Raw genomic sequence first — 230,686 nt, 5'->3', positions numbered from 1 at the left:
CACAGCGTAATTCAGGATCCGAGTCTTGCGGATATCCAAGAAGTGGACAAAGACACCCGGGGATACGTTAATTCAATACTCACATAAGGTGGTATGTTCGTGAATACAGTTATCGCGTTTATTATTATTTTCGGAACGCTCGTTTTTTTCCATGAGCTCGGGCATTTATTGCTCGCCCAAAGAGCGGGAATCCTTTGCCGTGAATTTGCGATCGGCTTCGGCCCTAAAATCTTTTCATTTAAAAAGAATGAAACCGTGTATACGATCAGACTCCTTCCGGTCGGGGGGTTCGTCCGCATGGCCGGTGAAGACCCGGAGATGATTGAAGTCAAACCCGGTTATACCGTCGGGCTTCTTTTTAATAAAGATGACGAAGTGGAAAAAGTCATCATTAATCAAAAGGAAAAATATCCCGACGCTTTAATTATCGAGGTGGAGACGGCTGATCTTGAGCACGAAATGAAGATTACCGGGTACGAGCAGGGGAAAGAAGATGAACTGGCGGGCTTTACTGTCAGTCAGACCTCTTTTTTTATCGTAGACGGAGAAGAAGTGCAGATTGCGCCTTACAATCGACAATTCGGGTCTAAACCCGTATGGAAGCGGATTAAGGCGATTGCTGCCGGTCCGATAATGAACTTCATCTTAGCGTATGTCATTCTCGTCATGCTCGGATTCATTCAAGGCGTGCCTTCGAATCAGCCTGAGCTCGGGAAGCTGACAGACAATGGACGCGCAGCGGCTGCAGGTTTAAAAGAAGGCGACTATATCCAGAGCATTAACGGTGAAAAAATGAGGTCATGGACCGACATCGTGACAGCGGTAAAAGAAAATCCCGGGAAAAAAATCGATGTCGCCGTCAAACGGGACGGCAAATCGTTTCATATCTCGGTTACACCTGAAGCTGTAAAAGATGAAAATAAAAAAACAATCGGCCGCTTCGGCTCTTATGCGCCGACTGAAAAAGGCGCGCTTGCAGCGATTGCTTACGGCGCGACATCTACCGTTGATGTCACAAAAGCGATCCTGACCAATCTGAGCAAACTTGTGACAGGCCAGTTTAAGCTTGATATGCTTTCGGGCCCTGTCGGCATTTATGATATGACCGATCAAGTTGCAAAAACCGGTATTATCAACTTATTCCAGTTTGCGGCGTTTTTAAGCATCAACCTGGGAATCGTCAACCTGCTGCCGATACCGGCGCTTGACGGCGGACGGCTGCTGTTTTTATTCATTGAAGCAATCCGCGGCAAGCCGATAAACCGTGACAAGGAAGCATTTGTCGTATTTATCGGCGTAGCTTTCTTAATGCTTCTTATGCTGGTTGTCACATGGAACGATATCCAGCGTTTATTCTTATAATTGACTAGTAAAAAATCAGAGGTGCGAAGACATGAGACAAAGTTTGACGCTTATTCCGACCCTGAGAGAAGTGCCGGCTGATGCTGAAGCAAAAAGCCATAAGCTTCTGCTGAGAGCGGGATTTATCAGACAAAATACGAGCGGGGTTTACAGCTACATGCCCCTGGCTTACAGGGTCATTCAAAACATTCAGAAGATCGTGCGTGAAGAAATGGAAAAAATCAACGCGGTGGAAATGCTGATGCCGGCCCTTCAGCAGGCTGAAACATGGCAGGAATCAGGCAGATGGTATACGTACGGGCCTGAATTAATGCGTCTGAAAGACCGCCACGGCCGTGAATTTGCTTTAGGCGCGACACATGAAGAAGTCATTACTTCTCTCGTGCGCGATGAGGTGAAATCTTATAAGCGTCTGCCGCTCACTCTTTACCAGATCCAGTCTAAATTCAGAGATGAAAAACGCCCGCGTTTCGGGTTATTGCGCGGACGCGAATTCATCATGAAAGATGCGTATTCTTTCCATGCTTCTGAAGAAAGTCTGGAGGAAACGTACCAAAACATGTACGGCGCATACAGCAGCATTTTCGCACGCTGTGAATTAAACGTCCGTCCCGTTATTGCCGACTCAGGCGCGATGGGCGGAAAAGACACGCATGAATTTATGGCTCTTTCTGAAATAGGGGAAGATACCATCGCTTATTCCGATGGATCCTCTTACGCAGCCAATACGGAAATGGCGGAAGTTGTCATGAACAGCGAGCCGTCAGATGAAACACCCGAGGCATTGGAGAAAATTGATACGCCGAATGTCAAAAGCATTGAAGAGCTCGCTTCGTTCTTGCAGATCGAGCCGAGCGCCTGCATCAAATCAATGCTGTTTAAAGCGGATGACCGATTTGTTCTCGTGTTAGTAAGAGGCGATCATGAGGTCAATGACGTGAAAGTGAAAAACCTTCTGAACGCGGAAGTGGTTGAGCTTGCGTCTCATGAAGAAGTAGCGGAGAAACTTGGCACGGAGCCGGGATTTGCGGGGCCGATCGGCGCTGCCGGCGACATTGAGATTTATGCCGACCAAGCCGTGAAAGTAATGGTAAACGCCGTTTGCGGCGCGAATGAAAAAGACCGTCATTACCGAAACGTAAACATCGAACGTGACGCGTCTGTAAAAGCGTATGCCGATCTTCGAATCATTCAGGAAGGCGATCCGTCACCTGACGGAAAAGGCACGATCCGTTTCGCTGAAGGGATTGAGGTCGGACAAGTCTTTAAACTCGGCACGCGTTACTCTGAAGCGATGAATGCGACATACCTTGATGAAAACGGGCGTGCGCAGCCGATGTTGATGGGATGTTACGGAATCGGCGTGTCCAGAACGCTTTCTGCCATCGCTGAACAGCATCACGACGAAAAAGGCTTGATCTGGCCGAAGAGCGTTGCTCCGTATGATCTTCATATTTTGGCGCTGAATATGAAAAACGAAGCGCAAAAAGAGCTTGCTGAACAGCTTTACGGCAAATTCCAGGCGGAAGGTTATGAGGTATTATACGATGACCGCGCTGAACGCGCAGGCGTGAAGTTTGCTGATTCTGATCTGATCGGCCTTCCGATCCGCATCACTGTCGGAAAACGTGCCGACGAAGGCATCGTAGAAGTGAAAATCCGCAAAACCGGTGAATCTGCCGAAGTTTCAGTGGATGAGCTTTCTGAATTTATTAAGACGAAGTAATCACCATAACGAATCGTACAAAATCATGTTAAAATAGAGAAAAAAGAAGGTACCTCATCACCTGCGGAGGTACCTTCACTTATGATGTTTTAAGGGAGGGATACTGTCTGAATGGAACAGTTATCAGTAAACAGAAGACAGTTTCAGATTCTTCTGCAGCAGCTTAATATGACAGATGATACCTTCATGACATACTTTGAAGACGGAGAGATTGATAAACTGACAATCCATAAAGCAGAAAAAGCCTGGCATTTCCAATTTCGCTTTAAGGCTCTTTTGCCGTATCAAATATATGATTCATTCATGATGAGGTTAACACAATCGTTTGCTCACATCGCCCGTGTCACATCGTCTGTTCAGGTCATCGACCCTACAGTGACAGAGGAGCTTGTACAGGATTATTGGACACGCTGTATTGAAGAGCTTGAAGGAACCTCGCCGCCGATGGTGGCTCTTTTGAATCAGCAGAAACCGAAGCTCAAGGGAAATAAACTGATCGTGAAAACAAAAACAGATACAGAAGCATCTGCGCTCAAAAATAAATACAGCGCACTGATTCAGCACAGCTACCGCCAATTCGGCTTTCCGGAACTGCAGCTGGATACCGAAATTTTCGTATCTGACCAAGAAGTCCAGAAATTCCGCGAGCAAAAGCTTGCTGAAGATCAGGAGCGGGCGATGCAGGCGCTTATCGAGATGGAGAAGAAGGAAAAAGAGGGCGATGAGGATCAGGCACCGTCCGGACCGCTTGTCATCGGCTATCAAATTAAAGAGAACGAAGAAATCCGGACGCTTGACAGCATCATGGATGAAGAAAGAAGAATTACGGTGCAGGGGTTTGTGTTTGATGCTGAAACACGCGAGCTGAAAAGCGGACGCACGCTCTGCATTTTCAAAATCACGGACTATACAAACAGTATTTTAGTAAAAATGTTCGCCAGAGAAAAAGAAGACGCCGCTTTGATGAAAACGCTGAAAAAAGGCATGTGGGTGAAGGCGCGGGGAAGCATTCAAAACGATACATTCGTCAGAGATCTCGTCATGATTGCAAATGACGTGAATGAAATAAAAGCCAAAACCCGTGAAGACACCGCTCCTGAAGGCGAAAAACGGGTTGAACTTCATCTGCATTCTCCGATGAGCCAAATGGATGCTGTAACGGGCATCGGAAAGCTTGTCGAACAGGCGAAAAAATGGGGACATGAAGCGATTGCGTTAACTGATCACGCCGTTGTGCAGTCTTTCCCGGATGCCTATTCCGCCGCGAAAAAACACGGCATTAAAATGATTTACGGAATGGAAGCCAATATCGTAGATGACGGCGTTCCGATCGCATACAATCCAGCTCACCGTCTCCTGGAAGAAGACACATACGTCGTCTTTGACGTTGAAACGACAGGTCTGTCCGCAGTGTATGACACCATCATTGAGCTTGCCGCAGTCAAAATAAGAGGCGGAGAAATCATCGATAAATTCGAAGCGTTCGCCAATCCGCACCATCCGCTGTCAGCAACGACGATAGAGCTTACCGGGATAACGGACGACATGGTCCGCGACGCTCCCGATGTCGTTGACGTCGTCCGGGATTTTAAAGAATGGATCGGCGATGACGTGCTTGTGGCTCATAACGCCAGCTTTGATATGGGATTTTTAAATGTGGCGTACAAGCGTCTTTTGAAAACGGAAAAAGCGAAAAATCCGGTTATTGATACGCTGGAACTCGCGCGTTTCCTGTATCCTGAGTTTAAAAATCACCGCTTAAATACGTTATGTAAGAAGTTTGATATCGAATTAACCCAGCATCACCGAGCGGTCTTTGACGCTGAAGCAACGGGCTACCTGCTGTTGAAAATGCTCAAAGATGCCGCTGAAAAAGACATTTTTTATCATGATCAGCTGAATGAGAATATGGGACAATCCAATGCTTATCAAAGATCAAGGCCTTATCACGCTACATTGCTCGCCGTAAATGAGACCGGCCTTAAAAATCTGTTTAAGCTCGTGTCCATTTCTCATATTCAATATTTCTACAGAGTGCCGCGCATTCCGAGGTCGCAGCTTAATAAATACAGAGAAGGTCTGTTAATCGGCTCTGCCTGTGACAGGGGAGAGGTCTTTGAAGGCATGATGCAAAAATCACCTGAAGAGGTTGAAGATATCGCATCATTCTATGATTATCTTGAAGTGCAGCCGCCGGAAGTATACAGACACCTTCTGCAGCTTGAGCTCGTCCGGGATGAAAAAGCGCTGAAAGAAATCATCGCCAACATCACGAAGCTCGGGGAAAAATTGAATAAGCCGGTCGTTGCCACCGGAAATGTCCACTATTTAAACGATGAGGATAAAATTTACCGGAAGATCTTAATATCTTCCCAAGGCGGCGCCAACCCGTTAAACCGGCACGAACTGCCTAAAGTGCACTTCAGAACGACAGATGAAATGCTGGATGCTTTCTCCTTTCTCGGTGCGGAAAAAGCGAAAGAAATCGTGGTTGACAATACGCAGAAAGTCGCTTCGATGATCGATGAGATCAAACCGATCAAAGACGATCTGTACACGCCGAAAATTGACGGAGCCGATGAAGAAATCCGTGAAATGAGCTATCAGCGCGCCAGAAGTATTTACGGTGAAGAGCTTCCTGAAATTGTGGAAGCGAGAATAGAAAAAGAATTAAAAAGCATCATCGGTCATGGATTCGCCGTTATTTATCTCATCTCTCATAAGCTTGTAAAACGGTCTCTGGATGACGGTTATCTCGTCGGCTCCCGGGGGTCCGTCGGTTCATCGCTTGTGGCGACCTTAACGGAAATCACTGAAGTGAATCCGCTCGCTCCGCACTATGTGTGCCCGAGCTGCCGATATTCCGAATTCTTTAATGACGGATCAGTCGGTTCCGGTTTTGACCTTCCGGATAAAAGCTGCCCGTCTTGCGGCACACCTTTGAAAAAGGACGGGCATGATATCCCGTTTGAAACGTTCTTAGGCTTTAAAGGTGACAAAGTACCCGATATCGACTTGAACTTCTCAGGTGAGTATCAGCCGCATGCCCATAACTACACGAAAGTATTGTTCGGTGAAGATAACGTGTATCGCGCGGGAACGATCGGCACAGTTGCGGAAAAGACGGCTTACGGATATGTGAAAGGCTATGCGGGCGACCACAACCTACACATGCGCGGCGCGGAGATCGACCGTCTGGTGCAGGGCTGCACCGGCGTTAAGAGAACGACCGGCCAGCACCCGGGGGGGATTATCGTTGTCCCGGATTACATGGATATTTACGATTTTTCCCCGATACAATTCCCGGCAGATGCGACGGGGTCTGAATGGAAAACGACTCATTTTGACTTCCACTCCATTCATGACAACCTGCTGAAGCTTGATATATTGGGGCACGATGATCCGACAGTCATCCGGATGCTCCAGGATTTAAGCGGAATTGATCCGAAGACGATTCCGACAGATGATCCGGAGGTTATGAAGATTTTCCAAGGCACAGAATCGCTCGGCGTCACTGAAGAGCAGATCGGCTGTAAAACGGGGACGCTCGGCATTCCTGAATTCGGGACGCGATTTGTGCGGCAGATGCTTGAGGATACGAAGCCGACGACGTTCTCCGAGCTTGTCCAGATTTCCGGGCTTTCCCACGGAACGGACGTATGGCTCGGCAATGCGCAGGAACTGATACACAACAATACGTGTGAACTGAGCGAAGTGATCGGCTGCCGTGATGACATTATGGTTTACTTGATCTATCAGGGCCTTGAGCCTTCACTGGCCTTCAAAATCATGGAATTCGTCCGTAAAGGCAAAGGCCTGACGCCGGAATGGGAAGAAGAAATGAAAAAGAACAATGTGCCGAACTGGTATATTGATTCATGCAAAAAAATCAAATACATGTTCCCGAAAGCCCACGCCGCCGCATACGTATTAATGGCGGTGCGGATTGCATACTTTAAAGTGCATCACGCGCTTTTATATTATGCTGCGTATTTTACCGTCCGCGCAGATGACTTTGACATTGATACAATGATTAAAGGCTCGACCGCCATCAGAGCGGTGATGGATGATATCAGCTCTAAAGGGCTTGATGCTTCGCCGAAGGAGAAAAACCTCCTTACCGTGTTAGAGCTTGCACTTGAAATGTGTGAGCGCGGCTATTCCTTCCAGAAGGTCGATCTATACCGTTCAAGCGCTTCGGAATTTATCATTGACGGCAACAGTCTCATCCCGCCGTTCAACTCAATTCCGGGACTCGGAACCAACGCCGCTCTCAATATTGTGAAAGCGCGGGAAGAAGGGGAGTTCCTTTCAAAAGAGGATCTTCAAAAACGAGGAAAAGTGTCAAAAACCATTTTAGAGTATTTAGACCGTCACGGCTGTCTTGAGTCGCTTCCGGACCAAAATCAGCTGTCTCTGTTTTAAGCTTTGTGCACAGCCTCCGAGCGGAGTTTGATTTGCATTAAATATATGGTTATGGTATAGTTTTATTGGAAATGCTAACGATTACCGAGGCAAAGAGTGGGGAAACCCGCTCTTTTGTATTGAACAGGCAATTTTGCCTCGACATGTCCATCGTTTTCTCAATGCCCCTGCTCTTTTGAAGCAGGGTTTTTATGCAGAGGAACGGCTGATATGATATCGACAGCACAAGGAGGAAAAACATGAGCAAAAAAGTGACTGATACCGTTCAAGAAATGGCTCAGCCCATACTGGATGACCTTCAGCTTGAACTCGTAGACATTGAATTTGTCAAAGAGGGTCAAAACTGGTTCCTTCGCGTGTTTATTGATTCCGAGAACGGTGTTGATATTGAGGAGTGCGCCAAAGTCAGCGAAGCGTTAAGCGAAAAGCTGGATGAGGCCGATCCGATCACCCAGAACTACTTTCTTGAAGTATCTTCTCCTGGAGCCGAGCGTCCATTAAAGAAAAAAGCCGACTTCGAAAAATCACTGGGCAAAAATGTGTACATGAAAACGTACGAACCGATTGACGGTTTAAAAGTGTTTGAAGGCAAATTGGCTGAATTTGATGGACAAACTGTTACAATAGAGATGACGGTCAAAACAAGAAAGAAACGGGTCAATATTCCGTATGAAAAAATAGCTAACGCAAGATTAGCTGTAACATTTTAATGAATGAAGTATTAGTGTTTAAGGGGGGAGACCGCTAACATGAGCAGTGAACTATTAGATGCTCTCACTATTCTTGAAAAAGAAAAAGGCATCAGTAAAGACATTATCATCGAAGCAATTGAAGCTGCCTTAATTTCCGCGTATAAGCGAAATTTTAACCAGGCGCAAAACGTACGGGTCGATCTGAACCGTGAGACGGGCACGATCCGCGTGTTCGCAAGAAAGGATGTCGTAGACGAGGTATACGATTCAAGACTTGAAATCTCGCTTGACGACGCCCAGCACATCCATCCGAACTACCTTGTCGGAGATGTCGTTGAAATAGAAGTAACGCCGAAAGACTTCGGCCGCATTGCTGCGCAGACGGCGAAACAAGTGGTGACGCAGCGTGTCCGTGAAGCTGAGCGCGGCGTGATTTACTCAGAATTTATCGATCGTGAAGAAGACATTATGACGGGAATTGTACAGCGCTTAGACAGCAAGTTTATTTACGTGTCTCTCGGCAAGATTGAAGCGCTGCTGCCCGTCAATGAACAAATGCCGAATGAGAGCTATAAACCGCACGATCGGATTAAAGTATTTATCACAAAAGTCGAAAAAACGACAAAAGGGCCGCAGATCTATGTATCAAGAACTCATCCCGGTCTGTTGAAGCGTCTTTTTGAAATCGAAGTGCCGGAAATTTATGACGGAACGGTCGAACTGAAATCCGTTGCCAGAGAAGCGGGCGACCGCTCTAAAATTTCCGTCCGCACTGATGATCCTGACGTTGATCCGGTCGGTTCATGCGTCGGTCCTAAAGGCCAGCGCGTGCAGGCGATCGTCAATGAACTGAAAGGCGAAAAAATTGATATCGTCAACTGGTCTGATGATCCGGTTGAATTTGTTGCCAATGCGCTCAGCCCGTCTAAAGTGCTGGATGTCATCGTCAGCGAAGAAGAAAAAGCCACGACTGTCATCGTTCCTGATTACCAGCTTTCTCTGGCAATCGGAAAAAGAGGGCAAAACGCCCGCTTAGCTGCGAAACTGACAGGCTGGAAAATCGATATCAAAAGTGAAACGGATGCAAGAGACCTTGGCATCTATCCGAGAGAGCATGAAGAAGATGACGATTTAGAGCCGCTCTTTATGGAGCCTGAAACAGCCGAATCGGATGAATAAGAGGTGACTTTAGGTGAATAAGCGAAAAAAAATTCCTCTGCGCAAATGCGTGGTAACGGGGGAAATGAAGCCTAAAAAGGAACTGATCCGAATTGTCCGTTCTAAAGAAGGAGAGATTTCAGTCGATCCGACCGGAAAGAAGAACGGGCGGGGTGCCTATATCACCCTTGAGAAAGAATGCATCTTAGCTGCGAAAAAGAAAAACACATTGCAAAATCAATTTCAATCACAAATCGATGACCAGATTTTCGAAGAATTGCTGGAACTGGCGGAAAAGGTGAAAAAATAACATGTCTGGAATGGAATGGTTTCCCTTGCTGGGTCTGGCCAATCGAGCTCGTAAGGTCGTGTCGGGCGAGGACTTGGTTATAAAAGAAATTAGAAATGCGCGTGCAAAACTTGTTCTGCTGACAGAAGATGCATCTGCGAATACTGCAAAAAAAGTATCCGATAAATGCAATTATTATAAAGTGCCTTATAAAAAAGTCGAAAGCCGCGCGGATCTCGGCCGCTCTATCGGCAAGGAATCACGTGTCGTTGTCGCCGTCACTGACCAAGGTTTTGCGAATAAGCTGATCAGCTTGCTCGATTAATATTTTTGGGGGTGAACGAATGGCTAAAATGAGAGTTTACGAATATGCAAAAGCCATCAATGTTTCAAGCAAGGAAATTTTGACTGCGCTGAAAAACATGGATATAGTAGTAAATAACCATATGGCAATGCTTGAAGAAAAGACCATTAAGCAGCTTGATGCGAAATTTAAAAAAGGCGGCGCCGGCGTTACATCTCAGAAGCCTGCGGAAACGAACAAAAACAAGCCGCAAGGGATTAATCAGCAGCCTGCTGGGAATCAACCAAACAAAATTCGAGACGGAAAGAAGAATGACGTGCAGAATAATCAATTTAACAAAAACAAGAAGAATAACAACAACAAAAACAAAAACAAACGCAATCATAACAACAAAAATCAGTATCAGCAAAAACCGCTGAAACCGAAAAAAGAGCTTCCTGAGAAAATTACGTTTTCCGGCTCTTTAACAGTCGGGGCCTTAGCCGAAGAACTTGGCAAAGAACCGTCTGAACTCATTAAAAAACTGATGCTTCTGGGCGTAATGGCTACGATTAACCAGGAGCTTGACAAAGACACAATAGAACTGATCGCATCTGAATACGGTGTGGAAACAGAAGAAGTGATTGTGCTCGAAGAAACTGAGCTTGAAAAGTATGAAGAGGCTGACAAAGAAGAAGATCTTCAAATCCGTCCGCCTGTCGTGACGATCATGGGCCACGTTGACCACGGGAAAACGACCCTTCTTGACAGCATCAGAAAAACAAAGGTTGTTGAAGGTGAAGCCGGCGGAATCACCCAGCATATCGGGGCGTACCAGATCGAAGAAAACGGCAAAAAAATCACGTTCTTAGATACTCCGGGACACGCGGCGTTCACAACAATGCGTGCGCGCGGTGCGGAAGTAACTGATATTACCATTTTAGTCGTAGCGGCTGATGACGGCGTTATGCCGCAAACAGTCGAAGCCATCAACCATGCGAAAGCGGCTGAGGTTCCGATTATCGTTGCCGTGAATAAAGTGGATAAAGAAAGCGCGAACCCTGACCGTGTCATGCAGGAGCTGACTGAATACGGACTCGTTCCTGAAGCATGGGGAGGAGAAACGATTTTCGTTCCTCTGTCCGCTCTTACAGGCAAGGGAATTGACGAGCTTGTCGAAATGATTCTGCTTGTCAGTGAAGTGGAAGAGCTGAAAGCCAATCCGAACCGTCAGGCAAAAGGAACGGTTATTGAAGCTGAGCTCGATAAAGGAAGAGGATCTGTCGCGACACTTCTCGTTCAAACGGGAACATTGCATGTCGGAGATCCGATCGTTGTCGGAAATACATTCGGCCGCGTGCGGGCCATGGTCAATGATCTCGGCCGCCGCGTGAAAACAGCCGGACCGTCCACACCTGTAGAAATCACGGGCTTAAACGACGTACCGCAGGCTGGCGATCAATTCCTCGTCTTTAAAGATGAAAAAACAGCCCGTTCTGTCGGTGAAGCACGCGCTTCCAAGCAACTGGAAGAACAGCGCAGCGACAAAGCGAAGCTGAGCCTCGATGATCTGTTTGAACAAATTAAACAAGGCGATGTCAAAGACATCAACTTAATCGTAAAAGCTGACGTTCAAGGTTCAGCCGAAGCGTTAACAGCCGCTCTTCAAAAAATTGAAGTAGAAGGCGTAAAAGTGAAAATCATTCACACAGGCGTCGGTGCGATTACGGAATCAGACATCATTCTCGCATCTGCTTCAAATGCAATCGTTATCGGGTTTAATGTGCGCCCAGACGGAAATGCTAAGAGCACGGCTGAAGCTGAAAATGTAGATATCCGTCTTCACCGTATCATTTACAAAGTCATCGAAGAAATTGAAGCGGCGATGAAAGGAATGCTTGATCCTGAGTACGAAGAAAAAGTCATCGGTCAGGTTGAAGTGCGCCAAACATTCAAAGTGTCGAAAATCGGCACGATTGCCGGCGGATATGTAACAGACGGCCACATTACACGTGACAGCGGACTCCGCCTGATCCGTGACGGCGTGGTCATCTTCGAAGGGGAAGTAGACGTTCTGAAACGCTTCAAAGATGATGTGAAAGAAGTTTCACAAGGATATGAATGTGGTATAACGATTAAGAAATACAATGACATTCGCGAAGGCGACGTCCTTGAAGCGTATGTCATGCAGGAAATCGAAAGAAAGTGATCGGATTTGCGGAATGTGAATGCATCATTTATGATGCGGGATCATTAAAGGAGAAACGAGCCGTTCTGAAGCGGATTATAACGAGGGTTCAGAATAAGTTCAACGTGTCGGCCGCAGAAATCGGCTATCAGGACACTTGGCAGCGGACCAGCTTCGGAATCGCCGTCGTCTCCTCCTCTCACGTTCAGGCGGAAAAGGAGATCCAGCGTGTACTCGCGTTTATTGACTCCTTTCCCGAGATAGAACGGACGATCACTAGAACAGAGTGGTTTTAACTTAGAGGTGATTGAATTGAGTATGAGAGCAAACCGTGTCGGCGAGCAGATGAAAAAAGAGCTCGGGGATATTATCAGCCGAAAGCTGAAAGACCCGAGAATCGGATTTCTCACTGTAACAGACGTACGTGTTTCAGGTGATTTACAAATAGCGAAGGTGTATATCTCCGTCCTCGGCGGAGAGAAAAAGAAAGAGGAGGCGCTGAAAGGGCTTGAGAAAGCGAAAGGATTTATCCGTTCCGAAATCGGCAGCCGAATCAGACTCCGCAAAACGCCTGAGCTTGAATTTGAATTTGATGAATCAATTGAGTACGGCAATCGTATTGAAACATTGATTCACGAACTGCATTCAGATAAACCGTCTGAATAATGGGAAAGAGGATGGGCGAGTGTCGTCTGTCCTCTTTTCTGCGTTTTACGGGATACAATTGATAACAAAGGAGCGAAAGACAGATGGTTAACGGAGTTCTCCTTTTACATAAACCGGTCGGCATGACTTCTCACGACTGTGTAATGAAAATAAGAAAACTGTTAAAAACAAAGAAAGTCGGGCATACGGGAACCCTTGATCCGGAAGTGTCAGGCGTACTGCCGATCTGTGTCGGACGGGCTACAAAGATCGTTGAGTACGTCACCGACAAGTCAAAAACGTACGATGCTGAGATCACTCTCGGTTTCTCCACATCGACCGAAGACCAGACGGGAGAAACGGTCAGCGTAAAACCTGTCAGGGAGCCGCTGAAAGAAGCGGATATCAAAGCCGTTTTAGACGAATTGAAGGGACCGCAGGAGCAAGTGCCGCCGATGTATTCCGCGGTAAAGGTCAATGGGAAAAAGCTCTATGAATACGCCAGAGCGGGTATTGAAGTGGAGCGGCCGAAGCGGAATATCACGATTGAAGATATCGCGCTCACTTCCCCTGTCACTTATAACGAAGACACAGCATCATTCCGCTTTACAGTCACGTGCTCAAAAGGCACTTACGTCAGAACGTTGGCGGTGACAATCGGTGAAAAACTCGGCTATCCTGCGCATATGTCGCATCTCATCCGCACTGCTTCAGGCGATTTCAGCCTTGATGAATGTTTCACGTTTGAGGAACTTGAACAGCAGGTTTCGGACGGAACGGTTGCAGAGCATGCCGTGCCGATCGATAGAGCGCTCAATCATTTGCCGAAATGGGTCATAAGTGATACATTAGCTAAGAAAGCTGAAAACGGGTCGGTGTTTGACATCCCGGCGGAATTTTCTGCAATGACAGCTGACGCCCGTATAGCGGTCTGTACTGAAGACGGAGAATGTGTGGCCATTTATATGCCGCATCCTTCAAAAAAAGGACTGCTGAAACCGGCTAAAGTGCTCATGCAAAAAAGCGAACAATAAGAAAAAAGGTGACCGTTCTGTGAAGACGATACATATTTCTCATCCGCATCATTTACAAAAAGAAGAGCAGCCGGCGTCTGTCATGGCGCTCGGCTACTTTGACGGCGTTCATTTGGGACACCGGAAAGTAATCGGAACAGCCAGACAAATTGCCGAAGAAAAAGGCCTGTCGCTGGCCGTTATGACGTTTCATCCACACCCTTCCCATGTGTTGGGCAGGGACAAAGAGCCAAAGGATCTGATTACGCCGCTTGAAGATAAAATCAGCCAGATCGGGCGTTTAGGCGCTGATGTGCTGTATGTCGTAAAGTTTGATGAAGCGTTTGCGTCTCTGTCTCCAAAACAGTTTGCCGAGGAGTATATTTTAGGGTTGAACGCGCGGCACGCTGTGGGAGGCTTCGATTTTACGTACGGAAAATACGGAAAAGGCACGATGGAGACGCTGCCGGACGATTTAAACGGCAAGGCCGGATGCACGACTGTCGAGAAACAGACCGAGCAGGACAGAAAGATCAGCTCCACTTATATCCGGTCAGCGCTCCAGGATGGTGACGTTGAACTTGCGCACACTCTTCTCGGCCAGCCGTATTTTATCCGGGGCACTGTGATTCACGGAGACAAAAGAGGCCGCACCATCGGTTTTCCGACCGCGAATGTCGGCCTGCACAACAGCTATATCGTGCCGCCGACAGGCGTGTATGCAGTGAAAGCCGAAATAAAAGGCGAGGTGTATGAAGGCGTCTGCAACATCGGCTACAAACCGACCTTTTATGAAAAGCGTCCCGATCAGCCGTCAATTGAAGTTCATTTGTTTAATTTTCAACAGGATGTATACGGAGAAGACGTTAAAATCGAGTGGTACAAACGAATCCGAAGCGAACGGAAGTTTAACGGCATCGATGAACTGACGGCTCAGATCGGGAAAGACAAACAAGAAGCGATCCGTTTTTTCAGCAAATAACGGAAAAAACATCAAAAGTACACAAATTTTATTCTAAAAGATTTGCATATGGGCGCGATTTTTAGTATCATATGTTTCGTAGTCTTAAAACCATTGCTTGGCAATCCGAAGTCACCGACGGTTGCTAGGTAACTGGGGCTAATTATGATATGGAGGTGAAACAGGATGGCAATTACTCAAGAGCGTAAAAATCAACTCATCAGCGAGTTCAAAACACACGAATCTGATACTGGTTCTCCAGAAGTTCAGATCGCTATCCTAACAGACTCAATTAACAACTTGAACGAGCATTTGCGTACTCACAAGAAAGATCACCACTCACGTCGCGGTCTTCTTAAAATGGTAGGTAAACGTCGTAATCTTCTTACGTATCTGCGTAATAAAGACGTAACTCGTTACCGTGAGTTAATTAACAAACTAGGCTTACGTCGATAATCGTAAAAAGCGGGAGGATTCCCGCTTTTTTATCGTATTAAAGCGAAAAAAATAATAATAAAAAAACAATGAAATCCTTTTACATACTACTTTGACATTGATATGTTCAATTCATTTCGTTCATAATAGGAGTAATTGATTATTTCACACATTAAGAGAGGAGCTCGTAATCGAATGGGACAAGAGAAACATGTCTTTACCATAGATTGGGCCGGCAGACAGCTTACAGTAGAAGCCGGCCAGCTTGCCAAACAGGCAAACGGCGCTGTCATGGTCCGCTACGGCGATACTGCAGTGCTCAGTACAGCAACCGCATCAAAAGAACCGAAACCGCTAGATTTTTTCCCGCTTACCGTTAACTATGAAGAAAGACTATACGCAGTAGGTAAAATTCCGGGCGGTTTTATTAAAAGAGAAGGCCGTCCAAGTGAAAAGGCCGTTTTAGCCAGCCGTCTGATTGACCGTCCGATCCGCCCGCTTTTCGCAGACGGATTCCGTAACGAAGTACAGGTCATCAGCATTGTCATGAGTGTTGATCAGGACTGCTCATCTGAAATGGCTGCAATGTTCGGTTCATCACTCGCTCTTTGCGTTTCCGATATCCCGTTTGAAGGCCCGATCGCGGGTGTGACGGTAGGCCGCATTGACGGGAAATTCGTCATCAATCCGACGGTTGATCAGCTTGAAAAAAGTGATATCAACCTCATCGTTGCAGGCACAAAAGATGCCATCAACATGGTGGAAGCCGGAGCGGATGAAGTTCCTGAAGAAATCATGCTTGAGGCGATTATGTTCGGTCACGAAGAAATCAAGCGCCTGATCGCATTCCAAGAAGAAATCGTCGCAGCAGTCGGCAAAGAGAAAACAGAGATCGAACTGTATGAAATTGACGAAGAGCTCAGCGAAAAAGTAAAAAGCCTTGCGGAGCCGGATCTTCTCAGCGCCATTCAGGTTCACGAAAAACATGCTCGCGAAGACGCGATCAATGAAGTGAAAAATGCAGTTGTCGCGAAATTCGAAGAAGAAGAGCATGATGAAGATACAATTAAAAAAGTGAAACAGACACTGTCTAAACTCGTGAAAAACGAAGTGCGCCGTTTGATCACAGAAGAAAAAGTCCGTCCGGACGGCCGTGGCGTTGATCAAATCCGCCCGCTTTCTTCAGAAGTCGGCCTTCTGCCGAGAACGCACGGATCCGGGCTGTTTACGAGAGGACAGACGCAGGCGCTCAGCGTTTGTACATTAGGCGCCCTTGGAGACGTTCAGATTCTTGACGGTTTAGGCGTGGAAGAGTCAAAACGCTTTATGCATCATTATAACTTCCCGCAGTTCAGCGTAGGGGAGACAGGCCCGATGCGCGGACCGGGACGCCGTGAGATCGGTCACGGTGCTCTTGGAGAGCGTGCGCTTGAGCCGGTCATTCCGAATGAAAAAGACTTCCCGTATACGGTCCGCCTCGTATCTGAAGTGCTTGAATCAAACGGTTCCACTTCACAGGCCAGCATCTGCGCAAGTACGCTTGCCATGATGGACGCAGGTGTTCCGATTAAAGCCCCTGTTGCAGGTATCGCGATGGGACTTGTGAAATCAGGCGAGTACTATACGGTATTAACCGATATTCAAGGGATGGAAGACGCCCTCGGTGACATGGACTTTAAAGTAGCCGGCACGGAAAAAGGCGTGACAGCGCTGCAAATGGACATTAAAATTGAAGGCCTTTCAAGAGAAATTCTTGAAGAAGCGCTTCAGCAGGCGAAAAAAGGAAGAATGGAAATCTTGGACAGCATGCTCAGCACGCTTGGTGAATCAAGAAAAGAACTTTCTCAATATGCGCCGAAAATTTTAACGATGACCATTAATCCGGATAAAATCCGTGACGTTATCGGACCGAGCGGTAAACAAATCAACAAAATCATTGAAGATACCGGTGTTAAAATTGACATTGAACAAGACGGCACCATCTTTATTTCTTCTACTGATGAAAGCAGCAACCAAAAAGCGAAAAAAATCATCGAAGATCTTGTCAGAGAAGTCGAAGTCGGCCAGCTTTACCTCGGTAAAGTGAAACGGATTGAGAAATTCGGCGCTTTCGTTGAAATCTTCAGCGGAAAAGACGGTCTCGTTCACATCTCTGAACTAGCGCTCGAACGGGTCGGCAAGGTTGAGGATGTTGTGAAAATCGGTGACGAAATCCTTGTGAAGGTAACTGAAATTGACAAACAGGGACGAGTAAATCTGTCGCGTAAAGCAGTGCTGCGCGAAGAGAAAGAAAAAGAACAGGAACAACAACAATCTTAAATGAAAACCTAACAAGGAGCCTGGGAGACCCGGCTTCTTTATTTTGAGAAAGACAACAGACGGGTTCTACCTTGTCCTCCTCATACATAATGTGTGATGAGGGGGGAAGGACATGTTGAAAAAATTCGTGCCGTTTGCCGTTTTTTTATTTCTTTTTTTTGTTTCGTTTGAAATGTTAAAAAACCCGTATACAGTTGATTACATAGACGCAATGAAAAAAGACGCGGTAACTGTGTCAGCATCAAAAGATCCGCTCTATGAAGAATTACTGCAAAAAGCGTCAGAGTATGAAGTGAAGCCGCAAGACGCGCGGATTGATAAAATATGGAAGAGTATACCGGGATATAACGGTTTAAAAGTCAATGTGGAAAAATCCTATAAACAAATGAAAAAGGACGGAGAATTTCACGAAAACGACCTTGTCTATGAGCAGGTAAAGCCGAAAGTCCATCTTGATTCTCTCGCGCCCGAACCCATTTATAAAGGAAATCCCGACAAACCGATGGTCGCTTTCCTGATAAATGTCGCCTGGGGAAATGAATACGTGGAGCAAATGCTGCCTATTCTGAAGCAGCACCAGGTCAAAGCAACTTTCTTTCTTGAAGGGAAATGGCTGAAAAACAATCAGGAACTGGGGAAAAAAATAGCGGCAGACGGACATGAAATCGGAAATCATTCATACAATCACCCTGATATGAGCAAACTGACTTCAGGAAGCATTTCCGAACAGCTTGACAAAACCAATGCACAAATCAGCGAGACGCTCGGCATGAAGCCGAAATGGTTTGCGCCGCCAAGCGGCAGCTTCAGAAAAGCCGTGGTCGACCTTGCGGCGGAAAAAGGAATGGGCACCATCATGTGGACCGTTGACACCATTGACTGGCAAAAACCGTCTCCCGCTGTTTTACAAACAAGGGTGTTGAGCAAAATACATAACGGAGCCATGATTTTAATGCATCCGACTGATCCGACTGCGAAAAGCCTGGATACACTGATTGCAAAAATCAAAGAAAAAGGCTACGCGCTCGGCTCAGTGTCTGACTTAATGGATGAAAACAGGCTGATGAAGTAGCAGGCGGCAGTTGCCTGTCTTTGAATAGGAGGAACAGACTTGATAAAACGCTATACATGCCAAAACGGTGTAAGAGTTGTGCTTGAAAATAATCCAACGGTGCGGTCTGTGGCAATCGGCGTCTGGATCGGGACGGGATCACGTCATGAAACGCCGGAGACAAACGGTATTTCGCACTTTCTTGAGCATATGTTTTTTAAAGGAACAAATACCAGGTCCGCACGTGAAATCGCAGAATCCTTCGATCGGATAGGCGGCCAAGTGAATGCCTTCACTTCAAAAGAATATACGTGCTATTACGCCAAAGTGCTGGATGAGCATGCAAACTACGCACTTGATGTGCTGGCTGATATGTTCTTTCATTCTGCTTTTGACGAAGATGAGCTCAAAAAAGAAAAGAACGTCGTATATGAAGAAATCAAAATGTATGAAGATGCGCCGGATGACATTGTCCACGATCTGCTGAGCAAAGCGACATACGGCAATCATTCGCTCGGATACCCGATTCTCGGGACGGAGGAAACGCTTTCGTCGTTTAACGGCGATTCTCTCAGACAGCATATGGATGACTTTTACACGCCGGACCGCGTCGTCATTTCTGTCGCCGGAAATGTAACGGAACAATTCATTAAAGACGTGGAGAAATGGTTCGGTACATACGAAGCGAAGGGCAAAGCAAGCGGCATCAGCGAGCCTGAGTTTCATTATGAAAAGCTGACCAGAAAAAAAGACACCGAACAGGCGCATCTCTGTCTCGGTTTCAAAGGCCTGAAAGTCGGAGATCCGGACATTTACGATTTGATCGTCTTAAACAACGTGCTTGGCGGAAGCATGAGCAGCCGTCTTTTCCAGGATGTGCGCGAAGATAAAGGACTGGCCTATTCTGTATACAGCTATCACAGTTCCTATGAAGACAGCGGTATGCTGACGATTTACGGAGGCACCGGCGCGAATCAGCTCGGACTTCTGTCTGAAACCATTCAGGAAACGTTATCGGTTCTAAAACGTGACGGTATCACTCCAAAAGAGCTGGAAAACAGCAAAGAGCAAATGAAGGGGAGCTTAATGCTCAGCTTAGAAAGCACAAACAGCAAAATGAGCCGGAACGGGAAAAACGAACTCCTGCTCGGAAAGCATAAGACCATGGATGAAATTATCGCTGAATTAAATGCGGTCAGCCTGGAAAGCGTCAACGGCCTCAGCCGCCGCTTATTTACGGATGATTACGCACTATCGCTCATCAGCCCGACCGGCAATATACCGGCCTCGTCTTAAGCTGCAAAGCAGTCTGCCTCTATACGGGGCAGGCATTTTTTTTTGCTCCGGGTCATATAGTACAAGGGGGTGGCTATCATGAGGCTCAGTGAACTGTCAGGTAAAGAAATTGTGGACATTAAACGGGCAGAGCGGCTCGGCGTGCTCGGCCAGACCGATTTGGAAATTAATGAACAGGACGGACAAATTACCGCGCTGTTGATACCGACGGTAAAATGGTTCGGATTGCGAAAACAAGGCCACGACATCCGCGTCCCCTGGAACCATATCCAAAAAATCGGGTCAGACATGATCATTTTAGACGTTCCGGGGGAGATCACGCCTCCCGAAGAGTAGATCTTATTCATTTTTTGCAAGCACCGGCTCATACAGCCGGTGCTTTTTTTATGAAAAAGACGCTGTACATTCACCGCCCTTTCTCTTTGCACATACGATGAAGAGGAGGATGACACTTAAAAGATCCAGTAACTGTAAAGAAGGTGAACGTTTCAGATGTTAACCGGATTAACAATTGCGATCATTGGTGGTGACGCAAGACAGCTTGAGATTATAAGAAAGCTGACAGAACAGCATGCCGATATTTATCTTGCAGGGTTTGACCAATTGGATGATGGTTTTACAGGAACCGTCAAATGCAAAATTGATGAGATTCCCTTTCAAAAAATAGACAGTATCATCCTGCCTGTATCGGCAACGACCGGAGAAGGCGTTGTTTCCACGGTTTTTTCAAATGAAGAAGTGGTATTAAAGCAGAGCTATCTTGAGCGGACACCGGAGCATTGCGTCATTTATTCAGGCATCTCCAACGCGTATCTTGAGGGGATCGCCAGCGAAGCCGGCCGTAAGCTTGTGAAATTATTTGAGCGGGACGACATCGCGATATTCAACTCGATTCCCACTGTTGAAGGAACAATCATGATGGCGATTCAGCATACGGATTATACCATTCACGGATCAAATGTCGCCGTTCTCGGCATGGGGCGCACCGGTATGACGATCGCCCGGACGTTTGCAGCGTTAGGGGCGAAAGTAAAAGTGGGCGCGCGGAGTTCGGCTCATTTAGCCCGTATATCGGAAATGGGGCTTTCTCCTTTTCAACTTGAAGAGCTTACTGAACATGTAAATGATATTGATATCTGCATTAACACCGTACCGAGCTTGATTCTGAATCAAAGCGTTTTATCGCGCATGACGCCGAAGACCTTGATTTTGGATTTAGCATCCCGTCCGGGCGGAACGGATTTCAAATATGCTGAAAAACAAGGCATTAAAGCGCTGCTTGCTCCGGGTCTTCCGGGAATTGTGGCCCCGAAAACAGCCGGACAGATTATTGCGAACGTATTGAGCAAGCTTTTGGCAGACTTAAAGAAAGAGGGGAAATAGCCATGTCTCTGAAAGGGAAAAGAATCGGATTCGGATTAACCGGCTCGCATTGCACATATGAGGAAGTTTTTCCGCAAATAGAGGCGCTTATCAGTCAAGGAGCTGAAGTCCGGCCGGTCGTGACGTCAACCGTTCAATCGACCGATACCCGCTTTGGGGAGGGGGGAGATTGGGTCAGAAAAATTGAAGAAGCAACAGGCTTTGAGGCGATTGATTCCATCGTAAAAGCGGAGCCTCTCGGGCCGAAACTTCCGCTCGACTGCATGGTCATCGCCCCTTTAACCGGAAATTCAATGAGCAAACTCGCAAATGCGATGACTGACAGCCCCGTCCTTATGGCTGCGAAAGCCACGATCCGCAACGGCCGGCCGGTCGTGCTCGGAATTTCAACAAATGACGGACTCGGTTTAAACGGAACGAATTTAATGAGGCTGATGTCCGCAAAAAACATATATTTCATCCCGTTCGGCCAGGATGACCACGTGAAAAAACCGACATCGCTCGTCGCCAGAATGGATCTCCTTCCGATTACGGTAGAAAAAGCTCTTTTGCACCAGCAGGTTCAGCCGGTGCTCGTACACCATCATGAATAAAAAATCATGATGACAGAAAATCATTCCGGAATAAAAAAATTCGGTCAATCCGTGACTATTCTATGGTAAAATAAAACGTAAAATGCAAAGTCAATTCAACAAATGATGCTTAATTGGCGGAAGGAGTTTTACAGATGGGAAGAGGATTACACGTAGCAGTTGTCGGAGCGACGGGAGCCGTAGGACAGCAAATGCTGAAAACACTGGAAGACAGAAACTTTGAAATCGAAACACTCACACTACTATCCTCAAAGCGTTCTGCTGGTACGAAAGTAACGTTTAAAGGCGAAGAATATACAGTGCAGGAAGCTGTTCCTGAAAGCTTCGAAGGCGTTCATATCGCGTTATTCAGCGCTGGCGGAAGCGTATCACAAAGCTTGGCGCCTGAGGCTGTAAAACGGGGAGCCATCGTGATTGACAATACGAGCGCATTCCGTATGGACGAAAATACACCGCTCGTGGTGCCTGAGGTGAACGAAGGTGATCTGCACAAACATAACGGCATTATCGCCAACCCTAACTGTTCAACGATTCAGATGGTGGCTGCGCTTGAACCGATCCGCAAAGCGTACGGTTTGAAAAAAGTCATTGTATCTACTTACCAAGCTGTTTCCGGAGCCGGCAATGAAGCGGCGAAAGAATTGTACAGCCAGACAAAGGCGATTTTAAACAATGAACCCGCAGAACCGTCCATTATGCCGGTTAAAGGCGACAAAAAGCATTATCAAATCGCATTTAACGCCATTCCGCAAATTGATAAATTCCAAGACAACGGCTATACGTTTGAGGAAATGAAAATGATTAATGAAACGAAAAAAATTATGCATATGCCGAAGCTGGAAGTGGCTGCGACATGTGTCAGACTGCCGATTGAAACAGGGCACTCAGAATCTGTTTACATTGAGCTTGACCGTGATGACGCAACCGTTGAAGATATTAAACAGCTTTTAAAAGAAGCTCCGGGTGTTACGCTTCAGGATGATCCGGCGGAGCAGCTTTACCCGATGCCTGCTGATTGCGTCGGCAAACGCGATGTATTTGTAGGAAGAATCCGGAAAGATTTGGACAGAGCAAACGGTTTTCATTTGTGGGTTGTTTCTGATAACCTGTTAAAAGGCGCCGCTTGGAACTCAGTTCAAATCGCGGAAAGCCTGCAAAAACTGAACCTCGTATAAAACAAACGTATTTTCTATAGGCGAACAGAAGAGAGTAAGGCTCTGCCTGCTCTCTTCTGTTACGTCAGACTAATTTGGAGTGAAAATAGTGAAGATCATAGTTCAAAAATTCGGCGGAACATCCGTAAAAGATGACAAAGGCCGCAAGCTTGCGCTAGCACACATTAAAGATGCCATAAGTGAAGGTTATAAGGTTGTCGTTGTCGTATCGGCGATGGGAAGAAAAGGAGACCCGTACGCGACAGATTCTTTAATCGGGCTCCTTTACGGCAGCCAGTCCGACATTTCTCCGAGAGAGCAGGATATGCTTCTGTCTTGCGGAGAAACGATTTCGTCCGTTGTTTTTTCCAGCATGCTGAAGGAAAACGGCATAAAAGCCGCAGCTTTAACAGGAGCCCAGGCCGGCTTTTTAACCAATGCCCAGCATACTGACGCCAAAATTATAGAAATGAAAACAGAGCGGCTTTTCGCTGCACTCGCCAGCCATGATGCCGTCGTTGTCGCAGGGTTTCAGGGAGCGACTGAAAAAGGCGACACGACGACGATCGGCAGAGGAGGAAGCGATACATCAGCGGCGGCGCTCGGCGCGGCGGTTGATGCTGAGTTTATCGACATTTTTACGGACGTGGAAGGCGTTATGACAGCCGATCCGAGAATCGTGGAAAATGCTAAGCCGCTTCCGAATGTAACATATACGGAAATCTGCAACCTTGCTTATCAAGGCGCGAAAGTCATTCATCCGCGCGCGGTGGAAATCGCCATGCAGGCAAAGGTGCCGATCCGCGTGCGCTCCACTTATTCAAAAGACAAAGGCACTTTGGTGACGTCCCATCATTCGTCCAACGTCGGCAGCGATGTATTCGAACGGCTGATCACAGGGATCGCACATGTGAAAGATGTGACGCAATTTAAGGTTCCCGCCAAAATGGGGCAATACAACGTTCAGACTGAAGTCTTTAAAGCAATGGCAAATGCCGGAATCAGTGTAGATTTCTTTAACATTACGCCGAGTGAAATCGTATATACCGTAGCCGGCAGTAAAACGGAAGCCGCGCGCAGCATTTTGGCTGAATTAGGATATGAACCGACAGTGACGGAAAGCTGTGCGAAAGTGTCAGCGGTCGGCGCCGGAATAATGGGTGTTCCGGGTGTCACGTCAAAAATCGTCTCCGCACTTTCTGATAAAGGCATTCCGATTCTGCAATCTGCCGACAGCCATACGACGATCTGGGTGCTCGTTCATGAAAAAGATATGGTAACGGCCGTAAATGCGCTGCATGAAGTGTTTGAACTTTCAAAGTAAATGTGATTGAATCATGATGAGGTGAAAAAAATGAATGTCGGAAATATATCTACAGCGATGATTACCCCCTTTGACAGTAAAGGGAATGTAGACTTTCAAAAACTGTCTACATTAATCGACTATTTGTTGAAAAACGGCACGGATTCTTTAGTCGTCGCAGGCACGACCGGCGAATCTCCGACACTTTCAACGGAAGAAAAAATTGCACTCTTTGAATTTACAGTCAAAGAAGTGAACGGACGCGTGCCTGTTATTGCGGGTACGGGAAGCAACAATACGAAAGACTCCATTAAACTGACAAAAAAAGCTGAAGAAGCCGGCGTCGATTGCGTTATGCTTGTCACGCCGTATTATAATAAGCCTTCCCAAGAGGGGATGTACCGTCATTTTAAAGCCATAGCTGAAGAAACGTCTCTTCCTGTGATGCTTTACAACGTGCCGGGCAGAACGGTCGCTTCGCTTGCGCCGGAAACGGCCATCAGACTTGCGGAGATTCCGAATATCTCTGCGATTAAAGAAGCGAGCGGCGATCTTGATGCCATTACGAAAATCATTGCCGAAACACCGGAAGATTTTTACGTCTATTCAGGTGATGACGGGTTAACGCTTCCTATTCTTGCAGTCGGCGGAAGAGGAGTCGTGTCAGTGGCCAGCCATATCGTGGGTTCTGACATGCAGCAGATGATTAAAAACTATACGAACGGGCAGACGGCAACCGCGGCACTGATTCATCAGAAGCTTCTGCCGATCATGAAGGAGCTCTTTAAAGCGCCTAATCCGGCTCCGGTCAAAACGGCGCTGCAGCTGAAAGGCCTTGATGTCGGATCTGTGCGTCTTCCTCTTATCCCGCTGAATGAAGATGAACGTCTGAGCCTGAGCAGCGTCATCAGCGAACTGTAAGAAAAAATTTATACAGTTGAAATACGCGGTCATTCTCATTTTTATCGTGAGTTTGACCGTTTTGTATACATATTGGTTTTCCCTAAACCTTCCGCTTCTTCTTGTTTTCTAAAATTGATATCAGTTATAATAGGAACAAGTGATGATGGACGGGTATGAGACTAGGAGGATACAGATTTTGAAAAAGAAAAATACAGAAAACGTCAGAATTATCGCCCTTGGCGGCGTCGGAGAAATTGGGAAGAACCTATATGTCATTGAAATTGACTCAGACATATTTGTAGTGGATGCAGGGCTGATGCACCCTGAAAATGAAATGCTCGGTATTGATGTTGTCATTCCGGATATTTCCTACTTAGTAGAACGGGCTGACCGCGTGAAGGCCATCTTTCTGACACACGGGCACGATGAAAACATCGGGGGCGTCTTTTATTTATTGAACAAGCTGTCGGTGCCGGTATACGGAACGAAGCTTACGCTTGCATTACTGAGAGAAAAACTCAAGCAGTACGGGCATAATCGAAAAGCTGATTTACGTGAAGTTCACTCTAAATCAGTCATTACATTTGAATCAACGAAAGTATCGTTCTTTAAAACGATTCACAGTATTCCGGATTCAGTGGGAGTCAGCTTCAAAACATCACTTGGCTCTATTGTATGCACGGGAGACTTCAAATTTGACCAGACGCCTGCATATCACCAATCATGTGATATTGGCGAAATTGCCAAAATCGGAAACAGCGGCGTGCTCGCCCTGCTTTCTGACAGCGCCAATGCGGAGCGCCCGGGGTATACTCCGTCAGAAGCATATGTAAGCGGTGAAATTTCCGATGCGATGAACAATTCAGAAAACCGTGTCATCATTGCTGTATTCGCGTCTAATATCAACCGGATCCAGCAAGTGATACAGGCTGCCGTCCAGAACGGCCGCAAACTTGCAATCGCCGGAAAAAATCTGCAAAACGTGCTTCAGCTTGGGCGCAAACTCGGCTATATTGAAGCCGAAGATGAAATGTTTATTCCTGTGCAGGATGTGAAAAAATATCCGAAGCGGGACGTGGCAATTGTTACAGCCGGAAGCCATGGTGAGCCGCTGGCCGCTCTTACGCGGATGGCCAAGCAGGCGCACAAGCAGCTTAACATTGAAGAAGGAGACACCGTTGTCATTGCATCAACACCGATTCCGGGGCATGAATTGATATATTCCAAAACCGTCAACCTGCTTGCCCGCGCCGGCGCTCAAGTCATTTTCGCCCAAAAACGAGTGCATGTGTCCGGTCACGGTTCGCAGGAAGAATTGAAACTCATGCTTAATTTGCTGAAACCGAAATATTTAATTCCGGTTAACGGTGAATTCAGAATGCAAAAAGCGCATTCCAAAATCGCAGAAGAGATCGGCATGAAACGCAGCGATATTTTCTTGATTGAAAAAGGTGACGTCGTTGAATTCCGCGGCCAGAATGTGAAAATCGGGGATAAAGTCACATACGGAAACGTTCTGATTGACGGCCTCGGAGTCGGCGACATCGGCAACATCGTGCTGAGAGACCGCCGCTTATTGTCACAAGACGGCATTCTCATCGTCGTGATTTCACTCGATAAGCAGAAGAAGAACCTTGTTTCAGGCCCTGAGATCATTACGCGCGGTTTCGTGTATGTCAGAGAATCAGAGGGGTTAATTGTACAAGCTACTGAGCTCGTCCGCTCTATCGTGACTGAAGCGACGGAAACATCTGCCGTAGAATGGTCCACGCTGAAACAAGCAATGCGTGATGCGCTGAATCAATTCCTTTATGAAAAAACAAAACGCAAGCCGATGATCATTCCGATCATTATGGAAGTATAATGTATACAAAGCCGGAGCGCATCATGCTCCGGCTTTGTTTTTGTTCATGTCCCGGATGGAAATCATCATCTTTGTTCATAATACAAAGAGACATTCGGAAAGGGTGAAAGATAAAATGGATCATCGTATGGAAAACACCGAGGAACAGCAGCCCGAAAAATCAGATGCGAAAGACAGCATTATGAGCAAAATTCAGCAGCTGGGAGAGACATCTCTGCCGCAAATGTCCCAAGATACCAATATTCACTGCCTGACGATCATCGGCCAAATTGAGGGGCACGTCCAGCTCCCGCCGCAAAATAAAACAACCAAATATGAACATGTCATTCCGCAAATCGTCGCCATTGAGCAAAATCCGAAAATCGAAGGACTTCTGATCATCTTAAACACCGTCGGAGGCGATGTGGAAGCGGGGCTTGCGATTGCGGAAATGCTCGCATCCTTATCAAAACCGACCGTCTCAATCGTACTCGGCGGGGGCCACTCCATAGGTGTGCCGATCGCCGTGTCATGTGATCATAGTTTTATCGCGGAGACAGCGACAATGACCATTCACCCCGTTCGGCTTACAGGTCTGGTTATCGGTGTTCCGCAAACGTTTGAATACCTGGATAAAATGCAGGAGCGGGTTGTCAACTTTGTGACCCATCATTCAAATATTTCCGAAGAAAAATTCAAAGAGCTGATGTTTTCAAAAGGAAACTTAACCAGGGACATCGGAACGAACGTAGTCGGCAAAGATGCGGCTGATTACGGACTAATTGATGACGTGGGCGGCGTCGGACAGGCGATAAAAAAGCTGAATCAGCTGATTGAGGAACGAAAGGGCGAGGAAGGAAGGATGATTCAATGATCCTTTATACCGTCATGCCCCAAGAAGTGGTTTACGGTCAGGACATAGAGCAAAGTGTGCATGAACAGGTAGATTACGCCGGTGTGCCGCTGCTAGTTGAGATGAAGGGAAATGAAGCTGAAGTCGTACAGATTTTAAGTACGAACCCGATGGATTTTCTGAATCCGGACATCGCTCCGGGACAAAAAATCAAGCTGAAAATCTAACCGGCATTCAGTCCGTTTCCCGGGGGCAAAATATGCTATAATAGGGGAATCCTACAGAAAAATGCAGCCGGCAAAAGGCTGCTTTTCTTCATGATGTATGATTTTACATTTTTTAACGCAGTAAGGTGATGAGTGTGGCAAAGAAAAAACGGAAATCTAAAAAGAAACAAGAGAGTAAGCTCAATCTAAAATACGAACTAAGCGGACTGCTCTGTGTTGCAATCTCGATTATTGCTGTTTTGCAGCTCGGCGTTGTGGGACAGACATTTGTGTACTTGTTCCGTTTTTTTGCCGGAGAGTGGTTTATTTTATGCTTAATTGCGCTCTTCCTTCTCGGAATTTCGCTGTTTTGGAAAAAGAAGAGTCCAAGCCTTTTAACGAGAAGAAAGGCAGGGTTGTACTGTATTATCGCCAGTATTTTGCTGCTGTCTCACGTGCAGCTCTTTAAAAATCTGTCTCATCACGGGTCGATTCGGTCGGCAAGTGTCATCGGCAACACGTGGGAGCTGTTTATGATTGACATGAAACAGCAGGCTGCTTCCCCTGATTTGGGCGGCGGCATGATCGGCGCGGTACTGTTTGCAGCTTCCCACTTTTTATTTGCATCAACGGGTTCACAGATCATGGCGATCGTGCTGATCTTAATGGGGCTGATTCTTGTAACGGGGCGTTCACTGCAGGAAACGCTCAAAAAGTGGACGAGCCCCGTCGGCCGGTTTATCCGCAGTCAATGGCAGGCATTTCTTGAGGATATGAAGACGGTCAGAACGAATATGTCTTCGCCTAAAACAAAAACCAAATCGGGCAAAAAACAAAAACGGGTTCAAAAGAAAAAAGAAATGCCTGAGCCCGAAGAAGAGGATGAGGAAATCATTTCGCCGATCATCCATTCAGAGCCGATTATTTCAAGCTTTTCAGACCGTCAGGAAGAACGCGTCGAACCGCTGATTCCGGAAAAAACGCAGGAGACGGCGCAAACGGCAAAAGATGAGCCTTCCGGCGGCGCTCAAGACAGTGACGAAACGGCTGCGGCTCCGCCGATGACGTTTACAGAGCTTGAAAATAAAGATTATCAAATGCCTTCATTGGACATTCTGGCTGACCCGAAACATACCGGCCAGCAGACCGATAAGAAAAACATTTACGAGAATGCAAGAAAACTCGAACGGACTTTTCAAAGCTTCGGGGTAAAGGCGAAAGTGACCCAAGTTCATCTCGGCCCGGCGGTCACAAAATATGAGGTGTATCCGGACGTCGGGGTCAAAGTCAGTAAAATCGTGAATCTGAGCGATGACCTTGCGCTCGCGCTTGCCGCCAAGGATATCCGGATAGAAGCGCCGATTCCGGGTAAATCAGCAATCGGCATCGAGGTGCCCAATGCTGAAGTTGCGATGGTTTCGTTAAAAGAAGTGCTTGAATCCAAGCTCAATGACAAGCCGGACGCGAAGCTTCTGATCGGCTTGGGACGAAATATTTCCGGGGAAGCCGTGCTTGCCGAACTGAACAAAATGCCCCACCTGCTCGTAGCGGGGGCAACGGGAAGCGGAAAAAGCGTCTGTGTCAACGGTATTATTACGAGCATTCTGATGAGGGCCAAACCGCATGAAGTGAAGATGATGATGATTGACCCGAAAATGGTTGAGCTGAATGTGTATAACGGCATTCCTCATCTGCTTGCGCCGGTCGTGACAGATCCGAAAAAGGCCTCGCAGGCTTTGAAAAAGGTCGTCAATGAGATGGAGCGCCGCTATGAGCTGTTCTCCCATACGGGTACGAGAAATATAGAAGGCTATAACGACCTTATAAAGCGGTCAAATGCCGAAGAAGAAGTCAAGCAGCCTGAGCTGCCATACATCGTCGTCATCGTTGACGAGCTTGCCGATCTGATGATGGTCGCTTCTTCCGATGTGGAAGATTCAATTACGAGACTTTCACAGATGGCGCGGGCGGCGGGAATTCATTTGATTATCGCGACTCAGCGGCCTTCAGTTGACGTTATTACCGGTGTTATTAAAGCCAACATTCCGTCAAGAATTGCCTTCAGTGTTTCATCTCAGACCGATTCACGGACAATTTTAGACATGGGCGGCGCTGAAAAGCTTCTGGGGCGCGGAGACATGCTGTTTCTGCCTGTAGGCGCGAATAAGCCTGTCCGGGTCCAGGGAGCATTTTTATCGGATGAAGAGGTTGAGCATGTCGTCGATCATGTGATTACTCAGCAAAAAGCGCAGTATCAAGAAGAGATGATTCCGGAAGAAGTGTCGGAAACACACAGTGAAGTAACGGATGATCTCTATGACGAAGCGGTCGATTTGATTATCGGCATGCAGACGGCATCAGTCTCCATGCTTCAAAGGCGGTTCAGAATCGGATATACGAGAGCAGCCCGTCTGATTGACGCAATGGAGGAACGGGGCGTCGTCGGGCCGTATGAAGGAAGCAAACCGAGGGAAGTACTATTATCTAAGGAACAATATGATGAGCTCTCTTCTTAAAAAGGAGAGAGTTTTCACTGAAAATGATATCACCAAAATCATTCCTATTTATTTTTTTATTAAAACATGATATAGTTGTCCCAATTGTTCAATAATTTATGAAAGTGGTTTACGGAGGGGAAACATGTCTACAAAAGCTGACAATCGTCACTTGTACCTAAAAGTGATTGAGCGAATCAAAGAGGATATACAAAACGGAATTTACACCGAAAAGGAAAAGCTTCCTTCTGAATTTGAGCTTTCAAAATCTATGGGTGTCAGCCGGGCAACTCTGCGTGAAGCTTTGCGTATCCTTGAAGAGGAGCATGTGATTATCAGAAGGCACGGTGTGGGCACTTTCGTCCATACAAAACCGCTGTTTCTTTCAGGTATTGAACAGCTCAACAGCGTGACGAAAATGATTCAGCAGGCGAACATGGTGCCGGGTACGATTTTTTTGTCGTCTCAGGTCATCACGCCGTCTGATGAAGATATCGCTAGATTCCGGCTTGAGCCTGAGCAGGAGCTTTTTTATTTGGAACGCGTGAGAACGGCAAGCGGCACTCCGGTCGTTTACTGTTTAGATACGATTCCGATGCACATTCTGCCGAATTCTTTCTGTCATGAACAGGAATCTATTTTTGATCTTTTGGAAAAAAACTCCGGGTCTGTGATCAGCTATGCCGTTGCTGATATCGAACCGATCGGATATCACGATACGATTTCACCGGTTTTGGAATGCGAGCCGGAGACGGCGCTTTTATTGCTGAAGCAAACCCACTATAATCAGAATGATGAACCTGTGCTGTATTCATTAAATTATTTCCGGGCTGATAAGTTCAGTTTTCATGTTGTAAGAAAACGTTTTTAAGACAGACGCGTCATGTGTCTGTTTTTTTATTTGCCGCTTCAATACATACTTTGTTTTCCGCAAGGCACAATAAAACAGGAAACAACCAAGTATAGTGAATGGGTGAATAAGTTGAGTAAGAAGAAAAATGGAACAAAAAATATCATTGCTCTGGCTTCTGTACCGCTCGTGATGACACTCGGGAATTCCATGCTGATTCCTGTGCTTCCGATGATTGAAAAGAAGCTGTCCATATCGTCTTTTCAAGTATCGTTAATTATAACGGTCTATTCGATTGTGGCGATTATTTGTATTCCGATTGCCGGATATTTGTCCGATAAATTCGGAAGAAAAAAGGTTCTTCTGCCTTGTCTTCTCATAGCCGGTGCGGGCGGAGCGCTTGCCGCGATAGCTTCCACCGCGTTCAAGCATCCTTATCCCATTATCTTGGCGGGGCGGGTGCTGCAGGGAATCGGTTCGGCAGGGGCGGCTCCTGTAGTGATGCCGTTTATCGGTGATTTATTCAAAGGGGATGATGAGCGGATTACCGCGGGGCTCGGCGACATTGAGACGTCAAACACGGCCGGGAAAGTATTAAGCCCGATTCTCGGCTCGCTCTTGGCTGCATGGTTTTGGTTTATGCCGTTTTGGTTCATTCCGTTTTTTTCGCTCATCAGTTTTTTTCTCGTATTGTTTTTGGTGGCAAAGCCGGAGAAACAAAAAGAAGCGCCTTCTATTTCCGAATTTGTGAAAAATGTCGGCCGCATATTTAAGCGTGACGGACGCTGGCTCTTTACGGTATTTATCATCGGCTGCGTGATTATGTTTTTGCTGTTCGGGGTTCTTTTTTATTTATCAGACTCACTGGAGAAGAAATACGGAATTGACGGTGTGGCTAAAGGAGCGCTTTTGGCAATCCCGCTTTTATTTCTATCCGTCAGTTCATATATATCAGGCAGAAAAATCGGGAAAGACCAAGGCAAAATGAAGTTTTGCATTGTTTTCGGAATGAGTGCCGTGACACTGTCGTTTATCGGCCTATGGTGGAATCACAGTTTTTATTTATTATTTATCTTTTTGTGTGTCAGCGGTATCGGTATCGGAATAGCATTACCGGCATTAGACGCTGTCATCACAGAAGGCGTAGACAACGAGGAATCGGGAACCATCACCTCATTTTATAACAGCATGCGGTTTATCGGAGTAGCGGCGGGACCGCCGATCTTTGCTGCCCTGATGTCAAATGCAGGCTGGCTGATTTTTATTTTATCCGCTTTTTGCGGCATTGTGTCTGTATTTTTAGCGCTGTTAAATATCTCATCACAAGCTAAAGAAAAAAAGGAATCATTAAAGACGGTGTAATCTGCACTGTCTTTTTTTATTTTGAAGATTGACATGATATCGTCAAGTCGTTATCCTTTTTAATAGTTAAACATTTTAACTATTGGAAGGAGGGGGAAAAGATGCATGAAGAAAAAGTAAAGCAGCTGATTCAGCGTTATTCCGATGTATACCTGCACGTCTTAAAAAAAATTGACAGCATTATCGCTGAAAAAGTGAACAAAGAGCTGACATTGGATCAATATTACATACTCCGCTATATTATGCTCAATCCGGATTGCAAATCAATTGAACTGGCCGCGGTGTGCCACGTCAACAAAAGCGCCATTACATCGATGACGAACCGCCTGTATGAAAAAGGCTACATCAATAGAGAACGCAGCCAAAGCGACCGCCGGAGCATACTTTTAAATGTCACGGAAAAGGGGACGGAAGTATTTCACCGTGTGGAGCGGCGGATTGAGGAACTCGTCCGTTCATATATTATGTATTTTGATGAAGACGAGGCGGAGATGTTCGTTAATACATATGAAAAATTATATCGATTGATGATGACAGAGGAGGATCAGCAGACATAATGAAAAACATTATCCGAGCCCGCTGGATCATCGCCGCGTTATGGATCGCCGCAACGGTGATATTTATGCTTACTGCGCCTGATATGGCTGAATTGACACGGGAGAAAGGGCAGATTTCCGTACCGGACGGATATTCCTCTTCTTATGCCCATGAATTGCTTGATGAAATGTCTGATTCAGATGCACCGTCTTCTTCTGCCGTCATCGTATTTCACGAAAAAGGCTTAATGACAGACAAAAAAGATCGTCTGGAAGAAGCCGTCAGCACTTTGTCTGAACAGAAAAAAGCGCTTCAGATTAAAACGGTGACTTCATACTTCGGGGAGAAAAATGACGACATCAAAAAACAGCTGCTGTCAAAAGACAGACAAACGATGCTCGTTCAGCTGCAGCTTGATACATCCAAAAACGATATCCTCGAAATAAAAAATAAAATTGATAAAGAGCTGAAACCGTACGGCGTATCATACAGCATTACAGGCCAGTCGCTGATCGACGAAGATGTGTTAAAAAGCTCACAGGACGGCTTGAAAAAGACTGAATATATAACGGTCGCTTTTATTCTGATCGTGCTGATCCTTGTATTCCGGTCAGTGGTCGCTCCGTTTGTGCCGCTTTTATCTGTATTGATATCTTATTTAGTCAGCCAGTCGATTGTCGCATTTTTAGTCGGCCAGCTGAATTTTCCGCTCTCAACTTTTACGCAGATTTTCATGGTTGCGATTATGTTCGGAATCGGTACAGACTACTGCATTCTGCTTCTCAGCAGATTTAAAGAAGAACTGTCGCATGGCGCTGATATAAGAGAAGCGATCGTCGTCACCTACAAAACGGCCGGAAAGACGGTTTTGTACAGCGGCGGTGCGGTGCTGATCGGATTTGCCTGCATCGGATTTGCGACATTTAAGCTGTATCAGTCGGCAGCCGCCGTTGCGGTCGGTGTCGCGGTGCTGCTGCTTGCGCTTATGACGATCGTGCCGTTTTTTATGGCTGTTTTAGGAAAAAGACTGTTTTGGCCTGTTAAGGGTGATATTTCCCATCCTCAAAGCAAAGCTTGGGAAACGGCAGGGCGGTTTTCATTTAAAAGGCCGCTCATCAGTCTTGCAATCGTTGCGGTATTCACCGTCCCGCCTATCCTTCTTTACAAAGGATCGCTATCTTACAACAGCCTTGACGAAATCGGGGACAAATATGAATCCGTCCGCGCGTTTAATACGATTTCAGGCGCATTCGGCCCGGGAGAACTTCTTCCGGCCACAGTCGTCATCAAAAATGATGAGCCATTAAATACCGAAAAACACCTGATTGATATCGAAAAAATCAGCAGAGAACTTGAAAAAACAGAGGGTGTAAAAACGGTCAGAAGCGCCACGCGCCCTGCCGGAAACGGATTGAATCAATTATTTGTCACAAATCAGGCAAAGCAGCTTCAAGAAGGGCTTGATAAAGGCAATACAGGACTTGAAAAAATCACGGACGGATTAGGGCATGCCGCAAAGTCGTTAGCTGATTCACAGCCGCAGATCGAAGAGTCGGGGAAAAGCGTCAATCAGCTTATTAACGGAACATTGTCTCTGAAATCCGGGCTATCTGATATAGGAGAAAACCTGAATAAACTGCAGGCTGGCGTGAATGAGAATAAAGCCGGCGTCGCCCAGATGAGAAATCAGATTGAAGAGCAAAAACAAATGCTGACTTCACAGCTAAAACAAAACAGCGGTCTCGCTTCAGAAACGCAAAACGCTTTAAAATTGGTAAAAACCGTCCTGCCGATGAAAGATGAAGCCAGCAGACAGCTTGCCGATTTGAACAAGCAGCTTGCCCGGCTGCCGTTTGCAAAATTGGAAGCGTCAATACCGTCAGTCAAAACCGATCCCTCTTACAAAGAAATCAAATCGGCCTTTACGGGTGTACAGTCAGCCGTTTCCAAGGCAAACGCGGATGCAGAAGCGTTTTCTAAACAGGTCGACAGTCAAAAGGATCATCTGCAGCAAGCGGAAAAACAATTTGCCCGGCTGGCAGCCGCACAGAAGAAGATTGACACTCAAATTAACGCAATGATCAATGGACTGACCAGTATTGAAAACGGTCTGCAGCAAGTGTCAGACGGACAGGGGGCTCTTGCAGGACAAATGCCCCGCCTTGAATCGGCGGCAGGACAGCTCGCGGAGGGTCAGAAAAAAATGAAGAGCGGTCTCGGTGATTTTTCTTCCCGGCTCAGCGATCTTTCTTCAGGCCTTAACGATAGTGTAAAAGGGCTTAAGAAAGTATCAAGCGGCATGATGGGGGCGAATGATTACCTGGGTGAGCTTCACAAGGCGTCAGATAAAGAAATGACAGGCTGGTTTGTGCCGAAAGACGCGTTGACAAACAGTGATTTCACAAGCGTGTTTAATACGTACATGTCAGATGACAGAAAAACGACAGAATTGACCGTCGTTCTTGATAACAATCCTTACTCAAATACGGCCATTCAAGATATTCAAGCGATCAAAGCGAGCGTAAAAAGAGCCATTCCGAACACGGATCTGAAGAATGCCTCTTTCGGCGTTTCGGGAGTCTCCAGCATGAATGCCGATCTGAAAGAAGTATCGGATTCAGACTTCAAACGGACGGCAATGTTTATGCTGGCGGGAATTTTTCTGATTCTCATCATAATGCTGCGCTCTCTCATTATGCCTGTTTATTTAGTGGCGTCGCTCGTACTGACGTATTTCGCATCCATCGGCGTGACGGAATACATCTTTACACACTTCTTCGGGTATCCGGGCGTAAACTGGGCCGTACCGTTCTTCGGCTTTGTTATTTTGATGGCTCTTGGTGTGGATTATTCCATCTTTTTAATGGACCGCTTTAATGAGCTGAAAAAAGAAGGAACGGGGCCCGCAATGATCAGCAGTATGAAAAATATGGGTTCCGTCATCATTTCTGCGGCGATTATTTTAGCGGGAACCTTTGCGGCCATGCTGCCGTCAGGCGTTCTTTCCTTATTACAGATTGCAACCGTGGTATTAACAGGCCTTCTCATGTATGCAATTGTCGTCCTTCCGTTTTTTGTACCGGTCATGGTGAAAATATTCGGAAGAGCCAACTGGTGGCCTTTCAATTTGAAAAAATAACGTTCAATGCCTCTGCCTGTTTTCGGGCAGAGGTTTTTTGTTTCCTTATAAATCCTCCAGTTGATATAATTACATCTGCGCACTCTTTTTTGCGAATGCTGAAATTTGGTCATAATACATACTATTAAAGAATGAACGAAGGAGGTTTCACATGACTTATGTAAATGAAATGAAGTCAAAGCACGGCGGGATCACCGCCCATATCGTAAAGACTGAGAAATTTAAAACCGTTTCGCTGACGTTTAAAATGCTGGCTCCTTTAACGAAAGAGCTTGTAACAAAAAGGGCGCTGTTTCCGCATGTGCTTCTGCGCGGAACAGAAAGCCGCCCGAAAACCGCTGATCTGCGTTCTTATTTTGATGAGCTGTACGGCACATCCGTTTCAGCTGATCTGACAAAAAAGGGAGAACGTCATGTCATTACGTTCAGACTTGAGATTCCTAATGAAAAGTATCTGAAGGACCGCACACCGTTATTGGAAAAAGGCCTTCAGCTTTTATCAGAGCTTGTCTTTTCGCCCGCTTTGGAAAACGGCGCCTTCCTGCCCCTTTATGTCACGCAGGAAAAACGGACGCTGAAACAGCGGATTCAAGCCGTATATGATGATAAGATGAGATATTCTAATCTGCGTCTCGTTCAGGAAATGTGCAAAAGCGAACCGTATGCCCTTCACGTCAACGGCGAGTTCGATGATGTTGAACACATTACACCGCAAGATTTGTATGAAGCCTATCAAAAAGCCATACGCGAAGATCAGCTGGACCTGTATGTCATCGGCGATGTTGATTCAGATCAGGTGAAAACGGCCGTTGATACGTATTTTAAAACGGAAGAACGGGAGCTGCAGCCTTTTGAAAGAAGCGCGGCGAATGAACAGCCCGATCCGAAGGAAGTCATTGATGAAGAGGACGTCAAGCAGGGCAAGCTGAATATCGGATTCCGGACCAATACGACATATACAGACCCGGATTATCCGGCATTGCAGGTGTTTAACGGGCTGTTCGGGGGGTTCTCTCATTCAAAGCTGTTTATAAATGTCCGTGAAAAAGCGAGCCTCGCCTATTATGCAGCCTCAAGGGTGGAAAGCTTCAAAGGGCTTTTGATGGTCATGTCGGGCATTGAGGTGAAAAATTATAAGCAGGCCGTCACCATAATCGAAGAACAATTTCAGGCTATGCAAAACGGTGACTTTTCAGAGGACGATATCGCCCAAACGAAAGCCGTTATTAAAAACCAAGTGTTAGAAACGATTGATACGGCATACGGCTTATCGGAATTTCTGTATCAGCAGGCTTCAGCCCAAGTGGAGATACCGATCGAAACTTTCCTCGACAATATCGAGAAAGTGACAAAAGAGGACATTATCAATGTCGGAAAGAACATTAAGCTGGATACGACTTATTTCTTAAAAGGGACGGGGGGAGCATCTTGACTAAACCGATAAACTTCGAACAGCTTCAGGAAACGCTGTATCATGAAAAAATGGCAAACGGCCTTGATGTCTATGTGCTGCCGAAACAGGGTTTTAATAAAACATACGCCGTGTTTACGACAAAGTACGGTTCTATTGACAATCAATTCGTTCCTTTAAATAAGGAAGAAATGGTACACGTCCCTGACGGAATCGCGCATTTTCTGGAGCATAAACTGTTTGAAAAAGCGGACGGCGACGTGTTTCAGGACTTCAGTAAGCAGGGGGCGTCGGCAAATGCCTTTACATCATTTACACGAACCGCTTATCTGTTCTCCAGCACTTCTAATGTAGAGAAAAACCTGGAAACACTCGTGGATTTTGTTCAGGACCCGTATTTCACGGAAAAATCAGTTGAAAAAGAAAAAGGCATCATAGGCCAGGAAATCAATATGTATGATGATAATCCGGATTGGCGGCTGTTTTTCGGCCTTATTGAAAATATGTATAAAGACCACCCCGTGAAAATTGACATTGCCGGAACGGTGGAGAGCATCTCTCATATTACGAAAGATCTGCTGTATGAGTGCTACGAAACGTTTTATCACCCGAGCAATATGCTGCTCTTTATCGTCGGTCCCGCAGATCCTGAAGCGGTCATCAGTCAGGTGCGGAAAAACCAGGAGAAAAAGCCGTTTACAGACCAGCCTGAAATCAAACGTAAAGAGGTTCAGGAGCAGGAAGCGGTTTTCCGCCGGGAGCAGGAATTAAAAATGAACGTGCAAGGCTCAAAATGTCTTGTCGGCTTAAAGGCGAAAGACCCTTATAAAACGGGGCGGGAGCTGTTGAAGCACGAGCTCAGCATGAACCTCATGCTTGAATGTCTCTTCGGAAAAAGCTCACCGCATTACGGCAACTTGTACGATAAAGGCTACATTGATGAAACCTTCAGCTTTGATTACACGGCTGAATACGGATTCGGTTTTGCCTCTGTCGGAGGAGATACACCGGAGCCGGATAAGCTCGCTGACGAATTAAAACAGATGCTGCTTGATGCAGAATCAGCCGTGACTGCGGAAAAACTTGACCTTGCGAGAAAAAAGAAAATCGGGTCATTTTTAAAAGCGCTCAATTCACCTGAATATATTGCCAACCAATTCACACGCTACGCCTTTTTAGATATGAGTCTGTTTGATGTCGTAACCGTACTGGAGCAGATCACCCTGGAAGACGTAAAGCGGGTCATTAAAGAAGAAATATCAGAAGACAGGCTGACAGTCTGCAAAGTCGTGCCAAAATCATAACAAAACATCCCTCACGCCCTGAGGGATGTTTTTCTGGGGAAAGAAGGAGTATTGATTGATGAAACAGACAGCGCTCGTAACCGGAGCAAGCGGCGGAATCGGACAAAGTATAAGTGAAGTCCTCGCAAAAAACGGATATGACGTCCTTTTGCATTATCATTCTAATAAGGAAGCCGCACACAGGCTTGCGGAAAGGCTGAGCGCATCATTCGGCGTAAAAGCCTCCGCTATTCAGGCTGATCTGTCCTCACCGGATGGCGCGGAGACACTCAGCCGCTCCGTTAAGCAGCCTGTGGACGCTTTGATATTAAACAGCGGCAAAAGTCATTTCGGCCTGATTACGGACGTTACGGATGACACGGCGCGGGAGATGGTGCAGCTGCATGTGGCGAGTCCGTTTCTTTTGGCGCGTAATCTGGTGCCCGGCATGATCCGGAAAAAAAAGCGGGGGCATCGTCGCGATCGGTTCCGTCTGGGGAGAAACAGGCGCATCGTGCGAGGTATTATACAGCATGGTCAAAGGAGCGCAGCATTCGTTCGTCAAAGCGCTTGCCAAAGAGCTCGCTCCGAGCGGCGTCCGCGTGAATGCAGTCTCGCCGGGTGCCGTTGATACAAATATGCTTGATCAGTTCACGTCTGATGAAAAAGAAGCGTTGGCAGAGGAAATTCCCGCGGGCCGGCTGGCGAAGCCGGAGGAAATCGCCGAAGCGGCGGCCTTTTTATTATCGGACAAGGCTTCCTATATTACGGGGCATATATTATCCGTAAACGGCGGCTGGCACTGCTGAAAAAAATGTGTGTATAGTTTGCATCTGCACGGACAAAATAATTTTGTAACAACAGATGAAATGGAGGAACCCAACATGTCAGTATTAGAAAACTGGGATAATTGGAAGAATTTCCTTGGCGACAGATTGAACTATGCGCAGGAAAAAGGGATGAGTGATGAAACAATCACTGACCTCGCTACAGAAATCGGCGGTTACCTTGCGAACGAAGTCGACTCGAAAAACCATCAGGAAAAAGTGCTTGCTGATCTTTGGAGCGTTGCTTCTGAAGATGAACAGCGCGCCATCGCAAATATGATGGTGAAGCTTGTTGAAAATAACAGCACTCATTAAGAGGGGGGATTTCTCCTCTCTTTTTTTATGTTTTCCTCTATAGAGCAACATTCTTCTTTCTAATTAGAGAAAAATGTTTTATGATAAAGGAAGGTAAAAATTTGCCACAATGGAGGGGGTATATCATTTGGCAAAGCTCGAATGGTATTTTGAATATGAAATTCAAGTGAACCGCCCCGGCCTGCTCGGGGATATTTCATCTCTTCTCGGGATGCTGTCAATTAATATTGTCACAATTAACGGTGTCGACCTTTCCAGAAGGGGAATGCTGCTCAGATGCCGGCATATAGATCAAATTAAACGATTGGAATCAATTTTAAAAACAATGGAGACCATTAAAGTAACGAAGCTGAGAGAACCGAGGCTTCGCGACCGTCTCGCAGTCCGTCACGGAAGATACATTCAGCGTGATGCCGATGACAAAAAAACCTTCCGTTTTGAAAGGGACGAGCTCGGTCTTCTGGTTGACTTTATGGCCGAGCTGTTTAAAAAAGAAGGGCACAAACTGATCGGAATCCGAGGAATGCCGAGGGTCGGAAAAACGGAGTCCATCGTTGCGTCAAGCGTTTGTGCCAGCAAAAGATGGCTTTTCGTATCATCAACGCTGCTAAAACAAACGATCCGGAGCCAGCTGGTTGCCGATGAATACAGCACGGAAAACGTGTTTATCCTCGACGGCATCGTTTCGACAAGACGGGGATCTGAGCGCCATCTTCAGCTCGTCAGTGAAATTATGCGGCTTCCGGCGACAAAGGTCGTGGAGCACCCCGATATTTTTGTTCAAAATTCGGAGTATACGCTCGATGATTTCGATTATATTATCGAACTCAGAAATGATCCTGACGAAGTCATTACATATGAACATGCAGAAGAACCGCAAATGTTTGATCAGACCGGTTTTTCAAGCTTTGATTTTTAATATTGGAAGGTGTTTGTTGTGACAGAATTAGCAATCCGGCTTAAAGAAGCCAGAGAGGAAAAAGGGATGTCATTGGATGAACTCCAGGCGGCGACGAAAATTCAGAAAAGATACTTAACCGCTCTGGAAGAAGGCAATTATGACGTCATTCCCGGCAATTTTTATGTGCGGGCGTTTATCAAGCAATACGCTGAAGCTGTCGGGCTTGATTCAGATCAGTTATTTGAAGAATATAAAAAAGACATCCCTAACACGTACCATGACGATGTGTCGGAAAAAATCTCCGGTCTCGCCATGCAAAGGGAGCTTCCTAAGTCCGCTTCAAAGGCGGCGGAATGGCTTCCGACCGTCCTTGTCGTCATCGGTGTCATTCTCGTCATCGCGATCATTTATGCGATTATTCAGTTCGGAATGAGCAAATCCGGGCAGACAGACGGAGATAAGGCCGTGACCCAAAGTGAGAGCAAGTATGAGATTCCTAAGGATTCTGCGCTGAAAAACGACGGCAATACAAACGACGAAGCGCAATCTGACAGCAAAAAAGACAAAAAGGACACAAAAGCGTCAGAGCAGAAAAAGAAAGAAAAAAGCAGCGATAAGACGGAGATCAAAGCGGCCGGAACGGAAGGCTCGGCTTCTTCATACAACGTCTCCGGGGCAGATAAGTATAAGCTTGAACTGATTGCTTCTGACAGCGCATGGATCCGCGTCCGGGATGACAGCGGCGGTTCTTTAAAAGAAGGAACGCTGCAAAAAGGCGAAACCTTTAAAAAAGACGTCACGGATCAAAAGCAGATTGAAATCCGCACGGGCTATGCCCCTAACCTGAAAATTAAAATCAACGGAGAGGTTCTGTCCTATGAACTCAATCCGCATGATGTGATGGCGCAGACCATCACAATCAAGATGAAAAAATAAAAGGGGAAAAGTCATCTGAACGATTAAGATGACTTTTTCTTCACGTCCGAGTACATATTATTGGAGGGGCTTTATGTTTAACTTACCGAATAAAATCACACTGGCAAGAATCGCTTTAATTCCTGTATTTATGATTATCATGCTTGTTCCTTTTCATTGGGGCAGCGTTCATATAGGGGATGAATCGATTCCGGTCGCGCATCTTACGGGAGCTGTTTTATTCATTATCGCATCAACGACTGACTGGGTGGATGGCTACTACGCCAGAAAACTGAACCTCGTGACAAACTTCGGGAAATTTTTAGATCCGCTGGCTGACAAACTGCTGGTGTCCGCGGCATTAATTACGCTTGTGCAATTTGACCTTGCGCCGGCGTGGATGGTCATCATCATCATCAGCCGCGAATTTGCCGTAACGGGATTAAGACTTGTGCTGGCGGGAACGGGGGAAGTTGTAGCCGCCAATATGCTGGGGAAAATTAAAACATGGGCCCAGATCATCGCTGTTGCCGCGCTTTTGCTGCATAATCTTCCGTTTGAGCTCGTTTCTTTCCCGTTCGGCGATATCGCTTTATGGGTGGCCGTGCTCTTCACAGTCATTTCCGGCTGGGATTATTTTGCGAAGAACTGGGATGCGTTAAAAACATCTAACTAAGGAAGAAGGACTTAAAGATGGAAATAGCAAAAAAAGCAGAAATCATTGCGGTCGGCTCGGAGCTTCTGCTCGGCCAGATCGCCAATACAAACGCGCAGTTTATCAGTAAAGAGCTGGCGGAAATCGGTGTAAACGTGTTTTACCATACCGCTGTCGGTGACAATCCGGAGCGGCTTAAGCAAGTCATCCGCATTGCCGAAGAGCGCTCAGATCTGATTATTTTTTCAGGCGGCCTCGGACCGACCAAGGACGATTTAACGAAAGAAACCATTGCAAACACACTGGGGCGCCCGCTCGTTCTGAATGACGAAGCATTCCGGTCGATCGAAGAATATTTCGTGAAAACAAAACGGACCATGTCGCCGAATAACCGCAAACAGGCGCTCGTTATTGAGGGCTCGGACGTTTTGGCGAATCATTTCGGCATGGCGCCGGGAATGCTTGCAGAGCACGGCTCAAGGCTTTATATGCTGCTTCCCGGACCGCCGAGCGAGCTGCGTCCGATGTTTGAAAATGAAGCGAAACCGCTGCTTCTTAAAAAGCTCGGTTCTAATGAGAAAATCGTTTCAACCGTGCTGCGGTTTTTCGGAATCGGTGAATCCCAGCTTGAAGCTGATTTAGAAGATATCATTGACGCGCAGACGAATCCGACGATTGCGCCGCTTGCTGCTGACGGCGAGGTCACGCTCCGTTTAACGGCGAAACATGCTGACGAAAAAGAAACAGAACGGCTTTTAAAAGAAACGGAAGCCGCCATTTTAGAACGTGTCGGTGAATTTTTCTACGGATATGATGATACGTCCCTGGTGAAGGAGCTTTCAAAAGCATGCAGACAAAACAAAATCACGATTTCTTCTGCCGAAAGCTTTACAGGCGGCCTGTTTTCAGAGTGGGTGACTGATTTAAGCGGTGCGTCTCAACTATTTGCAGGGGGCGTTGTCTGCTATTCCGACAGCGTGAAACAGCATGTGCTCGGCGTGAAAGCTGAGACGCTCGCAGAAAGCGGAGCGGTCAGCAAAGAGTGTGCGAAAGAGCTTGCAGCCGGTGTGAGAAAGCTGACCGGAAGCGATATCGGCATCAGCTTTACCGGGGTTGCGGGTCCCGACCCGCAGGAAGGGCATGCGCCGGGCCGCGTCTTTATCGGCATTTCAGCGGAAGGAAAAGAAGAGGTGCACGAATTTCACTTTGCCGGCTCAAGAACCGGGATCAGAAAGCGCGCCGCTAAATACGGCTGCCATCTCATTTTAAAAATGCTGGATCAAAAATAAAGTTTTAAAGAGCCGTTTTCTCTGATTTTTTAAGTTTTATAAGGGAAATTATGCTCTTTTGCAGAAAAGCGAACGCGGAAAAAATCCGAATATGCGTTCGCTTTTTTCTTGGCAAATGTCAGTAAACAAGGTATAGTATATGTAGTGGCAAGATAAAGGAGGAAAAAATAAATGAGTGATCGTCAGGCAGCCTTAGATATGGCTCTTAAGCAAATAGAAAAACAATTCGGCAAAGGTTCCATCATGAAGCTCGGAGAAAAAACGGATACAAGAATTTCAACGGTGCCAAGCGGCTCCCTTGCACTTGATACCGCTCTCGGAATAGGCGGATACCCGCGCGGACGGATTATTGAAGTATACGGACCTGAAAGTTCAGGTAAAACGACTGTAGCGCTTCACGCAATCGCTGAGGTTCAGGAAAAAGGCGGACAGGCCGCATTTATTGATGCTGAGCATGCTCTTGATCCTGTTTACGCGCAAAAGCTCGGTGTCAATATCGAAGAGCTTCTGCTTTCTCAGCCGGATACGGGAGAGCAGGCGCTTGAGATTGCTGAAGCGCTGGTGCGAAGCGGAGCTGTTGATATCGTAGTCGTTGACTCTGTTGCGGCGCTTGTTCCAAAAGCTGAAATTGAAGGTGACATGGGTGATTCACACGTCGGTTTACAGGCGCGTCTTATGTCTCAGGCGCTCCGTAAGCTTTCCGGCGCCATCAATAAATCTAAAACAATCGCAATCTTTATTAACCAGATTCGTGAAAAAGTCGGCGTTATGTTTGGAAATCCGGAGACGACACCGGGCGGCCGCGCGCTGAAATTCTATTCTTCCGTGCGCCTTGAAGTGCGCCGTGCCGAGCAATTAAAGCAGGGCAACGACGTCATGGGGAATAAAACGAGAATTAAAGTCGTAAAAAACAAAGTCGCTCCTCCGTTCCGTACGGCTGAAGTGGACATTATGTACGGTGAAGGAATCTCCAAAGAAGGGGAAATCATCGACCTTGGAACTGAACTGGATATCGTGCAAAAAAGCGGTTCGTGGTATTCTTATGAAGAAGAACGCCTCGGTCAGGGCCGTGAAAACGCCAAGCAGTTCTTAAAAGAAAATAAAGACATCATGCTGATGATTCAGGAACAAATCCGTGAATATTACGGTTTAGACAATAACGGTGTAACGGACAAAGCGGAAGAAGTTCAGGAAGAGATGGAATTAGAAGAATAAAAACACGATCAAAAGAGCGGAGTAAGCAATTTCCGCTCTTTTTTTGTGTGTTTCAAAAAACACTGGCTGTTTCGGAAAATTTTATCTGGAATGTTACAACTTTTTTCACCCTTCACTCGTCTAACATCATGGCGAAAGTTGAAATTATATCTGAGGAGGAAAAAAGATGACGAGCCCCCGCCGCACAAGAATAAATAAAAAAAGAAAGAAGAAGCTGATGAAAACGGGAGGGCTGTTTCTTTTTCTGCTGCTTGTCACTGTTTTTATTATGATCTGGACCGTCACAGCGCATCATCGGGAGAAAGAATCCGTTAAAAACGCTCCCGCCGCTCAATCTGATACTTCAAAAGACCAGACTCAACAGAAAAAAGAAAAGACGCAAAAAGAGAAAACACCTAAATCAATCGATCACAATAAACAGATCAGCAATTACTTGCAACAGATCGGGTTCAGCGGCACAGCAATGATCGTAAAAGATGGAAAAGTTGTGCTGAAAAAAGGCTTTGGCTATGCGGACCGAAAACAAAAAATTAAAAACAATCCGGAGACATCATATTATATCGGTTCTTCACAAAAAGCGTTAATCGCGACGGCTGTCCTGCAGCTTGAAGAAAAAGGGCTGCTGCAGACGAGTGACCCCGTCAGTACATACTTGCCGAATTTTCCTAACGGCACGCGCATTACATTGAAAAACCTGCTCAATCATACGTCCGGCATAAACGGGCATATTGAGGGTCGGGGACCGATTTCTCCAATTGATTTAATCAAGGATATAGAATACCGCGGAATTAAACGGCAGCCCGGGGTTTGGGATTACAGGGATTCCAACTATTCAGTGCTTGCTTATATCGTATCTCAGGTCAGCGGGGAGTCTTATGAACAATATATAAAAGAACACGTGTTCAAACCGGCCGGAATGAAGCATGCCGGATTTTACAAAACATTTGCTGAAGCTAAATATCCTGCCGTCGGCTACAAAGTCGATGAGAGCGGCAGTCTTGTAACGCCGCACCTTTTGGATTTATCGCAGCTGTACGGGGCGGGCGATATGTATATGAGCGCTGAAGATCTCTATAAATTTGATAAAGCGATCGTAAACGGCACGCTCCTTTCAAAAGAAAGCTTCACAAAAATGTTTACAGCAGGAAGCAGTGCAGCTTACGGGATGGGGTTTTACATTGATCCGGGAAGCTATTCCAATCACGGTGTTATGCCCGGTTACAACATTTTGAACAGCTTCAGCCATTCGGCAAGCAAATATGTCATATTACTGTCAAACATTCAGAATAACGCCAAATTAGGACAGGTAAACAATAGAATTTACCAATTGCTTAACCAGGCGGACTGACAGAGCCGTCATTCACGAAAAGCGGAGGAAGGTATGGTATGATATATACATGGGCGACGATCCGAGCTGAAGGCGAATCGTTAAGCTGGCAAGCTTGACAAGTATTTCCGACACAATTACAATGAAGTTGTAACATTTGTTTTTTTAACATGATTGTTAAACCATTTAAACTTGACAAGGGCATGAGAGACTCATTCCCTGTGAAGGTTCTGTATGTTGAGAAAATCAGACAATGTACATGCCGGCACTTATTTAAGCAAAAACCAAGTTCATAGCAAGAGGAGGTGAAAGTATGACCCCAATGACGGTTCTCATCTCCATTTTGCTGACTCTGCTCGGTTTAGTTGTTGGCTACTATGTTCGTAAAACCATTGCCGAAGCAAAGATTGCGGGCGCACGCGGTGCTGCCGAGCAAATCCTTGAAGATGCAAAGCGTGATGCTGAAGCACTGAAAAAAGAAGCTCTGCTTGAAGCAAAGGACGAAATCCATACACTTCGAATAGATGCTGAACAGGAAGTTCGTGAAAGACGAAATGAGCTTCAAAAACAAGAAAACCGTTTACTTCAAAAAGAAGAAAATCTTGACCGTAAACACGAAGGAATTGATAAACGGGAAGCGATGTTGGAGAAGAAAGATCATTCTCTGAATGAACGACAACAACATATTGAAGAGATGGAAAGCAAAGTGGATGAGATGATTCGTATGCAGCAGTCAGAACTCGAACGCATTTCGAGCCTGACACGGGATGAAGCGAAACAAATCATTCTTGACCGGGTTGAAAATGAGCTTTCACATGACATCGCCATCATGACAAAAGAAACCGAAAACCGTGCGAAAGAAGAGGCAGATAAAAAGGCGAAAAACATTCTGTCGCTTGCTTTGCAGCGCTGTGCAGCAGATCATGTTGCCGAAACGACGGTATCGGTCGTCAATCTTCCGAATGATGAGATGAAAGGACGTATCATCGGCCGTGAAGGGCGTAACATTCGTACGCTTGAAACGCTTACAGGTATCGACCTGATTATTGATGACACACCTGAAGCAGTCATTCTTTCCGGATTTGATCCGATCAGACGGGAGACGGCAAGAATTGCTCTTGATAAACTCGTTCAGGATGGCCGTATTCATCCGGCGCGCATTGAAGAAATGGTTGAAAAATCCCGCCGTGAGGTTGATGACTATATCCGGGAAATGGGTGAGCAGACGACGTTTGAAGTCGGCGTTCACGGACTCCACCCGGATCTGATCAAGATCCTCGGCCGGTTGAAATTCCGTACAAGCTACGGGCAGAACGTACTGAAACATTCTATGGAAGTTGCGTTTTTAGCCGGTTTAATGGCTTCCGAGCTTGGAGAAGATGCAAAGCTTGCCAAGCGGGCCGGTCTTCTGCATGACATCGGTAAAGCAATTGACCATGAAGTGGAAGGAAGCCACGTGGAAATCGGAGTGGAGCTTGCGACCAAATATAAAGAGCATCCAGTCGTCATTAACAGTATTGCGTCACACCACGGAGACGAAGAGCCGACTTCCATTATCGCCGTTCTGGTCGCTGCCGCTGATGCACTGTCAGCCGCAAGACCGGGCGCGAGAAGTGAAACGCTCGAAAACTATATCCGCAGACTTGAAAAGCTTGAAGAAATCTCCGAGTCTTACGAAGGTGTTGAAAAATCATTTGCGATTCAGGCCGGCCGTGAAGTTCGCATCATGGTGAAACCGGACTCCATTAATGATTTAGAAGCCCATCGTTTGGCGCGTGATATCCGTAAACGAATTGAGGACGAGCTTGATTATCCGGGACACATTAAAGTGACCGTGATCAGAGAAACTCGAGCCGTAGAGTATGCAAAATAAAGTGATGCGCTAAGCATCACTTTATTTTTTTGAGTCCCTGAAAAGGAAGGAATGGAATGTATGAGAATTTTATTTATCGGAGATGTTGTCGGTTCCCCGGGCCGCGACATGGTAAAAGAATATGTCCCGAAACTGAAAGCGAAACATAAACCGCATTTTACAATTATTAACGGAGAAAATGCAGCACACGGAAAAGGACTGACGGAAAAGATCTACCACAGCCTGATGGAAGCGGGAGCAGATGCCATTACAATGGGAAACCATACGTGGGATAAAAGAGAGATCTTCGACTTTATTGATGATGTGCCGCATCTTGTCCGGCCGGCGAATTTCCCGGAAGGTACGCCGGGCAAAGGCATTACTTATATTAAATCGAACGGAAAAGAGCTTGCCGTCATTAATTTACAGGGACGGACGTTTCTTCCGCCGCTTGATGATCCGTTTGCTAAAGCGGATGAATTAATAGAAGAAGCGAAAAAGCGCACGCCGTACATTTTTATTGATTTTCACGCCGAAGCGACAAGCGAAAAAATTGCGATCGGCTGGTACACAGACGGAAGAGCCTCTGCCGTGGTAGGCACCCATACACACGTGCAAACGGCAGATAACCGCATTTTGCCGAAAGGAACGGCATATATTACTGATGTAGGCATGACGGGTCCGTACGACGGAATTCTCGGTATGGACAGAGAAACGGTCATCAAGCGGTTTAAAACCAATCTTCCCGTCCGGTTTACGGTGGCGGAAGGTAAAACTACGCTGAGCGGAGTGCTCATTGACATCGACGATCAAACGAAAAAGGCCGTAAATATCGAACGGATATTAATCAATGATGACCATATGTTCTTTGAATAGGTGATCATGTGTTTATTTTATAAAAATATTAAAAGGAAAAGCAGGAATATAGCAACTTCTTAGTGAATATAGTAGAAATGGAAGGTAGCCCGCTATTTTTGAAAAGCATTGTGGGGATGGCTTTTTGGATAGCAACATCTAATAATGATTGTTCTAATGAACACTCACTTATCCATTGTAAAACTAAGGGGGAGCAGAAATGGAAATCTTAAAAGTTTCAGCAAAATCAAGTCCAAATTCAGTAGCAGGCGCGCTTGCCGGCGTATTGAGGGAACGCGGAGCCGCCGAAATTCAAGCAATTGGGGCGGGTGCCTTAAACCAGGCTGTTAAAGCGGTTGCGATTGCCAGAGGCTTTGTCGCGCCAAGCGGCGTAGATTTGATTTGTATTCCGGCTTTTACAGATATACAGATTGACGGAGAAGAAAGAACGGCGATTAAGTTAATCGTCGAACCCCGTTAAAAACAAAAACATGTACATTCTCAACCTGCTTGCGTAAGGCGAGCGGGTTGTTTTTATTGCTGTCATATTTTCTCACAATATTATATTAATAGTACGAAGAGATGATAAATGGCTTTATTCATATAATATTCAAAAAAAATCCCGCCCATTTTTCCGGACGGAAGCAGTTGTTTTCTTGGAGTGGACACTGGTATTTACCTCCTTTTTAACTCATGTTACAATCCAGTTATTACAGTGTTTTTTCGAGGAGGAGTGTACATGTTGGGAGGAAAGATGAAAGCTATCGTCAAAAATGAAAACGCTTTCGGAGCAACTCTGAAAGAAATTCCCATACCTTCCATTAATGAGAATGAAGTTCTCATTAAAGTACAGGCCGCATCTATATGCGGTACAGATGTGCATATTTATAATTGGGATCAATGGGCGCAGAAACGAATCAAAACACCTCAAGTATTCGGACATGAATTCAGCGGTATCGTAGCGGAAACAGGCAAGCACGTCACAAATGTCAAAATAGGTGACTACGTTTCGGCTGAAACCCACTTCGTCTGCGGTACTTGTGTCCCGTGTTTAACAGGAAAACATCATGTGTGCACCCATACAAAGATACTCGGCGTAGATACAGCCGGCTCCTTCGCTGAATATGTCAAAGTGCCGGCCCGAAATGTTTGGAAAAACCCCGCTGATATGGACCCCGCCGTCGCCTCTGTTCAGGAGCCGCTTGGCAACGCGGTGCATACGGTGCTGGAAAGCAGCCGGCTTGCGGGCGGTTCCGCTGCAATTATCGGCTGCGGACCGATCGGGCTGATGGCGGTGGCGGTGGCTAAAGCGGCCGGTGCATCCCGTATTGCGGCCATTGATAAAAATGATTACAGGCTGGCACTTGCGAAGAAATTGGGAGCTGCGATCACCATTTCAGCTGACGAGGAAGATCCGCTTGAGGTGATCGACACCTTAACAGGCGGAGAAGGGATCGACCTTGTCTGCGAAATGTCAGGCCACCCGGCAGCCATAACACAAGGATTAAAGATGGCGGCCAACGGGGGAAGGTTCCACATGCTGAGTCTGCCGGAACGTCCGGTGACGGTTGACCTGACAAATGACGTGGTGTTTAAAGGACTTACCGTCCAAGGCATCACAGGCAGAAAAATGTTTGAAACATGGCGGCAGGTATCGCACCTGCTTGAATCCGGCCTTGTTGATCTGACGCCGGTGATCACGCATCAGTTTCCGCTTGAAGACTTTGAAAAAGGGTTTGACCTGATGAGAAAGGGACAGTGCGGCAAAGTCATTTTGATTCCATAAGGGGAGGGTTCTATAATGAAAGAATTTGAATTTCTAAAAGCAGAGCTTGATAAAATGAAAGAAAATAAAACGTGGCAGCAAATGAAACAAATTGAAACGAAGCAGGGTCCGTCGGTGGAAGTCAAAGGGGAAAACGTGATACAGCTTTCATCGAACAATTATCTCGGTTTGACGTCGCATCCGAGACTTGTCGAAGCGGCCAAACGCGCCGCGGAAGAATTCGGAGCGGGTACGGGGTCCGTCCGTACAATCGCCGGAACATTCACAATGCACAATGAGCTGGAGAAAAAATTGGCAAACTTTAAAAAAACAGAAGCGGCACTTGTTTTTCAATCGGGGTTCACAACGAATCAGGGCGTCTTATCAAGCATTCTTACAAAAGAAGATATCGTGATCTCTGACGAACTGAACCATGCTTCCATCATTGACGGGATCAGGCTGACGAAAGCAGATAAAAAGGTGTACCGCCATGTTGATATGGACGATTTGGAAAGGGTGCTGAAAAAATCAATGAATTACCGCATGCGCCTGATCGTCACCGACGGCGTATTCTCAATGGACGGCAACATCGCTCCTTTGCCTGACATCGTCAAACTTGCAGAGGCGTACGATGCCTTTGTGATGGTCGACGACGCGCATGCTTCCGGCGTACTCGGAAAAAACGGAAGGGGAACGGTTAATCACTTCGGGCTTGACGGAAGAGTCCACATACAAGTGGGCACATTAAGCAAAGCCATCGGAGTGCTTGGCGGTTACGCCGCAGGGTCGCAGGTTCTGATCGATTACCTGCGCCATAAAGGGCGCCCTTTCTTATTCAGCACTTCTCATCCGCCTGCGGTAACGGCCGCATGCATAGAAGCCATTGACGTCCTGCTGGAAGAGCCGGAGCATATGGAAAAGCTATGGGAGAACACGGCGTATTTCAAAGACAAACTGGTTCAAATGGGGCTGACCCTCACAAAAAGCGAAACACCGATCGTGCCGATATTAATAGGGGAGGAAGAAAAAGCCCAGGCATTATCAGACCTTTTATTGACCCGCGGCGTGTTTGCGCAAAGCATCGTGTACCCGACGGTCGCCCAAGGAAAAGCGAGAATCCGCACCATTATTACGGCGGAGCATACAAAAGAGGAGCTTGACCGGGCCCTGGAAGTAATCCGTTCAGCCGCAAAAGAGCTTCAGCTTGTGTAAGGGGGAAATGATTCCCTCTTTTTTATTTCTTATTGATTCTTATTCTCAATAAGGTGTACAATAATAGGCTGGCGGTTGTGCCAAACGCTTTTAACCAGTATACTTGAGGGTGGAAGTTTCGGTTGAAAGGAGACATTCGAACATGAATGAAAAGCAAAAGCAGGAAAGCGGACAAGTGAATCCGGCGGACAAAAAATCCGAAAAGGATTACAGCAAGTATTTTGAAGCCGTATATATTCCGCCTTCTTTAAAAGATGCGAAAAAACGGGGCAAAGAATCCGTTCAATATCATAACGATTTTAAAATCTCAGAAGAATTTAAAGGCCTCGGTGAAGGCAGGAAATTTTATATCCGCACGTACGGATGCCAAATGAACGAGCATGATACGGAAGTCATGGCGGGTATTTTTATGGCGCTTGGTTATGAAGCGACAAATTCGGTTGATGACGCGAACGTTATTTTATTAAACACTTGCGCCATCCGGGAAAACGCTGAAAACAAAGTGTTCGGAGAGCTCGGCCATTTAAAGGCGCTCAAAAAAAACAACCCGGACTTGATTCTCGGCGTCTGCGGCTGCATGTCACAGGAAGAATCAGTCGTAAACCGCATCCTTAAGAAGCACCCGTTTGTCGATATGATCTTCGGCACGCACAACATTCACCGTCTGCCGGAACTGTTATCAGAGGCATATTTATCAAAAGAGATGGTCATTGAAGTGTGGTCGAAGGAAGGGGATGTCATTGAGAACCTTCCGAAAGTCCGCAACGGAAAAATTAAAGGCTGGGTCAACATTATGTACGGCTGCGACAAGTTCTGCACATACTGCATCGTACCGTATACCCGCGGAAAAGAACGAAGCCGCCGTCCTGAGGAAATTATCCAGGAAGTCAGAAGACTTGCAAGCGAAGGCTATAAAGAAATCACGCTGCTCGGTCAAAACGTGAATGCGTATGGAAAAGATTTTGAGGATATGACGTACGGTCTCGGTGATTTAATGGACGAACTGCGTAAAATTGATATTCCGAGAATCCGGTTCACGACGAGTCATCCGCGTGACTTTGATGATCATCTGATCGAAGTGCTAGCCAAAGGCGGCAACCTTTTAGACCATATCCATCTTCCGGTTCAATCGGGAAGCTCAGCGATGTTAAAAATGATGGCCCGTAAATATGACCGAGAACGCTATCTGGAGCTTGTCGGAAAAATTAAAGCGGCGATGCCGAACGCTTCACTGACGACCGATATTATTGTCGGTTTTCCGAATGAAACGGATGAACAATTTGAAGAAACGCTTTCGTTATATCGCGAAGTGGAATTTGACAGCGCATATACGTTTATTTACTCTCCTCGTGAAGGCACGCCGGCAGCGAAGATGAAAGACAATGTTCCGATGAGGGTCAAGAAAGAACGTCTTCAGCGCCTCAATGATTTGGTGAAAGAAATTTCAGCCAAAAAAATGAAGGAATATGAAGGCAGGACTGTCGAAGTATTAGTTGAGGGAGAAAGCAAAAATAACCCTGACATTCTTGCCGGCTATACGGAAAAAAGCAAGCTCGTCAACTTCAAAGGGCCGAAAGACGCCATCGGCAAGATTGTACGCGTCAAAATCGAACAGGCGAAAACATGGTCGCTTGACGGTGTGATGGCAGGAGAAGCAATCGAGGTGAAATAATAATGACGCTTTACTCAAAGAAAGACATTGTACAGCAGGCTAGGAACCTTGCGAAAATGATTTCTGAAACAGAAGAAGTTGATTTTTTCAAACGCGCTGAGGCGCAGATTAACGAAAATGAAAAAGTCTCTGCGATTATTAATCAGATTAAAACCCTGCAAAAGCAAGCCGTTAACCTGAAGCACTACGAAAAGCTTGAAGCGCTGAAACAAGTGGAAAGTAAAATTGACGCCCTGCAGGAAGAGCTTGAAGGGATCCCGATCATTCAGGAATTCAGAGATTCCCAGATTGAGGTCAATGACCTTCTTCAGCTTGTCGCACATACGATCTCAAATCAGGTGACAAACGAAATCATTACATCTACCGGAGGCAACCTGCTGACAGGAGAAACCGGTTCAAAAGTAAAACATTCGAATAACAGCTGTTCTATTTAAACACGGGGCCTTCATCGGCCCGTGTTTTTTTGCTGTTTGAGAACTAATTGTTATATGTACTAAATTTTCATTGTCTCAACGTTTTGTCCTATTTTTACTGGAAAGTTTTATCATACTTAAAAGTAAAGTTTCTGGGCAGAGCTGCATACAATGAAACAGAAACTTTGTATTTTTATATTTTTATTATAAAAATGCACATGAGACAAATGCCCAGCATAAGATAACACGAAGAAGAACAAGGAGGCCTGCCGGAATGTCTGAATACAGGGAAATTATTACGAAAGCGGTAGTTGCGAAAGGAAGAAAATTCACCCAATGCACCAACACGATCTCGCCTGGAGAAAAACCGTCAAGTATATTGGGCGGCTGGATTATCAACCACAAGTACGATGCCGAAAAGATCGGGAAGACTGTAGAAATTGAAGGGTATTATGATATAAACGTCTGGTACTCTTACGCCGATAATACAAAAACGGAAGTTGTAACCGAGAGAGTAAAGTATGTCGATGTGATTAAACTCAGATACAGAGACACAAATTACTTAGATGACGAACACGAAGTCATTGCCAAAGTGCTGCAGCAGCCGAATTGTCTTGAAGTCACCATTTCTCCTAACGGAAATAAAATCGTGGTTCAGGCAGAGAGAGAATTTTTAGCAGAAGTGGTCGGTGAAACGAAAGTCGTCGTCGAAGTCAATCCTGACTGGGAAGAAGACGATGATGATGATTGGGAAGACGATCTTGATGAAGAATTAGAGGACATTAACCCTGAATTTTTAGTCGGAGATCCTGAAGAATAAGTTGAGGCTAGGGGAGTTTAACACCCCAAGTCTCTTTTTTATATATAAAGATATCACTCTTTTGTTTATGTTATAATGGGATTCGGATAAGAGAAGATACATAGTGAGGGATTAAATGATGGCTAGTTACACGCCTATGATACAGCAATACTTGAAGATAAAGGCAGAGCACCAAGATGCCTTTTTATTTTTTCGGCTTGGTGACTTTTATGAAATGTTTTTTGAAGATGCAAAAAAAGCGTCGCAAGAGCTTGAAATTACACTGACAAGCAGAGACGGAGGTTCGGCTGATAAAATTCCGATGTGCGGCGTGCCGTATCATTCTGCGGCGGCTTATATTGAACAGCTGATTAAAAAGGGCTATAAAGTGGCGATCTGTGAGCAGACGGAAGATCCGAAGGCGGCTAAAGGCGTTGTAAAAAGAGAAGTCGTCCAGCTGATCACCCCGGGAACCGTGATGGATGGAAAAGGCATCCATGAGTCCGAAAACAACTTTATCGCTTCCGTTTCCGAATTTCGTAACGGATACGGTCTCGCTTTATCGGACTTAACGACCGGAGAAAATCTGGCCGTATTTATTGAGCGGATTGAAGATGTCATGTCAGAAATTTACTCAGTCGGCGCAAAGGAAATTGTCGTATCAAGCAAGTTTAACGAACATACAGCTGCTCAGCTGAAAGAACGGTGCAGCGCAACGATTTCGATCGAAGACGGGGAAATAACAGAACGCATTGAAATCGCAAAGCACTTGCCGGGCGAAGAGCTGACAGAGACGTTTATGCGTTTATATACGTATTTGCAGAAAACGCAAAAACGGAGCCTGGATCATCTGCAGCCGGTTCAAGTATATGAATTGGAAGAAGCGATGAAAATTGACCTGTATTCAAAACGGAATCTTGAGCTCACGGAAACGATCCGTTCGAAAAGCAAAAAAGGGTCATTGCTTTGGCTTTTAGACGAGACGAAAACAGCGATGGGCGGCCGGCTTCTCAAACAATGGATTGACCGTCCGCTGATCAGGGCATCCCAAATCGAAGAACGCCAGGAAATGGTCGAGACGCTGATCAATCATCTGTTTGAGCGTGAAGATCTGCGCGAGCGCCTGAAGGAAGTATACGATTTAGAACGTCTGGCGGGCCGGGTCGCATTCGGAAACGTCAACGCAAGGGATTTAATCCAGCTGAAAGAATCTTTAAAACAAGTGCCGAGCATTAAAGAGCTTGTAGGGTCTCTTAACCATAAAAAAGCAAAAGAACGCGCCGGCTTGATTGATCCGTGCGGAGATTTGCTTGACCTGTTAGAAGAAGCTCTCCATGAAAACCCGCCGTTATCGTTAAAAGAAGGCAACTTAATTAAAGACGGCTATCATCAGAAGCTCGATGAGTACCGTGACGCCAGCAAAAACGGTAAAGACTGGATTGCCAGACTGGAGCAGCAGGAACGCGCTTATACGGGCATCCGTTCATTAAAGGTCGGTTTCAATAAAGTGTTCGGCTATTATATTGAAGTCACAAAAGCAAACCTTCATCTGCTTGAGGACGGGCGGTATGAGCGGAAGCAGACCCTCACAAACGCCGAACGGTACATTACGCCGGAATTGAAGGAAAAAGAAGCGCTTATTTTAGAAGCGGAAAACAACATCTGCGAGCTGGAATATGAGCTTTTTGCCGGACTGCGTGAAAAGGTGAAACAATTTATTCCGCGTCTGCAGCGTCTTGCCAAACAAATGAGTGAGCTGGATGCGCTGCAATGCTTTGCTACGATCAGTGAAAACAGGCATTACACAAAGCCCGTCTTTTCTGATAATGAAGTAAAAGTCATTGAAGGGAGACACCCCGTCGTTGAAAAGGTGATGGACAGTCAAGAATACGTGCCGAACAACTGCCTGATGGGCGATTCGCGGGAAATGCTCCTGATTACGGGTCCGAATATGTCAGGTAAAAGCACGTACATGAGACAGATCGCACTTCTATCGATCATGGCTCAGATCGGCTGTTTTGTGCCCGCAAAAGAAGCGGTTCTGCCGATTTTTGATCAAATCTTCACGAGAATCGGGGCGGCGGATGATTTGATTTCCGGACAAAGCACCTTTATGGTGGAAATGCTGGAAGCGAAAAACGCGATTGTGAACGCCACAAAAGACAGCCTGATCCTGTTTGATGAAATCGGCCGCGGGACATCAACGTACGACGGAATGGCGCTGGCACAGGCGATTATTGAATATGTCCATGATCATATCGGCGCTAAAACACTGTTCAGCACGCATTATCATGAGCTGACGGTGCTAGAAGATAAGCTTCCTCAGCTGAAAAACGTTCATGTGCGCGCAGAGGAATATAACGGAACGGTCGTGTTTCTCCATCAAATCAAAGAAGGAGCCGCAGATAAAAGTTACGGCATTCATGTCGCCCAGCTTGCGGAGCTCCCGGACGATCTGATCAGCCGCGCGCAGGAGATTTTGAAACAGCTTGAGCAGACGGGAGATAAACCGGAGCTTCCGGCGGCACCTGAGAAAAAGCCCGCCGTCAAAGAAGAACCGGCACAGCTGTCCTTTTTTGCTGACGGTGAAAAAGAACAGAAGACACCGGCTGTTTCTAATAAAGAAAAACAAGTGCTTGAAGCTTTTAAGTCAATCAATATTCTCGATATGACGCCGCTTGAGGCGATGAATGAAATGTACAAGCTGCAAAAAAAATTAAAATAGAAAGAGGTGACGGACTTGGCAAAAGTCATCCAGCTGTCAGATGAACTCTCAAATAAAATTGCGGCCGGTGAGGTGGTCGAACGGCCTGCCTCAGTCGTTAAAGAATTGGTGGAAAACGCCATCGACGCAAACAGCACAGTCATTGAAATCGACATAGAGGAAGCGGGGCTTTCGTCGATTCGGGTGCTCGATAACGGCGAAGGTATGGAAACCGATGATTGCAAGCGGGCTTTCCGCCGCCACGCGACCAGCAAAATCAAAGATGAAAACGACCTGTTCCGGGTGAGAACACTCGGTTTCCGCGGAGAAGCTTTGCCAAGTATCGCGTCTGTTTCTCATCTGGAAATCAAAACGAGCATCGGCGAGGGAGCGGGAACCCATCTCATTCTTCAGGGCGGGAATATCATTTCTGAACAGAAATCCTCCAGCAGAAAAGGAACAGAGATTATCGTTACCAACCTGTTTTTCAATACACCCGCCAGATTGAAATATATGAAAACCGTGCATACGGAGCTCGGCAATATTACGGATGTCGTCAACCGGATTGCTCTTGCGCATCCGGAAGTATCCATCCGTCTCCGCCATCAGGGGAAAAATCTGCTGCAGACAAACGGTAACGGGGACGTGCGCCATGTGCTGGCCGCAATTTACGGGACGGCGGTTGCGAAAAAAATGATACCGCTCCATGTCAGCTCGCTTGATTTTGAAGTCAAGGGCTACATTGCACTTCCGGAAATCACGCGTGCATCCAGAAACTACATGTCATCTGTCATTAACGGAAGATACATTAAGAATTTCCCGCTTGTAAAAGCGGTGCATGAGGGCTATCACACACTTCTCCCGATCGGCCGCCATCCGATTACGTTTATCGAAATTACGATGGACCCGATTTTGGTCGATGTCAATGTCCATCCGTCGAAGCTTGAAGTCCGCCTCAGCAAAGAGACGGAGCTGCATGAGCTGATCCGTGACGGGATAAAGGAAGTGTTTCAAAAGCAACGGCTTATTCCGAGCGCCCAGCTACCGAAAAAATCAGCGCCGGCACCGGCCAAAAACGAACAGCAATTTATGACATTCGAGGAAAGCGCGCCTGAGCGGAAACTTCCTGAAAAAACGCCTGAGCCGTCTTACTCACCGATGAAGCTGAGTTCGGTCGTAAAAGAGCCTGAGCCGGTCATAGAAGAAGAGTCCCTGACGGATGAAGCAGGTCACGGAGTGCCGCCGAAGATCGGCATGCCGGTAACGGAAGCGCCTGTTTCCGATATTCCGGAGCCTGAAGTGGAGGCTGACTCTGAAGAAATACGGGAAGAAAGAGTTCCGGTGATGTATCCGATCGGCCAAATGCACGGGACATATATTTTAGCCCAAAACGAAAACGGCTTGTATATCATTGACCAGCATGCGGCACAAGAACGGATTAAATACGAATATTTCCGGGAAAAAGTCGGGCAGGTTGAGCCTGAAGTGCAGGATATGATCGTGCCGCTCACCTTTCATTATGCAGCAAATGAAGCGCTGATCATTGACCAGCATCAGCATGAGCTTGAAAGCGTCGGAGTATTTTTAGAAGCATTCGGCACGAACAGTTACATCGTCCGCTGCCATCCGGCCTGGTTTCCAAAAGGGGAAGAAGCTGAACTGATTGAAGAAATCATTCAGCAGGTGCTTGACGCCAAACAGATCGATATTAAAAAACTGCGGGAGGAAGCGGCCATTATGATGAGCTGCAAAGGCTCAATCAAAGCGAACCGCCATTTGAGAAACGACGAAATCAAAGCGCTCTTGGACGACCTGCGCCGAACGACAGACCCGTTCACATGCCCGCACGGCCGGCCGATCATTATCCATCACAGTACGTATGAAATGGAGAAGATGTTTAAGCGTGTGATGTAATAACAACGTTTATGTGAGACTAAACCGTTATTTACCCGCAAGCAGCCTTACTAGTTTGAATGACCCAGCCTTTCAGAGATAACTTTTGAGTTTTTTAATTTCTGGCATAATTGTTGCATGGTATACCGTAAATCATGAAGATAATTTGTTTAACATCCAGCTGTTTTTCTGTCATATAAAAATTGTTTATGGGTAGTAATTGGGGTTGGCGATGTAGTATCCTGTGTTTGGTGGAACCGTCTATATCGTCAATTGACTGCATTAATAGTGAAATAATGGAGAAAACGATTCCTGAAAAATCTCATGCTATTTGTGAAGAATTTAAATAAAATTGGAATTTGGCGGGTTATACTATCCGCAAGTTAGTCAAGGGGGACTAGTAATTAGCCCCCTTATATTTAGTTCTTCCTGCATTTTTTTCTATTTTTGATTAAACTGAAAACCACTAAGAGAACTACACCGACAGCAACAATATAAAATGAAATTTCCGCTGCGGCGGTGTTAATATTCTTAAGGACAAGGATAAGCCCTATTAAAATTATAGGAATGATATAAGTTAGAATTCTTATAGCTTTTGGGCTCGGTTCAGCATTACTTTTATCTTCCATAGTTACCTCTGATCTTAAACACTTTAGAAAATAATCACTTTAAAGCTTAACACAGGATAAATTTGTTAAACACCAACAATAGCCCCGTTTAAAGGAAAAGCATAAGAGTTTTAGTAATCCACAAAGTTGCTGCCGGGTTGCCAGTTACTTTTAGAGCATCCGCATAGCACGCATCTTCAACTGCACCAGTAAAATTGTCAATGATATTAAGAATTATTTCAAAACCGCCGATTCCACCCATAGCAGCTTTAACTTTAGTAGGTATTGCGTCCCAAGCTGCTCTCAGTGCTTTTATAGCTCAGGACAAATCACCTTGAACAGTAAACTCCGACCCATATCACATAGTCTATTTGTCTAAATCTTAATATTTACTTTTTACACAGTAAAAAGATAACTTTATTTAGCCCTAACAAAACATCTGAGCTCCTTGTCAATAATCACATATAAATCGTCTTCAACTGACGTCTTTTTTCATGCGCGACGCTTTTGTGAATTGTTGCAGCTAGACTGGTTTTTGAACGGTTTTCTCGCAAAAGAAAAGAGTGTAAATTACGCCGTACTTTTCTCAGTTCAATTATGTTAATGTCAACATAACGTTGAATTCGGTGTAAGAACTAAGGTATTCTGATATATTTCGAGAGCCCGTGTGATTTAGTTTATCTTGAAGAAAAGGATTGAAATAATAATCTTAATTGCGGGTCATTTCTAAAAACTGATTATCTCCTCCGGCTGCTTCGCAATTGCTTTTCAAAACAAAAGCTCAATTTGTTTTATTTTTATCCGAAAATTATACCATCCTTCATTTTCTGAATAAAATTACCTAAAGAATTCATCTAAATGAACATCCTGATTTCCTGATATATCAGCATAGCAATTTGTAAAAATGGCCCAGACTGGTGCTTTTGGCGGGAGCAGAAAGTTTTTTAAACTTTACCGGAAAATCCATGGAAAAACGTGGTGCCATCTGGTAAAGTGGTTACAGTCGGCTGGGCGGCGGCAGCAGTCTGCCCGGATCTTTTAAATGGGAATGGTGACAATGGATCATACATATGAAGTGCATCAAATCAAAACTTATCACCAGATGTGGTCCAACTATTGTTATATCATCGCAGACCGCTCAAAAAAATCTGCGATAGCGGTGGACCCGTCCTGGGAAATCGATAAAATAACCGATAAACTGCATGAATTGGATGTTGATTTATCAGCTATTTTATTAACACATTCGCATTATGACCATGTAAACTTGGCGGAGCCGCTTCAGCAAATCTATCATTCTGATATATACATGTCGTCGGCGGAAATCGATTTCTATCAATTCCGGTGCAGAAACTTAATAGCGCTTGAAGACGGCCAAACCTTTGCGGCCGGAGGGTTTATCATCAGAAGTATACTGACCCCGGGACATACGGCCGGGGGAATGTGCTATTTGCTATCTGATCACCTTTTTACCGGTGACACCGTGTTTACAGAGGGGTGCGGTATATGTGAGGACAGGGGCAGCTCAGCTGAAGATATGTTTCACAGTATACAGAGGATCAAAGCCTCCATTCCGCCGCATGTGCGTGTGTATCCGGGGCACTCCTTCGGGGAGAAGCCGGGTCAAAAAATGGAGAGTCTTTTGAAAAACAATATTTACTTTCAGATTGAAAAAAAAGAACATTTCGTGAATTTCCGCAACAGAAAAAATCAAAAAGGGCTGTTTCATTTTAAGTAGCGTATAATTTGGTTCTATATAACTAGTTTTTCTTTTGGGGTACGGAACTTCTGAAATGAAATGATAGTTATTGCTCGTTTTTTGGTGATGAATGGCTGAGTAACGGTAGTTTGCGGATAAAAGCGCCGGGCAGGCCGAATGGGACATTCTGCTTACGTCTGTTCCAAAAGCCCTGAGTCCGCCTTCTGGCAGGGAAAAATAGGCATTATTCAGGAGTTCGCATAGGATAAATTAACTTGACATGGTATTTTTGTGAAGTTACTATCAACTTGAACATGCTTCTTAACTGAATCCGAGAAAGGATGGCTGAGAAAATGATCACATACTTATTCCCCGGACAAGGTTCTCAAAAGCAGGGAATGGGGAGCTCATTGTTTGATGAATTTAAAGACTTAACGGAGCAGGCTGATGAAACACTCGGATATTCCATGAAACGGCTTTGTCTTGAGAATCCGTATTCCAACCTTCACAAGACGCAGTTCACCCAGCCTGCTTTATATGTTGTAAACGCGTTAAGCTATTTGAAAAAAATCCAAGATAATGACATAAAGCCGGATTATGTGGCCGGCCACAGTTTGGGAGAATATAATGCGCTGTTTGCAGCAGGTGCTTTTGATTTTATTACCGGCCTTCAGCTTGTCCGTAAAAGAGGCGAATTAATGAGTATGGCCACTGACGGAAAAATGGCCGCCGTTATGGGGTTAACCGCAGCTCAAGTGTCGGACGCCCTTCAAACGCACGGATTACATACGATTGATATTGCCAATATGAATTCTCCTCACCAAGTTGTCATATCCGGACGCAAAGAAGACATTGAAAGAGCCAAAAGCGTATTCGAAGGAATAAAGGACGTTACGATGTTTCATCCGTTAAACGTCAGCGGCGCTTTTCACTCGAGATATATGAGCGAAGCAAAACAAGAGTTCGAAAAATTTTTACAGTCATTTCATTTTTCTGCTATATCAATTCCTGTCATTTCTAATGTGCATGCCAGACCTTATGAGCAAGACGGAATCCACTCCGTTCTGGCCGATCAGATCGACCATTCAGTGCGATGGAACGACAGCATGCGCTATCTGCTGGACAAAGGGCGGATGGAATTTGAAGAAGTCGGCCCGGGCCATGTGCTGACAGGGCTTATTCACCGCATCAAAAAAGAAACTGAAGCTTCACCCGCCATGTAGCGGAATGCAAGTCAAAATTCTTATCTCACATAATAGTGCCAGCCATACAACATCACGACCACTTCACCTGCACACGACATCACGAAAAACGTACAAATCAATATTTTAAAAAAATAAAGAGCAAAAAGGAGAACAAATGAACCAGCCAATTGTTTTCATGTTTTCTGGACAGGGTTCCCAATACTATCAAATGGGGAAAGAGCTGTTTGCACATAACGCCGCTTTTCGGCAGAAAATGCTTGACTTGGACGATTTTGCAGTCAGCCGTTTCGGTTACTCTGTCCTGAAAGAGGTTTATCATACAGGCAATCGTCTGTCTGATCCATTTGACCGCCTTCTTTTCAGCCATCCTGCCATTTTTATGGCTGAGTACGCACTTGCATATGCTTTGGAGCAAAGAGGCATACGTCCCGATTATGTGATCGGAGCAAGCCTCGGAGAGTATGCAGCGGCCGCTGTATCGGGTGTGCTGAGCGCCGAGGATGCTTTAGATTGCGTGCTGGAACAGGCCCGAATCATTACGGAAACTTGCCGTAACGGCAGCATGCTTGCGATACTGGGTGATCCGGCTTTATATCAAGATGATCCGCTGCTCGGCGAACATAGTGAATTGGCATCTGTAAACTATCATTCTCACTTTGTCATCTCGGGAGAGCGGGAACATATCAAAAAGATCATGGACGATCTGAGAGAGAAGCAGATTCCTCATCAGCTATTGCCGGTATCTTACGGGTTTCACTCAGCGCTGGTTGATCAGGCGGAACAGCCGTACAAGCGTTTTTTAGCTCAGAAATCAATCCGGACTCCGTTTATACCGTACATCTCCAGTGCGACCGGAGAGGCTGAGACCGATATACAAGCGGACTTTTTCTGGGATATTGTAAGAAAGCCGATTCGATTCCGCGAAGCGCTTCAATTCGCAGACAGCCGCCAAAAAGGATTGTATATCGATGCCGGGCCTTCCGGAACGTTGGCCGCATTTGCCAAACAGATTCTTCCCGCAGGATCGGCTGAACGCATCCGTGCCATTATGACGCCGTTTCATAAAGAACAAACCCATTTGCAGCAAATAGAAGACAGTATTTTATCACCGCCCGGAAGGAGACTGTAAGATGATCAGCTTTGTTTTTCCAGGCCAAGGCTCGCAAAAAATAGGGATGGGAGAGGACCTGTTCGGCTGCTATCCTGAATTAACCGCAAAGGCCGATCACATTCTCGGATATTCCATTCAGGAGCTGTGCCGGGACGGAGAACGTCTCAATCAGACTCAATTCACTCAGCCGGCGCTCTATGTCGTCAATGCCCTCAGTTTTTTGAAAAAAACAGAAGAAACCGGCTTGAAACCGGATTTTACCGCCGGACACAGTTTAGGCGAATATAACGCGTTATACGCCTCGGGCGCCTTTGATTTTGAAGAAGGCCTACAGCTGGTCAAAAAAAGGGGCGAACTGATGAGCCGCGCAAAAGGAGGCGGCATGGCAGCGGTGATCGGCCTGACTCATGAGCAGGTGACGGATGTTTTAAAAGAGTATCACTTGCATATGATTGATATCGCCAACATGAACACACCGCAGCAAATTGTCATTTCCGGATATAAAGAAGATATTGAAAAAGCCGCATCCGTTTTTGAAGCCGTAAACGGCGTAAAAATGGTTCACCGCTTAAATGTCAGCGGCGCCTTTCATTCCAGATATATGATGGAAGCGAAGGAGGAATTTTCACGGTTTATTGAAACTTTCCATTTTAAGCCGCTGTCCATCCCGGTCATTTCAAATGTGACGGCAAGACCATATGAGCAGACCGAGCTGAAAGAGACACTCACCGGACAAATAACGGGATCGGTGAACTGGACAGACAGTATCCGTTTCTTAATGGGAAGAAAGAACATGAGTTTTGAGGAAATCGGTCCCGGAAAAGTGCTGACAGGGCTGATTCAAAGAATTACGGCTGAAGCGGAGCCGATAACAGATGAAATCAAAGTCCCGGCTGAGGCTGGAAAAAGCTCAATTACGGCGGAGTCTTTAGGAAATGAAGAGTTTAAGCGCGATTATCAATTGAAATACGCCTACTTGGCCGGCGGCATGTACCGCGGAATTTCTTCGAAGGAAATGGTCGTCAAACTGGCCGAAAAAGGAATGATGGGCTTTTTCGGAACGGGCGGTTTGAACATCGCGCACGTTGAGGACGCCATTTTGTCAATTCAGCATGAGCTTCGTGACGGCGGTTCCTTCGGTATTAATGTTGTACATAACATGAAGCATACAGATTCAGAAGAAAAAATGATTGATCTTTTACTGAAGCATGGGGTTCAGAACTTGGAAGCATCAGCATTTTTAACGGTTACTCCCGCTTTAGTAAGGTTTCGCGCTAAGGGATTAAAACGCGGTGCCGGCGGACAAATAATAGCGCGTCAGCGGATTATCGCCAAGCTGTCCCGTCCGGAAGTAGCGGAAGCGTTTCTCAGCCCGGCGCCTGATCACATTCTGCAGAAACTTGCAGCCGAAAACAAAATTACCGCTGAAGAAGCAAGTCTGATGAGAGAAATACCCGTTGCGCATGACATCTGCGTAGAGGCTGATTCAGGCGGCCACACTGACGGCGGAGTTGCTTACAGTCTCATGCCGGCGATCATCCGTTTACGAGATGACATGATGAAAAAATACCGATACGGCAAAACCGTCCGCATCGGAGCCGCAGGGGGAATCGGGACGCCTGAGGCTGCCATGGCCGCATTTATGCTCGGCGCTGATTTTATTGTGACCGGATCCATTAACCAATGCACCGTTGAAGCAGCGACGAGCGGCCTCGTAAAGGATCTCCTGCAGCAGATGAATGTACAGGACACGGCCTACGCGCCGGCCGGCGATATGTTTGAATCAGGCAGCAAGGTGCAGGTATTAAAGAAAGGGCTGTTCTTTCCGACCCGGGCCTCTAAGCTGCATGAACTGTATCAGCGTCACCGCTCAATTGAAGAAATTGATGAAAAGACACTCAGACAAATAGAAGAGAAGTATTTTAAGGCAAGTGTAAGCAGTATTTATGACAAAGTGAAGGCTCATTATTCGAATGAAGACATTTCAAAAGCCGAACGGAATCCGAAACAGAAAATGGCGCTCATATTCAAATGGTATTTCAGGCAAAGCTCTGCTTCGGCGATTAAAGGAGACCCGGATGCCAAGGTAGACTTCCAGATTCATTGCGGCCCGGCATTAGGCGCCTTTAATCAATGGGTGAAAGGTACGGAGCTGGAGTCCTGGAAAAACCGCCATGCCGATGGTATCGGCCTTCGTCTTATGGAAGAGACGGCCTCGCTTTTGAATCAGAAGTTAGGCTCATTTCTGCAAACGTGTTGACAAGACGAAATGATAGATTGAAAACATGGAATATTCATAAAAGATGAAACAGGGAGGAACTGACAATGAGTGAAGAAAGAATCTTTGAATTGCTACAGAACACAATCTACGAGGTTTTGCCTGATTTAGAAGGCGAACAGCTTTCACAGGAAGACCGGTTAGTTGATCTGGGGGCGGACTCAGTGGACCGCGCCGAAATTATCACGATGATGCTTGAAGAATTATCACTGCAGATCCCGCGTGTTGAGCTGACGGGAGTGTCAAACATCGGCGAATTGGCGGCAAAGCTTTATGAAAAGGTACAGGCTGTCTGATAAAACGGTGAAACAATCGGAAACTCAAAATTCATATTGGAGGCGAAGTTCATGGCGGCTGCCGGAATAGAAGCGATAAATGTGTTTGGCGGGACGGCATACCTTGATGTCATGCAGCTGGCGGAGTACAGAAACTTAGACCCTGCCAGATTTGAGAATTTACTGATGAAAGAAAAAGCGGTGGCGCTTCCGTACGAAGACCCCGTCACATTCGGCGTTAACGCGGCAAAGCCGATTATCGACCGATTGACAGAGGCTGAAAAAGACAGAATCGAGCTGCTGATTACCTGCTCGGAGTCCGGCATCGACTTCGGAAAATCACTCAGTACATATATTCATGATTATTTAGGCCTCAACCGGAACTGCCGTTTATTTGAACTGAAGCAGGCCTGTTATTCAGGAACGGCGGGTTTGCAGATGGCGCTTAACTTTATTTTGTCGCAGACATCCCCCGGAGCGAAGGCGCTTGTCGTCGCGACGGATATTTCCCGGTTTTTAATTGCCGAAGGCGGCGATGCGTTAAGCGAGGATTGGTCTTACGCCGAACCGAGCGCCGGAGCGGGTGCCGTCGCCTTATTGATCGGTGAAAACCCAATCGTATTTCAGGCGGATGCGGGCGCCAACGGCTATTACGGCTATGAGGTGATGGATACATGCCGTCCGATCCCGGACAGTGAAGCCGGTGACGCCGACTTGTCATTGATGTCTTATCTCGATTGCTGTGAACAGACATTTCGCGAGTACAAAAACCGTGTGCCGGGCGCTGACTATAAAGAGACGTTTCACTATCTTGCCTTCCATACACCGTTTGGCGGCATGGTCAAAGGAGCTCACCGGACGATGATGCGTAAGCTTGCAAAAGCGAAAAACGCTGAGATCGAACAGGATTTTCAAACCAGGGTAGAGCCGGGGCTCCGCTACTGCCAAAGAGTCGGAAACATTATGGGGGCAGCCTCTTTACTGGCTCTTGCAAGCACGATTGACCAAGGGGCATTCGACACTTCTAAGCGGATCGGCTGTTTCTCGTACGGCTCCGGATGCTGTTCAGAATTTTACAGCGGCGTTGTGACGCCTGAAGGACAAACGCGGCAGCATTCTTTCAAAATAGAAGAGCATCTGAACAACAGATACAGGCTGTCCATGGAAGAGTATGAAGAACTGTTTAAAGGCAGCGGTTTGGTGAAGTTCGGAACCCGGAATGTCAAATTGGATATGAATATGATTCCGAACATTTTAGACCATCATGCCGGGAGCCCTCGTTTATATTTGGAAGAAATCACGGAATTTCATCGGAAATACAGGTGGATCCCGTGACCTATGAGACGATCAACGTCCGTTTTCAGCAAAATGTCTGCTTCATCACCTTTGATCGGCCTGAAGCCAACAATACGATTAATGAGCGTTTAGTGGAGGAATGCCTGCACGTTCTTTCTGAATGTGAGGACTCCGTGACCTCCGTAGTGCTTGAAGGGCAGCCGGAGGTATTTTGTTTCGGGGCGGATTTTGATGAGATGTACCGAAAAATGAGGCAGGGAATGCAGCATGCGGAATCGCAGGAGCCGCTTTACCGTTTGTGGCTGGCATTAAAATCCGGGCCGTACATCACAATCGCCCGCGTCCGCGGAAAAGTAAATGCGGGAGGTGTCGGTTTTGCCGCCGCGTGCGATATCGTCATTGCAGAGGAGAGTGCTTCGTTCAGTTTATCTGAACTGTTATTCGGACTTTATCCAGCCTGCGTTCTGCCGTTTTTAATTCAAAGAATCGGATTTCAAAAGGCGCATTATATGACGATTATGACAAAGCCCGTGCCGGCGCGCCAGGCGCTTGAATGGGGACTTTGTGACGTATGCGTCCCGGACTCAGCAACAGAGCTGAGAAAGCATTTGCTGCGCCTTCGCCCGCTGTCGAAAAAAGCAGTCATCCGCTATAAAAAATACATGGATTCCTTAAACGACCTTGTTCATCGTTCGAAATCCATTGCTCTAGCCGAAAATCAAGCGATGTTTTCAGATCCGGATAACCAATCAGCCATTTTCCGTTATGCAGAAACGGGGCGGCTTCCTTGGGAAACGGAGAACAGTTAGGAGGATATCATGCCGAACGCCGCAGTTGAACTGCTCGAAATTGAACCGGATATTATCCAAGTGACAATGCAGGATAAAGCCCATAAAAACGCCTTCTCCAAAGAACTGACGGATGGATTGATGGAAGCATTCACCCGTATAAAAAAATCGTCAGTCTATAAAGCTGTGATTTTAACAGGATACGGCCATTACTTTGCTTCCGGAGGCACACAGGAAGGTCTGCTCAGGATTCAGCAGGGCATCACGAAGTTTACGGAAGACCGCATGTACTCTTTGGCGCTGGAATGTGATATCCCCGTCATTTCCGCCATGCAGGGCCACGGAATCGGAGGCGGATTTGTCATGGGGCTTTTCAGTGATTTTGTCATTTTAAGCAAAGAAAGCGTGTATACCGCAAACTTTATGAAATACGGTTTCACCCCCGGAATGGGGGCTACTTTTATCGTTCCGGAGAAGCTTGGGGCAAGCCTCGGCCATGAAATGCTGTTAAACGGCGGCCACTACCGCGGCGGTGATCTGGAGAAAAGAGGGGTGCCATTTCCGGTGCTTCCGCGGCAGGAAGTATTAGACTATGCGCAGGAATTGGCCCGTGAGCTTGCGGAAAAACCGAGAAACTCTTTAATTACATTGAAAAGGCACTTGGTGACGCCGTTTCGCGAGCAGCTTCCGGCTGTCATTGAGAAGGAGTTAATCATGCACGATGAGACGTTTCATGATGATGAAGTGAAAAAACGAATCACGACGATGTACGGAGTATAAGACATACATCTTACATACAGATGAAATGGAGGCAGCTCTATGAAAAGTGATATGAAGGCAAGCGGGTTACTCAAGCCATCTGTCAGCTACGGAAAACCATTGCGGCTTTCAGCGGATCAGCCGATGACGATTCCTGAAGTCCTGCACAAAACCGCCGCGGCAGCGGGAGATCAAAAGGGCATCACATATATACAGCCTGACGGCACCAAAGTGTACCAGACTTACAGCGGCCTGAAAAAGATCGCTCTTTCGATTGTGAAAGGGCTCCGCCAATCAGGAGTGAAGGCTCAGGATGAAGTCATATTACAGCTCAGTGACAATTCCCAGCTGATTCCTGCGTTTTGGGGCTGTGTTTTTTTAGGAGCGATCCCGGTTCCGCTTGCGGCCGCTCCGGCTTATACAGAAATGAACAGCGGGACGCAAAAACTGAAAGACGCCTGGACGCTTTTGAATCAGCCGTATGTCATCACAAGCCGTGAAGTGCTGCCGGAGATGACTGAATGGGCGGAGGAGCAGGAGCTTTCCGGGTTTTGCGCTTTGGCGGCAGAAGATCTCAGTGCGCATGAAATGGATACGGACTGTCATCATCCCCGTCCGGAAGATTTGGCGATGCTGCTTTTGACCTCGGGAAGCACGGGCAAGCCGAAAGCCGTGATGCTCAGCCATGAAAACATCGTCTGCATGGTCAAAGGAAATATTCAGATGCAGGGCTATACAAGTGAGGATGTCACGTTTAACTGGATGCCTTTTGACCATGTCGGCGGCATCGGAATGCTTCATCTGCGTGATGTTTATCTCGGATGTGAGGAAATCAACATACCGAGCGAATCCATTTTGATGGATCCTTTAAAATGGCTCGACCTGATTGATCATTACCGCGCTTCGGTCACGTGGGCCCCCAATTTTGCCTTTGGGCTGCTTGCCGATTTCGCAGAAGAGATTCAAACACGGAAATGGGACTTATCTTCCATGCGTTATATGCTGAACGGCGGGGAGGCCGCGGTGGCGAAAGTCGGACGCAGAATTATGGAGCTTTTAGAGCCGCACGGTCTGCCGGCTAATGCCATCCGTCCCGCATGGGGAATGTCCGAAACGTCTTCGGGCGTTATTTTCTCAGATGAGTTTACACTGGAAAACACGAGTGACGACGATCGTTTCGTCGAGATCGGTCTGCCGATCCCGGGGTTTAATATGAGAATTACGGATGACCGCAATCAAGTGGTGGAAGAAGGAGAAATCGGCCGCTTTCAAGTGTCCGGTCTGACTGTAACGAGCGGATATTATGAGCGCCCGGACTTAAACGAGAGTGTCTTTACAGAAGACGGCTGGTTTGAAACGGGAGATCTCGGATTTCTGCGTGAAGGCCGCCTGACGATAACGGGGCGCACGAAAGATGCCATCATTATCAACGGTGTGAATTATTACAGCCACGCCATTGAATCAGCCGTTGAGGAATTGCCGGAAATTGAAACGTCATATACAGCGGCATGCGCCGTCCGGCCGAATCAAAGCACGACAGATGAGCTGGCGATTTTCTTTGTGACGTCTGTTCCATTGGATGAGAACCGCATGACGAAGCTTCTTCATCACATTCACCAGCACGTGACACAGAGAATCGGCGTTACCCCTGATTATCTGCTTCCGGTCGCAAAAGAAGACATTCCTAAGACGGCAATCGGGAAAATCCAGCGCACTCAGCTGAAACATTCATTCGAACAAGGGCAATTTGATTCATTACATAATAACAGACAAGAAGGCGGCAATTCAGACCCGGCTTCTGCAGAGAAAGAAATTGAACGGGATTTTATCCGTTTTCTGAAAGAGGAACTTTCCATCGCGGATGAGCTTGTTGATCCAAATACACCGTTTCAAAGCCTTGGCGTTAACTCCATCAAGATGATGAAACTCGCCAGATCAATTGAAAAAACGTATCACATCCGGCTGACGGCAAGAGAGCTGCACAAAAACCCGACGATTGGCGCTTTAGCGGCTTATACTGCTGAAAAAGCGGCAAACATGTCAGCGGAGCATCATTCCCAAAAAGCCGAACCGCCGGCAGAACGGGAGAGACGGCAAACGGCGCCAGCGCTTTCAGAAGTCCAAAAAGGGCTGTGGACATTGCAGAAAATGTCGCCTGAAACGACTGCATACCATGTCCCGCTCTGTTTCCGATTCACAACCGGAATCGACAAAGAGAAACTGAAACAGGCGTTTCAGCTCGTATTAAAGCAGCATCCGATGCTCAAAAGCGCCGTGAATGAAACAGACGGCGGGTTTTATTTCATAGAAGCGGCAGATCCTTTTGTATTCTCGGAAGAAGATATTTCTGACGTCAATGAATCACAAATACCCGCTCTGATACGGAAAAAAGTGAAAGAGCCGTTTGTCAAAGAAGGCGGGCCTTTGCTGCGCGTGCGGCTGCTTTCAAAATCCGCCTCGGAACATTATCTTTTGACGGTCATTCACCACATCGTGTTTGACGGTTTTTCATCCATTACATTTATTCACAGTCTGCTGGATCACTATCAGGCGCTGCTGGAGGGAAAAGAAGGGTTTACGGCCGCCGCTCCCGGCATTCATTCCGATTTCGCGGCTTGGGAAAAGCGGTATTTAGCGGGTGAAGAAAGCAAAGCTGCCCGCGCTTACTGGATGAAACAGCTCGGGGGCGATCTGCCTGACCTTCAGCTTCCGCCGATGCGCACGGACAGCAGCGTTCCGGAGTTTACAGAAGATACGCTGACACGCCGTCTTCCCGAACGGCTGCTGAATAATCTAACGGCGTTTGCCGCATCCCGTTCGATTCATTTGTCTACCGTTATGCTGAGCTGCTATATGGTGCTTTTAAGCAAATATACGGATAAGGAAGATATTGTGACAGGCATGCCTGCGATGGTCAGACCTGAAGAACGCTTTGAAGGAGTGGTCGGCCATTTCCTCAACATGCTTCCTATACGGAGCAGAGCCGGACGAAAAGAAACATTTGCTGACTTTGTTCAAAAGGTGCAGGATGCCGTTCTGGACGGACTGGATCACTCCTTTTATCCGTTTCCGAAAATGGTGCGTGATGTGCATGCGAAACCCCTGCAGAACGGTTCGCCTGTTTTCAGCAATGCCTTTTTCTATCAGAACTTTCTGCAGCATTCAAGCTATCAATCGATGCTGGATGAATACAAGGAATTCTCCTGTGAGTTTGTAAAAGACATTCATCAGGAGGGGGAATATGATCTTGTATTTGAAATGTGGGAAGAAGCATCAGGTATGGATCTTACGATTAAATACAGCACCAAATTATTCGACGAAGCAGGGGCGGCCAGACTTTTCAGCCAATTTGTACAGGCCGCTGAAGCTTTGACGGCGAATCCGGATATGCCGCTTGAGAACGTTTCTCTCATGACAAAAAGAGAGGAGCACATGATTCTTAAGACTTGGAATGAGACAAGCCGTGAATATCCGGATGCCTGCTTCCATGAATTATTCGAACGTCAGGCGGCAGAAACGCCGGACGCTTGTGCGGTCGTGTATGAACAGCAAAAGCTGACATACCGTGAGCTTGATGAAAAAAGCACGAAGCTGGCGCTCTATTTGCAGGCGCACGGTGCAGACCCTGATGATCTCATCGGCATTTATACAGACCGTTCATTGCATATGGCTGTCGGCCTTCTCGGCATTTTAAAAGCCGGGGGAGCGTATGTGCCGCTTGATCCTTCTTATCCCGCTGACAGATTGGAATATATGGTCGCCGACAGCAGGATTTCAATGTGTCTGACGACAGCTGATTTAGAGCACTCCTTGAACTGGGGAGGCGTGCAGACAACTGCCATTGACCGCGATTGGTCTCGTATTGAAAGTACAGCCGCGGAAAGAACGTCGCTGAAGCGGTTAGTGACACCTGACGATCTGGCGTACGTCATTTACACGTCGGGCAGCACGGGCAAACCGAAGGGCGTGATGATTCCGCACCGGGCGCTGACCAATTTCTTAATCTCGATGGCGAATGAACCGGGGCTTTCGTCCGAAGACAAACTGCTTGCCGTCACGACATATTGCTTTGATATCGCGGCACTGGAGCTTTACCTTCCTTTAATCAAAGGAGCAGAGTGCAACATCTGTAAGACAGAAGTCACAAAAGACGCACGGAAGCTGAAAGAGCTGATTCAAGAGTACAAACCGACGATCATGCAGGCGACGCCGTTTACGTGGAAAATGCTCTTTCATTCCGGATGGTCAAATGAAGAAAAAGTGAAAATCCTTTGCGGCGGAGAGGCGCTTAGCGAACAATTGAAGCAGCAGTTTCTCGATACGAAAAGTGAGGCTTGGAATATGTTCGGGCCGACAGAGACGACAATCTGGTCCGCGGTGCAGCGTATAACGGAAAATGAGAGCGCGCTTACGATCGGGCGCCCGATCGCCAATACCCGTGTGTATATTATGGATTCCGGTCTCAACCCTGTTTTAGAAGGGGTGCCGGGAGAACTTTGTATTGCGGGAGACGGATTGGCAAGAGGGTATTTCAACAAGCCTGAGCTGACAGATAAAGTTTTCGTCAGCCACCGGCTCGAACTGGGATCAAAGCTTTATAAAACAGGCGATATGGCGCGTTTTCTTCCCGGCGGCCGCATTGAATACATGGGACGGATGGACACCCAAGTCAAAATCCGCGGCTACCGGATTGAACCCGGAGATATTGAGAGCCGGCTGAATGCCTATCCGGCCGTACAGGAAAGCGTAGTGGTTGTGAACAATCACTCCGGAAATGAAAAGCTTTGCGCATTTTATATCCTGAAAAACGGAGAGCCGCTTCCGTCTGCAAAGGAATTGCGCAATCATTTGAAACAAGCGCTGCCGGCCTATATGACACCAGCTTCGTTTATCCGTCTTGAAGAGCTGCCGCTCACACCGAACGGAAAAGTTGACCGCAAGCTTCTTGCTGCCCGTGATCTGACGGAAAAGCAGCCGGACACACAAACATTTTCATCATCTCATATCCAGCAGGCGGTGCTGGCGATTTGGCAGGATGTATTGAAAAGCAAAGATATAGAGCTTGATGACCGCTTTTTTGATGCGGGGGGAGATTCGCTTCTTGCCGTGACTGTCACTGACCGGATGACGCAGGAACTGGATTGTGAATTCAGTGTAACGGAGCTGTTTGAATACGCGACGGTAAAAGACATCAGCCGGTACATCACAGAACAAAAACCGAAAGAAGCCGTTTTGGCTCCTGTGCCGCAAAAGAAAGTGAATACAGAAGACCGGGAACACCCAGCGGGAGAAATTCCCGATTATTATGAGGACAGTGTCGCGGTTATCGGTATATCCTGTGAGTTTCCGGGAGCGAAAGATCATTATGAATTTTGGAATAACATCAAAGAAGGCAAAGAAAGCATCACCTTCTTTTCAAAAGAGGAGCTCCGCCGATCCGGTATTTCTGAAGAACTGGCTGATCATCCCGGCTTCGTTCCGGCTAAATCAGTTTTAGAGGGGAAAGAAATGTTTGATCCCGGTTTCTTCGGCTTTTCGCCGAAAGATGCGGAGTATATGGACCCTCAGCTGAGAATGCTTTTGCTCCATTCATGGAAGGCAATCGAGGATGCGGGATATATCTCAAAAGAAATTCCGGAAACAAGCGTGTATATGTCTGCCAGCACGAACTCTTACCGCAGCCTGCTGCCGGAGGAGACGACAGCACAGCTGGAAACGCCGGATGGCTACGTATCATGGGTGCTTGCCCAAAGCGGCACGATTCCGACGATGATTTCTCATAAACTCGGGTTGAAAGGGCCGAGCTATTTTGTCCATGCCAACTGCTCATCTTCGTTAATCGGCCTGCATTCGGCTTTTCAAAGCCTGCAGTCCGGCGAAGCCAAGTACGCCCTTGTCGGCGGTGCGACCCTTCATACGGAATCAAGTGCCGGCTATGTTCATCAGCCGGGGCTGAATTTTTCAAGCGACGGGCATATTAAAGCGTTTGACGCGGCTGCTGACGGAATGATCGGCGGTGAAGGAGCCGGCGCCGTGCTCTTGAAAAAAGCGTCGGATGCCGTTAAGGACGGCGACCATATTTATGCTCTGCTGCGCGGAATCGGCGTCAATAACGACGGAGCGGATAAGGTCGGATTTTATGCGCCGAGCGTCAAAGGACAGGCTGAGGTCATTCAGAAGGTCATTGATCAGACGGGCATCCATCCTGAAACGATCGCGTACGTCGAAGCTCACGGCACAGGAACAAAACTCGGCGACCCGATCGAACTGTCCGCACTTCAATCGGTGTACGGCCGATATACAGATAAAAAACAATACTGCGGCATCGGTTCAGTCAAAACAAATCTCGGGCATTTGGATACAGCGGCCGGAATGGCGGGCTGTATCAAGGTTGTCATGAGCTTATATCATCAAGAAATCGCGCCGAGCATCAATTACAAAGAGCCGAACCCGAATCTTCATTTAGAAGACTCTCCGTTTTACGTAGCGGGAGAAAAGAAAGAGTTAACCCGTGAGAACAGAGCGCACCGCATGGCTTTAAGCTCTTTCGGTCTTGGCGGAACAAACACTCACGCGATTTTTGAACAATATCCGGATGCATCCGAAGCAGCAGACGCTGCCGGTCCGTTCATCATTCCGTTGTCTGCCAGAAAAAAAAGATCGTCTGAAGGAGTACGCAAAACAGCTGCTGGCTTTTCTGGAAAGAAAAACGGACGCCGGCCTCGCTGATCTTGCCTACACGTTCCAAGTCGGAAGGGAAGCGATGGAAGAGCGCGCGGCCTTTATCACAAGCGGCACTGCGGAGCTCAAGCGGCAGCTTGCCGATTTTATCAATGATAAGCCGGCTGTAACAGGCTGCTTCAGAGGAGAAAAACAGCAGGCGAAAGATATTGCCTGGCTTTCTGATGATGATGACAGTGCTGAACTCATTGAGAAATGGCTTGCGAAAGGAAAAGGAACGAAGCTCTGTGAAATGTGGAGTAAAGGTGTCGCCATCAATTGGCACAAGCTTTACAAAGACAAGCATCCGAAACGGATCAGCGTGCCGGTCTACCCATTTGCAAAGGAGCCGTACTGGCCGAAAAAAGCAGAAAAGAAAACATCTGCCGCACACACCGGAGTCTCAGTTTTACACCCGCTTGTGCAGCAAAATACGTCAGATTTGGCCGTTCAGCGGTTCAGCTCACGGTTTACAGGCTCAGAATTTTTCCTGAAGGATCATGTGGTCAGGGAAAAAGCGGTGCTGCCGGGAGCGGCATATTTGGAAATGTCTTATGAAGCGGTAAAACGGGCGCTTGGCGGCTTATTAAAAGACCAAGACAGAATAACGCTCCATCATACCGTCTGGATGAAACCGATCGTCGTTCACGAACAAGAGCGCCAAGTCCATATCGCGCTGTTTCCTGAAGAGGACGGCATCATCTCATATGACATTTACAGCGTAAACGCTGACGATGAAGAAGTGCTGCACAGCCAAGGACGGGCTGAAATCATAAAGGCTGAACGAGAGCCTGAGGCCGACCTTTCTGCCATACAAAACAGATGCACAGCGGACATTCTTGATCCGGCGGCCTTTTATCGGGAAGGCCGGAGCAGGGGGATGTTCCACGGAAAAGCCTTCCAAGGCATTAAGTCCGCCTTTATCGGCGAGAAAGAAGTGCTTTCGGATATACAGCTTCCGGATTCTGTTTCTCATACGAACGGACAATTTACGCTTCATCCGAGCATCATTGATTCGGCTATTCAGACGGCGACGATCTGCATTATGCAGGAGTTTTCCGGACAAAAGCTGATTCTGCCGTTTGCGCTGGAATACCTTGAAGTCATCAAACCATGCACACCGACTATGCGGGCGCATGCACGCTTCAGCGAAGGATATCAAACCGGTGATTCCGTGCAGAAAGCCGACATTGACCTGTTCGACGAAACAGGAGCGCTTTGCGTGAAGGTGAGAGGATTCTCTACGAGAGTGCTTGAAGGCGATGCAGAATCGGCTCAGCGGCCATCAGGCTCGGAAAAGGTCTTGTTTGCACCGGTTTGGAAAGAAGCCGCCGCATCCGAGAAAGCTTCTGTCCATGCTGATGAGCATTTGATCATACTTTGTGAAGATGCCTGCCGTATAAAAGATGAAGCGGCATCCGGCCTGAAAGACGCCGAGCTGCTGATTACAGAAGGTGAGGGAGAAACAGCCGCTGAACGCTTCCAAAGCTACGCGCAGACAATCGCTGAACACATCCGGCGGATCATCAGCGAAAAAAGGCAGGGCCGCATTCTGATTCAGACTGTTATTTCAGCAGACGGAAGCCAGCAATTGTTTGCGGGGTTAACAGGTTTGTTAAAAACAGCCGAGCTGGAATACGGAAAACTTGACTGTCAGCTCATCGAGATGGAATCAATCGGCGAAATGCCGGCTGCCGCTCAAAAACTGAAAAACGACAGCCATCGGCCGCATGATAAACATATCCGTTATACAGGAGAAAAACGGTATGTGAAGGCTTGGGAAGAAATGCATCCTGCAGGTGGCGGCGCCGTCTGGAAGGACGAAGGCGTATATCTGATTACCGGAGGCGCAGGAAGCCTGGGGTTGATGTTCGCAAAAGAAATCGCTGGTCGCGTAAAACACCCGAAAATCATTCTGACCGGCCGCTCAAATCTGGCAGAAGCCAAACAGCGTGAACTTGCTATGCTTCAGGACTCGGGCGCAAATGTCGTCTGCAAAAAGCTGAATGCGGCAGACCGGCGGGAAAATGAAGCGCTGATAAAAGAGATTACGTCGGAATTCGGGGAGCTTAACGGAATTATTCACGCAGCGGGCGTGATACAAGACCGTTTCCTGCTGCAAAAAACGAAGGAAGAGTTCAGGGAAGTGCTTGATCCGAAAGTGATCGGCACCGCTTATTTAGATGAAGCCAGCAAAGACTGCAATCTTGACTTTTTCGTATTGTTCTCCAGTGTTTCCGGCGTTCTCGGCAATGTCGGGCAGGCTGATTATGCCGCCGGCAACGCGTTTATGGATGCATACGCCGCTTACAGGCAATCCCTTACGGAGAATGGCCTGCGGCACGGAAAAACGATCGCCTTTAACTGGACGCTGTGGAAAGATGGCGGTATGCAGGCGGGAGACGAGACGGAAAGAATGATGAAAAAAGCTTTCGGCATGGTTCCGCTTCAAAAGGCGTCAGGCCTGGCTGCATTTTATGAAGGAATGGCTCAGGAAAGGCCGCAGCTTTTAGCAGCTGAAGGACACGCAGCAAAATTAAAACAGTCGTTCCTGTCCGTTTCTGAAACTGAAAAGCCGCAGGTGGAGAAAATAGAGCCTGTATCCGCCGTTTCGGGAGACAAATGGCACGGTGCGCTTATCAGATTGGTCAGTTCAATTTTAAAAGTCGGCCAAGACGAGATTGATATTGATACGGAACTGAGTGAATACGGTTTTGATTCCGTATCCTTTACCGTCTTTACGAATCAATTAAATGAAGCGTATCAGCTGGAGCTGGCACCGACGATCTTCTTCGAGCACGGGACGATCCGCAGTTTAGCAGAGTATTTGTCGGATGAAACAGAGAGAGGTCTTCCTTTTCAGCCGGAAGAAAAACACGATGCAGAAGAATCTCTTCAAGCGCTTCACACCGCTTTGACAGCCATGGTAAGCAGCATTTTAAAAGTTGACCGTGAGGACATTGATACAGATACGGAACTGAGTGAATACGGTTTTGATTCCGTATCCTTTACCGTCTTTACGAATCAATTAAATGAAGCGTATCAGCTGGAGCTGGCGCCGACGATTTTCTTTGAGTACGGAACGATCAGTAATCTCGCCGGATATTTGGCAAAAGAACATCCGGGCCGTTTCGGCGAAAAGAAGAAGGAGTCTCCGAAAAAAGAGCAGCCAAAAGCCCAAAAACCGAAAATGCAGCGGAAAAAGCGCTTCGCAACGGTAATGAACGCTAGGGCAGCGACACAAGAGCCGCGCCGCTTGGACCCGGTTGCCATTGTCGGAATCAGCGGCCGATTCCCGGGCGCGAAGGATATAGAGGAATTTTGGCGCAATCTGAAAGAAGGAAAAGATTCTATCACAACCATTCCGAAAGAACGCTGGGATTGGCAAGCGTTTGATGGCGACCCGAACCTTGAAAGGAACAAAACGAATATCAAGTGGGGCGGCTTTATCGACGGAATAGCTGAATTTGATCCGCTGTTCTTTGGGATTTCACCGCGGGAAGCCCAATATTTAGATCCGCAGCAGCGGCTGTTATTGACTTATGCATGGCGGGCGATAGAAGATGCGGGCTGTAAGCCGGAAAGCCTTTCCGGCACAAATACGGGTGTCTTTATCGGCACCGGAAATACCGGTTATAAAGATTTGTTCACAAGGGCAGGTCTTGCGCCGGAAGGACATGCGGCGACAGGCAGCATGATTCCTTCCATCGGTCCGAACCGTTTAAGCTATTTGTTAAATCTTCACGGGCCGAGCGAGCCGGTTGAAACGGCATGTTCAAGCTCGCTTGTTGCGATTCACCGGGCGGTATCCGCTATAGAAAACGGAGAATGCGACATGGCGATTGCCGGGGGAATCAACACGATTCTGACGGAAGAAGCGCATATCAGCTACAGCAAAGCAGGCATGCTCAGCAAAGACGGAAAATGCAAAACCTTCTCCAAAGATGCCAACGGGTATGTCAGAGGAGAAGGCGCGGGAATTCTGATGCTGAAGAAACTGACAGATGCAGAACGTGACGGCAATCCGATTTACGGCGTGATCCGCGGTACGGCTGAAAACCACGGCGGCCGGGCGAATACGTTAACCTCGCCGAATCCGAAACTGCAGGCTGATTTATTGGTGAAAGCATATCGGAAAGCGGGAGTGGACCCGAGCACCGTCACGTATATTGAAGCGCACGGTACAGGAACGGAATTGGGCGACCCGATTGAAATAAACGGTTTGAAAGCGGCGTTTCACGAGCTGGCGAAAACAAATCAAGAGCCTGAAGTCTCCGATCACCGCTGCGGCATCGGTTCGGTCAAGAGCAATATCGGCCATTTAGAGCTTGCCGCGGGAGTATCAGGCGTCATGAAAGTGCTTTTGCAAATGAAGCACAAAACGCTGGTGAAAAGCCTGCATTGCGAGACGATCAATCCGTACATTCAGCTCGATGACAGTCCTTTCTACATCGTGCGGGAAAATCAGGAATGGACGGCAGCGAAAGATAGAAACGGAAATGCCATTCCGCGCCGGGCCGGGGTCAGCTCATTTGGCATCGGCGGGGTCAACGCTCATATCGTCATTGAAGAGTATGTTCCGAAAGCAGCCGCTCAGCCTGAGCACAGCCCGGAAAATCCGGCAATCATCCTTTTGTCCGCCAAATCAAAAGACAAACTGTTTGAACAGGCGCAGCAGCTGCAAAAAGCGATCCGTCAAACGCCGTATACAGATCAAGACTTGGCGGGCGTCGCTTATACGTTGCAAACCGGAAGGGACGAAATGGAAGAGCGCCTGGCCATTCTTGCAGCGACGATGGCGGAATTGGAAACAAAGCTGGAAGCATTTACGAAAAATGAGAAAAACATCGCGGGGCTGTATACCGGCCAGTCTCACCGCAATAAAGATACATTTGCCTTGTTCACGGCAGATGAAGATATGGACATCGTCATTGACGCCTGGATTAAAAAAGGAAAATTCGCCAAGCTGGCAGAGGTATGGGTGAAAGGCGGCGTGTTGAATTGGAACCGGCTTTATGAAAAAGGTACGCCGCGTTTACTCAGTCTTCCGTCTTATCCGTTCGCAAAAGACACGTATTGGGTGCCTGAGAATCCTGACAAAAATAAGGTCCATACAGAGGAACGGATGAAACGTATTCTGACAAAACAATGGGAACTGAGCCCGCTCGAACTGCGTGAACCGTGCGCACGTTCCGTTGCGATTTTGACAGGCGGGGACACGATCAATCTCGCAGAAGAGATCGCAGCGCATATGCCGAATCACCGTATTATCACAACATCAGACCTTACCGGTGAATATGATTGGCAGGCGTTTGGCGGAGTCATCGACCTCCTCGGCGCAGCGAAAGAAGAAGCTTCTGGAGATATGCCCGGTATCAAATGGCTTCAGCAATTGATTGAGCATGGGCATAAAGAAGGGATGACACTGCTTTGTGTCACGAAAGACCTTGAGTCATTAAATAAAGAGGCCAATCAAACAACAGGAGCAAAACGGGCCGGTCTGTACAGAATGCTGGCATGTGAGTACGGTCATCTGTCTTCAAGGCATCTCGACCTTGAAGGAGCGCTTTCTGATGACAAACTGGCGAAGCAGATTGCCGATGAGTTTCATGCCCGTACTGATGACGCGGAAGTTTGCCGGAGGGACGGCTTGCGCTACCGCGCTGTATTGAGCGGATCAGAAAATATGAATATGCAAGGCGAGAGAATTGATTTTCCGGACAACCATGTGCTTCTGATCACCGGGGGGACGAGGGGGATCGGTCTTTTATGCGCACGTCATTTTGCCGAACATTACGGAGTGAAAAAACTGGTGCTTACAGGCCGTGAGACCCTTCCGCCGCGAAGTGAGTGGACGGGCGGACTGAATGGGGTGACGGCTTCTGTAAAAGCGAAAATTGAAGCTGTTCTCGACTTGGAATCCAAAGGTGTACAAGTGAAGGTATTGTCAGTCCCGTTAGCTGATAAAGCCGGGCTGAGACAGGAACTGAGTCAGATCAAACAGACGCTCGGATCTATCGGCGGCGTGATTCACTGTGCGGGTGTGACCGATAAAGAGACGCTCGCATTCATCAGAAAAACCGATGAAGACATACAGCGCGTGCTCGAGCCGAAAGTAGACGGGCTTCAGGCATTATACAGTGTGCTCAGCGAAGAGCCGCTGAAGTTTTTCGTCTTGTTCTCTTCCGTGTCAGCTGCGATACCGGCGCTTTCGGCAGGACAAGCCGACTATGCCATGGCCAATGCGTATATGGACTATTTTGCAGACTCATACAAAGAGCAGCTGCCGATCGTAAGCATTCAGTGGCCGAACTGGAAAGAAACCGGAATGGGCGAAGTCACGAACAAAGCTTATAAAGAGAGCGGGCTATACAGCATCACGAATGCAGAAGGATTACAGCTCCTTGACGGCATACTTCTTGCATCAGCAAGAGGCCCGGTGCTGCCGGCCGTTCTGAATCCTAAGCTGTGGAAGCCGGAGCGATTCCTGCGGCGAAGCAGGCAGGATCAGCCAATGAGCCCGGCTATGGTAAAACCGGCGGAAAAAACCGCTGATACTGCCGCAGACAACGCTCAATTAACAAGGAAAACAGAAGAATGGCTGAAAGAATTATTTTCTGAAGAGCTGCGGATTGACCAGGATCAGCTTGAGACAGACGTATTATTCCAAGATTACGGAGTGGACTCCATTATCCTTGCTCAGCTTCTGCAGCGGATCAATCGGAATCTCTCGGCATCGCTTGACCCGTCCATTCTGTATGAATATCCGACGATTCAATCTTTCGCAAATTGGCTTCTTGAAGGATATACAGAAGTTTTGTCAGAACGGTTTGATTTGGCGGCGGAGCCTGTTATGAAGAAGCCGGCTGAGCCGGTAATTGTAACACAAGCCGTTAAGGTGCAAGAAGAGCCGGCCGAAAAACAGATTCACCGGGAAGATATCGCGGTCGTCGGCATGTCCTGCCGGTTTCCGGGGGCGGCTTCCTTAGAGGCGTACTGGTCGCTTTTGGCTGAAGGCCGTTCGGCTATCGGTCCTGTTCCGGCTGAGCGATGGGGGTTGAAGACGCCTTATTACGCGGGAATGCTTGATGGAATTGATCAATTTGATCCGGACTTCTTTTTACTGGCTGAAGAAGATGTAAAGGCAATGGACCCTCAAGCTTTGGCCGCTCTGGAAGAATGTCTTAACCTGTGGTATCACGCTGGCTATACGCCGGATGAGATAAAGGGAGAAGCAATAGGTGTGTACCTCGGCGGACGCAGCCGTCACAGACCGGGTGAAGAGAAACTGCTGGATGCGAAAAACCCGATCGTCGCGCTGGGCCAGAATTATTTGGCCGCAAATCTGTCTCAATATTTTGATATGCGCGGCCCGAGTGTTGTCCTCGATACGGCTTGTTCTTCTGCTTTAGTCGGAATGAATATGGCCGTGCAGGCTCTTGTAACAGGAGAAATAAAAGCGGCCGTCGTCGGCGGTGTGAGCCTGTTTGAATCAGAAGAAACCCATAAATTATTTGAACAGCGCGGCATATTAAGTAAAGCGCAGTCGTTCCATGTATTTGACGAACGCGCCGATGGAGTCGTGCTGGGCGAGGGAGTCGGAATGGTTCTTTTAAAAACCGTGTCTCAGGCCATTGAAGACGGAGATTCTATTTATGCCGTAGTGAAGGCGGCATCCGTCAATAATGACGGAAGAACGGCAGGCCCGGCTACGCCGAGCCTGGAAGCGCAAAAATCCGTCATGAAGACGGCTCTTGAAAAAAGCGGAAAACAGCCGGAAGACATTACTCATATTGAAGCGAACGGTTCAGGCACGGTCGTGACGGATCTGTTAGAACTGAAGGCCATTCAATCCGTCTACCGTTCAAAAGACGCCGGCCCGCTCGGAATCGGATCTGTGAAACCGAACATCGGGCACCCGCTTTGCGCGGAAGGAATTGCAAGTTTCATAAAGGTTGTTCTCATGCTGAAAGAAAAGAGCTTTATCCCGTTTTTATCAGGTGAGCATGAAAACACACATTTTGATAGAGAAAAGGCCAATATTCAGTTCAGCCGCACTCTGGCAGACTGGCCGTCACCAATGCCGGCGGCAGGAATTAACTGCTTTGCCGACGGCGGAACAAATGCCCACGTCATTGTGGAAGCGTGGCAGGAAGACGAAGGGCGCCGAATCAAGCGCCACCCTTTAACACCGCCTGCATTAAATAAGCGGCTGATTTCGCCGGACAGCAAAGAAGAAACGAACGAAAAAGCTGCGGCAAACATCTGGGATACCTATGAAGTGGAGGTTTAACGTGAAGAACTTCAATAAGCAAATCACTTTATCGCTGAAAAATCCGTTTATTTTACATCATGACGTTTACGGACAAAAAGTCCTTCCGGGATTGGCTTATATTGATATGTTTTATCAGATTTTCAAAGAGCGCGGCTATTCATACGACGGGCTTCAGCTGCGCCATTTATCCATATATCAGCCGCTTATCGCGAAAGAAGACAGCGCCGTCAAGCTTACGGTTGAATGTACAAAGGTAAAAGAAGGGCGCTGGAAACTTACCGCAAAAGGGGCTGAGGTCAGCGGCGGACGAGTCCAGCCGGAAGAACGTATTTACGTCAAAGCGGAAATGCACGAGACGGCACCCGCAGTTTTCAGTGACACGCTTGATCTTGACTCTGTCAAACGCGAGGCGGAACGCACCATCGATTTAAATGAGCTGTATGCACAATGCAGAGCCCAGGAATTGGTTCACAGCGGATATATGAAAGCAGAAGGAGAAGTGTTTGAGGAGCGGGACGGCGTTACCTTTGATGTATCGCTCGGAAAAGACGCGATGGGACAGGCCGGAGGGTTTTTGTTCCATCCGACTCTTCTTGACGGAAGCGGCGTCGGCGCAAACCTATTGATCTCCTCGCTGTTAAATGGGGAAAAGAGGCTGTTTCTGCCTCTTTTCTACGAATCTTTTACAGCTTCCGAACCTTTGCAGGCCGGCTGCATCACGAGAATCAAACGTTCGTCGCTCAGGCAGGAAAAAGAGCTCATTTACATTACACTGGAGTTTTTTAACACATCCGGCCGAAAAGTAGCCGAGCTGAAAGATTTCACAAGCAAGCTCGTGCGGGATGCCGAGCTGATCAATACAGACCGAAAGACTGCTGAGAAGTCTCCTGAAAAAGCCGGTTTACCGGAAGTTGCGGCATCGCTTGAAGGCGGACACCCGCATGAGGAAGCAGAACGGTATGTCATGAATCTGATGGCTGAAAAAATCGGCAAGCCGCTTGAACAGATTGATTCTCAAGTCGGCTACTATGAAATGGGGCTGACATCGTCCGGACTGCTTGACGTCGTCGAAACGATCAGCGAAAAAATCGGCGAAACCCTTTCTCCGACTTTGCTGTTTGAATATACGACGGCAGCAGAGCTGGCAGCTTTCCTGACAGAGCAGTACGGAAGCCATTTCAGCGCGTCTCCTGCAAAAATAGAGAAGCAGGTTGAGAAGCAAACAGAAAGAAGACGGAAAAGCAGTGTTCCGCAAGATGAAGATATCGCGATTATCGGCATGGCCGGCCGCTATCCGCAGGCCGAAAATATTCATGAATTCTGGGAAAACCTGAAAGAAGGAAAAAACTGTGTCACCGAAATTCCGGAGTCTCGCTGGGACTGGCGCAAATTTGAAAATGTAAAGTCGCCTTCCGGAAAGAGCATTTCAAAATGGGGCGGATTTATTGATGATCCGGATTGCTTTGATCCCCAATTTTTCCGGATTACGCCGCGGGAAGCTGAAACAATGGACCCTCAGGAACGGCTGTTTTTACAAACATGCTGGGAAACGATTGAGGATGCCGGATATACGCCGAAGTCGCTCGCAGAGGCGCGCGGACGGAATAAGAGACAGCGCGTCGGCGTCTTCGCAGGGGTGATGCATAAGGATTATACGTTGGTCGGGGCTGAAGCTTCTTCTGAAGATCATGTATTCCCGCTTTCTCTTAATTATGCGCAAATCGCAAACAGAGTTTCATATTTTTGCAATTTTCACGGGCCGAGCATGGCGGTCGATACGGTCTGTTCATCCTCGCTGACTGCGGTTCACCTTGCTGCGGAAAGCATTCGGCGCGGGGAATGTGAATCGGCGGTTGCCGGAGGCGTCAACTTGTCGCTGCATCCGAATAAATATCTGACATACGGTTTATGGGACATGTTTTCAACAGACGGGGTTTGTCATACATTCGGGAAAGACGGAGACGGCTATGTACCGGCTGAAGGAATCGGTGCCGTTTTATTAAAACCGCTGCGAGAGGCGGTAAAAGAAGGAGACCGGATTTATGCGGTGATAAAGGGCAGTGCCGTCAACCACGTGGGGACAGTGAGCGGAATTTCCGTGCCGAGTCCTGTCGCGCAGGCCGATTTGATTGAAGAATGCCTGGACAAAGCGGGCATCGATCCGCGCACGGTCAGTTATATTGAGGCGCACGGGACGGGAACTTCTCTCGGCGACCCGATCGAGGTTCAAGGCCTTGTCAAGGCGTTCCGCCAGTACACACAGGACAAACAGTTCTGTTCGATCGGATCAGTGAAGTCCAATATCGGCCATGCGGAATCGGCGGCGGGCATCAGCGGCTTAAGCAAAGTTGCCCTGCAGCTTCACCATAAAACTCTGGTGCCGTCTCTTCATTCCGAGGAGCTGAATCCGTATTTAGATTTTGAGCAATCACCGTTTTACGTCCAGCATCATACCGAAGCATGGCAGCAGCCCTCAGTAAAGGAAAACGGAAATGAGACCGTATATCCCCGGCGTGCGGGCATCAGTTCTTTCGGGGCGACAGGTTCAAACGTACATCTCATTCTGGAGGAATTTATCCCTGAAGAATCACAGAGAACAGCGTATGAACCGGCAGAAGAACAGACATTCATTTTCCCGGTTTCAGCCCGGAATGAAGAACGGCTAAAAGAGTATGTTGCGAAGCTGTCTGCATTTATTCATCCCGGCCTGCCGCTTGAGGATGCGGCGTATACACTTCAGATCGGCCGTGAACAGATGGAGGAGCGGGTTGCGTTCACCGCTCAGAATATGACACAGCTCAAAGAGCGGCTGGAAGGCTTTCTGGCGGGTAAAACGGTCAGCGGGTGCTGGCGGAACCGAGCCGATAAAAGCAAACAGGCAGAGCTTGCTCCGGACTTGATACATAATTGGCTTTCTTCCGGGAGTCTGGAGATGATTGCCGAAAAGTGGGCCGGCGGAGGAACGATGGATTGGAATCTCTTGTACAGTGAAAACAAACCGAATCGGATCAGCCTGCCGACATATCCATTTGAAAAAATCCGGTATTGGGTGCCAAAGGCGGAGAAAAGAGAATCGCTGCCGCAAAAAAGGGCAGGCATGCTGCATCCGCTCCTTCATGAAAATGTATCAAACATGTCAGGCGTCCGTTTCCGGTCCTCTTTTAGCGGCGGAGAATTTTTCCTGAAAGATCACGTCGTCAAAAACGAGCGGACGTTACCGGGAGCGGCTTATCTGGAAATGGTCCGGGCGGCCGTTGAACACGCGGCAGAAACGAAGGAAGAAGGAACAGTCCGTCTGAAACATGTCGCATGGATACGTCCGTTTACAGCGGCGGATGAGTCCGCAGAACTGTATCTCCGTCTTTATGATAAAGAAAATGGGGAGATGGGCTTCACGGTTTACAGTGAATCGGCTTCCTCGGAACAAGAGCCCGTTCTCTATGCGCAAGGAAGCGCGGCGTTTGTCCGAGCGGGCGAACCGGCCAAAATCGAGATTGACAAATTAAGAGAGTCACGCCGTCTGATCACACCTGACGCTTGCTATCAGGCATACAAACAGATGGGGATTGAATACGGGGATGCTCACAAAGCGGTCACGGAAATCTATGCAAAAGACAGCAAAGTGCTCGCGAAGCTCTCACTCCCGTCATCTATTTCTCATACAAAAGATCAGTTTGTCCTTCACCCGAGCCTTTTGGATGCGGCCTTCCACGCGACAATCGGGTTAATGCTTGACAGAGACGGGACTGACATAAGGCCGATGCTGCCGTTTGCTCTCGAACAGATTGATGTGTTGAAAAGCTGTAAAAGCGATATGTGGGTTTCCATTGCGTACAGCGGCGAAAGCAAGCCTGAAGATGCCGTGCAGAAGCTGGATATTGATGTATGTGACGAACAAGGCAATGTATGTGTGAAAATGACTGGTTATTCCGCACGGGAAATTGAAACGGATAAAACAGATACACTATTTTTTGAACACGTATGGGAAGAGAAGACCGCTGTACATGAAAAAGCACCGACTCATTTCAAAGCCCGTCACGTGATGATATCAGACCGGTTTACGGATCAAATGAACAGCATACAGACAGACTTCAGCTGTCATGTGCTCCGTGATCAGCATAAGAGTGAAGACGAACGGTTTGAAGCTTGTGCGCTTCAGGCGTTCGAAGAAGTGAAGAAAATCCTCGCTTCAAATTCCGGCGGGCGCGAGCTCATTCAGATTGTCGTGCCTCAAGAAGCGGATACGCAGCTCCTTTGCGGCTTAACGGGGCTTTTGAAAACAGCGGCGCTTGAAAACCCGAACCTGACCGGCCAGCTGATTGAATTGGAGCCGTACGTCAAGGCAGACACGCTGTCCCGATATGTAAAAGAATGCAGCGCTCATCCTGATGACAAGCATATTCGCTATGAAAACGGCAAGCGCTATACGGCACAATGGCAGGAAACAGGGCTTGAACAGTTCGGCGCCGAAAAGCCGTGGAAGGATAAAGGTGTTTATCTGATCACAGGCGGTGCGGGCGGACTCGGATTTTTATTCGCCAAAGAAATCGCCCGGCATGCAAAAGACGCCGTTCTTATTTTAACGGGGCGTTCTCTGTTGGATAACCGTAAAAAAGTCCAGCTTCAAGAACTGTCCGATCTCGGCGCGCAAGCCGTGTACAAACAAACGGACATGACGGAAAAACAAGAAGTTCAATCGCTCACAGCGGACATCTGCCGGAAGTACGGCGGATTAAACGGTATCATACACAGCGCGGGAACGATAAAAGACAACTATATTCTGAAAAAGCACAAAGATGAAATCCGTGATGTACTGGCGCCGAAAGTCTCCGGGCTGGTTCATCTTGATGAAGCGGCAAAGGACATTGAGCTTGATTTTCTGATTCTTTTCTCTTCCGGAGCCGGAAGCGCCGGAAGCGCGGGCCAGGCTGATTATGCGATGGCCAATGCGTTTATGAACGCCTTCAGTGAAAAAAGAAACCGTAAAAAAGCCCGAAATGAACGCTATGGACACACCCTTTCAATCTGCTGGCCGCTTTGGAAAGACGGCGGCATGACGGTTGATGCTGAAACGGAAGCGATGCTGACAAAAGAAAGCGGCATGGTCCCTATGAAAACAGAAAACGGCATCCATGCTTTGTACCGCGGGTGGGCGGCAAACACATCCCAAATCATGGTGACGGAAGGCTACGCCGCAAAAATCCGGGCGTTTCTGAAAAAATCAGCGGATGATCAGCCGGATAAGGGCAGCAAAACGGAAGAAACGGCAGGTCTTACAGCAGGCGGAGAGAACATGCTTGCAGAAAAAACAGAGCATTTCTTGAAACATGTGCTTTCGGAAGTAACCAAACTTCCTGTCGGCAAAATTGACGCCAAGGCGCCTATGGAAGATTACGGAATTGATTCGATTATGATTATGCATTTGACGGGCCGGCTGGAAAAGAGCTTCGGTTCATTGTCAAAAACATTGTTCTTCGAGTACCAGAATATCGAATCGCTGGCGCAGTATTTTATGAAAGCACACCGGGACACGCTGCGGGAAGTGACCGGGATGAAAACAGAAGAAACCCCTGCAGCCAAACCGGCGCTGTCTGAGAAAGCGAAAGTAAAGCCCGTTTCCAAACGGAATGAAGGCAAAAAAGGCTTTGCGCAAGTCCGTCCAGACGCGCGGAAAAATCAGCAGCTGACGGAGCGTGAAGATATCGCGATTATCGGTATATCAGGACGATATCCGCAGGCCGAAAATCTTCAGGAATTTTGGAAGAACTTGAGTGAAGGCACTGACTGCATAACCGAAATTCCAAACGATCGCTGGGATCACAGTCTTTATTACGACGCTGATAAAGATAAAGAAGGCAAGACGTACGGAAAATGGGGAGGATTTTTGAAAGACGTGGACAAATTTGATCCGCAATTCTTCTCTATTTCGCCTCGGGATGCAAAATTGATGGACCCGCAGGAGCGGTTATTCCTGCAATGTGTCTACGAAACGATGGAAGATGCCGGTTACACGCGCAAAAAGCTCACGGAAACATCGGGTGATTTGCTTGGCGCCAATGTCGGTGTTTACGTAGGCGTCATGTATGAGGAATATCAGCTTTACGGAGCCGAAGAACAGGCGCGCGGAAAATCGCTTGCGCTGACCGGAAATCCGTCATCAATTGCGAACAGGGCTTCCTATGTATTCGGTTTTAACGGTCCGAGCATGGCGCTGGATACGATGTGCTCTTCTTCTTTAACAGCCATTCATCTGGCATGCCAAAGCTTGCGGAACGGGGAATGCGAGACAGCATTTGCCGGGGGCGTCAATGTATCCGTTCATCCGAATAAATATTTGATGCTCGGCCAGAACAGATTTTTATCAAGCAAAGGCAGATGTGAAAGTTTCGGTGAAGGCGGGGACGGTTATGTGCCCGGTGAAGGAGTGGGAGCCGTACTCCTTAAGCCGCTTTCTAAAGCGAAAGCGGACGGTGATCATATTTACGGCCTGATCAAAGGAACGGCCGTAAACCATGATGGAAAAACAAACGGGTATTCCGTACCGAACCCGAACGCCCAAGCCGCGGTGATCAAACAGGCGTTAAAAGACGCGGGAACCGATCCGAGGGCGGTCAGCTACATTGAAGCCCACGGCACCGGGACTTCACTCGGTGATCCGATTGAAATCACGGGTCTGACAAAAGCCTTTTCAGAACAAACACAAGATAAACAGTTTTGTGCCATCGGCTCAGCGAAATCCAATATCGGGCACTGTGAAAGCGCGGCGGGCATCGCGGGACTGACGAAGGTGCTCCTGCAAATGAAACATAAGAAGCTCGCACCGTCACTGCATTCCCGGACGCTTAACCCGAATATTGATTTTCTCGCTACGCCGTTTAAAGTGCAGCAGACGCTTGAAGAGTGGAAAAGACCGGTCATAAATGAAAACGGAGTAAATAAAGAACTGCCGAGAACCGCGGGGCTTTCCTCATTCGGAGCCGGCGGCGTCAACGCTCATATCGTCATCGAAGAATATACCGCTGATGAGGATAAGGAGACGGCTTTTGCCGCACCTCATCCGTCGATGATCGTCCTTTCCGCGAAAAATGAACAACGGCTTCAAAAACGGGCGGAACGTCTTCTTGATGCGCTTCGGAGCGGGCGTTACCGGGAAGCGGATCTGAGCCGGATCGCCTATACGCTTCAAATCGGACGTGAACCGATGGAAGAGCGTCTTGGAATCATTGTCAGCAATTTGCGCGAGCTTGAAGAAAAGCTTGACGAATTTACGGGCGGCAAGGAGTCAATTGAACGGCTCTACCGCGGACAAGTCAAACAGAATAAAGACACGATGGCGCTGTTTGCGGCTGATGAGGACATGGAAAAAACAATTGAGGCATGGCTTGAAAAAGGCAAAGCCGCAAAGGTATTAGAGCTTTGGGTGAAGGGCCTTCCGCTGAATTGGGATAAGCTGTATCAAATGGGCAGACCGCAAAAAATCAGTCTCCCGGCCTACCCGTTTGCAAAAGACCGTTATTGGATCGACACATCAGCTGATACAGCTGTCAAAAGACCGGCCGAAACACAGTCTGCGCCGATCGCACCGGCGGCCGTCCCGGAACCGGTCATTGAAGTAACAACTCTTCACGAGGAGACTGCCAAAGAAAAACCGTCAAACATTTTATTGCAGCCTTTGAGCGGCGCGACACCGAAAAGAACCGTACAGTCTGCTTCCAGTCCGGCGGTTTCCGCTGAAAAAGTAAGTGCCGAATTAACGGAAAGGTTGGCGGACGTTTTATATATGGATGCCGACGATATCGACGCAGATGACACATTTATTGATATCGGCATGGATTCAATCACCGGTCTTGAATGGATAAAGGCCGTTAATAAAGCGTACGGCACGTCCCTTACGGTGACGAAAGTATATGATTATCCGACAATCCGCCAGTTTGCGGCCTTCTTGCAAAAAGAGCTCGGGACAGAACCGATCCTTGAGGAAGCAGCCGAACCGCAGAAAACAGAGGCCGTAAAAAAACCGTCAAACATACTGCTGCAGCCTTTAAACGCTCATAAGCAGCATGTGATACAAGCAGAAGCGGATATTCTGGAGTCGATGTCTGAAACAGCAGCTTCCGCCGAACCGGAAGAACCGATTGAAGCGGTGCATGACGAGTTATCAAAAGCACTGGCTGATGTATTGTACATGGAGCGGAATGAAGTAGATATTGATGAGGCCTTTATTGACCTCGGTATGGATTCGATTACCGGTCTTGAATGGATAAAGGCCGTCAATAAACGGTACGGCACGGACTGTAATGTAACGAAAGTGTATGATTATCCGACAATCCGTCAATTTGCCGATTATCTGCGCAAGCAGCCGTCCGTCCGCGGAAGAAAAAAACAGGCGGTTCCCGTACGTCCAAAGCCGCTTACGCAGCAAGCCGCCCCACAGGAGAAAACACCTGCCGAGCCGGAGAGATTAACGGTTCAAAAGGAACCTGAACCGGTGCAGGCCAAACGGGAGCCTAAAGACGAGATAGCGGACGCGATAGCCATCGTCGGCATGTCGGGCAAGTACCCGGATGCGCCGGACCTAAAGACATATTGGGACAACTTAGCCCGTGCGAAAAACGCCATTCGCGACATCCCGCTTTCCCGCTGGGATGTAAACAAATACTATGATCCGGCCTTAAACAAGAAGGGCAAAGTATACTGCAGATCAATCGGTATGCTTGACGGCATTGAAGAGTTTGATCCGCTGTTCTTTAATATATCTCCGTCTGAAGCGGAACTTATGGACCCGCAGCACCGGATATTTTTACAGGAAGGTTTTAAAGCCTTTGAAGATGCGGGTTACAGCTCAAAAGAATTAAACGGAAAAAATTGCGGCGTTTATTTGGGGATTATGAACAATGAATACGGCATGATGTTAAACAAACATCAGACAGGAGGAAGCGCGACGGGCAACAGTTTCAGCATCGCGGCGGCCCGCCTGCCTTATTATCTCAATTTGAAAGGGCCGGCCATTCCGATTGATACGGCATGCTCTTCATCTCTCGTCGGGACTCATTTGGCGCGTCAGGCGCTGTTGAATCATGAAATTGACATGGCGCTTGTCGGCGGGGTGACCTTGTATTTAACGCCTGAATCATACATCAGCATGTGTGAAGCCGGAATGCTGTCTCCTGACGGCCAATGTAAAGCATTTGATAACAGTGCGAACGGATTTGTGCCTGGCGAAGGCGCGGGGGCGCTCGTTTTGAAGAGGCTGAAAGATGCGGAAGCCGACCAAGACCATATTTACGGAGTCATTATCGGATCTGGAATTAACCAGGACGGAAAAACCAACGGCATTACCGCACCAAGCGCGAAAAGCCAAATGGAATTAGAGCGTCAAGTGTATGAAGCGCACAACATCCACCCTGAGAGCATCACCTATGCGGAAATGCACGGCACCGGCACAAAGCAGGGGGACCCGATTGAATTAGAAGCCTTATCTTCTGTATTCAAGGAAAAAACGGACCGCAAACAATTTTGCGCCATCGGTTCGGTTAAATCGAATATCGGGCATACGTCGGCGGCGGCAGGTGTAGCAAGCGTCCAGAAGGTTCTGCTGTCGATGAAACATCAGCAGCTTGTGCCGACCCTTCATTTCAGCACGCCGAATGAACATTTTGATTTCGATGACTCGCCTTTATTTGTCAATACCGAACTTAAACCTTGGGAAACAGGCGGAGCACCGCGGCGGGCCTGTGTCAGCTCATTCGGCTACAGCGGCACAAACGCTCATCTCGTTATCGAAGAGTATCAGCCGAAAGACCGGGGAAGCCGTAAGTCTGATGAGACAAACATTTTTGTGCTGTCGGCGAAAAAAGCGCCGCAGGTAAAAACCTATGCCGAGTCTGTGATCCAATTTGCAAAAGCCAATCAGAATATCAATCTTTCAGATATGGCATACACGCTTCAGACCGGGCGTGATGCGATGGATTACCGTCTTGCGGTTACAGCCGGTTCGAGAGAAGAACTGATCAGCCGTTTAACCGATTTTGTAAACGGAAATACGGGTGAAGGGATATATGAAGCCCACATCAAAACGGCAAAAAAAGAAATCAAAGCATTTGAAACGGACGATGATCTGAAGCAGCTTGTCAGGTCGTGGTTCGATAAGAAAAAATACGCCAAAATAGCGGAATTGTGGGCCAAAGGGCTTCAGACGGACTGGGAAAGACTCTATCAAGGCGAAAAACCCCGCAGAATCAGTCTGCCGGCTTACCCGTTTGCGAAGGAGCCGTACTGGCTGCCTGAGCCGAAAGCCGTACCGCAGGAAACAGAAGACCGGCGCGAGGCTGTGCTTTTAGAAAAGCAATGGGTTCCGTGTGAGATCGATTCGGCCGGTGAGAAAAGCGGCAGGACGGTCATGATTCTGGCTGATGCAAGGACAGCGGGGCTTGCCGAAGAGACTGCAAAGCATTTCGCTGACTCGTTCATTTTCCCGGTCGATTCCGCTGACAATGCAGCTAGCGATTGGAATCACATAGATGGCGCAATCGATCTGACGGGATGCGGAGACGAAGACCCTTCACTGGAAGGAATCAGTCGGATCCAGACTCTGATTGATACAAGCCGCCGGCAAGCGCGGCCGCTGACGCTGCTATATGTAACAAAAGGCTTGGAGCCATTTCAGCAGAAAACGATTCATCTTGCAGGAGCGGCAAAAAGCGGCCTGTACAGAATGCTTCAAAATGAGTATCAAAACGTGACGTCCAGACACATGGATGCCGATACAGATACGGATCAGCAGACGCTTGCCAAACAGATTGCAGATGAATTTTCGGCGGACAGCACAGAACCGGAAGTCTGCCGCCGAAACGGACAGAGATACCGTGCTTTATTCAGGGAGATTCCAAGCGGGAAGCGAGCAGAACATAAGCCAGCACCGTTTCCTGAAGACCATGTGCTTTTCATTACCGGAGGGACGAGGGGACTGGGTCTCTTATGCGCCCGCCATTTCACAGAAAAACACGGCGTGAAAAAAGTAGTGTTGACAGGCAGGGAGCCGATTCCTCCCCGTCACGAACGGTCAGCCGTTAATACGAGGCTGAAAGAGAAGATACGGGCGATTGAAGAGCTTGAAGCAAAAGGAGTGCAAGTGGCGGTGATCAGTCTGAAATTGTCTGATCATGATGCGGCGGCAGCGGAAATTGAAACGATCCGGCGCACGATGGGACCGATCGGCGGCGTCATTCACTGTGCGGGATCGGTTAATTTAGTAAATCCGGCATTTATCAGAAAGACTGCCGACGATATACAAGAAGTGCTGGAACCGAAAGTCGCCGGGCTTCAAACATTAAGCAGCCTTTTCACAAATGATCCTTTGAAATTTTTTGTCTTATTTTCTTCAGTATCTGCAGTCGTTCCGGCGCTCGCGGCGGGACAGTCGGATTATGCGATGGCAAATGCGTACATGGATTATTTCGCGGCGGCTCATCAGCATCAATATCCGTTAGTCAGCATTCAATGGCCGAACTGGAAGGAAACCGGATTGGGTGAAGTCCGCACAGAAAGCCTGAAGCAGACCGGGCTGCTGGGACTGTCCAACGCGGAAGGACTTGACTTGCTGGACCGCATTTTATCTGAAAACATCCGTCCGTCCGTTCTGCCGGCTATCGTTGATCGGAGCGAATGGCATCCTGACAGGCTGCTCTGTCAAGAGAAAAAACAAAAAGAGACTGAAGCCGTAATAAACGGCAAAGCCGCGGAAAAACATTCAGACAGAGACCTGCTTCTTGATACGAAGGCGTGGCTTGTGAAACTGTTTTCCGATGAGCTGAAAATCGCTCCGGAAGAACTGGAAACAGACGAACCGTTTCAGGATTACGGGGTTGATTCGATCATTTTAGCGCAGCTTTTACAGCAAATGAATCAAGCGCTCAAAGAGGACTTAGATCCGTCTGTTTTATATGAACATCCGACGATTGACGCGTTTGCCGAATGGCTTGTATCCAATGGTCAGCCGCTGCTTGCAGAAAGGGAGGAACCTGATACAGAAATGTTGGTTCCGGCTGCCGTACAAACGGTTCACACTGAGCAAAAGCGTGCTGCTGTAACTGAAGACATTGCCGTCGTCGGAATGAGCTGCCGTTTTCCGGGAGCGGAATCGTTAGAACAATATTGGGACTTGCTGAGAAGCGGCAGGTCCGCAATCGGCTCCGTCCCGGCGGAACGTTTCGGATATGCAAATCAATACGTTGCGGGATTGATTGACAATATGGATCACTTTGATTCCGAATTCTTTTTCATTCCGGAAAACGACGCGAAAGCGATGGACCCTCAGGCGTTGGCGGTGCTGGAAGAGAGCTTGAAACTTTGGTGCCATGCCGGCTATACCCGTGAAGAAATCAAGGGCATAGAAGCCGGTGTGTATATCGGAGGCCGCAGCCAGCATCAGCCTGATCCTGAAAGTCTTGCGAATACCCGCAACCCGATTGTTGCGGGCGGGCAGAATTATTTAGCGGCAAACGTTTCGCAATTTTTTGATCTGCGCGGGCCGAGTATCGTGCTTGATACGGCTTGTTCATCAGCTTTGACAGGAATGAACATGGCCGTTCAGGCACTGAGAAGCGGCGATATCAAAGCGGCGGTAGTTGGCGGCGTCAGCCTGCTGAACACGGATGCGGCGCACCGGATGTTCCAAGAGCGCGGGCTGTTAAACGAGAAACCGGCATTTCACGTATTTGACAAGCGTTCAGGCGGAGTTGTCCTCGGTGAAGGCGTCGGCATGGTGCTGTTAAAAACAGTAAGACAGGCGCAAAAAGACGGCGACACGATACACGCGGTCATTAAGGCCGCCGCCATGAACAATGACGGCAGAACGGCAGGCCCGTCAGCCCCGAATATGCAGGCGCAAAAAGATGTTATGCAAAGCGCGCTTTTCAAAAGCGGCAAAAAGCCGGAAGACATCAGTTATATCGAAGCAAACGGATCGGGTTCCGCGGTGACTGATTTGCTTGAGCTGAAGGCGATTCAATCCGTATACCGCTCAGGTCAGCATGTTCCGCTCGGCATCGGGTCAATCAAGCCGAACATCGGGCATCCGCTTTGCGCGGAAGGCATCGCAAGCTTCATTAAAGTCGTATTAATGCTGAAGCATAAACAAACGGTTCCGTTTCTCTCAGGAGACGAACCGATGCCGCATTTTGATATAACAAAGACAGGTTTTCACTTTCATAAAACAGCCGGCGAATGGGATGCAGCCAGACCGTCAGCAGCCATTAACTGCTTTGCCGACGGCGGAACGAACGCCCACGTCATTCTGGAAGCTTGGGAAGAAAAAGATACCCGAATGAAAAGAAAGCCGCTGCCGGTACCGTCATTAAGACGTAAGGCTCTGGTAAAAGAACCTGACGTACGAGCGGAGAAACAAGAGCTTCCTGCGAAAAAAATGTTTTGGAAAGCATTTAAATGAGAGAGGAGTGGGAAGGAATGATATCGGAAAAAATCAATATCTCACTGGATCATCCCATCATGAAAGGCCATATGGTCTTTGGTGAAGCGGTATTGCCCGGTCTTGCTTATATCGATTTGATTTATCAGGTTTTTCAGGAACACGGTTATGTATACAATGAGCTTGAATTGAAGCACGTTACGATTTATCAGCCTTTAACCGTCAGTGAAACGGCTGCAATCATTCTGACCATTCAATGTTCTGATAGCGGAGATGGAAAGTGGCTCATCTCCCTTTCAGGGCAGAAACAGCAAGGTGACGAGCTGTCAGACAATATACAATATGCGACGGCTGAAATGGTGAAAAGAGACGCTGTCACATTTGACGAAACCATTGATTTCGGCGATGTGAAGCAGTCAGCCAGGTCTCTGAATCTTGATGACATGTATAACCGCTGTCTGGATCATGACTTGGTTCATTCCGGGATGATGAAATCGAATGGACGATTGTACGAAACAGAAGGCGGCATGCTGGCTGAGCTTTCTTGCGAAGAAGGAAAAGATTTCTTTTTATTCCATCCGGCCCTTTTGGATGCGAGCGGGATCGGGGGGAGCGGTTTGCTTTCAGAAACAAACCGGCTTCACCTGCCTTTATATTATGAATCGTTCACGGCCGCTGACAGGCTTCAATCAGAATGCACGGCGCGTATCGCCGCTTCCGGCGTCCGTCAGGAAAAAGAACTCACAACGATGACGATCGAGTACTTCAGCCGATCCGGACAAAAGGTGGCGGAGCTTAAAAACATTACGGGAAAAGCGGTTCGGCTCGAAGAAGACGCGAATACAGCCGAACAGAATCAACAGGCTGCAACTGAGCCGGAAAGCGCAGATGAAAAAGACATCATTCTGTTTTTAAAGAAGCTTTTGGCTGATAAGCTTGGGCAGCCTTGGGAGACGCTGGACGTTCTTGCAGGCTACTACGAGCTTGGGCTGGATTCATCTTCTTTGCTTGAGATTGTACAGGATATCAGTAAAAAGACGGGTGCGGACCTCGCGCCCACTCTTCTCTTTGAATATACAAATATAAAAGAACTCGCAGTCTTTCTGAAAAAGACTGGTTCATTTGAATGTGCGGAGGAACGTGCAGCCGAACCATCACGGTCTGAAGCTGAGGCGCCGGACGCGCCAGAACTTCATAAAAACACCGGAGACATCGCGATTATCGGAATGGCCGGCCGCTATCCGAAAGCGAAAAGTGTGGCGGAGTTTTGGGAAAACCTTAAGGCGGGCACGGATTGCATCACTGAAGTTCCGAAGTCCCGATGGGATTGGAAAACATATCAAAACGTAACGTCCCCGTCTGGAAAAACAGTATCAAAATGGGGCGGTTTCATTGACGATGCCGACTGTTTCGATCCGCAGTTTTTCAGAATCTCACCGCGTGAGGCAGAAACGATGGATCCGCAGGAGCGCCTGTTTTTAGAAACATGCTGGGAAACGATTGAAGATGCGGGGTATACGCCTGAAACGCTGGGAAATAAAGGGGAGAAACAGCATCCGATCGGCGTATTTGCAGGGGTGATGCATAAAGATTATTCCTTAATCGGCGCAGAACAATTATCTGAAACTGATCCTTTTCCGGTTTCACTGAATTATGCGCAGATCGCCAACAGAGTGTCCTATTATTGTGACTTCCACGGGCCGAGCATCGCGGTGGATACCGTTTGTTCATCATCATTGACCGCCGTCCATCTGGCCATTGAAAGCATCCGCCGCGGCGAATGTGAAGCCGCGCTTGCGGGAGGGGTGAACTTGTCGCTGCACCCGGCGAAATATCTCAGCTACGGAAGCGTGGGCATGCACTCAAGTGACGGCCGCTGCCGTACATTCGGCGAGGGCGGGGACGGCTACGTTTCCGGAGAAGGAGTCGGTGCGGTCTTGCTCAAGCCGCTGGAAAAAGCCGAACGAGACGGCGACCGCATTTACGCGGTCATTAAAGGAAGCGCCGTTAACCACGTCGGGAAAGTAAGCGGAATTACCGTCCCGAGTCCTGCTGCACAGGCAGAAGTCATTAAGGCCTGTCTGAAAAAAGCAGGTATCAGCCCGCGGACCGTCAGTTATGTGGAAGCCCACGGCACGGGTACTTCGTTAGGAGACCCGATTGAAATTGAAGGTCTGTCAAAAGCGTTCAGCCAAGGGACGCAGGATCAGCAATTTTGTTCCATCGGTTCGGTCAAATCAAATATCGGTCACGCAGAATCAGCGGCGGGAATCAGCGGGTTAACAAAAGCGGCGCTGCAGCTTCATCACAAAACGCTTGTCAAATCACTGCATTCTGCGGAATTAAATCCTTACCTGAAATTTGAGGGATCTCCTTTTTACGTACAGCAGCAGACTGCTCCGTGGATGCAGCCGGCAGCCGAAGAAAACGGAAAAGTCACACATTATCCGCGCCGGGCCGGACTCAGTTCCTTCGGTGCATCAGGTTCGAACGCCCACATCATTTTAGAAGAATACATTCAGCCTGAACAAAAAGCGCCTGCACCTGAGAACGATGCAGCAAAACTCATCCCGCTGTCAGCAAGAAATAAAGACAGGCTTCTGGCCTATGCGGAAAAATTAGCCCGATCGCTTTCAGAAAAGACGGTGCTGTCTGAACTGGCTTATACACTTCAGACAGGACGTGAAGCAATGGAGGAGAGAGCTGTCTTCCTTGTAAATGACACCCGCGACTTGAAAGAAAAGCTGAATGATTTCGTAAAAGGAAACGAAAACATCCCCGGTCTTTGGCGCGGACAAGCCGAGCTGCCGGAACTGAGCGAAACCGCTCCAGAGACGGATGATCCGATACGGCTTGCCGAGTTATGGGCAGAAGGGAAAATAATAGATTGGAATAGGCTGTACGCTTCGGGTAAACCGCGTAAAACAAGCGTTCCGACGTATCCGTTTGCAAAAGAACGCTATTGGATTCCGCAGCAGAAAAAACAGGAGAAAAGCGTGTCAGGCACAGTGCTGCATCCGCTTTTACAAGAAAATACGTCAGATTTTTCGCATCAGCGCTTCACGTCTCTTTTTACTGGAGATGAATTTTTCCTATCTGACCATGTCGTCAACGGACAAAAAATACTGCCGGGTGTCGCCTATTTGGAAATGGCCAGAGAGGCGGTCAAAAAGGCCGCTGCCGTGACGGAAAAAGGCCATAGCGTCACACTCAGGCAGGTTGTTTGGGTCAGGCCGGTCATGATTGAAGACAAACCGAAGGAAATACATATTGCCCTTTATCCAGAAGATAATGGTGAGATTACCTATGAAATATTCAGTGAAACAGAAAACGGCGAAGATCCGGTTATTCACAGCCAGGGTGAAGCGGTCATTACCGAACCGGGAAGCGCCCAGATTGATATCGAGTCTGTCAAAGCTTCCTGCAATTCAGGGACCGTGACTGCGGAAGAATGTTACGGTGCTTTTGAGAAGATCGGTCTGGATTACGGAGAGGCATACAGAGGCGTACAGCAATTGCTGATCGGAGAAGACCGATTATTGGCCCGTATTTCACTCCCGGCTGCCGTACATGACAATAAAGAACAGTATACGCTTCACCCGAGTATGATGGACGCCGCTTTTCACGCCTCCGTCGGTCTGCTTGTCCGATCAATACATGACGATGCAGACAGCCACGAGCTTTCTCTGCCGTTTGCAATGCAGGAAGTGGAAGTGTTCGGGCCGTGTCCTGAACATATCTGGTCATATATCCGGTACACAGAAGGCAGCAAAGCAGATGACAACGTAAGAAAATTTGACATTGATATGTGCGATGATGCCGGTACGGTTTATGTCCGGATGAAAGGCGCGTCCGTCCGGGCGCTTGACACAGGCCAAACAGCAGGCGGTGAAACCCCGGAGGCGCCTGTCGGCCATACGATGCTGATTCCGGCTTGGGAGCCCGTTGCACTTAAAAAAACGAAGAAAGCAAAAACGGCGGAAAAGCAGACTGCGGTTTTCGGTGAAACTGACAGAACGCATACGCGCATAAAAGAACATCTGCCGAACGCTTCCTATTATCCGATCAGAGGTACGGATGATATCACATCTCTTACGCACATGCTTGAAGGACAAAAAGAACTGGAGCAAATCATTTGGCTTGCTCCGCAGGCTGAAAGTGCTGACAGCCTCAAGGAACAGGAAAGAAACGTTCTTCATGTGTTCAAGCTGATGAAAGCCTTGCTTGCCTTGGGGTACGGAGAAAAACATTTGGACTGGTGCATCGTCACAGCAAATGCCCAGCCATTTTCCGATCAAGACAGCGCCGACCCGTCACAAGCCGCAGTCAGCGGACTTGCCGGAACAATGGCGAAAGAATATCCGCATTGGAATATTCGCATGATTGACACGGAAACGGACGGCAGCTGGCCGATCGAAGAGGCGCTCAGTCTTTCTGCCGGAAAAAACGGTCAAATTTGGGCGTACCGCAATCAGCAGCTGTTTGAGCGGCAGCTGATACCGCTTGACAATATTCCGAAAAACGGCACGCTGTACCAAACAGGCGGAGTTTATGCCGTGATCGGAGGCGCCGGATATCTTGGCGAGGCATGGAGTGAATACATGATCCGCCGCTACAAAGCACATATCATTTGGATCGGAAGAAGCACACTGAATGATTCCATACAGGCGAAACTCGACCGGCTAAGCGCATTCGGCCCGGCGCCTGAATATGTTTCCGCCGATGCGGCTGACAGTGCTTCCTTAGAGCGGGCTTATCAGTTTATAAAAGAGCGTCACACAAAAATGAACGGAATCATCCACTCGGCAATGGATCTGTCTGAGCAAAGCTTAAATAATATGAAGACAGAAGAGTTCAAATCGGTGCTGCGGGCAAAAGCCGATGTCAGTGTGTCCATGGCGGAGGTATTTGGACGGGAGCCGCTTGACTTTGCGCTCTTCTTCTCCTCGCTTGTGGCATTTATCCATAACGTGAAACAAAGCCACTATGCCGCAGGATGCGCTTTCAGTGACGCATTTGCGAAAGAACTTGATCAGACGTGGAATTGTCCGGTCAAAGTCATGAATTGGGGCTATTGGGGCAACAGCGAAGCGGCTGAAGACGGCAATTTTATTCAGCTGATGGATCAGATCGGATTGGGATTGATCGAACCGGACGCTGCAATGGAGGCGCTTGAAACCCTTATGACGCTGCCGGTTGATCAAGCGGCTTTCATTCATACGACAAAACCGGTCGCAGTCGAAGGGATGAGTGAAACAGAAAAAATTTCCGTTTATCCGTCTCAGCCGCTTGTCTCTTCACAACAGCTGAAGGCCGCTCCGCCCGGCGCACGTCTTGTAAAAGAGGCTGAACATCAAAAGCTCGATGATTTTCTGTATCAGCTTTTGATCGCCCAGCTTAAAGAAGCAGACTTGCTGACGCCGCAAAGCCTTAAAGCGTATGAGCCCGAACACGAATATTTTAAAAAATGGCTCAATCAAACGATCGCTTTCCTTCTGGAACATGGTTATCTGGAAGGGAATGCGGATTCATATAAACTGTCGGCCCGTGCCGAAGACACAACCGCCTCGCTATGGCAAAAATGGGAGCAGGAAAAAGAGGAATGGCTCAATAACGCCGATACAAAAGCGATGACTGTTTTAGCCGAGACGATGCTTAAAGCACTGCCGGACATTCTGCGCGAAGACGTGCCGGCGACTGACATCATGTTCCCGCACTCTTCAATGGAACTTGTTGAAGGAATTTATAAGCACAATCAAGTCGCGGATTACTTTAACAGCGCCCTGTCAGAAACATTAACGGCTTATGTGAAAGAAAACATCAGCAAACATTCAAAAGCCGAGATCCGCATACTGGAAATCGGAGCGGGCACAGGCGGCACAAGCGCAGGCATATTTGAAAAGCTTAGGCCGTATCAAAACCATATAAAAGAATACTGTTACACCGATGTATCGAAAGCTTTTCTCGTGCATGCGGAGACGGAATACGGCAAACGGAATCCTTATCTGACGTATAAGCTTTTTAACGCAGAAGCGCCGCTTGCCGGCCAGGACATAGAGCCGGGCGCATACGACATCGTCGTTGCCGCCAATGTGCTCCACGCGACGAAAGACATCCGCCAGACGCTGAGAAACGCCAAAGCCGTTTTAAAAGACAACGGTTTGCTGCTCTTAAATGAAATGGCGGGAAACAGCCTGTTCCCGCATATTACTTTCGGACTGCTTGAAGGCTGGTGGCTGCATGAAGATTCCGCCCTTCGTATTCCGGGGTGCCCGGGCTTGTATCCGGAAAGCTGGAAGCGCGTGTTAGAAAGTGAAGGCTGGCATTCTGTCTTCTTCCCGGCAGAAGCGGCACATGAATTAAGCCATCAGATTATAGCGGCAAAAAGCAACGGCGTTGTTCGCCAAAAAACGCTTACATCAGGGGCCGGAAAACGGACCGCTCCGCCAAAAGCAGCATATACGCCGGAACTTCAGGCGCAAACAACGGTGCAAAAAGGCGACACGTCTTTAACAGAAAAAAGCACCGAGTACTTGAAAACGTTAATCGGAGAAACATTAAAAATTCCGCCGGCTCAAATTGATCCGAAAGCGCCGCTTGAAAAATACGGAATTGATTCTATCGTCGTCGTACAGCTGACAAACGCGTTACGAAATGTATTGGACCAAGTCAGCAGCACTTTATTTTTTGAATATCAGACGATCGAGGCGCTCGTCGCTCACTTAATCAAAACGAAAAAAGACGCGATGATCAAACTGACGGGACAAACGCCTGTTCAGGAAGAACGGAAGGCATCACCAGAACCGCAGGCTGTACAGCCGGCTCAGCCGCTTCGCACTGACTGGCGGCGGAGGGAAAAGCGGGCAGCCAAAGAGCCCGTCCGGCAAAGTTCGGTTCGCGACGTGGCCATCATCGGTGTTTCAGGACGCTACCCGCAGGCAAAAACAGCGGCTGAGCTTTGGGATAATATTAAAAAAGGAAAAAACTGCATAGAAGAAATTCCCCGGGAACGCTGGAACTGGCAGGATTACTACGATGAAGAGAAAGGTAAAGAAGGCTCTATTTATACGAAATGGGGCGGCTTCATTGAGGATATGGACAAGTTTGATCCGCTGTTCTTTCAGATTTCTCCTTTGGAAGCGGAGCGAATGGACCCGCAGGAGCGATTATTTTTAGAAACGGCGTATGCGAGTATCGAGGATGCCGGCTATACGCCTGACAACCTGTGCCAAAGCAGAAAAATCGGTGTTTTTGCCGGCGCGATGAACAAAAACTACCCGACAGGCTACGGCTACTGGTCCATTGCCAACAGGGTATCTTACCTTTTTGATTTTCAAGGGCCGAGCATTGCCGTTGATACAGCCTGCTCCTCTTCTTTGACAGCCATTCATCTGGCGCTTGAGAGCATATACAGCGGTTCAAGCGAATGCGCAATTGCCGGTGGCGTAAACATAGTGACCGACCCGATCCATTATATGAATCTGTCAGTCATGAACATGCTTTCCGCAAGCGACACGTGCAAATCGTTCGGAGACCGCGCGGACGGCTTTGTCGACGGAGAAGGGGTGGGCGCTGTCGTATTAAAGCCGTTGGAGCAAGCGATCGCCGATAACGATCACATTTACGGTGTGATTAAAGGAAGCACCATTAACAGCGGAGGCAAAACGAACGGATACACCGTTCCGAATCCGAATGCGCAGGCCGCCTTAATAAAAGAAGCTTTCCAAAGGGCAAACGTCCCGGCGCGCACCGTCAGTTATATTGAAGCCCACGGTACGGGGACCGCATTAGGAGATCCGATTGAAATCGCCGGATTAACGAAAGCATTTGAAGAGGATACAACAGACAAACAGTTTTGCGCCATCGGCTCCGCAAAATCAAATATCGGTCATTGCGAAAGCGCCGCGGGCATTGCGGGTCTGACAAAAATATTATTCCAGCTCAAAGACCGCCAAATTGCGCCGTCCCTGCACGCGGAACAGCTGAATCCAAATATTGATTTCGCGTATACGCCGTTTGCCGTTCAGCAGGAGCTCGGTGAGTGGAAACGTCCCGTCATCGGCGGCAAAGAGCTTCCGAGAAGGGCGGGGTTAAGCAGCTTCGGCGCGGGAGGAGCAAACGCCCACCTCATCATAGAAGAATATACGGCAGACAAAGTGCCTGATGAGACGCCGGCAGATCAGCCCGCCATCATCGTCCTGTCCGCAAAAAACAGCGAACGGCTCACTGAAAAAGCAAAACAGCTCAGAGACGCCATCCGTGAAAAAAGATACAGCGGCCGCGATCTTATGAGCATAGCCTTTACTCTCCAGACTGGCCGGGTGCCGATGGAAGAGCGTCTCGGTTTTATCGTCCATTCACTTCATGAACTTGAAGAAAAACTGAATGGATTTATCGCCGGACAAAACAGCGCCGGACTGCACCGTGACGGCACGGAAGAAAACAAACGGATGCTTGCCGTATTTGCGGCCGATGATGACATGGAAACCATCATAGACGCTTGGATCAGCAAAAGAAAATATTCTAAGCTGCTTGAGCTTTGGGTAAAAGGATTGGACATCAATTGGGCGAAATTATACGGAGAACGTCCTCCGGCCCGCATCAGCCTGCCTGCTTATCCGTTTGCGAAAGAACGCTTCTGGCATCAGCAGCCTGTACAAAGCAAGGCTGCGCCCGTTAAGGCGCCGGCTGATGAAACTGATCCGGCGGAGCAGTTTGAAGTAATGGCTTTTAGAGAAGTTCTTAAAGAACAGGCTCTGCCGGCTGCCGGAGAAAAGCAAGTCAAAACGGTGATTTCTTTCTTAACTGATCAGAAGAATCAGCAGGAAGCCATCTCTGTGATCAAATCGTATGACAGTGACATTGACGTTATTTTTATCGCTCAGGGAGACCGATATGAGGCTCTGTCCGCCGGCCGCTGCCAAGTGGTTCGGGAAGATCCGCAATCATATGTGAAGGCTTTTGCGGATATTCAAAAAGAGTACGGTGAAGCTTCCGCCATTTTGTATTTATGGGCGCTTGAAGATAAAAGCTGCATCGAAGATTATTCATGTATTGTCCATATTCTCAAAGCAATGGCTGAGACCGGTCTGCAGCCGGAAAGGCTGTTATTGGCGGGGGAATATGCATCCGGTCTGGAAAGGTGCTACTTGGAATCATGGATCGGCTTTGAGCGTTCGCTCGGCATTGTTCTCCCGAAAACAAGTGTTACCGGCCACTTCAGAAAAGCAGGTGCGGCCATAACGGACTGGATGAGAACCATTTGGGGCGAGCTGAAAGCTGAAACAGACCATACCGTTTTCTTGGAAGAGGGAAAACGATATGTCTATCACACCGAACCAACCGGACTAACGAAAGAAAACGGCAGGATCAGAACCGGCGGAACATATCTCATTACAGGCGGATTAGGAGGGCTCGGCTACTTATTTGCCCGCCATCTCGCCCGGAACTACCAGGCAAATGTCATTCTCACGGGGCGGTCGCCGATCAATGAAGAAAAGAAAGAAAAAATGAAAGACCTGGAAAATCTCGGCGCGGGTGTTCTTTACGCCGAAGCCGATGTTTGTGATCCGATCGGAATGGGCGACTGCATCAAGCGCTCGAAAGAACGATTCGGAGCCATTCACGGCGTCATTCATGCGGCGGGCATCGAAAGCAGAACATCCGTCTTTGAAAATGAAATCGGGAATTTCCGCAGTACGCTTGAACCGAAAATAAACGGAAGCCTGCTTCTTGACGAGTGGCTGAAAAACGAAACGCCTGATTTCATCTGCTACTTTTCATCCACATCGGCTGTTTTAGGAGATTTCGGCTGCTGTGATTACGCGGTCGCGAACAGGTTCCAAATGGCGTATGCCCGCTATAAAAACGAACAATCCGAAAGCGGAAACGCTTTTGTCATAAACTGGCCGGTATGGAAAAACGGCGGAATGGCCGTCGGCGGTGAAGAGACGACGGGCATGTACCTGCAATCAAGCGGCCAGCGCCTGTTAGAAACAAATGAAGGCATTGAGCTGTTTGAGCGCATCATTTCTCAAGACAACACCCAGTGCCTTGTCATTGCCGGCAAAAGAAGCCGTGCCGAACGATTTTTAGGCATACGGCGGGACGATTCATCAAAACCGGATGCGCTTTTGGAAACCGTGAGCCGCCGCATCCCGGAAGAAAGCACGGAAAAACGGCTCGAAGCGGATTTGAAAGAGCTGATACACAGTCTGCTGAAAATATCTAAAGATAAACTCGTCCTGCATAAAAACTGGGCGGAATTCGGATTTGATTCCATCTATTTAGCCAAATTTGCCGCTCTTTTGTCGAGTCATTACGGCATTGAAGTTACTCCGGCGTTATTTTACAGCTATGCCACGCTCGGAGACGTCATCAGCTATTACCTGACAGAACACAAAGAAACGATCGAAACGTTTTACCGAACGGAAGAAACCGAAACAGAAGCCGCCGCTCCGGATAACAAGGAGTATACGGATCAGGAGATCATCGCCATGATGAAACAGGTCTCTGAGGGGACATTAGATTTTAAAAGAGTGCAAGACATCATAGAAGGGAGTAAGACCTATGAATCATAAAGAACTTCTCGATGCCTACAGATCAGGAACGCTCACCATCGCTGAAGTAGAACAAAAGCTTCAGGCTTTCAAGCGGACAACTGCAAAACGTCCGCTTTCTGAAGGCCAGAAAGGTTTGTGGATGCTTCAGAAAATGTTTCCGGAGATGAGCGCATATAACATTCCGTTATGCTTTCGTTTTCAAAAGCTGGATATCGAGACATTCAAAAACGCCCTTTTGTCCGTGCAGCGCCAGCACCCTATTTTGACCAGTGTGATAAAAGAGGAAAACGGCCTTCCGTATCAGATAGAAGATACGGATCGGCATTTTCCGATTGAAGAAATGGATCTTTCTGAATTAAGCGGGCGTGACGTTCTTTCGTTTATTAAAGAAAAAGCAAAAGAACCGTTCGCGCTTGAAACCGGGCCGCTCCTTCGTGTTCATGTATTCCGGCGGGCGAAGCGGGAGCCGATTGTGTTAATCACCATTCACCATATCATTTTTGACGGCGTCTCTCTTATGACGTTTATGTCGGCGCTGCTGGACGCTTATGTAAAAGCAAGTGAAGGCAAAGAACCTGTCATGGTTCAGCAGGCCGCAGATTATCATGATTTTGTGAAATGGGAAAAAGAGCTGCTGGAAAGCGAAGCGGGAAAAACGCATCTCTCTTATTGGAAAAAGCAGCTGGAAGGACCGCTGCCGGTGCTTGAGCTTCCGTCGGATTATCCGAGATCATCGGTTCAAACTTGCAAAGGGCAGGCGTATCAGCCCTTGCTTCCTGATGAACTGAACCGGCAGATTAAAGTGTGCGCCCAAAAACATAATGTCAATGAATCCGTTGTGTATCTCGCTATTTTCAAAGGGCTGCTCTATCAATATACGAATCAGGAAGATGTCATCGTCGGCATGCCGACGATGGGGCGCTCTGAGGCTCAATTTGAGTCTGTCATCGGATACTTTATTAATATGATCGCGGTCAGAAGCAGGGAGACGGGCGCCAAATCCTTTACGGCGTTTTTGAAGGAGCTGCAGCTGACACTGGCAGAAGGGCTGGACCATGCCGCGTATCCGTTTCCCGCGCTTGTCAAAGAATTGAAGACGGAACGCTCGCCTGCGGTTTCGCCTGTTTTTCAAACCGCGTTTTTCTATCAAAACTTCTTCCGGACAGAAGGAGCGGAAAAGCTGGCGGAACTATATCAATCACTCGGCATCGAAATGATAGAAGACATTCATCAGGAAGGCGAATTTGAGCTTGCGCTTGAAGTCTATAAAAAAGAAACAGGAACCGTCCTGCAATTTCTGTACAACCCGGATGTCTACAGCCCTTCTTTCATCGAACGGATGGCGGAGCATTATATGAAACTGGCAGAAAAGGTGCTTTCTGATCCGGAGATCGCTTTTGAAGCCTGTTCCGGCCTGCTCAATCAAAAACGTGAAGCAAGCCGTTCATCCCATCAGCCGAATGAGCGCTGCATTCATGAAGTGTTTGCGGAAAAAGCCGGACGCCACCCTGACAGAGAAGCCGTCACATTCGGTGAAAACAGTCTTACATATCGCGAATTAGATGAACGAAGCACGGCGCTCGCCGTGCACCTGCAAGAAAAGGGCGTCACACCGGAATGCCCGGTCGGCATTTGTACGGAGCGTTCTTTTGAGATGGTCATCGGCATCCTCGCCATTTTAAAAGCGGGAGGCGCGTATGTGCCGCTGGACCCGGCTTTTCCAAACGAACGGATGGCGCACGTGTTGACTGACAGCGGCGTTTCAATCGTATTAACGCAAGCAAAGACGCGCGGCATGATTGAACAGTTGGCCATCGGCGGTGTGAGCACGGTGGAAATTGAAAACAGCGGACGTTCTGTCAGCGGGGCAAAACTGACGCCGCGTTCAAAACCGCATCATCTCGCTTATATTCTATATACGTCCGGAAGCACGGGAAAACCGAAAGGCGTCATGGTTGAGCACAGGGCCATCATGAATACGCTGCAGTTTTTGGAAGCTGAGTATCCGGTCGCACAAGAGGATGCCTATTTGTTAAAAACGAATTACGTATTTGACGTTTCGATTTCTGAATTATTCGGCTGGTTTATCGGAAACGGACGGCTTGTCATTTTGCCGCCTGGTGCAGAAAAAAATCCGCAGCTTTGCATGGAATACATCCAAACCCACCAGGTCACGCACCTGAATTTTGCTCCCGCCGTGTTTAATGTATTTCTGGAAACGGTAAAGCGGCATACGGCATTTACAGAAGACGGCCCTGTGAAATATGTGATGGTGGCCGGTGAGGCGTTTCCGAAAGATTTAGTCAAAAAGTCAGTTTCCATCTTCAAACATGCCAGAATTGAAAACATATACGGCCCGACGGAAACATCTATTTATGCCGCTTACTACAGCTGCGGCCAAAAGGAAATCACAAGCAGGAATACGCCGATCGGGAAACCGATTCACAATACGCGGCTTTATATCGTCGATGAAAAGCTTAGCCCCGTCCCTGACGGTGTGGCCGGGGAGCTTTGCGTGGCCGGCGCCGGTCTGGCCAGAGGCTATTACAATCAGCCTGAGCTGACGGCGGCATCATTTATTGATAATCCGTTTAGTGAAGGAGAAAAACTTTACAAGACAGGTGATTTAGCCAGATGGCTGCCTGACGGAAATATAGAATATGCCGGCCGGATTGACAGTCAGGTGAAAATTCGCGGATTCCGCATCGAATTGGGAGCGATTGAAACGAAATTGAACGAACATCCGGACATTCTTGATCAGGCGGTTGTTGTTCAGGAAAAGAACGGACATAAAAAGCTGATTGCTTATTATACGGCCCGCTCCGGTCATACGGCAGATGAAAAAGCGCTCCGCAACCATCTTTTATCGAGTCTGCCGGATTATATGGCGCCTGCTCATTTTATCCGTCTGGATGCGCTGCCGTTAACACCGAGCGGAAAAGTGAACCGCAAAGACCTAAAACAGCGCAAGGTAATTGTTCACCGGTCTGAAAAGACGGGCAGACTGCCGTTATCAGAAGCGGAAGCGAAAGTGACCGCAATATGGGAAGACCTGCTGAATACGGCGGGCATCAAAATCGAAGACGGCTTTTTCGATGTGGGAGGCGACTCGCTTTTGGCTGTTGCGGCGGCAGAACGCATTAAACAGGAGCTGGAATGCGATTTTACCGTTACGGATTTATTCGAACACTCTACCATTCAGGCGATCAGCCGATTTATTGTTGAAACAAAACAGGCGGCTGAATCAGAGGCGCCCGGCCAAGATGAGAGAGAAAGAGAACAAACACCGCAAAACGGGGTGCCGTCTTACTTTGACGACAGTGTGGCGATAGTGGGGATTTCCTGCCAGTTCCCCGGCGCGAAAAATCATCATGAGTTTTGGAAGCAGTTAAGAGAAGGAAAGGAAAGCGTCCGGTTCTACTCGGAAGAAGAACTTCGGGAAGCCGGCGTGCCTGAAGATTTGATCGAAAATCCCGACTATGTGCCGGCATTATCGACGATAGAAGGAAAAGATCTCTTTGACCCTGAGTTCTTTCACATTTCTCCGAAAGACGCAGAATTTATGGATCCTCAGCTTCGGCTTCTGCTGCTTCATTCTTGGAAAGCCGTCGAGGACGCGGGATATGTATCCAAAGAGATTCCGAAGACAAGCGTATATATGTCGGCAAGCAATAATTCGTATCGGTCGCTTTTGCCGGAAAAAACGACAGAAGGCCATGAATCTCCCGACGGCTATGTCTCATGGGTGTTAGCGCAGAGCGGTACGATTCCGACGATGGTTTCCCATAAGCTCGGATTAAAAGGGCCAAGCTATTTCGTTCATTCCAATTGCTCATCATCATTAGTCGGTCTTTATTCAGCCTATAGAAGTATAACGAGCGGAGAATCGGAATACGCGCTCGTCGGCGGAGCAACGCTGCATGCAGCGACCGGCATCGGCTATGTGCATCAAAACGGATTGAATTTTTCAAGCGACGGGCATGTCAAGGCATTTGACGCTTCAGCCGACGGTATGGCGGGCGGAGAAGGAGCGGCCGTCATTCTGCTGAAAAAGGCGTCGCAAGCCGTTCAGGACGGAGATCACATATACGCCATGCTCAGAGGCATCGGTCTGAACAATGACGGAGCGGATAAAGTCGGTTTTTACGCACCGAGTGTAAAAGGTCAGACTGACGTCATCCAGCATGTTTTAGACAGCACGAATATTCACCCGGAGACGATTTCCTATATCGAAGCGCACGGCACAGGAACGACATTGGGTGATCCGATTGAAATGTCAGCGCTGCAGCAAGTGTATAAACGTTACACGGACCGGGAGCAGTATTGCGGGATCGGCTCCGTAAAAACGAATATCGGACATTTGGATACAGCAGCAGGTCTGGCCGGGTGCATCAAAGTCGCCATGAGTTTATATCATCGGGAGCTGGCGCCTACCATTAATTACACGTCACCGAATCCGAATATCAAATTCAGCGGTTCGCCGTTTTATGTGGCGGATAAGAGAAAACCGCTTCCGGAGAGAGAGACGCCGCACCGGGCAGCGTTAAGCTCATTCGGACTCGGAGGAACAAACGCACACGCCATTTTTGAACAGTATGAAAACAAAACGATCAGCGGATTAAATGACGGACAGCCGCCTTATATCGTTCCGCTGTCAGCGAGAAATAAGCAGCGTCTTACTGCCTATGCATCTTGTTTATCCGGCTTTCTGGATGAAGCCGAAAACGATGTTTCCTTGCATGATCTGGCATTTACGTATCAGACCGGACGTGAAGCGATGGAAGAGAGAGCCGTTTTTATCAGTCATGATCATCACGATTTGAAGCGTCAGCTGCAGGATTTTATCAACGGCAATGACCAAAACATCTTACGGGGCGAAAAAGTGAGAAGCAGAGAAGTGTCGGCTCAGGAGATGGAAGAGCTTGCGGCATGTCAGACACGTGATGAAAAGCTGAAAGCATTTGCGGCGCTCTGGATTGAAGGAGCGCGTGTTGATTGGGGCTTATTGTATCAGGATTCCGCGCCGCGAAGAATCAGTGCGCCGACCTACCCGTTCGCAGAGGAGCGCTTCTGGCCGGAAGAAACTGTGAAGCAAACAGATGCGAAGTTTTTGCATCCGCTGGTACATCAGAATACATCCGTCTTGCAGGAGCAGCGGTTCAGTTCGGAATTCACGGGAAAAGAGTATTTTATTGCCGAGCATATCATTAAAGGAATGGCGATCGTGCCGGCTGCCGTTACCCTTGAGATGGCACGGGCCGCGGCGGAGAAAAGCATCGGCGGGGCAACAGAGGATTCTCTCGGCCTGCGCTTAAAGAATATCGTATGGGTACGCCCGGTGATAGCCGATCAGGACGCTGTCCGTGTCCATATCGGACTTTATGAAGAAGAGGACGGACAGATTCAATACAGAATGTACGGCGGTAACGATTCTATCGGTGAAGAAGCTCCTCTTTATAATCAGGGCATCGCTGAAATCATCCGGAAGGAACCGGAGGAAGCGGCGGATATTGAGCAGCTGAAGCGCCGGTGCACACAGGGAACAATCGAATCTCAAGCGTTTTACAAAGGAATGATCGGAGCTGATTACGGGCCTGGCTACAAAGGTGTCCAGCTTGTATACAAAGGCGAAGACCGGCTGCTTGCTAAATTGAAGCTTCCTGAATCCGTCTCCCATACGAAAGCTGATTATATCCTTCATCCGAGTATGATGGACGGTGCGCTTCAGGCCGCCGAATATTTGCAAAACGTGACGAGAGCGCTGCTGGCAGAAAGCGGGGAACCATTCAAAGCCGCATTGCCGTTTGCTTTAGAGGAGCTGGACGTTCTGAATCCGTGCGCTGATGATATGTGGGTGCACGTCACATTCAGTGCGAACAATAAAGCCGGCGATCCTATCCAAAAAGCAGATATTGATTTATATGACAATAACGGCGGGCTTTGTGTGCGGATGAGAGGTTTCTCAACGCGAATCATGGAAGAAAACGCGGGTGCCGGCGTTTCGGTCAGCCGTACGGACACATTGTTCGCTGAACCGGTCTGGAAAGAGCAGCCGGAACCGGCCGATCATGCGCCTTCGTATGAACAGCATATCATTTTCCTTTGTGAGTACGATGAAGCCGTTAAACAAGCTGTCGAAGCAAAGCTTGAACATGCAAGCGTCATTATCTTGGACGATCGTCCCGCATCTATTGCAGAGCGGTATCATTCTTATGCGGGTCAGCTGTTTGACCATATCAAAACCATAATGAAAAGCAAGCCGAAGGGCCGCGTGCTTTTTCAGGCTGTTACGCGGTCAGCAGGCTTACAGCAGGTGTTCTCAGGCATTACCGGCCTCTTCAAAACCGCAGGCCTTGAACATTCCAAGCTGATCTGTCAAATGATCGAAGCCGAGGAGAAAGAAAGTGCTGAAGGCATCGCGGAAAAAGCGGCGGAAAACCGTATGCATGCCGAAAGCGTCCATGTGAAATATGAAAACGGCAAGCGCTTTGCCGCTGATTGGGAAGAGATGGATATTTCTCAAGCGGAGCCGGACATTCCGTGGAAAGACGAAGGCGTTTATCTCATTACAGGAGGTGCTGGAGGTTTAGGTCTGATTTTTGCAAAAGAGATCGCAAACCGTACAAAAGATGCCGTCATCATACTAACCGGCCGGTCCGCTCTCGGAGAAAAGCAGAAAGACATGCTGGAAATAGTACGTGCTGCCGGCTCTTCTGTTTTCTACGAGCAGACCGATGTCACGGACGAAGCAGAAGTATACCGATTGATCCGCAATATCCGTAAACGGCACGGCAAGCTGGACGGGATTGTTCACAGTGCCGGCATTATAAAAGACAACTACATGGTGAAGAAGACGGCAGAGGAATTCCAACACGTTCTCGCTCCGAAAGTGAAGGGCCTTGTGTATCTTGATGAAGCGTCACAACATGAGAAATTAGATGTCTTTATTGTCTTCTCATCCTTATCAGGTGTGCTTGGAAGCGTCGGCCAGGCTGATTATGCGTCTGCAAATGTCTTTATGGAGATGTATGCCGAGTACCGCCGTTCTTTACAAGCCGCAGGACAAAGATACGGAAAGACGCTTTCTGTCAGCTGGCCGTTATGGAAAGAAGGCGGAATGCAGGCAGGAAAGCAGACGGAAGATATGCTGATGCAGGAGGCGGGAATCGCACCGCTCGGCACAGATGCCGGCATCAAGGCTTTATATCAAGGCTTGATGAGCGGGACAGCCCGGATGACGGTTCTTGAAGGAGATGTGAAAAACATGAAAGCAAAACTGTTTCGCAAAGAGAATGATCATCCGGAAGCAGAGACCGGCGTACGTCATGACGTTGATGCTGACAGCCTGCTTGAAAAAGTGAAGCATCTGTTAAAACAGCAGACGGCCTCGCTGTTAAAAGTAAACATTGACAAAATTGATCCTCACGAAGAAATGACAAAATACGGGCTGGATTCTATCTCGATGACTGAGTTTACGAACCAGTTAAACAAAACGTACCGGCTTACGTTAACGCCGACGATTTTCTTTGATCATCCGACAATCCATGAATTTGCCGTTCATTTAATCAGTGAATACGAAGAGGAATTTGCCGGACGGTTTGCGGTAAATACAAAAACGGTTCAATCGGCAAGACCGGTAAAAGAGACTCAAATCACGCGCCCGGCCGTTAAGCGGCGCCGCACTCTGCCTGAGACACTTCCGCAGACAGTGCAGCGGGACCAAGGGCCGGAACCGATCGCAATCGTAGGCATCAGCGGGATTTTCCCGATGGCAGAAGACATTGAAGCTTTCTGGCAGAACCTGAAAGAAGGCAAAGACTGCATGACCGAGATTCCGAAAGACCGCTGGGACTGGCGGGACTATTACGGGGATCCCGCAAAAGAAGCCAATAAAACAAACGTCAACCAAGGCGGGTTTATTGACGGAATTGCTGAATTTGATCCGTTGTTTTTCGGGATTTCACCGCGGGAAGCGGAGCAAATGGACCCTCAGCAGCGCCTCTTGCTGACGTATGCGTGGAAAGCGATTGAAGATGCCGGATATGCGTCAAAGAGTCTCTCAGGCACAAAGACAGGTGTGTTTATCGGGACCGGAAACACCGGCTACGGTTCTCTTTTAGCCAATGCCGATGCGGCGATTGAAGGGTCATCCGCGGCGAATACAAGTCCGTCTGTCGGACCGAACCGTGTCAGCTATACGCTCAATCTGCATGGGCCGAGCGAGCCGATTGATACCGCCTGCTCAAGCTCGCTCGTTGCCATACACCATGCCGTTTCTTCAATTGAAGAAGGGACGTGCGACATGGCTTTGGCGGGAGGAATCAATACGATTGTTCTTCCGGATGTGTATATCAGCTTTGACAAAGCGGGCGCGCTGAGTAAAGAAGGAAGATGCAAAACGTTCTCCGATCAGGCTGACGGTTTTGCCCATGGTGAAGGAGCCGGGCTCTTTTTCCTCAAAAAGCTGAAAGCCGCTGAGGCGGATGGGGACCATATTTACGGCGTCATTAAAGGAAGCGCGGTGAATCACGGCGGCCGTGCGGCATCTTTAACAACGCCTAACCCGAAACAACAGGCGGAAGTCATTAAAGCCGCATACAAAAAAGCGGGCATTGATCCGAAAACAGTCTCTTATATCGAAGCGCACGGCACCGGAACAGAATTGGGGGATCCCGTTGAAATTAACGGCCTGAAACAAGCGTTCAGCTCGTTTGCAGACGGAAAAGAGAAAGCGGCCGGCTATTGCGGCTTAGGGTCGGTCAAAACGAATATCGGCCATTTATCCCTTGCCGCGGGAGCAGCGGGCATTATTAAAATTTTGCTGCAGATGAAGCATCGGACATTAGTCAAAAGTCTCCACTGTGAGACGGTAAATCCGTATATTCAGCTTGAAGACAGTCCGTTTTACCTGGTGCGGGAGACGATGGAATGGAAGACGCAGACAGACGAACGCGGAAACGAACAGCCGCGCCGCGCGGGCATCAGCTCATTCGGCATCGGAGGCGTAAATGCCCACGTCGTCATCGAAGAATACATCCCAGAAGACAGAGAGGATGCAGATGATTCTCATATCGACCCATGTCTTTTCGTTCTGTCCGCCAAAAATGAAAAACGCCTGAAAGAGCAGGCAAAACAGCTGAAACGTGCGCTTACTGAAAAACGGTACGATCAATCCAGCCTCGTTTCTATGGCATATACCCTCCAGATCGGAAGGGACGCCATGGAAGAACGCCTGGCGGTTATTGCCGGATCCGCAGAAGAACTGCAGGAAAAACTGTCACAGTTTATCACTGGAGATAAGCATGCGGATTTGTACAGAGGAAGAATAGACAAAGGCACGCTGCAAATGCTGACGGAAGATGAAGAAATTCAAGAAGCCGTTGAAAAATGGATGGCACGCGGCAAATACGCGAAGCTGCTTGAATTATGGGTCAAAGGGTTGAACGTCGATTGGGCGAAGCTGTATGGAGACCGGCCGCCTAAACGCATGAGCCTGCCGTCGTATCCTTTTGCAAAAGACCGCTATTGGGCGGCGAAACACACCGGAAAACACGAAAAAACAAGCACTGTGTCTGCCGGAAAACAAGACGCGCTTCATCCGCTTCTGCACAGAAATACTTCAAACCTTGCAGAACAGCGGTTCAGCTCAATCTATACAGGAGAAGAATTTTACCTTGCGGATCATGTTGTAAAAGGCGTGCCGGTTTTACCGGGGGTGGCACATCTTGAAATGGCGCGCGCAGCAATGGAACAGGCATCTGAAGTACCGGCCGGACAAGGAAGCGTCAAGCTTAAGAATACGGTTTGGGTGCGGCCGATCACCATTGAAGACGAGCCGGTTCATGTCAACATCCGTCTCATTCCTGAAACGGCAAATGACGTTCAATTCGACATTTACAGCGGCCGGGAAACAGATCAGCCGTCCGTTTACAGCCAAGGGGCAGTATCAGTCCGCCCTGACGCAAAGGCTCCGGTCATTGATCTGCAAAAACTGAGATCACAATCCGCCGAGACACCGTTTTCTGCAGATGAAGTGTACGATATGTACCGCAAAATCGGTTTTGATTACGGCCCGGCTTTCCGGGGTGTCAAAGCGATTTATACAGGTGATGATTTCGTATTGGGCAGACTGTCTCTTGATGCGGCTTGTGCGGACACGGTACAGGAGTATGTCATGCATCCGGGCTTAATGGACTCTGCATTGCAGGCATCAAGCATATTAACCGGAACAAATGATGAAAAACTGATGCTTCCGTTTGCGGTTCAGGAGCTTGAAGTATTCAGCGCATGCGCTGCCGAGATGTGGGTTTACGCCAGACTTTCTGAAGACCAGAAAGCCGGCCAGATTGAAAAGCGCGATCTTGATATTTGTGATGAAAACGGCAAGGTTTGCGTAAGGCTGAAAGGTTTGTCATTCAGAATGGCTGAAAAAGAACCTGAGAAAAAAGAAAAAGCTCCGGAAACGCTCATGCTTGAGCCGGTATGGACACGAAGCGATGAAACTGCCGTTCAAACGGAACCCGTTTTTGCCCGGCATATCGTAATGCTTTGTGACACAGACGCCGGATTAAAACAAGCCGTTGAAGCCGCGGGAGCTGAATGTTTTGAAATGACCTCCCCGCACGGGAAAGCGGCGGCGCGCTTCCGTGATTATACAGGATGGATATTGGAGACGCTGCAAAAACTGCTGAAGGAAGAGACGGAAGGAGACGTCCTTATCCAGACGGTTCTCGCTAAAACAGATAAGCATCAGCTGCTCTCAGGGATTTCAGCTCTGCTAAAAACAGCCGGCCTGGAACATAAAAAACTGAAAACCCAGCTGATTGAAATAGAACCGGCGGAAAACGGCAGAATCACAGACATCATCAGAGAAAATAAAACAAGGGCTGATGACAGCCATATCAAATATGAAAACGGCATCCGATACAGCGCAGATGTCAAAGAAACGGCCGTGTCCGGCGGCAAAGTACGCATTCCGTGGAACGACGGAGGCATTTATCTCATTACCGGAGGAGCCGGGGGCTTAGGATTTATTTTCGCGAAAGAAATTGCCCGGAAAGTCAAAGAGCCGACACTGGTTTTGACAGGCCGTTCCGCATTAAGCGAGAATCAGCGGATGCAGCTGCAATCGCTTGAATCACTCGGAGCAAAAGCGGAATACAAACAGGCTGATGTAACAAACGCTCAAACTGCGGCAGACCTGGTCAAAACAATTGAAACGGAATATGGCGGCCTTCACGGCATCATTCATAGCGCGGGTGTGATGAATGATCAATATATCGCAAAGAAAACAACCGAAGAGTTTTACAGTGTATTGGCTCCTAAAACGGACGGATTTGTCAACCTTGATGAAGCAACCGAGCATTTAGCGCTGGACTTTTTCATCGTTTTCTCATCCATTTCCGGTGTCACCGGGAATGCGGGACAGGCGGATTATGCGGCGGCAAACGCATTTATGGACAGCTATGCGGCATACCGCAACGCGCTGGTTACGGCAATGTACCGCCACGGTCACACATTGTCAATCAATTGGCCGCTTTGGAAAGACGGCGGAATGCAAGTCAATGAAGAAATGGCGAAGCTCACCGAAAAAAGAACCGGCGTAACACCGATGCGCACTGAAACCGGAATAGAAGCTCTTTACAAAGCATGGAGCACGGGGAAAACAAGCGTGCTCGTCATGGAAGGAAACCGCGCCGTAATGCGGGAAAAACTGCTTCAAAAGACTCCCGCAGCCGCTTTTGCACCGGTTAAGAAAACGGAGGAAACGCCTGCGCCGAAAGACCTGACGGCCAAACTTCAGGAATTGCTGGCAAAAGAAGTTTCCGGGCTTCTGAAAATAAACATTGAAGAAATCGATAGCGAATTGGAGTTCAATCAATACGGATTTGATTCCATTACGCTGACGGAATTCGCCAACAAGCTGAATGACACTTATCAGCTTGATCTCACACCGACCATATTTTTTGAATATGCGACGATTCAAGCCTTGGCGCATCATTTAGCAGAAGACTATCAAACACAATTTGCAGGCAGCACACAGCCGAAAGAAGAAAAACAAAGCGGTGTAACAGATGATGGCGGCATCAGACTGGCAGGGAACAAACGATTTGCAAAAACAGCCGTACAGCCGGTTCAGACTGCGGCTGAACATAAACCGGAACCGATTGCCATTGTCGGCATGAGCGGAGTGTTTCCGAAAGCCGCAAATATTGATGAGTATTGGCGCAATTTAGAAGAGGGAAAAGATTGTATAACAGAGGTGCCGGCGGATCGCTGGGACTGGCGGGAGTATTACGGTGACCCGCTTAACGAAGCCAACAAAACAAATGTAAAGTGGGGCGGATTTATTGACGGAGTTGCGGAATTTGATCCGCTGTTCTTCGGAATTTCACCGCTGGAAGCCGAACAGATGGATCCCCAGCAGCGCTTGTTAATGATGTATGCGTGGAAGGCGATAGAAGATGCGGGATATTCCGCTAAAAGCCTTTCCGGCACGAAAACAGGCCTGTATATCGGCACGGGGAATACCGGATACGGCTCACTGTTTTCCGACCTGGATATCGGCGGTGCGTCAGCCGCAAATATGAGTCCGTCAGCAGGGCCGAACCGCGTCAGCTATATGCTCAATCTGCACGGGCCGAGTGAACCGATCGACACGGCTTGTTCCAGCTCGCTGGTCGCGATTCATCACGCCGTATGCGCCATTGAAAACGGGAACTGCGAGATGGCGATCGCCGGCGGCGTGAATACCGTCGTCACACCGCAAGGCCACATCGCTTATGACAAAGCGGGTGCGCTGAGCAAAGAAGGGAAATGCAAAACGTTCTCCGACAGGGCGGACGGATTTGCCGTCAGTGAAGGTGCCGGAATTCTGTTTTTGAAAAAGCTGTCAGAAGCGGAAAAAGCGGGCGATCATATTTACGGCGTCATTAAAGGCAGCGCGGTCAACCACGGCGGACGCGCGAACTCCTTGACGACACCGAACCCGAAAGCCCAGGCGGAAGTCGTCAGAACGGCTTATGACAAAGCAGGCATTGATCCGAGAACCGTCACTTATATAGAAGCGCACGGAACCGGAACGGAGCTTGGCGATCCGGTCGAAATCAACGGCCTGAAATCCGCCTTTCAAAAGCTATACGAAAAAACAGGCGATTCCGCCGTTTACGCGAGTCACTGCGGTCTGGGATCAGCTAAAACCAATATCGGCCACCTGTCACTGGCAGCCGGTGTCGCGGGTGTGATCAAAGTGCTGATGCAGATGAAGCATAAAACACTTGCAAAAAGCCTCCACAGCGAGGTCATCAACCCGTATATCAAGCTGAAAGACAGTCCGTTTTACATCGTACAGGAAAAAAGAGAATGGACGGCATTGAAAGACGAAAACGGCAATCATCTGCCGCGCCGTGCGGGAATCAGTTCTTTCGGCATCGGCGGCGTAAACGCCCATGTCGTCATTGAAGAATATATCCCGAAGGAAGAAAGAAAAACAGCTGTTTTCACACACCCTCAAATCTTTGTGCTGTCGGCCAAAGAAGAAGAACGTCTGCAGGAACAAGCGCAGCAGCTGGCGCAAGCTTCTTTTACGGATGCTGATCTTGCCGATGTTGCTTACACGCTTCAGCAGGGACGTGATGCGATGGAAGAAAGAGCGGCCATTATCGCTTCCTCGGCCGAAGAACTGCGGGACAAGCTAAAAAGCTGTGCGAAAGGACGTTATGATATAGCGGGCATTTATAAAGGAAAAGCGGGTAAAATCCCGCTGAAATCCATTCTGGCAGGCGCAAACGGCGAAGCGGATATCGAAGAGCTGATAAGCCGCCGGGAGAATGACAAGCTTGCGGAATTATGGGTGCAGGGCGCGGATATCAAATGGGACGGCTTATATTCTGATATCAAGCCCCAACGGATGAGTCTTCCTGCTTACCCGTTTGCGAAAGAGCGGTACTGGATCACGGACAACCGGCCGAAAGCAGAAAAACCGCAAGCTGTGCCGACGGCGCGGGTGCTGCACCCGCTGCTTCACGAAAATGTATCGGATTTAACAGAGCAGCGGTACCGATCCGAATTTACGGGACAAGAGACGATTTTCACCGATCATCTTATTAAAGGCAAGCCGGTCATGCCGGGCGTTGCCTACTTGGAAATGGCCAGGGCGGCGGTTGCTCAGGCAGTCAAAGGGCAAAAGGAACGTCCTTCTGTCATCCGTCTGAAAAACATCGTTTGGGTTCGGCCGATCGAAGCGGGAAACCGCCCGATTGAAGCGCAAATCAGCCTGAACCCGAGGGAAAACGGTGAAATCGTGTATGACATTTACACCGATTCACAAACAGAAGCAAGCGGCAGGCAGATACACTGTCAGGGGGCTGCCGGCATTCTCAGCGCCGGTGAGGCTCCGCACCGTGATATAGGCGCACTGAAAGCTCAATGCGGCCGCAGCATGCTGACTTCTGAACAGTGTTACGGCTTATTCAGCAAAATCGGCATTGACTACGGTCCCGGACAACAAGGAATTCAGCACATTCATATCGGAAGCAATCAAGCATTAGCTGAGCTCCGTCTGCCTTCCTTCCTCGAAGAAACGGCAGATCAATACGTTCTTCACCCGTGTATGCTTGATTCAGCTCTGCAAGCGACAATCGGACTGAAGCTGCATGCAGATGATAACCAGCTGTCACTGCCGTTCGCCCTTGAGGAACTGGACATTTTCAGCCCGTGCACGACAAGCATGTGGGCGTATGTCAGCTCCCGGGGAACGGATGAAAAAATACAGCGGCTGGACATTGACTTATGCGATGAGACAGGCCGGGTCTGTATCAGGATTAAAGGGATTTCTTCCAGAAGGATGGAAGGCCCGGCGCCGGAAACATCATTAAATGGAGCAAACCTTCTGGCTCCGGTATGGGATCTTGCGGAATTCCGTGACCCAAGCCCGGCATATAAGACGGAAGAGGTTGTCTTTATCGCAGGGGATGAGGAAAGCACGGCTTTTCAATTGCATCATCCTTCTGCGAAACGGCTTCATATCAACCCGGAGGATGAAATAGAGGCTGTTGCGGCTGAACTGAAAGCAAGAGGGTCTTTCGGGCATATCGTATGGATCGCTCCTTTTCACAGCGCTGATGACATGGTGAAAGCTCAAGATGCGGGCGTCATCCAGATGTACAGAGTGATTAAGGCGATGCTTGCTTTAGGATACGGAGGCAAGCGAATCAGCTTGACAGCAGTCACAATAAAAACACAGTCCGTACAGCCGGCGGACATCATTGATCCGGCTCATGCAGGCATTCACGGTTTGATCGGTTCGCTCGCAAAAGAGTATCCGAACTGGCAAACACGGCTGATTGATGCCGGATGTCCGGAAGATGTTTCAAAGGCGGAGCTGTTCTCAGCGCCGTTTGATGAGCAAGGCAACACTTGGGCGTACCGGAACAATCACTGGTACAAACAGCGTCTCATTCCTGTACAGCAGCCGGTGTCAAGCCGGACCGCTTACCAAAAAGGCGGCGTTTATGTCGTCATCGGCGGCGCGGGGGGCATCGGCGAGGCATGGAGCGAATATGCCGTGAAAACGTATCAGGCGCGAGTCGTTTGGATCGGCAGACGAAAACATAACAGCGCCATCCAGGAAAAAATCGACAGACTCAGCCAATTCGGGCCGGCGCCGATTTATATTGAAGCTGACGCGGCAAATCCGGATGAGCTCACACGGGCGTATGAAACGATCAAACGCACGCACCCGCAAATTAACGGAATCATCCATTCCGCAATTGTTTTAGAGGATCAGAGCCTGGCGAATATGCCGGAAAGCCGTTTGAAAAGCGTGCTCGCTGCAAAAGTCAATGTCAGCGTGAATATGGCCCGCGTGTTCCAAAATGAGCCGCTGGACTTTGCTTTGTTCTTCTCATCTGTTCAATCATTTGCACGAGCGGCCGGACAAAGCAATTATGCTGCCGGGTGCAGTTTCAAAGATGCCTTTGCCGCTCATTTGGCTCAAGTTCGGCCGTATTCGGCGGCAGTGATGAATTGGAGCTACTGGGGCAGTGTCGGAATCGTATCATCTGCCGAATATCAAGAGCGGATGAAACAGGCGGGAGTCGGATCAATTGAAGCGCCGGAAGCAATGGCGGCGCTTGAACGATTGCTCGGCGGCCCATTGAATCAGTTTGTCATGATGAAACAGGCGGAAGAGCCGGAGGAAAAACCGGAAGAAATGATAGAAGTATACCCTGAACATCACGGCTCGGCGATGCAAAAACTGCGAAGCTATCAGCCTAAAGTAACAAGACATGTACAACAATTGAGTTAAGGAGGGGACGGCTTTGCAAAACACTGAAGATCTTCTTTACAAACTATTGGCAGGCCAGCTGAAATCTGTCGGATTTTTTACGGAAAACGAAACGCAGCCTGTCATGCAGGGGTTTTACGGCAGGTGGCTGGAAGAAAGCATCTCCATCTTGGTGCAAAAAGGCTTTTTGAAACAGTCTGGCAGTACGTATGTGTTAACGGGTCCGATAGAGGGTGCGGACGTTCTGTGGCAAGAATGGGATGAAAAGAAAGCTCCTTTACTCAAGGACAGCAGCAAACAGGCGATGATCACCTTAGTGGAGACCGCTCTCAGAGCTTTGCCGGATATTTTATCCGGCAGAGTTTCTGCCACTGATGTTCTGTTTCCTGATTCATCAATGGAATTGGTTGAAGGAATCTATAAAAACAATGAAACGGCAGACTACTTTAATGAGGTGCTCGCTGACACATTGACAGCTTTCATTGAAGAACGCCTGAAAGAAGACCCGAACGCGGAAATCCGGATATTAGAGATCGGAGCGGGGACGGGCGGGACGAGCGCGGCCGTTTTCAAAAGATTAAAAGAGGTCAAACATCATGTGAAAGAATATTGCTACACCGATCTGTCAAAGGCCTTTTTCATGCATGCTGAAAAAGAATACGGTCCCGACAATCCGTATTTGACTTATAAGCGGTTTAATGTGGAAGAGCCCCCGGCTTTGCAGGGGATAGAGGCGGGCGCATATGACGCGGTCATTGCGGCAAATGTGCTTCACGCGACAAAAAATATTCGTCGGACACTTCGCAATGCCAAAGCGGTGCTTAAAAAGAATGGGATTTTGCTATTAAATGAGATCAGCAGCCATTCGGTTTATTCTCATCTGACATTCGGTCTTTTGGAAGGCTGGTGGCTGTATGAAGACGCCAAACTGCGCATTCCCGGATGCCCTGGGCTGTATGCTGAAGCGTGGCAGTCTGCGCTGGAAAGCGAGGGATATCGGTACGTTACATTTATGGCGGAATCGTCACATCACCTCGGCCAGCAGATCGTGGCGGCAGAAAGCGACGGCGTCATCAGGCAAAAGCAGCCGGGCGCGACGGCGGTTGAAGAAATTGCGGCTTCCAAAGAGCCGGCTGATTTCACAGAACCGTCTTTCTCAGTCACAGACCGGACGGTGCAATTCATAAAAGAAACGTTAGCCAAGTCCATAAAACTTGCTCCCGAGCGCATTCAGCCGGAAACCAGCTTTGAAAAATACGGCATCGACTCCATTTTGCAGGTGAATTTTATCCGTGAACTGGAAACATTGACGGGCGAGCTGCCGAAAACGGTCTTATTTGAACACACGAATACGAAAGAACTTGCCGAGTATTTGCTGGAAACTTACCCGGATAAGCTGCAACAGGCATTCGGAGCCGATCAAGCGCCTCCTGAAACGGAGCATCCGGAACCTGCAATGAATGAACCGGTGCCGCTTGTCACGGAAACACGGCGATTTATCACTGAACAAAAAGAGCCAAAAGCGCCAAAGCCGGAAACAGAAACCGTCACCGATAATCGCTCTGATCGTGACGACATTGCCATTATCGGCATCAGCGGCCGCTATCCTGAGTCTGAAACCCTCGATGAGCTGTGGGAGCATTTAAAAGCCGGAGACAGCTGTATTACGGAAGCTCCGGAAAACAGATGGAAGTCCGGTCTTCTGAAAACGATGGCAAAAGAAACACGAAAAGAAGAACGCAAAACACGGTACGGCGGATTTCTGAAGCATATTGACGCTTTTGACCATCACTTGTTTGACATCCGGGAAGACCATGTGATGGAGATGACGCCTGAGCTCCGTCTAAGCCTTGAAACCGTATGGGAAACATTTGAAAACGGAGGCTACTCGTTAGAGAGAGTAAACGAATGGCAGGAATCAGACAGCGGAATTGGTGTATTTATGGGCAGTATGTACAATCAATATTTCTGGAATATCCCGTCATTGGAAAAAGCTGCGCTCAGCTCTAACGGAGGGGATTGGCATATCGCCAACCGCATTTCCCACTTTTTCAATTTAACGGGTCCGAGCATGGGCGTTACGACCGCATGCTCCAGCTCACTGAGCGCCATTCATCTCGCCTGTGAAAGCCTGAAGCTTAACAGCTGTTCCATGGCGATTGCCGGAGGGGTCAATCTCACGCTTGAACCGTCTAAATATGATGCGCTCGAACGGGCGAATTTGCTTGAGCAGGGAAGTGAAAGCAAAAGCTTCGGAACCGGCACGGGCCTGATGCCGGGAGAAGGAGTCGGAGCAGTGCTCTTGAAGCCGCTCTCCAAAGCGGTTGCCGACAAAGACCATATTTACGGGATCATTAAAAGCAGCGCGTTGTGCCATAGCGGCGGAAGGCAGATGTACACGGCTCCGGATCCGAAACAGCAGGCGAAGCTCATGGCGGCTTCCATTGACAAGGCCGGAATCAATCCGGAAACAATCAGTTATGTTGAATCAGCGGCAAACGGCTCTGTATTGGGAGATCCGATTGAGGTCATTGCCCTGACAAACGCGTTCTCGCAATATACCGATAAAAAACGATTTTGCGCGCTTGGATCCGTCAAGTCAAATCTCGGCCATTTAGAGGCGGCCTCCGGGATGTCCCAGCTCGCGAAAGTGCTGCTGCAAATGGAGCGGGAAACATTAGTTCCAACCATTAATGCAAAACCGCAAAATCCGAATATCGTGCTTGAACAAACGGCCTTTTACCTGCAGGAGAAAACCGAGTATTGGGAGCGTCTGAAGGATGCCGAGACGGGAGACATCATACCGCGGAGAAGCATGATCAATTCCTTCGGGGCAGGCGGGGCATATGCAAATCTCATCGTAGAAGAATATATCAATCCGAATTCTAATCATGCCCGTCACGGCAATGAGGAATATATTTTCCCTGTGTCAGCGAAAACAAAATGGAGTTTTGAAGCCTATCTTGAGAGACTGGCGGCCTTTTTAGAAAAGACGCCATCTCTTCATCCGGCCGCCATCGCATCCGCGCTGCAAAAAAGAACGCATCATCCGGAGTATCGGGCGGCATTTACGGCTGCTTCCGTTCAGGAACTGTCGGAAAAACTGGCCGCTTACCGCATGGATCAGCGGAATCTCAATTTCTCCGATTCTGATATCGGCCGGCGTGCGCGGCAATGGGAAAAAGGAGAGAATATCACGTTTGATCAGTTGCAGCAAGAGCACGCCGTTCATCTGCCGGCCTACGCTTTTGACCACGGGACTTCTTTTCATTTCGGTGAATCAGAAAACGCTGCCGGCGTTCAGGCGGTATACAGTGATGACGACCCATACGTGAAAGGGCATCAATTCAGCGGAGAACCGGTACTCGTCGGCGCTACATATAACAGTCTGGCAGTCGATCATTTTTGTGATCTTTTTCCTGAAGCAGAGGGAGGACATATTAAAAAACTGAATTACGTCAGCCCCATTACCGTAAAAAAAGGCGATCGCATCGAGCTGAAAACAGAATCGAAACAAAACGGGGATGGATTTGAACTGAGCATAATGCACCGCAGCCGCACGTCTCCTGATTGGAGCATAGCGGCGTATGCCGAGTGCAGCCCGTATCCGTTTCAAAAGCAGCACGCGGATCTGGCGGCCATTCAGCGCTCATACCGGGAAGTGGGCCGGATAGATGAGTTATACGGAGACGGAACGGGAACCGTCGTGTGGGGAGAAGAATTTAAAACGATCACCCGCCTGTACAAAGGCACTGATGCCGTTTTAGCGAAAGTGAACCTGAACAATAGCGACTCACAACAAGCGCATCATTATGCCATAAATCCGTTAATCGCCAACAGTGCTTACTTGGCCTCGCTTTCTTTATTGGACCAAACAGAGGCGGAAAGCTATCTGCCGTTCGGCATTAATTCCGTCACCTTCAGCAGCCCGGAAAATCTTACCGATTGCTGGCTGCACATCAAGCTGGCCAAACAAACGGGGGAAATGATTCTGATTAACGCAGATGTCATCAGCAGCCGATCGGAAGTGGTGATGCGTTTTGAAGGCTATGCCCTGAAACGGTTCCGCCCGAAAACCGAACAGATGAATCAGCCGGCCCGAACGGCTGTTAAGAATGCGGGAGCACCGATTTCTGCCGGCAGTCTGACAGATGATATCCGCAGCTACGTCCTTGGCAAGCTCGCCAAGATGATGGATGAACCCGCGTCCTCTCTTCGTTCTGACGCGAATATCATGGAATTGGGACTTGATTCAGCGAGTCTGATCGGGCTGACAAAAGAGATCGGCCAAGAGGCGGACATCGATGTGAATCCAACATTGTTTTTCGAGTATCCGACGGCGGAGGAGCTGACCCGCCACTTCGCGTCAGCATATGAGAACAAGTTTTCTCAATTGTTTGCCGATCATAAGCATTCAGAAGAGGCCGGGGTCACGGAAACAGAAGAGCGCACTTTACCGAAGAAACAGCATACGCCTTGTGATAACGCCGATGTCAAGCAAGGAATCGCGATTATCGGTATGTCAGCTCAGTTTCCGCAATCCCCGGATATCCAGTCTTTTTGGGGGCACATCGTAAACGGGGATCACTGTATTACCGAAATTCCGGCGGACCGCTGGGACTGGCGCCGTTACGCCGGTGATGAGAATGACACGAGTCTCAGATGGGGCGGTTTTATTGACGGTGTCGGCGAATTTGACCCGCTCTTTTTCGGAATTTCTCCTAAAGAGGCATCACAAATGGGGCCGGAGCAGTTTCTGCTTTTGATGCATACATGGAAGGCAATGGAGGATGCGGGCCTGACAAATAAGGCGTTATCAAGCAGACCGACAGGCGTTTTCGTTGCCGCGGGCAACAGCGATCCGAACAATGGAACAGCCATTCCGTCCATCATTCCGAACAGGATATCATATGCCTTGAATTTACAAGGACCGAGTGAATATTACGAGGCTGCCTGCACGTCAACGCTGGTGGCATTGCACAGGGCGGTTCAATCAATCCGTCATAACGAATGTGAGCAGGCTGTCGTGGGCGCCGCCAATATTCTGCAATCGCCGGAAGGTTTTATCGGTTTTGACTCAATGGGATATTTAAGCAAAAACGGCCGGGCGAAATCGTTCCAAAAAGATGCCGATGGCTTTGTCAGAAGCGAAGGGGCGGGCGTGATCATCATCAAACCGCTTGAGGCGGCAATTGAAGACGGCGATCATATTCACATGGTCATTAAAGGAACAGGAGTGTCTCACGGCGGTAAAGGCATGTCGCTTCACGCACCGAATCCGGCGGGAATGAAGGCCGCGATGAAAAAAGCGTACGAAGACACCGATGTTGATCCGCAAACCGTCACTTATATTGAAGCGCACGGCATTGCCTCCGAAATGGCAGATGTGCTGGAGTTTAATGCAATCAAAGCGGGTTACGGCGAGTCTGCAAATCAAGAGGAAAGCACGCCTTGTTATATCAGCACCGTGAAACCTTGCATCGGGCACGGCGAACTCGCTTCCGGACTGGCCGCCCTTATAAAAGTAGCGATGGCCATGAAGCATCATACCATCCCGGGCATTCCCGGATTTACAGCTGCAAATGAGCAAATGGCTATTCAAAAAAGCCGCTTCCGTTTCACCGAAGACAATCAGGAATGGACACAGCTCACCGACCATACGGGCAGACCGATCCCGCGCCGGGCCGCAATTAACAGCTATGGCTTCGGCGGCATGAATGCGCATGTCGTCTTGGAACAGTACAGCCCGAGCCATAAAGACAAAGAATCTGAGCATGACCCGCAGCTTATCGTGCTTTCTGCTAAGAGCGAAGGGCGTCTTAAGGCGGCCGCAGGTCAGCTGGCTGATTTTGTGCAAACTGGAGATACTCCGTCATTGCGGGATATTGCTTATACGCTTCAGACCGGCCGTGAGGCGATGAACTGCCGCTTGGCACTCGTTGCCCGCAATCAAGATGAATTGCTGGAAAAACTGAAAGAGTACAGAGCATTTTCCGAAGAAAGCAATGGAATGAAAAGCTTCTTTACAGGCAGTCAGCAGACTGGATCAGGAGATATCGGCGTTTTACTGGAAGGGACTCTCGGTACAGTCGTCACGGAGACGCTGTTGGCTGAAAACAATCTGGAAAAGCTTGCATTTTGCTGGGTGAAAGGAGCGGATATACCGTGGGACAGACTCCACCAAGGCGAATCTGTTCAAAGAGTGCCGCTTCCGACATATCCTTTTGAACACCACAAGTATTGGAACGGCGGTCAGCCAGAAGAGATCAGCCTTGCACCGGTTTCCCAGGACCCTCAGCTCCGCCGCGAGAGCGCAGCTGACATTGTGGCTGACATTTTGGGGATGAAGGCAGCGGAAATTGATCAAAATAAGCCGCTGACTGAATACGGCTTTGATTCAATCTCCTCTATTCAGCTGCTGAAAAAACTTGAGGACGGAGACAGCCGCATCAGTCTGGAAGCTCTTCAGAAATGCAGCACTCTTCAGGAGATCGGCATACTGTTAAAAACGAACCAACCGCATGAGGCGGGCCGGAATTTTCCCGAACTCGTCAAGCTGAATGAAAGAGAAAAAGGCCGTCCTGTTTTTTGGTTTCACGGCGGAACAGGAGGCGTTGAAGCATACCAGCCATTCGCCAAAAAAGAGTCAGCGTCCTTTTTACGGCATCCAGGCAAGAGGTTTGACAGGGAAAGAGCCGCTGCAAGGAATCGAAGAGACGGCCGCTTCTTATATGAGAATCATCCAAGCGGTACAGCCGAAAGGCCCTTATGACCTCGGCGGATATTCCTTGGGCGGAATGCTTGCATATGAAACCGCGCGCCTCTTGCAGGAGGAAGGTCATACAGTAAAAAGCGCCGTCATGATCGACACCCCGTACAGTGAAAAATGGAAAGAAAGAAAACCATCTGTTAAGTCAGTCATGCTGCAAACGATCAATACGATGCTTACGGCATATCTTAAGCCTGAAAACCTTGAAGAGGCATTAATCAGCAGAGAAGACATTACCGTCCAGGCTGAGGAAGAAGAAGTATTGAAAGAATTGATCGGCCTTGCCAAAAAGCGCGGTCTGCCAAAATCCGAAGAAGCGATCCGGATGCAGCTGGAGCAAATGATGAAGACGCAGCTCGCTTACGGAATGGAAGAGTATGACATGAAGCCGCTGCCTCATCCGGAAGCGCTGCAATGCTACTACTTCCGTAATAAAAGCGGTTTGTTCCTCGGAGATCTTGAACGTTATCTGACAGCAGAGGAAGAACAAATTCCGTTAGACCATGATGCGTATTGGAAAGAATGGGAACACCAGATGAAACACTTTCACCTGCTGGACGTCCACTCCTCCAATCATGTCACAATGCTGTCGGAACCAAAGCCGCAAAACGCCATTAAGGCATTCTGCGAAAAACTGTACGCAAACAAAGGAACGATAAGCGCAAATTTCCTTAAATCTTTCAGAAAAAAGCTGGACGAAACAAATGAGTTGGTAAAACGGTAATAGAGAACGGCCGGAGCAATCCGGCCGTTTTTTTTATACATAGAACTAAATTCATTATGTACTAAATATTCACTATTATATTGATTTCCTGTTTATAAGACATTAAAAAAACCCCCGATAAACAGGGGGCGATATTAAAATCTGACAGGCAATGTTTCAAGCCCTCTCAAAAACACATTTTTTCTCCATGTTACATCCTCGGGCGCGCCTTTCAGCTCTATATTCGGGAACCGTTTTAAAAGCGAAGTAAAGGCAATGGATGCTTCCATCCGGGCGAGCGGAGCCCCGAGACAAAAATGAATGCCGAATCCAAAAGAGATATGACGGTTCGGTGTTCTCGCTATATTTAATGTATCAGGATCATCGAAATATTCCGGGTCCCGATTGGCTGAACCGATGCCGATAAATATCATATCGCCTTTTTTAATAGAAACATCTTTATAGGTGAAATCTTCAAGCGCCCATCGATTCGCCATCATGATGACGGGAGAGGTATACCGCAAAAGCTCTTCGACCGCCGTCTGGATATTTTCGGGCTGCCGCTTTATCTTCTCCATCTGGTCTTTGTGCAGAAGAAGCGCCAGGGTGCCGGAGCCGAGAAGGTTAACCGTTGTTTCAAGCCCGGCAACGACTAACAAAAACAGCATGGAATACAGCTCTGATTCACTCAGCTTTTGGCCGTCCTCTTCAGCGTAAATAAGCTTGGTTGTCAGATCTTCAGCCGGATGTTTTCTTTTTTCTTCGATCAGTGTTTTCATATATTGTTTAAATTCTTTGAGAGCCTGGTTGGTCGCATCTTGTCCGCTTTCTGACGTGTCAACCATTGCGTTTGTCCACACTTGAAATTTGGCGCGGTCCTCTTTCGGAATTCCGAGCAGCTCGGAAATGACGATAAACGGAAGCGGTGCCGCGAAATCTCTTATGATATCAGGGTCTGCTTTTTTTTCCATTTCATCCAGCAGCTCTTCTGTGATCTGCTCTATCCCGGTGCGAAGCTGCTCAATCATCCGGGGAGTGAACCCCTGATGCACCAAAGATCGAAGACGTGAATGATCCGGAGGGTCTTTTGCCAGCATATGCTCTGAGACAAAATCGATATCTTCGCTGACATTCAGCTTTGCGATCAGCTCCTTCGGCATGACCCGTCTTACATCTCTCGTAATTCTGCCGTCTTTTAAAAACGCCATACAATCATCATAACGCGTGATGAGCCATGCCGGAAAGGTGCCTCCGAAACGCTGCAGTTCGAATTTATGTATGGGGTCCTGCTCTCTGAATCTGCTTAAAACCGCAAAAGGGTCTTCGTGAAACTCGGGTGAGTGTGGGTGAAACATTGTTTTTTCCATCTGGATTTCCCCGCCTTCATGTTTTTGAAAAGACATAACCAACAGCCGGTGCCTGCCGACCGGACGGCATTCCTCCTTTTATCTGCCGAAGACACTGATCACAACGGCTCATAAGTATGTCTAAAATATATAAGGAAACAGAAGCCGGTTCAATAGATAAATCGTAAAGCCGCCATTTTCGTTAATTATCAACAAAACAGCAAACTTTTTTTGCCAATTCATCATGTGTGTTAAATCCGGCTAATATACATATTTACGCTTCATATCAACTTCTTAAGGAGGATGTGAATGAATGCGTTTATGAAATGGGCGGCAAGTCTGCTTTTGGTGATCTCTCTTCAGTTCGGCCTTACGGGCGCCGGCATCCATTCGGACAGTGCTGCTCGTGCCGCATCCCGATACGATCAGGTGCTGTATTTCCCGCTGTCAAAATATCCAGAGACGGGAAATCATATAAAAGACGCCATTTCGGCAGGTCATTCTGAGATTTGTACAATTGATCGGGGCGGAGCGGAGAATAGAAGGAAAGAATCATTGAAAGGAATTCCGACAAAGCCCGGGTTTGACCGTGATGAATGGCCCATGGCAGTCTGCACAGAAGGCGGGGCGGGGGCTGATATCAGATATGTAACCCCGTCGGATAACCGCGGGGCCGGTTCATGGGTTGGAAATCAAATGAGCGGCTATTCCGACGGCACGAGAGTATTATTTATCGTTCAGTAACTTCTCCGGTTCGCCGGAGTTTTTTGTATGCTTTGAAAAAGCGGCGCGCCGGCTGGACATATGAAATGGCGAAGAGTAAACTTATATGTTGGAATCAGCATGAGAAAGGATTGGATCACATTGAAAGTGACTACATACCGAAATATTGCACTTTTACTTCTTTGTTTAACAGCGGGAATTGTGGATGTGATCGGTTATTTAAGCCTGGGACATATCTTTACCGCCAATATGACGGGGAATATCGTTCTGTTCGGCCTGGCGATCGGCAACTCATGGCACCTTGCCGTACTCAAATCGTTAACCTCGTTAATCGGATTTATTGCCGGCGTTATTGCCGCGGCCTTGCTTGTGGGCAATAAAAAGAAATCATTCTGGCCCCCTGCGGTAACTGCCGCTTTAGCTATTGAAGGAGCTGTTTTGCTGCTGTTTGCTTTGTTCTCTTGCTTTTTTGCAGATGCCATTTCTGTTTATGTGCTGATTATGCTGCTCAGCTTCGCAATGGGAATGCAGACGACAGCCGCGAGAAAACTTGGTGTAGCGGGGATTTCCACGACCGTATTAACGGGAACGCTCGCTAATTTTTTTGAAGATCTCACCGCAAGGTTTTACAAAGCGGACAAGCGGAAGCAGTTTACGAGAGATGCTGTATTGCGCGCGCTTGCCTTGGTTCTGTATTGCTTTGGGGCGGTCATAGGCGCTTTTGCCGAACCGGATTATAAGTTTGCCGTGATCTGGCTCCCGATTATCATTATTTTAGGCATTATGCTTTGCGCATTCACGATGTTCCACGGATATTCTGAAGAAAAAAACCAATAAAAAAACGCCGCTGATTCAGGGCGTTTTTTCTTTTTATTGCTCTTTCCGGGTCCCGATTGTATACACGGCCCGATCTGTATGTACCTTTAATCCGTCTTGCTCCTTTTGGATGGTAATGTCGCCGAGCAGAGGAATTTCATACGCATCTTGGGGAAGCGGGACATTTCCTTCCTCCGTATAGGTTGTGCCGTGCCCTTTTAAGACGAGTTCTTCATCCGCTACATAGTCATCGGGATGGTTTGTCCGGCGGACGAGAACATCATCAAGGTGAAGCATGATCTGATCCATATCAGAAATCTCGTTTCGGCTGTCTGTCAGCTCTCCTTTTCTGATATCAAGCGTTTGTCCGATCTGTTTTTGCAGCCATTCAGACAATTCGGTGTTTGTAAGTGCCATTGTGATTCCTCCTTTTATCTACACCATACTTATTCCCTATTTTTTTAGAAATACACTGCCTTGCATTGATCTTTTTTTCTGACAGCCGGTTCTGACCTGTTCCGAGTTCCTTCATTATAAATGTTTCATCTATTCACCTGAAAAACGGAGTCATCTGCCGGTGCAGACGACCCCGTTCTCATGATAAAAAGGTTACTCTTTCGGCACGGCGTTTTCGGCGTTCACTGCGCCCGCTCCGTAAATGTTCGGATCTTCATTTGTCCATTGATCCGGACTTTGTTTGATCAATGTTTTCACTTCGTCAGGCGAAAGCTGCGGGTTTTGCTGAAGGATTAAGGCGGCGATGCCCGCACAGATCGGAGTGGCCATGGACGTGCCCGAAAGACTGAAATACAAGGAGCCTACTCGGTTTGATTTCTGTAATTTGTCAAGATATGAACGCGGAGAACGGAGAGATACGATATCGACCCCGGGCGCAAGAATGTCAGGCTTCTCTTTTCCGTACACCGTCGGGCCGCGGCTTGAGAAAGAAGCGACCGTATCGTCCTCATTGCTGGCTGTATCATTGTCATCATAGGCGCCTACCGTGATGACCTTCTCGCTGACACCGGGGCTTGAAATCGTTTGAGCTTCCGGACCGGAGTTGCCCGCGGCGACGCAGACGACGATTCCTTCATTCCATGCCTCTTCAACGGCCTTGACGAGCGGGTCGTCCGTTTCTTTATCATATCTGAGCGCATCTCCGCCCAGTGACATGCTGATGATTCTGATCGGATTCTTTGTGTGTTCTTTATTATATTGTATGCACCATTCCACACCTTCAATGATATCAGCCAAAGTTCCTGATCCTGATTTGTTTAAAACCTTGACTCCGATCAGATCGGCTTCCGGCGCCGGCCCCTGATATTTACCCGAAGATGAAGCGCCGCTGCTTGCGATATCACCGGCGCAATGGGTGCCGTGCCCGTTGTCATCATACGGTTCTGTCTTTTGGTTGACAAAGTCCGCAAATCCGATAATCCTGCCTTCTAAATCGGGATGCTGATAGATTCCGGTATCAATAACGGCGACGGTTACGCCTTTTCCTGTTAATACGGTGCCGTTACGGGTCACTTCTTTTGCATGAGACGATTCAGCTGCCGTATCAAGGAGAGCTTTTACTTCACGGTTTAAATAGATTTTACGAATATCCCGGCATTGCGAAAGAAGCATGTGAAGGGCGGACGGAGTGACTTCGGCGCTGCAGCAATTGATTGTTTGAAACTGCTTTTTTATAGTGCAGCGTTTTTCTTTTGATAAGACCTGTCCTGTGCTGTGAAAACCGGATTCATGGCAGCCCTCTTCAAATTCAATGATGACTGACATTTTCTTTCTGTTTTTCACCTTTTTTTCGAAAAAATTGTGTAAAAAGCAAGGTGTCCATTTGAAAGGTTTATATAACTGTAATACGTTTTCTCTGAGCGGCCAGTCCAGCTTATGAGCATTTGACCGCACCATTTGTACCATTGAGTAACCAAACATATATACTTTTCCTCCCATTCTGGCGATTCTCTCTATACCATATGAACAGGCCGTAAGTTCGGTCAGTTTGTTTGTCCTTCAGGAGCGCTGGTTACTTGCGGCTTTTTCAGGAGAAGAAATCGAGTTGGGTCGGAACGTTTGTTGGTTTATAATGAATCCGGCGGAAAGGGGTATATACATGAACATCATATTGAGACACTCCTTGGAAAAACAGCTTCCGATTGATATTATATATATGAAAAAAGACGGCTCCGTTTCAAAACGGACCATTATGATAAAAAAAGGGGATGAGCGGGCTGTAACGGCATTTTGCTGTGCAAAAAGGCAGATGAGAACTTTTTTGACGGGCTCCATTCTGTCCTGTGCATTTGCTTCGGGAGGCGGATATTCATTTTTAAAAGCGTATTCTTGATGCCGTCCGTTTCCGGCCGTGAATCTCCCGCCCCTGAAAATTCGGGCGTTCCTCCCTTTTTTTTTGCCCTCTCTCAACCTTTTTTCACTGATGCTCGGCATTTGAGCGCTTGAACCGTGACAATCCATTGATTTTTCGAAACCGGGAAGTTTTTCACTGATGATAATGTTAATAGAATGTTAAGATAAGACCTATTGACAAAAATCCATATAATGAATATTTCATTTTTCAGAAAGGAGCAAAGAAGGAGAGCTGATGAAAAGAATTTTACTTAATGTCATCATTATCGTAGCAATGGTCTTACTAATAAGATGTGCTCATTATGCGTCAGACCCTGATCCCTCGAATTCTTCTGATACATACACAGATTTTAAAGATCTGGCTGAACATGAAGACCCCGATGATTATCATATATCGTACAATAAGAGAAAGGGGAGCCCCGTATTGATCATGTCGCCGCACGGAGGGAGAATTGAGGGCGGGGTGAGCGAGATCGTCCGCTCTTTCAGGGATGATTATTCAACCTACCTGTTTGAGGGATTAAAAGCGCATGATAACCAGACTCTTCATATTACGAGCACCAAGTTCGATGAGCCTTCAGCAGTCGAAAGCATCAAGCAGCACCATTATGTTATCGCAGTTCACGGTTATAAAGGCGACGAGAAAAATACTCTTGTCGGAGGAAGCGACCGGAAGCGGGCGAAAAAATTGGTGAGAGCTCTCAAACGAAACGGATTTCCTGCAGAATTGGCAACCTCAAAAACCGGTCTGGCCGGGGTTGACACCGAAAATATCAATAACCAGGCGCAAACCGGGCTGAGTATACAGCTTGAGATCAGCAGAGAACAGCGGGAAGCGTTTTTTGATAATTTTGATTACCGCGAAAGGGAATTCACAAAAACGGAGGAATTTTACCGGTTTGTCCGTACGATAAAAAGAGTGATCAATCAAGAGTATTCGTGAGCTTAAAAAAAGACAAACCAGTGAAAGGTGAGTAAACTGAAAAAAAAGGAGGTTTGTCCCTTGGCAAAACATCACTTTTATTTAAAAGCAAATTGGCCCGGAAATCGCAATGACGTCGGCGATATTAAAAGCGGCCGGCTGGAAACGGCTGTGTCCATTCCTAAGGAAATGGACGGACCCGGAGAAGGCACAAATCCTGATGAAATGCTGCTTGGAGCGGCCGCGACCTGTTATATTATAACGCTTGCGGCGATGATGGAAAGAAGCGGTCTGGATAAAGAAGATCTACATATGGAATCTGAAGGAATTGTAGACGTCACGAACGGTGTGTTCACGTACCAGAAAATCATTCACCGCCCGTTTATATTATTAAAGCCGGATGCAGCCGAAACGGACTTTACGCTCGCCAGGAAGTTAGCGCAAAAAGCGGAGTCCTCCTGTATGATTTCACGAGCGATCCAAGGAAACGTGGAGATGGAGCTTGAGGTTGAAGTAAAAGCTGCCCGCGCTTGACGAGTTCAAACGGTCAGCTCCGGGCCGTTTGATTTTTTTTAGCTTTTTGAGACTTGGAACGGTTCAGCAGGATGACGCCCGTGATGACAAAAATAAGCCCGATCATCATTTTGGCTGTCATGGCTTCCTTAAAAACAAAAAAGCCGACAATTGCCGTTAAAGCCGTGCCGACACCTGACCATGTCGCGTATGCGGCGGATAAATCAAGGCTTTTCAAAGAGAAGCTCAAAAACATAAAAGAGGCTCCGATTCCGGCAATGACGCCGAGAGCGGGCCATAAGTGCGTAAAACCGTCCGACAGCTTCAGCATCGTGCTTCCAAACACTTCTGATACAATGGCTAATGCCAGGCAGAGTAATCCTTTCATATCATGCTTCTCCTTTCTACCAATTCATCAGAATGACACCGGCCAATAAGAATACAAGTCCGATGACGGCCTGCTTGTCCAGTTTTTCATGAAACCATTTCGCTCCGATAATGGATGCGAGCACCGTTCCGGCTCCGCTCCATGTTGCATAGGATAAGCTGAGCGGAATGAGATTCAGTGTCAGTGAAAGCATATAAAAGGCCAATGAATAGCCTGCCACTACAAGCGCGCTTGGCAAAAACCGCGTAAATCCGCGGGAGACCTTCAGCATGGCCGCGCCGATTGACTCTGATAAAATAGCAATTGTGAGGAAGATATAACCCAGAATCATATCAAATCCCCCTCTCATCATAATCCTTATGCCTTTTGTTTAAGGCAGTAAAATAAAATAATATCCGAACTTTGCCCGCCAAGTCAAGACATTAGGCCTATATAAAAAGGCCCCTGAAAGGAGCCCTTTTTGATTGTCTTAGTAGTAATACGGATAGTAAGGGTAGCCGTAACCTCCGTACAAATACGGATTGAACAAAGCGCTTCCGACAAGCCCCCCGACAAGCCCTCCGACAAACGGTCCGCCGTAAAAACCAAACGGCCGTCCGAACCCGCCAAACCAAGGGCGGCCAAACCAAGGCCGGCCAAAACCAAAACCCGGCCGCCCGAAGCCGAATCCGAATCCGGGACGCCCGAACCCGAAGCCCGGCCGTCCAAACCCAAATCCGGGCCGTCCAAACTGTCTCATATCACTATCTGCTTCGTATGTGTATTCTTCATTCATAATTTAGGTACCTCCAAGAATAAATTTGAGATGATAACAGAGTATTCAGCCCACCAATTTTTGATTGGGCGTTTATCAAAAAATAAAGGAGTGAGCTTTTGTGGGCCTGTATCAGTCCGATTGGTCAAAAAAACCTCCGCACACACACGCATACCGGGCTGTTACGGATGTAGTGCAGGGGCATTACCATGTGATCGAAGGCTTTTCGCAGCCGGAGAACGGCAGCAATACAGATGAGCATACACATTTCTATACGGGCATCACCTCGTTTGAAAACGGCCATTTTCATAGGTATTACGGCATTTCCGGCCCTGCCATCCCGAGGGTTGACGGAACACATTACCATGAGCTTTCAGAGACCACCTTTGCCGCCTACAATGAGCCGATTCAGATCCAGCACGGCGGCGTCGTTTACGATCCGCGGGAGAAAGGACGGAAAACGCACCGCCATACGCTCAAAGGAAAAACGAGAGAGGTTGTCGGAAACGAGCCGATCGGGTGGTAGCGGATGTTTAGCGCTCAGGAAAAAGGGCAAAATGGATAGGTGCCTGAAGAAATGAATGCTATAATTAGGGGGAGATTTATAAAAGAGAGTGATACATATTGAAAAATAAAAAACAGCCTGTCGTCATACTCGTCGGACCGACGGCAGTCGGAAAAACAAAACTAAGCATCGGACTCGCGAAAATGCTGAATGCGGAAATCATCAGCGGAGATTCCATGCAGGTATATAAAGGGATGGACATCGGAACGGCCAAAGTCACCGAAGAAGAGACAGAAGGCGTGCCGCATCACCTGATTGATATTTTGGAGCCGTCCGACACTTTTTCAACGGCGGATTATCAGAAAATGGTAAGGGGAAAAATCACCGAGATTGCCGGTAGAGGAAAGCTGCCGATGATTGTCGGGGGGACGGGTCTGTACATTCAGTCCGTGCTGTATGACTATACGTTCACGGAAAACTCCGGCGACCCTGTATTCCGGGAGCGCATGGAGAAACTGGCGGCTGAAGAAGGGGCGGAAGCGCTTCATGCCAAGCTTGCGGCAGCCGACCCGGAAGCGGCGGCAGCCATTCATCAAAACAATACGCGAAGAGTCATCCGCGCGCTCGAAATCCTGCATGTATCGGGAAAAACAATGTCAGAGCATCTTAAAACCCAAAAACGGGAGCTGCTTTACAATGCGGTTCTTATCGGTCTTACAATGGACAGAGAAGTGCTGTACGGCCGGATTAACGAGCGCGTTGACCTGATGCTGGAAACCGGCCTTCTTGACGAAGTAAAGCGGCTGTATGATATGAATATCCGGGACAGCCAATCGATTCAGGCAATCGGCTATAAAGAGCTGTATGAATATCTTGATGGAAAAGTGCCGCTCCCTCAGGCTGTGGAGCAATTAAAACAAAATTCAAGGCGATATGCGAAACGCCAGCTGACCTGGTTTCGCAATAAAATGCCCGTTTCATGGACAGATATGACGCCGCCTGTTGATATTGAGCAGAAAAAAAAGGAAATTTTCGAGTGCATAGCAGGAAAACTGGAAATTTAATCGAAACAGTATTGTATTGAGAACCAAGGAGGACGAAACATGAAACCGATTAATATTCAAGATCAGTTTTTGAATCAAATCCGAAAAGACAATACGTTCGTCACGGTGTTTTTACTCAACGGCTTTCAGCTTCGCGGCCAGGTAAAAGGCTTTGACAACTTTACCGTTTTGCTCGAAACGGAGGGGAAGCAGCAGCTTATTTATAAACATGCCATCTCCACGTTCGCCCCGCAAAAAAACGTCCAGCTTGAGCTTGAATAGACTTTTTGACAAAGACCATGAACAATGGTCTTTTTCTATGCGCGTCTGTATATTGCAGGCCGTATATCGGAAAGATAAAAGGGGGTACGGAAAATCGTGTTCGAAAGTGAAAATGAACTGAGAAGAATCAGGATTACGCTCGTTTGGATCGCTGTTTTTTTGCTGTTTGGAGCTTGCAGCAATCACGAGACGGTGGTGACGGATGATGACGGCGGCTTGGCGGATGCCGAACCGCAGACAGAAGGCATGGTGCAGCTGGAACATAATCGTTTCGGCATTGTCGAGGACGGTTACTTAAAAATATACCGCTATGATGAAAAAACGAATAAAATCGAACTGAAAAAAGAAACGGCGCTGGATGAGCTTGAATAAATTTCACAAGCGTTCGAATTTACAAAGCGGGCCGCACAAGCTACACTAAGTACTGACATTGATCATGCAGAGGGTGAGACGATTGAAACACAAGGTGATAATCAACCATTGGGAAGAAACTTGTGAAGATGATTCCTGCTATGAATATGGAACCAGCATCATCGTTGACGGCAAAGAACTGATCAGAGAGGCTTCCATCACAAGCGCTCTGAAAGCCGTACTGAAAGAAATCGGTGCTGATGTGGAGATTGAAGAAACCGTTGAAAGCGAAAAAAAATGTGATTCTTACAAAAAATAAGAATAAAAGTCTAGACTACTAAGCAGTTTTTTTTCATGTTATGATAGACATCGGCTTACACATGACACCTTGAGTAGGATGAGAGATGATTCTCGTTCTGCTCTCTTTTTTGGGCGTTAATCGGGCCGGAGCCAAAGTCCGCTCTTTCAAAAATATGAATTTTTTATAAATCGATCTCAATATGTTGTGTTTTTCTGGGAGGTTAGTATACTATATATAGTGTTAAGAGATTCATTATTTTTGATAGGTCGTGATAAGGATGGTTCAAATCATATTTGATTCAAAGACAGGGAATGTTCAGCGTTTTGTGAATAAAACAGACTTTCAGCTGATCCGCAAGGTGGACGAAACGGACCATGTGGACACTCCGTTTGTTTTGGTCACCTACACGACAAACTTCGGTCAGGTACCGGCATCAACACAATCATTTCTCGAAAAATACGCCCATCTCTTATTAGGAGTCGCTGCGAGCGGCAACAAAGTATGGGGCGATAACTTTGCAAAAAGCGCCGATACCATCTCTAGACAATATCAGGTGCCGATCTTGCACAAATTTGAACTCAGCGGCACATCTAAAGACGTTGAATTGTTTACTCAGGAGGTAGAAAGAGTTGTCACAAAATCAAGTGCCAAAATGGATCCAGTTAAATAACGAAATCATGATCCAACAAGATGGAAAATTCCAGTTTGATAAAGATAAAGAGGCTGTACATAGCTATTTTGTAGACTATATCAATCAAAACACAGTTTTCTTTCACGATTTAAAAGAGAAGCTGGATTATTTGATTGAAAACCAATACTACGAAGAGGAATTCTTAAGCCTTTATTCTTTTGAAGACATTAAAGAAGTGTTTAAGACAGCTTACGCTAAGAAGTTTCGTTTTCCTTCCTTCATGAGTGCGTTTAAATTCTATAATGACTATGCTTTGAAAACGAATGACAAGAAAAAAATCCTCGAGCGTTATGAGGACCGGATCTCAATTGTTGCGCTGTTCTTCGCAAACGGCGACACTGAGAAAGCAAAAGAATATGTGAATCTGATGATCAATCAGGAATATCAGCCGAGCACACCGACATTTTTGAATGCCGGCAGAAAACGCCGCGGAGAACTTGTGAGCTGTTTCTTGCTCGAAGTCAATGATTCCTTAAACGACATTTCAAGAGCGATCGATATTTCCATGCAGCTGTCTAAACTGGGCGGCGGGGTTTCTCTTAATCTGTCCAAGCTTCGCGCGAAAGGTGAAGCGATTAAAGATGTTGAAAACGCCACAAAAGGTGTTGTAGGCGTCATGAAGCTTCTTGATAATGCGTTCCGTTATGCTGACCAAATGGGGCAAAGACAAGGCTCTGGCGCGGCGTACTTAAACATTTTCCACCGCGATATCAATGACTTTCTTGATACGAAAAAGATTTCTGCGGATGAAGATGTGCGTGTCAAAACGCTTTCTATCGGTGTCGTCATTCCGGATAAGTTCGTTGAGCTTGCACGTGAGGACAAAGCGGCTTATGTATTCTATCCGCACACGATTTATAAAGAATACGGCCAGCATATGGATGAGATGGACATGACGGCGATGTATGAGGAGCTTGTCGACAACCCGCGTGTCAAAAAAGAAAAAGTGAATGCGCGCAAATTGCTTGAAAAGCTTGCCGTTCTCCGCTCTGAGTCAGGTTATCCGTACATTATGTTCCAGGATAACGTAAACAAAGAGCATGCGAATAACCACGTATCAAAAGTGAAATTCTCGAACCTTTGCTCTGAAGTGCTTCAGGCGTCACAGGTTTCGGCTTACACAGATTATGACGAGGAAGACGAAATCGGCCTGGACATTTCCTGCAACCTTGGTTCATTAAATATTTTGAATGTCATGAAACATAAATCGATTGAGCGCACGGTGAAACTCGCGACGGATTCCCTGACTCATGTATCTGAGACGACGGATATCCGCAACGCGCCGGCAGTCAGACGCGCGAACAAAGCGATGAAGTCGATCGGTTTAGGCGCCATGAACCTTCACGGCTACCTGGCCCAAAACGGCATCGCTTATGAAAGCCCGGAAGCAAGAGATTTCGCCAATACGTTCTTTATGATGGTGAACTTTTATTCCATCCAGCGTTCAGCTGAGCTTGCGAAAGAAAAAGGCGAAACGTTTGAGCATTATGAAGGCTCCACTTATGCAACGGGAGAATATTTCAATAAATACATCGAAAAAGAGTTCTCACCGGCATACGAAAAAATCGCTGCGCTCTTTGAAGGCATGCACATCCCGACAATCGAAGACTGGAAAGAGCTGAAGGCGTTTGTCGCCGAAAACGGCATGTACCACAGCTACAGACTGTGCATCGCGCCGACAGGCTCCATTTCCTATGTCCAATCCAGCACGGCGTCCGTTATGCCGATCATGGAACGGATCGAAGAAAGAACATACGGAAATTCAAAAACGTATTACCCGATGCCGGGGTTAGCGTCTAATAACTGGTTCTTCTACAAAGAAGCTTATGATATGGACATGTTCAAAGTAGTGGATATGATCGCGACAATCCAGCAGCATATCGATCAGGGAATCAGCTTTACCCTGTTTTTGAAAGATACGATGACAACTCGTGATCTGAACCGTATTGATCTGTATGCCCACCATAGAGGCATCAAAACCATTTACTATGCAAGAACGAAAGATACCGGGCAGGACAGCTGTCTTTCTTGTGTCGTTTGATTAAAGGAGAGTTAACAGTGACAAAAATTTATGACGCAGCAAACTGGTCAAAGCATGAAGATGATTTCACCCAAATGTTTTACAACCAAAACGTAAAGCAGTTTTGGCTTCCGGAAGAGATCGCATTAAACGGCGATCTTCTTACTTGGAAGTATTTGGGTAAAAATGAGCAGGATACGTACATGAAGGTGCTCGCCGGCCTGACACTGCTTGATACAGAGCAGGGGAACACAGGCATGCCGATTGTGGCTGAGCACGTCGAAGGCCATCAGCGAAAAGCGGTTCTTAATTTCATGGCGATGATGGAGAACGCGGTGCACGCAAAATCATATTCAAATATTTTTATGACGCTTGCTCCGACTGAAACGATCAACGAAGTATTTGAATGGGTTAAACAAAATAAATATTTGCAGAAAAAAGCGCAAATGATTGTCGGGCTTTACAAAGCCATTCAAAAAGATGATGAAATTTCACTGTTCAAAGCGATGGTTGCTTCCGTCTATCTGGAAAGCTTCCTTTTCTACAGCGGTTTCTATTATCCGTTATATTTCTACGGACAAGGAAAACTGATGCAAAGCGGTGAGATCATTAACCTGATCCTTCGTGACGAAGCGATCCACGGTGTATACGTCGGACTGCTGGCACAGGAAATATACAATAAACAAACAGAAGCGAAAAAAGCGGAACTTCGCGAATTTGCGGTTGAGCTTTTAGAAGAGCTTTATCACAATGAGCTTGAATATACAGAGGATCTCTACGACCAAGTCGGGCTGTCTCATGACGTAAAGAAATTCATCCGCTATAACGCCAATAAAGCTTTGATGAACTTAGGGTTCGATCCTTACTTTGAAGAAGAGGATATTAATCCGATCGTATTAAACGGATTAAACACCAAAACAAAATCACATGATTTCTTCTCCATGAAAGGGAACGGCTACAAAAAGGCGACGGTAGAACCGATTAAGGACGAAGATTTTTATTTTGGCCAAGATGAAGAGCAGATATAATATCTGCTCTTTTGGCTTGAGTGGAGAGGTAAGACAGGAGGAACGGTCATGAATAAAATGGATGAAATCATCTTGGCTGCACCGCGGAGTGACGTCTTTCAAAATGAAATGCTGACATTTCAGGGAGTCAACAGCGAGGATGAACGTATCATAAAAATTATGGCTCAAATTGAGGCGCATTTTTTTGAAATCAGAAGAGGCGACGCGGAAGAGGACCCGCGATTTAAACAGCCGATTCCGTATGTCGTCATCCGCCGTGATGATGAGGTGTTTGTGTATGAGCGGCTCGCGGGCGGAGGGGAATCGCGCCTCCATAATAAGCTTTCTCTCGGCTTCGGCGGACACATGAACCCTATGGAAGGGGCGGCTTCATTTTCGGAAGTGCTGAAACAGAACACCGACCGGGAGCTGGCGGAAGAACTGTACATTCGCGAGGAGGACAAACAAAACATTGTCACACTCGGCTTGATCAATGATGATGAAAACGATGTAGGGAAGGTGCATATCGGCATTCTTTCTGCGCTCCAGTTAGCGCCTGCAGCACAAGTCGAAGTGAAAGAAAAAGATCAAATCGCCGGGCGCTGGATGAAACTGAGCGAACTGAAAGAGGAAAATGTGTATCAGCGTCTTGAAGCTTGGTCTCAGTTTGTCGCCGATATACTTCAATAACAAAAAACCCCCGTTCGTCCCAAAAAAGGGAGAGCAGGGGTTTTTTCATTTAGTCTTGCACAATGAAGGCATCAAATCCGGCTTTTTCGGCCCGCGCTGCCAACGCTTCAGCATAATCTCTGGAAGAGAATGCGCCGATCTGCACTTTGAAGAAGCCTCCTTTTGGAAGCACAATCGCGTCAAAACCTTTAGACACCGCGTCTGCGGCAAGCGCATCAGCATTTGCTTTCACGTTGAATGCGCCGATTTGCACTTTATATAAGTCAGCCTTTTTTTTTAGACCGAAAGCTTGCTCCAAGCCCTTGGCATGTCCTCTTGCAAGGCTTTCAATAAAACTGGCTGTTTTCAGTTTGTTTGCATCAGCTGACGTATCAACAAAACCATTCTCCGTCAAAATCGCCGGCATACTTGTCTCCCGCAGCACATGGAAGTTGGCTGTTTTTTTTCCGCGGTCATTAAAACCCGATGCTTGAATTACTTGCGTGTGGACGGCTGATTGGTAAGTCGAGGTCGGCGCTCCGACACCGGGGTAAATATAGCTTTCGAATCCGGTTCCGCCTCCTGAGTTAATATGAATGGATAAAAAATAATCTGCGCCCCAGCTGTTGGCGGCATCCGTTCTTTCCGTCAGGCTGACCGTCTTATCGCTTGTCCTGCTCATCGTGACAGAAACTCCTTCATACTCATTCGTCAGAATCGTGCGCAAAGCCAGTGCGATCTCCAGCGTGACCGCTTTTTCCTGAAGTCCGTTTCCGATTGCACCTGAATCAGTTCCGCCATGACCGGGGTCTATAAAAATTTTAACCATTCTCCATCACCTCATTACAGCATATGATGATATTCAAAAGGTGCTTGTACGGCTGTCATTCATGAAAAAAATGAGAAATACACCCAACATTTCCCGGAAAATAAAAATAAATGGTTTGTCCTCCCGTTTCTGCTGAATACAATAAGAAATGAAAAATATTTCTCGGGAAAGCGCAGGATTCAACATCATTCCCGAAGAGAACGGAAAAAGTGACAGATAAAGAGGAAAACAGGCCTCATGATGATAGGCGGATGTCACCGAACCTCTTCATCATGAGTAAGATAAAGAGAGAACAGAGAGGTGAGCATGTTGGAGCGCGCTGTAACCTATAAAAATAACGGACAAATTAACATCATTCTTAATGGCCAAAAGCAAGTGCTGACAAATGCAGAAGCTGAGGCGGAATATCAGGCTGCCCTGCAAAAAAATGAAGCCAAGCACAGCATTCTGAAAGAAATTGAAAAAGAAATGAACACATTAGTGGGTATGGAAGAAATGAAACGCAACATTAAAGAAATTTACGCGTGGATATTCGTCAACCAAAAACGGGCCGAACAAGGGCTGAAAGTCGGAAAACAAGCTCTTCATATGATGTTCAAAGGGAACCCCGGCACCGGGAAAACCACCGTCGCGAGACTGATCGGCAAGCTTTTCTTCGAAATGAACGTTCTTTCCAAAGGACATCTGATCGAAGCGGAACGTGCCGATCTGGTCGGTGAATATATCGGACACACGGCGCAAAAAACGAGAGATCTGATTAAAAAATCGCTCGGAGGCATTTTATTCATTGATGAAGCATACTCACTTGCAAGAGGCGGAGAAAAGGATTTCGGTAAAGAGGCGATTGATACGCTTGTCAAACATATGGAAGACAAACAGCATGAATTTATTCTGATCCTGGCAGGGTACTCGAGAGAAATGACACAATTCCTGTCATTAAATCCCGGCCTGCAATCGCGTTTCCCTATCAGCATCGATTTTCCGGATTACTCTGTCACTCAGCTGATGGACATCGCAAAGCGCATGATAGCAGAGCGGGAGTATCAATTAAGCCAGGAAGCCGAGTGGAAGTTAAAAGATTACTTAATGACAGTAAAAAGCACGACAAGCCCCATTAAATTCAGCAACGGGCGCTTTGTCAGAAACGTGATTGAAAAATCAATCCGCGCTCAGGCCATGAGGCTTTTAATGGGAGACCAATACTTAAAAAACGATTTAATGACGATCAAGAGCCAGGATTTACTTATAAAAGATGAGGCGGCAGCTCACGAATAGACCTCTCAGCCGGTCTGAGGGGTCTCTTTTTTATTTCTCTCTTTAAAACCCGCCGGATGTGTGGTATACGCCCTGCGGGTTTGGTATGATAGTACTACTGCCCAATACGACACAGAAAGGAACATCCATTTGAACGAACAGGAAGGAAAAAAAGAAACGGTCATTTTGGTCGGCTGCCAGCTTCCGCACATGACAGATGAGCACTTTGAACATTCCATGGAAGAGCTTGCTTCATTGACAAAAACGGCTGACGGAACGGTGCTGACCCGGATTACGCAAAAACGGAACAGAGCGGATGCCGCTACATACATAGGCAAGGGGAAAGTAGACGAGCTGAAGGCGCTGTGTGAAGAGCTTGAAGCGGATCTGGTTATTTTTAATGATGAACTGTCACCGAGCCAGCTTAAATCACTCGCCACTGCAATTGAAGCGAAGATCATCGACCGCACGCAGCTTATTTTGGATATATTCGCAAAAAGGGCGAAGACGAGAGAAGGAAAGCTTCAGATCGAATTGGCCCAGCTTCAATACGCGCTGCCGCGTCTGAGCGGACAAGGAATCAATCTCTCAAGACAAGGCGGCGGAATCGGGACGAGAGGGCCCGGTGAGACAAAGCTTGAAACAGACCGGCGCCACATTAGAAACCGCATACACGAAATTAACGTGCAGCTGTCAACGGTTATCCGCCACAGAAGCCGTTATCGGGAAAGACGCAAAAAGAACGGCGTGCTTCAGGCTGCACTCGTCGGTTATACCAATGCAGGAAAATCAACGTGGTTCAATCAATTAACAAGCTCAGACAGCTATGAAGAAGATCTGCTGTTTGCAACACTTGATCCGATGACGAGAAAGATGGCGCTCCCAAGCGGCTACAGCGTCCTTTTGTCTGATACGGTCGGCTTCATTCAGGATCTGCCGACGACGCTGATTGCCGCTTTCCGTTCAACGCTTGAGGAAGTGAAGGAAGCAGACTTGATCATTCATGTCATTGATTCATCCAATGAAGATTATGCCGGGCATGAACAGACTGTCCTCGGACTGTTAAAAGAGCTTGAGGCAGATGATATTCCGGTGCTGACCGCTTATAACAAACGTGATGAGACACTTCCTGACTTCATCCCGACAGCGGGAGAAGGCCACATCATGATCAGCGCCCGAATCGCCGGGGATGAAGCGAAACTAAAAGCGGAAATCGAAGCTTATTTGCGCCGGGAGCTGATGACGCCGTATGAAGTTCATGTGCCTGCCGCCGAAGGCAAATTGATGTCACGCATCAAATCAGAGACCATGATCGACAGTCTTTATTTTAATGAAGAAAATGAACGCTACGAAGTCTCAGGTTATGTACAGGAAGAACAAAGCATACTCGGAGAATTGAAGAAATTCATGTAAGGAAGGTATACACAACATGTTTGACACACTGACCCACGGCGCTCTTTTACAAAAAACCGCCGAAGAAACAGAAGCGGAAATCTCCGCCGTTCATAAAAGAATAGAAGAAATCAGTGAACGGAATGAATGGAGAGTCCTGCAAAGCTACAGAAAACATAAAGTAAGCGATACGCATTTTACGCCTTCAACCGGATACGGTTATGATGATATCGGACGAGATACACTGGAGAAGATCTATGCTGATGTGTTCGGAGGAGAGGCGGGACTTGTGCGGCCGCAAATCATTTCCGGTACGCATGCGATTTCAATCGCGCTCTTCGGCGTGCTGAGACCCGGGGACGAATTGCTTTATATCACAGGCAAGCCTTACGATACACTCGAGGAAATCGTCGGAGTAAGAGGCGGGGAGTATTCAGGCTCGCTTAAGGAATTTCAAATCGGATACAATGCAGTCGATTTAACATCAGAAGGCAGAGTGGACTTTGAAGCAGTCCGGGCTGCAATCCAACCGAATACAAAAGTGATCGGCATCCAGCGTTCAAAAGGATATGCGAATCGTCCGTCTTTCAGAATAAATGAAATTGAAGAGATGATTCGTTTCGTAAAGGAAATCAAAGAAGATGTCATTGTTTTTGTGGACAATTGCTACGGAGAATTTGCAGAAGAGCGGGAACCCTGCCACGTCGGAGCGGATCTTATGGCCGGCTCCCTGATTAAAAACCCGGGCGGCGGCCTTGCTAAAACGGGCGGCTATCTTGTAGGGAAAGCCAAGTGGATTGAGGCCTGCTCTTACCGGATGACCTCCCCGGGAATCGGAAGTGAAGCCGGGGCTTCGCTTTATTCACTGCAGGAAATGTATCAAGGTTTCTTTCTCGCTCCGCATGTAGTGGCGCAAAGCTTGAAGGGAGCGGTATTTACCGCCCGTTTTCTTGAAAAGCTCGGCTTTACGTCAAACCCTGCATGGAATGCGCCGAGAACGGATCTGATTCAGTCAGTTGAGTTTCAGGACCCTGATAAGATGATCGCTTTTTGCCAGGCGATACAATATGCTTCACCGATTAATGCGCATGTGACGCCTTATCCGAGCTATATGCCGGGATATGAAGACGATGTCATTATGGCAGCGGGCACTTTCGTACAGGGAGCAAGCATTGAATTATCAGCAGATGGACCTATCAGACCGCCTTATGTCGCGTATGTCCAAGGAGGATTAACCTACGCGCACGTGAAAAATGCGATTTGCAGCGCCGTAAATGCTTTAATGGAAAAAGAGCTGATTTAGGCCGGTTGCAATTTTCAAAGAATTCGATGTTAAGATTCCTCACATTGTATTGACACAAAATATAACATCACCTATAATGAGACTAAGATAAGAAAAGGAGGAAATTGAGATGAGTGATAACATTCGCCGCTCAATGCCTTTATTTCCAATTGGGATTGTCATGCAGTTAACAGAACTTTCTGCCCGGCAAATTCGATATTATGAGGAAAATGGATTGATATTTCCAGCGAGAAGCGAAGGAAATAGACGATTATTTTCATTCCATGATGTAGATAAACTGTTAGAAATCAAAAATCTGATTGAACAAGGCGTCAATATGGCGGGGATCAAACAAATTCTGGATAAGGCATCTGCCGAACCGGAAGAAAAATCCGAAAAAACCGCCAAACCGATGAAGCACAATCTGTCTGATGACGAACTCAGAAAGCTTCTGAAAAACGAACTGATGCAGGCAGGCCGTTTCCAGCGGGGAAATACTTTCCGCCAAGGTGACATGTCCCGATTCTTTCATTAATCCGTTAGCAACTGTTTTGCTATATACATTTACCTTTTAGAGGAGGAGTTTTACGAAATGGCAAAGTACACAAGAGAAGACATCGTAAAATTAGTAAATGAGGAAAACGTAAAGTATATCCGCCTTCAATTCACAGACATTCTCGGAACGATTAAAAACGTGGAAATTCCTGTGAGCCAGCTTGAAAAAGCACTTGATAATAAATGCATGTTCGACGGTTCTTCCATCGAAGGTTTCGTCCGTATCGAAGAGTCTGATATGTACTTATATCCTGATCTGAACACTTTTGTAATCTTCCCGTGGACGGCTGAAAAAGGTAAAGTAGCACGCTTCATCTGTGACATTTACAATCCGGACGGCACGCCGTTCGAAGGTGACCCGCGTAACAACCTCAAACGGATTCTGAAAGAAATGAAAGAACTCGGTTTCAGCGATTTCAATCTTGGACCTGAGCCTGAATTCTTCCTGTTTAAATTAGATGAAAAAGGCGAACCGACGCTTGAATTGAACGATAAAGGCGGATACTTCGACCTGGCTCCGACTGACTTGGGAGAAAACTGCCGCCGCGATATCGTGCTTGAGCTTGAAGAAATGGGCTTTGAAATCGAAGCATCTCACCATGAAGTTGCTCCGGGTCAGCACGAAATCGATTTTAAATATGCCGGTGCCATCCGTTCTTGTGACGACATCCAAACTTTCAAACTGGTTGTCAAAACGATCGCCCGCAAACACGGTCTGCATGCGACATTCATGCCAAAACCGCTGTTCGGCGTAAACGGTTCCGGTATGCACTGCAACCTATCACTCTTTAAAGATAACGTTAACGCATTCTTTGATAAAGACGCTGATCTTCAGCTGAGTGAAACAGCAAAACATTTCATTGCCGGTATCGTAAAACACGCGACAAGCTTTACGGCTGTCACAAACCCGACAGTGAACTCTTACAAACGCCTTGTTCCGGGCTATGAAGCACCTTGCTACGTGGCATGGAGCGCACAAAACAGAAGCCCGCTGATCCGTATCCCGGCTTCCCGCGGCATCAGCACGCGTGTTGAAGTCCGCAGCGTAGACCCGGCGGCAAACCCGTACTTGGCGTTAAGCGTATTGCTTGCAGCAGGCCTTGACGGAATCAAAAACAAACTTGAAGCACCGGCTCCGATTGACCGCAACATCTACGTCATGAGCAAAGAAGAGCGCATGGAAAACGGCATCGTAGATCTTCCGGCGACACTGGCGGAAGCTCTCGACGAATTCAAATCAAACGAAGTCATGGTTGCAGCGCTCGGCGAGCACCTGTTCGAACACTTCATCGAAGCAAAAGAAATCGAATGGGATATGTTCCGCACGCAAGTTCACCCTTGGGAGCGCGAACAGTACATGTCTCAGTATTAATCGCTCAATCCCTTGGCACTATTGGTGTCAGGGGATTTTTTGATTTTGTCATAAGATTAAGAGGTCGATATTTTGGTCCTTGACCAAAATATGACCAAAAAAATTGAAGTTATGAATCTAACTCCATAATTGAGGCCACGTATTAATTGTAATCCCTTATTCGGTTTAGGATGAAGGCTACATGAAGCCAATTATGCTCTATCATTGAACCGGCCATTTTTATTTTCAAAAAGCAGGAGCAGGAAATTCATCAATTTTGATACGAAGTAAACTATAAGGTTTCTGTCGTAAGTCTTCTCCATAATGAAATCTAGCTTGCCGATGTAATTGGTTCACGATGACGTATAAGTATCCATCCGGACCAATCGAAAAAGTATCCGGCCATAAAATTCTCGGATCATGTGCGATCGTTTCCATTGTGCCATTCGGCAGCATCTTTCGAATACTATTGTTCTCATAATCTCCGGCATAAACGGCTCCTTTTGCATCTGTAATCATTCCATCAGACGCGCCTTTTTCTCCCCAATACGCCACATAATAAAGTAAATCCATGTCCGATATATTTCTATCTCTCAGGGCTTCTGTTGAGATAGAGAACAAATGGCGGCTGGTCAGGGGACAAAAAAATAATACCTTTCCGTCAGGAGAGATCGCAATACCGTCGGATGCCAGCCTAAATGGGGAAGTTGAACCATCCCTGTTACGATTCATCAAAATTTTGCCTTCTACTTTCGGTATAAAAGAGGAATCCGGTGAAGTTGGATTTGCTCCATTTAACCGTCTAAATGCGTTTCCGGTTTCTAAATCAACGACGATAATAGCTCCTGGTCCTTTGGAAGAAGAATCCGTTATATAGGCATAACCTGCAGTTCCGACACGAAAATCAAATCGGACATCATTCAGGTAAGTTGTTGGAAGGACAACATCTTCTGTAAAGGTATACACTCTTCTGATTGTATTGGTTTTTAAATCAACAGCGACTAATTTTGCCCCGCCTTTAATTGGTTCAGAAAAATTGGGTGCCGCTGTATCTAGTATCCAAATCGTTCCTCTTCCATCAGCAACTACACTTTGGACACTGATGAAAGTCATTTTGATATTCTCAAGGTTAACCAAATTGGTTTGTAAATCAGGATAAGGCTGCAATTTATCCCCAATTATTTCCGCAACCGTAAATTTAACATCGTCTCCCCATTTCGGAAAACAAATGAATATACGACCGGTTTCTGAGACAGTAACACCGGTAGGCATAGCTCCATAAAATGCATAAACCAGTTCTAAATCACCAAAATATTTTTCAAAAGGCAGCATAGGTTTCATAATATCCTCCTCAACCAATTAAACGGGATATCACTTATATATGATTCGCATTTTTTCAAGTGCATGTTTCTTAATAAGTTTTACTAAACAAAAGATGATGGAAGTGCTTATCATTTAATAAATCAGTCAGGTGACACATGGGGTTTTTACTTAACGTCTGTCGAAGCAGCCGGCAATTACAACATGGTATGTTCTTTGGTCGGTTTTAAATTCTCTGAAAAAAGAGTTGAAAAAGCAGAAAAGATTTTATAATATGAAATCAAGTTAGTTTGTTCGATCAACAAACTAATAAAACCACTTTAATTGCTCATCATGTAAAGGTCTTAAATGGGAGGGGGATAAGAGGCTCGATTTAATTGGAGGTATATAAAAAGTGAAAGCCAAGCTTTTATTCTGTTCACTACGATGAAAATGCTCTGTGAAAGTAAACTGCTATCATTTTTTGAAAGCGCTTTTATAAAGACCTCACCGGCCGATAAAATTGAAGAAATGTTATACCATTTCATAATGTTCCTTATGTAAAGGATCGAAAAGGGGAGGAAATCGTGCTCAGTGAAAATGTAAAGAAGATCAGCATGGTTGAAAAAGTTGGATATGCGTCTGGAGATTTTGCATGTAATTTAATTTATGCAACAGTGTCTACTTATCTTTTGTTCTTCTATACAGATATATTTGGTTTACCGGCAGCAACAGCCGGTACGATGTTTTTAGTGGTTAGAATCATCGACGCTCTCGCTGATCCTTTTATCGGAACAATAGTTGACAGAACAAATAGCAGGTTTGGGCGCTTCAGACCGTATCTTTTATTCGGAGCTTTTCCATTTGTCATATTGGCAATACTCTGTTTTACAACCCCGGATTTTTCGGATATGGGGAAATTAATATATGCTTATATCACCTATGTCGGCTTGTCGCTTACATACACAATGATAAACGTGCCATATGGCGCGTTAACATCTGCAATGACCAGAAATAATCAAGAAGTTGTTAGTATAACGTCTGTCCGTATGTTATTTGCGAATCTTGGGGGACTTGTCGTTGCATTTTTTGTTCCCTTGCTGGCTGCTTATTTAAGCGATACTTCCGGCAGCGAATCTCTTGGCTGGCAGCTAACCATGGGTATTATGGGAGTTATAGGCGGGTGCCTTTTAATCTTTTGTTTTAAAAGCACAAAAGAGCGTGTCACGCTTCAAAAATCTGAAGAAAAAATTAAATTATCGGATATATTTGAGCAATTTCGTGTTAATCGGCCTCTAGTTGTATTAAGTATTTTCTTTATTATTATTTTTGGAGTGAATTCAATCAGTAATTCGGTTGGCATCTATTACGTAACGTATAATTTAGAAAGAGCGGATTTAGTGAAGTGGTACGGTTTGTTGGGAAGTTTGCCTGCTTTGGTCATTTTACCGTTTATTCCAAAGCTTCATCAATTATTAGGGAAGAAGAAATTACTAAACTATGCATTATTACTGAATATAATCGGCCTCTTAGCTTTACTGTTCGTTCCGTCAAGTAATATATTCCTGATACTTTCCTTTCGATTGCTGGCTGCTGCCGGAAGTCTCACTGCCGGGGGCTATATGTGGGCGCTTATACCTGAAACAATCGAATATGGAGAGTATAAGACCGGGAAAAGAATGGGCGGTCTCATATACGCTATTATCGGATTTTTCTTTAAATTCGGCATGGCCTTGGGAGGGGTTGTACCGGGTTTGGTTCTAGATCAGTTTGGATATGTGGCAAATCAGGTGCAAACGCCGGAGGCATTGACGGGAATTTTAATTACAGCAACCATTATTCCCGTGTTCTTACTGGTTCTGGCCATGATTGATATTAATTTCTATAACTTAGATGAGAAAAAATATAAAAACATGGTTCGAGAATTAGAGAATAGAGACAAAGTTTATTTGGATCATATTGACGATTTCAAAGCTTAAAACATGATGAGTCAACAGAAAATAGCTGAGGAGGAGTTCAAAATGAAGATTATCAATCCAGTACTTAAAGGATTCAACCCCGATCCGAGTATTTGCAGGGTGGGAGAGGATTATTATATCGCTGTATCTACATTTGAGTGGTTTCCGGGAGTCCAGATACACCACTCAAAAGATTTAGTCAATTGGCACTTAGTTGCACATCCATTACAGAGAGTTTCGCAATTAGACATGAAAGGAAATCCTAATTCAGGCGGGGTCTGGGCACCATGTTTAAGTTACAGTGACGGAAAGTTTTGGCTGATTTATACGGATGTTAAGGTCGTAGATGGCGCCTGGAAAGATTGCCACAATTATTTAGTGACTTGTGACACGATTGATGGTGATTGGGGGGAGCCGATCACATTAAACAGCTCGGGGTTTGATGCTTCTTTGTTCCATGATACGGATGGGAAAAAATATTTATTAAATATGTTATGGGATCAGCGTATTGATCGGCACTCCTTTGGAGGCATTGTCATGCAGGAATATTCTGATAAGGAGCAAAAACTGATCGGTAAACCGAAAGTGATATTTAAAGGAACTGAAAGAAAGCTGACGGAAGCGCCGCATCTTTATCATATCGGGAACTATTATTATTTATTAACCGCAGAAGGAGGAACGCGGTTCGAACATGCTGCTACAATTGCCCGTTCTGCAAATATTGAGGGGCCATATGAAGTTCATCCTGATAACCCAATCTTAACGTCATGGCATGATCCAGGAAACCCATTGCAAAAATGCGGGCATGCATCCATTGTTCACACACATACAGGCGAGTGGTATTTAGCTCATTTAACGGGACGTCCCATTCACCCGGACGATGATTCAATTTTTCAGCAGAGAGGATATTGTCCTTTGGGCAGAGAAACAGCTATTCAAAAGCTCTATTGGAAAGATGGCTGGCCTTATGTAGAAGGCGGAAAAGAAGGGAGCTTGGAAGTGGATGCACCTTCTATACCTGAAACAATGTTTGAAGACACGTATCCGGAAGTTGATGAATTTGAGGATGCAGCATTAAATATTAATTTTCAAACATTAAGAATCCCTTTTACGGAGAAATTAGGTTCATTAACTCAAGCGCCAAATCATTTACGATTATATGGCCATGAATCCTTAACTTCGACGTTTACTCAGGCATTTGTAGCCAGACGCTGGCAAAGTCTCCATTTTGAAGCGGAAACGGCTGTTGCGTTTTATCCGGAAAATTTTCAGCAAGCCGCTGGTTTGGTGAACTATTACAATACAGAGAACTGGACGGCTCTTCAAGTCACGCATGATGAAGAACTCGGCCGTATTCTTGATTTAACGATATGTGATAACTTTTCTTTTTTACAACCGTTAAAAAATAAAATTGTAATTCCTCGTGAAGTCAAGTATGTCTATTTAAAAGTGAATATTGAAAACGAAAAATATTATTATTTCTATTCATTTAACAAAGAAGATTGGCACAAAATCGACATTGCATTGGAATCGAAAAAATTATCAGATGATTATATCCGAGGCGGGGGATTCTTTACAGGAGCTTTTGTAGGGATGCAATGCCAAGATACGAGCGGAAATCAAATTCCGGCCGACTTCAGATATTTCCGTTATAAAGAAAAATGAATGTCCGCATGAAAAAGGAGCTTTCTATTTTGGAACTCCTTTTTCATATTAGAATGTGCCTGTGTGGAAAAACACGTCAGATATGCTCCCATTCAGGATGAAAATAACAAAACAAAAAACCCATCTTTAAAGATGAGCGTAAAACATAGAAGTTTATACATTTCAGTTATGAACCATGTCGAGAAAATGATCAATAACAATAGAGGACATTCCTAAAGCGGGTGCATTTTTTCCTAAGAAAGATGGTAATAGTTCATAGCTATTGTCTAGGTGGGAATAAACTCTGGACGACACTTCGCTTTTAATTGAATGTAAAACCATAGGATGCGATTCAATGATGCTGTTTCTTAAAATGATGGCTTGCGGATTGAATGTATTCAAAATATTGGTCAGGCCTATTCCTAAATAGAAACCAAAATTCTGTAATGCATGTAAAGTTCCAATATCTTTCAGATGGGCGAGGTCTATGATATCTTGAGTGGACACTTTTTTCTCCTTAGTTTGAAGAGATTTTATTAAAGCCTTTTCTGAAGCATACAATTCCCAGCAGCCTCGGTTTCCGCAGCTGCATTTCGGGCCATTAAAGTCTATTGTCATATGTCCCATTTCTCCAGAGAATCCGCCAACCCCTCTGTATAAATCATTGTTTATAATAACGCCGATTCCTATCCCTGTACCGATACTTGCATAAATCATGTTATCGTGATTTCTGGCAGCACCAAATACTTTTTCTCCATATGCGCCGGCATTTGCTTCATTTTCAATAAAAACGGGCACATTGAACTTCTTTTGGATGAAAGATTTTAAGTCAATATCTCTCCAGTTGGAGTTCGGAGCGAAAACAATTTTTTGATTTTTATCAATTAACCCGGGAACGCATATTCCTATACCAATAAGCCCGTACGGAGATTGCGGCATATTTGCAATAAAGTGATGAATCATCTCAATTAAAATATCTTTAGTGATTTCTGGAGAATTGCATTCCAAATGGTGGTGTTGGTCAAGGACGATCGTCCCTTCAAGATCTGTTAAAATGCCATTAATATAATCCACGCCAACATCTATTCCTACGGAGTATCCTGCTTTTTTATTAAAAACAAGCATGACTGGTCTTCTGCCGCCGCTTGATTGTCCCTGACCTATTTCAAATACGAGGTTTTCTTTCATTAATGTGTTTACCTGTGACGAAACAGTTGATTTATTTAATCCGGTCATTTCAGATAATTTTGCTCTTGAAATAGGAGAATTCTTAAGTATTTCGTTTAGTAATAACTTTTGGTTAACTTTTTTGACAAAGGCTTGATCAGCGATATCCACTTCATCCACTCCATTTGTATAATCTTTAAATTAAGTTGAACGTTCTGTGTTATCGTGCGAAACGCAGTACATAGCGAATCCAACCTTTATTATATCTAATGTGTTCGTAAAAAACTAAAAAAAATATTGAAAATACTGATGAGGTTATATAAGATGAAAATAAGTTAGTTTGTTTAGGCAACAAACTAATATATAACATGACATAAAAGCATCTGTATTTGAATGATCATGTTTAGAATTTATTTTTAAGGGGGAAATCACACGTGGCTCAGTCTCATTCCGGTTCAGTCGGCTATTTTGAAAGCGTAAACAAAGTGATTTACGAAGGGAAAGATTCCACTAATCCTTTAGCATTTAAATATTATAATCCTCAAGAAGTAATCGGCGGAAAGACAATGAAAGAGCATTTGCGATTTTCTATTGCCTATTGGCATACATTTACCGCTGACGGCACAGACATGTTTGGAGCAGCTACGATGCAGAGACCGTGGGATCACTATAAAGGCATGGATCTGGCGAGAGCGAGGGTAGATGCAGCGTTTGAGATGTTTGAAAAACTGGATGCGCCATTTTTTGCTTTTCATGACCGGGATATCGCACCGGAAGGAAGTACGTTAAAAGAGACGAATCAAAATCTGGATATAATCGTGGACATGATAAAAGAGTACATGAGAACAAGCAGCGTTAAGCTATTATGGAATACTGCAAATATGTTCACGAATCCCCGTTTCGTCCATGGTGCCGCGACTTCTTGTAATGCAGATGTATTTGCGTATGCCGCAGCCCAAGTAAAAAAAGGATTAGAAACAGCAAAAGAGCTTGGCGCTGAGAACTATGTATTTTGGGGCGGACGTGAAGGGTACGAAACTTTGTTAAATACCGATTTAAAATTTGAGCTTGATAATATGGCCAGATTTATGCATATGGCAGTGGATTATGCGAAGGAAATCGGGTATACAGGGCAGTTTTTGATTGAACCAAAACCAAAAGAGCCGACCACCCATCAATATGATACGGACGCAGCAACAACCATTGCCTTTTTAAAGCAATACGGCTTAGACAATCATTTTAAATTAAATCTCGAAGCCAATCATGCCACATTAGCTGGGCATACATTCGAACATGAATTACGCATGGCGAGAGTGCATGGCCTTCTTGGCTCTGTTGACGCGAATCAGGGTGATCCGCTTTTAGGCTGGGACACAGATGAATTTCCGACAGATTTATATTCTGCGACATTAGCAATGTACGAAATCCTGCAAAATGGCGGTCTTGGAAGCGGAGGATTAAACTTTGACGCAAAGGTCAGGAGATCTTCTTTTGAGCCTGATGATTTACTATATGCCCATGTTGCAGGGATGGATACATTTGCAAGAGGATTGAAAGCCGCACACAAGTTAATCGAAGATCGTGTGTTTGAAGATGTGATTCAACACCGTTACCGCAGCTTTACTGAAGGGATTGGCCTTGAAATTGCAGAAGGAAGAGCTGATTTCAAGACGCTTGAGCAATATGCGCTGAACAATCAGCCAATTAAAAACGAATCAGGGAGACAGGAACGGTTAAAAGCGATATTAAACCAATACATTTTACAGGTATAACAAATGAAAAAAGAAGTTCCAGATCCCGCTGTAAAAAGATGCAGGCAGCCAAGTTCCCAATTGCCCGTCATGAAGTTACTGTTATGGCGGGTCATTTCAATGGGGATCTATTTAGAGAGGAAGGAGTGAAAAAATGAAGTATGTCATTGGAATAGACCTTGGAACGAGTGCCGTTAAAACCATTTTAGTCAATCAAAACGGCAAGGTTTGTGCAGAAGCGTCCAAAAGTTATCCGCTCATCCAAGAGAAGGCGGGATATAGTGAGCAAAATCCTGAAGACTGGGTGCAGCAAACAATTGAAGCATTGGCTGAATTGATTTCGATATCCAACGTTCAAGCCGGAGATATTGACGGGATTAGCTATTCAGGACAAATGCATGGGTTAGTACTGCTTGATCAAGATCGGCAGGTGCTGCGTCATGCGATTCTTTGGAATGATACCAGAACGGCGCCTCAATGCAGCAGGATAACCGAGACATTTGGCGATCATCTGCTTGATATCACAAAAAACCGTGTTTTAGAAGGGTTTACATTACCTAAAATGTTATGGGTAAAGGAACATGAGCCTGAACTTTTTAACAAAACCGCTGTTTTTCTGCTTCCGAAAGACTATGTGAGATTCCGCATGACCGGCGCCGTTCACACCGAATACTCCGATGCGGCAGGAACGTTACTTTTACATATGACCCGCAAAGAGTGGAGCGATGAGATTTGCAATCAATTTGGTATTTCAGCGGAAATTTGTCCTCCGCTGGTTGAATCCCATGACTGTGTAGGATCGCTGCTTCCGAGCGTTGCGGCGAAGACAGGGCTGCTCGAAAAAACAAAAGTATACGCTGGGGGAGCAGATAATGCTTGCGGTGCTGTCGGAGCCGGTATTCTTTCTTCGGGAAAAACATTATGCAGTATCGGGACGTCAGGAGTCATACTTTCCTGTGAAGAAGACAAAGAAAGGGACTTTAAAGGGAAAGTGCACTTTTTTAATCATGGAAAGAAGGATTCTTTTTATACGATGGGAGTTACGCTCGCTGCAGGGTACAGTTTGGACTGGTTTAAAAGAACGTTTGCGCCGAACGAATCGTTTGAACAATTATTGCAGGGCGTGGAATCTGTTCCGATAGGAGCAAATGGACTGCTGTACACTCCTTACTTGGTCGGTGAAAGAACTCCGCATGCTGATTCATCTATTCGGGGAAGCTTGATCGGAATGGACGGAGCCCATAAAAGAGAGCACTTTTTGAGGGCGATAATGGAAGGCATCACATTCTCTTTATATGAATCAATTGAGCTATTCCGCGAAGCGGGAAAATCAGTTGATACGGTTGTCTCTATTGGCGGGGGAGCTAAAAATGAAACGTGGCTTCAAATGCAGGCTGATATTTTCAATACGAGGGTGGTTAAGTTAGAAAATGAACAAGGTCCGGCCATGGGGGCTGCGATGTTAGCCGCCTTCGGAAGCGGGTGGTTTGACTCTCTTGAAGAATGTGCAGAGCAGTTCATTCATGAAGCAGCTGCATTTTATCCAAAAGAACAAAATGTTCAAAAATATAAAACATTATTCGAGTTGTATAAGAACATTTACGCTCACACAAAAGATCTCAATACAGCTTTAAAGAGCTTTCGACAAACCTAATTTTCAGGAGGTCAGTTGAGGGATATCAAAGCAACGGCAGCGCTAATGTAACTTCAAATGTGTTAGCTATTGAAGGAAACTGATAAGCATTCTTGTAAGTTGTGACTGCATCAGTCTAAACTCATATGACGATGAATTGAGAAGTATACACACAAATAATCCCCTCACATTGCGTGAAGGGACTCAACTTCAGGAGTTCCTTAGAAAATGAAGAAAGAACCTCGCCAAATTGGCCAGGTTCTTTTTATATTGCACAAAAACAGACACGGTGATATAATCAGAACACGCGCGCTTTCTGTGTGAAAAGTCATATTTATCCATCTTATATTATAATTATATCATGCTGAAAAGCTCTTGTCAAATTTTTTTGAAGGGGAGATATAGAATGAGTTCTTTGGTTCTCGGCATTCACGAAATTGAAAAAACACAGCCTTTGCTCGTAGGAGGAAAAGGGTTACATTTAGGGGAATTATCAAAAATCCAAGGAATACAAGTACCGGAAGGATTTTGTGTCACAACCGCAGGATATCGAAAAGCCATTGAACAAAACGAAACGTTACAAGCGCTGTTGGGTCAACTGACCATGCTGAAAGCGGAGAATCGGGATCAAATTGGTGAAGTCAGCAAAAAAATCCGGCAAACCATTATGGAAGCAGAAATTCCTTCAGATGTAGTCAAAGCAGTTGCTTGCTATCTCTCCCGATTTGGCGAAAAACATGCCTATGCCGTACGTTCCAGTGCGACAGCTGAGGATTTACCGCATGCCTCTTTCGCCGGTCAACAAGACACCTATTTAAATATTACCGGCGTCGATGCGATCTTGCAGCATATCAGTAAATGTTGGGCGTCCCTATTTACGGATCGCGCGGTCATTTACCGTATGCAAAATGGATTTGATCACAGCCAAGTTTATTTATCCGTTATCATCCAAAGGATGGTGTTCCCTCAGGCTTCGGGGATTTTATTTACCGCTGATCCGATGACCGGAAACCGAAAGCTGCTATCCATTGATGCCGGTTTTGGACTTGGTGAAGCACTTGTCTCCGGCTTAGTCTCTGCCGATTGTTATAAAGTACAGGACGGGCAAATCGTCGATAAGAGAATAGAAACTAAAAAATTGGCTATCTATGGACGAAAAGAAGGCGGAACAGAAACACAGGAGATCGCTCTTGATCAGCAAAAGATTCAAACACTGACTGATGAACAAATTTTACAGCTGACACGTATCGGGAGACAGATCGAAGCTCATTTCGGCCAGCCGCTAGATATCGAATGGTGTTTGGACCGCGATACTTTTTATATTGTCCAAAGTCGTCCGATCACAACGTTATACCCCGTTCCTGAAGCGAACGATCAAGAAAATCACGTCTATATCTCTGTCGGTCATCAGCAAATGATGACGGATCCCATAAAACCCCTTGGATTGTCTTTTTTTCTGTTGACGACTGCTGCACCCATGCGTAAAGCCGGCGGAAGGCTATTCGTTGATGTCACACATCAACTGGCATCCCCTAATGTCAGAGAAGTTTTCTTAAAAGGCATGGGGCAGCACGATCCGCTCTTAAAAGACGCACTTATGACCATAATAGAGCGGCATGATTTCATTAAGCCGATACATGATAAAACGGCGCCGATTCCCGGCAAAGGCAATGCAGATATGCCGGATCAAGCTGAAAACGATCCGGCAATTGTTTCTGATTTGATTAAGAGCAGTCAGGCATCGATAGAAGAGTTAAAACAAAACATCCAGACGAAATCAGGATCTGATTTATTTCGTTTTATTTTGGAAGATATCCAGGAATTAAAGAATATTTTATTTAATCCAAAAAGTTCGGTATTGATTCGAACTGCAATGGATGCTTCATCATGGATTAACGAAAAAATGAACGAGTGGTTAGGTGAAAAAAACGCAGCAGATACGCTTTCTCAATCTGTACCTCATAATATTACTTCAGAAATGGGGCTTGCGCTATTGGACGTCGCCGATGTGATCCGTCCTTATCCAGAAGTAATTGCCTATTTAGAGAATGTAAAAGATGATCACTTTTTGGATGGGCTGGTGAAGTTTGAAGGCGGGCAGGAAACCCATGACGCTATCTATGCTTATCTCAACAAGTACGGAATGCGATGTGCCGGAGAAATTGATATCACAAGAACTCGATGGAGCGAAAAACCAACTGCACTTGTCCCTATGATTCTTAATAATCTCAAAAACTTTGAGCCAAATGCCAGCCAGCGGAAATTTGAGCAAGGGCGGCAGGAGGCGTTGAAGAAAGAACAAGAGTTATTAGACCGATTGAAGCAATTACCGGATGGTGAACAAAAAGCCAAAGAAACTAAACGAATGATCCAAATCATCCGGAACTTCAGCGGGTTCAGAGAATATCCAAAATACGGCATGATCAGCCGCTACTTCGTTTATAAGCAGGCTTTACTGAAAGAAGCCGAACAACTCGCAAAAGCGGGGGTTATTCATGAAAAAGAAGACATATACTATCTCACTTTTGAAGAACTTCAGGAAGTCGTACGCACAAATAAATTGGATTACCAAATCATCAGCACACGAAAAGGCGAGTACAAAGTATATGAAAAACTATCTCCGCCGCGTGTTATCACGTCTGACGGTGAAATCGTTACAGGCGAGTACAAACGAGAAAATCTCCCGGCCGGAGCGATTGCCGGGCTGCCCGTTTCCTCGGGAGTCATAGAGGGCCGGGCACGGGTTATTTTAAACATGGAAGATGCCGATTTGGAAGATGGAGATATATTAGTTACCTCCTACACTGATCCCAGCTGGACACCATTGTTTGTATCCATAAAAGGCCTGGTCACTGAAGTTGGCGGACTGATGACCCATGGAGCGGTTATCGCGCGTGAATACGGCTTACCTGCAGTTGTTGGAGTTGAAAATGCAACCCAATTGATAAAAGATGGTCAGCGAATCCGCGTTCATGGAACAGAAGGCTCTATTGAAATATTATAATAGCGGGTGTGTGCAGAACGTCACCGTATATTTTCCTGCATTTTAACTGACAAAGACCGAACAATAAGAAAAGCCGGAACCTCTTAGAAGAGGAATCCGGTTTTTTTATGTGAAAATGATTTAATGTGTGAACACCGTATTTTGTGGGCGGACCCTTTTTAAATGAGTGTGGAAGGCCGCTAAGATACCAAACAAAAAAGATTCAGTGACTAAATCTAACGATGACAATTTTATAAAGGTGAGTAATATCCTTTTTAAGTTCACAACCTCTGTAATCCTGATGAATTAAAAACGCCTTAGTTTTTTAACAACTATTTAGGGGTTTTGTTCATGAACAAGTCTTTATTCCGAATTGAATTGTTCGCCTTATTCTTCATAGCGGCAATATTGGCGCAGGCAGGGGAGGAAACTCTCCCGCTTACCAGAGTAAAAATAAAAAATGTTTATCTTAGATGATTTTTTTAAAAAGTAAAAACGCCATAAAACTTCTTATGGCGTCTGTCCGAACTAAGGGATGCAATGTTTGGGAAACGAATATAAATCGTCAATGTGCTAGAAAAGGAATGCAGCACCTACAATGATTAACAAAATGAACAGCACAACGATCAATACGAAAGAACTTCCACCGTAATTTCCACCGTAGTTCCCCATATTATTGCCACCTCCTGTTGTTAGGATAGTACATAATATGCCGGATGATAAATTTCGACATAGATTTAAGTCTAAATAAGAAAAAATGGATATTAAGTCTAAAATGAAGAGCTTCTAAGAATATGAAATAATGGGAAGTTAACTGAAAGAGAGAAATGGATGGGACGGTTTGCTGTTTAAAGAGGGGATATGGCTCAACATGCAATAAAACTGTGTATGAAAGTGGTGAGCCATGACGTTACTTCATCATGCAGAGCCACATACGAAGAGGTACAGGGAAATCATAGTTAACGAAAATATTCATCATTTCCCGGGCAAGCGCAGTATACGACAAATCCAAACAAATCACAAAGGGACGCAAGGTACGATACAAGGAGGATGCTTGAGGGTTTGTGATGCCGATAAAGTTTCCGTTTCAAAACGGTCATATGTTTATTCGACACTTTACCTTTATTCCTGCAGAATGATTGTAAAAGAAAGTCCCGCAAAACTGCCGACTTTCCTAACGGAATTTAGATCTCAACAGATCTAAAGAAACCATCGATACTATCACCGGTGCCGCTATCATATTTCAGGATGTATTCTCCTTTTTGGTTAACGCTGAATTCTTGAATGAACGTTTTCCCCGCATTTAATGTCGTAGAGGATATAAGGAAGAAGCTGCCTGATTGAGTGAGGTATAACGATGACCGGGGCGGCTGCGGATCAACTGAAACGAAGTATATTCCCAAGCAAGGAGTATTTCTTTAACCTGAAACTTTTATAAAGCTTTAACGTATTACTTTATAAAGGTAAATAAGGAGGCTTCTGAATGGGATTAAAAAATTTCTTTAATACTGAGTTAAAATGCTCTATCTGCGGAAAAACATTAAAATCAGGGGATGAGATAACAGCTTATCTTACACTTCCGAGTGAGAAGAAGATGCCTGTGGGTAGAATGGACAAAGTGTTAAGCAAACACTCTGATAAGGTCTGCTGTAAAAAGTGCAGTGAGTAGGTTTTTAGTGTTATGAGGAACCTCTGGTGAGCTACGCTTCGGCAATGAATGACCTTGCATTATATTGGTATCAGGGTTAGTTCAGAGAGTACTTGCAAAATGAATGTCCGCCGAATGGTCTGTAAAGTTTCTTTTCTGAACTAAATGACAAAGTCTCATTCAGTCTGGGTGGGGCGCTGAGCAAGAATAGAGATTAAAGGCTGCCGTATCATTCCCGGCAGCCTTAATGATTAGGAAGTAAAATCGATAACCATGCGGCCGGTCACTTTACCTTGCTCCATTTCTTCAAAAATATCATTCACATCTTCGATCGGGCGTTTTGTCACTTTAGGTACAACTTTACCGTCCGCAGCAAATTGAAAAGCTTCCTTCAGGTCTTCTCTGGTACCCACTAATGAACCTACTACCTGAATTCCATCTAACACGAGACGGGGAATATCTAAATCCATTTTGTCCACCGGTAAACCGACGGCGACTACGCGAGCTCCTGCTTTTACAACATCAATCGCTTGATTGAAAGGGGTTTTAGAGACAGCCGTGATGACCACTGCATCAAGCCCTAAATCGTTAGTCACTTCTTTTGCTTTAGCGACGGGGTCTTCGTTTAAACTGTTTACAACCGCATCAGCGCCTAAGCTCTTAGCAAAATTCAATTTTTCATCGCTAATGTCGAAAGCAATCACTTTAGCGTTAAAGACGTTTTTTGCATATTGAACAGCCAGGTTGCCTAAACCACCGACTCCAAATACACCGATCCATTGACCTGGTTTAATTTCACTGACTTTAACCGCTTTATAAGTTGTTACACCTGCACAAGTAATGCTGCTTGCTGCTGCAGGATCCAAATTTTCCGGCACCTTTATTGCATAATCGACCGCTACGATTGCTTCTTCAGCCATTGCGCCGTCAACTGTATAGCCGGCATTTTTTACATCACGGCACAAGGTTTCACGGCCTGTTAAGCAAAATTCGCAGCGGCCGCAGCTTTCAAACATCCAGGCAATAGAGACGCGGTCACCTTTTTTCAGGCTTGTTACGCCTTCACCAATCTCAGTCACAATGCCTATTCCCTCATGACCTAAAGTGACGCCAGTAACATCCCCGAAATCAGCATTTTTAACATGCAAGTCAGTATGACATACACCGCAGTATTCCATCTTAACTTTGGCTTCACCATGTCGCAAAGGACGTAATTCTTTTTGTACGATCGCTATACTTTTGTCTTTTGTTGCTACTACAGCTTTCAAATCATACACCCCTTTCAAATATTAGCAGAAAATTTTTACTTATCTTACAATTTAGCATACTGCTCTTATTTTGAAAACCCTTACATTTTTGCGGGCAAGTGCCTCTACAAAAATTGAGGGAGCTATGAAGGGAGGATTCTCTGAATGATTTGTCATCCGAATGGTGTTTAAATGGGGGTTTGTCTCCAAATGCACAGAATGCTTTGCTTTTGTAGTCATAATCTTTCTATAGATATTTGACTTGCACTGCAGAGAATTACACTGGCAGGATATGATTTTACCTTTAGTGAAAAGAATTTCACGGGTAATCATTTGAACTTGAGCTCGGCTGATAAGGTGAATGGTGATGCAAACAGAAATCATTACTTATTGATCACAAAAGAAGCAGGCTGCGGAGATGTGTGGATTAAAGGCTTTTACGGATTCGAACACAATGAGCCGGATGCAGATTGGTGAGCGACCTTTTTTAATGGCAAAAAAATTTCTGGATATTAAGATAGTGAATTGATGATCTGCCAAAAAAACATAGATCTTTTAAAGTGATGGATATATACTGATTTTAAACAATAGGAAAAAAATGAGAAATGTATTTTTATAAAAAGCAGGTGAAATATATGGGAGCGGCGTCTTGGAGCAAAAGTAAAAGCCATACCTACACGTTGGCTTTTTCAAGTTTGTCGTATGGTTTGATTTTCGGGCTATATATGTTTGTATACTCGAGTTTTGTGCCAATTGCATTGGTTACTGTAGTAATCAGTGCTTTTTACGCATTGATTACTTACTTTTTGTTTGCTGTTCCTGTGCAACTATGGCTAAGAAAGAAGCCTAAAAAGTTTAGTTTGGTTCATCTTTTCATTTATACAGCAGTCGCTTTTTTTGCTGTGTTCTTGTTCTGGCACATAGATAATCCGCCAATTGATTTCGCAATTTTCAGAAGTTTCATTTATTACATAATGAGCATTGCTGCTGCGTTCATATATTGGTTATGGGACTCTATATTTCTGAGAAATTACAATGTTCACCGGAAGTAAAGCTGATGTTTTCAAAAGAAAGCGGGTGAGGAAAAATGGAATACATTGAGTTGACTAGGGACAATATTGATGACAATCATATTTGCTGTGCATTAGGTACGAAGCAATATGAGGATGCGGTAAATGAAAAGAAGAGCTGGCTCAAAGATCGGATGAGTGATGGCTTGGTGTTCTACCGCCTAAACGAACGGGCCAAAGTTTTTATTGAATATTTACCTGCAGAAGAAGCGTGGGTCCCGGTAAGCGCACCTAATTTTATGTTTATTAATTGCCTTTGGGTCTCAGGTAAATATAAGAATAACGGACATGCGAAACACTTGTTAGAAAAATGTGTGTCAGATGCAAAAGCCCGCGGTATGAATGGGATAGTTCATATAGTGGGGAAGAAAAAACTCCCTTATTTAAGTGATAAGCATTTCTTCGAGCATATGGGATTTGCTGTGCAAGATGAAGCAGAACCCTATTTTCAGTTGATGTCACTGACGTGGAATGAACATGCACATCCTCCTGTATTTAAAAAACAGGTGAAAAGTAATTCCGTTAATGATGAGGGAATCACAATATTTTATACAGCTCAATGCCCATTTGCAGTCGGAGTGTTAAAGGATTTAAAGGAACTGACTGAAAAGAAAGGACTTCATTTTCAGGCCCGGCGAATAACGTCAAAAGATATGGCGCAAAAATCCCCGGCAGTTTGGACGACTTTCAGCGTGTTTTATAAGGGGACATTTCTCACTCATGAGATGATGAGCGTAAATAAGTTTGAAAAAATACTCAATAAGCTTTTAATGGCTTAACTTTGTTTTATTACTATTGCTCGTTTCTATATTCGATACTGAGGGTTTTTACGAAAATTGTTCAGTACTTTACATCACGGCGGCAAATGAGTGATTATTGTTTTTGACAAAAATGATAACATCCATAATAAAAATAGATTGAGACAAGTTCTTCAACAAACGAAGAAGACTGTGTTGAAGAAGTTCTTTTCAAAGGTCGATAACAATGAAACAGGAGACTGCAAATGCAAAAAATTGAAACCCATCGCTTAATTTTAAGAAATTTTACCGAGAAAGATGCGCAAGGTCTGGTGGAATATTCGGCACATCCGAGAGTGAATTGCTTTCTTGATGACAGAATATCTACGTTAGAAGAAGCTGCCGTAAACGTTCAAAAAAGAAGCCGAGATGACTCTTATATTGCAGTTTGTTTAAAAGACAGTAATGATCTAGTCGGAGAACTATTTTATTTAAAAGAAGAGCCAGATACCTATTCCGTTTGTTGGAATTTTAATGCCCGTTTTGAAGGGATGGGATACGCAAGTGAAAGTGCGAAGGCTTTCTTTGAGTATCTCTTTATGCAAAAAGAAGCAAGAAGGCTCTATGCATATGTTGAAGATGATAACTGCAGGTCACAAAAACTATGTGAGAGATTAGGAATGCGTAAAGAAGGTTATTTTCTTGAATTTATTTCATTTACTGCACACGAGGATGGAACACCTAAATATGAAAACACATACCAATACGCATTGCTAAAGAAAGAATGGTTAAAACAAAAACATAGTTAATAGAATTTGTGGGGAAATAACCTCTCCTTTACTGAAAAAACCCTGCTGAATGCAGGTTTTTTTGTATTTAGGTTACCTAGTAACGATCAAAAAGATTCAGCCTGAAGGTTGGGAAAAACATGAAAATCATTATAGCAATGTTGTAAAATTATAGAGAGGATGATTGTGATGGACATTTTGCAGTTTAGCGACAGAAGGTGCAGGAAGTAATTCGAATCAACAATGTTCAATTCATTTTGATGCATTTAAAGAAGCGCTTGAGAATGGAAAAGTGGTTGATACTCAAAATGTGAAAAGCAGTTCAGAGTCAAGACCTATTTTACGGTGAGACCGGAAATATTCTCTTCATCTTCTGATGCTGTTCAAAGCTGACACCTCTTGATGCTTATGTATAAGAAAGTAATACCATTGAAATATATGTAACATCAATGAATAAGGTTGGCAACGGAGGGGTTCAAAGTTGGTGCGATCTTGTGTAAAAGAAAGGATCAGGATGAATGTGACCAGCATCCACCCTGATCAATGGGGTTCACAGTGTTCTATTTCATTGTATTCCAATCGGAATAATATTACAAGGGTGAAAAAGAAATAAGCGGAATGTTTTCGGCTTCTTCTGTCTCTGGAGCGGGAAACGGAAAGTGAGATGTTTGAATGAAAATAAATGATTATCTGAAGGAAAGGTTTCCGACTTTAAAATTAGTGTCCGGCATTTATCATCAATGGGACGTGGGAATTCATTTTTCTCTCGGCGGCAATATGTATCAATTTAATGAAAGCGGTGCTTTGAATCTTGAGTATTTTCAGCTTGTTCATCATCAAACCGCCGCACTTTTCAATGAGCTGTTTGAACATAGTGATGACATGTTCCTTGTTGCCAACGTATATAAGCATAAAACTCAAGGTAATCACGCGAGAAAATTAAAGGTTTATCAGCCGTTTCTGAAGTGTAAGGATGATTTATATCGGATTCAGGTGAAGACCTGCCCCTGTCCGTTTGAAGAAGATGATGCAGAAGAATATGAAATGCAGCAGTTTTCTTTATTATGTAAAAGGAAAGATCTGCGTATTCCCCAATTACTTAAGGCAGCCGTCCACGAAGATTTTCCGCTGAAGCCAAGGTTCGGGGGCTGTTCCGTTGGGTATCCCGATGTTTTCTTTGTGAATATGACAAAAGATATTATTTTCTTTCTGTATGATGACAGAGGGTGTGAAGTCATCGCTCTTGATGCCGGAAGAATACGAAAGCTTTATGATCAATATCACGATTGGATTGAATTGGACTGAAAATGAACACATGAATTCGAATCCGCTTGTGCCGGCTTTGTTCTTGCCTAGTCCGGCTGCATGAGTATAATGGGCAGAATGAAGGGCGCCGGAAACTTTTTTTCCTCTTATACCGGCCTTCTGCATGTTAAGCTTCTGTATTTATTTTGAATGAATTCCTATTTATAAAACGGCTGAATAGAATAACATAAAAGCTTTTTTACACAGTGCAGGAGGAGAGAAATGTGAGGGCTGAACACCGTGATTGTATGGAAATTGGAATTTATTCATTTGCAGAATTATATCCCGATCCTCTGACAGGGAAAACAGTCAGCGCAAAGCAGCGGATAGATGAATTGATGAAGCTGGCGAAACTGGCTGACGACGCAGGGCTTGATGTATTCGGTGTAGGCGAGCATCATCGTCTTGATTATGCGGTATCTTCGCCGCCGGCCATCTTATCAGCGATTTCACAGATCACTGAAAATATTAAGCTGACCAGTGCCACGACTGTATTATCCACCGCAGATCCCGTCCGTTTATTTGAGGATTTTGCAACGCTTGATCTGATTTCAGACGGCCGGGCGGAAATCATTGCGGGACGGGGCGCATTTTTAGACTCGTTTCCTCTTTTCGGTTATGACGTAGGCCATTATAAAGAACTGTTTGAAGAACACATTAACCTTTTTTTAAAACTAAATTCCGGGGAAGAATCGGTTACCTGGAAAGGACGTTACCGGCCGCCGTTGCGCGAGGCAGAAATTTCTCCTCGGCCTTTTCGCGGAAGCATTCCGCTATGGTTAGGTGTTTCGGGGACTCCGGAAAGCGCAGAACGAGCCGGGCGTGCAGGTGCGGGTTTGGCATTAGCTGTACTGAGCGGTGATCCGATGTCATCTAAGCCGCTTGTTGACAAATACCGAGAAGCAGCTTCTAAAGCCGGTCATCCTCCGGAAAATGTGAAGGTTGCCGTGACCGGACATATGTTCATTTCAAAAACGAATGAACAGGCAATACAAGAATTTTACCCGTATCATTCAAATTACTGGTCTCACGTTCATTCATATCACGGGATCGATGAGCCTTTAACGAAGGAAGATTTTGAGCGGGCGTCCGGAAAAGAAACAGCTTTATTTGTGGGAAGTTCACAGCAGATCATTGAAAAAATCATGCATCAATACAAGTTGTTCGGGCATCAGCGATTTCTCGCGCAAATCGATATAGGAGGTATGCCGTTTAAAAAAGCCGCGGAAAACATCGAACGATTAGCAACGGAAGTAGCACCGGTTATCCGAAAAGAAACCGGCAAATCCAGCGAATGAAGTTCTGAGCAAAAGGGGCGGGCCGGTTTTTGGCAATCGCGGATTCGACAACAGAATCGGCCCGGCTTTTTCTTTATGATTATAAAAAACAAAGGGGAAAGCGCGAACCTCATTGCTTTTTCCTATCAAGAAAAGGAAGGTCATTTCATCCTCTATCGTGAAGTGTATATACCGAAAGGTTTTTATTAACAAAAGAGGGAGGATGATGCAGTAATGAAGGGTTTAGTCAAAGCTGCAGTTTTAACTGTTACTCTTGGGATTGGAGGCGCTTTCTATTCAAGTGATGCATCTGCGCACGGGTATATAAAAGAGCCCGTCAGCAGAGCGTACATGGGAGCTTTAGAGAAACAAACATTGGGCTGGACGGCCGCTGCGCAGAAATATGGCTCCGTCATTGATAATCCTCAGTCTGTAGAAGGGCCGAAAGGATTTCCGGCTGCAGGTCCGCCGGATGGAAGAATTGCGTCTGCAAATGGGGGATCGGGACAAATTGACTTCGGTTTAGACAAGCAGACTGCAGATTATTGGGTAAAACAAAACATCCGCGGCGGTTTTAACACCTTTACTTGGTACTACACGGCTCCTCATGCGACATCAAAGTGGCACTATTATATCACCAAGAAAAACTGGAATCCGAATAAACCTTTGTCAAGAGATGAATTTGAATTAATCGGAACGGTAAACCACGACGGTTCCAAGGCAGATACGAATCTGACTCATAAGATTTTTGTGCCGACTGATCGAAGCGGGTATCATGTCATTTTGGGGGTATGGGACGTTGCGGATACTTCCAATGCCTTCTATAACGTCATCGATGTAAATCTTACACAATAATCTATGAATTACTGATCGGCTGCATGTTGATTCATCGGCCGATCTTTTTAGTTTTAATGTGTGAATGAAAAGGGGAAAAACAGCAGAGCGCCATAAACATTTCATTTATGGCGCCGTACGATCATGGAGGTGCTGCTGACATGGATGCGGAGGTAAGAGGATTCTTAATAACCGCCGAGGAAAGAAGCCCCAACGATGATTAATAAAATGAATAGCACCACGATTAACGCAAAGGAGCTACCATAACCACCTGAGAATCCCATATAATCTCACCTCCTAAAGAGGATTAATACATACTATGCCGAAATGAAAAGTTTGATAGGGATGCTAGTCTACTTTTTGAAAAAAGGTTTTTTAGTCTATATTTCCTCCACATGGCCATCCGTTAAAATGAGTAAAAGCAGGAATCGTACTGCTTCCTGTAATAGAAACGGATAGGCTCATATATTGAGCAGTTGCGAAGAGGATGCGCAGTTGGCTTGTTTTTTTTAAAATGAAAATGTAACACACGCTATTAGGATTGGACCCTTTTGATTCAACGGAACAGGCTGAAGAAATGATTGGTTGGTTTCAAGAGCAGTAGCATGAAAAGAGGGAATGTGATGAGGAATAGAGAAAAAAGGTGCGAAGGGCATAATCGGAACCATGTATCAAAACGGACTGCCTGATAATATACGCGTATACTCCATTCAGAATGGGAACGTTAACGATCTAAATAGAAGAACTTCAAGTGTTCTGCGGTAAATAAAAAAAGCCGATGAAGGCTTAAAATTGATTAGACGCTGTAAAGCATTCTTTTTGCTGTGCTTTCTGCAGACGGAGTTTGATTGTAAGAAACGATTCCGATCATCACTAACAAGATGATGAACACCAATATGCTCCACAACATTATTTTTAAAGACTTTGACATGGCACACCCTCACTTTGAAAGACTTACCGGGGCTGCGATCGGAGCCCGCACTTCAAGTATAGTCGTTATAACGGTGAAAAATGTGCAGTATCCCGTTATTAAAATAAAAACTTGCGGGCGCTGCCGCAAGTTTTCTCTGTATTAAGGTCTGTGGAATTCAATATGCTGATTATCACGATCGAACCATCCTCTGAATGCCCAATTGATCCAGCCCCCGTCTCCTTTGTTATCAAAGGAACCGTCTTCGAAGACCCAGATTCCGTAAGTAATGCCGTCATAAACGGCTGATCCGTAAAATTGAACGCCGTTAAAGCGGTCTTCATATTCTTGATTTAAATTGAACACCATGACGTTGTACTTCTGTCCTGATGCGTAAAATGTTGTTTCCATGACATTTTTTACCCAGCCGGTTCGGTTTTGATCTGACTTAACCGCTTCAGCAATGCGATCTGAAATTCCGAGAACATCTACGTTTACGTTCAGCCCGGCATCAACACCTGCTGCTTTTACGTTTTGGCCTGCTGTTTGGGGTAATTTACTTTCTAACGGATTTGCAACGGGTGAAACGTGAGGCGCGTTTGCGTGTTCAGACTGACTGGCTGCTGAGGCACTGGCTGTGAAAGGAATTGTTAGAGATAAAGCTAAGCATGATCCGACTATTGTTCTGGCGATTTTCATGTCTATGACCTCCTGAGGAAGTTTTTGAAAATTGTTGCAAATTCATGGTATCGCAGAGAAATTGACCAAGCAAAGAGCAGATTTTCTCAAAAGTCATGTCATTCTATTTGTGTTGTTTTCTGTAAATGAAATACTTTTCATTAGGCGAAAAGGGAAGAAAATAATAGAGTCTTTTTATGTATTGTGATAGGATGACCGGATTTTGGGTGAAAAAAGCCCGGAGAAACGCCATAATAAGAAAAACACCCGGGGTTTACCGGGTGTAAAAAGTGTTGATATGTCAAGTCAGCAGCATTTTTTACATTTTTTGCATTTTCTTTCATAAACAACGATGTAATCATAATCAAGATGCTTTTTATCTTGTTTCTTCTTTTTCTTCTTTTGTTTAGGCTGCTTTGGCTGGTGATCATAATGTCCGTTCATACCCATATCCATATCCATACTCATATTCCTCCTTTTTTCATCTGACGGTAGTATTCTATGACAGAAAGCATGGATGGCTTGGACAAATGAAACGGTATGCTGAAAAAGAGGCATCTCATTCGGTATAAAAAACAGGATCATACCCGCCCGATAGAAAAGAGAGGAGATGATCCTGATATTGAGACCCTATTTGATAACCGCAATTGCAATGCCGTACCCTTTTTCAGCACTGTATAAGGCCGTCAGTTTCAATACCTTCCAGCCTTCCGCGGCTTTAGTCCCGATTCCGTTATGAGCCGTGATATAATCTCCCGGGCTGACCGTACTGTCGACCCGTACGTAATGCCGGCCGTTGAGTCCGACAATATGCCATTCGTCTCTGGCCGCGCGTGCTTCATAGTGAGCTTCAAGAGCCGGACTGCAGTCCGGGTTTTGTTTCGGTACGCGTACCGTTTCTCCTGTTTCTTCGTCAGTCACATTTTCGTATATGAAACCGCCGAACTCATTTGTCAAAAAGCGGTTTTGCCATCCGAAGCTTGCGGCTCCTGAGATAAAAGCGGCTGTTTCTGAAATGACGCCGAGCATATAATCTCCGACGTGAGCCGGTTCAATTTTTTCGCCTTTCACTGTGACGATCGTCCCGGCGGAAATCGTCTGGCCGGTTACACTTTCAAAATATTCTCCGTACCCTGACAGGGAAGAGGTGACAGCTCCGGCGAACGTACCGTGGCCGCCCGCTGAATCCAGTTTCCATTTGATGGACTGATGCCCTCCGGCAACCGTGTATGGTTCTTCCAATGTAATGCTTTCTGATGACAGAATCGTTCTGGAGACTTTGCCGCCCGTAATATGGACATTGTTTGAAGCGGCGATAAATGCCCTTGAACCTTCAGAACTTGAACCTCCGGAAGAGCTGATGATCGCATTTCTGTCACCCCTGGCCGTAATATCGCCTGTTCCCGCAATAACGGCGCTTGTCGGGTTGAATGCAAAACCGGAGCTGGTCGCGAGCTGTGCGCCTCCCTTTAAATTGACGGGGATCTGCTCATAAGTCTGTCCTTTTATAGATGCGGCCGCGCTGTAACCTTCCGCTTGCACCCCGAGAATGACAGCCTGACTGTTAGGGGACGTAATTCCGACGGAACCGCCGTCTCCGATCATTGTACCGTTCATAATATTTACGTTATATTGGCCTCCGCCGATTGAGATGCCTTTAGGAGAAGACTTGTATATATCAAAATTTAAAATTTTAACATAATCGGTTTTATTAGATCCGCCGGATATATTGATGTCAACCCCGGCTTGTGTAAAGCCGCGTATTTTAATGCCGTTGATCGTAATATTTTGACTGCGGTATTGAAGAGCCACGACTGGATTCCCGCCATAGTCGTATGAGGGATCACCAATAGCTGTGAATCCGTTTACATTAACGTTTTTATAGGCAGAGATGACCAGCGCCCTCGGGGTCACACCGTCATAGAGAGCATTGAATACCGGTTCAATCGCGGTGCAATCGGTTAAAGTAACATCATAAGCCGTCGTGCTTTCGGGATCTGAGGCCTGATGATGGCCGATATGACGAATATCAAATGAACGTACATCACGATACGAAACATGACCGATAATATGAACATTTTGAGAAGCCGGCCACAGGCTGTGCGCCTTTACCTCAATCCCGCGGATATTTCCGCTCGTATAGTTATTTAAAAGCCACACATGTTTAGAGCCGTCGTCAATTTCAATGCCGTTCGAGTTTGCGCTGCCCTCAGCATGCTCTGTGCCGCGGGGGTTTCCGGAATGGCAGTTGGAAATGAAAATATATTCGCTGTAATGGGTGGTAATGCCGTCGTCTCCGGCGCCGTATGCCACACAGTTATCAATCCATATATAACGGCAGCCGTCTTTCGTCCATTCTGTTTCAGGCAAATGATCGTAAGTCGGAGATGTAATATCTATACCATGCAGACCCGCGTTAACCGTTTCAACATTCTTAATCCAGCCGTATTGCACATTAGCAAACGTTAAACAGCTGGAAAACTGTCCTCCGGGGTTCCTGACTCCGCATTGACGATCAGGATTCCAGTCTAAAGTCATGTTCTGGACAAAAATATTACGGTTTCCATTTTCGTAATCATCGTTAGTAACGACCCATTCGTATGCGGGAGTGTCCTCATGAAGCTTAAGCACGGTAATCCCTTGTCCCTCACCGGAAATGGTAGTCCAGGAGGGGAGTTTTATCCCTTGAACCAAAAATTCTCCTGCGGGAACATTTACTTTGACCCGGCCGTTCCCGATCGCTCTCCGAAAGGCTTCCGTATTGTCCCGGCCGTCAGGGACCGCTCCGTAATCCTCCACATTCACTTCCCGGGTGATTTTATTCATAAGCATTTCGTATTCTGTATCAAGCCGTTCTTTTAAAAGTGAGGTGACCATTCCTTCCGCCGTCACCCGGGCATCTGCGACCTCAAGATTATCATCCGTTGCGGAATGCTTAATAAAATTCTGCATCCTTGCTTTGAGATGCTCCAATTCAGAGGGATGTGCAGGGCGAGACTGCAATGGGGCGTTTAAAGACGGATCAGGAAAGTTTTTAAATTGAACCATTCTAAAGACACCTCTTTCTTTTGATATAAGCGCCTGAGGCAGGGGACAGAAAAATCGCGCGCCCTTTAAGCGCTTATTCTTCAAATTCTTTATTCAGAACGAAATTCCTTTTGAAACCAAGGTGAAATTTAAAAAAAGCTCTGTTGAAAGAACGGATATAAAGCTTTACATTATTGTAATTGAAACTGTCATGTGAAAATGGAGGAAAAAACTGATAGGAGGGGTCCTCATTTTAGGTTTATTCTCATTGTCTTCGCCGTGCTTCCTCTTCGGCTGCATATACACCAAAATCAACATTCTTATCAGTTAAATGGTATAATGGGGCACGGATTGGTCATCAATACGACTGAAATAGGGAAGCAAAAGGAGCAGCGAACATGACTTTACAAATCAAAATTAAATATTCAGATGATACGCAAACGAGAATCAGTAAAATTGAACAGGGCGATTGGATTGACCTGCGGGCAGCTGAAGATATAACAATCAAAAAAGGTGAATTCAAACTTATCCCGCTTGGAGTTGCGATGGAACTGCCGGAAGGATACGAGGCGCATGTCGTTCCGCGTTCAAGTACATATAAGCATTTCGGTATCATTCAGACAAATTCAATGGGAGTCATTGATGAATCATATAAAGGCGACAATGACTTCTGGTTTTTTCCTGCATTCGCTCTTCGGGATACCGACATTTCCAAGGGGGAGCGGATCTGCCAATTCAGAATCATGAAGAAAATGCCTGAAGTGGAGCTGATCGAAGTAGACAAGCTCGGAAACAATGACCGGGGCGGACTGGGATCAACAGGCACGAAATAAAACGAAAAAAAAGACTGCTTAACAGCAGTCTTTTTTTATGGAAACAACAGTTACATTCAATTTGTTTCGGGGATTCTTAAATTGGGAAATCAAACAAAACTAAGGAGAAGGGTTTCATTTTTATCATTTAAGCTTTCCGTCTCTTTGAACAGAAAGACTTTCTTAGGTTAAAGGATAGAGGTTGTTTTGATGTTTTTATTCTTCAAGATGAACGGAGGTTTTGTCCAACGTATATAATATTGTGACAAAAGTGTAAACAAAAGAAAGGATGATGTTATGGAAAAAAGGGTTAGAAGAGTAGACCGTAAAGCAGCTGGCAAAGAGGCAGAGCAGAAGAAACCGTCCAAAGTCACCCTGTTCTGCCGTTCGCTTCAAAGGCTGAAGCATTTGTATTGTAACATAAACATACAAATGCCATCAATAACCAAAAAAGGAATTTTAGTTTTAATTTTACCGTTTTTGCTTCTGCCGTTCTTTCGGGCTGATGCCGCTTCAGATATTTACGGCAGTTTCGAGGAATTAAAGCTGAATGAAGATCCTTCCGATTTTTCCATTTCAACGCGGGAGCATGACCCTTCTGTCCTCATATTAGCTATACACGGCGGAGGCATAGAGCCGGGGACCAGTGAGTTAGCCAGAGAAATTGCCGAAAACCGGAGTTTATATTTATTTGAAGGGTTAAAATCAGCCGGTAATGCGGCTCTGCATTTGACAAGTTCGCATTTCGATGAACCTAAGGCCGTGCAAATGGTGAAAGAGCACTCTAATGTCATTTCATTGCACGGTTACGGCAGTGATGATAAAAAGATAAAAATCGGCGGTACAGACAGAGAACGAGCCGAACTTTTGACCGATGTGCTGAAACGGCACGGGTATCCAGCCGTTCTTCTTGGCACAAATGATAAATATGCAGGCGTCAGTCCGAACAACCTTGCCAATCAATCTTCATCCGGATTGAGTATCCAAATCGAAATGAGCACCGGCTTCAGAACATCACTATTTGACACTTTTACGCTGAAAAGCAGAGCATCCACACAAAATAAGACCTTTTATCAATTCACAAAAACGATTTCTGATTTTATCAGTGACAATTATTAATAAGCACGCCTATTTTGTCGGCGGGGCTTTTTCTTTTGAAATTTATGAAACTTTAAGTTCTTAAGATCGTATACATAATTGACAGGATGAAAGAAAAGAGGTGGGCAAATGAAAGTGATGATCGGGTCTATCATTCTTCTTGTCATCATCGGATTCGGTTTATGGCTGATGCTTAGTCCAATCTTTAAACAAGTGGGAAGCGGAGCCAAAAAATTAAAAAAGTCATGGGAGGAAGAAGATCAGCATGAGCGAAAATAAGCGCGGAAACACAAAAAAAATTCTCGGCGGTGTGATTATAGGTGCAGCCCTTTTAATTGCGGGCGTCACAGCGTCACTATTCATTGAAAAAATACCGAACGGTTATGTCGGGGTTGTATACTCACCGAATGGCGGGGTAAAATCCGACACATTGGACCAAGGCTGGCACTTAGTCGGATTATTTAATAAAGTAACGGAATACCCGGTGCGTATGCAGACAGTGAATAATGAAAATATAAAAGTGGCAACCTCTGACGGTAAAAATATTGAAATGGATATCGCTTACAACTATGTCGTACAGCCTGATAAAGTAGTCGATCTGTTTAACAAATTCGGGGCGGTAGATGTGGAAACGATCGAAAATACATATTTAAAAACAAGGCTGTGGGATGCGGCGCGAAAATCAATCAGCAAATACTCGGTTATTGACACATACGGGCAAAAATCTGCAGAAGCCGCTGCCGATGTTCAAAAGAGATTTGCTGATGATATGAAGAGTCTTGGATTTTTAATTGATGATCTGACGCTTGGCGTACCAAAGCCGGATAAAGCCACACAGGAAGCCATCGATGCAAGGGTGAAGTCTTCACAGGAACTTGAACGGACACAAACTGAAATTAAAATAGCCGAAGCCGAAGCGAAAAAGAAAAAAATTGAAGCGGAAGGGATCGCTGACTATAACGAAATCATTAAGAAATCAATGTCCGATGAAATGATCAAATATAAATGGATTGAAAAATGGGACGGAAAAACGCCGAAAGCGACAGGCACAGACTCACTGCTGCAGCTGCCGCTGGACGATCAGAAGCAAAAATAAAAAGAGAAGGAGGCGATTGCCTCCTTTTTATGTTTTTTCCTGAGGGTCTTTTTCCGGCACTAATTCTTCAGACGCCTCGGTTTGATAGCTCCATAGCGTGCTATCCGTCTCTGTTGTGTCCTGATAATCTTCGGGAAGTACATATTGCTGCAAATACCGGTGAAAAAATGCCTCAAAAACAGAAATGCAAAGTGCAGAGATAACCGATGCCGCGGCAGGAGAGACATTAAACCCGCCAATGTTCATCAGGAATATCCATAATATAATGAATGAAATTCCGAAATCAGCTGCAACGGCTGTGAAATTGCTTGTTCTCGGCAGAATCATGCAATCACCCGCAAAATAAGTGATTAAACTTAAGATCACTGTAATAAACAGAACGTTTAAAAAGGATACTTGGTACATAAGATCCAGAACAATGTACAGTAAAGCAAGTGTGAGCGCCGTTTTAGAAGCGAAAGCAATTACGTGTTTCATTTGAACCACCTTCGTTATTTCGTTTAGTCTTCATTGTAAGCAATCCGCAAATTTTTAAACTGGTATATAGTGGTTATAAAGTAAAATGTGAATAGACATCACAGGATTCACAAGTTAAAATATGTAAAAAGGGGGATGCAAATGAAAAAATACTGGATATGTATTGCTGTTTTTTTATTATGTTTTAGCGGAATACACTCAGCTAAAGCGGCTACCACTGAATTCGGATCAAAAACAAGCTTCACTTTGGAGGGAAACGCAAAAGAGTTTCATATTGAAAATCCGGGGACTGTAGCTGCCGACGATTATTTTTTAGGCTATAAGTTCACCATAATGAACAACTCTTCGTGCGGTTTAAGCATGAAACTCCAGCGGATGGCGCTGAACGGAAATTTTTATACATTAAGTTCTAAAAACTACAGCGGCAGCTGGCTAAACCTCAGTGCCCAGGATAAAAAATCAATTGATCCGTATCACAAATACAGGATTCTGGTTGAAAGTTCTTCAAACGTCTGTGGTCCCGTCTATATTAAAGGGTTTTACGGTGTAGAATATTATCATTTTGATTGAAAATAGATACTCGCTAAAGGCAGCGGGTTTTTTTATATTTATATTTAACTTATTGCACTATGTACTAAATATTCATACATAAATTTTTGACGTACCCGCCCAAAGAAAAGATAAAAAAACAAATTCATCACGCACAAATATATAAAAAGTTGAAAAATGGATGAAAAGTTTCTTGAGAGAAACATTATTAGTTGACTTCAAAAGTGTGATGTCGGATAATAAGAATGTAAGTTTTTCCTCCTTAGCAGGTTCGTTTCTTAAGCCAGGGCGAATCTGCTTTTTTTATGCAAAAAAACCCCTCTGTAAGGGGTTTTTTACGATAAATGAAGTTTAATAGAATTAATGGACGGCTCTGAATACGCCGATCACTTTCCCCAAAATGCTTACGTTTTGCAGGATAATCGGCTCCATCGTCGGATTTTCCGGCTGCAGCCGCACATAATTGTCTTCTTTATAGAAGCGCTTAACCGTCGCTTCATCATCTTCGGTCATAGCTACGACGATTTCTCCGTTATTGGCCGTGTTCTGCTGTTTGACAATGACGTAATCTTTGTCAAAAATGCCGGCGTCAATCATACTTTCTCCCATGATTTCTAACATAAAGACATGTTCGCCCGGAGGAACCATCCGGTCAGGAAGCGGAAAATACTCGTCGATATTTTCAACAGCCGTAATCGGAATACCCGCCGTCACTTTCCCGATGACCGGAACGTTTACGACCTGGCTTTTCGGAATATGGACTTCTTCTTCATCCAATACCTCAATCGCCCTCGGTTTAGTAGGGTCCCGTCTGATCAGGCCTTTTGTCTCCAGCCGCGCCAAATGGCCGTGCACGGTTGAACTGGAAGCCAGTCCTACTGCTTCTCCTATCTCTCTTACAGAAGGCGGATATCCTTTCGTTTTTACCTCTTCTTTAATAAAACGCAGGATATCAAGCTGCCTTTTTGATAGCTTCGTCATATTTCGCACCTCAAAACGTCGATTTTAAGTAGATTATAGCATGATTTTCCTGACAGTACAAACATAGGTTCGAAAAAAACGATTGACAGAAACATTTGTTCGTATATACTGAAAGATATAAAAAGCGAACAAACATTCTTATCGGAGGTTATTTACATGGCGAAAGAATCTATCATATTTGTCGGGCTGTTTACTGCGATTTTAAGTGCCGCTATTTTACTTGTCTCATGTGCGGGAAATGATCAGTCCCTCAGCCAATATGTTAAAATAAAGGTTCAGGACGGCGATACACTCTGGTCACTTGCGGATCATGTAGCAGAAAAGAAACACATTAATAAAGAAGATTTCATTGAGTGGGTGACGGAGAATAATCATCTCCAAACTGCTGATATAAAGCCCGGAGACGAACTTATTCTTCCGGTTAAGAAGAAGCATCCGGCCGTATATCAGCTGGCCATTGTCAATTAGAGAGGAAAGAGAGAAATGAAGGCGCTCATTTATGCCCGCGTAAGCACAAACAAAGAACAGCAGCAAACGTCATTAAAAAGACAGGAAGAAGAGCTCAGTGAGATCGCTGCTGCAAACGGCATGGAAGTCGTGAAAGTCATTTCTGAGAAAGCCAGCGGTTATGAAATGGACCGCGACGGAGTATTTGAAATGCTTGATGAAATTAAAAAATCACATATTGACGCGATATTGGTGCAGGACGAAACGAGATTGGGAAGAGGAAACGCCAAGATTGCGCTTTTGCATTGTATTTACAGGGAGAACGTAAAGATATATACGACGGCTCATAAAGGTGAACTGGAGCTTTCCGAAGCTGATTCGATGGTACTTGAAATCGTCAGTATTGTTGAGGAATATCAAAGGAAAATTCACAATATGAAAATCCGGCGGGGAATGAAAAGAGCCGTGAAAAACGGCTACAAACCTGAACGGAATCTGAAAAACAGACATGAAAACAGCGGAAAAGAAAAAAAAGAGGTTCCGGTTTCGGAAATTATCAGGCTGAGAGCCAACAAGCTTACCTTTGCAGAAATCGCAGCGACCCTAAGAGGATTCGGCTATGACGTGTCCAAAGCCACGGTTCACCGGCGGTTTCAGGAATATACCGCAGACACAGAAGGCAGCTGACGCGCATCAGTTGTAAAAAAGACTGCGTTTTAGTAGTATATAATCAACACGCACCAAAGGAGCTTATTATGATTTCTAAAGAAAAAATCGCAAGAATTAACGAATTGGCTCAAAAAGCTAAATCAAACACGATAACGGATGAGGAAAAAGCTGAACAGCAAAAGCTTCGCCAGGAGTATTTGAAAGGATTCCGCTCCTCAATGAAAAATACGTTAAAGAGCGTAAAAGTGATTGATCCGGAAGGCAACGATGTCACCCCTGAAAAATTAAAAAGAGAACAACAGAAAAATAATCTTCACTAAACAGAAAGAATACGGCAATACGTATTCTTTTTTCGTATATACTAATATCAGGATGTGCTTTACGACAATTTTCAACAAGTTTATCTCAAATTTAAGCTGAAAGAGTTGAGAAAAAGTCAGCATCGCTTTATGATGAAAAGGTACAACAATAAGGAAGGGGATTATAATGGATACAATTGAAAAGAAATCAGTTGCCACCATTCGTACACTATCTATAGACGCAATTGAAAAAGCGAATTCCGGACATCCGGGCATGCCGATGGGAGCCGCTCCGATGGCATACACGCTGTGGACGAAATTTATGAATGTAAATCCGCAGAATCCGGGCTGGTTTAACCGCGACCGCTTTGTTTTATCAGCAGGCCACGGTTCAATGCTTTTATACAGCATGTTGCATTTAAGCGGATATGACCTCAGCATTGAAGACTTGAAACAGTTCCGTCAATGGGGAAGCAAAACACCGGGACATCCGGAGTTCGGGCATACAGCCGGAGTAGACGCAACGACCGGGCCGCTTGGACAGGGGATTGCAATGGCAGTGGGAATGGCAATTGCAGAACGCCATCTGGCTGAGACATATAACCGTGATTCATTCAACGTAGTTGATCATTATACATACAGTATTTGCGGAGACGGCGATTTAATGGAAGGCATTTCTTCCGAAGCCGCTTCTCTTGCAGGCCATCTTGAATTAGGCCGCCTGATCGTATTATACGATTCTAATGACATTTCCTTAGACGGCGATTTAGACCGCTCTTTCTCTGAAAATGTAAAGCAGCGTTTTGAAGCAATGAACTGGGAAGTTCTTTATGTTGAGGACGGAAACAACATCGCTGAATTGACGGCTGCCATTGAAAAAGCGCGCCAGAATGATAAAAAACCGACTTTGATTGAAGTGAAAACCACGATCGGTTTCGGTTCTCCAAACCGCGCGGGCACATCCGGCGTCCACGGCGCTCCGTTAGGACTAGAAGAGAGCAAGCTGACAAAAGAAGCGTATGCTTGGACGTTTGAAGAAGATTTTTATGTTCCGGAAGAAGTATACGGGCATTTCAATCAAGCTGTAAAAGAAGCCGGCTCGAAAAAAGAACAGGAATGGAATGAACTGTTCGCGGCTTATAAAGAAAAATATCCTGAGCTTGCTGAACAGCTGTCACTCGGCATGAAAGGCGAGCTTCCTAAAGACTGGGATCAGGAAGTTCCCGTTTATGAAAAAGGCAGCAGCCTTGCTTCCCGCGCATCTTCAGGTGAGGTGCTGAACGGGATCGCCAAGAAAATTCCTTTCTTTGTCGGGGGATCTGCTGACCTTGCGGGTTCAAATAAAACGACAATCAAAAATGGAGGAGACTTCACGGCCAAAGACTACGCCGGGAAAAACTTCTGGTTCGGTGTCCGTGAATTTGCGATGGGCGCTGCATTAAACGGAATGGCGCTTCACGGCGGCCTCCGCGTATTCGGCGGCACATTCTTTGTATTCTCTGATTATTTAAGACCTGCCATTCGTCTGGCATCATTGATGGGACTCCCTGTCACTTATGTATTCACGCATGACAGTATTGCCGTAGGAGAAGACGGGCCGACTCACGAACCGATTGAGCAGCTTGCTTCTTTACGCGCACTTCCTAACCTTTCTGTGATCAGACCTGCTGACGGAAATGAAACCGCAGCTGCATGGAAGGTTGCCGTTCAAAGCCAAGATCATCCGACAGCTCTTGTATTGACACGCCAAAACCTGCCGACGATTGATCAGCAGGCTGAAGAAGCGTATGCGGGCGTGGAAAAAGGGGCTTATACCGTTTCCAAAGCAAAAACCGATTCACCGGACGCCCTTCTTTTAGCAACAGGCTCTGAAGTCGGACTTGCGATCGAAGCTCAAGCGAAACTGGCTGAAGAAAACATTCACGTATCTGTAGTCAGCATGCCGAGCTGGGACCGCTTTGAAAAACAATCGGCTGAGTACAAAAACAGCGTGCTTCCTCCGAATGTGACGAAACGTCTTGCGATCGAAATGGGTTCAAGCTTCGGATGGGGCAAATTTACCGGTCTTGAAGGAGACGTTCTCGCAATTGACCGTTTCGGTGCTTCAGCTCCGGGAGAAACAATTATGAAGGAATACGGGTTTACTGCAGAAAACGTAGTTGACCGCGTGAAAAAACTTCTAAACAAATAACGAGACAAAAGAGGATGAGTCAAATCATCCTCTTTTTCCTGTTTATGCGACAAAAATAGAAGGGGCGGCATAACAGTAATAGACAATTCTTTCTTTTCTCCTTTTGTATAATAGAAAGCAATAACGAAGCGCTGTAAAAGGGGATGAGGAAATGGAACGTCATTACTATACGCACCTGATAAAGGATGAGTTTGCGAACCACTACTTCGGGCGGGAAACGGCTATGTTTGAGTTGTTTCGAGACTATCATTGGACAGATCTGACACCCCAGGAATATCAAATGACAGAAAAGCAAGTTCAATATATAACGGAACCGATTCCGGTGATACATATGCATCAGCATCTCCAGCTGCATTTAAACCGAATGAGTTACAGCCGTTTGGATTCCATTTACCGGCTTACACTGCCCGGAGAAAAGGGCCGCGCCACCTTCATGATGAAAGACAGTTTAATTGAGATTGCGGCTTCGGGAGATTATGAGGCGGAAACGATTTTCTTTGAGATTCTGCGTAAAATCAGCCCCTGTTTTCTTGCAATGGATTTCAAGACACGGCGCTACGGGTGGTTAAATCCGGTCAGAGAAAGAAATTTTGTCTAAAAACGAGGAAAAAGAGATGTAAATGTTGTATAATAGCCTTTGGTTTAGTACACTTTAAACTAGACAACATGAAGGAGGAAATAAAATGACTTTATGGGTTGGCATCCTAGTGGGCGTTGTCGCATTGCTCATAGGTGTTGCACTCGGGTTTTTTATTGCTCGTAAATATATGATGAGCTATTTGAAAAAGAATCCGCCTATTAATGAACAAATGTTACGCATGATGATGATGCAAATGGGAATGAAACCTTCTCAAAAGAAAATTAATCAAATGATGAAAGCCATGAATAATCAAGCGAAATAATACGTACAGATTATGATATAGAGATACATGGTTATAAAAATAAAAAACCCGGAGAGGGTTTTTTATTTTGGCGTCATGTTTCACCCCAACTGCCGGTGTGCAGTTCTTTTTGGTATTGTATGAGAAGGTGGTCAAGCTCCTGGCTGAGTTCTATCGTAATGTTTGATGTCATTCCGTTTGTCATGACGATTTTAAGCAGCTCTGCCCGTTTTTTTTCAATTTCATTTAATAGATGCTCTCTAATCACAGGGATATATCCTTTCATACATAAATCTTTCACCTGAGTCGCTATTATTATATCCACATTTATACTGTTTTTCAAATAAGAAGGAGTATAATATCTCGATGTCAAATTAAATTATATAAGCTTTTTCTATAAAAAGTAATCCTTCTCGGGAAAGTGTTAAAAAAATGAAATGATTTTGTCATAACTCGAAGGGAGTGTGTCATCGTGAGTTTTAATTACTTTCTGACGTTTGGGGCCGGATTTCTGTCTTTCATTTCTCCATGCTGTCTGCCGCTGTACCCCGCCTTTTTATCTTACATAACTGGTGTCAGTATGGACGAGGTGAAAACAGAAAAGGTGATGCTGCAAAAGCGTGGCCTCGTGCATACACTTTGTTTTTTGCTTGGTTTCTCCGTGATTTTTATCGCATTGGGATATGGAACTTCGTTTATCGGCAGTTTTTTTACCCAATATCATGAAGCGATCCGCCAGTTTGGCGCTATCATGCTGATCCTTTTCGGGCTGATTACTGCTGGCGTGTTTCAGCCGAAATTCATGATGAAAGAGCGGCGCATTCACTTTAAGCGCCGTCCGGAGGGGTTTATCGGTTCGGTTCTGATCGGTCTTGCGTTTGCAGCCGGCTGGTCGCCGTGCAGCGGGCCTATTTTAGGAGCCGTGTTTTCGCTGGCAAATACAAATCCTTCTTCAGCAGTGCCGTATATGTTTTTATATGTTCTCGGTTTTGCGATTCCTTTTCTTGTTCTTTCATTTTTTATTACCAGAATGAATTGGATTCGCAAGCATCAGCTGCTTATCATGAAAATCGGCGGCATTCTTATGATTCTGATCGGAGTTATGCTGTTTTTTAACTGGATGAGCTACATTCTGATCGTTCTGTCAAATCTTTTCGGAGGATTTACGGGTCTGTAACAGATTAATAACTTTTGAACTATTATATACCCTTTTGTTTTTGGTACAATAAGACTAGTTAATGTTAAATATGTGGAGGGGAATATGACACGAGTTTTAGTTGTAGATGACGCCAAGTTCATGAGGGTGAAAATCAGAGAGATTCTGGAATCGGCAAATTACACAGTGGCCGGGGAAGCGGCTGACGGCGAGGAAGCCCTGGCAGTATATCAAAAAATCCGTCCCGACCTGGTGACAATGGATATTACCATGCCGGTCAAAACCGGTATACAGGCGCTGCAGAATATTTTAGCTTTTGACCCGAAAGCCCGGATCATCATGTGCACCGCCATGCGGCAGCAGCGGATCGTTCTGGAAGCGATTGAATTAGGCGCTAAAGACTTTATCGTTAAACCGTTTGAAGCATCTAAAGTGCTGGAGGCCGTAGGCCGGGTAACGGGAACGTAAACGTGTTCTCTTTTCAAATTGGTTTTTTTTATGTTTTTGGAGTATAGTATATAGTATCAAACTCCGTGCAAGCAAAGGAATGATAAAGATGATGATTATAATTTCATCCGTTATTGCAGCGGCCATGGCAATTTCCGTGATGATCGTCAGGATTAAAGCCTCCGACAAGCCCGCTTCACCTAAAAAAATAATTCTCCCGCCGATTTTCATGAGTACGGGAGCGCTTATGTTCCTTTTTCCGATTTTCAGAGTGACAGGCGAAGAATTTTTGGAGGCCATTACGCTGGGCGTGATCTTCTCTATTTTTCTGATTAAAACATCTAAATTTGAGATTAAAAATAATGAAATCTATTTAAAACGGTCAAAAGCGTTTGTGTTTATCCTGATTGGTTTGCTGGTTATCAGAATCGCTATGAAATCCATTTTGAGCACGACGATTGATTACGGAGCTTTAAGCGGAATGTTTTGGATTCTGGCTTTCGGAATGATTGTCCCGTGGCGCATCGCGATGTTTATGTCTTACCGCAAACTTTCTAATGAACTGAAGACCGCTGATATTCAGATGAATTAAAACCTTTCCGGCGGACGGAAAGGTTTTTTATTTGAGCAGGGCTTGATAAGGAGTAAGATCAATCTGTTTTTCGCGAAGATGCTTTTTTAAAAATTGATGATCACGCTTAGGAGTGGCGAGTATGTAACCCCTGATGATTAAATCACGGTTTATTTGTTCAGCTTCCTCCGCTAAGGAAAGTTCACCGATTTTTCCGGCGATTTTCGCTTTGGCTACATCCCGAAAGAGCTCCGGCACGGGAGCGACCAATTCATCCAAAAACGCCTTGTCACCCGCATTCCATAAGTGCCTGCTTTTTTCAATATAATAGTCCTGCCAATCCAGTTCTGACCAGCCGTCTTCTTTCGGTAAGCGTTTTAAAAATTTTCGAAACATAAAAAACCCGCCGATAGACAGCAATCCGATCATCACGATGACCCAAAATAAAATAAACCACATAAACCAGCCTTCTAGCATTGTTCTATCTCCTCCTTACTTTAACCATATTGTAAACGAAGACAGAATAGAAGAACACATGAAAAAAAGAATAGAAAAAATGATAGATGTCCAGTCATTCCGGTTGCTAGAACATATTCTATCGTATAGTGATTCTGCTATTTGGCCATGGGAGATTCACTTTTAGGGTATATGACTGATATGACCGGACAAAAAAGCCGCTTCAATTGAGGGATGAAAGCGGCTTTTTTATGTTATAGAGGAAATTGAAAGGAAAAAGAGGCAGGAGTCTCATTTGGCTCCTTGTTCATGGAGACGGTCAGAATATGGTTGGTGAAATCAGTGAAAATATGTTTGTCATTCAGATAAAAAGGAAGCACCATTTGTTTGTTTAATGTCCGTTCAAGCGTTTTAACAGAGAGCATAAACTCATTTCCCGAAAGAGTGACGGTGATCGCCTGCACCTGCTTCAGCGCCGTCAGGTCGGCTTCAATGATATATTGACGGCTTGTTTCATATAGATCGATCGGCAGCGTCTCGTCATACCAAGCATACGGGTCCTCGTAAAACTGCCGCAGCCATTCTTCCGTATCATCAAATTCTTCAGCGTTTTTTGAGTGATTCATGGAAGCATTCCTCCATATTAAAAAGCCTTGCTATAACGTATGCAGAAGCTTTAAATGGGTGAATGGCACAAAAAAACAGACACCGGGGTCTGTTTTACATATCGTGGCTTGTATTATGTTTTTGTCTTGTATGGTTGCGGTTTTTCACTTTTTTGCTTCCGCTCAGCGGTTCCGGCTGGCCGGGGTTATGGCCCTTCGGAGCATTTTTATGCATATCTTTACTTGTATTTTTATTTGTCATGTTAAAGCCTCCTTTTTAAGGTGTTCCGGCTATTGGTTTGTTTTTCTTTTTTTATTGTTCTGCCGTTCTTCTTCCGTCAGGACGAGCTGGTCATTTTCTATATAACCCGCGCCTTTGCCTTGGCTTTTCGCATCATTCATGCCGTTAATTACATGATTGGCTTTCCGTTTTACCATGATCATCACCTCAACATTAATATGGCTCTTTACAGCCCGTTGTATGAGGCGGAAAATCGGACAAAATTTACCGAAAATCATGCTGATAAGACGATCTTATTGTATTTAATAAAAACATTGATATTTACTTATGTATGATTTTATACTAAGATGAAATTGTGAGAAAATTGTGATGGAATGTGAACATTCATCTAAAGAACGATCTTGATCATTGAAGGGGGATTTTGGAGAATGACAAATCAGCAAAAAGTCGCAACACAAGACGTTTTCCAAGCAAGAAAAACATTTTCTTCAAATGGGAAAACATACAACTACTATTCATTAAAAGCATTGGAAGACGCAGGGGTCGGCAATGTTTCAAAACTTCCTTATTCTATTAAGGTTCTTTTGGAATCCGTTTTGCGTCAGGTAGACGGACGCGTCATTACAAAAGAACATGTTGAAAATTTAGCAAGATGGGGTACTGCTGAATTAAAAGATATCGATGTGCCGTTTAAACCGTCACGGGTTATTCTACAGGACTTTACCGGCGTTCCGGCCGTAGTTGACCTGGCATCTTTAAGAAAAGCCATGGCCTCTGTCGGCGGAGACCCTGATAAAATCAATCCTGAAATTCCGGTTGACCTGGTCATTGACCACTCCGTACAAGTTGACAAAGCCGGTACGGAAGATGCGTTAGCCATTAATATGGACTTAGAATTCGAAAGAAATGCAGAACGTTATAAATTTTTAAGCTGGGCAAAGAAAGCGTTTAACAATTATCAGGCCGTTCCGCCTGCAACAGGTATCGTTCACCAGGTAAACCTTGAGTTTTTGGCAAGTGTTGTCCATACGAAAGAGGAAGACGGAGAACTTGTGACATATCCTGATACTTTGGTGGGAACAGATTCCCATACAACAATGATTAACGGAATCGGCGTCCTCGGCTGGGGTGTCGGCGGGATTGAGGCGGAAGCGGGAATGCTCGGCCAGCCTTCATATTTCCCTGTTCCTGAGGTCATCGGCGCGAAACTTGTCGGAAAATTGCCTAACGGAACGACGGCGACTGACTTGGCGCTGAAAGTCACTCAAGTGCTGCGTGAAAAAGGCGTAGTCAATAAATTTGTTGAATTCTTCGGTCCTGGTGTTGCTGAGCTTCCGCTTGCGGATCGGGCGACTATTGCCAATATGGCGCCGGAATACGGAGCGACTTGCGGATTCTTCCCGGTTGACGAGGAAGCACTTTCTTACCTGCGTCTGACCGGCCGTGAAGAAGAGCAGATCGATATTGTGGAAGCATACTGCCGCAGCAACGGTTTATTCTATACGCCTGACGCGGAAGAGCCGATTTTTACAGACGTTGTGGAAATTGATCTGTCAAAAATCGAAGCGAACCTTTCAGGCCCGAAACGTCCGCAGGATTTAATCCCGCTTTCCGTTATGCAGGAAACGTTTAAAAAACATCTTGTCAGCCCGGCCGGAAACCAAGGATTCGGAGCGGATGCTGCTGAAGAGAACAAAGAAATTTCTTTTAAACTTAACAGCGGCGAAGAAGCGGTTATGAAAACAGGGGCGATTGCAATCGCCGCTATTACAAGCTGTACGAATACATCAAACCCTTATGTATTAATCGGTGCCGGATTGGTAGCCAAAAAAGCGGTAGAATTAGGATTGAAAGTGCCGAATTATGTGAAAACTTCACTTGCACCGGGGTCTAAGGTTGTTACTGGATACTTAGTCAACTCAGGCCTGCTTCCTTACATGAAGGAGCTCGGCTTTAACCTTGTAGGGTATGGCTGTACGACATGTATCGGGAACTCCGGCCCGCTTTCTCCAGAGATTGAAGAAGCGGTTGCTAAAAATGATCTCCTGATCACTTCTGTCCTGTCGGGTAACAGAAACTTTGAAGGCCGGATCCATCCGCTTGTCAAAGGAAACTACCTTGCGTCACCGCCGCTTGTTGTCGCATACGCGTTGGCAGGAACTGTAAACATCAACCTGAAAACGGATCCGATCGGTGTCGGAAATGACGGACAAAATGTTTATTTCGATGACATCTGGCCGTCCATGGATGAAATCAATTCTCTCGTCAAACAGACTGTTACGCCGGAATTATTCCGCAAAGAGTATGAAACGGTATTTGATGACAACCAGCGCTGGAACGAAATCGAAACGACGGATGAAGCGCTGTATAAGTGGGACCAGGATTCCACTTACATTCAAAACCCGCCGTTCTTTGAGGAAATGTCTGTAGAGCCGGGAAAAGTTGAGCCTTTAAGAGGACTTCGCGTTGTCGGCAAATTCGGAGATTCCGTGACGACTGACCACATTTCTCCGGCCGGAGCGATCGGAAAAGACACACCGGCGGGCAAATACCTGCAGGAAAAAGGCGTTTCTCCTCGTGACTTTAACTCTTACGGCTCACGCCGCGGAAACCATGAAGTCATGATGAGAGGAACATTCGCCAATATCCGCATTAAAAACCAAATCGCACCGGGTACAGAAGGCGGATACACAACACATTGGCCTACCGGGGAAGTGACATCTATTTATGATGCCTGCATGCGGTATAAAGAAGATAAAACGGGTCTTGTCGTTCTGGCCGGAAAAGATTACGGAATGGGCTCTTCACGTGACTGGGCTGCAAAAGGAACAAACCTGCTCGGCATCAGAACAGTCATTGCCGAAAGCTTTGAAAGAATTCACAGAAGCAACCTCGTCTTCATGGGTGTGCTGCCGCTCCAGTTCAAACAGGGTGAAAACGCGGATACACTCGGCTTAACCGGTAAGGAAGTCATTGAGGTGGATGTTGATGAATCTGTACGTCCGCGCGACTTGCTGACTGTCAGAGCAATCAGTGAAGACGGTACGGTAAAAACGTTTGAAGTCGTTGTCCGTTTTGACAGTGAAGTGGAAATTGATTACTATCGCCACGGCGGCATTTTACAAATGGTGCTTCGCGATAAAATGAAACAGTAGCAGAATGAACAAAGGAGAGAAAGCAGTCTGCTTTCTCTCTTTTTATGCGGGAGGCCTTAAGATGCTTGCGAAATGGCTGGGCGGAATGTTACTTATCGGGTTGTTAGTGTATGCGGGCTGGAATATTTATTCTGTGCAAAAAAGTCCGAAAGAAGGGACAGAAGAAGGGATGAAAGCCCCTGACTTTACACTTGATACATTGTCAGGAAAAAGTATCTCCCTTTCTGATTATAAAGGAAAAAAAGTGCTCCTCAATTTCTGGGCGACGTGGTGCAAGCCGTGCAGAATGGAAATGCCCGATATGCAGGAGCTGCAGAAAGAATATCCTGATATTGCGGTAGCAGCCGTTAATTTTACATCCTCTGAAAAAAATATACAGGCTGTGAAATCATTTGCTGATCATTATCAGCTGACCTTTCCTATTCTGATTGACAAAAGCGGAATTAACGGGGATTTCAACGTGCTTTCTTATCCGACAACATACATATTAGACGAAAAAGGAACCATTCAGCACATTCGCGTAGGCACGGTGACAAAAAAAGAAATGAAAGAAAAACTGGATCTCAAATAGAGGTTCAGTTTTTTTATTGTAAAGGGCTTAGGTTTTGAAAAATTGGAAAAAATGAATGAAAACACGGAGGTGAGAAGATTGAAAAAAATGCGAAAACGTTCTTTTCATGAATTGGTTATGGAAAATAAACGTGAGCTGATGACCAATACGGAATATTTGAATCAGCTTGAAGAAAAGCTGGAGCAGCGGTTCAAACAAAAATAACCTTTAATTTGCAGTCATGTTTACACCTCCTTTTGCAAAATATACTCTTAAGGAGGGATGAACATGGGCATAAACAAGAAAGACGGCCAGCCGCAATACGCTCCGAGCCACTTAGGGACAAAACCCGTTAAATATAAACGCAATAAAGGGGAAAAGTTTCATGACAAGTCAAACGGACATCCGATTGTCATGCAGACGAAAGGCGAATAACATCATCAAAGGAGAGCAGACATTATGACAAACAATGATCAAAAACCGAATCCGGATGACCGTTCCGATAACGTTGAAAAGCTGCAGGATATGGTGCAGAATACAATTGAAAATATAGAAGAAGCGAAAGAATCAATGGAATTTGCGACAGATGAGGAAAAACAGCGCATTCAAGAGAAGAATGCCAGACGCAATGAAAGCATTGAATCGTTCCGCAGTGAAATTCAGGATGAATCGGCTGCAAGAGAAAACGGCTATCAATCATAATAAAAACCAGGGAAACCTGGTTTTTTTCTCTTTCCGGCTCGTTGTGATAAAATGGGGCTAATCTGATAAAAAGGGAGCAGAGAACGTTGCGTGTGTCAAAAAAAGAAATAGAAGTGCGTTATGCGGAAACAGATCAAATGGGCATCGTCTATCATGCCAATTACTTAGTCTGGATGGAGGTCGGCAGAACGGCGCTGATTAAGGAACTCGGATTCCTTTACAAAGATATGGAAGATAGAGGAGTGCTGTCCCCTGTATTGGATATCAGCATTTCTTATAAAAAGCCGCTCCGCTACGGAGAAACGGCTGTCGTACATACTTGGATTGAAGAATATAACGGATTTAAAACCGTTTACGGCTACCACATCTATAATCCGGATCAAGAACTTGCCATCAAAGCGACATCCTCTCATATATGCGTTGATAAAGAGAGCTTCAAACCGATTCAGTTTCGCAAGGCTTTTCCTGATTGGCATGCCGCTTACGAAAAGGCAAAAAAATAAGGAGCGGCTGCAGTTATGGCATTTGGAATTACGCGTAAGGAACTGGAAAGATGGAAGCGGGATGTATCGGAAGGTAAAATCGCTTTTTTAACGCATTACTGGCTGGACGACCGCTTTCCGGAGGCTAAGACCGTGACGAAGGCCGGTTCAAGCGATCTCAATAAACTGATCAGATGGGGAGCGGAGTACGGGCTGAAGCCGGAGTGGATTCACCATAAAAATGAATTTCCCCACTTTGACCTGCTCGGTGATACGCAAAGAAGCATATTAGAAAAAGAACGTCTGACTGATCATCTCAAAAGGTTCAGGCTGTAAAAAAAGAACGCATCCGCTGCGTTCTTTTTTTTACACGTAATCAAATACCGGCTCTTCTGCCTGATCTGAATATGTGACTGACAAATCGTGATTATCAAAGTACCATAAGTCGCTTTCTTCAATAAAAAAGGTAATGCCTTCAACTTCCGTGCTGGTGCCGATGTTCATCGGCCGGTCTTTTAAAATGCCGAGAGAAAAGCCTTTCTGAACGTTGCTGCATCCCCCGTAACGGACAAAGAAACGGACATGGTCGCCTGTTTCCAGATCGAGCTCTTCTTTGTACCAATCCAGCGCGCCTTTCGTTACTTTCATGTTCATCCGGAACACTCCCTTTTTGTTTCTCATATAAAGAAATTATCTCTATTATAAACGCATATGGCATTTTGATGTCAAAATTGAAGTTTCATCAAAACCATTTGATCTTCGGTTCTGTTTTGTTTATAATCCGTTTGATGTTTGCCCTGTGTCTGTAGATAACAAACGCGGTCAAGAGCGTCACTACGATTAATAAATAAGGGTCTTTTACAAACAGACAGTAAATAATCGTATAAATCCCTGTTAACATTGAAGACAGAGAAACAAATTTCGTAAGGAATAAAAATACGAAAAATACTGCAACCATCGTAACGAATAACAGCGGAGCATAAAACAGCAGGACGCCCCCTGATGTGGCTACGGCTTTGCCTCCTTTAAACTTTGCGAACACCGGGAATACATGGCCGATCACTGCTGCCACCCCTGCGAGAAGAGGATGAATGGGGACGTGCAGTAAATATGGGAGCGCTGCGGCCAGGGTGCCTTTTAAAATATCGGCTGCGACGACGACAGATCCCGCTTTAACGCCAAGCGTGCGAAAAGCATTTGTAGCGCCCAAATTGCCGCTTCCGTGTTCTCTAATATCGATCCCTTTCGCAAGTTTGCCTACGACTAAACCTGACGGGATGCTGCCTATTACATAGGCCAAAATAATCAATAAAGCAATCAACATCTACATTTCTCCTTTTCAATGTCCCTTCACTCTATTTTAACACGAGTTGTTACCGTCTGATGACAAGTTTTTTGAGAATTAAGCTGACAAAGCGCTTTTTTTGATTCCGGCGAAGCGGTCATGTACAATATATCAAAAGGAGATGGTAAAGATGCAAAATCCTTCAAAATCAGAGATTAAAGAAATTCTGGACCGGAGCAAACGGATCGCAGTCGTCGGGCTGTCAGACCGTCCCGACCGGACTTCTTACATGGTTTCCAAAGCGATGCAGGATGAAGGATATGAAATTATTCCCGTCAACCCAACGATTGATGAGGCGCTTGGCGTTAAAGCCGTTGCTTCGTTAAAAGACGTGGAGGGGCCGATTGATATCGTGAATGTGTTCAGACGCTCTGAGCAGCTTCCCGGCGTTGCTGAAGAATTTTTACAGACGGACGCTCCCGTTTTTTGGGCGCAGCAGGGCCTTGCAAATGAAGAAGCGTATCGCATGATTACAGACAAAGGACGGACGGCTGTTATGGATTTATGTATAAAAGTCGCCCGCGCTGTTATAAAATAGGAACAAAAAAGGCAAAAATCCTTGGCAAATCAGGGGTTTTTGCTTTTTTATTGAAAGAATACTCTTTGCGTATGATGATGAAACAGATACAATAAAGCATGAACAGCTTTTTTAGAAACCCCTTTATACAGGGGTTTGCAGTCTGTTTGCGATGGCCGGCATAAAGCTATATAATAGAAAGCGAACTCATGTTCTTATCTGCCGAAAAGGGCACCAAAAAGATGAAAAGCCGTTCGAATGTATGTCTTGCGGCCTAAAAAAACGAGCCATTCGCTTAAATATGTTGCGAAATCAAGCATATTGGTTATAATTGTGAGTCCGAGGAGAATTGGACCGAAGCTTGCGCATACTGAAAAACAAAGACATGAAAACATTTAAAAAAGAGAATGATTAAGAGCAGGTTTTTTGAAAGGGGTTTGTACGTTTGGCTAGAAAACAGCAATTTGATTACAACGAAGATGCCATACAGGTGCTTGAAGGCCTGGAAGCCGTCAGAAAACGACCGGGAATGTACATCGGTTCGACGGACGCACGCGGCCTGCACCATCTGGTATATGAGATCGTCGACAATTCCGTCGATGAAGTTCTTGCCGGCTACGGAGATCATATTATCGTAACGATACATAAGGACAACAGCATCTCTGTACAGGACAGAGGACGCGGAATGCCGACCGGGATGCATAAGCTCGGAAAGCCGACGCCGGAAGTTATTTTCACCGTGCTGCATGCCGGGGGGAAATTCGGACAGGGCGGCTATAAAACAAGCGGCGGTCTGCATGGTGTCGGCGCATCTGTCGTAAACGCATTATCGGAGTGGCTGACAGTTACTATTGAGCGTGACGGATATGTTTATAAACAGCGGTTTGAAAACGGCGGCAAGCCCGTGACTTCACTTGAAAAAATCGGAACGACCAAAAAAACGGGAACGCTTACCCATTTTAAACCTGATCCGTCAATGTTCAGCGCAACGGTTTATAATTTTGACACGCTGTCAGAACGTCTGCGCGAATCGGCTTTCTTGTTAAAAGGTTTGAAAATAGAATTAATTGATGAACGGAACGGCGTAAAAGAAGTATTTTATTATGAGAACGGAATTGAAGCATTTGTCGCTTATTTAAACGAGGAAAAAGACGCTTTATGCGAAGTGGTGTCCTTTGAAGGCGAGCATCATGACATTGAAGTCGATTTCGCGTTTCAGTTTAATGACGGGTATTCAGAAAATATGCTGTCATTCGTTAATAACGTCAGAACAAAGGACGGCGGCACCCACGAATCAGGAGCCAAAACGGCAATGACAAGAGCGTTTAACGAGTATGCGCGAAAGGTCGCCCTTTTAAAAGAGAAAGACAAGAACCTTGAAGGCGCCGATATCAGGGAAGGTTTGTCCGCAATCATTTCCGTGCGTATCCCGGAGGAACTGCTGCAATTTGAAGGCCAGACGAAAGGGAAGCTCGGCACAAGTGAGGCGAGATCCGCCGCGGATGCCGTCATTTCTGAGAATCTTGCTTATTTCTTGGAAGAAAACCGCGATACGGCAACCCTGCTTGTCAAAAAAGCGATTAAAGCAAGCCAGGCCCGTGAAGCGGCCCGTAAAGCGAGAGAAGAAGCGAGAAGCGGCAAAAAGCGCAAAAAATCAGAAGCGACGCTGAGCGGAAAACTCACACCGGCCGGTTCCAGAAATCCGGCGAAGAATGAATTGTATCTGGTGGAGGGAGACTCTGCGGGAGGTTCTGCAAAACAGGGAAGAGACCGGAAATTCCAAGCCGTGCTGCCCCTTCGCGGAAAGGTCATCAATACAGAGAAAGCAAAGCTTGCAGACATCTTCAAAAATGAAGAAATCAATACGATTATTCATGCGATCGGCGGCGGTGTCGGCGCAGATTTTGATATAGAGGACATCAACTATGACAAGATCATCATCATGACGGACGCGGATACCGACGGCGCGCACATTCAAGTCTTGCTGTTAACGTTTTTCTACCGCTATATGAAACCTTTAATCGAGCACGGAAAAGTTTTCATCGCCCTTCCGCCTCTTTACAAAGTGAGCAAAGGAAGCGGCAAGAAAGAGATTATTGAATATGCTTGGTCCGACGAAGAAATGGACGGCGTTTTAAAGAAAGTCGGCAAAGGATATACCATCCAGCGCTATAAAGGTCTGGGAGAAATGAACGCAGACCAGCTCTGGGAAACGACGATGAATCCCGAATCGCGAACTCTCGTCAGAGTCAAGATCGACGATGCGGCACGGGTAGAGCGCCGTGTAACGACATTAATGGGAGACAAAGTAGAACCGAGAAGAAAATGGATTGAAAAGAATGTTGCCTTCGGATTAGATGAGGAAAGCAATATTTTGGAAAATGAAAACTTGTCGGTCGCTGAGGAGGTTTAATAGTGGCACAGCCAGAATTATTTCATGATTTACCGTTAGAAGAAGTAATCGGCGACCGTTTCGGACGCTACAGTAAATACATTATTCAAGACAGGGCGCTGCCCGACGCTCGTGACGGTTTAAAGCCGGTGCAGCGGAGAATTTTATACGCCATGCACGCAGACGGAAATACATTCGATAAAAATTTCCGTAAAGCGGCGAAAACGGTCGGAAACGTTATCGGTAATTATCATCCGCACGGTGACAGCTCCGTTTATGAAGCGATGGTGCGGATGAGCCAGGATTGGAAAGTGCGGAATGTGCTGATTGAGATGCACGGCAACAACGGAAGCATTGACGGTGATCCGCCGGCTGCCATGCGTTATACGGAAGCGAGATTATCTTCTATCGCGTCAGAGCTTTTGCGTGATATTGATAAAAATACGGTTGAATTCGTTCCGAACTTTGATGACACCAGTAAAGAGCCGGTTGTTTTGCCCGCCATGTTCCCTAACTTGCTTGTTAACGGATCAACCGGGATTTCAGCGGGCTATGCGACTGATATTCCCCCTCATCATCTGGGTGAGGTCATTGATGCCGTCATTAAACGGATTGAATCTCCGGATTGCACCGTCGATGACTTGATGCAGGTGATTAAAGGGCCTGACTTTCCGACAGGAGGCATTATTCAAGGAGTCGACGGCATTCGGAAGGCTTATGAAACCGGTAAAGGCAAAATTATTATCCGCGGCAAGGCTGAAGTGGAATCCGTAAGAGGCGGACGGGAGCAGATCGTCATTACAGAAATTCCGTTTGAAGTAAACAAAGCCAATCTCGTTAAGAAAATGGACGAATACCGCATAGACAAAAAAGTCGAAGGTATTTCTGAAGTCAGGGATGAAACTGACCGCACGGGGCTTCGGGTGGTCGTTGAGTTAAAGAAAGAAGCCGATGCAAAAGGCATCCTGAATTTCTTATATAAAAACACTGATCTGCAGACAACATATAACTTTAATATGGTCGCCATACATAACCGCCGGCCGATGCTGATGAGTCTTACGGCCATCCTGGATGCGTATATTTCCCATCAGAAGGAAGTGGTGACAAACCGCTCCGTCTTTGAATTACAAAAAGCAAAAGAGCGGCATCACATCGTTGAAGGACTGATGAAGGCACTGTCTGTGTTAGATGAGGTCATAGCGGTCATCCGGGCAAGCAGCGACAAGAAAGATGCGAAACAAAACTTAATTTCTAAATTCACATTTACGGAGCCGCAGGCCGAAGCGATCGTATCCTTGCAGCTGTATCGTCTGACAAACACGGATATTACGGCGCTAAAAGAGGAAGCGGAAGAGCTCAGCGAGAAAATTCAGGAGCTCGAAGCCATTTTAAGTCATGATAAAAAGCTGTTAAAAGTCATTACAAGCAGCCTGAAAAAATTGAAAAAGACCTATGCTGACAGCAGACGGTCTGTCATTGAAGAAAAGATTGAGGAAATTAAAATCAATCTTGAAGTCATGGTTGCCTCTGAGGACGTATATGTGACAGTCACAAAAGACGGCTATGTAAAACGAACAAGCCAGCGGTCATTTGCCGCTTCTAACGGCCAGGATTTCGGTATGAAGGATACTGACAGACTGATTCACCAATTTGAAATGAATACAACGGATGTTCTCCTGCTCTTTACCAATAAGGGAAGCTATGTTTATTGTCCGGTTCACCAGCTTCCCGATATCAGGTGGAAAGACATGGGGCAGCACGTAACGAACATCATCACGATTGACCGTGATGAAACCATCGTGAAAGCTATACCGGTAAAAGAATTTGATCCATCTTCATATTTATTGTTCATGACGAAAAACGGCATGGTGAAAAGAACTGAAATGACGCATTACAAAGCGCAGCGTTACTCGAAAGCGCTTGTTGCCCTTAACCTTAAAGGGGATGATGAGCTGATTGATGTTCATGTCACAGACGGCGGCAGCCAGCTGTTTATCGCCACCCGCCTCGGGTACGGTTTATGGTTCGGTGAAGATGAAGTAAATGTAGTCGGTGCCCGTGCGGCCGGCGTAAAGGGCATAAATTTAAAAGACGGTGATACCGTCGTATCAGGGCAAATTCTGCATGAAACAGATTCGCTCGTCCTCGTCACACAGCGGGGAGCGATCAAACGGATGAACCTATCTGAATTCGAAAAAACATCCAGGGCGAAACGCGGTGTCATCATGCTGCGTGAGCTAAAAAAGAACCCGCATCGGGCAGTCGGCGTATTCGCGTGCGCTTTGGCCGACATGATCGCTGCGGAAACAGAAAAAGGCGAGAGAATCGAAATCGCCGTGAAGTCCTTGCGGGCGAATGACCGATACAGCAACGGCTCCTTCTTTACCGATGAAGATGAGACAGGGCCGGTAACAGATGTTTGGCGTATCTCTGCATACGATGTTTAAGAGTAAAAATAAAATAAAAAACCTCCGCTCATTGAGCGGAGGTTTTACTATTTAGCTTTCATGGCTGCCGAATAAGTCAGTGATAGCGTGAATGACTTCGATTCCCTGCCATACAAATAAATTCAACGCAGTGAATGAAAACAACCCTAAAATCACCATTCGTAAGATAAACAACATGTTTAACAACCTCCTCATTTTATGTTACATAGATAGGCGATGTTGAACATGAAGCTCATCGAAATACGAGGACTGATAAAATTTAGCGATTAAAAAGCTTTTCTTTCGCTGTCTTCTCCGGGAAGCGGGGCGTCTCCTGTCTGATATCACGATCAGTGAGACAGAAGCGGCAAAAAGCGCCGTCAAGATATATGAGCCCGTCAGCGATTTTTTCTCATCATCAGCATTTTGGCCGGCCTTCATTTCGTGCATTTCCTGCTGGTCGGCTACCGCTTTAAAATGATGAGCGGTATCAAACGCATGGGGAATGGAGAGCAAATGAAAGCTTGCAATCGCTAAAAATAAAATAGAGGCTTTTAAAAACAAGATTTTTTTCAAATGTTCTCCTCCCTTCATAAGTCTGAATATTTTTATTATAATACCCTAATTTAAATGTAAAGTAAACACATTTATTAAATTTAAAAAATTATTATCCTGGTTAAGTATATACCATTCCATCCATCTTTTCATCTCTTTTTTCTTAAAGACCTATTTGTTATGATATGCACGCATTCCTTATAACGTGACAACATTTTTCAGGCTGTAAGATAAAAAACGGGGCATGACAGCAAAAGATGTGATGAAGAAACCGAAACATTTTCTTAAAAAAACTTCTCAACCACTGTTGTTGTGATATAATAATACCCGTTGTGTTAAAAGATCTAACATATGCAGCAAAAATGACAGTAAAAGATATGTAAAAGGGAGGTTAAACATGGAGGCTTTCATCAGTGAAATCATAAATGTTCCAAATGATTTTATTTGGAAGTATCTTGTTTATATTTTAGTCGGGATCGGATTGTACTTTACGTTCCGTTTTCGCTTTATTCAATTCCAGTACTTTTTTGAAATGTTCAGAATCGTCGGGGAGAAGCCGCAAGGAAATAAAGGAGTGTCTTCAATGCAGGCATTCTTTATCTCAGCCGCTTCTCGTGTCGGAACCGGAAACTTGACCGGCGTCGCGCTGGCGATTGCAACAGGCGGTCCCGGCGCAGTATTTTGGATGTGGATCGTAGCGATTGTCGGTATGGCTTCCAGCTTTGTGGAAAGCACTTTGGCGCAGCTGTATAAAGTGCGTTCCGGTGACGAATTCCGCGGCGGTCCGGCATATTACATGGCAAAGGGTCTGGGCGCCCGCTGGCTCGGTATTTTATTCGCCGTATTGATTACCGTTTCTTTCGGACTTATCTTTAACGCCGTGCAGTCAAATACGATTTCTGTGGCGTTTGACGAAGCGTTCCATGTGAATAAAACAGTTATCGCAATCATTTTAGCTGTATTAACGGCTTTCATTATATTCGGCGGTCTGAAGCGTGTTGTTTCCGTCTCGCAATTAATCGTTCCGGTTATGGCGGGAATGTATATTCTGATCGCGCTGTATGTCGTGATTGTAAATATCTCGGCGGTACCTGAGCTGCTTGTTACGATTGTGAAAAATGCGTTCGGTTTTGAGCAGATCGTCGGCGGAAGCTTAGGAAGCATCATTATTATCGGAGCGCAGCGCGGCCTGTTTTCAAACGAAGCGGGAATGGGAAGCGCGCCGAATGCGGCAGCAGCTGCACATGTGTCGCATCCGGCTAAGCAGGGATTAATTCAGACCCTCGGCGTGTTCTTTGATACGTTTATCGTTTGTACATCGACTGCTTTTATCATTTTATTGTACAGCTTTACGCCTAAAGGCGACGGCATCCAAGTGACGCAAGCCGCACTGCAGCACCATCTCGGCGGATGGGCGCCGACATTTATTGCGATTGCGATGTTTTTATTCGCATTCAGCTCAGTCGTCGGCAACTATTACTATGGTGAAACGAATATCGAATTTATTAAAACAAGCAAAACATGGCTTAATATTTACCGCGTATTCGTCGTAGTGATGGTGGTATACGGATGTTTGGCTGACTTCCAGATCGTCTGGGACATGGCAAACTTGTTTATGGGACTCTTGGCTCTCATTAACTTAGTGGCAATCTTACTGCTGAGTAATGTAGCCTACAAGATCTATAAGGATTATGCCGCTCAGCGCAAAAAAGGTCTTGATCCGGTATTCAAAGCCGAGAATACCCCGGAACTCCAGCATATTGAAACATGGGCGGAAGAAGAAGGTACAAGCCCTGAACGTAAGACTGCTAACTGAGGAAACATGCATACAATTTTCAAAAAAACCCCTTACATTTTGTTGTGAGGGGTTTTTTATGTGAAAAACCGGGTTATTTTTACTGAAAACAGATTTTTTTGAATTTATTGTATTTTTCTCTTGTGTATGTAAGGGCTTTCATATAAAGTTTAACTAAACCGGTTTACCAAACCGATTTAGTCTTAAAGGAAAGGAGTATTGATGTGGCTTCTGATTATGGCATTTTTACGATCGGTGATGCGATGATCACCTTAAATCCCGCAAGCACAGGACCTTTGCGTTTTGTTACCCATTTTGAACGAAAAGCAGGAGGAGCTGAACTGAATTTTGCGATTGCATGCGCCAGATTGAACCTGCACTCAAAGTGGGTCAGCAGACTGGGGAAGGATGAGTTCGGCAGAGTGATTTATCAGTTTGCCAAAGGAGAAGGAATTGATGTGACTGACGTCTCCTTTGTTGAAGGCTTTCCTACATCTTTAAATGTCAAAGAGATCAGAAATGACGGTTCAGGCAAGACGTTTTATTATCGTTTCAATTCACCAATTCTGACTCTTGCACCGGAAGATATAACAGAGAATATGTTTGCCGGCATTCACATCGTTCATCTTACCGGTGTGTTCCTCGCGCTTGATAAGAAAAACCTTGAAATTGCTGAAAGGGTGCTTTCCATCGCCAAAGCAAGAAAGATTCCCGTATCTTTTGATCCGAATATCAGGCTGAAGCTGTGGACGATTGAGGAGGCGCGTGCGGCATTTCATCAAATCTTTCCGCATACTGATATTCTTCTGGCAGGCCGGGACGAAATGAAACAGCTGACAGGTATAGGAGAAAATGAAGCATTAGCCCGGTTTGCAGAGAGCTATTCAATCAGTCAGCTAGTCATAAAAGACGGTGAAGCAGGTTCTGCGCTGTATCATGATCATAAGTGGGTTCACAAAGAGGCTTTCCCGGTTGCGCCTGTTGACACGGTAGGAGCGGGTGACGGCTTTAATGCCGGCTACCTGTACAGTTATCTGCATGGTTTTGAACCGGAAAAACGTCTGGAGTTTGCAAATGCAGTCGGTGCGCTCGTCACCACAGTTTCCGGTGACAATGAAGGGCTTCCCTACCTAGAAGAGGTTCTGTCATTTGTAAACAAAGAGACTGTGATTGAACGGTAGCAAGCACAACTTAAAAAGCGGGTGAAAAAATGAAAGCGGTTCAAGTACGGAAAGCATTTGATCTGATGGTGACGGAATGTGAGAAACCGTCTGTTGTCCACGCGGATGATGTTCTTGTCAAGGTGAAGCGTGTCGGAATTTGCGGATCAGATTTGCATATTTATCATGGGACAAATCCGTTAGCTTCCCTGCCGAGAGTAATCGGACATGAAGTCACAGGGGAAGTCGCAAAGACCGGTTCTCATGTCCGGCGTTTCAAGCCGGGTGACCGGGTAGTGATTGAACCGATATCTTATTGCGGAACATGCTATGCCTGCCGGAAAGGACGTCCGAACGTCTGCAAAGCGCTTTCGGTGTTCGGCGTTCATGAAGATGGCGGGATGCGGGAATATATCGTGCTTCCGGAAAAGCAGCTGCATGCTGTTTCGCCCGATCTGCCCTGGGAGGAAGCGGTCATGGCAGAACCATATACGATCGGCGCCCAGGCCGTTTGGAGAGGCCGTGTCGAGAAGGAAGATACCGTTTTGATTCAAGGAGCGGGACCAATCGGAATCTGCATATTAAAAATGGCAAAGTTCAAAGGCGCTTCCGTCATGATAACCGACTTGAATGATGAACGCTTGGCATTCGCTGAAAAAAACGGTGCGGACGTTACCGTCAACGCGCAAAAAGAAGATCCCGTTTTGCGGGTGAACGAATGGACAAAAAATGAAGGCGCCAATGTCGTCATTGATGCTGTCTGTCTCCCCTCAACGTTTGAAACGTCAATTGACGCGGTGTCTCCGGCCGGTCATGTGGTTGTGCTAGGTTTTGATGAGAGGACTGCCGGCATTTCTCAGCTTCCGATCACAAAAAAGGAAGTCACGATCACCGGTTCAAGATTGCAGACGAATCAGTTTCCGTACATTACAGACTTACTGAATAAAGGCCTGTTAACGCATGGCGGTCTTATTACACATACATTTTCAGCAGATGACGTCCATCAAGCATTTCAGTTGATCGAACAGCACCCGGGCAAGGTGGGAAAAGCAATCATTACGTTTGATTAAAGGAGGAGCGAGAATGCTGCCTAAGTACGCCATTTACGAAAAACTTCTGCATGCACAAGTGGTGGCTGTCATAAGGGGACAAAACAGCCAAGAGGCGCTTGAAGTTTCAAAAGCGGCCATTTCAGGAGGTATCAGCGCCATTGAGCTTACATACACAACTCCTGAAGTGGAAGATGTCTTTAAGGAACTCCGGCATCAAGATATTCTTCTTGGAGCCGGTTCTGTAATGGATACAGAAACGGCGAGACACGCCATTTTATCAGGCGCCTCATTTATCGTCAGCTCTCATTTTGTAAAAGAGATAGCATCTCTATGCAACCAGTACAGCGTACCGTATCTTCCGGGATGCATGAGCGTGTCTGATATGGCTTTGGCGCTCGAAGCCGGATGTGATGTGGTAAAGCTGTTCCCCGCTAATTCGTTTGACCCTTCATTTATCAAGTCGGTCAACGGCCCTCTGCCGAATGTCCGCATTATGCCGACCGGGGGTATCTCATTAAACAGCATGAATGACTGGCTTTCTGCCGGAGCGGTCGCGGTCGGAGTGGGAAGCGACTTGACAAAAGCATATCAAAAGGGCGGCTATGAAGCTGCCGTATCCCTCAGCAAAGAATACGTCTGCCGAAAAAACGAATATACGGGGGTGTAACATGAATATCACGTTTCGCTGGTATGGCCAAGGTAATGATACGGTGACTCTTGAACATGTCAGACAAATTCCCGGGGTCAAAGGCATCGTCTGGGCTCTTCACCAGAAGCCCGCGGGCGAAGTATGGGAAAAGGAGGACATTGAAGCGGAAGTCAGATTCATTCAATCCTATGGGTTTCATGCAGAGGTCGTGGAAAGCGTGAATGTTCATGAAGCCATTAAACTCGGCCATGAAGAACGCGGACAATATATCGAACACTATAAACAGACCATTCGCAATCTGTCCGAATTCGGCGTGAAAGTCATCTGTTACAATTTCATGCCGATATTTGACTGGACGCGTACCGATATGTTCCGCGCGCTGGAGGATGGGTCAACCGCTTTGTTTTTTGAAAAAGCGAAAGTGGAAAGTCTGCCTCCGGAGGAACTGATCCGCACGGTTGAGAAATCTTCTGATTTGACGCTTCCCGGGTGGGAGCCGGAGAAAATGGCCCGGATCAAGGAACTGTTTGAGGCCTATCAAACGGTCGGTGAAAAACAGCTTTGGGCCAATCTAGAATTCTTTTTACATGAAATCCTTCCTGTAGCGGAGGAACACGGCATTCAAATGGCCATTCATCCGGATGATCCGCCCTGGTCAATTTTTGGCCTGCCCCGTATTATCACCGGTGAGAAAAGTTATGAAAAGCTGCGAGAGATTTCAGATTCACCCGCCAACTGTATTACGTTGTGCACGGGTTCGATGGGAGCGGATCCCGCCAATGATATGGTAAAGATCGCCAAACGCTATGCGGGAGCTGCGCCGTTTGCCCATATACGAAATGTGAAAATCTGCGATAACGGTGATTTTACGGAAACTTCGCATCTTACCAGTGATGGGTCCATTGATGTTACCAGTGTGGTAAAAGAATTGCACGGCCAAGGCTACAAAGGATATGTACGGCCTGATCACGGCCGTCATATCTGGGGCGAACAATGCCGGCCGGGTTATGGTTTATATGATCGTGCCTTAGGAATTATGTACTTGAACGGACTGTGGGATGCGTTCTCGTCTCATGAGAAAGGGGTGAAGAGATGAGACCGATTCATGAACGTTTATCAGGAAGAACCGCTGTCATAACAGGCGGGAGCGGTGTTCTCTGTTCAGCAATGGCAAAGGAGCTTTCACGGCAGGGGATGAAAATTGCGATCGTCAGCCGGAATGCTGATAAAGCAGAGCGTGCGGCGGGCGAGATTGCTGACGCTGGAGGAACCGCGGTTTCTGTACCGGCTGATGTTTCAGCCCGTGATTCGCTTGAAAAGGCAAAAGACGAGATTATCAGCCGGTTCGGTTCTGTCAATCTTTTAATAAACGGAGCTGGGGGAAACCACCCGGATGCGATCACTGCCAGTGAGACGTATGAAGAGGATGAGCAGGGCACATCATTTTTTGATATGGACGAAACGGGGTTTTCCAGCGTATTTTCAAGCAACTTTACCGGTGCATTTCTGGCATCGCAAGTGTTTGGAAAAGACCTTTTGAAGGCGGAATGTCCCGCGATTATTAATATTTCTTCTATGAGCGCGTATACACCGATGACAAAGGTGCCCGCCTACAGCGCGGCTAAGGCGGCGGTTCAGAATTTTACGATGTGGATGGCTGTTCATTTCGCAAAAAAAGGGCTGCGGGTGAATGCCATCGCTCCGGGTTTCTTTTTGACTGCGCAAAACCGTGAGTTGTTATTACAGGAAGATGGAAGTCTGACAGACCGATCCAATAAGATTATGGCACATACACCGATGAAACGTTTCGGGAAACCGGAAGACCTTCTGGGAACGCTCCTGTGGCTTTCGGATGATTCATGCTCAGGCTTTATCACCGGGGTCACCGTTCCCGTCGACGGAGGTTTTATGGCTTATTCCGGAGTGTGACAGAATCCATGTCCCTGTCAGATTGTAAACCATTTACTTCTGACTTATACTAGTGAAAAATGAAGACAGACGGGGATGAGTCTATGAAAACCATTACAATTTCTGATGTGGCGAAATATGCAAACGTATCTAAAAGCACCGTATCTCAATTTTTAAATCAGCGCTATGACTATATGAGCGAGAAAACGAAACAAAAAATAGAAGCGGCCATTCAAGAGCTGAACTATCAGCCGAATTTCGTCGCCCGCAGCTTAAAACAGAAATCAACATTTACAGTAGGTGTGGTGGTGGCTAATATTCTTCACACCTTTTCCACTCAGGTCATCAGGGCGGTGGAAGACTATTTTCATGAACAAGGATTTCATATTATTGTCTGCAATGCGGATGATGAACCGGAAAAAGAAAAGAAATATATTGAAATGCTGCGGGCCAAGCAGGTGGACGGAATTATTATTTTTCCGACGGGCGAAAATCTCTCTTTATATGAAAAGATGAAACGCGATACGTTTCCGGTCGTGTTTATGGACAGAACCATTGAAGAACTCGGGATTCCGACAGTGATGCTTGATAATCATCATGCAGCCGGTCTTGCCGTTGACCGGTTTATCGAAAGCGGCATAAAGAGAATCGCGATTATTACGACGTCCATTATTCGGGAAATCAGTCCGAGGGTAGAAAGGATTGAAGGGTATAAGAAGGCGCTTGACCGCCACGGAATGATAGTGCGGAACGAATATATCAAAACAGCCGATGCGGCTGATATTTCCAATGTTTTGTCAGAGCTGTTCTCACTTGAAGAGCCTCCGAAAGCGATATTGGCGGCAAACGATATCGTTCTTGTTGAGGTGCTGAAGTATATGAAGGAGCATGATATGACAATTCCGGATAAGGCAGCCGTCATCGGAATTGATGAAGTTCCTTTTGCGGGTTTTTTTACTCCTCCGATTACGACGATCGTTCAGCCTGCGGCAGAAATGGCGCGAAAAGCAGGAAGCCTTCTTCTTCGCCAGATACAAGAAAAAGATGGCGGTGAAAAACGGATTCACCGCTATAAACCGGCGCTGCTCGCAAGGCAATCCGGATAACCGGTTTCATTGCATAAACCGGTTTACTCCGGCAATTTTAATATCTGAATATTAAGAAATAAGAGGGAGGGATTTTATGTTCTCAAAGGATAGATTCCCTATTATTCTTCTTTTATTTTCAGCCGGGGTGATTAACTATTTAGACCGCTCAGCGCTGTCTATTGCAGCGCCGTTCATACAGCAGGATCTCACATTGTCGGCAACCCAAATGGGGCTGATTTTCAGCAGTTTCTCTGTCGGATACGCTGTGTTTAACTTTCTCGGCGGTGTTGCATCTGACCGGTACGGGGCTAAATTGACATTGTGTACGGCGATGATCGTTTGGTCTCTTTTCAGCGGAGCGGTTGCGCTTGCTTTCGGATTTGTAAGTCTTTTGATTATCCGTGTTTTATTCGGTATGGGGGAGGGGCCGCTGTCGGCTGCCATAAGCAAAATGGTCAACAATTGGTTTCCTCCGTCTCAGCGCGCCACGGTCATCGGCCTGACAAACAGCGGAACGCCGCTCGGCGGAGCGATCTCCGGCCCGATTGTCGGGATGATTGCTGTGGCGTTCAGCTGGAAAGTTTCCTTTGTCCTGATCATGATCATCGGTTTAGTCTGGGCGCTCATCTGGTTTAAATTTGTCAAAGAACGGCCGGCGCCGACGGAAGACGCCCCGGCAATGAAAGCAGCGATTCAATCGCATGAGCAGCATATCCCGATGACCTTTTATTTGAAACAAAAAACGGTTCTCTTCACGGCTTTTGCCTTTTTCGCCTACAACTACATTTTATTTTTCTTCTTAACATGGTTTCCGAGCTATCTGGTGAAAGAACGCGGTTTAAGTGTTGAATTTATGAGCGTGGTGACTGTTATTCCCTGGATTCTTGGATTTATCGGTTTGGCGGCAGGCGGAATGATTTCTGATTATGTATTCAAAAAAACCGCCGGAAAAGGGGTTTTGTTCTCACGGAAAGTCATTCTTGTCACTTGTCTGTTCGCTTCCGCTGTACTGATCGGATTTGCCGGACTTGTTACCACTACCGTAAGTGCCGTTATTCTCGTTGCTTTATCAGTCTTCTTTTTATATATAACGGGCTCTATCTATTGGGCGGTCATTCATGATGTGGTTGATCAAAGGAATGTCGGGTCAGTCGGCGGCTTTATGCATTTTCTTGCAAACACGGCCGGTATTATCGGGCCTGCTTTAACCGGCTTTATCGCGGACAAAAGCGGATCATTCTCGGGGGCGTTTTTGCTTGCAGGCGGATTAGCCGTTTTGGCCTCGGCTGCGGTAATCCGTTTCGTGCGTCCGATTATCATTCAAACCGCTTCTGAAGATAAAAAAGACACGATACCTTATTCATAAGTCATCAAAGTCACTGAGGCTGTCCTGCCGATAACGGGATGGCCTTTTCGTTCTGCCGCTTGATCTGTTCCTATGATAATATAGGAATTGTTTACAAAAGAAGGGAAGAGGAGGGGGCATGAAACAGAAGCCGATATATGTCGAAATCTATATTGCATCTGATATAGAAACGCTTTGGGAATATACGCAAACCCCGCATCTTCATAAGGAATGGGATCTGCGTTTTTCTGACATTACATATCTTCATAGGCTGCCAGATGAACCGCAGAGATTTCTATATGAAACACGAATCGGTTTTGGGCTGAAGGTATGCGGCACGGGCGAATCAATAGGTGACATAAGGCCTCGCTCGTCAGAAAGAGTGTCTTCGCTCGCTTTTGCCTCTGATCATCCGCTGTCACTTATAAAAGAAGGCAGGGGCTACTGGAAGTATATAGAGCGGGATAACGGACAAACCGCATTTTTGACTCAATATCAATATGAAACGGCCCGCGGTCTGCCGGGAAGTTGGATAGACCGGTTTTTATTTCGTCCTCTGCTAAGCTGGGCTACCGCATGGAGCTTTGATGCGTTGCGGCTTTGGATAGAACAAAACAGACATCCGAAGATATCAGTCCGTTTCGGGTTTGTCTATGTCTGTATGTGTCTCGTATTCAGTATGTATTGATTTTTTCAAGGCTTTCATGATGGCTGTGCCGATGCAGAGATCGTGAGGGGAGCGCTGGAGACAGGGTTAGGGGTATTATGGCTGCTTCCCATGCGGAGAAAGTGGCTGATTCACACCGGGCAGTCAGTCTTCTTTTGTGTAACGGCACTGCTATATTCCGGCGGCGGATTCGTGATCTCATTAGGAGTGCTTACGATAGCCGGCATGATTCTTAAGCTCAAGCTGCCGAGCGCCTGGCATACAAAGCGAAAGAGAGAAGTGAAATGACGGATTCAATGTATGAAAAAACGATTACTCATTATCAATCACTGCACCCGATGCTGCAGAAACGGTACAGATTTGACGGATCACGCACGTTTTGCGGAGAAGGCGTTATGTCAGAAATAAAGGGAGGTTCTTTTCTTGTCAGAATGCTTTTAAAGACAGGTGTTTTTTTCAGATGTTTTTTCTCAGAGAGGGGAAACGATATCCCTTTCACTATCGAAAACAAAAACAGGCAAAATGGCGTGGAATGGAATCGTACCTTTTTCTTTAAAGGCAAAACGCGTTTTTTTGATGCGGTCATGGAATATGATGAGCGGGAAAACAGAATTCTTGATTACTTCGGCAAACCTCACATCCTACTGTCTGAACTGCATTTAGAAGCGTCTTCAGACGGAGGGCTTGTTATTACATCCGGAAGGCAGTGGCTCCTGATAGGCGGAAAGAAAATCCCGCTTCCGGCATGGCTGTGCGGGAATTCAACCGTTTATGAGGCTTATGATGAGGAAATGAATTGCTTCAGCATAAAGGTTCATGTGAAAAACCGGATACTCGGCACGCTTTTCTCTTACCGGGGGACTTTCCGGGAAACAGAGGGAGAAACATGCTGAAGCGTCATCTCATGGTAAGTGTGATTTGCTTTTTGGGATTTGCGGCGGCTGAAGCTCCGTATATATCAGGTGCTGAGACGTTTGTTTTATTATCCATACTTTTTTTCGTTCCCGCTGTATTCTGCTTTGCTTTTCGGCCGTCAAAGACCTTAGAGAATGTGTGGTTACGGAGTTATCCTGTTGCCGCTATATGTGCGGCGCTTGCGTTTGTCACAGGCTTCAGTTTTTTTGCCTTTGTATGGCTCATTTATACGCTTGGACTGGCACTGTATGCTGTCCGGCGGCTGATGAAAACAAATATTCACAGAACAGAAGAGATGTCTGTTATGGCGGGTTTCATTTATTTGGCCGGGGGCGGATTCTGGTTCTTCGCATATGTCCTTGAGATTCCCGTCATGAATTTCGGCCCGCTTATCGTTCTGCTGACGGCGGTGCACTTTCACTATTCCGCTTTTCTCATTCCGATCTTTAACGGATTGCTCGGCAGGATCATACGGGAGAAACGCGTACTTTACCGGTGGAGCACGGTCATTATTTTGATTTCGCCGGTCCTTATTGCCTTGGGGATTACATTTTCAAAGACACTTGATGTGATTGCTGTCGCTCTGTATCTGGCGGGTCTGTATGTAAATGCATATCTCGTCTTTACAGCGCCGTTTGTTACGAAAACAGGCAGGGTCTTGATCAGGAGTTCATCGGCTGTGTTAATGACCACACTTGCTTTTTCTTTGATATATTCGTACGGTGTCTACCGCGAGGAGGCAACGCTCACGATCAGCCAGATGATTTGGATTCACGGGGCCGTCAATGCATTCGGCGTTATCCTGCCGGCTTTGGCGGGGTGGAAGTTGGAAAATCCGAGACCGTTTGATGAGGACAGTGAAAGAACATTCAGCCGTATTTACGGGAAGAGAACGATAGGCAAAGAATTTTTGACAGATATTCATGCAGCAAATGACATCCATTATACCGGCCTTCTGGATCAGCTGAGAGAACTGCATTCTGAAGACTTTTCAACTGAAAAACTGGCGCCGGCCGTTATTTCCTTTTATGAAAAGACAATTGATTATGACATCATGGCGAAAGTGACGTGGAGCGGATGGTTTCGTCCGTTCGCGCGCGTGTACGAGCCGTTCAGCAGAAGAGCGGGGCAGATTCATCTGTCCATGAATCCGGATTGGTATATCATGCACAGTGATATTATAGGAGTTGACTCTGACAAAGACGGCAGAAAAAATGTCCGTGCGTGGATCAGAACAAATGAAAAGCAGGAAACCGTTTTTACTGCGCTGTATTCAGCGTACAGGGCAAAAGGGGAAGGATACATGAATATCTCTCTTCCGCTGCCGTACGGCCAAATGACGGGCATTTTAAAGCCTTATGTGCGTAAGCAGAATCTTGTTTTGACAAGCAGACGGCGAAAAAGCGGAGCGGGTGATGAAGGGATTTATCTCCAGACGAAATGGGGAACGTGTCATCTTCCGCTGGCAGAGACATTTCTTATTTCAGCCCAGAGCGAAACAAGCCTGAAGGCCGTTCATCATATGTGGCTGTTCGGACTGAAATTTTTAACTGTGCATTATCGGATCACTCACGCTTCCGCAGGTAATCGAAGCAAATATTAAGCTGCAGAGCCGTCTGTTTATCAGGCGGCTTTTTCTCATCTACATAGGTTATATTCACCATTTTATTTGCGAGCTATTTTGCGGCGGATGACACGAAAGGAGTCATCCGCTGGATCTCATTTATTCTCGTGTTAGCAGCTGTCAGGAATGTGCATGAGCGGTTATGTTGTCAGTGAATGAGGATGGGACGCGGCATTTTTGGATCGGGAGCGGCCCGGGAGCGGCCTCGGTCTTTGCCTGTCTTTCATGATTCGCGAAATGAAAACGACCGCAATGTTTGGCTTCACAACGGCGAGAAAGAAATCAGCTTGTTGTCTTTTCGTTTATGACTCTGCACGCACTGACTCCGCTAGTGATAGGAACATTAGTTCGCAGGTGCGGAAACGGGTAACATTAAAGCTGTTTTATTTACTCGCAGCCTTTTTATTTTTATCATTCCTTTTACCGTCAGCTCGATGGCGCTTTATGTGGTTCAGGTTTTAATAGGTTTTTCACTCGGCATTATTTTCCTTTGCTGCTTGGAATGTCGATTGAGTCTGTTCCGGAAGACATGAGAGCAACATCGATGGGGGCATACCAGGCGCTTTATGCACTCGGTATTTTCGGAGGACCTTTGGCCGAGGGATTTTTTAATGATTGGCTGGGGCTCAGAGCCGGATTTTATTTCGCGGCAGTGCTCGGGCTGGCGGCTGTCATACTTGCTCAGCTCATATGTGGGGAGCCGATGCGAAAAAATCGTCGGAGTATTACCAGACATGATTTTATTTTTGTGTACGCTTTCAAAAAAGAAGAGATCTTATTCGGATAAAATTCATTACAATATATGTATTTTTAGTGAAAATAAGTATCCTATCTACAAAATATGACAAATTCCCTTTGTACAAGATGGTAAAATCAGATTACCTGCTAAGTGAGAAAGCAGCAGGCAATAAATCATAAGGGGGCAATATTAATGTTTAAAAGTAAAATTAAAAAAATAGCCGGTGCGGCTGTAATTGCTGGAGCATTATTGGTTTCTGTGTCGCCAGCAAAAGCAGAAACTCTTCCGGGATTGATCTGGGTCATGGACAAATATACTGACGCTTTTAAATTCGACATGTTTATTAAAAACGGAAATGAAAAATGGGTTTATGTTTACACAAGATTATCCGATGGCAAAGTTGATGTGGAAGAAGTAAAGTGTGAAACAATTTATAAAGATCGATGCTATGTAAAGCAGTAAGAAATAAATACAAATCGTAATACATCCTATTTTTTAATTCTGTCTCATCAACTAAGTATACTTAAGATAACGAGACAGAATTCCCATTAAAGATTTAACTTCCTAGAATATATATTATGTAAACTAGAAATAGAATATAAAAGCGAATCCATATTCTAACAGCATCCCCTTTTTTGTAAGGTAATATTAAAAAACCTCTACGTCCTTAATAAATTAAATTGGTCATAAAGGTTTTTCAGTTTGAGTATTTTCATCGGTTATGTCACTTGTTGCTGGTCTTCTTGATCAAGTCCACGCCATCGTATGCCAGACTTTCCACACTTGCAGCTTTCTGCAGGATGTAATGATCAAAAAAGTTCTTCGTATAGTCTGTAACAAGATTTCGCATCTCCGCAGCATCCCGTTCGCCTCTAAGTTCCTCATTCACACTGGTAAACACGATGTCGCAGTAATCTAAATGCGCAGCACGATCAACAGAGAAATAATAGGTATCCATGCTATTGTTAGCCCCAATGATCGCATTCATGTTATAGTTCGGTTCAGAAAACAGCAGCAAAAAGGGTTTCTTAAGGTCGCTGCCCTGAAGGCCGAACGCTCCGCTGTCCAATCCAATCCCGCAGGCAAACCGGTCGTCGTCCCGGCAAACAATCGCCGTCGTAGCTCCGCCATAAGAATGTCCGACTATGCCCATGCCGATGTCAAGCAACAATCTGTCCTTAAAGATGGAATTCAGCTCTCCAGAGTCCAGTTTGACAAGATAATCGGCTGCATACCTTACATCTTCCGCCTGCAATTCACAATACTTTGTTAACTTGCCAAGAATCGGCAGTGTAAACACGTTATGGCACATCTCAATGGCAGTTTCATCGTCAGGACGCATCTCCATCTTACCAGCCAACGCCAGCATCTCCGGATCTTCAGAAAACGCCAAAATGGCATCAGAAAAATCCTTTGATACATTAAACAGGCGCCCATCTTTACGCTTATACATCGTGCTATTCTGATGGCCGATGCTTACCGCCACATCTCCCATGCTTGCCAAGTCTGTACAGATCACTGTGCCCCATTCTGGAGAACCGCCTCCGCCGCAAACATAGAATAACACCGGATAACGCTTTTCTTTCCCGGAGAGAGCAAGGTCGTCGTAACATTGGGTCTTGATATCTATAGAGTAAGCATCCTTCAACGCAGTGAGAAGCGGCTGCTCATCAAGCATTTCGCAGACTTCAGGAAACATGTACGTTGATGTAGTCTTCCCTTCGCTGCTGTCGGACGGATAGTACACAAACGCCGTCAGTTCTCTTTTTGTATGATCTGATGCCGTGTACTCAAAATCCATTTGGGTGCGGCCGACAGTATAGCCGCCAATTGGCTCTGGAAATGCGTCATACCTTTTCATTCTCTTGTTCCCCCTTAAGTAATAAAAGTGGCGGATGTGAAATACATACATTGCGCGATAAACGCTTTTCAAAACTGTGAAACGATTACATTATATGTTCAGTGAATCATATCTACTCCTTCACGTAAACCTCCATGTATTGCTGTTTAAGATGATAAAAGCGGACATCGTTGCTGATGTCCGCCTAAAGCTTAACTAATGGGGTTCTGTTCCCCAAATCAGTTTTCCTTGATGATATAATGTAATTTTTTTCGTTGTTTTAAACGTATTTGATTGAAAAAAGGAATAATCGCCGCTTTGTGCATAATTACTCCAGTCATCATTGTAAAGACGAAGCTGAATATTCCCTGTGCTTGCTCCCGGTGACAGCGTTCCTGTTTTAAACCCCAGTTCCAGATAGGAATCTGCACCTTGCTTAGGTTTATGCAGCGTCACAAATTTGTGGATCAGATTGCCGCATCCAATCTGCGCGTAGTCACAGTCAAAGTTTTGGCCTTTGTTTTTCGCGTTATACCAGTAACGGGCAGTGACATCTTTTAAATCAACCGTGGTATTCCCGTTATTTTTTATGTGAAGCTGCGGGCGGATTTGGTTGCTGTTCACACTCCCATCCCCTGCTTTGTATTGTACGGAAATGCCTTTTTCCTGTGCGGGGTTATCTTGTGCTGGCGTTTCAGGGGCGTCCTTCGTTGAATCTTTGCTGCCGCGAATGTTTTCTCTTACGAATGTTCCTGAAGCAGTTAAATCTGTAAGCGGCCAGCCGCCTGTTTTAGATGCTCCCGGCTTTAAAGCCGAAGATGATTCCTGCTTATCAGAAAGATTCCAGTTCACCCAGCTGATGTTCTTGCTTTCGAGATAATTCAGCCATTCCCGCGACTGGTCAAGGAATACACCGCCATTTCCAGACGCGTCGCTTGTTCCCCATTCCGTCACGAAAATAGGTGCTCCTTTGCTGAGTGCATAGTTTGCTTTATCCCGTAAAGATTGGCCGTGTGTGCCGGCATAAAAATGAAGCGCGTACATGACGTTTGCATCTTTTAGCTGATCATCGGCTGCATCATTCACATCTTGGCTCCATGTACCGGTTCCGACAATGATGATGTTGTCTGGATCATTTTTGCGGATAACGGAAATCACTTCTTCCGCATACGGTTTAATATCACGCTTCCAGTTCACATCACCGTTTGGTTCGTTTGCAATTTCATAAATGACGTTTGGCGTGTTTCCGTAAAGACTTGACATTTCCTTAAAAAATTCTTTTGCCTTCTCTTTATGTTGGTTTGGGTTGCCGTCATTTAAGATATGCCAGTCAATGATGACATATATCCCAAGTTCTTTTGCCGCTTCAACCGCTTCTTTTACTTTATTTTTCACGGACGGATTATCAATATAACCGCCGTCTGCCGTATACATCGCCGCGCGGAAAACGGTTATGCCCCAATCGTCTCTCAGCCATTTTAAGCTGTCTTTATTGACGAAATCGCCATACCATTGCAGTCCATGTGAACTGATCCCTTTCAATTGTACCGCTTTGCCTTCCCGGTTTACGAGCTGTGTCCCTTTTATGCTAAGCTGACCATTCTTGGCTGCTGGCGTTTTTGTCCCTGCTGCAGATGCCGGCGAAGCCTGCAAGCTGCCCATTGTCAATACCGTAATCAATAAACACGTAATAAAAATAGAAATTGACCGTTTCATATCTGATCTTTTCCTCCTTCGCATCATTTTGGCTCTTCACTTCTTATGAGCTCGAACTCATTGTAAAAATCTTTCTCATGATTGTCTATCAACCTAATTTCTTGTTTTTGGGAGGTGTAAAAGCCTGTCAATTTGCTCTATCTCTATTGAATAAGACACACCTGACACATATAGAACAAAGAAAACTGGACTGAATCGGGACTTTACACGTTATTTTTCAATCGAATCGAAAAATTAAATGTATTTCCAACGTAGGCGCGCTAAATGTGATGAGTCTCAATATGGCATTGAATCTTATGATTGCTGTAAAAAGACGAGCCCTTGCCCGTCCTTGTTAATTTAAGGTTGATGTAAGGTTCGGATTAATACGGGTTAAGGTTGGAGTTGTACAATAAGATTGTACTTCAGTGTGGGATTCAGCCAGAAGATTTCCCCTTTAATAAATCATAGAGGTGAAAAGGTTTGAGAGAAAATAAAATTTTGTCTTCATTATGTTACTTCAGTATATTTTTTGCACCGTTTCTGTTTCCGATTATCGTCTATTTCTTAAGCCGGGACGATGTGAAAGATCATGCGAAAAAATCTTTATGGACGCATCTGATTCCTTATTTGATTTTTGGAATTGGCATCATCGCTTCAGGTTTACTTGGTATGAATGATATTAGACATGCCGGGCCTTTCCTGCTTGCGACTTATGCTGTTACATTCCTTGTGGCGATCTATTTTTTCATTTGGAACATTGTCAAAGGAATCAAAGTGTTTTCGGAATAATAGGAAAAAACGGTTCTGTTATTAATCAGCAGAACCGTTTTTTGTATAGCCATTATGATAATTGTATATCTATCGTTGTCCCTTCTCCCGCGGTGCTGTGAATGGTGATGTCCCCTCCGTGCTTTTGGATAATATCCTTTGCTATGGCCATTCCGAGACCAGAGCCTGCATGCGTCGTTCCTGTATTTGTCCCCCTGTAATAGCGATCAAACACTTTTTCCAGCTCCTCTTCTTCTATCCCTTTGCCGTTGTCCTTAATTGTCACATGAGTTCGTTCTTTTTGTTCAAGCTGTACAACGATCTTCACATCGGGATCATTGTGAACGAGGGCATTTAAAATGAGATTCGTGACCGCTCTCCGAATCAATATCGCATCAAGGTTCAGCATCAGCTTTTCCAGGTTCGTTTGAAGCTCAATGGACTTATCCGCATATCTGGAATCGTTTAAAATATCAATTAACGTTTCCCGCAGAAGCGATACAAGGTTTACCCGTTCTTTATTTAACATCACATCGTTGTTTTTCAGCCTTGTCGTTAAATTTAAATCTTCCATCACATCTTTCATATAGAGGGATTTACTCTCAATGATCCGGGCGTACTCTCTGATCTGCTCGACTGTGAGATGATAATTCGGATCTTTGATGATTTCTGCATAGCCTTGAATAGATGCTAATGGTGTTTTAATGTCATGAGAAATATGACTGATCCACTCTTCACGCATTTGTTCCAATTTATCTTTTTCTTTTTTGCTTAAAGATAGTTGTTCCGATAAGTGATTGACATTATAGAAGACATCTTTATAAATGCCTTTGGATTTCATTTTGATCGTATAATCTCCATTAGCTAACCGCTGGATTCCTTGAATGACACGGCCGAGCGGTTTTGTGAGCTGCCGGCTGAATAGATAGCCAATGAGTAACGCGATCAATGCCTTCTCTTATTAATACGGTTTTGATCAGTTCCAAAATTTCTTTTTCATCGTCTATGATTAATACTTTGCTGTGAAGCCGTGACATATATTGATCACTCCTTGAAGTCATTGTCATTATTATACCCAATGTCCGTGTATCGTTAAAAAACCAACACTTCTCTCCCACAGAAAATAAGCCAATTTTCTTTTTCGAGTAAGAAAATTGGCTTATTGCGATGCTGATGTCTCTAACGCTTTACAACAAATGTTGTCACGCTTTGAGCCGGCAGATGGGCCCAAAAATGATTATCCGTTACTTTGAGATCCGTTCCAGGTTGAAGATTGCTGCTGCTGCTCGTGATCCATCTGGATACTTGCGAAGCAGACCCATTCTGCAACACGAAGTTTTGGTTGACCCCTGTGTTATTTTTATTAATGGCAACAATCACGACTTTATTGTCTCCTTTATAGGCTGACACGTAAACATTCGGTTCAGGATTTTTCGTTGCATCAATCCTTACATAGCCAGGGCGCACAAATTTTGAGAAATGAGCCATATTGTATCCGCGTTTGCTGATCATCCCATCTTCTTTCATCGGGCCGTATGATCTGCGGATATACCACCACACATAAGCTTGAAAATCTCCCTCTACCATTGAATGATGAATATGCTCTGAAACACCTAAAGCCTCAGGCCAGCGATCCGCTGAATTGTTGTCACTATTCGGATAGTATACCTCCGTCATCCAAAGGTCCTTCCCCGCTCCTTTTTGTTTGAAAAGAGGATAAGGAAACTGACTGACCTGAGTGCCGTACAGGTGGGTTCCGAGGATATCCATATTCCTAAGCGCCTGCGGATCGTTCAAAATGGGGTCCGATATATTTTTCAGGTATTGAAATGATTCCGGCGCAATCACACGGGCATTAATGGAACCGGCATTCTCTCTCATGAAACGCAGGATTTCTTGGGGCGTCCACCATGTCCATTCGTGAGCGTAATCAGGCTCGTTCTGCATAGAAATCGCATACAGATTCACACCATTACTCTTCATGAAATTAACGAAATCGTTAAGATGCTGCGCGTATGCGGCGTACTTATCGTATCTCAGCCGCTTAGCTGATGTGTCACCATTATGATTGAAAGTCTCAACCATATCGTTTGGCGGATTCCAAGGGGAAGCAAAAACGATTGCTCCATGTTTGATCGCACTCTTTGCAGTCTCCACTTCCTTGTACCAATTGTTTCTATTTTCATCTACATGAATTCTTAAGACCGAAAAACCTAACTGATTCTGTCCATTGCCAAAAGCGGTCTCCCGTTGAGGCGCAGTCAAATCTCCAATCCAAGCCGGGTGGTTCATTCCTCCAAAACCGCGAATCACTTGTCTTTCTGCAGATATATTAACTGTTGCATCACTTGCTGCTGAAACTTCAGTAACTCCCGGTCCTAAGAGCATGACGGACAGCATTGTGAAGCATACCAATAATACACAAATTGTTTTTTTTACGCTCGACATCATTTTTTCCTCTCCTTCATTTGTCTTTTATAGACTTAGAAAACGTACCTTTGCTTATCTTTGTGTAAACTGCCAGTAATCAACATTAAACAAGTTTCCTGTACCAGTTCCGGTAAATACAAAGAATACGTTGTGAACACCGGATGCGCCGCTTACCGCAGTTTCTATTTCTCTCCAGGATTGCGTTCCGCCTGTGGAAGGGACACTCAAGGTTCCGACAAGCTTACCGTTTGCACTGTCTAGTCGCACTTCTATTCTTCCGCCAAGAGCGGACGCTACATTTGCTTTAAACGTCCTGGCACCGCCTGACCCGAAGTCTGCATTTCCAACAGCAATCCAGTCTCCGTTATGAATGTTTGTGACATGTTGATTATTGACCGGCCCGCCGGGTGCAGAGGAATTCTCGGTCAAAATCCGTCCGTTCCAGGCAAACGTTTCCGCTTCTACCCGGTGATATGGATTCAAGTTGGATAGCTGTTTGACACCTGCAAAATTTGCCGCTACCTCTTGCAGGGAGCCATCAGGATTATGCACAAGCTTATTTATATGGGGAGAACGGTATCCTTTGCCGGCCCCGTAAAGAGCGGAGCTGACAGTTTGAGTATGATACACCACATACCACTCGTTTTTAAAATTGAAAACAGCATGGTGATTGTTTCCGCCGCCTCCGAAAAATGCTCCCGGATTTTTCAGAAAGTGCCCTCTATACGAAAAAGAATTCATAGGACTTGAGCTGGTCATGTAGCCGATCTCACCTGGAGGTTTATCGGCCGGGTGCGCGCCCCCGAAATTGATACAATAGGAATAGTAATATTTTCCGTTATACTTATGCATTCCCGAATCTTCAAACATAAAAGGCGCATCAATCGCAGATGCACTTCCGGCAACACTGGTCATATCAGGCCCTAATTTCATGACTCTTGCTGTTTTAGGATTGGCCCATTGTCCCTGCGTTGGATTTGAACCGCCCGGAACGCCTCCGCCGGCATATAGGTAACCGGTACCGTCATCATCTACGAATACTGCAGGATCAAAAAGCCATACAACACCGGACATTCCTGGTGTACTTGGCGTCACCAGCGGTTTTCCGATCGGATCTGTCCACGGGCCGGTCGGGCTGTCTGCGGTGAGAACCCCGATACCCCCGCCGCCGTTTGCGAAATAAAGGAAAAATTTATCCTTACCGTTGATCTTTTTCACCGCGGCTGACGGGGCCCATGATGCTCCTGCCCATTTGGCAATCCCCCGGCCGCCATTCACCCCATTGGCACCCGCTGCGGGAATCGCTCCGTGATCTGTCCAGTTCACCATATCCGCTGAAGATATGACGGATATTTTATTCAAATTGGCAAATGAATTATCCTTAATCGTTCCGTCGCTATTATATTCATAGTCATCGCTTGACATATAGATGTAGACTCTTCCGTTATAGGTCAGCGCAAACGGATCCGCGCCCAGATGATGGTCGATAAGCGGATTTGAATTCCCAACATGTTTTGCAATTGGAGTGCTTACCGCATTCGCATATTCCCCAGGTAAACAGCTCAATAATAAAGCAAGAACAAATAAACATACGCTGCACTTTTTCATCAGCTTAACATCCTCCTGTTTCCGCATATTAGGTTTTTAAAAAATATGATAACAACAGGTCATGAAGAATGCGTAAAATGAATGATTTTTAGAGTGAAAACGTTGCAAATATCTGACCCTCTTTTATGAAAAATGCCGCCGATTGCAGTCAGCGGCATTTTGCCCTGAATCACTTACATTTTGTCAAACTTCGTGTCGCCAGCAAACGATCCTATTGACAGTTGTTCTTCAAGAACAAGTCCGTGATGATGCCGTTCTTCAATCCTTTTGATAAGAGATCGAATTGTATCCGTATTTTCTTCGATATTGTGAGGGTCAAAGATCGTCACATGGTCTCCTTTTAATTTGTACTCAAGGTAATGCTGTGCGGTTGATTGCTTCCATCCTCTATCGGTCAACTCGCCGCATAGAAAATGATGAATGTTGGCGTTCACCGCGCCAGAATTGATCAGTTTATTGTGATATGTGAGATAGCTTCTGATTTTATCCTTAATGGAAGGAATGGTTAATAATTCTCTGTAATAATCCGGAATGATATCGAGATTCCGATGAATGATCTCTTCGGTTTCCTCTTCCGAAAAATAATTCACCGAAACGGCTCTTTTAGAATCAAGCATCATAATGTCCGATACGATGCGTCCGCGCTTCTCCAAGGCTTTGGCAACCTCAAAAGCCAAATTCGACCCCGAGGAGTAACCGAGTAAAACAAAAGGCCCTTGTTCCTGAATGCCTATCATGCTTTCTGCATACCGGTCGACTATCTCTTGCTCGTAAGACGGCTCTTCTAAGAAATCAGCGGCATAGACGGTGCAGCGGCCGTCTAGTCTTTTCGCCATTTCATTATAGACCAGCCCGTACCCGATTAAAGGCGGGAAACAGAACAAAGGGATTGAACCGTTCTGATTCATCTTGACGAATACGTTATCCGTCTTGGACTCGAAAACTGCCGCTTGAATGGCGCGTGCCATTGTTTCGATGGTAGGAAAATCGTATACGGCTTGATAATGCATTTTGATTCCCATACGGTCGTTGATTTGATGAATAACTTGCAATACTTTGAGCGAATGGCCGCCAACGTCAAAGAAGTTATCTTTAATTCCCGGGTCATTGAGAGCTAAAATGTTCTTCCATATCTCGGCCAGCTGCTTTTCAATTAACGTTCCGGGCGCTTCGTATTCGGTTCCGGTGAGCCTATTTCCCTCAGGAGCCGGCAAAGCTTTTCGATCGATTTTTCCATTTGCGGTTATCGGCATTTTCTCCATTTGAACAAAGTAAGCCGGTATCATATAAGCGGGCAGTTTGTTCAGTAAATGACGCTTCAGCTGCGCCGTATTTAATGAATCGTCTCCTGACAAGTAGGCGCACAGCTGCTTTGAGCCTTCTTCTTCAATCGCGATGACGACCGCTTCTTTGACAGATTCCGATTGCAATAAAGCCGCTTCGACCTCGCCAATTTCAATCCGGTAGCCCCGGATTTTCACCTGATGATCAATTCTTCCTAAATACTCGATATTGCCGTCAGGCAGCCACCGGGCGACATCTCCCGTTTTGTACATTTTTTCGCCTGCGGCAAACGGGTGTTCAACAAATTTCTCAGCCGTTAATTCCGGGCGGTTCAAATATCCTCTGGCCAGTCCCTCTCCTGCCACATAGAGCTCGCCCGGTATGCCCATGACCTGAATGCGTTGATATTCGTCCAAAATATACGCTTGCAGAGTAGGAATAGGTTGTCCGATGTTGCTTCTGCCCTCGTTGATTTCCCGTTCCGTGATTTCTTTATATGTGACATGAACGGTGGTTTCGGTGATGCCGTACATATTGATTAATTGTGTTAAAGGATATTTAAGCTTCCAGTCTTTCAAGAAGGATGGATTTAACGCCTCTCCGCCAAATATGATTTTTCGGATGTTTAAATTGGATTCGGGATCTGCTCTCTCCTCCTGCATCAGTTGATAAAAATAACTTGGCGTTTGATTTAAAATGGTCACAGCTTCCGATTTTAACAATTGCAAATACCTTTCCGGGTTTTTTGCTATTTGTTTCGGAACAATCACTAATTTGCCCCCATACAGCAGCGCTCCGTACATTTCCCATACTGAAAAATCAAAGCAGAAGGAATGAAACAAAGTCCAAGTGTCCGATGCGTTAAAATCAAAAACATTTTTGTTGTTAAATAACAGACGAACCACGTTTTTATGTTCAATGAGCGTGCCTTTCGGATTCCCCGTAGTTCCTGATGTATAAATCACGTAGGCTAATTGATTTGGCATCACGCTCAGATTGAGATTAGATGGTTCGGCGTCGTATGATGACGGATCGTCAAGGAAGACAGTATGACTTTGATAATCGGTACCTTCCAGAAGATGATGTTGCAATAATAAGATAGAGACGTTAGAATCCTCAAGCATATAATGGATGCGTTCTTTCGGATAATCCGGATCGATCGGTACGTAAACGCCCCCGGCTTTCAAAATAGCAAGGATGCCTATCACCATCTCCGGTGAACGTTCCGCCATAATGCCGACAAGCTCCTCGGCCTGAAGTCCTTTGGCAACCAAGGTTCGGGCCAGCTGATTGGCGCGTTCATTTACTACCCGATATGTCAGCTTCTTATCTTCAAAAACAATCGCTGCTTGCTCCGGCGTTCGCTCCGCTTGTTCTTCAAACAATTGATGAATCGTCTTTTCCTTTGGATACTCAGCCGCCGTATCGTTGAACTTATCTATCAGAAGCGATCGCTCATCCGCTGTTACGATATCAAGGTCTTGAACGCGAACTTCCTGATCGTCCGCCATTTGCTTCATGATTTGCATGAAATGCGTCTGCATCCGTTCGACACTTGCTTGATCATAAACATCGTGGTTGTATACAAAACGAATGTCAATTTCTCCATCTGGAATCACAATAAAAGTAAAGTCGTAATGTGTATGTTCTTCCATATGAAAATCGAGAATGTCTAATGCGTTGTCATCCTCCTTCATATGTTCTATTTGTTTCTCAACCGGGTAATTCTCAAATACCATAATATGATTGATCAACTGCTGCTTTTGCTCAGTTTGAGCCTGAATGTCATACAACGGAAATGTATCATATTTTTGAGAAGCCAGTGCCCGCTCCTGGTTCACTTTCAATACTTGTGCAGCTGTCATTTCAGGCTGCGTATGAATACGTACGGGAATGGTATTGATAAATAAACCGACCATGGTTTCAATTCCCGGAATTTCTGCCGGTCTGCCGGATACGACCGTGCCGAAGACGACATCCTGACTCCCATTGTATCTTTGCAGCAATAAGCCCCATGCTGTTTGTATCCATGTATTGACGGTGACTTGCTGGCGGCTTGCGGCCCGTTTGATTTCGTCTGAGAGCTGTTTTCCTAAATGAAACGTATGCTCTCCTTTTTCGTATCCTTTCGTCTGGCCGGAAGATTGTTCTTGTAACAAAACAGTTTGCCCTTCATAACCTTCCAAGTAATTACGCCAATAGGCTGACGCCTGTTTGTGATCTTGTTGATCGAGCCATTCGATATATCGGCTGTATGGAGTGACGGCTCCCCGCTTCGGCTGCGGCTGCCTTTGTTCGAGTATCGCATAATAGGTTTCAAACACTTCTTTCGTAACAAGAGGCAAACACCAGCCATCCATTAAAATATGATGAAAGCTCCATATCAATCGCGCTTGGTCTTCCTCTGTCCGCAGGATCGATACGCGCATTAAAGCATCCCGGGTGAGATTGAATCCCCGCGCCTTATCTCTTCTAGCAAAATCGGCAATAAACTCGCTGCGCTGATGACTGTTCATGCTGCGAATATCTTCAACAGCCGTTTCAATCGGCTTTTGCCGGAATACAATCTGCAAAGGCTGATCTTTCCATTCTGTATAAAAAAGAGTCCGAAGAATGTCATATTTTTCGGCCAGATGCGCTAAACTCATCCTGAATGCATCGATATCCAAGAAACCTTTCAGATCAAAAGCGGCTTGTTCAAAGTAAGCTTCGGAAGCCGAATCAATCAAGCTGTGGAACAACATTCCTTTCTGCATCGGGGTTAATGGGTATATATTTTCAATGTCACCGAGATGACTCGTTTGCTGCACAAATTGATCCAGTTCACCGATCGTTATACCTTTTAACGAAATGTCGCTTGGCGTCAGGTGAATTTGATCTTGAGCATCACAATGTGCGATGACTTGCTGCAGGCTGCTTTTTAAGAGATCGGCACAGGCTTCCATTGTTTCTCTTTGATATTGTTTACCGCTATAGCTGATGGCCAGCGACAATCGGCCTTCTGAAATCATGCCGTTGATATCAAGTGTATAGGTCAAGGGGCGATTGTCACTGGCTGTTTCCCCGCTTGAGTAAGGGGATACTTCCATCCTGCCGTTCCGGACATCTTGATCAAATTGACCCAAATAATTGAAACGTATTTCCGGATGTCCGGTCCATTCATTCGCCTT

General features: G+C 46.2%; 161 protein-coding genes and 6 pseudogenes (2 of these 167 running past the window's edge). 134 read left to right on the top strand and 33 right to left on the bottom strand.

The window, feature by feature from the left end:
* From dxr to MJQ52_RS02480, 64 genes and pseudogenes are all read left to right on the top strand, one after another.
* Window positions 1-87: the final stretch of a 1-deoxy-D-xylulose-5-phosphate reductoisomerase gene (gene dxr / locus MJQ52_RS02795; RefSeq protein ID WP_070081828.1), read on the top strand. Its footprint begins 1,065 nt before the window's first position; only the last 87 of its 1,152 coding nucleotides appear in the window; its start codon lies off the left edge, out of view; it ends in the stop codon at window positions 85-87.
* A gap of 6 nt (window positions 88-93) precedes the next feature.
* Window positions 94-1,362 carry an RIP metalloprotease RseP gene (gene rseP / locus MJQ52_RS02790; RefSeq protein WP_007611459.1) on the top strand — a complete coding sequence of 423 codons (1,269 nt, stop codon included), beginning with the start codon at window positions 94-96 and terminating at the stop codon, window positions 1,360-1,362.
* Window positions 1,363-1,393: 31 nt separating this feature from the next.
* A complete protein-coding gene (proS, locus tag MJQ52_RS02785) occupies window positions 1,394-3,088 on the top strand; it encodes a proline--tRNA ligase (RefSeq protein ID WP_003154202.1) in 1,695 nt (564 codons plus the stop codon).
* Window positions 3,089-3,199: 111 nt separating this feature from the next.
* Entirely contained in the window at window positions 3,200-7,513 is a 4,314-nt protein-coding gene (locus MJQ52_RS02780; protein ID WP_024085302.1) for a PolC-type DNA polymerase III, read from the top strand.
* Window positions 7,514-7,752: 239 nt separating this feature from the next.
* Window positions 7,753-8,223 carry a ribosome maturation factor RimP gene (rimP, locus tag MJQ52_RS02775; RefSeq protein ID WP_007409801.1) on the top strand — a complete coding sequence of 157 codons (471 nt, stop codon included), beginning with the start codon at window positions 7,753-7,755 and terminating at the stop codon, window positions 8,221-8,223.
* A gap of 39 nt (window positions 8,224-8,262) precedes the next feature.
* The gene (gene nusA / locus MJQ52_RS02770; protein WP_003154195.1) at window positions 8,263-9,384 is read left to right on the top strand and encodes a transcription termination factor NusA; all 1,122 of its coding nucleotides are present in this window, start codon (window positions 8,263-8,265) and stop codon (window positions 9,382-9,384) included.
* Window positions 9,385-9,397: 13 nt separating this feature from the next.
* Window positions 9,398-9,673, top strand: a complete 276-nt coding sequence (gene rulR, locus MJQ52_RS02765) for a glucose-induced regulator RulR (RefSeq protein WP_003154193.1) — start codon at window positions 9,398-9,400, stop codon at window positions 9,671-9,673.
* A gap of 1 nt (window position 9,674) precedes the next feature.
* On the top strand, window positions 9,675-9,977 hold the full coding sequence (locus tag MJQ52_RS02760; RefSeq protein WP_003154192.1) for a YlxQ family RNA-binding protein: 303 nt from the start codon (window positions 9,675-9,677) through the stop codon (window positions 9,975-9,977).
* Window positions 9,978-9,996: 19 nt separating this feature from the next.
* Window positions 9,997-12,144 carry a translation initiation factor IF-2 gene (gene infB, locus MJQ52_RS02755; RefSeq protein ID WP_015388229.1) on the top strand — a complete coding sequence of 716 codons (2,148 nt, stop codon included), beginning with the start codon at window positions 9,997-9,999 and terminating at the stop codon, window positions 12,142-12,144.
* Window positions 12,141-12,419 carry a DUF503 domain-containing protein gene (locus tag MJQ52_RS02750; RefSeq protein ID WP_003154188.1) on the top strand — a complete coding sequence of 93 codons (279 nt, stop codon included), beginning with the start codon at window positions 12,141-12,143 and terminating at the stop codon, window positions 12,417-12,419. Before infB ends, MJQ52_RS02750 begins: the two co-directional genes overlap by 4 nt.
* Window positions 12,420-12,435: 16 nt before the next feature.
* Window positions 12,436-12,789, top strand: coding sequence for a 30S ribosome-binding factor RbfA (gene rbfA / locus MJQ52_RS02745; protein WP_003154185.1), 354 nt, complete (start codon window positions 12,436-12,438; stop codon window positions 12,787-12,789).
* Between the two features lie 83 nt (window positions 12,790-12,872).
* Window positions 12,873-13,802, top strand: a complete 930-nt coding sequence (truB, locus tag MJQ52_RS02740) for a tRNA pseudouridine(55) synthase TruB (protein ID WP_069013689.1) — start codon at window positions 12,873-12,875, stop codon at window positions 13,800-13,802.
* A 19-nt stretch (window positions 13,803-13,821) separates the two neighbouring features.
* On the top strand, window positions 13,822-14,763 hold the full coding sequence (ribF, locus tag MJQ52_RS02735; RefSeq protein WP_007611467.1) for a bifunctional riboflavin kinase/FAD synthetase: 942 nt from the start codon (window positions 13,822-13,824) through the stop codon (window positions 14,761-14,763).
* Window positions 14,764-14,928: 165 nt separating this feature from the next.
* On the top strand, window positions 14,929-15,198 hold the full coding sequence (rpsO, locus tag MJQ52_RS02730) for a 30S ribosomal protein S15 (RefSeq protein ID WP_003154182.1): 270 nt from the start codon (window positions 14,929-14,931) through the stop codon (window positions 15,196-15,198).
* A 174-nt stretch (window positions 15,199-15,372) separates the two neighbouring features.
* Window positions 15,373-17,496 carry a polyribonucleotide nucleotidyltransferase gene (gene pnp, locus MJQ52_RS02725; RefSeq protein WP_071391827.1) on the top strand — a complete coding sequence of 708 codons (2,124 nt, stop codon included), beginning with the start codon at window positions 15,373-15,375 and terminating at the stop codon, window positions 17,494-17,496.
* A gap of 112 nt (window positions 17,497-17,608) precedes the next feature.
* The gene (locus MJQ52_RS02720) at window positions 17,609-18,568 is read left to right on the top strand and encodes a polysaccharide deacetylase family protein (protein WP_094246931.1); all 960 of its coding nucleotides are present in this window, start codon (window positions 17,609-17,611) and stop codon (window positions 18,566-18,568) included.
* Window positions 18,569-18,607: 39 nt separating this feature from the next.
* On the top strand, window positions 18,608-19,843 hold the full coding sequence (locus tag MJQ52_RS02715; RefSeq protein WP_003154178.1) for a M16 family metallopeptidase: 1,236 nt from the start codon (window positions 18,608-18,610) through the stop codon (window positions 19,841-19,843).
* Window positions 19,844-19,921: 78 nt separating this feature from the next.
* Window positions 19,922-20,179: a YlmC/YmxH family sporulation protein gene (locus MJQ52_RS02710; protein WP_003154176.1), complete on the top strand. Its 258-nt coding sequence runs from the start codon at window positions 19,922-19,924 to the stop codon at window positions 20,177-20,179.
* Window positions 20,180-20,335: 156 nt separating this feature from the next.
* Complete coding sequence (gene dpaA, locus MJQ52_RS02705; RefSeq protein WP_025851250.1) at window positions 20,336-21,226, top strand: dipicolinic acid synthetase subunit A; 891 nt, start codon at window positions 20,336-20,338, stop codon at window positions 21,224-21,226.
* Window positions 21,227-21,228: 2 nt separating this feature from the next.
* On the top strand, window positions 21,229-21,819 hold the full coding sequence (dpaB, locus tag MJQ52_RS02700; RefSeq protein ID WP_007409809.1) for a dipicolinate synthase subunit B: 591 nt from the start codon (window positions 21,229-21,231) through the stop codon (window positions 21,817-21,819).
* 134 nt (window positions 21,820-21,953) lie between these two features.
* Window positions 21,954-22,994, top strand: coding sequence for an aspartate-semialdehyde dehydrogenase (gene asd, locus MJQ52_RS02695; RefSeq protein ID WP_003154169.1), 1,041 nt, complete (start codon window positions 21,954-21,956; stop codon window positions 22,992-22,994).
* A gap of 88 nt (window positions 22,995-23,082) precedes the next feature.
* Window positions 23,083-24,297, top strand: a complete 1,215-nt coding sequence (gene dapG / locus MJQ52_RS02690) for an aspartate kinase (RefSeq protein ID WP_025649453.1) — start codon at window positions 23,083-23,085, stop codon at window positions 24,295-24,297.
* Window positions 24,298-24,327: 30 nt separating this feature from the next.
* Window positions 24,328-25,197, top strand: coding sequence for a 4-hydroxy-tetrahydrodipicolinate synthase (gene dapA / locus MJQ52_RS02685; protein ID WP_003154166.1), 870 nt, complete (start codon window positions 24,328-24,330; stop codon window positions 25,195-25,197).
* Between the two features lie 178 nt (window positions 25,198-25,375).
* Window positions 25,376-27,043, top strand: coding sequence for a ribonuclease J2 (gene rnjB, locus MJQ52_RS02680; protein ID WP_003154163.1), 1,668 nt, complete (start codon window positions 25,376-25,378; stop codon window positions 27,041-27,043).
* A gap of 115 nt (window positions 27,044-27,158) precedes the next feature.
* The gene (locus MJQ52_RS02675) at window positions 27,159-27,896 is read left to right on the top strand and encodes a ClpP family protease (protein ID WP_025851243.1); all 738 of its coding nucleotides are present in this window, start codon (window positions 27,159-27,161) and stop codon (window positions 27,894-27,896) included.
* Window positions 27,893-28,102, top strand: coding sequence for a YlzJ-like family protein (locus MJQ52_RS02670; RefSeq protein ID WP_003154161.1), 210 nt, complete (start codon window positions 27,893-27,895; stop codon window positions 28,100-28,102). Before MJQ52_RS02675 ends, MJQ52_RS02670 begins: the two co-directional genes overlap by 4 nt.
* A gap of 134 nt (window positions 28,103-28,236) precedes the next feature.
* On the top strand, window positions 28,237-30,597 hold the full coding sequence (locus MJQ52_RS02665; RefSeq protein WP_145956744.1) for an FtsK/SpoIIIE family DNA translocase: 2,361 nt from the start codon (window positions 28,237-28,239) through the stop codon (window positions 30,595-30,597).
* A 124-nt stretch (window positions 30,598-30,721) separates the two neighbouring features.
* The gene (locus MJQ52_RS02660) at window positions 30,722-31,447 is read left to right on the top strand and encodes a GntR family transcriptional regulator (RefSeq protein ID WP_015388224.1); all 726 of its coding nucleotides are present in this window, start codon (window positions 30,722-30,724) and stop codon (window positions 31,445-31,447) included.
* A gap of 171 nt (window positions 31,448-31,618) precedes the next feature.
* Complete coding sequence (locus tag MJQ52_RS02655) at window positions 31,619-32,788, top strand: MFS transporter (RefSeq protein WP_094247885.1); 1,170 nt, start codon at window positions 31,619-31,621, stop codon at window positions 32,786-32,788.
* A gap of 101 nt (window positions 32,789-32,889) precedes the next feature.
* Window positions 32,890-33,345 (top strand): MarR family winged helix-turn-helix transcriptional regulator, encoded by a 456-nt coding sequence (locus tag MJQ52_RS02650; RefSeq protein ID WP_003154157.1) that lies wholly within the window; start codon window positions 32,890-32,892, stop codon window positions 33,343-33,345.
* Window positions 33,345-36,464, top strand: coding sequence for an MMPL family transporter (locus MJQ52_RS02645; RefSeq protein WP_094246929.1), 3,120 nt, complete (start codon window positions 33,345-33,347; stop codon window positions 36,462-36,464). The genes MJQ52_RS02650 and MJQ52_RS02645 overlap by 1 nt, the downstream gene beginning before the upstream one ends.
* Window positions 36,465-36,615: 151 nt before the next feature.
* Window positions 36,616-37,896 carry an EF-P 5-aminopentanol modification-associated protein YfmF gene (gene yfmF / locus MJQ52_RS02640; protein WP_094246928.1) on the top strand — a complete coding sequence of 427 codons (1,281 nt, stop codon included), beginning with the start codon at window positions 36,616-36,618 and terminating at the stop codon, window positions 37,894-37,896.
* Window positions 37,893-39,179, top strand: coding sequence for an EF-P 5-aminopentanol modification-associated protein YfmH (gene yfmH / locus MJQ52_RS02635; RefSeq protein ID WP_070081837.1), 1,287 nt, complete (start codon window positions 37,893-37,895; stop codon window positions 39,177-39,179). The genes yfmF and yfmH overlap by 4 nt, the downstream gene beginning before the upstream one ends.
* Window positions 39,180-39,237: 58 nt before the next feature.
* Window positions 39,238-39,967: pseudogene (gene ymfI, locus MJQ52_RS02630) on the top strand (elongation factor P 5-aminopentanone reductase).
* Window positions 39,968-40,042: 75 nt separating this feature from the next.
* Window positions 40,043-40,300 (top strand): DUF3243 domain-containing protein, encoded by a 258-nt coding sequence (locus MJQ52_RS02625; protein ID WP_003154150.1) that lies wholly within the window; start codon window positions 40,043-40,045, stop codon window positions 40,298-40,300.
* Between the two features lie 127 nt (window positions 40,301-40,427).
* Window positions 40,428-41,219, top strand: a complete 792-nt coding sequence (locus MJQ52_RS02620) for a DUF3388 domain-containing protein (RefSeq protein WP_003154149.1) — start codon at window positions 40,428-40,430, stop codon at window positions 41,217-41,219.
* An 18-nt stretch (window positions 41,220-41,237) separates the two neighbouring features.
* Entirely contained in the window at window positions 41,238-42,137 is a 900-nt protein-coding gene (locus tag MJQ52_RS02615; RefSeq protein WP_070081839.1) for a helix-turn-helix domain-containing protein, read from the top strand.
* Window positions 42,138-42,210: 73 nt separating this feature from the next.
* Window positions 42,211-42,792: a CDP-diacylglycerol--glycerol-3-phosphate 3-phosphatidyltransferase gene (pgsA, locus tag MJQ52_RS02610; RefSeq protein ID WP_003154147.1), complete on the top strand. Its 582-nt coding sequence runs from the start codon at window positions 42,211-42,213 to the stop codon at window positions 42,790-42,792.
* A 17-nt stretch (window positions 42,793-42,809) separates the two neighbouring features.
* Window positions 42,810-44,060, top strand: coding sequence for a competence/damage-inducible protein A (locus tag MJQ52_RS02605; RefSeq protein ID WP_077722211.1), 1,251 nt, complete (start codon window positions 42,810-42,812; stop codon window positions 44,058-44,060).
* A gap of 171 nt (window positions 44,061-44,231) precedes the next feature.
* Window positions 44,232-45,275, top strand: coding sequence for a recombinase RecA (recA, locus tag MJQ52_RS02600; RefSeq protein WP_003154145.1), 1,044 nt, complete (start codon window positions 44,232-44,234; stop codon window positions 45,273-45,275).
* A 166-nt stretch (window positions 45,276-45,441) separates the two neighbouring features.
* The gene (locus MJQ52_RS02595; protein ID WP_003154142.1) at window positions 45,442-46,623 is read left to right on the top strand and encodes a serine hydrolase domain-containing protein; all 1,182 of its coding nucleotides are present in this window, start codon (window positions 45,442-45,444) and stop codon (window positions 46,621-46,623) included.
* 292 nt (window positions 46,624-46,915) lie between these two features.
* Window positions 46,916-48,475 (top strand): ribonuclease Y, encoded by a 1,560-nt coding sequence (gene rny, locus MJQ52_RS02590; protein ID WP_003154140.1) that lies wholly within the window; start codon window positions 46,916-46,918, stop codon window positions 48,473-48,475.
* A 60-nt stretch (window positions 48,476-48,535) separates the two neighbouring features.
* Window positions 48,536-49,330, top strand: coding sequence for a TIGR00282 family metallophosphoesterase (locus tag MJQ52_RS02585; protein WP_003154137.1), 795 nt, complete (start codon window positions 48,536-48,538; stop codon window positions 49,328-49,330).
* Between the two features lie 199 nt (window positions 49,331-49,529).
* Entirely contained in the window at window positions 49,530-49,790 is a 261-nt protein-coding gene (spoVS, locus tag MJQ52_RS02580) for a stage V sporulation protein SpoVS (protein ID WP_003154135.1), read from the top strand.
* 258 nt (window positions 49,791-50,048) lie between these two features.
* Window positions 50,049-51,095, top strand: coding sequence for an L-threonine 3-dehydrogenase (gene tdh, locus MJQ52_RS02575; protein ID WP_043867101.1), 1,047 nt, complete (start codon window positions 50,049-50,051; stop codon window positions 51,093-51,095).
* A gap of 12 nt (window positions 51,096-51,107) precedes the next feature.
* Window positions 51,108-52,286 carry a glycine C-acetyltransferase gene (locus tag MJQ52_RS02570; protein WP_029325912.1) on the top strand — a complete coding sequence of 393 codons (1,179 nt, stop codon included), beginning with the start codon at window positions 51,108-51,110 and terminating at the stop codon, window positions 52,284-52,286.
* A gap of 142 nt (window positions 52,287-52,428) precedes the next feature.
* Window positions 52,429-53,958, top strand: coding sequence for a tRNA (N6-isopentenyl adenosine(37)-C2)-methylthiotransferase MiaB (miaB, locus tag MJQ52_RS02565; protein ID WP_003154116.1), 1,530 nt, complete (start codon window positions 52,429-52,431; stop codon window positions 53,956-53,958).
* Between the two features lie 2 nt (window positions 53,959-53,960).
* Window positions 53,961-54,392 carry a RicAFT regulatory complex protein RicA family protein gene (locus tag MJQ52_RS02560; RefSeq protein WP_003154113.1) on the top strand — a complete coding sequence of 144 codons (432 nt, stop codon included), beginning with the start codon at window positions 53,961-53,963 and terminating at the stop codon, window positions 54,390-54,392.
* 253 nt (window positions 54,393-54,645) lie between these two features.
* Window positions 54,646-55,191, top strand: a complete 546-nt coding sequence (cotE, locus tag MJQ52_RS02555) for an outer spore coat protein CotE (protein ID WP_003154111.1) — start codon at window positions 54,646-54,648, stop codon at window positions 55,189-55,191.
* Between the two features lie 118 nt (window positions 55,192-55,309).
* Complete coding sequence (gene mutS, locus MJQ52_RS02550) at window positions 55,310-57,895, top strand: DNA mismatch repair protein MutS (RefSeq protein ID WP_094246926.1); 2,586 nt, start codon at window positions 55,310-55,312, stop codon at window positions 57,893-57,895.
* Between the two features lie 15 nt (window positions 57,896-57,910).
* Window positions 57,911-59,788, top strand: coding sequence for a DNA mismatch repair endonuclease MutL (mutL, locus tag MJQ52_RS02545; RefSeq protein ID WP_038463888.1), 1,878 nt, complete (start codon window positions 57,911-57,913; stop codon window positions 59,786-59,788).
* A gap of 1,644 nt (window positions 59,789-61,432) precedes the next feature.
* Complete coding sequence (locus MJQ52_RS02540) at window positions 61,433-62,110, top strand: MBL fold metallo-hydrolase (protein WP_003154103.1); 678 nt, start codon at window positions 61,433-61,435, stop codon at window positions 62,108-62,110.
* 314 nt (window positions 62,111-62,424) lie between these two features.
* A complete protein-coding gene (gene fabD, locus MJQ52_RS02535; RefSeq protein ID WP_094246925.1) occupies window positions 62,425-63,294 on the top strand; it encodes an ACP S-malonyltransferase in 870 nt (289 codons plus the stop codon).
* A gap of 136 nt (window positions 63,295-63,430) precedes the next feature.
* Complete coding sequence (locus tag MJQ52_RS02530) at window positions 63,431-64,405, top strand: acyltransferase domain-containing protein (protein ID WP_003154101.1); 975 nt, start codon at window positions 63,431-63,433, stop codon at window positions 64,403-64,405.
* Window position 64,406: 1 nt separating this feature from the next.
* Complete coding sequence (fabD, locus tag MJQ52_RS02525; protein WP_094246924.1) at window positions 64,407-66,647, top strand: ACP S-malonyltransferase; 2,241 nt, start codon at window positions 64,407-64,409, stop codon at window positions 66,645-66,647.
* A 65-nt stretch (window positions 66,648-66,712) separates the two neighbouring features.
* Entirely contained in the window at window positions 66,713-66,961 is a 249-nt protein-coding gene (locus MJQ52_RS02520; protein ID WP_017417810.1) for an acyl carrier protein, read from the top strand.
* A gap of 51 nt (window positions 66,962-67,012) precedes the next feature.
* Window positions 67,013-68,275, top strand: coding sequence for a hydroxymethylglutaryl-CoA synthase family protein (locus tag MJQ52_RS02515; RefSeq protein WP_032857383.1), 1,263 nt, complete (start codon window positions 67,013-67,015; stop codon window positions 68,273-68,275).
* Entirely contained in the window at window positions 68,272-69,045 is a 774-nt protein-coding gene (locus MJQ52_RS02510; RefSeq protein ID WP_060674185.1) for an enoyl-CoA hydratase/isomerase, read from the top strand. Before MJQ52_RS02515 ends, MJQ52_RS02510 begins: the two co-directional genes overlap by 4 nt.
* A gap of 9 nt (window positions 69,046-69,054) precedes the next feature.
* Entirely contained in the window at window positions 69,055-69,804 is a 750-nt protein-coding gene (locus tag MJQ52_RS02505; protein ID WP_003154094.1) for a polyketide synthase, read from the top strand.
* A 39-nt stretch (window positions 69,805-69,843) separates the two neighbouring features.
* Window positions 69,844-84,796 (top strand): annotated as a pseudogene (locus tag MJQ52_RS02500) (non-ribosomal peptide synthetase).
* 1 nt (window position 84,797) lies between these two features.
* Entirely contained in the window at window positions 84,798-98,225 is a 13,428-nt protein-coding gene (locus MJQ52_RS02495) for an SDR family NAD(P)-dependent oxidoreductase (RefSeq protein ID WP_434181853.1), read from the top strand.
* Window positions 98,226-98,242: 17 nt separating this feature from the next.
* The gene (locus tag MJQ52_RS02490; protein WP_094246921.1) at window positions 98,243-108,784 is read left to right on the top strand and encodes an SDR family NAD(P)-dependent oxidoreductase; all 10,542 of its coding nucleotides are present in this window, start codon (window positions 98,243-98,245) and stop codon (window positions 108,782-108,784) included.
* The gene (locus MJQ52_RS02485; protein ID WP_094246920.1) at window positions 108,774-125,075 is read left to right on the top strand and encodes a non-ribosomal peptide synthetase; all 16,302 of its coding nucleotides are present in this window, start codon (window positions 108,774-108,776) and stop codon (window positions 125,073-125,075) included. Before MJQ52_RS02490 ends, MJQ52_RS02485 begins: the two co-directional genes overlap by 11 nt.
* 13 nt (window positions 125,076-125,088) lie before the next feature.
* Window positions 125,089-132,547 (top strand): annotated as a pseudogene (locus MJQ52_RS02480) (beta-ketoacyl synthase N-terminal-like domain-containing protein).
* A 134-nt stretch (window positions 132,548-132,681) separates the two neighbouring features.
* Here MJQ52_RS02480 and MJQ52_RS02475 read toward each other — a convergent pair.
* Window positions 132,682-133,893 carry a cytochrome P450 family protein gene (locus MJQ52_RS02475; RefSeq protein ID WP_094247884.1) on the bottom strand — a complete coding sequence of 404 codons (1,212 nt, stop codon included), beginning with the start codon at window positions 133,891-133,893 and terminating at the stop codon, window positions 132,682-132,684.
* A gap of 288 nt (window positions 133,894-134,181) precedes the next feature.
* Here MJQ52_RS02475 and MJQ52_RS02470 point away from each other — a divergent pair, with 288 nt between their 5' ends.
* Together MJQ52_RS02470 and MJQ52_RS02465 are read left to right on the top strand one after the other, a co-directional pair.
* Window positions 134,182-134,616, top strand: coding sequence for a NucA/NucB deoxyribonuclease domain-containing protein (locus tag MJQ52_RS02470; RefSeq protein WP_007611576.1), 435 nt, complete (start codon window positions 134,182-134,184; stop codon window positions 134,614-134,616).
* 60 nt (window positions 134,617-134,676) lie between these two features.
* Window positions 134,677-135,432 carry a YoaK family protein gene (locus MJQ52_RS02465; protein ID WP_094246918.1) on the top strand — a complete coding sequence of 252 codons (756 nt, stop codon included), beginning with the start codon at window positions 134,677-134,679 and terminating at the stop codon, window positions 135,430-135,432.
* A gap of 33 nt (window positions 135,433-135,465) precedes the next feature.
* Here the strand turns inward: MJQ52_RS02465 and MJQ52_RS02460 are convergent, their stop codons facing one another.
* Entirely contained in the window at window positions 135,466-135,828 is a 363-nt protein-coding gene (locus MJQ52_RS02460; protein WP_007410383.1) for a hypothetical protein, read from the bottom strand.
* 192 nt (window positions 135,829-136,020) lie between these two features.
* A complete protein-coding gene (locus tag MJQ52_RS02455) occupies window positions 136,021-137,349 on the bottom strand; it encodes a S8 family peptidase (RefSeq protein WP_043867149.1) in 1,329 nt (442 codons plus the stop codon).
* Between the two features lie 178 nt (window positions 137,350-137,527).
* Here MJQ52_RS02455 and MJQ52_RS02450 point away from each other — a divergent pair, with 178 nt between their 5' ends.
* The 3 genes from MJQ52_RS02450 (at window position 137,528) to MJQ52_RS02440 (ending at window position 139,237) form a co-directional block, all read left to right on the top strand.
* A complete protein-coding gene (locus tag MJQ52_RS02450; protein ID WP_041481863.1) occupies window positions 137,528-137,761 on the top strand; it encodes a hypothetical protein in 234 nt (77 codons plus the stop codon).
* 255 nt (window positions 137,762-138,016) lie between these two features.
* The gene (locus MJQ52_RS02445; RefSeq protein WP_003154076.1) at window positions 138,017-138,724 is read left to right on the top strand and encodes a poly-gamma-glutamate hydrolase family protein; all 708 of its coding nucleotides are present in this window, start codon (window positions 138,017-138,019) and stop codon (window positions 138,722-138,724) included.
* Window positions 138,725-138,784: 60 nt separating this feature from the next.
* Window positions 138,785-139,237, top strand: a complete 453-nt coding sequence (locus MJQ52_RS02440; protein ID WP_070081858.1) for an OsmC family protein — start codon at window positions 138,785-138,787, stop codon at window positions 139,235-139,237.
* Between the two features lie 13 nt (window positions 139,238-139,250).
* On the opposite strand, the gene MJQ52_RS02435 is transcribed toward MJQ52_RS02440, so the two are convergent.
* From MJQ52_RS02435 to MJQ52_RS02425, 3 genes are all read right to left on the bottom strand, one after another.
* A complete protein-coding gene (locus MJQ52_RS02435; protein WP_003154073.1) occupies window positions 139,251-139,604 on the bottom strand; it encodes a DMT family transporter in 354 nt (117 codons plus the stop codon).
* Between the two features lie 16 nt (window positions 139,605-139,620).
* Window positions 139,621-139,935, bottom strand: a complete 315-nt coding sequence (locus MJQ52_RS02430; RefSeq protein WP_003154071.1) for a DMT family transporter — start codon at window positions 139,933-139,935, stop codon at window positions 139,621-139,623.
* Window positions 139,936-140,073: 138 nt separating this feature from the next.
* The gene (locus tag MJQ52_RS02425) at window positions 140,074-140,379 is read right to left on the bottom strand and encodes a hypothetical protein (protein WP_015239898.1); all 306 of its coding nucleotides are present in this window, start codon (window positions 140,377-140,379) and stop codon (window positions 140,074-140,076) included.
* Between the two features lie 100 nt (window positions 140,380-140,479).
* On the opposite strand from MJQ52_RS02425, the gene MJQ52_RS02420 reads away from it, so the two are divergent.
* From MJQ52_RS02420 to MJQ52_RS02380, 9 genes are all read left to right on the top strand, one after another.
* Window positions 140,480-140,884 carry a YmaF family protein gene (locus tag MJQ52_RS02420; RefSeq protein WP_070081859.1) on the top strand — a complete coding sequence of 135 codons (405 nt, stop codon included), beginning with the start codon at window positions 140,480-140,482 and terminating at the stop codon, window positions 140,882-140,884.
* A gap of 98 nt (window positions 140,885-140,982) precedes the next feature.
* Window positions 140,983-141,927 (top strand): tRNA (adenosine(37)-N6)-dimethylallyltransferase MiaA, encoded by a 945-nt coding sequence (miaA, locus tag MJQ52_RS02415; RefSeq protein WP_015388203.1) that lies wholly within the window; start codon window positions 140,983-140,985, stop codon window positions 141,925-141,927.
* Window positions 141,928-141,966: 39 nt separating this feature from the next.
* Window positions 141,967-142,188 carry an RNA chaperone Hfq gene (gene hfq, locus MJQ52_RS02410; protein ID WP_003154064.1) on the top strand — a complete coding sequence of 74 codons (222 nt, stop codon included), beginning with the start codon at window positions 141,967-141,969 and terminating at the stop codon, window positions 142,186-142,188.
* A 96-nt stretch (window positions 142,189-142,284) separates the two neighbouring features.
* Entirely contained in the window at window positions 142,285-142,560 is a 276-nt protein-coding gene (locus tag MJQ52_RS02405; RefSeq protein ID WP_025649429.1) for a YmzC family protein, read from the top strand.
* Between the two features lie 82 nt (window positions 142,561-142,642).
* Window positions 142,643-142,858 carry a hypothetical protein gene (locus MJQ52_RS02400; RefSeq protein WP_003154062.1) on the top strand — a complete coding sequence of 72 codons (216 nt, stop codon included), beginning with the start codon at window positions 142,643-142,645 and terminating at the stop codon, window positions 142,856-142,858.
* A gap of 259 nt (window positions 142,859-143,117) precedes the next feature.
* Entirely contained in the window at window positions 143,118-143,510 is a 393-nt protein-coding gene (nrdI, locus tag MJQ52_RS02395) for a class Ib ribonucleoside-diphosphate reductase assembly flavoprotein NrdI (RefSeq protein WP_003154061.1), read from the top strand.
* A complete protein-coding gene (gene nrdE, locus MJQ52_RS02390) occupies window positions 143,470-145,572 on the top strand; it encodes a class 1b ribonucleoside-diphosphate reductase subunit alpha (protein ID WP_003154060.1) in 2,103 nt (700 codons plus the stop codon). The genes nrdI and nrdE overlap by 41 nt, the downstream gene beginning before the upstream one ends.
* Before the next feature lie 17 nt (window positions 145,573-145,589).
* On the top strand, window positions 145,590-146,579 hold the full coding sequence (nrdF, locus tag MJQ52_RS02385; protein WP_024085331.1) for a class 1b ribonucleoside-diphosphate reductase subunit beta: 990 nt from the start codon (window positions 145,590-145,592) through the stop codon (window positions 146,577-146,579).
* Window positions 146,580-146,627: 48 nt separating this feature from the next.
* Window positions 146,628-147,248 (top strand): hypothetical protein, encoded by a 621-nt coding sequence (locus tag MJQ52_RS02380; protein WP_044053225.1) that lies wholly within the window; start codon window positions 146,628-146,630, stop codon window positions 147,246-147,248.
* 49 nt (window positions 147,249-147,297) lie between these two features.
* On the opposite strand, the gene MJQ52_RS02375 is transcribed toward MJQ52_RS02380, so the two are convergent.
* Entirely contained in the window at window positions 147,298-148,056 is a 759-nt protein-coding gene (locus MJQ52_RS02375; protein ID WP_094246916.1) for an N-acetylmuramoyl-L-alanine amidase, read from the bottom strand.
* A 306-nt stretch (window positions 148,057-148,362) separates the two neighbouring features.
* Between MJQ52_RS02375 and spoVK the strand changes: the two genes are divergently transcribed.
* From spoVK to glnA, 5 genes are all read left to right on the top strand, one after another.
* A complete protein-coding gene (gene spoVK, locus MJQ52_RS02370) occupies window positions 148,363-149,331 on the top strand; it encodes a stage V sporulation protein K (protein ID WP_070081863.1) in 969 nt (322 codons plus the stop codon).
* Between the two features lie 129 nt (window positions 149,332-149,460).
* Window positions 149,461-150,723, top strand: coding sequence for a GTPase HflX (gene hflX / locus MJQ52_RS02365; RefSeq protein ID WP_015239904.1), 1,263 nt, complete (start codon window positions 149,461-149,463; stop codon window positions 150,721-150,723).
* 16 nt (window positions 150,724-150,739) lie between these two features.
* Window positions 150,740-152,005 carry an aminotransferase class I/II-fold pyridoxal phosphate-dependent enzyme gene (locus MJQ52_RS02360; RefSeq protein ID WP_012117612.1) on the top strand — a complete coding sequence of 422 codons (1,266 nt, stop codon included), beginning with the start codon at window positions 150,740-150,742 and terminating at the stop codon, window positions 152,003-152,005.
* A 109-nt stretch (window positions 152,006-152,114) separates the two neighbouring features.
* The gene (locus MJQ52_RS02355; RefSeq protein WP_007410366.1) at window positions 152,115-152,519 is read left to right on the top strand and encodes a MerR family transcriptional regulator; all 405 of its coding nucleotides are present in this window, start codon (window positions 152,115-152,117) and stop codon (window positions 152,517-152,519) included.
* A 57-nt stretch (window positions 152,520-152,576) separates the two neighbouring features.
* Window positions 152,577-153,911, top strand: coding sequence for a type I glutamate--ammonia ligase (glnA, locus tag MJQ52_RS02350; protein ID WP_003154048.1), 1,335 nt, complete (start codon window positions 152,577-152,579; stop codon window positions 153,909-153,911).
* A gap of 225 nt (window positions 153,912-154,136) precedes the next feature.
* Here glnA and MJQ52_RS02345 read toward each other — a convergent pair whose 3' ends face one another.
* Window positions 154,137-155,231 carry an L-dopachrome tautomerase-related protein gene (locus tag MJQ52_RS02345; protein WP_094246914.1) on the bottom strand — a complete coding sequence of 365 codons (1,095 nt, stop codon included), beginning with the start codon at window positions 155,229-155,231 and terminating at the stop codon, window positions 154,137-154,139.
* Between the two features lie 545 nt (window positions 155,232-155,776).
* Between MJQ52_RS02345 and MJQ52_RS02340 the strand changes: the two genes are divergently transcribed.
* Entirely contained in the window at window positions 155,777-157,168 is a 1,392-nt protein-coding gene (locus MJQ52_RS02340) for an MFS transporter (protein WP_094246913.1), read from the top strand.
* Window positions 157,169-157,210: 42 nt separating this feature from the next.
* Window positions 157,211-158,812 carry a xylan 1,4-beta-xylosidase gene (gene xynB / locus MJQ52_RS02335; RefSeq protein ID WP_094246912.1) on the top strand — a complete coding sequence of 534 codons (1,602 nt, stop codon included), beginning with the start codon at window positions 157,211-157,213 and terminating at the stop codon, window positions 158,810-158,812.
* 162 nt (window positions 158,813-158,974) lie between these two features.
* Here xynB and xylR read toward each other — a convergent pair whose 3' ends face one another.
* On the bottom strand, window positions 158,975-160,129 hold the full coding sequence (gene xylR / locus MJQ52_RS02330) for a transcriptional repressor XylR (RefSeq protein ID WP_094246911.1): 1,155 nt from the start codon (window positions 160,127-160,129) through the stop codon (window positions 158,975-158,977).
* A gap of 263 nt (window positions 160,130-160,392) precedes the next feature.
* On the opposite strand from xylR, the gene xylA reads away from it, so the two are divergent.
* From xylA to ppsA, 3 genes are all read left to right on the top strand, one after another.
* Window positions 160,393-161,730: a xylose isomerase gene (gene xylA / locus MJQ52_RS02325; protein ID WP_094246910.1), complete on the top strand. Its 1,338-nt coding sequence runs from the start codon at window positions 160,393-160,395 to the stop codon at window positions 161,728-161,730.
* Window positions 161,731-161,863: 133 nt separating this feature from the next.
* Entirely contained in the window at window positions 161,864-163,363 is a 1,500-nt protein-coding gene (gene xylB, locus MJQ52_RS02320) for a xylulokinase (RefSeq protein ID WP_094246909.1), read from the top strand.
* 385 nt (window positions 163,364-163,748) lie between these two features.
* Entirely contained in the window at window positions 163,749-166,346 is a 2,598-nt protein-coding gene (gene ppsA, locus MJQ52_RS02315; RefSeq protein WP_094246908.1) for a phosphoenolpyruvate synthase, read from the top strand.
* 552 nt (window positions 166,347-166,898) lie between these two features.
* Here the strand turns inward: ppsA and MJQ52_RS02310 are convergent.
* A complete protein-coding gene (locus MJQ52_RS02310) occupies window positions 166,899-166,997 on the bottom strand; it encodes a YjcZ family sporulation protein (protein ID WP_003154037.1) in 99 nt (32 codons plus the stop codon).
* An 811-nt stretch (window positions 166,998-167,808) separates the two neighbouring features.
* Here MJQ52_RS02310 and MJQ52_RS02305 point away from each other — a divergent pair.
* The gene (locus MJQ52_RS02305; protein WP_003154035.1) at window positions 167,809-167,994 is read left to right on the top strand and encodes a hypothetical protein; all 186 of its coding nucleotides are present in this window, start codon (window positions 167,809-167,811) and stop codon (window positions 167,992-167,994) included.
* 230 nt (window positions 167,995-168,224) lie between these two features.
* On the opposite strand, the gene adhP is transcribed toward MJQ52_RS02305, so the two are convergent.
* Entirely contained in the window at window positions 168,225-169,241 is a 1,017-nt protein-coding gene (gene adhP, locus MJQ52_RS02300; RefSeq protein WP_094246906.1) for an alcohol dehydrogenase AdhP, read from the bottom strand.
* Window positions 169,242-169,553: 312 nt separating this feature from the next.
* Here adhP and MJQ52_RS02295 point away from each other — a divergent pair, with 312 nt between their 5' ends.
* From MJQ52_RS02295 to MJQ52_RS02265, 7 genes are all read left to right on the top strand, one after another.
* Entirely contained in the window at window positions 169,554-169,697 is a 144-nt protein-coding gene (locus MJQ52_RS02295) for a hypothetical protein (RefSeq protein WP_172424412.1), read from the top strand.
* Window positions 169,698-169,855: 158 nt separating this feature from the next.
* Window positions 169,856-170,272 carry a UPF0715 family protein gene (locus MJQ52_RS02290; RefSeq protein ID WP_094247883.1) on the top strand — a complete coding sequence of 139 codons (417 nt, stop codon included), beginning with the start codon at window positions 169,856-169,858 and terminating at the stop codon, window positions 170,270-170,272.
* 35 nt (window positions 170,273-170,307) lie between these two features.
* Window positions 170,308-171,069: an N-acetyltransferase gene (locus tag MJQ52_RS02285; RefSeq protein ID WP_094246905.1), complete on the top strand. Its 762-nt coding sequence runs from the start codon at window positions 170,308-170,310 to the stop codon at window positions 171,067-171,069.
* A 224-nt stretch (window positions 171,070-171,293) separates the two neighbouring features.
* Window positions 171,294-171,836, top strand: coding sequence for a GNAT family N-acetyltransferase (locus tag MJQ52_RS02280; RefSeq protein WP_094246904.1), 543 nt, complete (start codon window positions 171,294-171,296; stop codon window positions 171,834-171,836).
* A 651-nt stretch (window positions 171,837-172,487) separates the two neighbouring features.
* A complete protein-coding gene (locus MJQ52_RS02275) occupies window positions 172,488-173,120 on the top strand; it encodes a DUF3885 domain-containing protein (protein WP_094246903.1) in 633 nt (210 codons plus the stop codon).
* A gap of 224 nt (window positions 173,121-173,344) precedes the next feature.
* On the top strand, window positions 173,345-174,418 hold the full coding sequence (locus MJQ52_RS02270; protein WP_094246902.1) for an LLM class flavin-dependent oxidoreductase: 1,074 nt from the start codon (window positions 173,345-173,347) through the stop codon (window positions 174,416-174,418).
* A gap of 213 nt (window positions 174,419-174,631) precedes the next feature.
* Window positions 174,632-175,252 carry a lytic polysaccharide monooxygenase auxiliary activity family 9 protein gene (locus MJQ52_RS02265; protein WP_003154023.1) on the top strand — a complete coding sequence of 207 codons (621 nt, stop codon included), beginning with the start codon at window positions 174,632-174,634 and terminating at the stop codon, window positions 175,250-175,252.
* A gap of 164 nt (window positions 175,253-175,416) precedes the next feature.
* Here MJQ52_RS02265 and MJQ52_RS02260 read toward each other — a convergent pair whose 3' ends face one another.
* The 4 genes from MJQ52_RS02260 to MJQ52_RS02245 form a co-directional block, all read right to left on the bottom strand.
* Window positions 175,417-175,515 carry a YjcZ family sporulation protein gene (locus MJQ52_RS02260; RefSeq protein ID WP_003154022.1) on the bottom strand — a complete coding sequence of 33 codons (99 nt, stop codon included), beginning with the start codon at window positions 175,513-175,515 and terminating at the stop codon, window positions 175,417-175,419.
* Between the two features lie 788 nt (window positions 175,516-176,303).
* A complete protein-coding gene (locus tag MJQ52_RS02255) occupies window positions 176,304-176,840 on the bottom strand; it encodes a hypothetical protein (RefSeq protein WP_017417867.1) in 537 nt (178 codons plus the stop codon).
* A gap of 285 nt (window positions 176,841-177,125) precedes the next feature.
* Entirely contained in the window at window positions 177,126-177,281 is a 156-nt protein-coding gene (locus MJQ52_RS02250; RefSeq protein ID WP_172424401.1) for a hypothetical protein, read from the bottom strand.
* Between the two features lie 168 nt (window positions 177,282-177,449).
* A complete protein-coding gene (locus MJQ52_RS02245) occupies window positions 177,450-179,867 on the bottom strand; it encodes a peptidase G2 autoproteolytic cleavage domain-containing protein (protein WP_094246901.1) in 2,418 nt (805 codons plus the stop codon).
* 377 nt (window positions 179,868-180,244) lie between these two features.
* Here MJQ52_RS02245 and MJQ52_RS02240 point away from each other — a divergent pair, with 377 nt between their 5' ends.
* The 4 genes from MJQ52_RS02240 (at window position 180,245) to MJQ52_RS02225 (ending at window position 182,852) form a co-directional block, all read left to right on the top strand.
* Complete coding sequence (locus MJQ52_RS02240) at window positions 180,245-180,679, top strand: dUTP diphosphatase (RefSeq protein WP_003154017.1); 435 nt, start codon at window positions 180,245-180,247, stop codon at window positions 180,677-180,679.
* Window positions 180,680-180,955: 276 nt separating this feature from the next.
* Complete coding sequence (locus MJQ52_RS02235; RefSeq protein WP_094246900.1) at window positions 180,956-181,777, top strand: poly-gamma-glutamate hydrolase family protein; 822 nt, start codon at window positions 180,956-180,958, stop codon at window positions 181,775-181,777.
* Window positions 181,778-181,885: 108 nt separating this feature from the next.
* Window positions 181,886-182,035 carry a hypothetical protein gene (locus tag MJQ52_RS02230; RefSeq protein WP_003154013.1) on the top strand — a complete coding sequence of 50 codons (150 nt, stop codon included), beginning with the start codon at window positions 181,886-181,888 and terminating at the stop codon, window positions 182,033-182,035.
* A complete protein-coding gene (locus tag MJQ52_RS02225) occupies window positions 182,022-182,852 on the top strand; it encodes a prohibitin family protein (RefSeq protein WP_003154011.1) in 831 nt (276 codons plus the stop codon). The genes MJQ52_RS02230 and MJQ52_RS02225 overlap by 14 nt, the downstream gene beginning before the upstream one ends.
* A 27-nt stretch (window positions 182,853-182,879) precedes the next feature.
* Here MJQ52_RS02225 and MJQ52_RS02220 read toward each other — a convergent pair whose 3' ends face one another.
* Complete coding sequence (locus MJQ52_RS02220) at window positions 182,880-183,329, bottom strand: YndM family protein (RefSeq protein ID WP_434181852.1); 450 nt, start codon at window positions 183,327-183,329, stop codon at window positions 182,880-182,882.
* A gap of 141 nt (window positions 183,330-183,470) precedes the next feature.
* Between MJQ52_RS02220 and MJQ52_RS02215 the strand changes: the two genes are divergently transcribed.
* A complete protein-coding gene (locus MJQ52_RS02215; RefSeq protein ID WP_070081879.1) occupies window positions 183,471-183,899 on the top strand; it encodes a hypothetical protein in 429 nt (142 codons plus the stop codon).
* A gap of 339 nt (window positions 183,900-184,238) precedes the next feature.
* On the opposite strand, the gene lexA is transcribed toward MJQ52_RS02215, so the two are convergent.
* The gene (gene lexA, locus MJQ52_RS02210) at window positions 184,239-184,859 is read right to left on the bottom strand and encodes a transcriptional repressor LexA (RefSeq protein WP_003154004.1); all 621 of its coding nucleotides are present in this window, start codon (window positions 184,857-184,859) and stop codon (window positions 184,239-184,241) included.
* Window positions 184,860-185,015: 156 nt separating this feature from the next.
* Here lexA and yneA point away from each other — a divergent pair, with 156 nt between their 5' ends.
* The 6 genes from yneA (at window position 185,016) to MJQ52_RS02180 (ending at window position 189,367) form a co-directional block, all read left to right on the top strand.
* A complete protein-coding gene (gene yneA / locus MJQ52_RS02205) occupies window positions 185,016-185,327 on the top strand; it encodes a cell division suppressor protein YneA (protein WP_003154001.1) in 312 nt (103 codons plus the stop codon).
* Window positions 185,328-185,342: 15 nt separating this feature from the next.
* The gene (locus MJQ52_RS02200; protein WP_003153998.1) at window positions 185,343-185,993 is read left to right on the top strand and encodes a YneB family resolvase-like protein; all 651 of its coding nucleotides are present in this window, start codon (window positions 185,343-185,345) and stop codon (window positions 185,991-185,993) included.
* A gap of 68 nt (window positions 185,994-186,061) precedes the next feature.
* Window positions 186,062-186,295 carry a DUF896 domain-containing protein gene (locus MJQ52_RS02195; RefSeq protein WP_003153997.1) on the top strand — a complete coding sequence of 78 codons (234 nt, stop codon included), beginning with the start codon at window positions 186,062-186,064 and terminating at the stop codon, window positions 186,293-186,295.
* A 166-nt stretch (window positions 186,296-186,461) separates the two neighbouring features.
* Complete coding sequence (gene tkt, locus MJQ52_RS02190) at window positions 186,462-188,465, top strand: transketolase (protein ID WP_003153996.1); 2,004 nt, start codon at window positions 186,462-186,464, stop codon at window positions 188,463-188,465.
* Window positions 188,466-188,616: 151 nt separating this feature from the next.
* On the top strand, window positions 188,617-189,063 hold the full coding sequence (sirA, locus tag MJQ52_RS02185; RefSeq protein ID WP_069013573.1) for a sporulation inhibitor of replication protein SirA: 447 nt from the start codon (window positions 188,617-188,619) through the stop codon (window positions 189,061-189,063).
* An 85-nt stretch (window positions 189,064-189,148) separates the two neighbouring features.
* Window positions 189,149-189,367 (top strand): YneF family protein, encoded by a 219-nt coding sequence (locus MJQ52_RS02180; RefSeq protein WP_003153994.1) that lies wholly within the window; start codon window positions 189,149-189,151, stop codon window positions 189,365-189,367.
* A 73-nt stretch (window positions 189,368-189,440) separates the two neighbouring features.
* Here MJQ52_RS02180 and MJQ52_RS02175 read toward each other — a convergent pair whose 3' ends face one another.
* Complete coding sequence (locus tag MJQ52_RS02175; RefSeq protein ID WP_012117647.1) at window positions 189,441-189,614, bottom strand: aspartyl-phosphate phosphatase Spo0E family protein; 174 nt, start codon at window positions 189,612-189,614, stop codon at window positions 189,441-189,443.
* A 201-nt stretch (window positions 189,615-189,815) separates the two neighbouring features.
* On the opposite strand from MJQ52_RS02175, the gene MJQ52_RS02170 reads away from it, so the two are divergent.
* The 3 genes from MJQ52_RS02170 to MJQ52_RS02160 all read left to right on the top strand — a co-directional run bounded on the left by MJQ52_RS02170 (window position 189,816) and on the right by MJQ52_RS02160 (window position 191,541).
* Window positions 189,816-190,523: a cytochrome c biogenesis protein CcdA gene (locus tag MJQ52_RS02170; RefSeq protein ID WP_088056486.1), complete on the top strand. Its 708-nt coding sequence runs from the start codon at window positions 189,816-189,818 to the stop codon at window positions 190,521-190,523.
* Between the two features lie 84 nt (window positions 190,524-190,607).
* Complete coding sequence (locus MJQ52_RS02165; protein ID WP_094246899.1) at window positions 190,608-190,970, top strand: response regulator; 363 nt, start codon at window positions 190,608-190,610, stop codon at window positions 190,968-190,970.
* A gap of 79 nt (window positions 190,971-191,049) precedes the next feature.
* A complete protein-coding gene (locus tag MJQ52_RS02160) occupies window positions 191,050-191,541 on the top strand; it encodes a CcdC family protein (RefSeq protein WP_088005392.1) in 492 nt (163 codons plus the stop codon).
* A gap of 27 nt (window positions 191,542-191,568) precedes the next feature.
* Here the strand turns inward: MJQ52_RS02160 and MJQ52_RS02155 are convergent, their stop codons facing one another.
* The 4 genes from MJQ52_RS02155 to sspO all read right to left on the bottom strand — a co-directional run bounded on the left by MJQ52_RS02155 (window position 191,569) and on the right by sspO (window position 193,019).
* Window positions 191,569-191,997, bottom strand: coding sequence for a DUF2621 domain-containing protein (locus tag MJQ52_RS02155; RefSeq protein ID WP_070081881.1), 429 nt, complete (start codon window positions 191,995-191,997; stop codon window positions 191,569-191,571).
* A gap of 233 nt (window positions 191,998-192,230) precedes the next feature.
* On the bottom strand, window positions 192,231-192,602 hold the full coding sequence (locus MJQ52_RS02150; RefSeq protein WP_003153985.1) for an Hsp20/alpha crystallin family protein: 372 nt from the start codon (window positions 192,600-192,602) through the stop codon (window positions 192,231-192,233).
* A 94-nt stretch (window positions 192,603-192,696) separates the two neighbouring features.
* The gene (locus MJQ52_RS02145) at window positions 192,697-192,843 is read right to left on the bottom strand and encodes a small acid-soluble spore protein P (protein WP_003153984.1); all 147 of its coding nucleotides are present in this window, start codon (window positions 192,841-192,843) and stop codon (window positions 192,697-192,699) included.
* Window positions 192,844-192,872: 29 nt separating this feature from the next.
* Complete coding sequence (gene sspO / locus MJQ52_RS02140; protein ID WP_003153982.1) at window positions 192,873-193,019, bottom strand: acid-soluble spore protein SspO; 147 nt, start codon at window positions 193,017-193,019, stop codon at window positions 192,873-192,875.
* Between the two features lie 231 nt (window positions 193,020-193,250).
* Here sspO and acnA point away from each other — a divergent pair, with 231 nt between their 5' ends.
* The 7 genes from acnA to MJQ52_RS02105 all read left to right on the top strand — a co-directional run bounded on the left by acnA (window position 193,251) and on the right by MJQ52_RS02105 (window position 198,047).
* Window positions 193,251-195,977 carry an aconitate hydratase AcnA gene (acnA, locus tag MJQ52_RS02135; RefSeq protein WP_094246898.1) on the top strand — a complete coding sequence of 909 codons (2,727 nt, stop codon included), beginning with the start codon at window positions 193,251-193,253 and terminating at the stop codon, window positions 195,975-195,977.
* 61 nt (window positions 195,978-196,038) lie between these two features.
* Entirely contained in the window at window positions 196,039-196,548 is a 510-nt protein-coding gene (locus tag MJQ52_RS02130) for a TlpA family protein disulfide reductase (RefSeq protein WP_094246897.1), read from the top strand.
* 78 nt (window positions 196,549-196,626) lie between these two features.
* Window positions 196,627-196,752: an FbpB family small basic protein gene (locus MJQ52_RS02125; protein WP_012117651.1), complete on the top strand. Its 126-nt coding sequence runs from the start codon at window positions 196,627-196,629 to the stop codon at window positions 196,750-196,752.
* A gap of 63 nt (window positions 196,753-196,815) precedes the next feature.
* A complete protein-coding gene (locus tag MJQ52_RS02120; protein ID WP_003153977.1) occupies window positions 196,816-196,962 on the top strand; it encodes an acid-soluble spore protein N in 147 nt (48 codons plus the stop codon).
* 24 nt (window positions 196,963-196,986) lie between these two features.
* Window positions 196,987-197,229, top strand: coding sequence for a small acid-soluble spore protein Tlp (tlp, locus tag MJQ52_RS02115; protein WP_003153975.1), 243 nt, complete (start codon window positions 196,987-196,989; stop codon window positions 197,227-197,229).
* A gap of 86 nt (window positions 197,230-197,315) precedes the next feature.
* The gene (locus tag MJQ52_RS02110) at window positions 197,316-197,732 is read left to right on the top strand and encodes a YbgC/FadM family acyl-CoA thioesterase (RefSeq protein WP_077722385.1); all 417 of its coding nucleotides are present in this window, start codon (window positions 197,316-197,318) and stop codon (window positions 197,730-197,732) included.
* A 15-nt stretch (window positions 197,733-197,747) separates the two neighbouring features.
* Entirely contained in the window at window positions 197,748-198,047 is a 300-nt protein-coding gene (locus tag MJQ52_RS02105) for a hypothetical protein (protein ID WP_007611759.1), read from the top strand.
* 30 nt (window positions 198,048-198,077) lie between these two features.
* On the opposite strand, the gene MJQ52_RS02100 is transcribed toward MJQ52_RS02105, so the two are convergent.
* Both MJQ52_RS02100 and plsY read right to left on the bottom strand, forming a co-directional pair.
* Window positions 198,078-198,365, bottom strand: coding sequence for a HesB/YadR/YfhF family protein (locus MJQ52_RS02100; RefSeq protein ID WP_007410318.1), 288 nt, complete (start codon window positions 198,363-198,365; stop codon window positions 198,078-198,080).
* Window positions 198,366-198,453: 88 nt separating this feature from the next.
* Entirely contained in the window at window positions 198,454-199,035 is a 582-nt protein-coding gene (gene plsY, locus MJQ52_RS02095; protein WP_065180807.1) for a glycerol-3-phosphate 1-O-acyltransferase PlsY, read from the bottom strand.
* 151 nt (window positions 199,036-199,186) lie between these two features.
* On the opposite strand from plsY, the gene MJQ52_RS02090 reads away from it, so the two are divergent.
* The 3 genes from MJQ52_RS02090 to parC all read left to right on the top strand — a co-directional run bounded on the left by MJQ52_RS02090 (window position 199,187) and on the right by parC (window position 204,412).
* Complete coding sequence (locus MJQ52_RS02090; protein WP_007410316.1) at window positions 199,187-199,594, top strand: CoA-binding protein; 408 nt, start codon at window positions 199,187-199,189, stop codon at window positions 199,592-199,594.
* 424 nt (window positions 199,595-200,018) lie between these two features.
* Window positions 200,019-201,986, top strand: coding sequence for a DNA topoisomerase IV subunit B (gene parE / locus MJQ52_RS02085; RefSeq protein ID WP_025851072.1), 1,968 nt, complete (start codon window positions 200,019-200,021; stop codon window positions 201,984-201,986).
* Window positions 201,987-201,988: 2 nt separating this feature from the next.
* Window positions 201,989-204,412, top strand: a complete 2,424-nt coding sequence (gene parC / locus MJQ52_RS02080; RefSeq protein WP_191073314.1) for a DNA topoisomerase IV subunit A — start codon at window positions 201,989-201,991, stop codon at window positions 204,410-204,412.
* A 51-nt stretch (window positions 204,413-204,463) separates the two neighbouring features.
* On the opposite strand, the gene MJQ52_RS02075 is transcribed toward parC, so the two are convergent.
* The gene (locus tag MJQ52_RS02075; protein WP_003153957.1) at window positions 204,464-204,589 is read right to left on the bottom strand and encodes a hypothetical protein; all 126 of its coding nucleotides are present in this window, start codon (window positions 204,587-204,589) and stop codon (window positions 204,464-204,466) included.
* Window positions 204,590-204,613: 24 nt separating this feature from the next.
* Window positions 204,614-204,967, bottom strand: a complete 354-nt coding sequence (locus MJQ52_RS02070; protein ID WP_003153956.1) for a hypothetical protein — start codon at window positions 204,965-204,967, stop codon at window positions 204,614-204,616.
* Between the two features lie 376 nt (window positions 204,968-205,343).
* Here MJQ52_RS02070 and MJQ52_RS02065 point away from each other — a divergent pair, with 376 nt between their 5' ends.
* The 13 genes and pseudogenes from MJQ52_RS02065 to MJQ52_RS02005 all read left to right on the top strand — a co-directional run bounded on the left by MJQ52_RS02065 (window position 205,344) and on the right by MJQ52_RS02005 (window position 218,350).
* Complete coding sequence (locus MJQ52_RS02065; RefSeq protein WP_071391774.1) at window positions 205,344-206,762, top strand: alanine/glycine:cation symporter family protein; 1,419 nt, start codon at window positions 205,344-205,346, stop codon at window positions 206,760-206,762.
* Window positions 206,763-206,965: 203 nt separating this feature from the next.
* The gene (locus MJQ52_RS02060; protein ID WP_101563058.1) at window positions 206,966-207,922 is read left to right on the top strand and encodes a sugar kinase; all 957 of its coding nucleotides are present in this window, start codon (window positions 206,966-206,968) and stop codon (window positions 207,920-207,922) included.
* 29 nt (window positions 207,923-207,951) lie between these two features.
* Entirely contained in the window at window positions 207,952-208,971 is a 1,020-nt protein-coding gene (locus MJQ52_RS02055) for a zinc-binding alcohol dehydrogenase family protein (RefSeq protein WP_165409095.1), read from the top strand.
* 13 nt (window positions 208,972-208,984) lie between these two features.
* A complete protein-coding gene (locus MJQ52_RS02050; RefSeq protein ID WP_012117658.1) occupies window positions 208,985-209,620 on the top strand; it encodes a bifunctional 2-keto-4-hydroxyglutarate aldolase/2-keto-3-deoxy-6-phosphogluconate aldolase in 636 nt (211 codons plus the stop codon).
* Window position 209,621: 1 nt separating this feature from the next.
* Window positions 209,622-210,698 (top strand): mannonate dehydratase, encoded by a 1,077-nt coding sequence (uxuA, locus tag MJQ52_RS02045; RefSeq protein ID WP_071391771.1) that lies wholly within the window; start codon window positions 209,622-209,624, stop codon window positions 210,696-210,698.
* A complete protein-coding gene (locus MJQ52_RS02040; protein ID WP_076851244.1) occupies window positions 210,695-211,531 on the top strand; it encodes an SDR family oxidoreductase in 837 nt (278 codons plus the stop codon). Before uxuA ends, MJQ52_RS02040 begins: the two co-directional genes overlap by 4 nt.
* A gap of 83 nt (window positions 211,532-211,614) precedes the next feature.
* The gene (locus MJQ52_RS02035; protein WP_025650135.1) at window positions 211,615-212,616 is read left to right on the top strand and encodes a substrate-binding domain-containing protein; all 1,002 of its coding nucleotides are present in this window, start codon (window positions 211,615-211,617) and stop codon (window positions 212,614-212,616) included.
* Between the two features lie 76 nt (window positions 212,617-212,692).
* Window positions 212,693-213,964: an MFS transporter gene (locus MJQ52_RS02030; protein ID WP_053285108.1), complete on the top strand. Its 1,272-nt coding sequence runs from the start codon at window positions 212,693-212,695 to the stop codon at window positions 213,962-213,964.
* 118 nt (window positions 213,965-214,082) lie between these two features.
* Window positions 214,083-214,898 (top strand): annotated as a pseudogene (locus MJQ52_RS02025) (hypothetical protein).
* Window positions 214,895-215,503 carry a DUF4166 domain-containing protein gene (locus MJQ52_RS02020; RefSeq protein WP_060674247.1) on the top strand — a complete coding sequence of 203 codons (609 nt, stop codon included), beginning with the start codon at window positions 214,895-214,897 and terminating at the stop codon, window positions 215,501-215,503. Before MJQ52_RS02025 ends, MJQ52_RS02020 begins: the two are co-directional and overlap by 4 nt.
* On the top strand, window positions 215,497-217,128 hold the full coding sequence (locus tag MJQ52_RS02015) for a YndJ family protein (RefSeq protein WP_191073317.1): 1,632 nt from the start codon (window positions 215,497-215,499) through the stop codon (window positions 217,126-217,128). Before MJQ52_RS02020 ends, MJQ52_RS02015 begins: the two co-directional genes overlap by 7 nt.
* A 511-nt stretch (window positions 217,129-217,639) precedes the next feature.
* Window positions 217,640-217,936: an MFS transporter gene (locus MJQ52_RS02010; protein ID WP_167860172.1), complete on the top strand. Its 297-nt coding sequence runs from the start codon at window positions 217,640-217,642 to the stop codon at window positions 217,934-217,936.
* A 144-nt stretch (window positions 217,937-218,080) separates the two neighbouring features.
* A complete protein-coding gene (locus MJQ52_RS02005) occupies window positions 218,081-218,350 on the top strand; it encodes a hypothetical protein (protein ID WP_165409104.1) in 270 nt (89 codons plus the stop codon).
* Between the two features lie 262 nt (window positions 218,351-218,612).
* On the opposite strand, the gene MJQ52_RS02000 is transcribed toward MJQ52_RS02005, so the two are convergent.
* Both MJQ52_RS02000 and MJQ52_RS01995 read right to left on the bottom strand, forming a co-directional pair.
* Window positions 218,613-219,749, bottom strand: coding sequence for a choline esterase (locus MJQ52_RS02000; RefSeq protein ID WP_094246895.1), 1,137 nt, complete (start codon window positions 219,747-219,749; stop codon window positions 218,613-218,615).
* Window positions 219,750-219,944: 195 nt separating this feature from the next.
* Window positions 219,945-221,444 carry a cellulase family glycosylhydrolase gene (locus tag MJQ52_RS01995; RefSeq protein ID WP_094246894.1) on the bottom strand — a complete coding sequence of 500 codons (1,500 nt, stop codon included), beginning with the start codon at window positions 221,442-221,444 and terminating at the stop codon, window positions 219,945-219,947.
* Window positions 221,445-221,906: 462 nt separating this feature from the next.
* Here MJQ52_RS01995 and MJQ52_RS01990 point away from each other — a divergent pair, with 462 nt between their 5' ends.
* Window positions 221,907-222,215, top strand: a complete 309-nt coding sequence (locus MJQ52_RS01990) for a DUF4870 domain-containing protein (protein WP_094246893.1) — start codon at window positions 221,907-221,909, stop codon at window positions 222,213-222,215.
* Between the two features lie 52 nt (window positions 222,216-222,267).
* Here MJQ52_RS01990 and MJQ52_RS01985 read toward each other — a convergent pair.
* From MJQ52_RS01985 to bamC, 5 genes and pseudogenes are all read right to left on the bottom strand, one after another.
* Window positions 222,268-223,146, bottom strand: a pseudogene (locus tag MJQ52_RS01985) (ATP-binding protein); the annotation flags it as partial.
* A pseudogene (locus MJQ52_RS01980) lies at window positions 223,133-223,231 on the bottom strand (DNA-binding response regulator); the annotation flags it as partial. The pseudogenes MJQ52_RS01980 and MJQ52_RS01985, both read right to left, overlap by 14 nt.
* Window positions 223,232-223,373: 142 nt before the next feature.
* Window positions 223,374-224,645, bottom strand: a complete 1,272-nt coding sequence (locus tag MJQ52_RS01975) for a glycoside hydrolase family 30 beta sandwich domain-containing protein (RefSeq protein WP_094246892.1) — start codon at window positions 224,643-224,645, stop codon at window positions 223,374-223,376.
* Window positions 224,646-224,696: 51 nt separating this feature from the next.
* Complete coding sequence (locus MJQ52_RS01970) at window positions 224,697-226,235, bottom strand: glycoside hydrolase family 43 protein (RefSeq protein ID WP_094247882.1); 1,539 nt, start codon at window positions 226,233-226,235, stop codon at window positions 224,697-224,699.
* Between the two features lie 170 nt (window positions 226,236-226,405).
* Window positions 226,406-230,686, bottom strand: partial view of a bacillomycin D non-ribosomal peptide synthetase BamC gene (bamC, locus tag MJQ52_RS01965; protein WP_191073318.1) — the 3' portion only. Its footprint extends 3,585 nt past the window's final position; 4,281 of the gene's 7,866 nt are visible here — the last part of the coding sequence; its start codon lies off the right edge, out of view; the stop codon is at window positions 226,406-226,408.

The organism is Bacillus sp. jun7 (genome assembly GCF_051034795.1).
Lineage (GTDB): Bacteria > Bacillota > Bacilli > Bacillales > Bacillaceae > Bacillus > Bacillus velezensis.
This window is presented reverse-complemented; position numbering and strand designations above follow the sequence as displayed.

Bases quoted from the DNA above. Each gene is read 5' to 3' on its own strand.
- MJQ52_RS02260 (WP_003154022.1), bottom strand. From the start codon at position 175,515: ATGGGATTCTCAGGTGGTTATGGTAGCTCCTTTGCGTTAATCGTGGTG.
- MJQ52_RS02435 (WP_003154073.1), bottom strand. From the start codon at position 139,604: ATGAAAGGATTACTCTGCCTGGCATTAGCCATTGTATCAGAAGTGTTT.
- MJQ52_RS02240 (WP_003154017.1), top strand. From the start codon at position 180,245: ATGACTTTACAAATCAAAATTAAATATTCAGATGATACGCAAACGAGA.
- MJQ52_RS02280 (WP_094246904.1), top strand. From the start codon at position 171,294: ATGCAAAAAATTGAAACCCATCGCTTAATTTTAAGAAATTTTACCGAG.
- MJQ52_RS02490 (WP_094246921.1), top strand. From the start codon at position 98,243: ATGATATCGGAAAAAATCAATATCTCACTGGATCATCCCATCATGAAA.
- plsY (WP_065180807.1), bottom strand. From the start codon at position 199,035: ATGTTGATTGCTTTATTGATTATTTTGGCCTATGTAATAGGCAGCATC.
- infB (WP_015388229.1), top strand. From the start codon at position 9,997: ATGGCTAAAATGAGAGTTTACGAATATGCAAAAGCCATCAATGTTTCA.
- MJQ52_RS02560 (WP_003154113.1), top strand. From the start codon at position 53,961: ATGACGCTTTACTCAAAGAAAGACATTGTACAGCAGGCTAGGAACCTT.
- sspO (WP_003153982.1), bottom strand. From the start codon at position 193,019: ATGGTAAAACGGAAAGCCAATCATGTAATTAACGGCATGAATGATGCG.
- yneA (WP_003154001.1), top strand. From the start codon at position 185,016: ATGGCGAAAGAATCTATCATATTTGTCGGGCTGTTTACTGCGATTTTA.
- MJQ52_RS02180 (WP_003153994.1), top strand. From the start codon at position 189,149: ATGACTTTATGGGTTGGCATCCTAGTGGGCGTTGTCGCATTGCTCATA.
- hfq (WP_003154064.1), top strand. From the start codon at position 141,967: ATGAAACCGATTAATATTCAAGATCAGTTTTTGAATCAAATCCGAAAA.
- MJQ52_RS02310 (WP_003154037.1), bottom strand. From the start codon at position 166,997: ATGGGGAACTACGGTGGAAATTACGGTGGAAGTTCTTTCGTATTGATC.
- acnA (WP_094246898.1), top strand. From the start codon at position 193,251: ATGACAAATCAGCAAAAAGTCGCAACACAAGACGTTTTCCAAGCAAGA.
- lexA (WP_003154004.1), bottom strand. From the start codon at position 184,859: ATGACGAAGCTATCAAAAAGGCAGCTTGATATCCTGCGTTTTATTAAA.
- MJQ52_RS02250 (WP_172424401.1), bottom strand. From the start codon at position 177,281: ATGGATATGGATATGGGTATGAACGGACATTATGATCACCAGCCAAAG.
- MJQ52_RS02225 (WP_003154011.1), top strand. From the start codon at position 182,022: ATGAGCGAAAATAAGCGCGGAAACACAAAAAAAATTCTCGGCGGTGTG.
- xylB (WP_094246909.1), top strand. From the start codon at position 161,864: ATGAAGTATGTCATTGGAATAGACCTTGGAACGAGTGCCGTTAAAACC.
- MJQ52_RS02625 (WP_003154150.1), top strand. From the start codon at position 40,043: ATGTCAGTATTAGAAAACTGGGATAATTGGAAGAATTTCCTTGGCGAC.
- yfmF (WP_094246928.1), top strand. From the start codon at position 36,616: ATGACTTATGTAAATGAAATGAAGTCAAAGCACGGCGGGATCACCGCC.
- MJQ52_RS02380 (WP_044053225.1), top strand. From the start codon at position 146,628: ATGAATAAAATGGATGAAATCATCTTGGCTGCACCGCGGAGTGACGTC.
- proS (WP_003154202.1), top strand. From the start codon at position 1,394: ATGAGACAAAGTTTGACGCTTATTCCGACCCTGAGAGAAGTGCCGGCT.
- MJQ52_RS02360 (WP_012117612.1), top strand. From the start codon at position 150,740: ATGTTTGACACACTGACCCACGGCGCTCTTTTACAAAAAACCGCCGAA.
- MJQ52_RS02265 (WP_003154023.1), top strand. From the start codon at position 174,632: ATGAAGGGTTTAGTCAAAGCTGCAGTTTTAACTGTTACTCTTGGGATT.
- MJQ52_RS02220 (WP_434181852.1), bottom strand. From the start codon at position 183,329: ATGAAACACGTAATTGCTTTCGCTTCTAAAACGGCGCTCACACTTGCT.
- MJQ52_RS01975 (WP_094246892.1), bottom strand. From the start codon at position 224,645: ATGATGTCGAGCGTAAAAAAAACAATTTGTGTATTATTGGTATGCTTC.
- MJQ52_RS02540 (WP_003154103.1), top strand. From the start codon at position 61,433: ATGGATCATACATATGAAGTGCATCAAATCAAAACTTATCACCAGATG.
- MJQ52_RS02050 (WP_012117658.1), top strand. From the start codon at position 208,985: ATGCTGCCTAAGTACGCCATTTACGAAAAACTTCTGCATGCACAAGTG.
- MJQ52_RS02460 (WP_007410383.1), bottom strand. From the start codon at position 135,828: ATGGCACTTACAAACACCGAATTGTCTGAATGGCTGCAAAAACAGATC.
- MJQ52_RS02090 (WP_007410316.1), top strand. From the start codon at position 199,187: ATGCAAAATCCTTCAAAATCAGAGATTAAAGAAATTCTGGACCGGAGC.
- MJQ52_RS02195 (WP_003153997.1), top strand. From the start codon at position 186,062: ATGATTTCTAAAGAAAAAATCGCAAGAATTAACGAATTGGCTCAAAAA.
- nrdI (WP_003154061.1), top strand. From the start codon at position 143,118: ATGGTTCAAATCATATTTGATTCAAAGACAGGGAATGTTCAGCGTTTT.
- MJQ52_RS02485 (WP_094246920.1), top strand. From the start codon at position 108,774: ATGAATCATAAAGAACTTCTCGATGCCTACAGATCAGGAACGCTCACC.
- MJQ52_RS02455 (WP_043867149.1), bottom strand. From the start codon at position 137,349: ATGTTTGGTTACTCAATGGTACAAATGGTGCGGTCAAATGCTCATAAG.
- rimP (WP_007409801.1), top strand. From the start codon at position 7,753: ATGAGCAAAAAAGTGACTGATACCGTTCAAGAAATGGCTCAGCCCATA.
- dpaB (WP_007409809.1), top strand. From the start codon at position 21,229: ATGTCTCTGAAAGGGAAAAGAATCGGATTCGGATTAACCGGCTCGCAT.
- truB (WP_069013689.1), top strand. From the start codon at position 12,873: ATGGTTAACGGAGTTCTCCTTTTACATAAACCGGTCGGCATGACTTCT.
- MJQ52_RS02230 (WP_003154013.1), top strand. From the start codon at position 181,886: ATGAAAGTGATGATCGGGTCTATCATTCTTCTTGTCATCATCGGATTC.
- MJQ52_RS02120 (WP_003153977.1), top strand. From the start codon at position 196,816: ATGGGCATAAACAAGAAAGACGGCCAGCCGCAATACGCTCCGAGCCAC.
- MJQ52_RS02445 (WP_003154076.1), top strand. From the start codon at position 138,017: ATGAAAAGAATTTTACTTAATGTCATCATTATCGTAGCAATGGTCTTA.
- ppsA (WP_094246908.1), top strand. From the start codon at position 163,749: ATGAGTTCTTTGGTTCTCGGCATTCACGAAATTGAAAAAACACAGCCT.
- rpsO (WP_003154182.1), top strand. From the start codon at position 14,929: ATGGCAATTACTCAAGAGCGTAAAAATCAACTCATCAGCGAGTTCAAA.
- MJQ52_RS02505 (WP_003154094.1), top strand. From the start codon at position 69,055: ATGCCGAACGCCGCAGTTGAACTGCTCGAAATTGAACCGGATATTATC.
- recA (WP_003154145.1), top strand. From the start codon at position 44,232: ATGAGTGATCGTCAGGCAGCCTTAGATATGGCTCTTAAGCAAATAGAA.
- MJQ52_RS02065 (WP_071391774.1), top strand. From the start codon at position 205,344: ATGGAGGCTTTCATCAGTGAAATCATAAATGTTCCAAATGATTTTATT.
- MJQ52_RS02475 (WP_094247884.1), bottom strand. From the start codon at position 133,893: ATGGAAAAAACAATGTTTCACCCACACTCACCCGAGTTTCACGAAGAC.
- MJQ52_RS02030 (WP_053285108.1), top strand. From the start codon at position 212,693: ATGTTCTCAAAGGATAGATTCCCTATTATTCTTCTTTTATTTTCAGCC.
- tkt (WP_003153996.1), top strand. From the start codon at position 186,462: ATGGATACAATTGAAAAGAAATCAGTTGCCACCATTCGTACACTATCT.
- MJQ52_RS02150 (WP_003153985.1), bottom strand. From the start codon at position 192,602: ATGAATCACTCAAAAAACGCTGAAGAATTTGATGATACGGAAGAATGG.
- MJQ52_RS02595 (WP_003154142.1), top strand. From the start codon at position 45,442: ATGACGAGCCCCCGCCGCACAAGAATAAATAAAAAAAGAAAGAAGAAG.
- MJQ52_RS02000 (WP_094246895.1), bottom strand. From the start codon at position 219,749: ATGAAAAGGTATGACGCATTTCCAGAGCCAATTGGCGGCTATACTGTC.
- MJQ52_RS02100 (WP_007410318.1), bottom strand. From the start codon at position 198,365: ATGAACATGAAAGTAACGAAAGGCGCGCTGGATTGGTACAAAGAAGAG.
- MJQ52_RS02660 (WP_015388224.1), top strand. From the start codon at position 30,722: ATGTCTACAAAAGCTGACAATCGTCACTTGTACCTAAAAGTGATTGAG.
- pgsA (WP_003154147.1), top strand. From the start codon at position 42,211: ATGTTTAACTTACCGAATAAAATCACACTGGCAAGAATCGCTTTAATT.
- MJQ52_RS02720 (WP_094246931.1), top strand. From the start codon at position 17,609: ATGTTGAAAAAATTCGTGCCGTTTGCCGTTTTTTTATTTCTTTTTTTT.
- MJQ52_RS02710 (WP_003154176.1), top strand. From the start codon at position 19,922: ATGAGGCTCAGTGAACTGTCAGGTAAAGAAATTGTGGACATTAAACGG.
- MJQ52_RS02675 (WP_025851243.1), top strand. From the start codon at position 27,159: ATGGATCATCGTATGGAAAACACCGAGGAACAGCAGCCCGAAAAATCA.
- MJQ52_RS02465 (WP_094246918.1), top strand. From the start codon at position 134,677: ATGAAATGGCGAAGAGTAAACTTATATGTTGGAATCAGCATGAGAAAG.
- MJQ52_RS02275 (WP_094246903.1), top strand. From the start codon at position 172,488: ATGAAAATAAATGATTATCTGAAGGAAAGGTTTCCGACTTTAAAATTA.
- MJQ52_RS02285 (WP_094246905.1), top strand. From the start codon at position 170,308: ATGGAATACATTGAGTTGACTAGGGACAATATTGATGACAATCATATT.
- pnp (WP_071391827.1), top strand. From the start codon at position 15,373: ATGGGACAAGAGAAACATGTCTTTACCATAGATTGGGCCGGCAGACAG.
- MJQ52_RS02075 (WP_003153957.1), bottom strand. From the start codon at position 204,589: ATGTTGTTTATCTTACGAATGGTGATTTTAGGGTTGTTTTCATTCACT.
- glnA (WP_003154048.1), top strand. From the start codon at position 152,577: ATGGCAAAGTACACAAGAGAAGACATCGTAAAATTAGTAAATGAGGAA.
- mutS (WP_094246926.1), top strand. From the start codon at position 55,310: ATGGCTAGTTACACGCCTATGATACAGCAATACTTGAAGATAAAGGCA.
- rseP (WP_007611459.1), top strand. From the start codon at position 94: ATGTTCGTGAATACAGTTATCGCGTTTATTATTATTTTCGGAACGCTC.
- MJQ52_RS02165 (WP_094246899.1), top strand. From the start codon at position 190,608: ATGACACGAGTTTTAGTTGTAGATGACGCCAAGTTCATGAGGGTGAAA.
- MJQ52_RS02470 (WP_007611576.1), top strand. From the start codon at position 134,182: ATGAATGCGTTTATGAAATGGGCGGCAAGTCTGCTTTTGGTGATCTCT.
- MJQ52_RS02255 (WP_017417867.1), bottom strand. From the start codon at position 176,840: ATGAAAATCGCCAGAACAATAGTCGGATCATGCTTAGCTTTATCTCTA.
- MJQ52_RS02200 (WP_003153998.1), top strand. From the start codon at position 185,343: ATGAAGGCGCTCATTTATGCCCGCGTAAGCACAAACAAAGAACAGCAG.
- MJQ52_RS02055 (WP_165409095.1), top strand. From the start codon at position 207,952: ATGAAAGCGGTTCAAGTACGGAAAGCATTTGATCTGATGGTGACGGAA.
- uxuA (WP_071391771.1), top strand. From the start codon at position 209,622: ATGAATATCACGTTTCGCTGGTATGGCCAAGGTAATGATACGGTGACT.
- spoVS (WP_003154135.1), top strand. From the start codon at position 49,530: ATGGAAATCTTAAAAGTTTCAGCAAAATCAAGTCCAAATTCAGTAGCA.
- MJQ52_RS02040 (WP_076851244.1), top strand. From the start codon at position 210,695: ATGAGACCGATTCATGAACGTTTATCAGGAAGAACCGCTGTCATAACA.
- xynB (WP_094246912.1), top strand. From the start codon at position 157,211: ATGAAGATTATCAATCCAGTACTTAAAGGATTCAACCCCGATCCGAGT.
- miaB (WP_003154116.1), top strand. From the start codon at position 52,429: ATGAATGAAAAGCAAAAGCAGGAAAGCGGACAAGTGAATCCGGCGGAC.
- MJQ52_RS02515 (WP_032857383.1), top strand. From the start codon at position 67,013: ATGGCGGCTGCCGGAATAGAAGCGATAAATGTGTTTGGCGGGACGGCA.
- MJQ52_RS02130 (WP_094246897.1), top strand. From the start codon at position 196,039: ATGCTTGCGAAATGGCTGGGCGGAATGTTACTTATCGGGTTGTTAGTG.
- MJQ52_RS02780 (WP_024085302.1), top strand. From the start codon at position 3,200: ATGGAACAGTTATCAGTAAACAGAAGACAGTTTCAGATTCTTCTGCAG.
- MJQ52_RS02605 (WP_077722211.1), top strand. From the start codon at position 42,810: ATGGAAATAGCAAAAAAAGCAGAAATCATTGCGGTCGGCTCGGAGCTT.
- cotE (WP_003154111.1), top strand. From the start codon at position 54,646: ATGTCTGAATACAGGGAAATTATTACGAAAGCGGTAGTTGCGAAAGGA.
- MJQ52_RS02670 (WP_003154161.1), top strand. From the start codon at position 27,893: ATGATCCTTTATACCGTCATGCCCCAAGAAGTGGTTTACGGTCAGGAC.
- MJQ52_RS02585 (WP_003154137.1), top strand. From the start codon at position 48,536: ATGAGAATTTTATTTATCGGAGATGTTGTCGGTTCCCCGGGCCGCGAC.
- MJQ52_RS02520 (WP_017417810.1), top strand. From the start codon at position 66,713: ATGAGTGAAGAAAGAATCTTTGAATTGCTACAGAACACAATCTACGAG.
- asd (WP_003154169.1), top strand. From the start codon at position 21,954: ATGGGAAGAGGATTACACGTAGCAGTTGTCGGAGCGACGGGAGCCGTA.
- MJQ52_RS01995 (WP_094246894.1), bottom strand. From the start codon at position 221,444: ATGAAACGGTCAATTTCTATTTTTATTACGTGTTTATTGATTACGGTA.
- MJQ52_RS02650 (WP_003154157.1), top strand. From the start codon at position 32,890: ATGCATGAAGAAAAAGTAAAGCAGCTGATTCAGCGTTATTCCGATGTA.
- tlp (WP_003153975.1), top strand. From the start codon at position 196,987: ATGACAAACAATGATCAAAAACCGAATCCGGATGACCGTTCCGATAAC.
- MJQ52_RS02450 (WP_041481863.1), top strand. From the start codon at position 137,528: ATGAACATCATATTGAGACACTCCTTGGAAAAACAGCTTCCGATTGAT.
- MJQ52_RS02020 (WP_060674247.1), top strand. From the start codon at position 214,895: ATGACGGATTCAATGTATGAAAAAACGATTACTCATTATCAATCACTG.
- sirA (WP_069013573.1), top strand. From the start codon at position 188,617: ATGGAACGTCATTACTATACGCACCTGATAAAGGATGAGTTTGCGAAC.
- MJQ52_RS02375 (WP_094246916.1), bottom strand. From the start codon at position 148,056: ATGGTTAAAATTTTTATAGACCCCGGTCATGGCGGAACTGATTCAGGT.
- rny (WP_003154140.1), top strand. From the start codon at position 46,916: ATGACCCCAATGACGGTTCTCATCTCCATTTTGCTGACTCTGCTCGGT.
- fabD (WP_094246924.1), top strand. From the start codon at position 64,407: ATGATCAGCTTTGTTTTTCCAGGCCAAGGCTCGCAAAAAATAGGGATG.
- tdh (WP_043867101.1), top strand. From the start codon at position 50,049: ATGTTGGGAGGAAAGATGAAAGCTATCGTCAAAAATGAAAACGCTTTC.
- MJQ52_RS02290 (WP_094247883.1), top strand. From the start codon at position 169,856: ATGGGAGCGGCGTCTTGGAGCAAAAGTAAAAGCCATACCTACACGTTG.
- MJQ52_RS02430 (WP_003154071.1), bottom strand. From the start codon at position 139,935: ATGATTCTGGGTTATATCTTCCTCACAATTGCTATTTTATCAGAGTCA.
- fabD (WP_094246925.1), top strand. From the start codon at position 62,425: ATGATCACATACTTATTCCCCGGACAAGGTTCTCAAAAGCAGGGAATG.
- MJQ52_RS02245 (WP_094246901.1), bottom strand. From the start codon at position 179,867: ATGGTTCAATTTAAAAACTTTCCTGATCCGTCTTTAAACGCCCCATTG.
- MJQ52_RS02215 (WP_070081879.1), top strand. From the start codon at position 183,471: ATGAAAAAATACTGGATATGTATTGCTGTTTTTTTATTATGTTTTAGC.
- MJQ52_RS02105 (WP_007611759.1), top strand. From the start codon at position 197,748: ATGGCATTTGGAATTACGCGTAAGGAACTGGAAAGATGGAAGCGGGAT.
- MJQ52_RS02155 (WP_070081881.1), bottom strand. From the start codon at position 191,997: ATGCTAGAAGGCTGGTTTATGTGGTTTATTTTATTTTGGGTCATCGTG.
- MJQ52_RS02345 (WP_094246914.1), bottom strand. From the start codon at position 155,231: ATGAAACCTATGCTGCCTTTTGAAAAATATTTTGGTGATTTAGAACTG.
- MJQ52_RS02355 (WP_007410366.1), top strand. From the start codon at position 152,115: ATGAGTGATAACATTCGCCGCTCAATGCCTTTATTTCCAATTGGGATT.
- MJQ52_RS02530 (WP_003154101.1), top strand. From the start codon at position 63,431: ATGAACCAGCCAATTGTTTTCATGTTTTCTGGACAGGGTTCCCAATAC.
- MJQ52_RS02645 (WP_094246929.1), top strand. From the start codon at position 33,345: ATGAAAAACATTATCCGAGCCCGCTGGATCATCGCCGCGTTATGGATC.
- nusA (WP_003154195.1), top strand. From the start codon at position 8,263: ATGAGCAGTGAACTATTAGATGCTCTCACTATTCTTGAAAAAGAAAAA.
- MJQ52_RS02655 (WP_094247885.1), top strand. From the start codon at position 31,619: ATGACACTCGGGAATTCCATGCTGATTCCTGTGCTTCCGATGATTGAA.
- MJQ52_RS02145 (WP_003153984.1), bottom strand. From the start codon at position 192,843: ATGACAAATAAAAATACAAGTAAAGATATGCATAAAAATGCTCCGAAG.
- spoVK (WP_070081863.1), top strand. From the start codon at position 148,363: ATGTTGGAGCGCGCTGTAACCTATAAAAATAACGGACAAATTAACATC.
- MJQ52_RS02160 (WP_088005392.1), top strand. From the start codon at position 191,050: ATGATAAAGATGATGATTATAATTTCATCCGTTATTGCAGCGGCCATG.
- MJQ52_RS02035 (WP_025650135.1), top strand. From the start codon at position 211,615: ATGAAAACCATTACAATTTCTGATGTGGCGAAATATGCAAACGTATCT.
- MJQ52_RS02005 (WP_165409104.1), top strand. From the start codon at position 218,081: ATGTTTAAAAGTAAAATTAAAAAAATAGCCGGTGCGGCTGTAATTGCT.
- dpaA (WP_025851250.1), top strand. From the start codon at position 20,336: ATGTTAACCGGATTAACAATTGCGATCATTGGTGGTGACGCAAGACAG.
- MJQ52_RS02760 (WP_003154192.1), top strand. From the start codon at position 9,675: ATGTCTGGAATGGAATGGTTTCCCTTGCTGGGTCTGGCCAATCGAGCT.
- MJQ52_RS02425 (WP_015239898.1), bottom strand. From the start codon at position 140,379: ATGAATGAAGAATACACATACGAAGCAGATAGTGATATGAGACAGTTT.
- dapA (WP_003154166.1), top strand. From the start codon at position 24,328: ATGAATGTCGGAAATATATCTACAGCGATGATTACCCCCTTTGACAGT.
- MJQ52_RS02015 (WP_191073317.1), top strand. From the start codon at position 215,497: ATGCTGAAGCGTCATCTCATGGTAAGTGTGATTTGCTTTTTGGGATTT.
- MJQ52_RS02305 (WP_003154035.1), top strand. From the start codon at position 167,809: ATGGGATTAAAAAATTTCTTTAATACTGAGTTAAAATGCTCTATCTGC.
- MJQ52_RS02235 (WP_094246900.1), top strand. From the start codon at position 180,956: ATGGAAAAAAGGGTTAGAAGAGTAGACCGTAAAGCAGCTGGCAAAGAG.